The sequence below is a fragment of the Streptomyces sp. NBC_01198 genome (genome assembly GCF_036010485.1).
In the GTDB taxonomy this organism is placed as follows: domain Bacteria; phylum Actinomycetota; class Actinomycetes; order Streptomycetales; family Streptomycetaceae; genus Actinacidiphila.
This window is the reverse complement of sequence record NZ_CP108568.1, coordinates 3,410,667-3,637,849: the sequence shown is the minus strand read 5'-3', so window position 1 is coordinate 3,637,849 and position 227,183 is coordinate 3,410,667. Positions and strand designations below refer to the sequence as shown.

The 227,183-nt window shown below is 71.9% G+C and carries 205 protein-coding genes, 1 tRNA gene, 3 rRNA genes, 7 pseudogenes and 1 riboswitch (2 of these 217 cut by a window edge); of the genes and pseudogenes, 102 read left to right on the top strand and 114 right to left on the bottom strand.

Annotated features, from left to right (window positions below; translation table 11 throughout):
* Positions 1–223, top strand: partial view of a MarP family serine protease gene (locus OG702_RS16315; RefSeq protein ID WP_327289613.1) — the final stretch only. Its footprint begins 977 nt before the window's first position; the window shows 223 of its 1,200 coding nt (coding positions 978–1,200); its start codon lies off the left edge, out of view; it ends in the stop codon at positions 221–223.
* Positions 224–339: 116 nt separating this feature from the next.
* Here OG702_RS16315 and OG702_RS16310 read toward each other — a convergent pair whose 3' ends face one another.
* The 6 genes from OG702_RS16310 to OG702_RS16285 form a co-directional block, all read right to left on the bottom strand.
* Positions 340–522: a hypothetical protein gene (locus tag OG702_RS16310; protein WP_327289612.1), complete on the bottom strand. Its 183-nt coding sequence runs from the start codon at positions 520–522 to the stop codon at positions 340–342.
* 147 nt (positions 523–669) lie between these two features.
* A complete protein-coding gene (locus OG702_RS16305) occupies positions 670–1,626 on the bottom strand; it encodes an alpha/beta fold hydrolase (RefSeq protein ID WP_327289611.1) in 957 nt (318 codons plus the stop codon).
* A 13-nt stretch (positions 1,627–1,639) separates the two neighbouring features.
* Complete coding sequence (locus OG702_RS16300) at positions 1,640–2,143, bottom strand: phage holin family protein (protein ID WP_327289610.1); 504 nt, start codon at positions 2,141–2,143, stop codon at positions 1,640–1,642.
* 92 nt (positions 2,144–2,235) lie between these two features.
* Complete coding sequence (nhaA, locus tag OG702_RS16295) at positions 2,236–3,630, bottom strand: Na+/H+ antiporter NhaA (protein WP_327289609.1); 1,395 nt, start codon at positions 3,628–3,630, stop codon at positions 2,236–2,238.
* A gap of 188 nt (positions 3,631–3,818) precedes the next feature.
* Positions 3,819–5,777: an acetate--CoA ligase gene (acs, locus tag OG702_RS16290; protein ID WP_327289608.1), complete on the bottom strand. Its 1,959-nt coding sequence runs from the start codon at positions 5,775–5,777 to the stop codon at positions 3,819–3,821.
* Between the two features lie 87 nt (positions 5,778–5,864).
* Positions 5,865–8,141: a bifunctional SulP family inorganic anion transporter/carbonic anhydrase gene (locus OG702_RS16285; RefSeq protein WP_327289607.1), complete on the bottom strand. Its 2,277-nt coding sequence runs from the start codon at positions 8,139–8,141 to the stop codon at positions 5,865–5,867.
* Positions 8,142–8,405: 264 nt separating this feature from the next.
* Here OG702_RS16285 and OG702_RS16280 point away from each other — a divergent pair, with 264 nt between their 5' ends.
* Complete coding sequence (locus OG702_RS16280) at positions 8,406–9,827, top strand: hypothetical protein (RefSeq protein WP_327289606.1); 1,422 nt, start codon at positions 8,406–8,408, stop codon at positions 9,825–9,827.
* Here OG702_RS16280 and OG702_RS16275 read toward each other — a convergent pair.
* Positions 9,808–10,842 (bottom strand): ATP-binding protein, encoded by a 1,035-nt coding sequence (locus OG702_RS16275; RefSeq protein WP_327289605.1) that lies wholly within the window; start codon positions 10,840–10,842, stop codon positions 9,808–9,810. The two genes, OG702_RS16280 and OG702_RS16275, sit on opposite strands and share 20 nt — an antisense overlap.
* Positions 10,843–10,948: 106 nt before the next feature.
* Here OG702_RS16275 and OG702_RS16270 point away from each other — a divergent pair, with 106 nt between their 5' ends.
* Positions 10,949–11,809 (top strand): oxidoreductase, encoded by an 861-nt coding sequence (locus OG702_RS16270; RefSeq protein WP_327289604.1) that lies wholly within the window; start codon positions 10,949–10,951, stop codon positions 11,807–11,809.
* Positions 11,810–12,190: 381 nt separating this feature from the next.
* On the opposite strand, the gene OG702_RS16265 is transcribed toward OG702_RS16270, so the two are convergent.
* Positions 12,191–13,036 (bottom strand): HAD family hydrolase, encoded by an 846-nt coding sequence (locus tag OG702_RS16265; protein WP_327293249.1) that lies wholly within the window; start codon positions 13,034–13,036, stop codon positions 12,191–12,193.
* Positions 13,037–13,475: 439 nt separating this feature from the next.
* Between OG702_RS16265 and ssd the strand changes: the two genes are divergently transcribed.
* The 6 genes and pseudogenes from ssd to OG702_RS16235 all read left to right on the top strand — a co-directional run.
* On the top strand, positions 13,476–14,585 hold the full coding sequence (gene ssd, locus OG702_RS16260) for a septum site-determining protein Ssd (protein ID WP_327289603.1): 1,110 nt from the start codon (positions 13,476–13,478) through the stop codon (positions 14,583–14,585).
* Positions 14,582–15,736 (top strand): TadA family conjugal transfer-associated ATPase, encoded by a 1,155-nt coding sequence (locus OG702_RS16255; RefSeq protein ID WP_327289602.1) that lies wholly within the window; start codon positions 14,582–14,584, stop codon positions 15,734–15,736. Before ssd ends, OG702_RS16255 begins: the two co-directional genes overlap by 4 nt.
* Positions 15,737–15,839: 103 nt before the next feature.
* Positions 15,840–18,011 (top strand): type II secretion system F family protein, encoded by a 2,172-nt coding sequence (locus OG702_RS16250; RefSeq protein ID WP_327289601.1) that lies wholly within the window; start codon positions 15,840–15,842, stop codon positions 18,009–18,011.
* Between the two features lie 124 nt (positions 18,012–18,135).
* Positions 18,136–18,414 carry a DUF4244 domain-containing protein gene (locus tag OG702_RS16245; protein WP_327289600.1) on the top strand — a complete coding sequence of 93 codons (279 nt, stop codon included), beginning with the start codon at positions 18,136–18,138 and terminating at the stop codon, positions 18,412–18,414.
* A gap of 178 nt (positions 18,415–18,592) precedes the next feature.
* Complete coding sequence (locus OG702_RS16240; protein WP_327289599.1) at positions 18,593–18,901, top strand: TadE family type IV pilus minor pilin; 309 nt, start codon at positions 18,593–18,595, stop codon at positions 18,899–18,901.
* A pseudogene (locus OG702_RS16235) lies at positions 18,898–19,173 on the top strand (Rv3654c family TadE-like protein); the annotation flags it as partial. The gene OG702_RS16240 and the pseudogene OG702_RS16235, both read left to right, overlap by 4 nt.
* Before the next feature lie 48 nt (positions 19,174–19,221).
* On the opposite strand, the gene OG702_RS16230 reads toward OG702_RS16235, so the two are convergent.
* On the bottom strand, positions 19,222–21,852 hold the full coding sequence (locus tag OG702_RS16230) for a DEAD/DEAH box helicase (protein WP_327289598.1): 2,631 nt from the start codon (positions 21,850–21,852) through the stop codon (positions 19,222–19,224).
* Positions 21,853–22,034: 182 nt separating this feature from the next.
* Between OG702_RS16230 and bldG the strand changes: the two genes are divergently transcribed.
* From bldG to OG702_RS16205, 5 genes are all read left to right on the top strand, one after another.
* Complete coding sequence (gene bldG, locus OG702_RS16225) at positions 22,035–22,376, top strand: anti-sigma factor antagonist BldG (protein ID WP_031520166.1); 342 nt, start codon at positions 22,035–22,037, stop codon at positions 22,374–22,376.
* Between the two features lie 81 nt (positions 22,377–22,457).
* Entirely contained in the window at positions 22,458–22,871 is a 414-nt protein-coding gene (locus tag OG702_RS16220) for an ATP-binding protein (protein WP_327289597.1), read from the top strand.
* A 269-nt stretch (positions 22,872–23,140) separates the two neighbouring features.
* Entirely contained in the window at positions 23,141–25,540 is a 2,400-nt protein-coding gene (locus OG702_RS16215; protein WP_327289596.1) for a sodium-translocating pyrophosphatase, read from the top strand.
* Between the two features lie 249 nt (positions 25,541–25,789).
* Positions 25,790–26,371 (top strand): small secreted protein, encoded by a 582-nt coding sequence (locus OG702_RS16210; protein ID WP_327289595.1) that lies wholly within the window; start codon positions 25,790–25,792, stop codon positions 26,369–26,371.
* Positions 26,372–26,465: 94 nt separating this feature from the next.
* Positions 26,466–28,043 (top strand): class I SAM-dependent methyltransferase, encoded by a 1,578-nt coding sequence (locus tag OG702_RS16205; RefSeq protein ID WP_327289594.1) that lies wholly within the window; start codon positions 26,466–26,468, stop codon positions 28,041–28,043.
* A gap of 49 nt (positions 28,044–28,092) precedes the next feature.
* On the opposite strand, the gene OG702_RS16200 is transcribed toward OG702_RS16205, so the two are convergent.
* Positions 28,093–28,521: a DUF2752 domain-containing protein gene (locus OG702_RS16200; RefSeq protein ID WP_327289593.1), complete on the bottom strand. Its 429-nt coding sequence runs from the start codon at positions 28,519–28,521 to the stop codon at positions 28,093–28,095.
* A 7-nt stretch (positions 28,522–28,528) separates the two neighbouring features.
* Positions 28,529–29,077, bottom strand: coding sequence for a hypothetical protein (locus tag OG702_RS16195; protein ID WP_327289592.1), 549 nt, complete (start codon positions 29,075–29,077; stop codon positions 28,529–28,531).
* A 301-nt stretch (positions 29,078–29,378) separates the two neighbouring features.
* On the opposite strand from OG702_RS16195, the gene topA reads away from it, so the two are divergent.
* From topA to OG702_RS16175, 4 genes are all read left to right on the top strand, one after another.
* Positions 29,379–32,174, top strand: coding sequence for a type I DNA topoisomerase (gene topA, locus OG702_RS16190; RefSeq protein ID WP_327289591.1), 2,796 nt, complete (start codon positions 29,379–29,381; stop codon positions 32,172–32,174).
* A gap of 461 nt (positions 32,175–32,635) precedes the next feature.
* Positions 32,636–35,782: a dTMP kinase gene (gene tmk, locus OG702_RS16185; RefSeq protein WP_327289590.1), complete on the top strand. Its 3,147-nt coding sequence runs from the start codon at positions 32,636–32,638 to the stop codon at positions 35,780–35,782.
* 685 nt (positions 35,783–36,467) lie between these two features.
* Positions 36,468–39,659 carry a BTAD domain-containing putative transcriptional regulator gene (locus tag OG702_RS16180; protein ID WP_327289589.1) on the top strand — a complete coding sequence of 1,064 codons (3,192 nt, stop codon included), beginning with the start codon at positions 36,468–36,470 and terminating at the stop codon, positions 39,657–39,659.
* 93 nt (positions 39,660–39,752) lie between these two features.
* On the top strand, positions 39,753–40,487 hold the full coding sequence (locus tag OG702_RS16175; RefSeq protein WP_327289588.1) for a DsbA family oxidoreductase: 735 nt from the start codon (positions 39,753–39,755) through the stop codon (positions 40,485–40,487).
* Between the two features lie 39 nt (positions 40,488–40,526).
* Here the strand turns inward: OG702_RS16175 and OG702_RS16170 are convergent, their stop codons facing one another.
* On the bottom strand, positions 40,527–42,599 hold the full coding sequence (locus tag OG702_RS16170; RefSeq protein ID WP_442814439.1) for a sigma-70 family RNA polymerase sigma factor: 2,073 nt from the start codon (positions 42,597–42,599) through the stop codon (positions 40,527–40,529).
* Positions 42,600–42,721: 122 nt separating this feature from the next.
* The gene (locus tag OG702_RS16165) at positions 42,722–43,519 is read right to left on the bottom strand and encodes a TetR/AcrR family transcriptional regulator (RefSeq protein ID WP_327289587.1); all 798 of its coding nucleotides are present in this window, start codon (positions 43,517–43,519) and stop codon (positions 42,722–42,724) included.
* 309 nt (positions 43,520–43,828) lie between these two features.
* On the opposite strand from OG702_RS16165, the gene OG702_RS16160 reads away from it, so the two are divergent.
* Positions 43,829–45,211 carry an NAD(P)/FAD-dependent oxidoreductase gene (locus OG702_RS16160; RefSeq protein ID WP_327289586.1) on the top strand — a complete coding sequence of 461 codons (1,383 nt, stop codon included), beginning with the start codon at positions 43,829–43,831 and terminating at the stop codon, positions 45,209–45,211.
* Between the two features lie 127 nt (positions 45,212–45,338).
* Complete coding sequence (locus OG702_RS16155; protein WP_327289585.1) at positions 45,339–47,078, top strand: ATP-binding SpoIIE family protein phosphatase; 1,740 nt, start codon at positions 45,339–45,341, stop codon at positions 47,076–47,078.
* Between the two features lie 314 nt (positions 47,079–47,392).
* Here OG702_RS16155 and OG702_RS16150 read toward each other — a convergent pair whose 3' ends face one another.
* On the bottom strand, positions 47,393–48,670 hold the full coding sequence (locus tag OG702_RS16150; protein ID WP_327293247.1) for an MFS transporter: 1,278 nt from the start codon (positions 48,668–48,670) through the stop codon (positions 47,393–47,395).
* A gap of 142 nt (positions 48,671–48,812) precedes the next feature.
* Here OG702_RS16150 and OG702_RS16145 point away from each other — a divergent pair, with 142 nt between their 5' ends.
* The 5 genes from OG702_RS16145 to OG702_RS16125 all read left to right on the top strand — a co-directional run bounded on the left by OG702_RS16145 (position 48,813) and on the right by OG702_RS16125 (position 56,345).
* Complete coding sequence (locus OG702_RS16145; protein WP_327289584.1) at positions 48,813–49,373, top strand: MarR family winged helix-turn-helix transcriptional regulator; 561 nt, start codon at positions 48,813–48,815, stop codon at positions 49,371–49,373.
* 584 nt (positions 49,374–49,957) lie between these two features.
* A 16S ribosomal RNA gene (locus OG702_RS16140) occupies positions 49,958–51,482 on the top strand.
* Positions 51,483–51,783: 301 nt separating this feature from the next.
* A 23S ribosomal RNA gene (locus OG702_RS16135) occupies positions 51,784–54,908 on the top strand.
* 100 nt (positions 54,909–55,008) lie between these two features.
* Positions 55,009–55,125, top strand: a 5S ribosomal RNA gene (rrf, locus tag OG702_RS16130).
* Together the 16S, 23S and 5S rRNA genes form the textbook arrangement of a ribosomal RNA operon.
* 167 nt (positions 55,126–55,292) lie before the next feature.
* Complete coding sequence (locus OG702_RS16125) at positions 55,293–56,345, top strand: sigma-70 family RNA polymerase sigma factor (protein WP_327289583.1); 1,053 nt, start codon at positions 55,293–55,295, stop codon at positions 56,343–56,345.
* A 24-nt stretch (positions 56,346–56,369) separates the two neighbouring features.
* Here the strand turns inward: OG702_RS16125 and OG702_RS16120 are convergent, their stop codons facing one another.
* Complete coding sequence (locus tag OG702_RS16120; protein WP_327289582.1) at positions 56,370–56,816, bottom strand: MarR family winged helix-turn-helix transcriptional regulator; 447 nt, start codon at positions 56,814–56,816, stop codon at positions 56,370–56,372.
* 111 nt (positions 56,817–56,927) lie between these two features.
* Here OG702_RS16120 and OG702_RS16115 point away from each other — a divergent pair, with 111 nt between their 5' ends.
* A complete protein-coding gene (locus OG702_RS16115; protein ID WP_327289581.1) occupies positions 56,928–57,890 on the top strand; it encodes a quinone oxidoreductase family protein in 963 nt (320 codons plus the stop codon).
* Between the two features lie 22 nt (positions 57,891–57,912).
* On the opposite strand, the gene OG702_RS16110 is transcribed toward OG702_RS16115, so the two are convergent.
* The 4 genes from OG702_RS16110 to OG702_RS16095 form a co-directional block, all read right to left on the bottom strand.
* Positions 57,913–59,031: a LacI family DNA-binding transcriptional regulator gene (locus OG702_RS16110; RefSeq protein ID WP_327289580.1), complete on the bottom strand. Its 1,119-nt coding sequence runs from the start codon at positions 59,029–59,031 to the stop codon at positions 57,913–57,915.
* A gap of 97 nt (positions 59,032–59,128) precedes the next feature.
* A complete protein-coding gene (locus OG702_RS16105; RefSeq protein WP_327289579.1) occupies positions 59,129–60,778 on the bottom strand; it encodes an extracellular solute-binding protein in 1,650 nt (549 codons plus the stop codon).
* Positions 60,779–60,853: 75 nt separating this feature from the next.
* Entirely contained in the window at positions 60,854–61,801 is a 948-nt protein-coding gene (locus OG702_RS16100; RefSeq protein ID WP_327289578.1) for a carbohydrate ABC transporter permease, read from the bottom strand.
* A complete protein-coding gene (locus tag OG702_RS16095) occupies positions 61,798–62,652 on the bottom strand; it encodes an ABC transporter permease (RefSeq protein WP_327293246.1) in 855 nt (284 codons plus the stop codon). Before OG702_RS16095 ends, OG702_RS16100 begins: the two co-directional genes overlap by 4 nt.
* A gap of 285 nt (positions 62,653–62,937) precedes the next feature.
* Between OG702_RS16095 and OG702_RS16090 the strand changes: the two genes are divergently transcribed.
* Complete coding sequence (locus OG702_RS16090) at positions 62,938–63,939, top strand: hydroxyacid dehydrogenase (RefSeq protein ID WP_327289577.1); 1,002 nt, start codon at positions 62,938–62,940, stop codon at positions 63,937–63,939.
* Positions 63,940–63,952: 13 nt separating this feature from the next.
* On the opposite strand, the gene OG702_RS16085 is transcribed toward OG702_RS16090, so the two are convergent.
* From OG702_RS16085 to OG702_RS16060, 6 genes are all read right to left on the bottom strand, one after another.
* Complete coding sequence (locus OG702_RS16085; protein ID WP_327289576.1) at positions 63,953–65,608, bottom strand: type IV secretory system conjugative DNA transfer family protein; 1,656 nt, start codon at positions 65,606–65,608, stop codon at positions 63,953–63,955.
* Position 65,609: 1 nt separating this feature from the next.
* Positions 65,610–67,037 carry an ATP-binding protein gene (locus tag OG702_RS16080; RefSeq protein ID WP_327293245.1) on the bottom strand — a complete coding sequence of 476 codons (1,428 nt, stop codon included), beginning with the start codon at positions 67,035–67,037 and terminating at the stop codon, positions 65,610–65,612.
* A 43-nt stretch (positions 67,038–67,080) separates the two neighbouring features.
* Positions 67,081–68,625: an SCO6880 family protein gene (locus tag OG702_RS16075; RefSeq protein WP_327289575.1), complete on the bottom strand. Its 1,545-nt coding sequence runs from the start codon at positions 68,623–68,625 to the stop codon at positions 67,081–67,083.
* Positions 68,622–70,004: a hypothetical protein gene (locus OG702_RS16070; protein WP_327289574.1), complete on the bottom strand. Its 1,383-nt coding sequence runs from the start codon at positions 70,002–70,004 to the stop codon at positions 68,622–68,624. Before OG702_RS16070 ends, OG702_RS16075 begins: the two co-directional genes overlap by 4 nt.
* A complete protein-coding gene (locus OG702_RS16065; protein WP_327289573.1) occupies positions 69,994–70,842 on the bottom strand; it encodes a hypothetical protein in 849 nt (282 codons plus the stop codon). Before OG702_RS16065 ends, OG702_RS16070 begins: the two co-directional genes overlap by 11 nt.
* A gap of 175 nt (positions 70,843–71,017) precedes the next feature.
* Positions 71,018–71,326 carry a hypothetical protein gene (locus OG702_RS16060; protein WP_031524459.1) on the bottom strand — a complete coding sequence of 103 codons (309 nt, stop codon included), beginning with the start codon at positions 71,324–71,326 and terminating at the stop codon, positions 71,018–71,020.
* A 313-nt stretch (positions 71,327–71,639) separates the two neighbouring features.
* On the opposite strand from OG702_RS16060, the gene OG702_RS16055 reads away from it, so the two are divergent.
* Both OG702_RS16055 and OG702_RS16050 read left to right on the top strand, forming a co-directional pair.
* Positions 71,640–72,644, top strand: a complete 1,005-nt coding sequence (locus OG702_RS16055) for a C40 family peptidase (protein ID WP_327289572.1) — start codon at positions 71,640–71,642, stop codon at positions 72,642–72,644.
* Positions 72,645–72,933: 289 nt separating this feature from the next.
* On the top strand, positions 72,934–73,632 hold the full coding sequence (locus tag OG702_RS16050) for a phosphatase PAP2 family protein (RefSeq protein WP_327289571.1): 699 nt from the start codon (positions 72,934–72,936) through the stop codon (positions 73,630–73,632).
* Positions 73,633–73,681: 49 nt separating this feature from the next.
* Here the strand turns inward: OG702_RS16050 and OG702_RS16045 are convergent, their stop codons facing one another.
* Together OG702_RS16045 and OG702_RS16040 are read right to left on the bottom strand one after the other, a co-directional pair.
* Entirely contained in the window at positions 73,682–75,271 is a 1,590-nt protein-coding gene (locus OG702_RS16045; RefSeq protein WP_327289570.1) for an FAD-binding oxidoreductase, read from the bottom strand.
* An 81-nt stretch (positions 75,272–75,352) separates the two neighbouring features.
* Positions 75,353–75,520, bottom strand: a complete 168-nt coding sequence (locus OG702_RS16040) for a hypothetical protein (RefSeq protein WP_327293489.1) — start codon at positions 75,518–75,520, stop codon at positions 75,353–75,355.
* A gap of 96 nt (positions 75,521–75,616) precedes the next feature.
* On the opposite strand from OG702_RS16040, the gene OG702_RS16035 reads away from it, so the two are divergent.
* A complete protein-coding gene (locus OG702_RS16035) occupies positions 75,617–76,504 on the top strand; it encodes a hypothetical protein (RefSeq protein ID WP_327289569.1) in 888 nt (295 codons plus the stop codon).
* Positions 76,505–76,616: 112 nt separating this feature from the next.
* Positions 76,617–76,790, top strand: coding sequence for a hypothetical protein (locus OG702_RS16030; protein WP_327289568.1), 174 nt, complete (start codon positions 76,617–76,619; stop codon positions 76,788–76,790).
* 93 nt (positions 76,791–76,883) lie between these two features.
* On the opposite strand, the gene OG702_RS16025 is transcribed toward OG702_RS16030, so the two are convergent.
* Entirely contained in the window at positions 76,884–77,252 is a 369-nt protein-coding gene (locus OG702_RS16025; RefSeq protein ID WP_442814437.1) for a metal-sensitive transcriptional regulator, read from the bottom strand.
* A gap of 190 nt (positions 77,253–77,442) precedes the next feature.
* Here OG702_RS16025 and OG702_RS16020 point away from each other — a divergent pair, with 190 nt between their 5' ends.
* Together OG702_RS16020 and OG702_RS16015 are read left to right on the top strand one after the other, a co-directional pair.
* Complete coding sequence (locus tag OG702_RS16020; RefSeq protein ID WP_327289566.1) at positions 77,443–78,063, top strand: DUF47 domain-containing protein; 621 nt, start codon at positions 77,443–77,445, stop codon at positions 78,061–78,063.
* A gap of 5 nt (positions 78,064–78,068) precedes the next feature.
* Complete coding sequence (locus OG702_RS16015; protein ID WP_327289565.1) at positions 78,069–79,064, top strand: inorganic phosphate transporter; 996 nt, start codon at positions 78,069–78,071, stop codon at positions 79,062–79,064.
* A gap of 105 nt (positions 79,065–79,169) precedes the next feature.
* Here the strand turns inward: OG702_RS16015 and pstB are convergent, their stop codons facing one another.
* The 14 genes from pstB to OG702_RS15945 form a co-directional block, all read right to left on the bottom strand.
* Positions 79,170–79,946, bottom strand: a complete 777-nt coding sequence (gene pstB, locus OG702_RS16010) for a phosphate ABC transporter ATP-binding protein PstB (RefSeq protein ID WP_327289564.1) — start codon at positions 79,944–79,946, stop codon at positions 79,170–79,172.
* A 52-nt stretch (positions 79,947–79,998) separates the two neighbouring features.
* A complete protein-coding gene (gene pstA / locus OG702_RS16005; RefSeq protein ID WP_327289563.1) occupies positions 79,999–81,078 on the bottom strand; it encodes a phosphate ABC transporter permease PstA in 1,080 nt (359 codons plus the stop codon).
* A complete protein-coding gene (gene pstC / locus OG702_RS16000) occupies positions 81,075–82,061 on the bottom strand; it encodes a phosphate ABC transporter permease subunit PstC (RefSeq protein WP_327289562.1) in 987 nt (328 codons plus the stop codon). Before pstC ends, pstA begins: the two co-directional genes overlap by 4 nt.
* A 108-nt stretch (positions 82,062–82,169) precedes the next feature.
* Positions 82,170–83,330 (bottom strand): phosphate ABC transporter substrate-binding protein PstS, encoded by a 1,161-nt coding sequence (gene pstS / locus OG702_RS15995; RefSeq protein ID WP_327289561.1) that lies wholly within the window; start codon positions 83,328–83,330, stop codon positions 82,170–82,172.
* A 484-nt stretch (positions 83,331–83,814) separates the two neighbouring features.
* Positions 83,815–84,222, bottom strand: coding sequence for an NUDIX hydrolase (locus OG702_RS15990; protein ID WP_327289560.1), 408 nt, complete (start codon positions 84,220–84,222; stop codon positions 83,815–83,817).
* Positions 84,219–85,247, bottom strand: a complete 1,029-nt coding sequence (locus tag OG702_RS15985) for a CHAD domain-containing protein (RefSeq protein WP_327289559.1) — start codon at positions 85,245–85,247, stop codon at positions 84,219–84,221. Before OG702_RS15985 ends, OG702_RS15990 begins: the two co-directional genes overlap by 4 nt.
* Before the next feature lie 160 nt (positions 85,248–85,407).
* Entirely contained in the window at positions 85,408–87,636 is a 2,229-nt protein-coding gene (locus OG702_RS15980; RefSeq protein WP_327289558.1) for an RNA degradosome polyphosphate kinase, read from the bottom strand.
* 570 nt (positions 87,637–88,206) lie between these two features.
* Positions 88,207–89,106 (bottom strand): mycothiol synthase, encoded by a 900-nt coding sequence (gene mshD, locus OG702_RS15975; RefSeq protein ID WP_327289557.1) that lies wholly within the window; start codon positions 89,104–89,106, stop codon positions 88,207–88,209.
* On the bottom strand, positions 89,103–90,299 hold the full coding sequence (locus OG702_RS15970; protein ID WP_327289556.1) for an MFS transporter: 1,197 nt from the start codon (positions 90,297–90,299) through the stop codon (positions 89,103–89,105). The genes mshD and OG702_RS15970 overlap by 4 nt, the downstream gene beginning before the upstream one ends.
* 124 nt (positions 90,300–90,423) lie before the next feature.
* Positions 90,424–91,839 carry a sensor histidine kinase gene (locus OG702_RS15965; RefSeq protein ID WP_327289555.1) on the bottom strand — a complete coding sequence of 472 codons (1,416 nt, stop codon included), beginning with the start codon at positions 91,837–91,839 and terminating at the stop codon, positions 90,424–90,426.
* Positions 91,836–92,612: a response regulator transcription factor gene (locus OG702_RS15960; RefSeq protein ID WP_327289554.1), complete on the bottom strand. Its 777-nt coding sequence runs from the start codon at positions 92,610–92,612 to the stop codon at positions 91,836–91,838. Before OG702_RS15960 ends, OG702_RS15965 begins: the two co-directional genes overlap by 4 nt.
* Positions 92,613–92,749: 137 nt before the next feature.
* On the bottom strand, positions 92,750–93,886 hold the full coding sequence (locus OG702_RS15955) for a S1C family serine protease (protein WP_327289553.1): 1,137 nt from the start codon (positions 93,884–93,886) through the stop codon (positions 92,750–92,752).
* Between the two features lie 102 nt (positions 93,887–93,988).
* The gene (locus OG702_RS15950; RefSeq protein WP_327289552.1) at positions 93,989–95,011 is read right to left on the bottom strand and encodes a LacI family DNA-binding transcriptional regulator; all 1,023 of its coding nucleotides are present in this window, start codon (positions 95,009–95,011) and stop codon (positions 93,989–93,991) included.
* A gap of 43 nt (positions 95,012–95,054) precedes the next feature.
* Entirely contained in the window at positions 95,055–95,825 is a 771-nt protein-coding gene (locus tag OG702_RS15945; protein ID WP_327289551.1) for a response regulator transcription factor, read from the bottom strand.
* A gap of 247 nt (positions 95,826–96,072) precedes the next feature.
* Between OG702_RS15945 and OG702_RS15940 the strand changes: the two genes are divergently transcribed.
* The 8 genes from OG702_RS15940 (at position 96,073) to OG702_RS15910 (ending at position 101,540) form a co-directional block, all read left to right on the top strand.
* Positions 96,073–96,900, top strand: coding sequence for an alpha/beta hydrolase family protein (locus OG702_RS15940; RefSeq protein WP_442814435.1), 828 nt, complete (start codon positions 96,073–96,075; stop codon positions 96,898–96,900).
* A 143-nt stretch (positions 96,901–97,043) separates the two neighbouring features.
* Entirely contained in the window at positions 97,044–97,337 is a 294-nt protein-coding gene (locus OG702_RS15935) for a MoaD/ThiS family protein (RefSeq protein ID WP_327289550.1), read from the top strand.
* Positions 97,334–98,779: a hypothetical protein gene (locus tag OG702_RS15930; RefSeq protein ID WP_327289549.1), complete on the top strand. Its 1,446-nt coding sequence runs from the start codon at positions 97,334–97,336 to the stop codon at positions 98,777–98,779. Before OG702_RS15935 ends, OG702_RS15930 begins: the two co-directional genes overlap by 4 nt.
* Before the next feature lie 116 nt (positions 98,780–98,895).
* Positions 98,896–99,597: an LmeA family phospholipid-binding protein gene (locus tag OG702_RS15925; RefSeq protein WP_327289548.1), complete on the top strand. Its 702-nt coding sequence runs from the start codon at positions 98,896–98,898 to the stop codon at positions 99,595–99,597.
* 127 nt (positions 99,598–99,724) lie between these two features.
* Positions 99,725–99,805, top strand: coding sequence for a putative leader peptide (locus tag OG702_RS35475; RefSeq protein ID WP_355342331.1), 81 nt, complete (start codon positions 99,725–99,727; stop codon positions 99,803–99,805).
* 161 nt (positions 99,806–99,966) lie between these two features.
* Entirely contained in the window at positions 99,967–100,803 is an 837-nt protein-coding gene (locus tag OG702_RS15920) for a sulfurtransferase (protein ID WP_327289547.1), read from the top strand.
* A gap of 21 nt (positions 100,804–100,824) precedes the next feature.
* Positions 100,825–101,115 (top strand): DUF1416 domain-containing protein, encoded by a 291-nt coding sequence (locus OG702_RS15915; protein WP_327289546.1) that lies wholly within the window; start codon positions 100,825–100,827, stop codon positions 101,113–101,115.
* Between the two features lie 131 nt (positions 101,116–101,246).
* The gene (locus OG702_RS15910; RefSeq protein ID WP_327289545.1) at positions 101,247–101,540 is read left to right on the top strand and encodes a DUF3099 domain-containing protein; all 294 of its coding nucleotides are present in this window, start codon (positions 101,247–101,249) and stop codon (positions 101,538–101,540) included.
* 30 nt (positions 101,541–101,570) lie between these two features.
* On the opposite strand, the gene OG702_RS15905 is transcribed toward OG702_RS15910, so the two are convergent.
* Entirely contained in the window at positions 101,571–101,933 is a 363-nt protein-coding gene (locus tag OG702_RS15905) for a DsrE family protein (RefSeq protein WP_327289544.1), read from the bottom strand.
* 147 nt (positions 101,934–102,080) lie between these two features.
* On the opposite strand from OG702_RS15905, the gene OG702_RS15900 reads away from it, so the two are divergent.
* The 6 genes from OG702_RS15900 to ygfZ all read left to right on the top strand — a co-directional run bounded on the left by OG702_RS15900 (position 102,081) and on the right by ygfZ (position 107,001).
* Positions 102,081–102,905, top strand: a complete 825-nt coding sequence (locus OG702_RS15900; protein WP_327289543.1) for a hypothetical protein — start codon at positions 102,081–102,083, stop codon at positions 102,903–102,905.
* Positions 102,902–103,837, top strand: a complete 936-nt coding sequence (locus OG702_RS15895; protein WP_327289542.1) for a hypothetical protein — start codon at positions 102,902–102,904, stop codon at positions 103,835–103,837. Before OG702_RS15900 ends, OG702_RS15895 begins: the two co-directional genes overlap by 4 nt.
* Complete coding sequence (locus tag OG702_RS15890) at positions 103,837–104,592, top strand: hypothetical protein (protein ID WP_327289541.1); 756 nt, start codon at positions 103,837–103,839, stop codon at positions 104,590–104,592. The genes OG702_RS15895 and OG702_RS15890 overlap by 1 nt, the downstream gene beginning before the upstream one ends.
* Before the next feature lie 200 nt (positions 104,593–104,792).
* The gene (locus OG702_RS15885; RefSeq protein WP_327289540.1) at positions 104,793–105,356 is read left to right on the top strand and encodes an FABP family protein; all 564 of its coding nucleotides are present in this window, start codon (positions 104,793–104,795) and stop codon (positions 105,354–105,356) included.
* 105 nt (positions 105,357–105,461) lie between these two features.
* Positions 105,462–105,893, top strand: coding sequence for a Fur family transcriptional regulator (locus OG702_RS15880; RefSeq protein ID WP_327289539.1), 432 nt, complete (start codon positions 105,462–105,464; stop codon positions 105,891–105,893).
* Between the two features lie 139 nt (positions 105,894–106,032).
* Entirely contained in the window at positions 106,033–107,001 is a 969-nt protein-coding gene (gene ygfZ / locus OG702_RS15875; RefSeq protein ID WP_327289538.1) for a CAF17-like 4Fe-4S cluster assembly/insertion protein YgfZ, read from the top strand.
* A 28-nt stretch (positions 107,002–107,029) separates the two neighbouring features.
* Here ygfZ and dtd read toward each other — a convergent pair whose 3' ends face one another.
* Entirely contained in the window at positions 107,030–107,455 is a 426-nt protein-coding gene (gene dtd / locus OG702_RS15870) for a D-aminoacyl-tRNA deacylase (RefSeq protein ID WP_327289537.1), read from the bottom strand.
* Positions 107,456–107,710: 255 nt separating this feature from the next.
* Here dtd and OG702_RS15865 point away from each other — a divergent pair, with 255 nt between their 5' ends.
* Positions 107,711–108,385 carry an RsiG family protein gene (locus tag OG702_RS15865; RefSeq protein WP_327289536.1) on the top strand — a complete coding sequence of 225 codons (675 nt, stop codon included), beginning with the start codon at positions 107,711–107,713 and terminating at the stop codon, positions 108,383–108,385.
* 122 nt (positions 108,386–108,507) lie between these two features.
* Complete coding sequence (locus OG702_RS15860; protein WP_327289535.1) at positions 108,508–109,764, top strand: GNAT family N-acetyltransferase; 1,257 nt, start codon at positions 108,508–108,510, stop codon at positions 109,762–109,764.
* Positions 109,765–109,844: 80 nt separating this feature from the next.
* On the opposite strand, the gene OG702_RS15855 is transcribed toward OG702_RS15860, so the two are convergent.
* Complete coding sequence (locus OG702_RS15855; protein WP_327289534.1) at positions 109,845–110,012, bottom strand: hypothetical protein; 168 nt, start codon at positions 110,010–110,012, stop codon at positions 109,845–109,847.
* Positions 110,013–110,294: 282 nt separating this feature from the next.
* Between OG702_RS15855 and OG702_RS15850 the strand changes: the two genes are divergently transcribed.
* The 7 genes from OG702_RS15850 (at position 110,295) to OG702_RS15820 (ending at position 117,601) form a co-directional block, all read left to right on the top strand.
* The gene (locus OG702_RS15850) at positions 110,295–111,173 is read left to right on the top strand and encodes a winged helix-turn-helix domain-containing protein (RefSeq protein ID WP_327289533.1); all 879 of its coding nucleotides are present in this window, start codon (positions 110,295–110,297) and stop codon (positions 111,171–111,173) included.
* Between the two features lie 55 nt (positions 111,174–111,228).
* Entirely contained in the window at positions 111,229–111,987 is a 759-nt protein-coding gene (locus OG702_RS15845; RefSeq protein WP_327289532.1) for an HAD family hydrolase, read from the top strand.
* A gap of 245 nt (positions 111,988–112,232) precedes the next feature.
* Positions 112,233–113,192, top strand: a complete 960-nt coding sequence (locus tag OG702_RS15840) for an aminoglycoside phosphotransferase family protein (protein WP_327289531.1) — start codon at positions 112,233–112,235, stop codon at positions 113,190–113,192.
* Between the two features lie 116 nt (positions 113,193–113,308).
* Positions 113,309–114,136, top strand: coding sequence for a dihydrodipicolinate synthase family protein (locus OG702_RS15835; RefSeq protein WP_327289530.1), 828 nt, complete (start codon positions 113,309–113,311; stop codon positions 114,134–114,136).
* A gap of 95 nt (positions 114,137–114,231) precedes the next feature.
* Positions 114,232–115,272, top strand: a complete 1,041-nt coding sequence (locus OG702_RS15830; protein WP_327289529.1) for an aspartate-semialdehyde dehydrogenase — start codon at positions 114,232–114,234, stop codon at positions 115,270–115,272.
* A gap of 154 nt (positions 115,273–115,426) precedes the next feature.
* Positions 115,427–116,155: a flavin reductase family protein gene (locus OG702_RS15825; RefSeq protein ID WP_327289528.1), complete on the top strand. Its 729-nt coding sequence runs from the start codon at positions 115,427–115,429 to the stop codon at positions 116,153–116,155.
* A 144-nt stretch (positions 116,156–116,299) separates the two neighbouring features.
* Positions 116,300–117,601, top strand: coding sequence for a M14 family zinc carboxypeptidase (locus tag OG702_RS15820; protein ID WP_327289527.1), 1,302 nt, complete (start codon positions 116,300–116,302; stop codon positions 117,599–117,601).
* 76 nt (positions 117,602–117,677) lie between these two features.
* Here the strand turns inward: OG702_RS15820 and OG702_RS15815 are convergent, their stop codons facing one another.
* On the bottom strand, positions 117,678–118,841 hold the full coding sequence (locus OG702_RS15815) for a ThiF family adenylyltransferase (protein ID WP_327289526.1): 1,164 nt from the start codon (positions 118,839–118,841) through the stop codon (positions 117,678–117,680).
* A gap of 210 nt (positions 118,842–119,051) precedes the next feature.
* Here OG702_RS15815 and OG702_RS15810 point away from each other — a divergent pair, with 210 nt between their 5' ends.
* Positions 119,052–120,335 carry a M14 family zinc carboxypeptidase gene (locus OG702_RS15810; protein WP_327289525.1) on the top strand — a complete coding sequence of 428 codons (1,284 nt, stop codon included), beginning with the start codon at positions 119,052–119,054 and terminating at the stop codon, positions 120,333–120,335.
* Between the two features lie 97 nt (positions 120,336–120,432).
* Here OG702_RS15810 and OG702_RS15805 read toward each other — a convergent pair whose 3' ends face one another.
* Positions 120,433–121,200 (bottom strand): SDR family oxidoreductase, encoded by a 768-nt coding sequence (locus OG702_RS15805; protein ID WP_327289524.1) that lies wholly within the window; start codon positions 121,198–121,200, stop codon positions 120,433–120,435.
* 74 nt (positions 121,201–121,274) lie between these two features.
* Here OG702_RS15805 and OG702_RS15800 point away from each other — a divergent pair, with 74 nt between their 5' ends.
* Positions 121,275–122,150 (top strand): sigma-70 family RNA polymerase sigma factor, encoded by an 876-nt coding sequence (locus OG702_RS15800; RefSeq protein WP_327289523.1) that lies wholly within the window; start codon positions 121,275–121,277, stop codon positions 122,148–122,150.
* Between the two features lie 27 nt (positions 122,151–122,177).
* On the opposite strand, the gene OG702_RS15795 is transcribed toward OG702_RS15800, so the two are convergent.
* The gene (locus tag OG702_RS15795; RefSeq protein WP_327289522.1) at positions 122,178–123,110 is read right to left on the bottom strand and encodes an aminoglycoside phosphotransferase family protein; all 933 of its coding nucleotides are present in this window, start codon (positions 123,108–123,110) and stop codon (positions 122,178–122,180) included.
* 88 nt (positions 123,111–123,198) lie between these two features.
* The gene (locus OG702_RS15790; protein WP_327289521.1) at positions 123,199–124,335 is read right to left on the bottom strand and encodes an ArsR/SmtB family transcription factor; all 1,137 of its coding nucleotides are present in this window, start codon (positions 124,333–124,335) and stop codon (positions 123,199–123,201) included.
* 114 nt (positions 124,336–124,449) lie between these two features.
* Between OG702_RS15790 and OG702_RS15785 the strand changes: the two genes are divergently transcribed.
* A complete protein-coding gene (locus tag OG702_RS15785) occupies positions 124,450–124,974 on the top strand; it encodes a tetratricopeptide repeat protein (protein ID WP_327289520.1) in 525 nt (174 codons plus the stop codon).
* 19 nt (positions 124,975–124,993) lie between these two features.
* Here OG702_RS15785 and OG702_RS15780 read toward each other — a convergent pair whose 3' ends face one another.
* The 5 genes from OG702_RS15780 to OG702_RS15760 all read right to left on the bottom strand — a co-directional run bounded on the left by OG702_RS15780 (position 124,994) and on the right by OG702_RS15760 (position 130,986).
* Complete coding sequence (locus OG702_RS15780) at positions 124,994–125,674, bottom strand: class I SAM-dependent DNA methyltransferase (protein ID WP_327289519.1); 681 nt, start codon at positions 125,672–125,674, stop codon at positions 124,994–124,996.
* Positions 125,675–126,152: 478 nt separating this feature from the next.
* Positions 126,153–127,133, bottom strand: coding sequence for a TniQ family protein (locus OG702_RS15775; protein ID WP_327289518.1), 981 nt, complete (start codon positions 127,131–127,133; stop codon positions 126,153–126,155).
* Between the two features lie 3 nt (positions 127,134–127,136).
* Entirely contained in the window at positions 127,137–128,189 is a 1,053-nt protein-coding gene (locus OG702_RS15770; RefSeq protein WP_327289517.1) for an ATP-binding protein, read from the bottom strand.
* Positions 128,186–130,189: a Mu transposase C-terminal domain-containing protein gene (locus OG702_RS15765; RefSeq protein ID WP_327289516.1), complete on the bottom strand. Its 2,004-nt coding sequence runs from the start codon at positions 130,187–130,189 to the stop codon at positions 128,186–128,188. Before OG702_RS15765 ends, OG702_RS15770 begins: the two co-directional genes overlap by 4 nt.
* A 44-nt stretch (positions 130,190–130,233) precedes the next feature.
* Positions 130,234–130,986: a TnsA-like heteromeric transposase endonuclease subunit gene (locus tag OG702_RS15760; protein WP_327289515.1), complete on the bottom strand. Its 753-nt coding sequence runs from the start codon at positions 130,984–130,986 to the stop codon at positions 130,234–130,236.
* 377 nt (positions 130,987–131,363) lie between these two features.
* Between OG702_RS15760 and OG702_RS15755 the strand changes: the two genes are divergently transcribed.
* From OG702_RS15755 to OG702_RS15740, 4 genes are all read left to right on the top strand, one after another.
* Positions 131,364–132,212 (top strand): putative RNA methyltransferase, encoded by an 849-nt coding sequence (locus tag OG702_RS15755; RefSeq protein ID WP_327289514.1) that lies wholly within the window; start codon positions 131,364–131,366, stop codon positions 132,210–132,212.
* Between the two features lie 361 nt (positions 132,213–132,573).
* A complete protein-coding gene (locus tag OG702_RS15750) occupies positions 132,574–133,026 on the top strand; it encodes a helix-turn-helix domain-containing protein (protein WP_327289513.1) in 453 nt (150 codons plus the stop codon).
* Positions 133,023–133,589 (top strand): hypothetical protein, encoded by a 567-nt coding sequence (locus tag OG702_RS15745; RefSeq protein ID WP_327289512.1) that lies wholly within the window; start codon positions 133,023–133,025, stop codon positions 133,587–133,589. The genes OG702_RS15750 and OG702_RS15745 overlap by 4 nt, the downstream gene beginning before the upstream one ends.
* Before the next feature lie 161 nt (positions 133,590–133,750).
* A complete protein-coding gene (locus OG702_RS15740; protein WP_327289511.1) occupies positions 133,751–134,125 on the top strand; it encodes a DUF2516 family protein in 375 nt (124 codons plus the stop codon).
* A 57-nt stretch (positions 134,126–134,182) separates the two neighbouring features.
* Here the strand turns inward: OG702_RS15740 and OG702_RS15735 are convergent, their stop codons facing one another.
* Both OG702_RS15735 and OG702_RS15730 read right to left on the bottom strand, forming a co-directional pair.
* A complete protein-coding gene (locus OG702_RS15735) occupies positions 134,183–135,481 on the bottom strand; it encodes a PP2C family protein-serine/threonine phosphatase (protein WP_327289510.1) in 1,299 nt (432 codons plus the stop codon).
* A 222-nt stretch (positions 135,482–135,703) separates the two neighbouring features.
* Positions 135,704–136,561 (bottom strand): class I SAM-dependent methyltransferase, encoded by an 858-nt coding sequence (locus tag OG702_RS15730; RefSeq protein ID WP_327289509.1) that lies wholly within the window; start codon positions 136,559–136,561, stop codon positions 135,704–135,706.
* A 240-nt stretch (positions 136,562–136,801) separates the two neighbouring features.
* Between OG702_RS15730 and mshA the strand changes: the two genes are divergently transcribed.
* From mshA to OG702_RS15715, 3 genes and pseudogenes are all read left to right on the top strand, one after another.
* Positions 136,802–138,163 carry a D-inositol-3-phosphate glycosyltransferase gene (gene mshA, locus OG702_RS15725; protein WP_442814434.1) on the top strand — a complete coding sequence of 454 codons (1,362 nt, stop codon included), beginning with the start codon at positions 136,802–136,804 and terminating at the stop codon, positions 138,161–138,163.
* Positions 138,156–138,689 (top strand): YbjN domain-containing protein, encoded by a 534-nt coding sequence (locus OG702_RS15720; protein WP_327289508.1) that lies wholly within the window; start codon positions 138,156–138,158, stop codon positions 138,687–138,689. Before mshA ends, OG702_RS15720 begins: the two co-directional genes overlap by 8 nt.
* 194 nt (positions 138,690–138,883) lie before the next feature.
* Positions 138,884–140,152: pseudogene (locus OG702_RS15715) on the top strand (glycosyl hydrolase family 28-related protein).
* Between the two features lie 182 nt (positions 140,153–140,334).
* On the opposite strand, the gene OG702_RS15710 reads toward OG702_RS15715, so the two are convergent.
* Positions 140,335–141,615 carry an MDR family MFS transporter gene (locus tag OG702_RS15710; protein WP_327289507.1) on the bottom strand — a complete coding sequence of 427 codons (1,281 nt, stop codon included), beginning with the start codon at positions 141,613–141,615 and terminating at the stop codon, positions 140,335–140,337.
* Positions 141,616–141,723: 108 nt separating this feature from the next.
* On the opposite strand from OG702_RS15710, the gene OG702_RS15705 reads away from it, so the two are divergent.
* Entirely contained in the window at positions 141,724–142,482 is a 759-nt protein-coding gene (locus OG702_RS15705) for a phosphoglyceromutase (RefSeq protein ID WP_327289506.1), read from the top strand.
* Between the two features lie 72 nt (positions 142,483–142,554).
* Here OG702_RS15705 and OG702_RS15700 read toward each other — a convergent pair.
* Positions 142,555–142,830, bottom strand: a pseudogene (locus OG702_RS15700) (UTRA domain-containing protein); the annotation flags it as partial.
* Between the two features lie 109 nt (positions 142,831–142,939).
* On the opposite strand from OG702_RS15700, the gene OG702_RS15695 reads away from it, so the two are divergent.
* Positions 142,940–143,347 carry a hypothetical protein gene (locus tag OG702_RS15695; RefSeq protein ID WP_327289505.1) on the top strand — a complete coding sequence of 136 codons (408 nt, stop codon included), beginning with the start codon at positions 142,940–142,942 and terminating at the stop codon, positions 143,345–143,347.
* Positions 143,348–143,350: 3 nt separating this feature from the next.
* Here OG702_RS15695 and OG702_RS15690 read toward each other — a convergent pair whose 3' ends face one another.
* Positions 143,351–143,656 carry a hypothetical protein gene (locus OG702_RS15690; RefSeq protein WP_327289504.1) on the bottom strand — a complete coding sequence of 102 codons (306 nt, stop codon included), beginning with the start codon at positions 143,654–143,656 and terminating at the stop codon, positions 143,351–143,353.
* 265 nt (positions 143,657–143,921) lie between these two features.
* Between OG702_RS15690 and OG702_RS15685 the strand changes: the two genes are divergently transcribed.
* Positions 143,922–144,377, top strand: coding sequence for a hypothetical protein (locus OG702_RS15685; RefSeq protein ID WP_327289503.1), 456 nt, complete (start codon positions 143,922–143,924; stop codon positions 144,375–144,377).
* Between the two features lie 34 nt (positions 144,378–144,411).
* Here OG702_RS15685 and OG702_RS15680 read toward each other — a convergent pair whose 3' ends face one another.
* From OG702_RS15680 to phoU, 4 genes are all read right to left on the bottom strand, one after another.
* Positions 144,412–144,594, bottom strand: a complete 183-nt coding sequence (locus OG702_RS15680) for a hypothetical protein (protein WP_327289502.1) — start codon at positions 144,592–144,594, stop codon at positions 144,412–144,414.
* Between the two features lie 267 nt (positions 144,595–144,861).
* Entirely contained in the window at positions 144,862–145,296 is a 435-nt protein-coding gene (locus OG702_RS15675; protein ID WP_327289501.1) for a VOC family protein, read from the bottom strand.
* A 254-nt stretch (positions 145,297–145,550) separates the two neighbouring features.
* The gene (locus OG702_RS15670) at positions 145,551–145,724 is read right to left on the bottom strand and encodes a hypothetical protein (RefSeq protein ID WP_327289500.1); all 174 of its coding nucleotides are present in this window, start codon (positions 145,722–145,724) and stop codon (positions 145,551–145,553) included.
* 221 nt (positions 145,725–145,945) lie between these two features.
* Complete coding sequence (gene phoU / locus OG702_RS15665) at positions 145,946–146,635, bottom strand: phosphate signaling complex protein PhoU (RefSeq protein ID WP_327289499.1); 690 nt, start codon at positions 146,633–146,635, stop codon at positions 145,946–145,948.
* Between the two features lie 203 nt (positions 146,636–146,838).
* On the opposite strand from phoU, the gene OG702_RS15660 reads away from it, so the two are divergent.
* Together OG702_RS15660 and OG702_RS15655 are read left to right on the top strand one after the other, a co-directional pair.
* On the top strand, positions 146,839–148,122 hold the full coding sequence (locus OG702_RS15660) for a sensor histidine kinase (RefSeq protein WP_327289498.1): 1,284 nt from the start codon (positions 146,839–146,841) through the stop codon (positions 148,120–148,122).
* Complete coding sequence (locus OG702_RS15655) at positions 148,119–148,799, top strand: response regulator transcription factor (protein WP_031525271.1); 681 nt, start codon at positions 148,119–148,121, stop codon at positions 148,797–148,799. Before OG702_RS15660 ends, OG702_RS15655 begins: the two co-directional genes overlap by 4 nt.
* Before the next feature lie 114 nt (positions 148,800–148,913).
* Here the strand turns inward: OG702_RS15655 and OG702_RS15650 are convergent, their stop codons facing one another.
* Entirely contained in the window at positions 148,914–149,531 is a 618-nt protein-coding gene (locus OG702_RS15650) for a DUF461 domain-containing protein (protein WP_327289497.1), read from the bottom strand.
* Positions 149,532–150,164: 633 nt separating this feature from the next.
* On the opposite strand from OG702_RS15650, the gene OG702_RS15645 reads away from it, so the two are divergent.
* The 7 genes from OG702_RS15645 (at position 150,165) to OG702_RS15615 (ending at position 157,238) form a co-directional block, all read left to right on the top strand.
* Positions 150,165–150,647 (top strand): CarD family transcriptional regulator, encoded by a 483-nt coding sequence (locus tag OG702_RS15645; RefSeq protein WP_033174074.1) that lies wholly within the window; start codon positions 150,165–150,167, stop codon positions 150,645–150,647.
* Positions 150,648–151,040: 393 nt separating this feature from the next.
* Positions 151,041–151,769 carry a 2-C-methyl-D-erythritol 4-phosphate cytidylyltransferase gene (gene ispD, locus OG702_RS15640; protein ID WP_327293242.1) on the top strand — a complete coding sequence of 243 codons (729 nt, stop codon included), beginning with the start codon at positions 151,041–151,043 and terminating at the stop codon, positions 151,767–151,769.
* Complete coding sequence (gene ispF / locus OG702_RS15635) at positions 151,759–152,259, top strand: 2-C-methyl-D-erythritol 2,4-cyclodiphosphate synthase (RefSeq protein WP_327289496.1); 501 nt, start codon at positions 151,759–151,761, stop codon at positions 152,257–152,259. Before ispD ends, ispF begins: the two co-directional genes overlap by 11 nt.
* A 145-nt stretch (positions 152,260–152,404) precedes the next feature.
* The gene (locus OG702_RS15630; RefSeq protein ID WP_327289495.1) at positions 152,405–152,794 is read left to right on the top strand and encodes a PPOX class F420-dependent oxidoreductase; all 390 of its coding nucleotides are present in this window, start codon (positions 152,405–152,407) and stop codon (positions 152,792–152,794) included.
* A 177-nt stretch (positions 152,795–152,971) separates the two neighbouring features.
* Positions 152,972–154,363 carry a cysteine--tRNA ligase gene (gene cysS, locus OG702_RS15625; RefSeq protein WP_327289494.1) on the top strand — a complete coding sequence of 464 codons (1,392 nt, stop codon included), beginning with the start codon at positions 152,972–152,974 and terminating at the stop codon, positions 154,361–154,363.
* 117 nt (positions 154,364–154,480) lie between these two features.
* A complete protein-coding gene (rlmB, locus tag OG702_RS15620) occupies positions 154,481–155,437 on the top strand; it encodes a 23S rRNA (guanosine(2251)-2'-O)-methyltransferase RlmB (protein WP_327289493.1) in 957 nt (318 codons plus the stop codon).
* 223 nt (positions 155,438–155,660) lie between these two features.
* Positions 155,661–157,238 (top strand): DoxX family protein, encoded by a 1,578-nt coding sequence (locus OG702_RS15615; RefSeq protein WP_442814432.1) that lies wholly within the window; start codon positions 155,661–155,663, stop codon positions 157,236–157,238.
* Between the two features lie 358 nt (positions 157,239–157,596).
* Here the strand turns inward: OG702_RS15615 and OG702_RS15610 are convergent, their stop codons facing one another.
* The 3 genes from OG702_RS15610 to OG702_RS15600 form a co-directional block, all read right to left on the bottom strand.
* Complete coding sequence (locus OG702_RS15610) at positions 157,597–158,340, bottom strand: nucleotidyltransferase family protein (RefSeq protein ID WP_327289491.1); 744 nt, start codon at positions 158,338–158,340, stop codon at positions 157,597–157,599.
* A 110-nt stretch (positions 158,341–158,450) separates the two neighbouring features.
* Positions 158,451–158,879, bottom strand: coding sequence for a hypothetical protein (locus OG702_RS15605; RefSeq protein WP_327289490.1), 429 nt, complete (start codon positions 158,877–158,879; stop codon positions 158,451–158,453).
* Between the two features lie 231 nt (positions 158,880–159,110).
* A complete protein-coding gene (locus OG702_RS15600; protein WP_327289489.1) occupies positions 159,111–160,235 on the bottom strand; it encodes an ABC transporter ATP-binding protein in 1,125 nt (374 codons plus the stop codon).
* Between the two features lie 204 nt (positions 160,236–160,439).
* On the opposite strand from OG702_RS15600, the gene OG702_RS15595 reads away from it, so the two are divergent.
* Positions 160,440–160,513: transfer RNA gene (locus OG702_RS15595), tRNA-Thr, on the top strand.
* A 47-nt stretch (positions 160,514–160,560) separates the two neighbouring features.
* Here the strand turns inward: OG702_RS15595 and OG702_RS15590 are convergent.
* The 13 genes and pseudogenes from OG702_RS15590 to OG702_RS15530 all read right to left on the bottom strand — a co-directional run bounded on the left by OG702_RS15590 (position 160,561) and on the right by OG702_RS15530 (position 170,875).
* Positions 160,561–161,946, bottom strand: a complete 1,386-nt coding sequence (locus tag OG702_RS15590) for a tyrosine-type recombinase/integrase (protein ID WP_327289488.1) — start codon at positions 161,944–161,946, stop codon at positions 160,561–160,563.
* Between the two features lie 60 nt (positions 161,947–162,006).
* Positions 162,007–162,207 carry a helix-turn-helix domain-containing protein gene (locus tag OG702_RS15585; RefSeq protein WP_327289487.1) on the bottom strand — a complete coding sequence of 67 codons (201 nt, stop codon included), beginning with the start codon at positions 162,205–162,207 and terminating at the stop codon, positions 162,007–162,009.
* 241 nt (positions 162,208–162,448) lie between these two features.
* Positions 162,449–163,744, bottom strand: a complete 1,296-nt coding sequence (locus OG702_RS15580; protein ID WP_327289485.1) for a DUF3631 domain-containing protein — start codon at positions 163,742–163,744, stop codon at positions 162,449–162,451.
* Positions 163,741–164,646: a bifunctional DNA primase/polymerase gene (locus OG702_RS15575; protein WP_327289484.1), complete on the bottom strand. Its 906-nt coding sequence runs from the start codon at positions 164,644–164,646 to the stop codon at positions 163,741–163,743. The genes OG702_RS15580 and OG702_RS15575 overlap by 4 nt, the downstream gene beginning before the upstream one ends.
* 400 nt (positions 164,647–165,046) lie before the next feature.
* A complete protein-coding gene (locus OG702_RS15570) occupies positions 165,047–165,676 on the bottom strand; it encodes a hypothetical protein (protein WP_327289483.1) in 630 nt (209 codons plus the stop codon).
* 23 nt (positions 165,677–165,699) lie between these two features.
* The gene (locus OG702_RS15565) at positions 165,700–165,894 is read right to left on the bottom strand and encodes a hypothetical protein (RefSeq protein ID WP_327289482.1); all 195 of its coding nucleotides are present in this window, start codon (positions 165,892–165,894) and stop codon (positions 165,700–165,702) included.
* Positions 165,891–166,193: a hypothetical protein gene (locus OG702_RS15560; RefSeq protein ID WP_327289481.1), complete on the bottom strand. Its 303-nt coding sequence runs from the start codon at positions 166,191–166,193 to the stop codon at positions 165,891–165,893. Before OG702_RS15560 ends, OG702_RS15565 begins: the two co-directional genes overlap by 4 nt.
* A gap of 139 nt (positions 166,194–166,332) precedes the next feature.
* Positions 166,333–168,576 (bottom strand): cell division protein FtsK, encoded by a 2,244-nt coding sequence (locus OG702_RS15555; protein ID WP_327289480.1) that lies wholly within the window; start codon positions 168,574–168,576, stop codon positions 166,333–166,335.
* A gap of 152 nt (positions 168,577–168,728) precedes the next feature.
* The gene (locus OG702_RS15550) at positions 168,729–169,115 is read right to left on the bottom strand and encodes an RRQRL motif-containing zinc-binding protein (RefSeq protein ID WP_327289478.1); all 387 of its coding nucleotides are present in this window, start codon (positions 169,113–169,115) and stop codon (positions 168,729–168,731) included.
* A gap of 5 nt (positions 169,116–169,120) precedes the next feature.
* Positions 169,121–169,300, bottom strand: a pseudogene (locus OG702_RS15545) (GGDEF domain-containing protein); the annotation flags it as partial.
* On the bottom strand, positions 169,297–170,259 hold the full coding sequence (locus tag OG702_RS15540; RefSeq protein WP_327289477.1) for a DUF2637 domain-containing protein: 963 nt from the start codon (positions 170,257–170,259) through the stop codon (positions 169,297–169,299). The pseudogene OG702_RS15545 and the gene OG702_RS15540, both read right to left, overlap by 4 nt.
* On the bottom strand, positions 170,256–170,588 hold the full coding sequence (locus tag OG702_RS15535; RefSeq protein ID WP_327289476.1) for a hypothetical protein: 333 nt from the start codon (positions 170,586–170,588) through the stop codon (positions 170,256–170,258). Before OG702_RS15535 ends, OG702_RS15540 begins: the two co-directional genes overlap by 4 nt.
* On the bottom strand, positions 170,585–170,875 hold the full coding sequence (locus OG702_RS15530) for a hypothetical protein (RefSeq protein WP_327289475.1): 291 nt from the start codon (positions 170,873–170,875) through the stop codon (positions 170,585–170,587). The genes OG702_RS15535 and OG702_RS15530 overlap by 4 nt, the downstream gene beginning before the upstream one ends.
* Positions 170,876–171,481: 606 nt before the next feature.
* Here OG702_RS15530 and OG702_RS15525 point away from each other — a divergent pair.
* Both OG702_RS15525 and OG702_RS15520 read left to right on the top strand, forming a co-directional pair.
* Positions 171,482–172,249, top strand: a complete 768-nt coding sequence (locus OG702_RS15525) for a GntR family transcriptional regulator (protein ID WP_327289474.1) — start codon at positions 171,482–171,484, stop codon at positions 172,247–172,249.
* Positions 172,246–172,815, top strand: coding sequence for a GNAT family N-acetyltransferase (locus tag OG702_RS15520; protein WP_327289473.1), 570 nt, complete (start codon positions 172,246–172,248; stop codon positions 172,813–172,815). The genes OG702_RS15525 and OG702_RS15520 overlap by 4 nt, the downstream gene beginning before the upstream one ends.
* Before the next feature lie 65 nt (positions 172,816–172,880).
* On the opposite strand, the gene OG702_RS15515 is transcribed toward OG702_RS15520, so the two are convergent.
* The gene (locus OG702_RS15515; protein WP_327289472.1) at positions 172,881–174,221 is read right to left on the bottom strand and encodes a hypothetical protein; all 1,341 of its coding nucleotides are present in this window, start codon (positions 174,219–174,221) and stop codon (positions 172,881–172,883) included.
* Positions 174,222–175,019: 798 nt separating this feature from the next.
* On the opposite strand from OG702_RS15515, the gene OG702_RS15510 reads away from it, so the two are divergent.
* Positions 175,020–175,487: a hypothetical protein gene (locus OG702_RS15510; protein WP_327289471.1), complete on the top strand. Its 468-nt coding sequence runs from the start codon at positions 175,020–175,022 to the stop codon at positions 175,485–175,487.
* A gap of 43 nt (positions 175,488–175,530) precedes the next feature.
* Here the strand turns inward: OG702_RS15510 and OG702_RS15505 are convergent, their stop codons facing one another.
* Positions 175,531–176,070 (bottom strand): tyrosine-type recombinase/integrase, encoded by a 540-nt coding sequence (locus OG702_RS15505; RefSeq protein WP_327289470.1) that lies wholly within the window; start codon positions 176,068–176,070, stop codon positions 175,531–175,533.
* 54 nt (positions 176,071–176,124) lie between these two features.
* On the bottom strand, positions 176,125–176,457 hold the full coding sequence (cutA, locus tag OG702_RS15500; protein ID WP_327289469.1) for a divalent-cation tolerance protein CutA: 333 nt from the start codon (positions 176,455–176,457) through the stop codon (positions 176,125–176,127).
* 243 nt (positions 176,458–176,700) lie between these two features.
* On the opposite strand from cutA, the gene OG702_RS15495 reads away from it, so the two are divergent.
* The 3 genes from OG702_RS15495 to OG702_RS15485 all read left to right on the top strand — a co-directional run bounded on the left by OG702_RS15495 (position 176,701) and on the right by OG702_RS15485 (position 179,096).
* Positions 176,701–177,510, top strand: coding sequence for a class I SAM-dependent methyltransferase (locus OG702_RS15495; RefSeq protein ID WP_327289468.1), 810 nt, complete (start codon positions 176,701–176,703; stop codon positions 177,508–177,510).
* 236 nt (positions 177,511–177,746) lie between these two features.
* Positions 177,747–178,823: an IS110 family transposase gene (locus OG702_RS15490; protein WP_327293241.1), complete on the top strand. Its 1,077-nt coding sequence runs from the start codon at positions 177,747–177,749 to the stop codon at positions 178,821–178,823.
* Between the two features lie 84 nt (positions 178,824–178,907).
* Positions 178,908–179,096 (top strand): hypothetical protein, encoded by a 189-nt coding sequence (locus OG702_RS15485; RefSeq protein ID WP_327289467.1) that lies wholly within the window; start codon positions 178,908–178,910, stop codon positions 179,094–179,096.
* A gap of 51 nt (positions 179,097–179,147) precedes the next feature.
* Here OG702_RS15485 and OG702_RS15480 read toward each other — a convergent pair whose 3' ends face one another.
* Complete coding sequence (locus OG702_RS15480; RefSeq protein WP_327289466.1) at positions 179,148–179,675, bottom strand: hypothetical protein; 528 nt, start codon at positions 179,673–179,675, stop codon at positions 179,148–179,150.
* Positions 179,676–179,801: 126 nt separating this feature from the next.
* On the opposite strand from OG702_RS15480, the gene OG702_RS15475 reads away from it, so the two are divergent.
* The 6 genes from OG702_RS15475 (at position 179,802) to OG702_RS15450 (ending at position 183,860) form a co-directional block, all read left to right on the top strand.
* Entirely contained in the window at positions 179,802–180,350 is a 549-nt protein-coding gene (locus OG702_RS15475) for a Uma2 family endonuclease (protein ID WP_327289465.1), read from the top strand.
* A gap of 688 nt (positions 180,351–181,038) precedes the next feature.
* Positions 181,039–181,218 (top strand): hypothetical protein, encoded by a 180-nt coding sequence (locus OG702_RS15470; RefSeq protein ID WP_327289464.1) that lies wholly within the window; start codon positions 181,039–181,041, stop codon positions 181,216–181,218.
* A 257-nt stretch (positions 181,219–181,475) separates the two neighbouring features.
* Entirely contained in the window at positions 181,476–182,378 is a 903-nt protein-coding gene (locus tag OG702_RS15465; RefSeq protein ID WP_327289463.1) for a hypothetical protein, read from the top strand.
* Between the two features lie 76 nt (positions 182,379–182,454).
* Positions 182,455–183,108 (top strand): class F sortase, encoded by a 654-nt coding sequence (locus tag OG702_RS15460; protein WP_327289462.1) that lies wholly within the window; start codon positions 182,455–182,457, stop codon positions 183,106–183,108.
* 171 nt (positions 183,109–183,279) lie between these two features.
* Positions 183,280–183,618 (top strand): ArsR/SmtB family transcription factor, encoded by a 339-nt coding sequence (locus tag OG702_RS15455; protein WP_327289461.1) that lies wholly within the window; start codon positions 183,280–183,282, stop codon positions 183,616–183,618.
* 5 nt (positions 183,619–183,623) lie between these two features.
* Entirely contained in the window at positions 183,624–183,860 is a 237-nt protein-coding gene (locus OG702_RS15450; RefSeq protein ID WP_327289460.1) for a hypothetical protein, read from the top strand.
* Positions 183,861–183,915: 55 nt separating this feature from the next.
* On the opposite strand, the gene OG702_RS15445 is transcribed toward OG702_RS15450, so the two are convergent.
* The 13 genes and pseudogenes from OG702_RS15445 to OG702_RS15385 form a co-directional block, all read right to left on the bottom strand.
* Positions 183,916–184,593, bottom strand: a complete 678-nt coding sequence (locus OG702_RS15445; protein ID WP_327289459.1) for a response regulator transcription factor — start codon at positions 184,591–184,593, stop codon at positions 183,916–183,918.
* Entirely contained in the window at positions 184,590–185,948 is a 1,359-nt protein-coding gene (locus OG702_RS15440; protein WP_327289458.1) for a sensor histidine kinase, read from the bottom strand. Before OG702_RS15440 ends, OG702_RS15445 begins: the two co-directional genes overlap by 4 nt.
* Positions 185,949–185,968: 20 nt before the next feature.
* Positions 185,969–186,760, bottom strand: coding sequence for an ABC transporter permease (locus OG702_RS15435; protein ID WP_327289457.1), 792 nt, complete (start codon positions 186,758–186,760; stop codon positions 185,969–185,971).
* Positions 186,761–186,797: 37 nt separating this feature from the next.
* Positions 186,798–187,787, bottom strand: a complete 990-nt coding sequence (locus OG702_RS15430) for an ABC transporter ATP-binding protein (RefSeq protein ID WP_327289456.1) — start codon at positions 187,785–187,787, stop codon at positions 186,798–186,800.
* 253 nt (positions 187,788–188,040) lie between these two features.
* Positions 188,041–189,123, bottom strand: a pseudogene (locus tag OG702_RS15425) (universal stress protein); the annotation flags it as partial.
* A gap of 144 nt (positions 189,124–189,267) precedes the next feature.
* Positions 189,268–191,814 carry a sensor histidine kinase gene (locus tag OG702_RS15420; RefSeq protein WP_327289455.1) on the bottom strand — a complete coding sequence of 849 codons (2,547 nt, stop codon included), beginning with the start codon at positions 191,812–191,814 and terminating at the stop codon, positions 189,268–189,270.
* Positions 191,815–191,851: 37 nt separating this feature from the next.
* The gene (gene kdpC / locus OG702_RS15415; protein ID WP_327289454.1) at positions 191,852–192,481 is read right to left on the bottom strand and encodes a potassium-transporting ATPase subunit KdpC; all 630 of its coding nucleotides are present in this window, start codon (positions 192,479–192,481) and stop codon (positions 191,852–191,854) included.
* A 24-nt stretch (positions 192,482–192,505) separates the two neighbouring features.
* Positions 192,506–194,659 carry a potassium-transporting ATPase subunit KdpB gene (gene kdpB / locus OG702_RS15410; RefSeq protein WP_327289453.1) on the bottom strand — a complete coding sequence of 718 codons (2,154 nt, stop codon included), beginning with the start codon at positions 194,657–194,659 and terminating at the stop codon, positions 192,506–192,508.
* Positions 194,659–196,323 carry a potassium-transporting ATPase subunit KdpA gene (kdpA, locus tag OG702_RS15405; RefSeq protein ID WP_327289452.1) on the bottom strand — a complete coding sequence of 555 codons (1,665 nt, stop codon included), beginning with the start codon at positions 196,321–196,323 and terminating at the stop codon, positions 194,659–194,661. Before kdpA ends, kdpB begins: the two co-directional genes overlap by 1 nt.
* Entirely contained in the window at positions 196,323–196,412 is a 90-nt protein-coding gene (kdpF, locus tag OG702_RS15400) for a K(+)-transporting ATPase subunit F (protein ID WP_327289451.1), read from the bottom strand. The genes kdpA and kdpF overlap by 1 nt, the downstream gene beginning before the upstream one ends.
* A 251-nt stretch (positions 196,413–196,663) precedes the next feature.
* Positions 196,664–197,557: a hypothetical protein gene (locus OG702_RS15395; RefSeq protein ID WP_327289450.1), complete on the bottom strand. Its 894-nt coding sequence runs from the start codon at positions 197,555–197,557 to the stop codon at positions 196,664–196,666.
* Positions 197,558–197,650: 93 nt separating this feature from the next.
* On the bottom strand, positions 197,651–198,154 hold the full coding sequence (locus tag OG702_RS15390) for a DUF6328 family protein (RefSeq protein ID WP_327289449.1): 504 nt from the start codon (positions 198,152–198,154) through the stop codon (positions 197,651–197,653).
* A 16-nt stretch (positions 198,155–198,170) separates the two neighbouring features.
* The gene (locus OG702_RS15385) at positions 198,171–198,494 is read right to left on the bottom strand and encodes a plasmid stabilization protein (protein WP_327289448.1); all 324 of its coding nucleotides are present in this window, start codon (positions 198,492–198,494) and stop codon (positions 198,171–198,173) included.
* Positions 198,495–198,809: 315 nt separating this feature from the next.
* Here OG702_RS15385 and OG702_RS15380 point away from each other — a divergent pair, with 315 nt between their 5' ends.
* Positions 198,810–199,148: an SAV_915 family protein gene (locus OG702_RS15380; protein WP_327289447.1), complete on the top strand. Its 339-nt coding sequence runs from the start codon at positions 198,810–198,812 to the stop codon at positions 199,146–199,148.
* Between the two features lie 16 nt (positions 199,149–199,164).
* On the top strand, positions 199,165–200,514 hold the full coding sequence (gene lysA / locus OG702_RS15375) for a diaminopimelate decarboxylase (protein ID WP_327289446.1): 1,350 nt from the start codon (positions 199,165–199,167) through the stop codon (positions 200,512–200,514).
* Positions 200,515–200,625: 111 nt separating this feature from the next.
* Here the strand turns inward: lysA and OG702_RS15370 are convergent.
* From OG702_RS15370 to OG702_RS15360, 3 genes and pseudogenes are all read right to left on the bottom strand, one after another.
* A pseudogene (locus OG702_RS15370) lies at positions 200,626–200,775 on the bottom strand (ABC transporter permease subunit); the annotation flags it as partial.
* Between the two features lie 179 nt (positions 200,776–200,954).
* A pseudogene (locus OG702_RS15365) lies at positions 200,955–201,035 on the bottom strand (hypothetical protein); the annotation flags it as partial.
* A gap of 531 nt (positions 201,036–201,566) precedes the next feature.
* Positions 201,567–201,695, bottom strand: coding sequence for a hypothetical protein (locus tag OG702_RS15360; protein ID WP_327289445.1), 129 nt, complete (start codon positions 201,693–201,695; stop codon positions 201,567–201,569).
* Positions 201,696–201,884: 189 nt separating this feature from the next.
* A riboswitch (SAM riboswitch) is annotated at positions 201,885–201,999 on the top strand.
* A 39-nt stretch (positions 202,000–202,038) separates the two neighbouring features.
* Here OG702_RS15360 and OG702_RS15355 point away from each other — a divergent pair.
* The 7 genes from OG702_RS15355 (at position 202,039) to OG702_RS15325 (ending at position 207,585) form a co-directional block, all read left to right on the top strand.
* On the top strand, positions 202,039–202,197 hold the full coding sequence (locus OG702_RS15355) for a putative leader peptide (protein WP_327289444.1): 159 nt from the start codon (positions 202,039–202,041) through the stop codon (positions 202,195–202,197).
* 220 nt (positions 202,198–202,417) lie between these two features.
* Positions 202,418–203,509, top strand: a complete 1,092-nt coding sequence (locus OG702_RS15350) for an LLM class flavin-dependent oxidoreductase (RefSeq protein ID WP_327289443.1) — start codon at positions 202,418–202,420, stop codon at positions 203,507–203,509.
* A gap of 113 nt (positions 203,510–203,622) precedes the next feature.
* Positions 203,623–204,231: a flavin reductase family protein gene (locus OG702_RS15345; protein ID WP_327289442.1), complete on the top strand. Its 609-nt coding sequence runs from the start codon at positions 203,623–203,625 to the stop codon at positions 204,229–204,231.
* Positions 204,228–205,121 (top strand): DUF1684 domain-containing protein, encoded by an 894-nt coding sequence (locus tag OG702_RS15340; protein ID WP_327289441.1) that lies wholly within the window; start codon positions 204,228–204,230, stop codon positions 205,119–205,121. The genes OG702_RS15345 and OG702_RS15340 overlap by 4 nt, the downstream gene beginning before the upstream one ends.
* Before the next feature lie 462 nt (positions 205,122–205,583).
* On the top strand, positions 205,584–206,006 hold the full coding sequence (locus tag OG702_RS15335; RefSeq protein ID WP_327289440.1) for a hypothetical protein: 423 nt from the start codon (positions 205,584–205,586) through the stop codon (positions 206,004–206,006).
* Between the two features lie 49 nt (positions 206,007–206,055).
* A complete protein-coding gene (locus OG702_RS15330) occupies positions 206,056–206,673 on the top strand; it encodes a twin-arginine translocation signal domain-containing protein (RefSeq protein ID WP_327289439.1) in 618 nt (205 codons plus the stop codon).
* A gap of 12 nt (positions 206,674–206,685) precedes the next feature.
* Complete coding sequence (locus OG702_RS15325; protein WP_327289438.1) at positions 206,686–207,585, top strand: MauE/DoxX family redox-associated membrane protein; 900 nt, start codon at positions 206,686–206,688, stop codon at positions 207,583–207,585.
* A gap of 52 nt (positions 207,586–207,637) precedes the next feature.
* Here OG702_RS15325 and OG702_RS15320 read toward each other — a convergent pair whose 3' ends face one another.
* The 14 genes from OG702_RS15320 to OG702_RS15255 form a co-directional block, all read right to left on the bottom strand.
* Positions 207,638–209,026, bottom strand: a complete 1,389-nt coding sequence (locus OG702_RS15320) for an FAD-binding oxidoreductase (RefSeq protein WP_327289437.1) — start codon at positions 209,024–209,026, stop codon at positions 207,638–207,640.
* Complete coding sequence (locus tag OG702_RS15315) at positions 209,023–209,346, bottom strand: hypothetical protein (RefSeq protein WP_327289436.1); 324 nt, start codon at positions 209,344–209,346, stop codon at positions 209,023–209,025. The genes OG702_RS15320 and OG702_RS15315 overlap by 4 nt, the downstream gene beginning before the upstream one ends.
* A complete protein-coding gene (locus OG702_RS15310; protein WP_327289435.1) occupies positions 209,343–209,756 on the bottom strand; it encodes a cupin domain-containing protein in 414 nt (137 codons plus the stop codon). The genes OG702_RS15315 and OG702_RS15310 overlap by 4 nt, the downstream gene beginning before the upstream one ends.
* 178 nt (positions 209,757–209,934) lie before the next feature.
* Positions 209,935–210,699, bottom strand: a complete 765-nt coding sequence (locus OG702_RS15305) for a response regulator transcription factor (protein ID WP_327289434.1) — start codon at positions 210,697–210,699, stop codon at positions 209,935–209,937.
* A 224-nt stretch (positions 210,700–210,923) separates the two neighbouring features.
* Positions 210,924–212,645 (bottom strand): tryptophan 2-C-methyltransferase, encoded by a 1,722-nt coding sequence (gene tsrT, locus OG702_RS15300; protein ID WP_327289433.1) that lies wholly within the window; start codon positions 212,643–212,645, stop codon positions 210,924–210,926.
* Between the two features lie 190 nt (positions 212,646–212,835).
* A complete protein-coding gene (locus tag OG702_RS15295) occupies positions 212,836–214,071 on the bottom strand; it encodes an acyl-CoA dehydrogenase family protein (RefSeq protein WP_327289432.1) in 1,236 nt (411 codons plus the stop codon).
* Positions 214,072–214,107: 36 nt separating this feature from the next.
* Positions 214,108–215,307 carry an acyl-CoA dehydrogenase family protein gene (locus OG702_RS15290; protein ID WP_327289431.1) on the bottom strand — a complete coding sequence of 400 codons (1,200 nt, stop codon included), beginning with the start codon at positions 215,305–215,307 and terminating at the stop codon, positions 214,108–214,110.
* Positions 215,308–215,339: 32 nt separating this feature from the next.
* Positions 215,340–216,638: an ATP-grasp domain-containing protein gene (locus OG702_RS15285; protein WP_327289430.1), complete on the bottom strand. Its 1,299-nt coding sequence runs from the start codon at positions 216,636–216,638 to the stop codon at positions 215,340–215,342.
* Complete coding sequence (locus tag OG702_RS15280; protein ID WP_327289429.1) at positions 216,635–217,918, bottom strand: lysine N(6)-hydroxylase/L-ornithine N(5)-oxygenase family protein; 1,284 nt, start codon at positions 217,916–217,918, stop codon at positions 216,635–216,637. The genes OG702_RS15285 and OG702_RS15280 overlap by 4 nt, the downstream gene beginning before the upstream one ends.
* A gap of 101 nt (positions 217,919–218,019) precedes the next feature.
* Positions 218,020–219,321, bottom strand: coding sequence for an ATP-grasp domain-containing protein (locus tag OG702_RS15275; RefSeq protein ID WP_327289428.1), 1,302 nt, complete (start codon positions 219,319–219,321; stop codon positions 218,020–218,022).
* A complete protein-coding gene (locus tag OG702_RS15270) occupies positions 219,318–220,640 on the bottom strand; it encodes an MFS transporter (protein WP_327289427.1) in 1,323 nt (440 codons plus the stop codon). Before OG702_RS15270 ends, OG702_RS15275 begins: the two co-directional genes overlap by 4 nt.
* Positions 220,637–221,704 carry an NAD(P)/FAD-dependent oxidoreductase gene (locus tag OG702_RS15265; protein ID WP_327289426.1) on the bottom strand — a complete coding sequence of 356 codons (1,068 nt, stop codon included), beginning with the start codon at positions 221,702–221,704 and terminating at the stop codon, positions 220,637–220,639. The genes OG702_RS15270 and OG702_RS15265 overlap by 4 nt, the downstream gene beginning before the upstream one ends.
* Entirely contained in the window at positions 221,701–223,236 is a 1,536-nt protein-coding gene (locus tag OG702_RS15260; RefSeq protein WP_327289425.1) for a class I tRNA ligase family protein, read from the bottom strand. Before OG702_RS15260 ends, OG702_RS15265 begins: the two co-directional genes overlap by 4 nt.
* Before the next feature lie 713 nt (positions 223,237–223,949).
* Complete coding sequence (locus tag OG702_RS15255) at positions 223,950–224,771, bottom strand: helix-turn-helix domain-containing protein (protein ID WP_327289424.1); 822 nt, start codon at positions 224,769–224,771, stop codon at positions 223,950–223,952.
* A gap of 632 nt (positions 224,772–225,403) precedes the next feature.
* Here OG702_RS15255 and OG702_RS15250 point away from each other — a divergent pair.
* Both OG702_RS15250 and OG702_RS15245 read left to right on the top strand, forming a co-directional pair.
* The gene (locus OG702_RS15250; protein ID WP_327289423.1) at positions 225,404–226,693 is read left to right on the top strand and encodes a histidine decarboxylase; all 1,290 of its coding nucleotides are present in this window, start codon (positions 225,404–225,406) and stop codon (positions 226,691–226,693) included.
* A gap of 1 nt (position 226,694) precedes the next feature.
* Positions 226,695–227,183, top strand: the 5' portion of a protein-coding gene (locus OG702_RS15245) for a hypothetical protein (protein ID WP_327289422.1). Its footprint extends 306 nt past the window's final position; 489 of the gene's 795 nt are visible here — the first part of the coding sequence; it begins with the start codon at positions 226,695–226,697; its stop codon lies beyond the right edge, outside the window.

Sequence of the window (227,183 nt, the reverse complement as noted above, 5' to 3'; positions counted from 1 at the left end):
CACCGTCCACCGTGACGTCTACTCGCTCTACGCGACGGTCAGGCAGGGCAACTCCGGCGGTCCGCTGCTCACCACGGACGGGCGGGTCGCCGGGGTGGTCTTCGCCAAGTCGCTCGACGACGCCAACACCGGTTACGCGCTCACCGCCGACGAGGTCGCCCCCGACGCGACCGCGGGACGTACCGCGGACCGGCAGGTGGACAGCCAGGGCTGCGCGCTGTGAGCTGCCGAGTGCGCCGGGCGCACGGGAGCGCCCGGCGCTCGGGCGCCGGTCGTGGTGTCGGTCTCTTTGTCGGGTCCGGAGCGGGGCTCGGTGCCGGTCCGGTGTCGGTCTCGGCGTCAGTCGCGGGGATGGCGGAGCCGGGCGCCGACCCACCTGGCCCGGCGCCTGAGGATACGCGGGATGCCCAGCCGGGCCTCGCCCGGCGGGAAGAGGTCCATGGGCGCCGTACTGCTGACGGCGGCGGAGGAGGTGTTTCTGCGATTTCGTGACACATCACGGTAGTCGTGCGTCCAACCCATACCGAGCTACGTGCCCGCGCCTCTTGGTCGGTAATCGCCGTTTGATGGTCCTGTTGGCGTATGCGCCCGGCATTTTAACGATCATGTGCTTGTCGCACGGACCCGCGGCGGATACCGGCGGCAGGCGTATCGGCGGCGCCTGCGGGCTCAGCGGTCGGGCTCGGGGTCCTTGAGCCAGTTGATCAGCTCGGCGGAGAAGGCGGCCGGGTCCTCCTCGTGCGGGAAGTGCCCCAGGCCGTCGAAGAGCCGCCAGCGGTAGGGGGCCTCGACGTACTCGCCGCTGCCGGCCGCGCTGCCCGTCCTGATCGCCGGGTCCAGCGACCCGTGCAGATGCAGCGTGGGCACCCGGACCGGACGCTTCATCCTGCGGTTGAACTGGATGCCGTCCGGACGCGCCATCGACCGCACCATCCAGCGGTACGGCTCCACCGCGCAATGGGCGGTGGACGGGATCTGCATCGCCCGCCGGTAGACCTCGATCGCCTCGTCGTCCGGCAGGGAGGGCCCCGACCAGGCGTGGATGAGCTTGCCGACCAGCGCCGCGTCGTCCGCGACCAGTTGCCGCTCGGGCAGCCACGGCCGCTGGAAGCCCCAGATGTACGCCCCCGCGCGGCTCTGCCGCAGGTCGGTCAGCATCGCGCTGCGCCAGCGGCGTGGATGCGGCATCGAGCAGACCGCGAGCCTGCGCACCAGCTTGGGCCGCATCGCCGCGGCCGTCCAGGCCAGATATCCGCCCAGGTCGTGGCCGACGAGTGCGGCGTCGGGTTCGCCGAGGGAGCGGATCACCCCGGTCACGTCGAGGGCGAGGTTGCCCGCGTCGTAGCCGCGCGGCGTACGGTCGCTGCCGCCGACCCCGCGCAGGTCCATCGCCACCGCGCGGAAACCGGCGTCGGCCAGCGCGGTGAGCTGGTGCCGCCAGGTCCACCAGAACTGCGGGAAACCGTGCAGGAACAGCACCAGCGGCCCGTCACCGACCTCGGCGATGTGGAAGCGTGCGCCGTTGGCGGCCACGTCACGGTGGATCCAGGGGCCTTCGGGCCGCGCCACCGACGCGCTCGACCCGCCTTTGGTCCACGGGTTTCCCGACCCTTCGGCGAGGTTCATGCTCCAGAGCGTGTCACATCTTGGGGTTCGCCGGGGTGTCGGCGGCGGGCAGGGCGTGTGCGTACTCCGTGGCGCCGCCGCGCAGCGCAGGAGCGGCCCCGTCCGACAGCTCGCGCGGGTGCGGCTTGGCCTTCTGCAGCACCGCCGCGGTCTCCTTCGCCGACGCGATCGAGCGCTCCGGCTTCTTGACCTTCTTGAACCGCCCGTAGGCGAACGCCCCGAGCAGCAGGGCCAGCACCACGTAGCCGCCGAACACGATCAGGAACGACCAGCCCAGGGTCAGCCCGAGCGCCTGCAGGCCGTAGGCCGCGGCGAAGCTGAGCATCGGCACGGAGAAGAAGGCCAGCGCCACCGCGCCGATGACCGCCGCGCTGCCGAAGGCCGCCCGCTTGGCGTCCTGCCGCAGCTCCGCCTTGGCCAGGGCGATCTCGTCGTGCACCAGGGCGCTCATCTCCGCCGTGGCGGCGGCGAAAAGCTGCCCGATGCTGCGGCTGTCACCGTTGTGGGCTGTGCTCATCGCGTCCTCCGTCATTCCGTCGTCCACTGCGGGGGCGGTACGGGCCCCGGCCGGCCATCCGCGCTCCGACCGTTCGCTGACCCGATCATGCCTCAGATGTTGTCAGGTCCGCCCTCGCGGCGGGCCAGTTGGGCGAGCCTGCGGTGTTCCGCGGCCCTGCGTTCCAGGATCTCGGCCATTCTGAGGTGGTACGCGGGCTCGTCCTCCATGTAGACGTCGGGGATGCCGTCGCCGTCCTCGTCGCGCTCCTCGTTGTCGCATAGCCGCCGGTAGACGGTGTTCCGCCGCTTGAGGAGGGTCGCCGCCAGCAGCGCGGAGACGACGGAGGCGACCAGGACCGCCGCCTTGACCTCGTCGGTGAGCAGCGGGTCGTTGTCGAAGGCCAGTTCGCCGATCAGCAGCGAGACGGTGAAACCGATGCCGGCCAGTGTGGAGACGGCGAAGACGTCCGGCCATTTCAGGTCGCTGTTCAGCTCGGCGCGGGTGAAGCGGCTGGCGCACCAGGTGCCGCAGAAGACGCCGACCGTCTTGCCGACCACCAGCCCGAGGAAGACGCCCAGCGTCTCGGGCTTGGTGAAGATGTCGCCGAGCGCGTGGGCCGACACCGTCACACCGGCGCTGAACAGCGCGAACAGCGGGACGGCGAGGCCGGCCGACAGCGGTCGCACCAGGTGCTCGACGCGCTCGCCGGGGGACTGCCGCTCGCCCTCGCGGGTGGTGCAGCGCAGCATCAGGCCCATCGCCACGCCCGCGATGGTGGCGTGCACCCCGCTGTTGAGCATCAGCGCCCAGACGACCAGCGCGAGGGGGAGGTAGACGTACCAGCCGCGGACCCCGGCGTGCAGCAGCAGCCAGAAGAGCACCAGGCAGGCGGCGGCCCCGGCCAGGGCCGCGAAGTTGATGGTCGAGGTGAAGAAGACGGCGATGATGAGGATCGCGATGAGGTCGTCCACGACGGCGAGGGTGAGCAGGAACGCCCGCAGCGCGGCCGGCAGCGCGGTGCCGATGACGGCGAGCACGGCCAGCGCGAAGGCGATGTCGGTGGCCGTGGGGACCGCCCAGCCCCTGAGCGAGCCGCCGCCGGCGCCGCTGACCAGCGTGTAGACCAGTGCGGGCACCGCCATGCCGCAGAGCGCCGCGATGACGGGGAGCGCGGCGGCGGCCGGCGTACGCAGCTCGCCGGCGACCAGTTCGCGTTTGAGCTCTACGCCTGCCACGAAGAAGAAGACCGCCAGCAGGCCGTCGGCCGCCCAGTGGGCCACCGACAGGTTCAGGCCGAGCACGGACGGGCCGAAGTGGAAGTCGGCGGCGGACTCGTAGCTGTGGTGCAAGGTGTTCGCCCAGACGAGTGATGCCACGGCGGCCAGCAGGAGCAGGACGCCGCCGACGGTCTCGGTGCGCAGCGCGTCGGCGAGGAAGTTCCGCTCCGGCAGTGACAGCCGGCCCAGCAGGACGGCGGTGCGGCGGCGAGGCCTCGGCTCGGACACGGGGGCGGCTCCTGGGAAGTCGTTCGACCGGCTGCGGACACAGGTGTGCTGTGTGCCGACCAGACTTCCCGGCGCGCCCATAAGTCTCGTCGCGATCCTGATGCGACGTGGTGTCAGCCTAGCCCGAACGGGCCAGTCGTGAACCGGGGAGGGCGTCCCGGCGCCGGGACGCCCTCCCCGACGGAGGGTCAGTCCTCGCTGGCGGCGCTGGGCAGCCGGCTCTGGATCAGGTCCATCACGGAGGAGTCGGTGAGGGTGGTGACGTCGCCGAGCTCGCGGTTCTCGGCGACGTCGCGGAGCAGGCGGCGCATGATCTTGCCGGAGCGGGTCTTGGGCAGCTCCGAGACGATGAGGATGCGCTTGGGCTTGGCGATCGGGCCGAGGGCCTTGCTGACGTGGTCGCGCAGGGATCCGACGAGGTCCGCGCTGTCCTCGGCGGTGCCGCGCAGGATGACGAAGGCGACGATGGCCTGCCCGGTCGTCTCGTCGGTGGCGCCGACGACGGCGGACTCGGCGACCTTGGGGTGCGAGACGAGCGCGGACTCGACCTCGGTGGTGGAGATGTTGTGGCCGGAGACCAGCATGACGTCGTCGACCCGGCCGAGCAGCCAGATGTCGCCGTCGTCGTCCTTCTTGGCGCCGTCGCCGGCGAAGTAGCGGCCGGGGAAGCGGGACCAGTAGGTGTCGATGTAGCGCTGGTCGTCGCCCCAGATGGTGCGGAGCATCGACGGCCACGGTTCGGTGAGGACCAGGTAGCCGCCGGAGCCGTTGGGCACCTCGTTGGCCTCGTCGTCGACGACGGTGGCCGCGATGCCGGGCAGCGGGGTCTGCGCGGAGCCGGGCTTGGTGTGGGTGACGCCGGGCAGCGGGCTGATCATCATCGCGCCGGTCTCGGTCTGCCACCAGGTGTCCACGACCGGGGTCTTGCCCGCGCCGATGTTCTCGCGGTACCAGATCCACGCCTCGGGGTTGATCGGCTCGCCGACGCTGCCGAGCACCCGCAGGCTGCTCAGATCGAACTTCGCGGGGATGTCGTCGCCCCACTTCATGAACGTGCGGATCGCGGTGGGGGCGGTGTAGAGGATCGTCACCTTGTACTTCTGGACGATCTCCCAGAACCTGCCCTGGTGCGGGGTGTCGGGGGTGCCCTCGTAGATCACCTGGGTGGCGCCGTTGGCCAGCGGCCCGTAGACGATGTAGGAGTGGCCGGTGACCCAGCCGATGTCGGCCGTGCACCAGTAGACGTCGGTCTCCGGCTTGAGGTCGAAGACGGCGTGGTGGGTGTAGGCGGCCTGGGTCAGGTAGCCGCCGGAGGTGTGCAGGATGCCCTTGGGCTTACCCGTGGTGCCCGAGGTGTAGAGGATGAACAGCGGGTGCTCGGCGTTGAACGGCTCGGGGGTGTGCTCGGCGGACTGGCGGGCGGTGATCTCGTGCCACCACACGTCGCGTCCCTCGGTCCATTCGACGTCCTGTCCGGTGCGGCGGACGACCAGGACGTGCTCGACCTGCGGGGTGCGGGCGACCGCGTCGTCGATGGCGGGCTTGAGGGCGGAGGGCTTGCCGCGCCGGTAGCCGCCGTCGGAGGTGATGACGAGCTTGGCGTCGGCGTCGTCGATCCGGGAGGCGACCGCGTCGGCGGAGAAGCCGCCGAAGACCACCGAGTGCGCGGCGCCGATCCGGGCGCAGGCCAGCATCGCGATGACCGCCTCGGGGATCATCGGCAGGTAGACCGCGACCCGGTCGCCCTTGGCGACGCCAAGTTCGGTCAGCGCGTGGGCCGCCCGGCTGACCTCGTCCTTGAGTTCGGCGTAGGTGATGGTGCGGGTGTCGCCCGGCTCGCCCTCGAAGTGCAGGGCGATTCGGTCGCCGTTCCCGGCCTCGACATGACGGTCCACGCAGTTGTACGCGACGTTCAGCTCGCCGTCCGCGAACCACTTCGCGAACGGCGGGTTCGACCAGTCCAGCGTCTGCGTCGGCTCGCTCGCCCAGCTCAGCCGCCGGGCCTGCGCGGCCCAGAAGCCCAGCCGGTCGGCCGCCGCCTGCTCATACGCGGCCGCGGTGACATTGGCGGCGGCGGCCAGCTCCTCCGGGGGTGCGAACCGCCGCTCCTCCTTCAGCAGGTTGGCCAGGCTCTCGTTGCTGCTCACGCCAGCTCCTTGTCAGGGTGACCCAGATGTCCCAGCACTACCTCATCAGTCCTGGCGCACCCTGACAAGGGTTCCCTGCGAAATGGTTTAGACCTTTGTGGCCAGCCCGTACGCCTCGGGCTCCGGTCCGCGTCCGGCCACCGGCACCGCGGGCGCTCCGGCCTCCGGGGCCACCGCCGCGAACACCCCGGTCGAGCCGTCCAGGATGTACGCCTGCGCCTCCCCGACGTGGAAGTACATGCCGTGCAGCTGGAGCGCGCCCTCCGCCACCCGGCGGGCCACGCACGGGTGAGCCATCAGATGATCCAGTTGCTGCACCACGTTGACGAGGCTGAGGCGCTCCTGGTCGTCGGCCACCGGCCGCTCGGCGAGGGCCACTTCACCGCGTCCCAGCGGCCCGGTCCTGGACAGCCGCGCCAGGCTCGGTCTGCCGTGCCGCAGCCACCGCGCCAGCGGGGTCTGCGCTCCCGGCTCGTGGTCGGAGCCCAGCAGCGCCTGCATCGCACCGCACCCCGAGTGCCCGCACACCGTGATGCTGGAGACCTCCAGCACGTCCACGGCGTACTCCACCGCGGCGGCCACCGAGTCGCACGAGGCGTCGGAGCCCGGTGGCGGCATCAGATTCCCGACGTTGCGGACCGTGAACAGATCTCCCGGGCCGCTTGAGGTGATCATGCTGGTGACCAGCCGGGAGTCCGCGCAGGTGATGAACAGCTGCCCGGGGCGCTGCCCTTCGCGTGCCAGCCGGGCCAGCTCCTCGCGGACCAGCGGTGCGGTGTTGCGCTGGAAGGCGCTCACCCCGCCGAGCAACTGCCCACCGCTGGTGGCCGGCACCACTTCCGACCGGGTGCAGTGGTGGTTGCGCCAGGGCGTCCACGGACGGCAGGCCTGCGCGCTGAGCGGCTCGCTGACGGCTCGTCCCACGCCGTCGCCGAACACCGCTTGCCCGCCGCGCGAGCGGTGCCGGGCGCCCCAGCCGCGCAGCGCCTCGTACGCGGCGTGGTCCATGAACGAGCCGTCCAGCTCCACCACGACGTCGGCCCCGTCCGGCACCTGCGCGAACGCCCGGGTCAGGCGCGGCACCGCGAGGAATGTCAACTGGCCGCTCACCCGCACCCGGTGGCCCCGCGGCTCCTCGGTCACGGTGACCCGGGTCCGGGTGAGCCTGCGCAGCGCCAGGACGACGGCCATCGCGCCGCCCGCCAGCACGCCCTGCAGCACACCGAAGACCACCACCGTGCCCAGCGTGGCCGCGTACACCGGGAATTCGCGGTGCCGCTGGACGTGGCGGATGTGCGCGAAGCTCACCATCCGCACCCCGACCAGCATCACCAGCGCGGCCAGCGACGCCAGCGGGATCGCTTCGAGGGCGCGTCCCGCGAGCCCGGCGCACAGCAGCACCCACACCCCGTGCAGCACGGTGGCCCGCCGTGACCGCGCCCCGGCCTCGACATTGGCCGAGCCGCGCATGGCGCCGCCGGCGATCGGCATCCCGCCGAGCATCCCGGACAGCACGTTGGCGGCGCCCTGGCCCAGCAGCTCGCGATCCAGCTTCGCCGGGGCGACCTGGGCGCCAGCCTGCCGTCGGGCCTGCAGCGCGTCCACCGCGACTGCCGACAGCAGCGACTCCATGCTCGCCACCAGGGTCACCGTCAGCACCACCGTGGCCACCCCGAGGACCGGCCCTTCCGGCAGCGAGGGCAGCGCGGGCGTCTGCCAGGCGGGCAGCTCGACCCGCGGCACCGTCAGGCTCGCGGCGGCCAGCGTGGAGAGCGCGACGGCGGCGAGCGGCGCCGGGATCTTCCGCAGCGCCCCGCCCGCCCGGCCTCTCAGCCGGGGCCAGCCGAGCACGACGATCACGGTGATCGCGCCGATGACAGGTGTGGCGGGATGACTGTCGATCAACTGGCCGGGCAGCGCCGCGATGTTGTCGACGGTCGAATTCTGCGGGCTGCCGCCGAGCACGACGTGCAGCTGGCCGACGGCGATGACCGTACCGATGCCGGCCAGCATGCCGTGCACGATGGCCGGGCTCACCGCCAGCGCGGCCCTGGCCACCCGCAGCACCCCGAGCAGCAACTGCAGGAGCCCGGCGAGCACGGTGACGGCGCAGGTGGCCCGCCAGCCGTACCGCTGGACGAGATCGGCGGTGATCACGACGAGGCTGGTGGCGGCGCCGCTGACCTGGAGCGGCGCTCCGCCGAGCAGGCCGGCGACGATACCGCCGACGGCCGCGGCGACCAGGCCCGACTGCAGGGGCGCGCCGGTCGCCAGCGCGAGGCCGAGCGACAGGGGGACAGCGATCAGGAAGACCGTGATCGAGGCGGACAGATCGGATCGATGGAGATTTCTGCGGAGTCTCATTTTCCCGTCTCCTTCGGTGGGCGGCGGGACTCGGTAGCGCAGTGTCATCACTCGCTACGCTCAAGAGCCGGTAAATGAACAGTAATGGACCGAATGCGGAGAGTGAAGTCCAGAGGTCGGATCGGGGGCCTATTTACTGCTATCGAGTGATTCAGTAGATGAACGGGTCGGTCGACTCGGCGACACGGGGTGACCGTGCCACCTTGGGATCGCCCTGTGCCCACCCGCGCCGACCCCCTGCGATACGAGGTACGAATGCACTCCGTGCGCAAGACGCCGACCCTGCTCGCCGCAGGCGTGGCCGCCGTGCTGGCCCTGGGCGCCACCGCCTGCTCCGCGGGCGCGGACGGCCGCCACGGCTCGGACGGCCCCGGCGGGCCCGGGATCGAGGCCGTGCCGCAGGCGCCCCGGGTGCTGCGGTCGATCGGCGACGGCTCCACCGCCGACGCCGGCCCGCAGCCGCACCAACCGGACTTCCACCGGCTGCGCCCCGGCGAGAAGCCCCCGCAGTTCGTCGTCTTCTCCTGGGACGGCGCGGTCGAGGACGCCCGGCGGCTGCTGTCCTACGTCCGAGGCTTCGGCGAGCGCGACGACGCGGCGATGACGTACTTCCTCAGCGGCGTCACCCTCCTGCCCGCTGACCACAAGGACCTCTACACGCCGCCGCGCCGTCCGCGCGGCACCTCGGACACCGGCCTCGGCGACCGGGCGACCATCGCCGACACGCTGCACGAACTGCGGCTCGCCTGGGCGGACGGCAGCGAGATCGGGACGTACTTCAACGGCCACTTCTGCGGCCAGGACGGCGACGCCGCCGACCCGGCCGCCGCCGCGCCTGCCGCGCCTGCCGCGCCTGCCGCGCCTGCCGCGGGCGACGCGGGCGGTGTCGGAGCCGAGGACGCCGCAGAGAGCGGACCCGGGGTCTGGACGGCCGAGGAGTGGTCCGGCGAGATCCGGCAGGCGCAGGACTTCGCCCAGCACTGGAAGACCAACACCGGCCTCACCGCGCTCGATCCGCTGCCCTTCGACTACGCGAAGGAGGTCGTCGGCGGGCGCGCCCCCTGCCGTACCGACCCGGCCGGACTGCCCCCCGCGGCCAAGGCGGCCGGATTCCGCTACACCGCGGACGCCGCGGGCCAGCCGCAGATCTGGCCGGCGAATGCGGACGGGCTGTGGCACTTCCCGCTGCAGGACGTCCCGGTCCCCGGGCGGGACATCGAGACGCTGTCGAGTGACGACGGCTTCCTGTCCGTCCAGTCGGGCACGCCGGACGCCGGGACCGCGGACCGGGAGCAGCACGCCGCCTGGAGCGAGCAGATGCACGACGGCCTGGTCGCCGGCTTCGACCGGGCCTACCGCGGCAACCGCGCACCGCTCGTGATCGGCAGCCACCTGGAGTCGTGGAACGGCGGCGCCTACCTCAACGCTGTGGAGGACGCCGCCAGGGAGCTGTGCGGGCAGCACGAAGTGCAGTGCGTGTCCTTCAAGCAGCTCGCCGACTGGCTGGACCTGCAGGACCCGCAGGTGCTGGCCCGGCTGCGGAGCCTCGACGTCGGCCAGGCGCCGAAGGACGGCTGGGCCGCCTATCTCCGCGGGACGCCGGCTCCGCCCGCGTCGCCGGCCGCGCCCGGGGCGCCCGTGGCCCCGGGGGAGCCGTCGGCGGCGGTCAGGCCGACTGGGCGCTGACCGCTTCGGACCTGCCGTGGTCCAGGACCGCGGGGGCGCCGAGCGCGGATTCGTCGAGCACGAAGCCGGGGTCGATCTGGGCTGCCAGGTCGGCGCCGGTCTTCGCGTTTCCCCAGCTCTCCGCGTTCTTGCGGTGGAAGTGCGCCATCTGCCCGGTGTAGCGCGCCCAGTCGCGCCGCTCGTACGCGGCGTCCGCCTGCTCGTACATCGTGCCCAGGGCGCGGCGGTTGGCCTCCTCAAGCAGCGCGAAACGGGGCGGGCAGCCCTTCTCCATCGCGCGTACCCAGTCCGAGTGGCCGACGGCCACCAGCAGGTCGTCCCCTACCTCGGCGCGCAGGAAGGCCAGATCGTCCTCACCCTGCACCTTGTTGCCGATCACGGCGAGCGCGACGCCGAAGTCCCGGGCGTGGTCCCGATACTGCCGGTAGACGGCGACACCCTTGCGGGTCGGCTCCGCCACCAGGAAGGTCAGGTCGAAACGGGTGAACATCCCGGAGGCGAAGGAGTCGCTGCCGGCGGTCATGTCGACGACCAGATAATCCTCCCGGCCGTCCACCAGATGGTTCAGATACAGCTCGACCGCGCCGACCTTGGAGTGGTAGCAGGCGACGCCCAGGTCGGATTCGGTGAAGGGGCCGGTCACCATCAGCCGCACGCACCCGTCGTCGAGCACAACCGGGCGCGCGCAGGCGGCGTGCACGAGATTGTCGTCGTCGCCGGTGAGCCGCAGCAGCCGGGAACCCGGCCCGGGCGGAGTGGTCTTGATCATCGTCTCGGCCGAGGTGATCAGCGGGTTGGTGCCGCGCAGATACTCCTTGATCTCCGGCAGATGCGCACCGAGCGCGGGCAGTGCCGCGGCGGCGTCCTCGGTGAGGCCGAGCGCCGGGCCGAGGTGCTGGTTGATGTCGGCGTCGACGGCGACGACCGGGACACGGGCGGCGGCGAGATGACGGATGAACAGCGACGACAGCGTGGTCTTGCCGCTGCCGCCCTTTCCGACGAAAGCGATCTTCATGTTCGCAAAGCGTAGTCGGACGATTACGGAGAATGGCTGAGTGAAGTGGGGAAGGCCACTCGAACGTGGTCGATCGCCCTCTCGCCCGGTGCGTAGGGTCGTGGGCATGGCTACGAACGCTGATCCGTCCGCCGCCCCGGGGCTGTCCACCGACCCGATGGTCGTACTCGGCACGCTGCCCGGCGTGCCGGCCGCCGTTGACGCTGTCCGGCAGGCTGTGGACAACCTCTACGGACACCGGGTGATGCGCCGCCGGTCGGACGAGGTGACATCCGAGGCGGCGCTGCGCGGAGCCCGCGGGTCGGCCGCGCTGGCCGGCGCCGACTGGCCGCTGGAGGAGGTCCGCAGGCGCAGCGACTTCTCCGCTGACGACCAGGCCCGCACGGTCGGCGCGGCGCTGCGGCTGACCGCCGAGGCGGGCCGGCTGCTCGGCGTGTGGCGTCGCTCACCCATGCAGGCGCTGGCCAGGCTCCATCTGGTGGCCGCGAGCGGCGCGGCTGTGGACGACACGGTCGGCCGGCCCAGGCTCGCCGGCGAGCCGGTGGACGAGCCGCTGATCTCGGTGGCCGAGGTCGACCTGCCGGAGCCCCCCGAGGTCAACGCCAGGCTGGACGGTCTGACCGCGCTGCTGCTGGGCGGCACCGCGGCGCCCGCACTGGTGGTCGCGGCGGTCGTGCACGGCGAACTGCTCTGCCTGCGCCCCTTCGGCTCCTTCAACGGCCCGGTGGCGCGGGCCGCCGAGCGCATCGTGCTGATCGGCAGCGGCCTTGACCCCAAGTCCATCTGCCCGGCCGAGGTCGGCTACGCGGAGCTGGGCAAGGCCGGCTACCTGCGGGCACTGGAGGGCTACGCCTCGGGCACCCCGGAGGGGATGGCGGTCTGGATCGGTCACTGCGGGCGGGCGCTGGAAGTGGGTGTCCGCGAGAGCGTGGCCGTCTGCGAGGCCCTGCAGCGCGGCGCGGCCTGAGCGCGGCCCCCGCGCTCGTCCTACGACGATGACCGGCCCTCGCCCCGTGCGCCCATGGTGTCGCGGTGGGCGGTGGGCGGTGGCCGGAAAGTGTTGCGGCGGCACCGTGAGGTGCCGCCGCCGGCACGTCCGCCGAGTTACCAGTGCGTGCGCGAATTCTGCCCATCAGGTCGGGACATCGCCCGTGGCCTGGTGCGGCTGGCCCGGTTGGCGGGTCGGCTACGCGTGGGTGCCCGGCTTTCGTGCTCGGTCCGTGTGGCCTACTGCTGTGAACTGCGGTCTTCCTCTCGGAAGTCCGTGGTCTCGCGGGCCGCTACCACCTTTTTACCGCCGACCGGCCGGGAGTGGAACCCCCCGCGGTGCTTCTTTACGTGGGTCGAATCAGGACATACTGACCGGTCGGCGTCGTCGTGCCGCCAGCCAGACCAGCCCCGCGGTGGCGGCCGCGGCCCCCACCGCGGCCACCGCGAGCACCGGCGCCGGCGGCATCGACAGCGACGGGATGCGCTGGTTCAGCCGCACCGGGCGGCTGAAAGTGAGCACCGGCCACTCGCGCGCGGCGGCCTCCCGGCGCAGCGCCCGGTCCGGATTGACCGCATAGGGGTGGCCGACCGATTCCAGCATGGGAATGTCGGTCACCGAATCGCTGTAGGCGAAGCACCGCTCCAGGTCGTAGCCCTCCGAGCGGGCGAGGATCTCGATGGCCTCGGCCTTCGCTGGACCGTAGACGTAGTGCTCGATGTCGCCGTTGTAGGCCCCGTCCTTCACCACCATCCGGGTGGCCACCACATGGTCGGCGCCGAGCATCTCGCCGATCGGTTCGACCACCTCGGAGCCGGAAGCGCTGACGATCACCACATCGCGGCCCGCGGCGTGGTGCTCCTCGATGAGCGAGGCGGCCTCGTCGTAGATGATCGGGTCGATCAGGTCGTGCAGGGTCTCGGCGACGATCTCCCGCACCTGCTGGACATTCCAGCCGCGGCAGAGCTCGGAGAGATATTTGCGCATGCCTTCCATCTGGTCGTGATCTGCCCCGCCGACCAAGTACACGAACTGGGCATATGCGGTGCGCAAAACTGCGCGCCTGTTGATGAGGCCGCCCTGGTAGAAGGATCGCCCGAAGGCGAGCGTGCTGGACTTGGCGATCACGGTCTTGTCGAGATCGAAGAACGCCGCGGTGCGCGGTGGCAGGTGGTTTTCCACAGGACGAGCATAGGCAACCACCATTCGGCGTAAGGCCAGGCGCGTGGGTTTGCTCTCGGAGGCCATCGGGTACACCATGGAAGTCACGGATCGTTCGCGACCGTGCTAACCCGGTCTGGCTCCTCCCCCCCCGAGTCGGACCGTGGGGACGACCCCCGCTCTCCCCCCCGGCGGGGGTCGTCGCATGTCCGGACCCGTTTCTGCCGCTCTCGGCCGGGTCGCGTACCCTGCTTGTCCATGCCGGTCTCCTTCGTGCGCGTGCGGGCTCCGATGGGTACGACGTGTGACGGTCCGTAATCGTTGCCCGTTCGGTGCGAAGTCACCCATGTGGGTGGCGGGTTATCCACAATCGCCGAGTTGTCCACAGATTCCGACCAAGATCATCTCAATTCCCGCTTCTCCCCCCAAGCTGAACTCAGCGACGCACGCCGTGCTCGCATCTCACGCGACGGGGGACAGAGAAATGTTCGGATCCAACACGCCCGAGCCACCGCGGGTCACCGCTGAACGCCCCGGCGGACCGCTGATTGTCACGGAGGACGAAAGGCTTCTCGACGACCTGCTGCGACTGTGCGCGGCAGCCGGTTCAGAACCGGAAGTCGTCTTCACCGCACCGCCACGCGCGTCGAGTTGGGACAGCGCGCCACTGGTCCTGGTGGGCGCGGAGGCGACCGAGCGGGTCCGCGGGGCAGCCCGCCGCAAGGGCGTCCTGCTCATCGGGCGCGACCTGGACGACTCCGAGGTCTGGCGCAGGGCGCTCGACATCGGGGCCGACCACGTGCTGCTGCTGCCCGACGCGGAGACCTGGCTGGTCGACCGCATCGCCGACATCGCCGAAGGGGTCGGCCAACCCGCCCTGACCATCGGGGTGGTGGGCGGCCGCGGCGGCGCCGGCGCCAGCACTCTGGCCTGCGCCCTCGCCGTCACGGCGGCGCGGGCCGGCCGGCGCACCATGCTGGTCGACGGCGATCCCCTCGGCGGTGGCCTGGACATCCTGGTCGGCGCGGAGCGGACCGGCGGCCTGCGCTGGCCCGACCTCGCGGATTCGCGGGGCCGGGTGAACAGCGGAGCGCTGGAGGAGTCGCTGCCGCGGCTCGAATCGCTGAGCGTGCTCAGTTGGGACCGCGGGGACTCCGTGCTCATCCCCGCACAGGCCATGCGGTCCGTGCTGGGGGCCGCCCGGCGGCGCGGCGGGGTGGTGGTGGTCGACCTGCCGCGCCGGGTGGACGAGGCGGTCGCCGAGACGCTGGCGCAGATCGACGTCGGACTGCTGGTCGTGCCGGCCGAACTGCGGGCGGTCGCGGCCGCCACCCGGGTCGCCGCAGCCGTCAGCATGGTCCTGAAAGACCTGCGGGTGGTGGCCCGCGGCCCCTTCGCGGCCGGGCTCGACGACCGGGAGACCGCCAGGCTCGTCGGCCTCCCACTGGCCGGCGAACTGCCCCTGGAGAGCCGGGCGGTGGACGCACTCAGCGGCGGCGGACCGCCGGGCTCGTCCGGGCGCGGGCCACTGGCCCGTTTCTGCACCGCGTTCCTCGCGCAGGCACTCGCGGGCGGCGGGAGCGTGCCGGTATGAGCGCCGAACTGCTCGACGCCGTACGGCTCAGGCTCGCCGAGCACGGGGGCGAGGCGACGCCAGCACGGGTCGCCGCCGCGCTGCGCGCCCAGGGTCGGCTGCTCGGGGACACCGAAGTGCTCGGCGTGGTCGGCGCGCTCAGGTCGGAACTGGTCGGCGCGGGGCCGCTGGAGCCGCTGCTGGCGGACCCTCAGGTGACCGACATCCTGGTCAACGGCCCCGACGAGGTGTGGATCGACCGCGGCCGCGGCCTGGAACGCGGCACCGTCCGCTTCGCCGACACCGCCGCCGTCCGCCGGCTCGCCCAGCGACTGGCCACCAGCGCGGGCCGGCGGCTGGACGACGCGCGACCGTGGGTCGACGCCCGGCTGCCGGACGGCACCAGGCTGCACGCGGTGCTGCCGCCGGTCGTCGTCGGATCGCCCTGCCTGTCGCTGCGGGTGGTGCGCTCGCGCGCCTTCACCCTCGCTGAACTGGTCGCCGCGGGCACGCTGGACGCCCAGACCGCCACGCTGTTGCGTGCGGTGCTCGACGCCCGGCTGTCGTTCATGATCAGCGGCGGCACCGGCTCGGGCAAGACGACCTTGCTGAGCTGCCTGCTCGGCCTGGTCGACCCCGCCGCACGCATCGTGCTCGCCGAGGACTCCGCCGAGTTGCGGCCCGACCACCCGCATGTCGTCCGGCTGGAGAGCCGGCCGGCCAATCAGGAGGGCGCGGGTGAGGTCACGCTGCGGGACCTGGTCCGGCAGGCGCTGCGGATGCGGCCCGACCGGTTGGTGGTGGGCGAGGTGCGCGGCCCTGAGGTCACCGACCTGCTGAGCGCCTTGAACACGGGTCATGAAGGCGGCTGCGGCACCGTGCACGCCAACGCCGCGGCAGACGTCCCGGCCCGGCTGGAAGCGCTCGGCTCGACCGCGGGCCTCGACCGGGCGGCCCTGCACAGCCAGTTGGCGGCGGCACTGTCCCTGGTCATCCACCTGGCCCGCGACACCGCGGGCACGCGCCGGGTCGCCGAGATCCATGTGCTGCATCGCGGCACCGACGGCCTGGTCGGCACCGTGCCCGCGCTGCTCCGCGATGGGCGCGGCCGGTTCGAACACGGCCCGGGCTGGCAGCGGTTGGCCCGGCTGTGCGAGCGGGGTGCGGCATGAGGGCGGCCTGCGGCCCGGTCGAAGGGACCCGCGGCCGGACCGGCCGGCGCGCACCGGTGGCCGGTGTGTGGCGGATTCGGGGCGCCGGATACGGGGGTGCGCCGTGAGGAACGATCCGATGGCGGTGGTGTGGGCCGCTGTGCTGTGCGGCTGCGTGCTGCTGTGGACGGCGATGGAGGGCGGTCGGCCGCGCCGCCGGGCGCGGCGGATGCTCGGCGGAGCCCGGCCGGAAAGCCTGCGGCTGCGACGGGCGGCGGGCGGTTCGGGCCCGAAACCGGGGGAGCGGCTGCGGGAGGTGGCCCTGGGGCTGCGCCGGCGCCTGGAGCGGTATGCCACGCAGCGGGACGGTGGCGGGCAGGGCCGGTGGCACGGATATGCGACCCGGCTGGGCTGGTGGGCCCGCGTTGAGGCGCTGTGCCTGCCAGCTGGGGCAGTGGTCGGAGCGGCGACCGGTTCGGTGTTGCCGTTCGTCGCCGGGATCGCCGCCGTGCCGCTGGCCGGGCGGGCGCTGCGGCGGCGGGCCGAGCGGGCAGCGGCCGAACGCGGTGCCACGGCGGTGGGTGCGTTGTGCGGCGCCCTGGCCGGTGACCTGCGGGCGGGCCGCCCGCCGCATGCCGCTCTCGGCGACACGATCGAGGCGGCCGGCTGGCCCGGGGTGCCCGAGCTCTCCGGCGCCGCCCGGCTGCTGCTGTCGGCAGCGAGGTTCGGTGGCGACGTCCCGCAGGCGCTGCGGGCGGCCGCCAGGCTCTCGGAGGGCACGCGGGGCCTGGCCGCGGTGGCGGCCTGCTGGCAGGTCGCCCTGGACGGTGGCGCTGGCCTGGCCGCCGCGCTCGACCGGCTGGCGGCAGCACTGCGGGCCGAGGCCGACCAACGCGACGACCTGCGGGCACAGTTGGCCGGACCTCGCTCCACGGCGGGGCTGCTCGCCCTGCTGCCGGTCTTCGGAGTGGTGCTGGGCGCGGGGCTCGGCGCCCGCCCGGCGCAGATCCTGCTGCACACCCCGACCGGCCTGCTGTGCCTGCTGGTGGGCGGCTCCCTGGAATGGGCGGGGCTCGCCTGGACGGCCCGCATCATCCGGGCGGCCGAAAGCGGGCATGCCGCGGGCTCGGGAGCCGGTCGCGCCGGGGCGGCGGGAGGGCCGGGCGGTGGTCCGGTGCCGCTGCCGGGTTCCGGGGGATTCCCGGCCGGGGTGCCGCCGTATTCCGGGGGATTCCCGGCCGGGTTGCCGCCGCGGTCCGGGGGAGTCTCGGCCACGGTGTCGCCGTGGTCCGGCGGAGTGCAGGCAGGGGTGTCGCAGTACCCCGGGGGAGCTCCGGCCGGGGTGTCGCCGCAGTCCGGCGGGGTGCGGGCCGGGCAGGGCGGCGTTGATGGCGGAGCTGGTGCCCCGGGTCGACGGGTGCTGCCGGACCGCGCACGGCTGCTGGACGGTGCGGACCGGGTGGACCGTGGGCCGTGGGCACTGGGCGTGGTGGGCCTCGCGGGGGCCACGTCTGTCCACAGCCTGGGGACAGCGGTGGCGCTGCTCGCCGCGGCCGGCGGGGCGCTGGCCGTCGCCGTCGACGGTGGACGCCAGCGGAAACGGGTCAGGCGGCTGTCCGCGGCGCTCGGCGAGGTCCGCCCGCGCCGGCGGGAGTCCGAACGGCTGCGGCAAGCGCTCGGCGGCCCGCTACGCCGCTGGGGCCCCGCGGCGGTGGCCGGGATCGGGGCGGGAGCGGTCGTCGGAGGGGCGCTGGGCGCCCTTGTGGGGCTGCTGGCGGCGGCCGGGGTCGGGCGGGTGCTTCGCGACCGTCCGAGGGCCGCAGGCGGCCAGGGGGCGGCTCCGGAGCCCGATCCCGCGCAACTGCCGCTGTGCGCTGATCTGATGGCTGCCTGCCTGGCGGCCGGCGCGAGCCCGGGAGAGGCGGCCGGGGCGGTGGGCGGCTGTCTCGGCGGGCCGCTGGGAGCCGCGCTGATACGGGCTCAGGCCGAGTTGCGGCTCGGCGGGGACCCAGCGGAGTGCTGGGAGCGCTTCGGGAGGCTGCCCGCCGCCCGCGAGATGGGCCGGTGCCTGGCCCGCGCCTCCCTGACCGGCAGCGCGCCGGTGGCGGAGATGTCCCGGCTGGCCGCGGACCTGCGCGCCGCGAACGGGCGCACCGCTCTGGCGGGGGCCAGACGCGCCGCGGTACTGGCCACCGCACCGCTTGGCCTGTGCTTCCTGCCTGCCTTTCTGCTGGTCGGCGTCGTGCCGGTGGTGATCGGCCTGGCGGGGAGGGTCCTCGGCGCAGGCAACGGCTGACGCCGCCCGGCGCAGGCCGCCACTGAATTCACACACCCAGGGGGCGTGGTTCCGTGCGCCCCGAATCGGTCCTGGGCGGGTCCCGGACCGGCCCAGAGAACAACCACAACAGGAGGAAATGATCATGACCATTACCAAGGTCACCGCGGCGAAGAAGACCGTGCCGCAGCCACTCGACCTGAACAGCCGCAGGATCGGCGCCCGCCGCCGCCCGGCGTGGTGGGACCGCAGGATGCGCAGCTGCCGGGCGGCCGCGGAGGCGGGTATGAGCACCGCGGAATACGCCGTCGGGACGATCGCCGCGTGCGGCTTCGCGGCGGTGCTCTACAAGATCGTGACCAGCGGGCCCGTGCGGTCCGCGCTCACCGCGGTGATCGAGAAGGCACTCCATGCGTCGTTCTGACCGGCGCGCAGGTCGACGCACAGGTCCCGGATCCGGCCCCGGCGCGCAGCCGGGTCCGGGCCCGCGGCCCGGCCCAAACCCCAGCCCCGGCCCAAACCCCAGCCCCGGCCCGGCCCCAGGCCGCGGATCCGCATCCGTCGGGCGGGACGAGCGCGGGTACGTCACCGCGGAGACCGCGATGACCATCCCGGTGCTGGTGGTGCTCGCCGGGCTGCTGGTCTGGGGCGTGGCGGCGGTGGGGGCGCAGGTCGAGTGCGTGGACGCGGCCCGGGCCGGGGCGCGGGCGGCGGCCAGGTCGGAGCCGGCCCCCGACGTGGTCAAGGTCGCGCGGGCGGCCGCGCCGTCCGGGGCGCGGGTGAGCGCGGGCCGGGAGGGTGACCTCGTCACCGTGCGGGTCACCGTGCCCTGGCCGCACTTCCCCGTCACGTTGAAGGCGCGCGCCGCCGCCCTGGCCGAGGACACGGTGGGCGGGGGTGACGGGCCATGACCGGGCCCGGGCGCCAGGGCGACCGGGGATCGGCCACGGTGTGGTCGCTGGGGATCGTCGCCGTGCTGCTGACCGTCTTCGCGACAGCGCTGTTCCTCGGCCAGGCGGTCCTGCTGCGGCACCGGGCCGGGGCCGCAGCGGATCTCGCGGCCCTGGCGGCGGCCGACCACGCCCTGGACGGCCGCAGCAGGGCCTGCGCGCTGGCTGCCGAGGTTGCGGAGGCCCAGGGCGTCCGGCTGGCCGCCTGCGCGGTCACCGGCGAGGTCTCCGACGTGGTGGCCGAAGTCGGCGGAGCCAGGGTGCGCTCCCGCGCGGGCCCGTCATTCGACGCCGCCCCGGCGCTCGCTGTCCGCGCCCTCGGGCGGCCGCGAGGGCCCGGGCAGGGCGTCGCGGGCTGCGCGGCCTCCGGCGGGACTGTGAGCGCCGTCCTGGCTGCCCTGGGGGTCCCCGGCCATGACGCCGCCATGGCCGGGGAGAGCGCGGCCTCCGGCGGGACCGTGAGCGCCGTCCTCGCCGCCCGGCGGGTCCCCGGCGGCCGGTTCGCCGCCCTGCGCGGGCAGGGCAGCGTCGGGGCCTGGCCCGGAGCCGGGGGTGGGGGCTGCGGACAGGAGGCAGTCCAGGAGGCGGATCGCGGCGGCCTTGTCCAGGGGGTCGTTGCCGTTGCCGCACTTGGGGGACTGGACGCAGGAGGGGCAGCCGAAGTCGCATTCGCAGGCCGCGATGGCCTCGCGGGTGGCGGTGAGCCAGCTGCGCGCGGTGTGGAACGCGCGCTCGGCGAAGCCCGCGCCGCCCGGATGGCCGTCGTAGACGAAGACCGTGGGGAGGCCGGTGTCCGCGTGCAGCGGTACGGACACGCCGCCGATGTCCCAGCGGTCGCAGGTGGCGAAGAGCGGCAGGAGGCCGATGGAGGCGTGCTCGGCGGCGTGCAGGGCGCCGGGCAGCTCCTCCGGGTGGATGCCTGCGGCGTCCAGCTGCTCGTCGGTGACCGTCCACCAGACGGCCCGGGTGCGCAGGGTGCGCGGCGGCAGGTCGAGCTTGGTCTCGCCGAGGACCTCGCCCGTCAGCAGCCGGCGGCGCAGGTAGGAGACCACCTGGTGGGTGACCTCGACGGAGCCGAAGTGTATGCGGGCCTGCCCCCACGGCTCCTCGATGTCGGCGGAGAGGACCCGGATGGCCGTGGTGTCGCGCGCCATCGTGGAGTAGGGCGGGTCGGTGCGGGCGACCAGGGCGACGCTGTCGTCCAGGTCGAGCCGTTCGACCAGGTAGCTGCGGCCCTGGTGGAGGTGGACGGCCCCGTCGTGCACCGCGGTGTGGGCCGAGGAGGCGTCCACCGTGCCGAGCAGCCGCCCGGTCGAGGACTCCACGACCTGGACCGGCTTGCCGCCCTCGCCGCGGATGTCGGTGAGGTCGGCTGCCCGCTCCCTGCGGGTCCAGTACCAGCCGGTGGCGCGGCGCCGCAGCAGCCCGCGCCGTTCCAGCTGGGCGACCAGCGCGGGCGCCTCGGGGCCGAAGAGCAGCAGGTCGTCCTCGGTGAGCGGGAGCTCGGCGGCGGCCGCGCACAGGTGCGGCGCGAGGACGTACGGATTGTCCGGGTCCAGGACGGTGGATTCGACCGGCTGCTCGAAGATCGCCTCGGGGTGGTGGACGAGATACGTGTCGAGCGGGTCGTCGCGGCCGACCATCACCGCGAGCGCGCCCTGCCCCGAGCGCCCCGCCCGGCCGGCCTGCTGCCACAGCGAGGCGCGGGTGCCGGGGAAGCCGGCCAGGATGACGGCGTCGAGCCCGGAGATGTCCACGCCGAGTTCCAGCGCGGAGGTGGAGGCGAGGCCGAGCAGCCGGCCGGAGTGCAGGTCGCGTTCGAGGGCGCGGCGCTCCTCGGGCAGGTAGCCGCCGCGGTAGGCGGCGACCCGGGACGGCAGCGAGCGGTCGATCTCGGCGAGACGTTCCTGCGCGATCACCGCGACCATCTCCGCGCCACGCCGGGAGCGGACGAAGGCGACCGTGCGGACACCCTGGAGCACCAGGTCGGTCAGCAGTTCGGCGGCCTCGGCGGTGGCGGTGCGGCGTACCGGGGCCCCGTGCTCGCCGGACAGCCGGGTCAGCGGCGGCTCCCACAGGGCGAAGGCGAGCTCGCCGCGCGGCGAGGCGTCGTCGGTGACCTCGGCGACCGGCACCCCGGTCAGCCGGGTGGCGGCACGCGCCGGGTCGGCGGAGGTGGCGGAGGCGAGCAGGAAGACCGGCTCGGCACCGTAGCGGGCGCAGATCCGCCGCAGCCGGCGCAGCACCTGGGCGACGTGCGAGCCGAAGACACCGCGGTAGGTGTGGCACTCGTCGATCACGACGTAGCGCAGATGGCGCAGGAAGGAGGACCAGCGGGCGTGCCCGGGAAGGATGCCGCGGTGCAGCATGTCCGGGTTGGTGAGCACATACGTGGCGTACTGCCTGACCCACTCGCGCTCCTCGACGGGTGTGTCCCCGTCGTAGACCGCGGGCCGGATCGCGGTGCCCAGCGGCGCGGCCAGCGCGCTCACGGCCCGCCGCTGGTCGGCGGCGAGCGCCTTGGTGGGCGCCAGGTACAGCGCGGTGGCGCCACGCCCGCCGGCGCCCGGCGAGTCGACACCGTCCAGCAGCGCGCTGAGCACCGGCGCCAGATAGCCCAGCGACTTGCCGGACGCGGTGCCGGTGGCGACCACCACCGACTCGCCGCGGGTGGCGTGCTCCGCCGCGCGGGCCTGGTGCTCCCACGGATGGTCGATCCCGCCGGCGGCGATGGCCGCCACGACCTCCGGCCTGATGCCCTCCGGCCAGGATGCATGACGTCCGACCCGCGGGGGCAGGTGCTCCGTATGGGTGATGCGTGCAAACCGGTCTGCCCCCGTGGCAAGCCGCTCCAGAGCGGTGCGGGGGGACGGGCGACCGTGCGCCGACTGCGGAAGATGATCCTGGGCCATCGGCACTCAGTGTGTCACCGGCGTGACGGACAAACGCAGTAAGGCGTCGTGCTGGCCCACTGCGAAGTGATTGAATGCCATCGCGGCTGCCGGTCCTTCCCCTACCTTCGGTGGGAAGGCCCCTACTCCTCGGTGGGGAGGCCCCCGGGGGAGCCGCGTCGATGCAAGGTGCTGGAGGATCCGTGGACCTGTCCCTGTCGACCCGAACCGTCGGCGATCGCACGATCGTCGAGGTCGGCGGCGAGATTGATGTGTACACCGCGCCCAAGCTGCGTGAGCAGCTGGTGGAGCTCGTGAACGACGGGAGTTACCACCTGGTCGTGGACATGGAAGGAGTCGATTTCCTCGACTCCACCGGACTGGGTGTGCTCGTCGGCGGCCTCAAGCGGGTGCGCGCGCATGAGGGGTCGCTGCGACTGGTGTGCAACCAGGAGCGCATCCTGAAGATTTTCCGTATCACCGGTCTGACCAAGGTGTTCCCGATTCACACCTCGGTCGACGAGGCTGTCGCGGCGACCGACTGATTCTTCGCCCGAGCGAAGGGGTACCGGACGGGACACCGTCCGGACCCCTGTGATGCCCACCCAAGAACCGAGGGGGAGGCCATGCCCACCGTAGAACTGCTCTTCAGCGCCCAGCCGGAGCATGTGCGCACAGCACGGCTCGTGGCGGCTGCCGTGGCGCGCCGGGCGGGGGTGGACGAGGCGGCTCTCGACGAGGTGCGGCTCGCGGTGGGCGAGGCCTGCAGCCGGGCCGTCGGACTGCACCGCAGCAACGGCGTCGAGGCGCCGGTGCGGGTGATGCTCAACGAGGACGAGAAGAAGTTCTCCATCGAGGTCGCCGACGAGGTCCCCGGCAACGCCTCCGGCTCCTCGTCGGACACCGGCGCGGACGAGGCCGCCGACGACGAGGGTGAGATGGGCCTGGCCGTGATCAGCGGTCTGGTGGACGACGTCGAGGTCATCGAGGGTGCCGCCGGCGGAGTGATCCGCATGAGCTGGCCGACCACGACGGTCTGAGAGCAGGTCCGGGCCGGACCCGGACCCGCGTTCGCAATCCGCCGGAAAGCCGTCCTTTCCGCCGTCCGGTGACCACCCGTGCCCGGCCGGTGATCTTGCCTGCCGGAATGCCCGGCTGTGCAATTACCGTGGGAATTCCCGGCGGGCACCCTTTTTTGATCTTCTGCGGCTCCCTACAATCCGTCCATCTTGCTCAGCTCGCCTGAGCGTCGCGGCTTTGTCGAGCCGTAGGAGCCGCACGCCCATGCGCCAAACGTCAAGGAGGACGAATGGCGGGGCCACTTACCCCTCACACGCTCGCAGCGGATCCGGTACTGACTGACGGAAACCGCCTGCTCGTATGGATCATCGCGGTGGTCGCACTGGCCGCCCTGGCGCTCGCCGCGGTGTTGGTACGTCAAGTGCTCGCGTCGGACGAAGGCTCCGACAGTATGAAGAAGATCGCCGCTGCCGTGCAGGAAGGTGCCAACGCCTACCTCGCACGGCAGTTCCGCACCCTGGCGGTCTTCGCCGTCGCAGCGTTCTTCCTGCTCATGCTGCTTCCCGCGGACGACACCTCGCAGCGTATCGGCCGATCGATCTTCTTTCTGGTCGGCGCCGGATTCTCGGCGATCACCGGATACGTCGGAATGTGGCTCGCGGTCCGCAGCAATGTGCGGGTCGCCGCGGCGGCGAGAGCCGCGACACCGGAACCGGGAGAACCGGCCGCGGATTTGACCGACGTCTCGCACCGGGCGATGAAGATCGCATTCAGGACCGGTGGCGTCGTCGGAATGTTCACCGTGGGACTCGGCCTGCTCGGCGCGTCCGCCGTCGTGCTGATCTACAAGGCCGACGCGCCCAAGGTGCTCGAGGGCTTCGGATTCGGCGCGGCGCTGCTCGCGATGTTCATGCGGGTCGGCGGCGGGATCTTCACCAAGGCCGCCGACGTGGGCGCCGACCTGGTCGGCAAGGTCGAGCAGGGCATACCCGAGGACGACCCGCGCAACGCCGCGACCATCGCGGACAACGTGGGCGACAACGTCGGCGACTGCGCCGGCATGGCGGCCGACCTGTTCGAGTCCTACGCCGTCACCCTGGTGGCGGCGCTGATCCTCGGCAAGGTGGCGTTCGGCGACTCGGGGCTGGCCTTCCCGCTGCTCATCCCGGCGATCGGCGTCCTCACCGCGATGATCGGCATCTTCGCCGTCGCACCCCGGCGCAGCGACCGCAGCGGCATGACGGCCATCAACCGCGGCTTCTTCATCTCCGCGGTGATCTCGATGGTCGGTGTCGCCGTGGCCGTCTACGCCTATCTGCCGTCCTCCTACGCCGATCTGGACGGCGTGGGCGCCGACATCAGCGGGCACGCCGGAGACCCGCGGGTGCTGGCCCTGGTGGCGGTCGCCATCGGCATCGTGCTGGCCGCGCTGATCCAGCAGCTCACCGGCTACTTCACCGAGACCTCCAGGCGCCCGGTCCGCGACATCGGCAAGAGCTCGCTGACCGGCCCCGCCACCGTCGTGCTGTCCGGCATCTCGCTGGGCCTGGAGTCCGCGGTCTACTCGGCGCTGCTGATCGGGCTGTCGGTCTACGGCGCCTTCCTGCTGGGCGGCACGTCGGTGTGGCTGGCGCTGTTCGCGGTCGCGCTGGCCGGCACCGGCCTGCTGACCACGGTCGGCGTCATCGTCGCGATGGACACCTTCGGGCCGGTCTCCGACAACGCGCAGGGCATCGCCGAGATGTCCGGCGACGTCCACGGCGAGGGCGCCCAGGTGCTCACCGACCTCGACGCGGTCGGCAACACCACCAAGGCCATCACCAAGGGCATCGCGATCGCCACGGCGGTGCTGGCGGCGACCGCGCTGTTCGGCTCGTTCAAGGAGGCGGTCGACACGGCCGTCGCCAAGGCGCATCCGGGTGCCGGGGACGCCCGCTGGCTGTCGCTGGACATCTCCCAGCCCAACAACCTGGTCGGGCTGCTGTTCGGCGCGGCGGTGGTCTTCCTCTTCTCGGGCCTGGCGATCAGCGCGGTGTCCCGGTCGGCGGGCGCGGTGGTCTACGAGGTGCGCCGGCAGTTCCACGACCACCCGGGGATCATGGACGGCACGGAACTGCCCGAATACGGCCGGGTGGTGGACATCTGCACCAAGGACGCGCTGCGGGAGCTCGCCACGCCAGGCCTGCTCGCGGTGCTCGCACCGGTGGCGGTGGGCTTCAGCCTCGGCATCGGCTCGCTGGCGTCGTATCTGGCCGGGGCGATCGGCGCCGGCACCTTGATGGCGGTGTTCCTCGCCAACTCCGGCGGGGCGTGGGACAACGCCAAGAAGCTGGTCGAGGACGGCCATCACGGCGGCAAGGGAAGCGAGGCGCACGAGGCGACCGTCATCGGCGACACCGTGGGCGACCCGTTCAAGGACACCGCGGGCCCGGCCATCAACCCGCTGCTGAAGGTGATGAATCTGGTGGCGCTGCTGATCGCCCCCGCGGTGGTCAAGTTCAGCTACGGCGTCGACGCCAACCCCGCCGTCCGGATCGTGGTGGCGGGGGTGTCGATCGTGGTCATCGTGGCCGCGGTCTACATCTCCAAGCGCCGGGGCGTGGCCATGGGCGGCGCCGACGACATGGACGGCGCGGGCGGCGACGGCGGGCAGCAGCGGGAGGAGAGCGGCTCCACGGTGGCCGCCTGACCCCGCGTCCGACGCCACGACCGCGGTGTGACATCTGTCACGCCGTCAGCCGTACGGCGGGTGGCCGGATCTGCCGGCCGCCCGCCCGTACGGGGAGGCGGCAGCCCTGCGGACCGGCACCGTACCGGCTCTTGATACGAATGGCTTGAATATCGGACGAATGATGGCAAAATCGTCTGATGATTCGCGGTCGTCACCCCCTTCCCGTGTAAGTTCCGGGGCCGTGAGGCCACGGAAGGGACCCAACCGGTGAAGGTGAACCACAGGCTCGGGGCCGCGCTGTCCTGTGCGGGCGCGCTGCTGGCGCTGTCGTCGCTGTCGGCGTGTTCGAGCGACGACACGGGAAAGAAGACGGACGCCTGGGCGAAGGGCGTCTGCGACCAGACCGCGGCTCAGACCAAGAAGATCAACGACGCGAACACCGCGCTGACCAAGGTCGACAGCGGCGGCCGGCCCGCGGACGTGCAGTCCGCCGACGCGGCCGCCTTCCAGCAGATCGCCGACGCCTACAAGGCGCTGTCCGGCATCTTCAGCAAGGCGGGCGCCGCGCCCGGCGACGGGGGCGACCAGTTCCAGCAGAAGGCGGTGTCGTCCTTCACCACCCTGTCCGCGCAGTACGCGGGCCTGAAGAAGCAGGTCGACGCGCTGGACACCACCGACCAGAACAAGTTCGCCAGCGGACTGCAGGGCGTCTCGGACTCCTTCAAGCAGACCAGCACCGACGGCGAGCAGGCGCTCAGCGCCCTGCGCCAGGGCGACCAGGGCAAGGCGCTGGCCAAACAGCCCGGCTGCCAGAGCGTGTCCGGCTCCGCGTCCCCCACCAGCTCCTAGCCGCCGCAGCCGCACCCCCAAGCCCCGCCGCGGAGCCCCCGCGGCCGCGGGCGTACGCGCGCACGGAGCGCCGGGCGTCGGCGCTTCCGCGACAATGGCCGGTGTGAAGACGCCTCGCCTCCCCGCCCCCGACAGCGCGCCCGCCCTGCGTGACGACCTGCGTGCCGCGGCCTTCACGGCCGACGGCTGCCTCGACCTGCTCGGCGCCGTCGCCTACGCGGCGCTGTCCCGCGCCGAAACGGTGCCCGCGCTGCGCGCCACCCGTGGCGACGGCCCGCTGGAGACGCTGGTCAGGCTCTTCCTGCTGCAGCGCCCCGTCCCCTACGCGGCAGCCCGCGCCGCGCTCCCCGGGCTCGACGGCTACACGGCGGACGGCTGGCTGCTGCGCGACGGCGACGAGGTACGCGCCACCGTCGACGTACGCCCCTACGCCGGGGACGGCGGCGCCGACTGGTGGATCGTGTCCGACCTGGGCTGCGCGGTCGGCGGCGCCGGCGGCATCGGCGGCGCGCCCGGCGTGGACCGCGCCGACCTGGTGCTCGGCGTCGGCGGCGCGTCCACGACGCTGGCCGGGCTGACCGTACGCGAACCGGTCGGCAGCGCCCTCGACCTGGGCACCGGCTCCGGCGTCCAGGCGCTGCACGCCGCCCGGCACGCGACCCGGGTCACGGCCACCGACGTCAACCCGCGCGCCCTGCACTTCGCCCGGCTGACCCTCGCGCTGTCCGGCGCGCACGAGCCCGACCTGCGGCGCGGCAGCCTGTTCGAGCCGGTCGGCGACGAGCGCTACGACCTGATCGTGTCCAACCCGCCCTTCGTCATCTCGCCCGGCAGCCGGTTCACCTACCGGGACGGCGGTATGGGCGGCGACGACCTGTGCCGCACCCTGGTCCAGCAGGCCGCCGACCACCTCAACGACGGCGGCTGGTGCCAGCTGCTCGCCAACTGGCAGCACACCGACGGCCAGGACTGGCGCGAACGCCTCAGCAGCTGGGTGCCGCGCGGCTGCGACGCCTGGATCGTGCAGCGCGAGGTGCAGGACGTCGCCCAGTACGCCGAACTGTGGCTGCGCGACGGCGGCGACCACCACGGCGACCCGGCGGCCTACGCCGCCCGTTACGACGCCTGGCTCGACGACTTCGAGCGGGCCAAGGTCAGCGGGGTCGGCTTCGGCTGGATCACCTTGCGCAAGACGGGCGCCGAGGTGCCGGTGATCACCGCGGAGGAGTGGCCGCACCCGGTGGAGCAGCCGCTCGGCCCGCACATTGCCGCGTGGTTCGCCCGGCAGGACTTCCTGCGCCGCCACGACGACGCCGACCTGCTCGACGCCCGCTTCACGCTCGCCGACGAGGTGGTGCAGGAGCAGGTCGGGCTGCCCGGAGCCGAGGACCCGGAGCACGTGGTGCTGCGCTCGGCCCGCGGCATGCGCAGGGCCACCAAGGTCGACACCGTCGGGGCCGGCTTCGCCGGGGTCTGCGACGGTACGCTGCCGGCCGGCCGGATCGTGGACGCCATCGCCCAACTGCTCGGCGAGGACCCGGTGGTGCTGCGCGACCGTACGCCCGGCTCCATCCGGATGCTGGTCGAGCAGGGCTTCCTCGACCCCGTGACCGAGCCCATGGCCGGCCCCGGCACCGGAGCCGTGACCGGGGACGTCGACCCGCGGCTGTGATGCTCAGCACGGCCGTGACCTCAGTCCGCCCGTGCCGCCCGGCGGGGACTCAGCGCAGGTTCCGCAGCACCGCCCACGCCACCAGCACCGCCCCGACCGCGTACGACGCCCGTGCGCCCAGCACCGGACGCCAGCGCCGCCCGCGCAGCCCCGCCACGGCCCAGCGCCCGGCGACCGCGAGCAGGAAGGGCGTGCAGAGCAGCAGCAGCGCGTTGTCGTGGAAGGCCCGCACCGGGTCGGCGTGCAGCAGGTCGTACGCCATACGAGTGGCACCGCAGATGGGGCACAGCAGTCCGGTGGCCCAGTTGAAGGGACAGCGCGGCAGCCAGTGGCCCGGCTGGTGCGGGTCGGTGCCGTACAGATACAGCGACCCGGCCAGGGCCGCGGCCAGCGCGCCCAGCGGCGCGGCGGCCGGGTGCGCCGCGAGGCGCCGCAGCGACCTGGAGCCGCCGGCCCCACCGGCACCCGCGGTCGTCATCTGCGGGTCACGCGCTCAGGCTGCGGGCGTAGTTGACCTGCTGGGTGATCGCATAGATGTCCTGCGGGCCGCGCACCGGGATCAGCACGGCGTGGTATTTGCCGCCGCTGTTGACCGTCACCTGGGCGAAACCGGTCGTCACGTCGTCCTTGATCAGCAGGAAGAGCAGCCCGAGCAGGCAGGCCAGCGCGAAGACGACGGCCAGCACGATCGCGTAGGTCGGCGTCTTGGACTCCGTCCGCGACATGTCCGACACCGTCCACACCGCGCCGCGCAGCGGCAGCAGCCCGGCCGGGGTCATGATGCCGGTCTCGGTCACCGCGATGTCGCCGATGGTCAGCAGCGTCGCGCCGGGGCCGTACTGCTGCGATCCGCCGCCGTGCTGCCAGCCCTGCCCCTGGGCCACCGGCTCGGGACCCCGCAGCGGGACGCCGTAGCCGGGCATCGCCGGCAGCGTCGGCTGATACGCCGGCGGCGCGGGCTTGCGGGCCTGCGGATCCTGCGGCGCGCTGCTGCCGTAGAGGTGGTGGTCCCCGTACGGATTCTGGTCGGACATCCGATCCCCCTGCGCTACGTCTGCCGGCGACGCGAACGGGCGGCGCGGCTGGTTGCTCCCGACCATCCTTGCAGTCCCCGCCCGCCGCGTCGCGCTCCCCGTCGTATCCGGCCGCGGTTCACCCCCCGGCGGGTACCGGGCGTCGCACCGAACATCTGACATGACCCGTCCATGCGGCAGACAGGCCGCTTGTCGGGTTACCGTTCGGATGGCGTTGTTGACTTTTCCCGTTTGACACAGGACCGGGAGGTACGGTCACACTCCGCAGCGTCACCCCTTCGAACCGGAGAGAAGAGCGAAGTTGTCCCCGACCCGCGAGACCGCACCGGCCGGCCGCCGACTCGTCATTGTCGAGTCGCCCGCCAAGGCGAAGACGATCAAGGGCTATCTCGGTCCTGGATACGTCGTCGAGGCCAGCGTCGGGCACATCCGCGACCTCCCCAACGGGGCCGCCGAAGTGCCGGCGGAGTACAAGGGCCAGCCGTGGGCACGGCTCGGCGTCAATGTGGACAGCGACTTCCAGCCGATCTACGTCGTCAACGCGGATAAGAAGGCACAGGTCAAGAAGCTCAAGGAGCTTCTCAAGGACTCCGACGAACTATTCCTGGCCACCGATGAGGACCGCGAGGGCGAGGCGATCGCCTGGCATTTGCAGGAAATCCTCAAGCCCAAGGTCCCGGTGCACCGGATGGTCTTCCACGAGATCACCAAGGACGCCATCCAGGAAGCCGTCCGCAATCCGCGGGAACTGAACCAGCGGCTCGTCGACGCCCAGGAGACCCGCAGAATCCTCGACCGGCTCTACGGCTACGAGGTCTCCCCCGTGCTGTGGAAGAAGGTCATGCCGCGGCTGTCGGCCGGCCGCGTCCAGTCGGTGGCCACCCGGCTCGTCGTCGAGCGGGAACGCGAGCGCATGGCCTTCCGCTCCGCCGAATACTGGGACCTGACCGGCGTCTTCGACACCGGCCGCAGCGGTGACGCCACCGACCCCTCCACGCTCAACGCCCGGCTCGTCTCCGTCGACGGCCGCCGCGTCGCCCAGGGCCGCGACTTCGACGCCGCCACCGGCGCGCTCAAGGGCGGCGCCACCGTCCTGCAGCTCGACGAGGCCGCCGCCCGCGCCCTGGCCGCGGCGCTCGCCGACACGCGGTTCTCGGTCCGCAGCGTCGAGTCCAAGCCGTACCGCCGCTCGCCCTACGCGCCCTTCCGCACCACCACCCTCCAGCAGGAGGCGTCGCGCAAGCTCGGCTTCGGCGCGAAGGCCACCATGCAGGTCGCCCAGAAGCTGTACGAGAACGGCTTCATCACCTACATGCGTACCGACTCCACGACGCTCTCCGAGACCGCGATCCGCGCCGCCCGCGCCCAGGTCACGCAGCTCTACGGCGCCGACTACCTGCCGGACAAGCCCCGCGTCCACACCGGCAAGGTCAAGAACGCGCAGGAGGCGCACGAGGCGATCCGCCCCTCAGGCGACCGCTTCCGCACCCCCGCGGAGACCGGCCTGACCGGCGACCAGTTCCGGCTCTACGAGCTGATCTGGATGCGGACCGTCGCCTCCCAGATGAAGGACGCGGTCGGCCAGTCCGTCACCGTCAAGGTCGGCGGCACCTCCGCGGACGGCAGGGACGCCGAATTCAGCGCGTCCGGCAAGATCATCACCTTCCACGGCTTCCTCAAGGCCTACGTCGAGGGCGCCGACGACCCCAACGCCGAACTCGACGACCGCGAGCGCCGGCTGCCGCAGGTCGCCGAGGGCGACCCGCTCACCGCCGAGCAGATCACCGCCGACGGCCACTCCACCAAGCCGCCCGCCCGCTACACCGAGGCGTCGCTGGTCAAGGAGCTGGAAGAGCGCGAGATCGGCCGCCCGTCGACCTACGCCACCATCCTGGGCACGATCCTGGACCGCGGCTACGTCTTCAAGAAGGGCACCGCGCTCGTCCCCACCTTCCTGTCCTTCGCCGTGGTCAACCTGCTGGAGAAGCACTTCGGCTGGCTCGTCGACTACGACTTCACCGCCTCCATGGAGGACGACCTCGACCGCATCGCCCGCGGCGAGGCCCAGTCCGTGCCGTGGCTGCGCCGCTTCTACTTCGGCGCCGACGACCCGGGCGCGGCCGCGGCCTCGCCGGGCAGCGACGGCGACCACCTCGGCGGCCTCAAGGAACTCGTCGAGGACCTCGGCGCCATCGACGCCCGGGAGATCTCCTCCTTCCCGGTCGGCGACGGCATCGTGCTGCGGGTCGGCCGCTACGGCCCCTACGTCGAGAAGGGCGAACGCGGCGAGGAGGACCACCGCCGCTCCGACGTCCCCGACGACCTGCCGCCCGACGAGCTCGACGTCGAATACGCCGAGGAGCTCTTCGCCCGCCCCAGCGGCGACTTCGAGCTCGGCACCGACCCGGCAAGCGGCCGCCCGATCGTCGCCAAGGACGGGCGCTACGGCCCCTACGTCACCGAGATCCTGCCCGAGGACACCCCGAAGACCGGCAAGAACGCGATCAAGCCGCGGACCGCCTCGCTCTTCAAGTCGATGACCCTCGACACGGTCACCCTGGAGGACGCGCTCCGGCTGATGTCGCTGCCGCGCGTCGTCGGGACCGACGCGGAGGGTGTCGAGATCACCGCGCAGAACGGCCGCTACGGGCCGTATCTGAAGAAGGGCACGGACTCGCGCTCGCTGGAGACCGAGGACCAGCTCTTCACCATCACCCTCGACGAGGCGCTGGCCATCTACGCGCAGCCCAAGCAGCGCGGGCGCGCGGCGGCCAAGCCCCCGCTGAAGGAACTCGGCACCGACCCGGTCAGCGAGCGGCCCGTCGTCGTCAAGGACGGCCGCTTCGGTCCCTACGTGACCGACGGCGAGACCAACGCGACACTCCGCCGCGACGACGAGGTCGAGTCGATCACCCCGGAGCGCGGCTACGAACTCCTCGCGGAGAAGCGGGCGAAGGGGCCGGCCAAGAAGAAGGCTGCGCCGGCGAAGAAGGCCGCGGCGAAGAAGGCCCCCGCCAAGAAGGCGGCGCCCGCGAAGAAGGCGGCTTCGGCCGCGAAGAAGACGACGGCGAAGAAGTCCGCCCCGTCCGCGGACTAGCCCGCCCCCTCCCCGGGCGCCCGGGGTCCGCGGTTCCCCTGCGACAGGGGTGCGCCGATTCCGCCGGCCGCGGTGGTTGTGCGCGGTTCCCTTGCGCGGGGGGTGCCTGATGGGGTCGCGGGGAACGGCGCGCTCTGCCACCCGCCGGCGGGTGGTCCGGCTTCGACAGCAACAGCCCCTTCGGGTCGGTGGCGGCCCGCGCCATCGTGGTGGGCTGGTCGCGCAGTTCTTCGCGCCCCTGGTGGGCTGCCCTCTTCGGCGGGGTGGTGCCCGATTGGCGGCGCGGGGAACTGCGCGCTCAGCCCTCCACCGGCGGGTGGTCCGGCTTCGACAGCAACAGCCCCCTCTGGTCGGTGGTGGCCACCGCCTGGCGGGGAGGCGCGGCCGCCGGGGGGAAGCGCAGCCCGGAGGGGGTGGGATGTGGCAGCGGAGTGGGCCCGGATGGGCGATAGGCTGTTGGGATGACGCGATCCGAGCAGCCACCGCAGCCCGCTGACGTCACGCCCGCCTTCGCGGGCGACTTGGCGGCGGATTCACGGGACCGCGCGGTGGGCGCCCTGCTGAAGATCCCGGCGTTGCGGAAGCTGTGGAACGCCCAGCTCACCGGAGCGGTCGCGGACCGCCTCGGCCTGCTGGTGCTGCTCCTGCTGACGGTGCAGGCCACGGCCGCCGCGCACGCCTTCGGCGGTGGCTACCGCGGAGTGGCGCTGGCGACGGCCGCGGTGTTCGCGGCCCGCCTCGTGGCGACGGTGCTGTTCGGCGCGGTCCTGCTCGGCCCGCTGTCCGCGGCGACCGCGGAGAGCGGACCGCTGGACCGCCGCTGGACCATGATGGGCGCCGACGGCGTACGCCTGGCGCTGTTCATCGTCGCGCCGCTGTGGATCACCTGGTCGCGGGACTCCGCGCACCTGTGGCTGCTGGGCACCGCCTTCGTCGCCGGGATCGCCGAGCGGCTGTGGGCCGTCGCCAAGGACGGCGCCGCGCCCGGACTGCTGCCGGCTCCGGGGGACACCTCGGTACGGCCCGCGCGCGACAACCTGGCCACGCTGCACCGGCTCGACCTGCGGACGAGCTTCGTCGCACTGCCGCTGGCCGCCGCCGCGATGGTGGTCGTCACGCTGATCAACACGCTGCTGGCGACCGGCGTCAACTGGTTCGACCTGCACCAGGTCGCGCTGTCCTCCTACGTCGCCGCCGGCCTGTTCTCGTCCTCGATCGCGGTGCTCTCCGCTCTCGAACTCCCGTCGGGCACCCCGGCCAGGCCGCGCTCACCGCTCGAAGGGCTGCGGCTGCCCAAGGGGCCCGCGGGCGCGGAGAACGGCAGGACCGGCACGCTGCCGCTGCTGGTGCTGTCCACCGCCGCGGTCGCCGGCGCCATCGCCGCGGCGGTCGCCGTGGCGGTCCTGCACGCGGCGGCACTGGGCTTCGGACCGACCGGATTCGGCCTGCTCGTCCTCGCGCTGACCGCGGGCACCGTGGTCGGCATCCGGGTGGCTCCCCGTACGCTGCCCGGGTTGTCCAGGCGACGCCTGCTGGCGCTGGCGATCGGCGTCACGGGCGTGGCGCTGCTGCTCACCGGCCTGGTCCCCGACCCGACCACCGTGCTGCTGCTGGCGCTGCTGGCCGGCCTCGCCGGCGGCGTCAGCGCCAACGCCGGGCACCTGCTCGTCGAGCAGGAAGCCGAGGAGACCCAGCGGGCCAGGACCGCGGAGCACCTGCGGGCCGTGGCGGGGGCCGCGCTCGGCGTCGCCGCGATCTGCGCTCCGCTGCTGGCCGCCGCCATCGGCCCGCACCGCATCGACAACGGCCGCTTCACCTTCGACCACGCCGGCGCCGCCTACACCCTGATGCTGGTCGGCGCGCTGCTGCTGCCCATCGCCGCACTCGTGCTCGGCAAGACCGACGACCGCAGCGGCGTACCGCTGCGCCGCGACCTGCGCGAGGCGCTGCGCGGCGCGGAACCGGCCGCCGCGCCCGCCCCCACCGGCTTCTTCATCGCCGTCGAAGGCGGCGACGGGGCCGGCAAGTCCACCCAGGTCGAAGCGCTCGCGAGCTGGATCCGCGCCAAGGGCCACGAAGTCGTCGTCACCCGCGAGCCCGGCGCCACCGCCGTCGGCAAGCGGCTGCGGTCGATCCTGCTCGACGTGTCGTCCGGCGGTATCTCGCCCCGCACCGAAGCGCTGCTCTACGCCGCCGACCGCGCCGAGCACATCGACACGGTCGTCCGGCCGGCGCTGGCCCGCGGCGCCGTGGTCATCTCCGACCGCTACATCGACTCGGCCGTCGCCTACCAGGGCGCCGGGCGCGACCTGGCGCCGACCGAGATCGCCCGCATCAACCGCTGGGCCACCGACGGGCTCGTCGCCCACCTGACCGTGCTGCTCGACGTGTCGCCCGAGACGGCCAGGGAGCGCTTCACCGAGGCGCCCGACCGGCTCGAATCCGAACCGCCGGAATTCCACCAGCGGGTGCGCGCCGGCTTCCTCACCCTCGCCGCCGCCGACCCCGCCCGCTACCTCGTCATCGACGCCAGCCAGGACCCGGACGCCGTCACCAGGGTGATACGCCACCGGCTCGACGAGGTCCTCCCGCTGTCGGAGCAGGAGATCGAGGCCCGCGCCGAGGCCGAGCGCAAGGCCGTGGAAGAGGCGGCGCGGCTCGCCGCCGAGGAAGCCGCCCGCAAGGCGGAGGCCGAGCGCGCGGAGCGCGAGCGGCAGGCGCAACTGGAGAAGCTGCACCGCGAGGAGGAGGAACGGCGGGTCGCCGCGGAGGAGGCCGCCCGGCAGGAGATCGCCGAGCGCAAGGCCGCGCAGGAGGCGGAGGTTGAGCGCCGCCGCCAGGAGGAGGCCGACCGGCTCGCCGCCGAGGAGGCCGCGCGGGTCGCGGCGGAGACCGCTGCCAGGGAGGCCGAGCAGGCCAGGCTGCGGCGGCTCGCCGAGGAGCAGGCCAGGCTGCGCTCCGAGGCGGAGGCGCGGCGGCTGGAGAAGCAGCGCAAGGCGGAGGAGGCGCTCCTCCGCGCGGAGGCGGCGCGGGCCGCTGCCGCGGATTCGGCCGGTCCGGACGAGGAGAAGCGCCAGACGGACGAGACGACCGTCGTGACGCCGGTGGTACCCGAGGACGAGCCGTCCTCGGACTCCTCCGAGACCACGACGGTGCTGCCGCCGGTCGTACCGGAGCGGGAGCCGGATTCCTCGGAGGGTGACAGCTCCGAGGGCGGGTCGTCCGAGGGCGGGTCCTCCGACAACCGGTCGTCCGACAGCGGGTCGTCCGAGCGCCGGACATCAGGCCCGGACTCCGCTTCCGACGAGACGGCGGTCCTGCCGGCGGTCCAGGCGGAGCCCGCCTCCGACGACGAGACGGCCGTGCTGCCGCCGGTGCCGGGTACGGCCACTGACGCCGACCCGGCGGACCGGGTGCCGCCGTGGCTCTTCCGGCCCGAGTCGGGCGAGACCGAGCGGACGCGGGAGCTTCCCGCGGTCCACTCCCCGGCGCCCAAGCCGCGGCCGCGGCCGGACTGGGCGGAGGAGACGCCGCTCGACGATCTGCCGACGCTTGCGGACGAGCTTCTGGGACGGCACGACGAGGACGACCCCCGCCGCCGCCCCTGACCCGAGGGGGGTCCGCCCCCTCCCCCCCCGCCCGCGCAGTTCCCCGCGCCCCTGGGGTCCTGCCTCTTGCGGTGCGGTGCCTGCCTGCGGGCGCGTTGTGGCTGGTCGCGCAGTTCCCCGCGCCCCTGGGTGATTGGCCCCTTGCGCTGGGCTTTTCGCTGCGGCGCCTTCGTGGTTGCGCGCGCAGTTCCTCGCGCCCCTTTTGGCTTGCCCTCTGCGGAGGAGGGTGACCTCTCGGGGGCGCGGGGAACTGCGCGACCAGCCACGACGGTGGTACGGGTTGCGTGCCAGCGCAAGCGGCAACTTCCGAGGGGCGCGGGGAACTGCGCGCGCAACCACCGTCGGCGTGGACGTGCCGTGCCACCGCAAGTGGCACCCACCCGGGGGCGCGGGGAACTGCGCGACCAGCCACGATGGTGGTGAGGGCTGTGTGCCAGCGCAAGTGGCAACCCCCCCAGGGCGCGGGGGAACTGGGCGCGCAACCAAGCCCCCGGTGGAGGCACCGTGCCACCGCAGGTGGCAATCCCCGGGTGCCGGGAACCCCCGGAAAGTGACCGCCCCGTCAGGGGCCCGGCAGCCGGGGCCGGGCTGAGGGCGGGAGAATGCGCGGGTGCGGTATTTGGTGTTGGGCGTTACCGAGGTGCAGGGTCCGGGCGGGACGCCCGTGGCCCTGGGCGGGGGACGGGTGCGGGCACTCGTCGCCGCGCTGTCCGTCGACGCCGGCCGACCCGTACCCGCCGAGACGCTGATCGCCCAGGTGTGGGCGGGGGACCCGCCCGCCGACGCTGCAGGCGCGCTGCAGGCGCTGGTGGCCCGGGTGCGCCGGGCGCTGGGCCGGGAGGCCGTGGCGTCGGAGCCGGGGGGCTACCGTCTGGCGGCGGGGCGCGACGCCGTGGACATGCACGAGTTCGAGCGGCTGGTCCAGGAGGGCGACGCGGCGCTGGCCGGCGGAGACCCGCAGAAGGCCGCAGGGGTGCTGGCAAGCGCTCTGGCGCTGTGGCGCGGCCCGGCGCTGGCGGATCTGCCGGACCGCGCGGCGGCCGCGGCCCGGCCGGAGGCGTTGCACCGTACGGCGCGGCGGCTGCGCATCGAGGCGGATCTGGCGCTGGGCAGGGCCGCCGACGTGCTGCCGGCGCTGCGGGAGGCGGTGGCGGCGCATCCGCTGGACGAGGCGTTCAGGGCGCAGCTGATCAGGGCGTTGCGCGCGGCGGGGCAGACCGCGGACGCGGTGGTGGCGTACGAGGAGACCAGGGCGGCGCTGGCGGAGGCGCTGGGCGCGGACCCCGGCCCGGAGCTGCGGGCCCTGCACGCGGACCTGCTGCGGCAGCCCGCGCCGCGCCCCGCGGCCCCGGCGGCCGGGAACCTGCGGGCCAGGCTGACCAGCTTCGTGGGCCGGGAGGCGGATCTGCGGGACATCCGTCAGGACGTCGCGGAGGCCCGCCTGGTGACCTTGACGGGGCCGGGCGGGTCCGGGAAGACCCGGCTGGCCCAGGAGGCCGCTGAGGCGGCCGCAGGCGGCTTTCCCGACGGTGTGTGGCTCGCCGAGCTGGCCCCGCTGGACGACCCGGCGGCGATCCCGCACGCAGTGCTCAGCGCGCTGGGCCGGCGCGAGGCCCAGGTGCTGGCGCCGGGCCTGCTGCGGAGCGAGTCGTATGCGGACGATCCGGTGGAGCGGCTGGTCGAATACTGCGGGCGGCGCCGGCTGCTGCTGGTGCTCGACAACTGCGAGCACGTGATCGTCGGCGCGGCCGTGCTGACCGCCGAGCTGCTCGCCGCGTGCCCGGGGGTGACGGTGCTGGCCACCAGCAGGGAGCCGCTGGGCGTGCCGGGCGAGGTGGTGCGGCCGGTGGAGCCGTTGCCGCCGCCGACGGCGTATCGGCTGTTCGCCGAGCGGGCGGCGGCGGTCCGGCCGGGCGCGGCGCCCTACGGGGACGCCGATGGCGGGCCCGACGCGGTGGCGGTGCGGGAGATCTGCCGGCGGCTCGACGGGCTGCCGTTGGCGATCGAGCTGGCCGCGGCCCGGTTGCGCGCGCTGTCACCCCGGCAGATCGCCGACCGCCTCGACGACCGGTTCCGGCTGCTGACCAGCGGCAGCCGTACGGTCCTGCCGCGGCAGCAGACCCTGCGCGCGGTGGTGGACTGGAGCTGGGACCTGCTGACCGGGCCGGAGCGTACGGCGCTGTGCGCGCTGAGCGTCTTCGCCGGGGGCTGCACCCTGGCGGCGGCGGAGGCGGTGTGCGGCCCCGACGCGCTGGAGACGGTCGCGCAACTGGTCGACAAGTCCCTGGTGGTGGCCGACCTGCTGCCGGCGCCCGCGGGGCAGGACGGACCGCAGGCGCGCTACCGGCTGCTGGAGACCATCCACGAATACGCCGCCGAGCGGGCCGCCGCCCGGCCTGCGGACCTGGCGCGGGCCGCGCGCCGCCACACCGTCCACTACCGCGACCTGGCACGGACCGCGGATCCGGAGCTGCGCGGCACGGACCAGTTGCGCTGGCTGGAGGTGCTGGAGACCGAACTGGACAACGTGCGGGCGGCGTTGCAGCGCACGATCGAGGCGGGCGAGGAGCCCGACGCGCTGGCCATCGTGCTGGCGATGGGCTGGTTCTGGTGGCTGCGCAACTACCGGGACGAGGCGAACGGCTGGCTGGAGCGGGTGGTCGCGATGGGCGGTGATCCGCTGCCGCACCCGGCCGACCCGCTGTACTGGCCGCGCGTCGACGCCAGGATGCTGCTGTTCTTCGTCAAGAGCGACCACGCGGCGGAGGAGCAGCTGTCGACACCGGAGTCGGTCGCGACGGCGGAGGCGCTGGCGAAGGTGTACGGGGAAGGCGGTCCTGCGGCCGCGCGTTTTCCCGGGCTGCTGTGGCCCTTCACCGCGTATCTGCTCGGCGGCCCGATGGAGATCCGCCGTCACACCGAGGTGGTGGTGGCCAACTGCCGCGCCTACGGCGGTGACTGGGAGCTGGCGGTGGCGCTGATGTTCCGCACCCATGTGGCGGTGGACTCGCCCGGCGGGCTCGCCTACGCCGAGGAGACCCGGGCCGAGCTGGAGACGCTGACCGAACGGCTCGGCGACCGCTGGGTCCGATCCCAGGTGCACAGCGCAGGCGGTGAGATCGCGATGGCACGCGGCGACTACGCGGCGGCGCGCGCGGACCTGGAGGCGGCGCACCGGCTGGGCCGGGAGCTGGGGGCGATCGCCGAGGCCGCCTTCCTGGTGGCGCGGCTGAGCGAGGTGGCCTACCGGGCCGGCGACGACGAGACCGCCGGCCGGCTGCTGGCCCGCGCCGACGAGGAGGCCGAGCGCTACTCGGTGTGGGACGCCCGCACGTATGTCCGCTACCTGCAGGCCACGTTACTGCTGCGGCACGGGGAGGTGCGGCGGGCGCGGCAGGTGTGGGAGCTCGCGGCGAGGCACATCTCGGACGGCTCGCCGCCGCCGATGTTCCGCGCGGTGCTCGGCGGCCTGGCGGCCCGGATCGCGGTGGCCGAGGGCGACCCGCGCTCGGCGCTGACGGTGGTGGACGAGGCGATGCGGGCGGCGCTGGCCGAGGGGTGCACCGAGCAGATCCTCGGCGCGCTGCTGGACGTGGCGGCCGAGGTGCTGACGGCGCTCGGCGACTCCAGGACCGCCGTGGTGCTGCTGGCCGCCTCGGACGCCGTACGGGGGCCGGCGCCGCGCAGCGTGCCCGAGCAGGAGGCGGCCGACGCGGTGGTCGCACGGGCGGCCACCGCGTTGACCGCGGCGGAGATCGCCGGGGTCCGCGGGCGTGGCGCGGACCTGGGCAGGGATCAGGCCGCGGCGCTGGTCGCGGTGCTGGCCGGCGGCAGCGCCGCCAACGCCGTCAGCGGCGCGGAGACCGGGCGGGAATAGCGGGTCACCGGCCGGGTCTTGTGTCATTGAGGCTTCAAGGAATACTGAGGCCCGGGACCGAGCCCGCCCCGCCCACCGGAAGTGAGAAGAGCCGTGAAGGTCGAGATCTACAGCGACATCGCCTGCCCGTGGTGCTACGTCGGGAAGACCCGGTTCGAGCGCGCGCTGGCGGCCTTCCCCAAGGGCTCCTCCGTCGAGGTCGTCTACCGGCCCTTCCAGCTCGACCCGTCCGCCCCGCAGCAGGCGCGCCCGCACCGCGAGGTGCTCGCGGCGAAGTTCGGGCCGCAGGCCGCGGCGATGGACGAGCGGATCGCCGCGCTCGGCGCCGAGGAGGGCATCAGCTTCGACTTCGACACGGTCCTGGAGAACAACTCCCTGCTCGCCCACCGCCTGCTGCGCTTCGCCCTGGACGAGTACGGCCCCGAGGCGCAGGTCCGGCTCAAGGGCCGGCTGATGACCGCGCACTTCGGCGAGGGCATGGACATCGGGGACCAGGAGCAGCTGACCGAGGCGGCCGTCACGGTGGGCCTGGACCGGGACGCCGTCACGGCGTTCCTGAGCGGCGACGCGCTGCACGACGAGGTGGTCGGCGAGATCGACGAGGCCAGGCAGCTCGGCATCACCGCGGTGCCGACCTTCGTCTTCGAGGGCCAGTGGGCGGTGCAGGGCGGCCAGGAGACCTCGACCTTCCTGCGCGTGCTGGAACAGGTCGCCAAGGACACCGCCGCCGCCGCGTCCGCGGCGGCGGACACCGCCACCGACGCCGGTGCGTGCGCCGACGGCGTGTGCGAGGTGCCCGCGGCCGGCGGCAAGGCCGCGGCGGGCTGAGGCGGCCCGCCCACCAGGTCTATACGGCGGCCGGCGCTGCTAGCAGCTGATCTCCGCGTCCGCCCAGTCCGCCAGACCCGTGAGGCCGAGTGCGTCGCCGCGCTTACCGTCGCCGGACTCGGCGGTGACGACCAGGCGCACGGTCGTGTAGCCGCCCAGCCGGACGTGCACCGGGACCGCGGGGTCGCCGCTGCTGACCACACCTGAGGTCCACAGGCGGGTGGAGTCGCCGTAGACGGAGAAACGCACGGTGGTGCGCGCCAGCCGGGTCAGGTCGTCGAGACCCGCCCTGGCGTCGTAGGAGACGCAGGCCCGGTTGAGGTCGATGGTCACCTTCGAGGGTGCGTGCACGGTGATGCCGTGGGCGTACGCCGTGCCGCCGATCCGCAGGCCCCAGCGGTCCCACCACCAGCTCTCGCTCGAAGTGGCCAGCCGCATGGTGGGCTTGGTCGGCGCGCCGAAGCCGCTCACGCCCAGCGAGTTGACCCGGTACACCGTCGGCGGCGCGGGGGGTGCGGGCGGCGCCAGGGTCGGCGGCGCGGTGGCGGTGGCAGGGCTGGGCTTGGAGACCGGCTCGTGTGTCGGCTCCGGCGTCGCACTCGGGGGCGTCGGCGCCTCGGTGGTCGGCTCAGCCGCCGCCAGCTCCGGTGCGGGCCGGTGGGTGGCCGCGGGCGGCGCGAGCGTCCGGGTGGCGGGCGCGGACTCGGGCTCGGGCCCGGCCGGCGGCCGCGCTCCGTGCGACGGCGGCGGGGCCGCGGGCCTGGTCGCGACCGGGGCGGCCGCCGGCGGCTTGGCCTGGGGCTTCCGCGGCGGCGTGCCATGGCCCGCGGTGAGGGCCAAGGCCGTGGCAGCGGCCGCCGCGATGACCAGGGCCGCCGCGATGCCGGCCTTGACGGGCGCGCCGAGGCCTTCACCGGCGGCAGCCCCGCCCGCCACGCCCGCGCCGCCCGAGCCGGAGCCCGCCGTGGCGGCCGCGGCACCGCCCGCGGCCCCCGCCGCGGCGGCGCCGCCCGCCACGACGGCGGCACCGGCGGCCTTGGTGGCGTAGACGGCGGCGAACCAGCCGATGTACGCGACCGGCAGCAGCCCCTTGAGCGCCGAGTTCAGGTCGGCAAGTTCGAGCGAGGCGGCCGTGCAGCGCTCGCAGCCCTTCAGGTGCCGGTTCAGTTCGCGGTCGGCGCGCATCCGAAGGCCGCCGCGGGCGTGGGCGCCGAGCCGGTCGGCGTAGCGGGCGCACTCGCCCTGCGCGGTGAGCGTGGAGCTGACGTGGGCCTGCAAATAGGCCTGGCGCAGGCCTTCCCTGGCGCGGTGGGCGAGCACGGCGGTGGCGTTGGCGGTCAGGCCGAGCAGCGGGGCGATCGCACTGGGCGACTCCTCCTCCACCGCGGTGTGCCACAGCACCGTCTGCCAGCGCTCGGGCAGCGTGCGGAACGCCTGGATGGCCAGCGACTGCTCGGCCTGCGCCATGGCCCGCACGTCGGCGGCCGGCGCGCTGGTCGCGGCCTGGGCGCCGGAGCCCGCCGCGCTGACGGCGAAGACCGCGAAGTCCTCGACCAGTTGCTCCCGCCGGGCGGTGCTGCCCCAGGTCGCGGCGACCCGCCGGACCGTGGTCAGCAGGTAGGCGCGGACGGCGGACTGCGGGCCGCTGCCGCCACGGATCGCCTGCAGGGTGCGGGCGAAGACCTCGCCGGTCAGGTCCTCCGCGGTGTGCGCGTCACGGCAGCAGGTACGGGCGTAGCGGCGTACGGCCTCGGCGTGGCGACGGTAGATCTCCTCGTACGCGCCGTCCCGTCCTGCCCTGACCTGGTCGACCAGCTCCTCGTCCGACAGCTCGGAGCCCGGCTCGGGGTGCCCGGCGGCCAGCAGGTCGTCGTCGGCGGGCGCGTCCGTCGCGGCGTCCGGCACACCGTCAGGCGCGGGGCCGGGCGACGGCAGCGGGCGTGCCGGATCGACACGCGACGGGTCGGGGCGCAGCCGGCCCGGATGCGCCGTTTCCGGGCGCGGCACCGGGTCGCGCTGGCCTGGCACCCTGCGGGACGGCGGCTCGGCGCCGCCTTCCGGCCCGGCCCCTGCGGCGGGGGCGGCGCCGGACTCCCCGTTTGGCTCATCCACGGGCCAAGCCTGGCACAGCGGAGGGGTCCGACGTCATGGACTTCGGCGGAACCACCCTTCCGTGGAAGGATCGTTCGCCGAATCCATGCGTTCCTCCGGACGGGCCGCGCGCCGCCGGCCGCTCAGTCGTGCGCCACGGGCCGCTCCGAGGGGCGCGAGCGCAGACCTTCGAGCAGGATGTCCAGCAACCTGGCCGAGGCTGCCGCCTGCTGGGCCGCGTCCGGCAGCGACGGCGCCGCCGTGGCGATGACCAGCAGGACGTCGGCGACCGAGACGTCGGCGCGCAACTCGCCCGCCTCCCGCGCCCTTTCCACCAGCTGGCCGACGACGTCGAGCAGCGTGCGCACCCCCTCCTGGTCCTCGACCCTGGCGCCGCGGCTGCCGCCCGCCCCGGCCTCGGTGAGGGCGTCGCGGCCGCTGTGGTCGCCGGAGCCCGGACGGGCGCCCTCCGCGGCCTCGGCGAACCTGCCGCGCTGCTGCGGCACCCGGTTCCCTCCGCCTGCCCCCTCCGCGTCGTGCGGCGCGCTGCCCTGCACTCGCAGCACCTGCGGCGGCAGCAGCCGCCCGGCGCCGGAGGCGACCGAGGTGCGCAGGAAGCGGGCCAGCGCGGACCAGGAGTCGTTCTCCTGGCCCAGCGCGGTGCGCGCCTGTTCGGTCAGCCGCGCGGTCTCCTCCTCGGCGATCCGCCTGACCAGCACGTCCTTGCTGGGGAAGCGCCGGTAGACGGTGCCGACGCCGACCCGGGCGCGCCGCGCCACGTCCTCCATGGGCGCGCCGTAGCCCAGTTCGCCGAAGACCTCGCGAGCGGCCCGCAGGACGTGCTCCAGATTCCGCTGGGCGTCGACCCGCAGCGGTGCCGCCCGGCCGGTCGCCCCGTCGGGACCTGCGGAAGTCGGCCATGTCATGTCTTGAATGTGCATGTATGTATCCCCCCGAACAATTGAATGTCTCCCCCCGGAGACTCCCCGCCCTTATCGAACCTGTGCGCAGGGCCGCGCACTACTACGAGATACGAACATAGTTGAGGCCGCGTCAAGAATGAAGAGGGTGGGATCCCTGGGGCGTGGGCTCTTCGAGAGCGGCAGCCGGACGCGTTTCCCGCCCTGGGGCATTTGCCCGCTGATGGACCGTTACGGGAGCGGGCTACGGGCTCGCGGGGACGCCGATTCCCGTGAATCATGGTGTCCGACCTGTGGACAAACGGCCTCCGACCATTGCGTCATGGAGCAATGACGACGGAGTCGGCGGCCATGGCCAAGGCAAGCACACCGCGCATTCTTGTGGTCGGCGGTGGTTATGTCGGCATGTACACGGCGTTGCAGCTGCAGCGAAAGCTCCATCTGAAACGCGGTGAGGCGGAGATCGTGGTCGTCGAGCCACAGCCGTACATGACCTACCAGCCGTTCCTCCCCGAGGCCGCCGCCGGATCGATCTCCCCGCGGCACGTCGTCGTGCCGCTGCGCCGCGTCCTGGACCGCTGCCGGATCGTCGTCGGCGAGGTGCGCTCGATCGACCACGACAAGCGGGTCGCGAGCGTCGTCACACCCGCCACCGAGGAGGAGGGCGGCGGCGCCACCGAGATCGCGTACGACCAGCTGGTCATCGCCCCCGGCTCGGTCTCCCGGATCCTGCCCGTGCCGGGCCTGGCCGAGCACGGCATCGGCTTCAAGACCGTCGAGGAGGCGATCGGGCTGCGCAACCACGTACTGGAACAGCTCGACATCGCCTCCTCCACCCGCGACGCCGACGTCCGCGAGGCCGCCCTGACCTTCGTCTTCGTCGGCGGCGGATACGCCGGGGTGGAAGCGCTCGGCGAGCTGGAGAACATGGCGCGCTACGCCCTGCGCTACTACCACAACGTCCGGGCCGAGGACATGAAGTGGGTGCTGGTCGAGGCGACCGGCCGGATCCTGCCCGAGGTCGGTGACGAGCTGGGCCGGTACGCGGTCCGCGAGCTGCGCGGGCGCAATGTCGACATCCGGCTGGAGACCCGGCTCGAATCGTGCGAGCACCGCATCGCCGTCCTGTCCGACGGATCCCGGCTGCCGACCAGGACCCTGGTGTGGACCGCGGGCGTCAAGCCGGCACCGCTGCTGGCCGCGACCGGGCTGCCGCAGAACGGCAGCGGACGGCTGGTCGCCGAGGCCACCTTGCGGGTCGCCGGCCGGGACGGCGTCTGGGCGGCCGGCGACGCGGCGGCCGTGCCGGACCTCACCGCCGACGCCGACGGGGCCCTGTGCGCGCCCAACGCCCAGCACGCCGTGCGCCAGGCCAAGGTGCTCGCCGGGAACGTCGTGGCACAGCTGCGCGGCGAACCGCTCACCGAGTACCGGCACAAGCACGTCGGCTCCGTCGCCTCCCTCGGCCTGCACGAGGGCGTGGCCCTGCTCTACGGGCGCGAGTTCAAGGGCTACCCGGCCTGGCTGGTGCACCGCGCCTACCACCTCAGCCGGATGCCGACCGCGAACCGCAAGTCCAAGGTCCTCGCGGAGTGGATCCTTTCCGGGCTGTTCAAGCGGGAGATCGTCTCGCTGGGCTCCCTCGAGCACCCGCGCGCCGAGTTCGCACAGGCGGCGGGAAGCGGCGGTGAGCCCGGCCTGCCACGGCCGTGAGCACCCCCCGGCGCACCGGCCGTGCCCCGGTGCGATTCCCTCGCAGGCCCCCGGTCGGCCACACTGGGCAGGTGACCACCCGTGCGGCAGCACCTGCAAAGAGTGACAAATACGAGGAATCGGACGTTTGAACCTCACGCGTTGGAGCGCCCGGCTCCCCGGAACACAGCGACGCGGTGCCGTCCCGGCGGCCCGCGGCAAGACCGCCGACGCCGCCGCACCGGCCGGCGGCACCCAGGGCGGCGGCACCGCCCCCGCGGACCCGCCAGGGCCGGCGCCCGCATCCGGCAGAGGCCGCAAGGGCCCCCCGCCGCACGCCGGCGACCAGGCACTTTCCGCCATCGGCGGGACGCTGGGCGACCTCGCCGGCGTGCTCAGCCAGCTGCCCGCACTGATCGCGGTCACCCACGGACCCGTCCACCGCGTCAGCTTCGTCAACGACGCCTACGCCGAGGTCTTCGGGCCCCGCACCACCGGCGCCCCCGCCAGCGAGGCCCTGCCGGAACTGGACGAGCTCGGCCTGCTGCCGCTGATGGACCAGGTCCACCGCAGCGGCCGCCCGCGCACCGTCAAAGCCCGCAAGGTCAGCAGGGCCGACGCCGGCACGCTCACCCGTCAGGGCTACTTCACCTTCACCTGCACACCCGTGCACGCCGAGGACCCCGACCCCGCACGCCGCGGCGTCCTGGTCTTCGCCGCCGACGTCACCGACCAGGTCCAGGCCGCGGAAAGGCTCAGGGAGAGCGAGGGCCGCCTCCACGAGACCGCCGTCACCCTCCAGCGCTCGCTGCTGCCGCAGCAGCTGGAACAGCCCGACGACCTCCGGCTCGCCGCCACCTACCAGCCCGGCGGCACCGACGCGGCGGTCGGCGGCGACTGGTACGACGTCATCACCCTCGGCGCCGGCCGCACCGCCCTGGTCATCGGCGACGTCATGGGCCGCGGGGTGCGCGCCGCCGCGATCATGGGCCAGCTGCGTACGGCCGTCCGCGCCTACGCGCGGCTCGACCTGCCCCCGCACGAGGTCATCCAGCTGCTCGACGGGCTCGCCTCGGAAATCGACGCCACCCAGATCGCCACCTGCGTCTACGCCGTCCACGACCCCAGCGAGGGCCGGCTCTCCTACGCCAGCGCCGGCCACCTGCCGATCCTGATCCGCGACCCCGACGGCACCGTGCAGCGCACCGAGGAACCCACCGGGCCGCCGCTGGGCACCGGCGGCTGGACCCACTCCTCCGCCACCGTCCCCTTCGGCCCCGGCTGCACCGCCGTGCTCTACACCGACGGCCTCATCGAGCGCCGCGGCGAGGACATCGAGGAAGGTGTATCCACCCTGATGCGGGCGCTGGCCGGCGCCACCGGCGCGCCCCAGGTCGTCTGCGACCGGCTGATGCGCGCGCTCGGCGTCACCGCTCAGCACGACGACGACGTGGCCGTCCTGGTCATGCAGTATCCCGACCACACGGGACACCCCGACGGCGAGGTCTTCCGCAACGCCTCGCTCGAACTCCTCGGCGGCATCGAAGCGGCGCCGCGCGCCCGCGCGTTCGCCTCCGGCGTGCTGGCCTCCTGGCGCTTCCCGGTCGAACTGCGCGACCTCGGCGTGCTCGCGGCGAGCGAGCTGGTCGCCAACTCCCTCAAGCACGGCACTCCCCCCATGCGGCTGCGCCTCCGGCGCACGGACCGGCGGCTGGTCATCGAGGTCACCGACGGCGACGAGCACCTGCCGCGACGGCGCCGCGCCGAACTCGCCGACGAGGCGGGCCGCGGGATCTCGATCATCGCGACGATCGCCTCTTCCTGGGGATCCCGCCGCACGCCGGGCGGCGGCAAGGCCGTCTGGTGCGAATTCACCCTCCCGGGCTGAGGAGGCAGTGCGGCTCCCCGTCCGCCGGGGGGTGCGCCTCCGCCGGGCGCGGCGGTGGGCGGTTCCCCTTCGGCGGGGGGTGCGCCTCCGCCGGGTGCGGCGGTCTGGCGGTTTCCCTTGCGCAGGGCGGGCGACCCCTTGGGGGCGCGGGGAACTGCGCGCTCAGCCCACCGCTGCCCGGTGGTCCGGGGCGGAGCGGGCTGCTCCTTTGGGGCGGTGGTGTCCCGCGTGCCCGGTGGGGGTTGTTCGCGCCGTTCCTCGCGCCCTTGGAGGCTTGCCCTCTGCGGCAGGGAGCGACCCGCGTCCCGGGGGAGTCAGGCCGCTGGGGTCGGGGTGCGGGTGGGGCGGGGGGACTGGGCCACCACGCGGGTGGTGCGGAGAGGGGCGTCCTGGGACGCCGTCAGGTGGCGGCCCAGGCGCAGGGCGATCAGCGAGACGCCCAGCGAGCAGACCACCAGCAGGACGACGTACACGTCATACGCCCCCGCCGCGGCGATGACGCCGCCGACCGCCGGCCCGACGGCCAGAGCCAGCTGCTTCACCAGCGCGAACGCGGCGTTGTAACGCCCAACCATCCGCTCCGGCGCAAGATCGGCGACCAGCGGCGACACCGTCGGCGCGAGCATCGCCTCACCGAGCCCGAACAGCGCGTACGTCGAGATGATCGCGACCACCGCGACGGCATGGTGCGCGTGCACCAGCCCCGACGCCCCCGCCGCCAGCCAGGCCACCGTCCAGACCAGGCCGACCGCCGCGATGACGCGGCTGCGCCGCCTGCGCTCGACCAGCCGCAGCACCACGAACTGCGCCAGCACGATCGCCGCCGTGTTCGCGGCGAGCGCGACGCCCAGCATCGCCGGCGAGACGTGCGTGACGGTCACCGCGAAGGCGGAAAGCCCCGACTCGAACTGCCCGTAGCAGGCGAAGAACAGCACGAACCCCAGCACGCACAGCGTGACCATCGCGCGGTTCCGCAGCAGCAGCCGCCAGCCGCCGCCCGGCTCATGGGCCGTGACGCTCCCCTCCAGCCTGGCGGTGGCCGGCAGCCGCACCGTGGCGGTCACCGCACCCAGCACCAGGAACATCGCCGCCTCGATCGCGAAGAGCCTGATGAAGGACGACGGGTGCGCGGTGTCCACGATCAGCCCGCCCATAAGACCGCCGACCCCGAGGCCCAGATTGGCCAGGAAGAACTGGGTCGCGAACGCCCGGGAGCGCGTCACGGTGGTGGAGCACCACACGATCATCGTGGCCAGCGCCGGCTGGACGACGGATATCCCCGCGCCCAGCGCCCCGGCCGCGGCGATGACCACCGGCTCGCTGCCGGACAGCCCGAGCCCCAGCGATCCGGACGCGGCGAGCACCGTGCCGGCCACGGCGACCGGTACGGGCCCGCGCCGGTCGATGATCCGCCCGGTGAAGGGCAGCACGAAGAGCGCGGCGATGGCGAACGTCGCCAGCACCACGCCGGCGGTCCCCGCCCCGAGCCCCCGCACCTCGGAGACGTACACGAAGGTGAAGGGCACGGTGAAGCCGTTGCCGAAGGCACTCAAGGCGTTCCCCAGCTGGATTCGGCGCAGCGCTGCGCCCATGGCGGTGTCGTTCACGGCTCTCCCTTCGGGCAGGCGGGACCAGGCAAGCCTTCGGGTTGAAGACTTCACTAGTAAAGTTCGAATCTAAAGAGTACATACGGAAGGGCTTTAGAGCAAAGCGTTACCGTGCGATACTCGGACCATGACCGCAGCCGCAGGTTCCGCCGGTGCGCCCCAGGAGCTCGACCTCGACGCCCAGATCGCCGCCTACCAGCGGGAGTTTCCCGAGGTCGACCCCCAGGTGGAGAAGGTCGTCACCGCGCTGGGCCGGCTCAACCGCCGGATGAACGTCGCCTACGGCCGCCAGCTCGTCGACCTGGGCATCAGCAACGCCGAGTGGGAGGTGCTCAAGGCCCTCGTGGTCGTCGGCCGCCCCTACCGCCTCGGCCCCGGCGACCTCGCCAAGCGCCTCGGCCTCACCCCGGCCGCCATGACCCACCGCATCGACCGGCTGGTGACCGAGGGCCTGGTCACCAGGGAGCGCGACGAGGCCAACCGCGTCCGCGTCATCGTCGAGCTGACCGACGAGGGCCGGGAGAAGTGGCTCCAGACCATGCGGATGGCCGCCGCCTTCGAGGACGAACTGCTCCAGGACCTGAACACCTCGGAGCGCGCCGCCCTCGGCGAGATCCTGATCCGCCTCCTCCGCCGCGTCGAGGACAGCCAGCCGGACGCCGGCGGCCGCCTCTCCGACCTCGACTGACCGGAAGTGACCGTCGGGGGTTGACACCCCCCGAGGGGATGCGTAATGTACTCCGAGTTGTCCGACGTGAGCGCCGACTCCGGTCGGTCCCCGGACAGCCATCCCGCAGGACCATTCGACTGTCGACACTCCGACGGCCACGAGCCGTCGTCTTGTTGTCGTCCCGTCGTGTGCTTTTTCGGAATGCGTGCAGAGTTTCGATCGATCGGGCCGATTTGGCCGGAGCGAACGGAGTCCGCTAAAGTCTCACTCGTCGGAACGGCCCAACGGCCGAAAAGACAAACCCCGCTGACTGGGGATCAGGCGCCGGAAAGGGTCTGATAGAGTCGGGAACACGACGAAGGGAAAGCCCGGAGGGGCCGGTGAAACGGTTCCGATGGTAGCTTCCGTTCCTTGAGAACTCAACAGCGTGCCAAAAGTCAACGCCAGATATGTTGATACCCCGTCGCGTACCCCGCGTTTTTGTGTGGGTGCGTGATGAGGTTCCTTTGAAGAAACACACATAGCGAGGACGCTGTGCACCCGGGGATTATTCCTCCTCGTGGTGCCGCTCTTGCGTGGTGGACCGGGATATCCCGGATGCATTCACGGAGAGTTTGATCCTGGCTCAGGACGAACGCTGGCGGCGTGCTTAACACATGCAAGTCGAACGGTGAAGCCTTTCGGGGTGGATCAGTGGCGAACGGGTGAGTAACACGTGGGCAATCTGCCCTGCACTCTGGGACAAGCCCTGGAAACGGGGTCTAATACCGGATATTACTGTTGCGGGCATCCGTGATGGTGGAAAGCTCCGGCGGTGCAGGATGAGCCCGCGGCCTATCAGCTTGTTGGTGGGGTGATGGCCTACCAAGGCGACGACGGGTAGCCGGCCTGAGAGGGCGACCGGCCACACTGGGACTGAGACACGGCCCAGACTCCTACGGGAGGCAGCAGTGGGGAATATTGCACAATGGGCGAAAGCCTGATGCAGCGACGCCGCGTGAGGGATGACGGCCTTCGGGTTGTAAACCTCTTTCAGCAGGGAAGAAGCGCAAGTGACGGTACCTGCAGAAGAAGCACCGGCTAACTACGTGCCAGCAGCCGCGGTAATACGTAGGGTGCGAGCGTTGTCCGGAATTATTGGGCGTAAAGAGCTCGTAGGCGGCTTGTCGCGTCGGATGTGAAAGCCCGGGGCTTAACTCCGGGTCTGCATTCGATACGGGCAGGCTAGAGTTCGGTAGGGGAGATCGGAATTCCTGGTGTAGCGGTGAAATGCGCAGATATCAGGAGGAACACCGGTGGCGAAGGCGGATCTCTGGGCCGATACTGACGCTGAGGAGCGAAAGCGTGGGGAGCGAACAGGATTAGATACCCTGGTAGTCCACGCCGTAAACGTTGGGAACTAGGTGTGGGCGACATTCCACGTTGTCCGTGCCGCAGCTAACGCATTAAGTTCCCCGCCTGGGGAGTACGGCCGCAAGGCTAAAACTCAAAGGAATTGACGGGGGCCCGCACAAGCGGCGGAGCATGTGGCTTAATTCGACGCAACGCGAAGAACCTTACCAAGGCTTGACATACACCAGAAAACCCTGGAGACAGGGTCCCCCTTGTGGCTGGTGTACAGGTGGTGCATGGCTGTCGTCAGCTCGTGTCGTGAGATGTTGGGTTAAGTCCCGCAACGAGCGCAACCCCTGTCCTGTGTTGCCAGCAGGCCCTTGTGGTGCTGGGGACTCACGGGAGACCGCCGGGGTCAACTCGGAGGAAGGTGGGGACGACGTCAAGTCATCATGCCCCTTATGTCTTGGGCTGCACACGTGCTACAATGGCCGGTACAATGAGCTGCGATACCGTGAGGTGGAGCGAATCTCAAAAAGCCGGTCTCAGTTCGGATTGGGGTCTGCAACTCGACCCCATGAAGTCGGAGTCGCTAGTAATCGCAGATCAGCATTGCTGCGGTGAATACGTTCCCGGGCCTTGTACACACCGCCCGTCACGTCACGAAAGTCGGTAACACCCGAAGCCGGTGGCCCAACCCCTTGTGGGAGGGAGTCGTCGAAGGTGGGACTGGCGATTGGGACGAAGTCGTAACAAGGTAGCCGTACCGGAAGGTGTGGCTGGATCACCTCCTTTCTAAGGAGCACTTCTTACCGCCATTGGTGGTCAGAGGCCGGTTCATCGGCGAGTGTCCGGTGCCGGTTGCTCATGGGTGGAACGTTGACTATTCGGTGGGTTTTTGAGGGAATGCTAGTACTGCTTCGGCGTGGAACGCGATCCTTGAGATGACTTGCCGGGCACGCTGTTGGGTCCTGAGGGAATGAGAGTTCTCCTCAGTGCATGGAAGACCAGTCTCGTAGCGCCGGCCCTGGTTGGGGTGGGTTGCGTGGGGGATGGTTGGTTGTTTGAGAACTGCATAGTGGACGCGAGCATCTGTGGCCAAGTTTTTAAGGGCGCACGGTGGATGCCTTGGCACCAGGAACCGATGAAGGACGTGGGAGGCCGCGATAGGCCCCGGGGAGCTGTCAACCGAGCTGTGATCCGGGGGTGTCCGAATGGGGAAACCCGGCAGTCGTCATGGGCTGTCACCCACTGCTGAACACATAGGCAGTGTGGAGGGAACGCGGGGAAGTGAAACATCTCAGTACCCGCAGGAAGAGAAAACAACCGTGATTCCGGGAGTAGTGGCGAGCGAAACCGGATGAGGCTAAACCGTATGCGTGTGATACCCGGCAGGGGTTGCGTATACGGGGTCGTGGGAGTTTCCTAGATCGGTCTGCCGGCCGGTCGGAGAGTCAGAAACCGTTTGTGTAGGCGAAGGACATGCGAAAGGTCCGGCGTAGAGGGTAAGACCCCCGTAGCTGAAACATGAGCGGCTCTCTTGGAGATCACCCAAGTAGCACAGGGCCCGAGAAATCCTGTGTGAATCTGGCGGGACCACCCGTTAAGCCTAAATATTCCCTGGTGACCGATAGCGGATAGTACCGTGAGGGAATGGTGAAAAGTACCGCGGGAGCGGAGTGAAATAGTACCTGAAACCGTGTGCCTACAAGCCGTGGGAGCGTCGGGGCGAGAACTTGTTCTCGTCCTCGTGACTGCGTGCCTTTTGAAGAATGAGCCTGCGAGTTTGCGGTGTGTTGCGAGGTTAACCCGTGTGGGGTAGCCGTAGCGAAAGCGAGTCCGAATAGGGCGGTTGAGTAGCACGCTCAAGACCCGAAGCGGAGTGATCTAGCCATGGGCAGGTTGAAGCGGCTGTAAGAGGTCGTGGAGGACCGAACCCACCAGGGTTGAAAACCTGGGGGATGACCTGTGGTTAGGGGTGAAAGGCCAATCAAACTCCGTGATAGCTGGTTCTCCCCGAAATGCATTTAGGTGCAGCGTCGTGTGTTTCTTGCCGGAGGTAGAGCACTGGATAGGCGATGGGCCCTGCCGGGTTACTGACCTTAGCCAAACTCCGAATGCCGGTAAGTGAGAGCGCGGCAGTGAGACTGTGGGGGATAAGCTCCATGGTCGAGAGGGAAACAGCCCAGAGCATCGACTAAGGCCCCTAAGCGTACGCTAAGTGGGAAAGGATGTGGAGTCGCAGAGACAACCAGGAGGTTGGCTTAGAAGCAGCCATCCTTGAAAGAGTGCGTAATAGCTCACTGGTCAAGTGATTCCGCGCCGACAATGTAGCGGGGCTCAAGCGTACCGCCGAAGTCGTGTCATTCGTACATATAGGGCCAACGCCTGTACGGATGGGTAGGGGAGCGTCGTGTGCCGGGTGAAGCCGCGCCGGAAGGCAGTGGTGGACGGTTCACGAGTGAGAATGCAGGCATGAGTAGCGATACAAGAGTGGGAAACTCTTGCGCCGATTGACTAAGGGTTCCTGGGTCAAGCTGATCTGCCCAGGGTAAGTCGGGACCTAAGGCGAGGCCGACAGGCGTAGTCGATGGACAACCGGTTGATATTCCGGTACCCGCTGTAAAGCGCCCAGTGCTGAACCAGGCGATGCTAAGTCCGTGAAGCCGCCTCTGATCTCTTCGGAGTGAGGGGGAGTGGTGGAGCCGACGGACCAGACTTGTAGTAGGTAAGTGATGGGGTGACGCAGGAAGGTAGTCCAGCCCGGGCGGTGGTTGTCCCGGGGTAAGGGTGTAGGACGTGCGGTAGGTAAATCCGTCGCACATGTGTCTGAGACCTGATGCCGAGCCGATTGTGGTGAAGTGGATGATCCTATGCTGTCGAGAAAAGCCTCTAGCGAGTTTTATGGCGGCCCGTACCCTAAACCGACTCAGGTGGTCAGGTAGAGAATACCGAGGCGTTCGGGTGAACTATGGTTAAGGAACTCGGCAAAATGCCCCCGTAACTTCGGGAGAAGGGGGGCCATGTCTGGTGATCCGATTTACTCGGTGAGCTGGGTGTGGCCGCAGAGACCAGCGAGAAGCGACTGTTTACTAAAAACACAGGTCCGTGCGAAGCCGTAAGGCGATGTATACGGACTGACGCCTGCCCGGTGCTGGAACGTTAAGGGGACCGGTTAGTCACATTTCGGTGTGGCGAAGCTGAGAACTTAAGCGCCAGTAAACGGCGGTGGTAACTATAACCATCCTAAGGTAGCGAAATTCCTTGTCGGGTAAGTTCCGACCTGCACGAATGGCGTAACGACTTCTCGACTGTCTCAACCATAGGCCCGGTGAAATTGCACTACGAGTAAAGATGCTCGTTTCGCGCAGCAGGACGGAAAGACCCCGGGACCTTTACTATAGCTTGATATTGGTGTTCGGTTCGGCTTGTGTAGGATAGGTGGGAGACTGTGAACTCCAAGCGCCAGCTTGGGGGGAGTCGTCGTTGAAATACCACTCTGGTCGTGCTGGATGTCTAACCTCGGTCCGTGATCCGGATCAGGGACAGTGTCTGGTGGGTAGTTTAACTGGGGCGGTTGCCTCCTAAAGGGTAACGGAGGCGCCCAAAGGTTCCCTCAGCCTGGTTGGCAATCAGGTGTTGAGTGTAAGTGCACAAGGGAGCTTGACTGTGAGACTGACGGGTCGAGCAGGTACGAAAGTAGGGACTAGTGATCCGGCGGTGGCTTGTGGAAGCGCCGTCGCTCAACGGATAAAAGGTACCCCGGGGATAACAGGCTGATCTTCCCCAAGAGTCCATATCGACGGGATGGTTTGGCACCTCGATGTCGGCTCGTCGCATCCTGGGGCTGGAGTCGGTCCCAAGGGTTGGGCTGTTCGCCCATTAAAGCGGTACGCGAGCTGGGTTTAGAACGTCGTGAGACAGTTCGGTCCCTATCCGCTGCGCGCGTAGGAGTCTTGAGAAGGGCTGTCCCTAGTACGAGAGGACCGGGACGGACGAACCTCTGGTGTGCCAGTTGTCCTGCCAAGGGCATGGCTGGTTGGCTACGTTCGGGAGGGATAACCGCTGAAAGCATCTAAGCGGGAAGCCTGCTTCGAGATGAGGGCTCCCACCCACTTGATGGGGTAAGGCTCCCAGTAGACGACTGGGTTGATAGGCCGGATGTGGAAGCCCTGTAAGGGGTGGAGCTGACCGGTACTAATAGGCCGAGGGCTTGTCCTCAGTTGCTCGCGTCCACTGTGTGGTTCTGAAACAACCAGCCATCACACACCCACACCCCCTGGCGGGGTGGTCGGGTGGTGTGGTGTGTGTTTCATGGTGTTTCGGTGGTCATAGCGTTAGGGAAACGCCCGGTTACATTCCGAACCCGGAAGCTAAGCCTTTCAGCGCCGATGGTACTGCAGGGGGGACCCTGTGGGAGAGTAGGACACCGCCGAACGATTATTAGAAGAAGCCCCGCCCCGAGGTCATCTCGGGAGCGGAGCTTCTTTGCGTTGTCGCCCGGCACCGGCCGGTCTGCGGCGACCACTTCTCGGTCCGGGCGGTGTCTGTACCGGTGAGGACGGGAGGGCCGAGATGGCTGCCGGGGCAGGGCGGAATGACGACGTGCGGACCGATGACGTACATGACGCGGATGACGCAGACGACGTACTGGCGCTGGCGCGGGCCGGCGACGGGGAGGCCTTCCGGCGGCTGACGGCGCCGTACCGGCGGGAGTTGCAGCTGCACTGCTACCGGATGGTCGGGTCGTTGCAGGACGCGGAGGATCTGCTCCAGGAGACGCTGCTGGCCGCCTGGCGCGGGCTTGACGGTTTTCAGGGCCGGGCGTCGGTGCGGACCTGGCTCTACCGGATCGCCACCAACCGCTGTCTGAACGCCCTGCGGGCCGGCGAACGGCGTCAGCGGCGGGAGCCGGCGCAGATACCTCTGGGGGTTCAGTTGCCCGAGCCGACCCGTCGCCGTACCGAGCCGACCTGGCTCGAACCGTATCCCGACTCGCTGCTCGCCGATCCGCCCGACCGGGCGCCGGGGCCCGAGGCGCGGTACGAGACCCGGGAGGCGGTGTCGCTGGCCTTCCTGGCGGGGTTGCAGCAGCTGACGCCCCGGCAGCGTGCCGTCCTGGTGCTGCGCGATCTGCTGGGGTTCAGGTCCGCCGAGGTGGCCGGGATGCTCGGCAGCACGGAGAACGCGGTGAACAACGCGCTGAAGCGGGCCCGCGCCACGCTGGCGGCCGAGCTGCCGGGGCCCGGACGGGAACAGGCGCCGCTGCCGGGGTCGGTGCGGGAGCGGCGGGTGGTGGATGCCTTCGCCCGCGCCTTCGAGGCGGGTGACGTGGACGCCATCCTGGCGCTGCTCACCGATGACGTGTGGCTGACGATGCCGCCGCTGGACATGGAGTACCAGGGGCCCGAGGCTGTCGGGCACTTCCTGCGGACCGTCGTCCTGAGCAGGGGCCGCAGCTACGTCCTGCGGCCGATCCGTGCGAACGGGCAGCCGGCGTTCGGGTTCTACCGGCGGGACCGGGGTTCGGCGAGCGTGCACGCGCACGGGGTCATGCTGCTGACGCTGTCCGGTGACCGTGTGGCGGCGATGACCCGGTTCGTCGACAACGCGCTGCTGGCGGAGTTCGGCCTGTCGCGGTCGCTGCGCGAGCCGTGACCGTCGGGCCCGGGCCCGCCCCCGTCATGGGCGGCGGGTCTGTTCGGCCAGCGTCGCCGTCGCCCGGTCGAGCAGGTCGCAGAGTGCCGCGTGCTCGCTGGGGCTGAAGGCGTCGGACAGTTGCCGTTCCAGGACGTTGACCTCCTGGTAGGCCCGGTCGAGCAGGGTGTCGCCCGCCGCGGTGAGGCGGGCGATCAGCACTTTCGCGTGCACCGGGGAGGGGTCGCGGCTGATCAGGTCCTTGCTCTGGATGGTGGTCAGGACGGAGGCCATGCTCTGCTGGGTGACACCGCAGGCGCGGGCGAGCTGGGCGCCGGACATGCCGTCCTCGCGGGAGAGGGCGAGCAGCACGGTGTACTGCGTCATCGTCAGGCCGTAGCCGCGCAGGACGGCCTCGTGGTGCGCCATCAGGGCCTGTTCCGCCCGGCGGATGCGGGTGCACAGGTACTCCTCGACGGGGGCGTCGGTCATCGCGGGTGCACCTTTCACATCTCACTCAGTTGACTCAGGTATCTGATACTGATTCACTCGGCCACGGCCGAGGAGTCTCAGGATACTGAGTCAACGCAAGGAGCTGTGCGCATGAGGGCTGTCGTGCTGGACACCGCGGTGGACGGGGACGGGCGGTACCGGGTGGACGAGGTGGCCGAGCCGGTGCCGGGGCCCGGCGAGGTCGCGATACGTGTCGCTTACGCGGGGGTGCAGTGGGGTGACGTGCTGGTGCGCGGCGGGCATCTGCCGCTGCCGGGGCCGGGCGTACCCGGCTTCGAGGCCGCGGGGCGGATCGTCGCGGTCGGCGAGGGGGTCGCGCGCGGGCGGGTCGGGGAGGAGGTTGTCGCCCTCGTCGACGGCGGGGCCTGCGCGGAGGTCGTCCTCGCGCCCGAAGCGCTGGCGCTGGGCATCGGGCCGGCGTCGCTGCGGGACGCCGCCGGGCCGGGGTGGGCCGGGCCCACCGCGTACGACCTGGTCGAGGAGGTCGGGCGGGTGCGGGAGGGGGACCGGGTGCTCGTGCACGCGGCGGCGGGCGGGGTCGGGACGCTCGCCGTGCAGTTCGCCCGTGCGGCCGGGGCGGCGGAGGTCGTGGGCGTCGCCGGCAGCCCTGAGCGGGCGGCTTACGCCGAGGGCTTCGGCTACGACCGGGTCGTCACCCGGGACGAGTTTCCCGCCGTGCTCGGTGACGACCGCTTCGACGTCGTCCTCGACCCGGTCGGGGGTGCCACCCGGACGGCGAACGTGGCGCTCCTCGCTCCGCACGGGCGGCTGGCGGTCTACGGCAACCTCGCGGCCTACGACCCGGTCGAGATCTCGGCAGATGATCTGCTCATGCAGGGGCTGTCCGTACTGGCCTACAACAGCGCCCTGTTGAGCCGGACTCATCCCGCCCGGCTCGCCGCGAGCGCCCGGCGGGTGCTCGGCCTTCTCGCGGCCGGCCGCATCCGGGTCGGCCTCGGGTCCGAGCTTCCGCTCGACGGTGTCGGTGACGCTGTCTCCCGCCTGGCCGCCGGCGCGGCGTCCCCGGGCAAGACCTTGCTCCGCGTCTCCTGAGCCCCCGGGGCGCAGGGGCAGGTCAGGACAGGTGGCGAACGCTCTGCCGGAGGACCGTGTGGGTGCCCAGGAGGTGGCGGGACTGGGTGGTGCTGCGGGCGGCGCCGGGGTGGGCGGGTTCCTCGGCCAGGGCGAAGCGGACGGCTTCCCGGCCCAGTTCGTAGGCCGGGATGTTGACCGTGGTCAGCGGGGGGTTGAGGTCCTGGGCGAGGGCGTCGTTGTTGTAGCCGACGACGGAGATGTCGTCCGGCGTCCGCAGCCCGTACTCCCGCATGGCGGCCATCGCCCCGGCGGCCGCCTGGTCGTCGCCGGCGAAGACGGCGGTGAAGGCGGGGTGGCCGTCGCAGTCGGCGAGGATCTGGAGCATGGCGGCGTAACCGTGGGCGCGGCCGAGGCCGACGCCGCCGATGCGCTCCGCGGTGGGGGGCAGGCCGTGGTCGGCGAGGGCGCGGCGGTAGCCGGCGATGCGCGGTTCGACGGTGGTGTGGCCCGGCATGGTGCCCAGGTAGAGGATGTCGCGGTGGCCGGCGGAGAGCAGGTGGCTGACGACGGCGTAGGCGCCGGCCTCGTTGTCGTACTCGACGACCAGGACCGGCATGTCGGCGCTGGGCGCGGGCCGGCCGCACAGGACGAGGCGGGAGCCGGCGGCGGCCAGCCCGTGGGCGTATTCGGTGAGCCGGGCCTGGTAGCGCTCGTCCTCGACGGCGCCGCCGACCAGGACGACGAATTCGGAGCGCTGCTCGCGCATCATCTGGACCAGGGCGAGTTCGCGGGCCTCGTCGCCGCCGTGGCTGCAGACCATGCACAGCCGGCCGCGGGCGGCGGCCTCCTGCTCGACGCCCTGGGCGACGGTGGCGTAGAAGGCGCTGTCCACCGAGGAGACGATGACGGCGACCGTCTTGGGGCCGGTGCCGGCCAGTGCCCGGGCGCGGCCGTCGATGACGTAGTCGAGGTCCTTGACGGCCCGCAGCACTTTGGCGCGGGCCGCGGCGGATGTCGGGTAGTTGCCGGCCAGCACCCGCGAGACCGTGGCGACCGAGACGCCGGCCCGGTCCGCGACGTCGCGGATGGTGACGCGGCGGGCGCTGCCGCCGATCGTGCCGGGCCCGACCGTGCCCGGCCCTGGTGAAGTCTCCGCCATCCCCGCCATCCGATGTCCCCGGCGTGCCGGTCTCCGTTGCGACCGCGCCGCCGCCCAGCGTAATGGGCCTGGTGCGGCGGCGCGGGGTCAGTACATGTCAGTGGTTCGAGGCGTAGTCCTTGGCATAGTCCTCGGCGATCTTGTCCAGCCCCAGATTGCGCATCTTCTTGACGGTGTCGTCCCAGGCGCTGAGCGGTTTGCGGCCGGCGACGATGGAGCCGACGGTGTCGGTGCGCAGAGTGTCGATGGACGCGCCGACCCGGCTGTTGGTCGCGGACTGCAGGCCGAAACGGGGGTTGCGCACCAGCATCGGGGCGATCTTGAGCTGCCAGGCGTGGTTGCGCTGGACGACGTCCGGGCGGCCGGGCAGGTAGAGGACCTGCGGGGCGTCGCACAGGTACTTGATGGGCAGCTGCACCGGGTTCTCGACCAGGCCGAGCTGGGTGGGGATGGGCGAGCCGTTCGCGTCCCGGGTGAAGTGCGTGCCCTCGACGCCGAAGTGGTTGAGCTCGTACTCCTTGGTGCCGAAGGGCGCCGCCAGGTAGTCGAGCACCCGCAGGATGAGCTTGACGCGGTCGGGCGTGGTCTTCTTCAGCACGGTGTACCCCCAGGCGCCCTTGGCCCGCTGCATGCCGGGCTTGGCCCCGTTGGCCGGCTTGTACGGGACGGCCGCGTCGAGGACGAAGGCGTCCTTGATGCTGGGGACGGAGGTGCTGAGCGCGCCGAAGCCGTCGACCATCGAGGCGACGGTGCCGTTGTAGAAGTAGGTCTTGGTGTCGACGGTGGAGGTGCCGAGCACGTTGGGGTTGTAGAGGCCGGCCTGCCGCAGCTTGGACATGAACTCCAGGGCGGCGCGGTACTCGTCGGTGGTGTACGCGCTGACGAAGGAGCCGCCGTCGAGCTTCCACTCCTGGGGCGCGCCGAAGGCCATGGTGTGCATGGTCTCGCCGAACAGCAGCGGGGCGGACGAGCCGAGCCCGTACTTCTTGCCATGGGTGGCGTTCTTGGCGACGGCCACGAAGTCGTCGGAGGTCCAGCCGTCCTTCATGCCGGCCGCGGTGAAGACGTCGTTGTTGATCCACAGGCAGTTGCCGGGCGCGGAGCGCTGGACGGGGATGCCGAAGATGCGGCCGCCGATGTGGCCCATGTCCTGCCAGACGTACGTCGGCAGGTTCGCCAGGTTCGGGTACGCCTTGACGGCGTCGCCCGAGACGTAGGCGGACAGGTCGACGCACTTGGAGGCCACGAAGTCGGCCTCGCGGGGCAGGGTGTGGCCGCCGCCGAAGTTGATCACGTCGGGCAGGTCGTTGCCCGCCATCATGGTGGCCATCTTGGTCATGTAGTCGGCGTCGGGTACGACGGTGAACTCGATGTTCACCCCGAGCGCCTCGTTGACGGCCGCCCAGAACTTGTTCTGTGCGGCCGCCTTGGGCGGGGTGCCGTAGGTGATCGCCATCACCTTGATCGTCTCGCCCTTGCCCGGCTTGTCGTGGACCGCGCTGACCAGGTTCTTCGGGTACGACAGGTAGCCGGGCTGTATGCCGTCTGCGGTGCCCGGCAGGTCGGGGGCGGGGCCGGCGAAGGGGACGTACGCCGGCCAGGGGGCGAGCTTCTTCCCCGCGTTGCCCACGTCGTGCGAGGCCGACGAGGTCGAGCAGGCGGTGAGGACGGACGGGGCGGCCACGGCGGCGCCACCTGCGGCGATCGAGCGCAGCAGCGTACGCCGCGAGAACGACGAGGTACTCACGGTGGATCCTTTCTGAGGGGTGGTTGCCAGGCCGGGTCTGACAGATCCCGCCTGGCCCGCGGTGTCTGGCACGGCCTAGCTCTTGACGGCGCCGGTGAGCACGCCCTTGGCGAAGTACTTCTGCAGGAAGGGGTAGACCAGCAGGATCGGCACGGTGGCCACCACGAGCACCGCCATCTGGATCGTCTGCGGCGCGGCCACCGCGCTGGCGTCGCCCGCGGCGGAGTCGGCGAGCTGCGAGCCCCCGATGACGTAGGTGCGCAGCACCTGCTGGAGCGGCCAGTGGCTGGAGTCGAGGTAGATCGAGGCGTAGAACCAGGCGTTCCAGTACGAGACCGCGTAGAACAGCCCGACGACCGCGAGCGCCGCCTTGGACAGCGGCAGCACGATCCGGCGCAGGATCAGCCACTCGCCGGCGCCGTCGAGACGGGCCGCCTCGTACAGCTCCTCGGGGACCGACTGGAAGAAGCCGCGCAGCACCACCAGGTTGAAGACGTTGATCAGGACCGGGGCGACCAGCGAGCCGTAGCTGTCGAGCAGGTGCAGGCCCTTGACCAGCAGGAAGGCGGGGATCATGCCGGGCGGGAAGAGGAAGGTGAACAGGATCAGCAGCAGGATCGGCTTGCCGCCGAAGACGTCGCGGCGGCTGAGGGCGTAGGCCAGGCCGATGGTGCAGGCCAGGCTCGCCGCGGTGCCGATGACCGTGACGCCGGCGCTGACCCACAGGGCGTGGGTGACGATGCCGCCGTCGAAGAGCTCGCGGTAGGCGCGCAGGGTGGGGTGCTGCGGCCACAGCACCCAGCCGCCGTTGGCGACGACCTCGGCGTTGGAGGCGAGGCTGGTCGAGACGATGATCAGGAACGGGACGGTGACCAGCACGACGACCGCGGCCAGTGCGACCGCCTTGGCCACCTGGGTGGCGGGTCTCGGCTGCTCGACCCACGCGGGCCGGGCGGAGCCGCGCCGTGCGGGCTTGCGCGGGTCGGTTCGCGGCCGGCGGAGGCTCGGTGCGGCGCTGCTCATCGGTAGACCCCCTGCTCGCCGAGGCGGTGTGCGACCTTGTTGGCGGCGAAGACGAGTGCGGCGCCCACGACGCCCTTGAACAGGCCGGCCGCGGCGGCGTATCCGTAGTCGCCGCCGACCAGGCCCTTGTAGTAGACGAAGGTGTCGATGACCTCGGCCGCGTCCGGGCCGACCGAGGCGCGCTGCAGCAGCATCTGCTCGAAGCCGACGGACAGGATGTCGCCGAGCCGCATGATCAGCAGCAGCACGATGATCGGCCGCACCGAAGGCAGCGTGATGTGCCAGAACCGCCGCCACGGCCCGGCGCCGTCTATCGCGGCGGCTTCGTACTGCTGCTCGTCGACCTGGGTGAGCGCGGCCAGGAAGATGATCGTGCCCCAGCCGCAGTCCTTCCAGATCACCTCGGCGATGACCAGCGGCTTGAACGCCGTGGGGTTGCCGATGATGTTCACGGTGTGCAGATGGGCGTCGCCCAGCACGTTGTTGAGCAGGCCGGTCTCGCCGAGCACCTGCTGGAAGACCGCGACCACGATCACCCAGGACAGGAAGTGCGGCAGGTACGCCACCGACTGCACGAACCTGCGGACGCTGTCCCTGGTCAGGCTGTGCAGCAGCATCGCCAGCGCGATCGGCACCGGGAAGAAGAAGACCAGCTGGAGCAGGGCGATCCAGACGGTGTTGACGACCGCGGACCAGAAGTCCGGGTCGCCGAACATCGTCCGGAAGTTGTCCAGGCCCACCCACTGGCTGGCCCACAGTCCGTCGAAGGGGACGTAGTCCTTGAACGCGATGACGTTGCCCGCCAGCGCGCCGTAGTGGAAGACCAGGAAGTACGCCACGCCGGGCGCCATGAGCGCCAGCAGCACCCAGTCCCTGCGCAGCCGTCCGAGGCGCGCGCCGCGCCTCTTCCGTCCGGCCCGTCCGTCTGCACCGGACGCACCCGCCGCCCCTGTGCGGCCGGTGGTGTCCCGTTCGGCAATCGCCATCGCGTCCTCCTCGACGCCTAAGGTGGGGGGAAACTAAACCGGTTACTACGACACGGTCAACCCCTTGCGCATCGAAGACGTTGACCCGTGGCGGGGCCACGCTTAATCTGAGCGCATCACGAAGTAACCGATTACACCCGAGGGGCAGACATGGCGGAGCGGCCGAATCTGGTGCTGGCGATGCGGCAGGACATCCTCGACCTGGTCCTTCCGGCACCGCTGCGCGCCCGGCTCGACACGCTGGCCGACGTCCATCCGCTGCTCGTCACCGACCCGGACGAACCGGCGGCCGGCGAGGCGCTCGCCACCGCGGACATCCTGCTGACCGGGTGGGGCGCGCCCGAGGTCGACGCCGCCCTGCTGGCCCGCGCGCCCCGGCTCGGCGCGGTCATCCACGCGGCAGGCACCGTCAAGCACCATGTGCACGCGGAGGTGTGGGAGCGGGGGATCGCCGTGTCGTCGGCCGCCGACGCCAACGCCGGGCCGGTGGTGGACTTCACCATGGCCACGGTGGTCCTCGCCGCACGGCGCACCCTCGGCGCCGCCGCCGACTACCGGCGCGGGCGGCTGCCCGGCTACCCCGAACGGCGGGGCGCGGACGGCGCCGTCGTCGGCGTCATCGGCGCGTCACGCATCGGCCGCGGCGTCATCGCCCGGCTGCTCGCCGCCGACTCCGGCTTCCGCGTCCTGCTCGCCGACCCGTACGTCCCGGCGGAGGACGCCGCGGCCCTCGGAGTGCGGCTGGTCGACCTCGACGAGCTGTGCGCCGCCTCCGACATCGTCACCGTCCACGCCCCCGACCTGCCGGAGACCCGGCACCTGCTCGACGCCCGGCGGATCGGCCTGCTGCGGGACGGGGCGGCCGTCATCAACACCGCCCGGGGCCGGCTGGTCGACACGGAGGCGCTGGCACTGGCCTGCGCGGACGGGCGCCTCGACGCCTACCTCGACGTGACCGAACCCGAACCACTGCCGGTGGACCACGTGCTCCACACCCTGCCGAACGTGCTGCTCACCCCGCACATCGCCGGGTGCCAGGGATCGGAGGTCCAGCGCCTCGGCGCATACGCGGTGGACGAGGTCGAGCGGTTCGCGAAGGGCGAGCCGCTGCGCGGCGCGGTGCGGGCGGTTGATCTCGCGCGGATCGCCTAGAGCGGCGGGCGGCCTAGGCGAGGCGGATGGCGTCGGGGATCGACGGGGGGAGCGGGGCCGTGGCGTCGTCGCCGAGGGCCAGGCGGAGGTCGGCGTGCTGCCAGACGGGGGTCTGCCAGCGGGCCAGGGCCTGTTCGGGGGAGCGCAGGACGGCCAGGGTGGGGAGGCCGGCGGCGGTGCCCGCGGTGAGCAGGGCCGGCAGGTCCGGGTCGGGCGCGAGGGCGGCGACGTCGTCGAGGACGAAGGTCAGTGGTGGGTCGAGCCGGCCGGCGGATGACCCTGCGGCCATGCGCCGGCCGTGCTCGACCACGCTGGAGACGAGTGCGGTGAGCAGCGGCATCGCACCCAGGTGGGTGCGCGGGTCCTCGATCCGCTCGCCCACCACGTAAAGCGTTCCCCTTTCCGCGCCCCATGACTCCAGGTCGAGGCCTCCGGTACGCGCCGGATTGCACGCGTCGCGGATGTGCACGGAATTCAGCGGCTCCAGCGTCTGCCGGATCAACGCCTGCGCGGCGTCCCGCCGTTCGGGGTGGGCGTGCAGGACCGACTCCAGCTCGCCGCTCCAGCCGGAGGCGGCGGCGGTGTCGGTGCGCAGGATGCGTACGGCGTCGGCCGCCGCGGCGCCGCCCGCCGCCCAGCGGTGGACCTGCCGGAAGGGGCGGCCGTCCACGGCGGCGGCGTGCAGCCAGCAGCGCAGCAGCGTCACCGCGGTGGTGTGCACGATGGCCTCGTCGGCCCGCGCGGGACGCAGCGCCGCCAGCAGCGCCGCCAGCAGCGCCGCCGCGCGTACTCCGGCGGTGCCGGGGCGCTCGCAGCCGCCGTGCGGCGCCCAGCGCAGCCGGCCGGGCACGTCGAGCAGGTGCGCCGGGTCGTAGACGTGCACGGGGCCCAGCTTGCTGCGGTTGCCGACGGTCTGGTGGTACGTGTCCGGGTCGGCCGTGGTGACCAGCGCCGGGCCCGCCGCGGCCAGGACCGCTGGCTGCACGACCCGCTTGGCCTGGTCGCCGCGCGGTCCGGCGAACAGGACGTAGGTGCGGGTGACCTCGCCGCCGTCGAGGACGCTTGGCCGCGGCTCGCGGACGGCCGGGGCCGTCGCGCCGACCGCGGGCAGTTCCGCGGTGACGGGATCGGCGCCCCGCGGCGGCGCGGCCCGGGGCACCGAGCGGAACCAGGCGTCCAGACCGTCCCCGTCGCCCTTGTCCCGCCCGCCGTGCGGGGTGCCGGGCTGCTCGCCGCGCACGGTGCGGCGGCCCCTGCGCCGCGGTGCGGGCACCGCCGAGGGCGCGGGCGCCGGCGCCGGCGCGGTCTGCGGGCGGCGCTGGTCGCGGGTGCGCAGCCGCGAAACGACGTTCAGCACCCACACGACGAGCGTGAACAGCACCATGAACTGCCCGATGAAGATGCCCCAGAACAGGCCCGCTCCGGGCAGCCCGCCGGGCTTCGCGTCGGGCCAGGCCGCCGGGACGTCGTGCGGCCGCCCGATCAGCGCGCGCATCGCCTTGGGGGTGCGGGTGAAGTGCACGTCGCCCGGCCACGACCCGTGCGAGAGCAGCGCCGCGATGCCGGTCGCCGTCCACACCAGCAGCGTGACGCCCAGCAGGAACCCGATGACGCCGACGATCAGCCCGTCCGGCAGACCGCCGGTCTGCTCGCGTTTCTGCGCCGCCATCTCACGCCACCGCGTCGTCGGCCATTTGCTTGGCGAGCGCGATCTGCGCGGCGGCATGGGCCTCCGCGCGGGCTTCTGCCTCGGCTTCCGCCTCCGCCTCCGCCGCGATGCCGGCCGCGTGCTGCACGGAGGTCTCGGTCATGGCGCGGTCGGTGAAGACCAGCGGGCGTTCCGACTCGGTGATCAGGTGCTTGACCACCTGCACGTTGCCGTTGACGTCCCATACGGCGATACCGGGGGTCAGCGTCGGGATGATCTCCACTGCCCACCGCGGCAGCCCGAGCACCCGCCCGGTGGCGCGCGCCTCGTCGGCCTTCTGGGCGTAGATGGTCCGGGTCGAGGCCATCTTCAGGATCGCTGCCGCCTCCTTCGCCGCGGCCCCGTCGACCACGTCGGACAGGTGGTGGACGACGGCGACGAAGGACAGGCCGAGGCGGCGGCCGAACTTCAGCAGCCGCTGGAACAGCTGTGCCACGAAGGGCGAGTTGATGATGTGCCAGGCCTCCTCGACCAGGAAGATGCGCTTCTTCCGGTCGGGGCGGATCCAGGTGTGCTCCAGCCACACCCCGACGATCGCCATCAGGATCGGCATCGCGATGGAGTTGCGGTCGATGCGCGACAGGTCGAAGACGATCAGCGGCGAGTCCAGGTCGATGCCGACGCTGGTCGGCCCGTCGAACATGCCGCGCAGGTCGCCGTCGACCAGCCGGTCGAGCACCAGGGCCACGTCGAGGCCCCAAGCGCGGACGTCGTCCAGATCGACGTTCATCGCCTCGGCGGACTCCGGCATCGGGTGCCGCAGCCGGTCCACGATGTCGGTGAGGATCGGCTGGCGGTCCGTCACCGTCTCGGCCACGTAGGCGTGCGCGACCTTCAGGGCGAAGCCGGACCGCTCGTCCAGGCCGCGGCCCATGGCCACCTCGATGATGGTGCGCAGCAGCGCCAGCTGGCCGGTCACGGTGATCGCCGGGTCCAGCGGGTTGAGCTTGATCCCGCCGTCCAGGGCCGCCATCGGGTCCAGCCGGATCGGGGTCAGGCCCATCGCCCGGGCGATCAGGTTCCACTCGCCGACGCCGTCCTCGCCCTGCGCGTCGAGCACCACCACCTGCCGGTCGCGGAAGCGCAGCTGGCGCAGGACGTAGGTCTTCTCCAGCGCCGACTTGCCGTTGCCGGACTCGCCGAGCACCAGCCAGTGCGGGGCGGGCAGCTGCTGGCCGTAGAGCTGGAAGGGGTCGTAGATGTAGCCCTTCCCGGAGTAGACCTCGCGGCCGATGATCACCCCGGAGTCGCCGAGGCCGGGCGCCGCGGTGGGCAGGTAGACCGCCTGCGCCTGTCCGGTGGAGGTGCGCACCGGCAGCCGGGTCGACTCGACCCGGCCGAACAGGAAGCTGGTGAACGCGTCGGTGAGCGCCGCAAGAGGGTCCAGCATGGGCATGGCGGTGGCCTCTCCTCGGATGGCGGTCCTGGCGGACCTAGCGGCGGATGCCGGTCGCGAACGGCAACGTGTTGACGAATGCCCTGTGGTGCTCACGATCGCACCACTCGAGCTTCAAATACGACTTACCAGCGGAAGCACGGATGGTGCGCTTGTCGCGCGCCAGCGCTTCCGCGGAGCGCGAGGACACCGTGATGTACCCCACCAGGTTCACCCCCGCGGCACCGCTGGCCAGATCCTCGCCGCGCTGGTCGATCCGGCCGTGGTGGGCGATGTCCCGCGGGTCCACCACCCGGTTCATCTTCGCGGCCCGGCTGGCCTCGGCGTCGTCGTTGGTCTTCTCGGTGAGCATCCGCTCGATCGCCACGTCGGTCGGTTCGAGGTCCATCGTCACCGCGACCGTACGGATCACGTCCGGGGTGTGCACCAGTAGCGGCGCCAGGAAGTTCACCCCGACCGGCGTCATCGGCCACTCCTTGATCCAGGCCGTGGAGTGGTGCCAGGGCGCCCTGGTCATCGACTCGCGCGTCTTGGCCTGCAGGAACGTCGGCTCGGTCGCGTCCAGTTCGGCCGGCCAGGCGTTGCGCCTGGTCATCGCCTGGATGTGGTCGATGGGGTGGTCGGGGTCGTACATCGAGTGCACCAGCGACGACAGCCGTGCCTGGCCCAGCGGCTGCCTGACCCGGATGTCGGCCTCGGCGAGGCGGGCGCAGATGTCGTTGAGCTCGCGGGCCATCACCGCGGCGAGGCCGGCGTCCTTGTCGACCTTGGTGCCGCGCACCGACGTGGCGCGGGCCATGGCGTTGCCCTCGGCGGCCAGTTCGCGGGTGAAGTGCATGCACGCCACCAGATACGCCCGGTGCTGCTCCGACGACGTCGAGACCATCGACTGCAGCTGCTCGTAGGACTCCTTCAGCCACCGGTCGGCGTCCGGGTCGCCGCGCTGGGCGACGTCCTTGGCGTGCGCGTCGGGGTCGGCGGGCAGCGTACGGGCCAGCATCTGCAGCCGGGTGACGAAGCCGTCGCCGTTGGCCACGTGCTTGAGCAGGGTGCCGAACCGCTCCACCAGGGCTTCCTGGTCCTCGCTGTCGCGCAGCCCCACGCCGGGGCCCTCGATCTCGATGGCCGCGGTCACCGTACGGCGGTCCACGTGCAGCAGCACGGCGATCTCGTCGGGCCCGAAGGGCGCGGCGAGCCAGCTGATCCGCCCGATCCCCGGCGGCGGCCCCACCTCGATCTCCCGCCCGTCCATCGTGGTGCCCGCCTCCTGCACCGTGGAGCGGTAGGTCGGCGAGACCCGCAGCGTACGGCGGTAGGTGCGGTTGATCTCGAACCAGCGGTAGAACGTGCGCCGCCGGTACGGCAGGAAGACCGCGGCCAGCGCGAGCACCGGCCAGCCGACCAGGCCGATGATCCGCAGCAGCAGGATCGGGACCAGCAGACCGTTGAGCATGCCGAGCCCGGCGCCGAGCACGATCAGTACGATCTCGCCGGTCTCGCGGTTCTTGCCCACGATCGCGTTGGGCCGTGCCTTGCCGATCAGATAGGTACGACGCGGCTGGGCGAAGGGCTGGGTCGTCACCCGCGATCACCTCCCTGCGTGCCGTTGTTCGATCCCTGGTTCGGCCGGAAGGGCGACCCGAAGCCGCCGCTGCCCTGGCCGCCGCTCGGCCGCGGCGGCGGTGCGGCCGCGGCGCCGCCCTGCCCGCTGCCGCGGGAGCTGTGCGCGGCCATGCCGCCCGCCACCGCGTTCGACGGCTGCGGGCCGCCACCCTGGGCCTGCTCCTGCGGGCCGCCGCGGGCGCTGTGCGTCTTGATGCCCTGCTTGACCAGCGCGGCGGGCGAGGAGATGACTGCGGCGGCCTGGCTCTGGCCGCTGGCCTTGCGGTTGTTGCGCAGACTGACCACGTCGTCGCCGAAGCCCGGTACGAAGCGGTAGATCATGAAGCTCGCGAAGATCGCCAGCAGGATGATGGCCAGGCCCGAGACGACCGCGGAGAAGGCGTCGGGTCCGTCGTCGGAGGAGGACAGCGCGCCGGCCAGGCCCAGCACGATCACGATCACCGGTTTCACCAGGATCACCGCGATCATGATGCCGGCCCAGCGCCTGACGTGGTGCCACATGTTCTTGTCCACCAGGCCCGCGTAGACCGCGGTGCCCAGCAGGGCGCCCACGTACAGCAGCGCCGCCCTGATCACCAGCTCCAGCCACAGCACGCCGGCGGCCAGCACCGAGACCATCGAGACCACGATCAGCATGATCGGGCCGCCGCCGATGTCGGTGCCCTTGGTCAGGGCGCCGGAGAAGGAGCCGAAGAAGACATCGGTGTCGGACTTCGTGCCCGAGGACACCACGTCGGTGACCGCGTCGGTCGCCGAGACCACGGTGTAGAGGATCAGCGGGGTGAAGGCCGACGCGAGCACGGTCAGCCACAGGAAGCCGACCGCCTCGGTCAGCGCCTCGGTCATCGGCGCCCCGCGTACCGCCCGCTTGGCGACGGCCAGCAGCCACAGGATCAGTGTCAGGATCGTGGACGCGGCGAAGACCACGGCGTATTGCCGCAGGAAGGCGGTGTTGGTGAAGTCCACCTGCGTCGTCTTCGTCACCGCGGCCGACAGCTTGTCGATCGTCCACGCGGCCGCGCTGGCACAGCCCTTGGCGAGCGAGGTGAGCGGATCGAGGCTGTCGGTGGGGTTGGTGCCCTTGACGGGGGCACCGGAGTCGCCCTTGGTGCAGTAGTCCTTGGCGGCGCCGATGAGGCCGTCGCAGGGGTTGTGGGTGGGCGCGGCCGCGGAGGGCGGCGCCGAGGGCGGTCCCGGTGCTGCCAGCGCCACCTGCGCGGGCAGCGTGAGGGCCGCCGCGGTGAGGACGGTCAGCGCGGCGGGCACGGACCATCGGCGGGAGCCGGCGGGGCGGCGGCGGGCCGGGTCCTGACGTCGGGTGCGGCTGCTACCTGGCATACGTGAACCCTCCGTAGTCCCGGACCGCGCCGGCGATTTCGTCGGCGGAGGCGGCCTGGTTGTCGGCGGCGACCGGGGCCGGGCCTTCCTTCTGGGTGGAGGACCGGATCTTCCAGTCACCGCCCGACCAGACCAGCTTCTCGGTGATGGTGAACCAGGCGGTGCTCACCGGCTTGGTGGAGCCGGAGCCGGCCAGTCCGACCAGGTCGGTGCACCACACCTCGACGGTCTTCGCGTCGGCGGAGCCGGATCCTGTGGTGTCCGCGGTGACCTTGGTGCCGACCGGCACGGTGCGGGAGACGAAGGTGAAGCCGGCCGGGGCGGTGCCCGCGGCGGTGAGGCCGAGGCTCCTCAGGGCCGGGCCGCCGTAGGCCTGGTCCAGGTCGGCCTGCAGGCCGGCGCTGACGGCGGGGTCGTAGATGGAGCTGACGATGCGGTGCCTTCGGGTCACGTCGAACATGTCCGTGGAGCCCAGCGCCACCGCGTAGTTGGCCGCCGCGGACTGGGCGCCCTGCTCGGTGTGGGCGAAGCCGGCCGGGATGCCCGCGCCGCTCTTGCCGTCGACGGGCTTCTGGCCGGTCGGCGCGGTGGGCGCGGCGTCGGAGCCGCGGGTGCCGGTGGAGCCGCCGGCCGCGCTGCCGGTGCCGCCGGTCGTGCCGGCGGCCGACGGGTGGTCGCCGCGGTTGGCGAAGGCGAGGGCGGCGATCAGCAGGACCACGATGCCCACCACCGTGACCAGGGCGCGCCGGGGCTGCGGGCGGCGGGTGCCGCCGCCGTGGGTCGTGTGACCCTCGGGCATCCGGGTCCTGGTCGGGGGTCCGTCCTGGCCGAGACTCATCGCGCGGCCGCCCCTCGGGGCGCCGCGGGCGCGCGGGAGGGCCGCGTCGGGCGGACGGCTCCGCTGCTTGGTCGAGTGGGCATCAGCACGCAGCCTCGGGTGGGAAGGTGGAGCCGGGGACGGGCTCCGCGGGAGGACGGGGGAGCGGCCGGCGCTCGGGCGTCGGTGCGCCCGGCTACACGGCCATTCCGTAGACGATGGTGAACAGCGTGCCGAGGGATCCGATGATGAACACGCCGGTCAGCCCGGCGATGATCAGTCCCTTGCCCTGCTCCGCGCTGAACGTGTCGCGCAGCGCGGTCGCGCCGATCCGCTGCTTCGCCGCACCCCAGATCGCCATGGCCAGGCACAGCAGGATCGCCACCGCCATGACCACCTCGATCATCACACGTGCTTCCTGGCCGAGGGACCCGAAAGGTCCCCAGTCCGGTGCGATGCCGCCGATGATGGTGTTGATGTCGCCCTTGGGGGCTGCCACGAACATTGAACTCACCACCCCGCTCTGTCAGTTGGCTCCCCTGCCGGGGCGCAAGGGGCCAGCATCTATCTTGACCGACGTTTCCGCTGTTGCGCGCCGCTGGACGACTTTCTCGGCGGATCGTCCGTGTGATCCGGCCCTGAGCCGTCAGACTGGTGGGCGGACCGGTGTTCGATGGGACATGGATGACTACTCTGTGTATCACGAGCATAACCGCAGGGCAACGATGGGAACGTGTGTTCCTGCAAGGTGAACACGGCGCGGCAGACGGCGCGGCGGACGGCGTGGCCGGCAAGGGGCGGAAGGGGAGGCGGCACTGATGGGACGTAAGGTCTGGCTGGCCGTCATCTTCGGTGGCGGGCTGTTCTTCTCCTTCGTGGCCCTGCTGGTGGTGGGCACCTATTCGGCCGCGGCCGGCCTGGCAGGCGGGTCCGGCGGGGCGGTGCGGCTGGCCAAGGGTGCGGTGCCGGACATCTACCAGCCGATCGTGCAGAAGTGGGGCAATCGGTGCCCCTCGCTGAATCCGGCGCTGTTGGCCGCCCAGCTCTACCAGGAGAGCGGCTGGGATCCGCGCGCGCAGAGCGGCGCTGAGGCGCAGGGCATCGCCCAGTTCATCCCGGGCACCTGGGCCACGCACGGGATCGACGGCAACGGCGACGGCAAGGCGGACGTCTGGGATCCCGAGGACGCGATCCCGTCGGCGGCGGCCTACGACTGCGACCTGGCGTCGTATGTGAAGAACGTCCCCGGTGACAACACCGACAACATGCTGGCGGCGTACAACGCGGGGGCGTACGCCGTGATCCGGTACGGCGGGGTGCCGCCCTACCGGGAGACGCAGAACTACGTGCGGACCATCCGCACCCTGGCGAAGAGCTTCGCGGCGCCGGTGGGTTCGGTGGCGCCCTCTCAGCAGGCGGCCGGTGCGATCTACTTCGCGCAGCAGCGGATCGGCACCCCCTATCTGTGGGGCGGCGAGGGGACGGCGGCGCAGGGCGGGCGGTTCGACTGCTCGGGGCTGACGCAGGCGGCGTACGCGTCGGTCGGCATCACCCTGCCGCGGGTCGCCAACGACCAGTGGAACGCCGGCGCGCACCCGGGCAGGAACGAGCTGCTGCCCGGCGACCTGGTCTTCTTCGCCAACAACCTCAACGACCCGCGCTCCATCCACCACGTCGGGATCTACGTCGGCGGCGGCTACATGATCGACGCCCCGCACACCGGCGCGGAGATCCGCTTCGACCGGATCGACAGCCCGGACTACATCGGTGCGACCCGGGTCACCCAGGCGGGCGCGGCCGCACTGCCGGCGGCCGCTGCCTGAGCCCGAGGGTCCGCGAGGCCTGCGGGCCCGGCAGCCCGCGGCCGAGGGGGCGTCAGGACACTGTCCCGACAGCGGGGCGTCATGCCCTGGCCCACGGTTGGCCATCCAGGCGTTTCGACGGGTCACCCTTGGATAACAGCATGGTGATCTTCTGGCGAAGACCGGAACGCTACGTACCGTGGCGACCGTTGTACGGGCGACAATGGGTTGGTACGCAAGCGACGGGGGTTGCGTACGTGCCGAGCCGCTGAGGCACGGTCAGTTGCTAGTGGTAAGGGGCACCACCGCCATGGCAGAGGTTGCTAACGACAGCGCGAACCCCGACATCACCCTGCTCCGCTCCATCAACGATCTCGCCAGGCAGGCGCCGCGCGGCGTCGACCGGGCCGTCGAGCACGCCGCCGCGTACGGCCTGATCGCGCTGACCGCGCTGCTGGCCGGATGGTGCTGGTGGCGAGTGGCCAGACGGTCCGCAGACGCGCCCGCCGCGGTCGCCGGGGTGCTGTGGGCCGGCCTGGCCGCCGGCGCCGCGCTGCTGCTGAACATCGCCGTACGGGCGCTGGTGCAGCGACCCCGGCCGTACGCCGACCACGACGGCCTGGACGTGCTGGTGCGCGGGCACCACACCACGTCCTTCGTCAGCGACCATGTCGCACTGACCGCCGCCGTCGCGGTCGGCCTGTTCATGGTCAGCCGCAAGGCGGGCGCGGTCGCCATAGCCCTCGCTCTGGCGGAGGGCTTCGCCCAGGTCTATCTGGGCGCGCACTACCCGACCGACGTCATCGGCGGCTTCGCGCTCGGCGCCGCGACCGTGCTGCTGCTGGCCCCGCCGGCCCTGGCGCTGCTGACCGCGCTGACCACGGCGCTGTCCCGCACCCGGGCGTCCTTCCTGGTCGTCGCGCGGCCCGCCGCGCCGTCCCGCCGCCCGCCGCGCACCCCCTCACCGCACCGCTGGCACAGCGCGGCCGACAAGGACCTGGCGGCGTAGCGGCGCTGTCAAGGGCGCCATCCGGCCGTTCACCGGCGGCGTTGGACCGTCACAGGGCCTGCGGGAAGTCGAAGAGCCGCTGCGGGTCGAGGGTGCGCTTGATCGCGGTGAGCCGGTCGGCGTTCTGCCCGTAGTAGGCGGTGCGCCAGTCGGTGAGGGCGGGGTCGGTGTAGTTCTGGTAGGCGCCGCCCGAGGCGTAGCGGCGCATCGCGCTGTGGGTGGTGTCCAGCCACGAGGTCGTGGACAGCGCGTCGGAGGCCAGGTATTGGGCCAGGAAGCGCGAGCCGCGGTGGCTGAAGGCGGTCGCGGTGGGGGAGACCCGGTTGACGGCGCCGCCGAGCGCGGTCAGGGCGATGCTGCCGGCGCCGCCGCCGGAGGCGTTGGCCAGCCGCTGGACCTGCGAGAGCAGCGCGCTGACGCCGGCCGCCGGCAGGTCGGTGTCGTAGAAGTCGGAGCGGGCGGTGTAGGTCTCGCGCTTCAGCCGGCCCGAGGGCGCCAGGTGGCACTGGGCCGCGGACAGCCCCGCGCAGCCCGCGTAGGAGAAGGTCGCGTCCAGGTAGCTGTGCGGGTGGAAGGAGACTGAGGCGGCGGCGCCGGCGGCGGACGCGAGCCGGTCGGCTGCGGCGGACAGGTCGGCGCGCGAGCCGGTGGACAGCATGGGTACGGAGACCGTCGGCGAGCCGCCGGGGGCGCAGTCCAGGTGCAGCGCGGACCAGATGTGGTCCGGCTGGTCGGGTCCCCAGCTCTGCCAGGCGCTGATCACGTCGGCGGCCCGGTTCCACGACCAGGTGAGGTAGCCGGTGACGACCTCGGGCACCGGATGGGTGGCGAAGCGCAGCGAGGTGACGACGCCGAAGTTCCCGCAGCCGGCGCCCCGCAGCGCCCAGAAGATGTCGGGCTCGTGGTCGGCCGAGACCTCATGGGTGGTGCCGTCGGCGGTGATCAGCGTGGCGCCGATCAGGTTGTCGCAGGTCAGGCCCATGGACCGGCTCATCACGCCGTGCCCGCCGCCCAGCGTGAGCCCGGACACGCCGACCGAGGGGCAGGAGCCGGCCGGGATCGTACGGCCGTGGGCGCCGAGCGTGGCGTAGACGTCGATCAGCTTGGCGCCGGCGCCGACGGTGGCGGTGGTGCCGTCCAGGTGGATCGCGTCGAGCCGGGAGACGTCGATGACGAGCTTTCCGTTGCCGCTTGACCAGCCGGCGTAGGAGTGGCCGCCGCTGCGGATGGCCGGCGTGGTCGCGGTGCGGTGGGCGAAGTCCAGGCAGCGGCGGATGTCGTCGGCGCTGGAGACGTAGGCGATGGCGGCCGGCCGCAGGGTGTCGAAGCGGGTGTTGTACAGCCGCCGGTCGGTGGCGTAGGCGGCGTCCTGCGGGCGCACCAGGTGACCGGTCAGGGCGGAGCCGAGCGCGGGCCAGTCCGCGGCGACCGGCGAGAAGCCCGGCGTCGGGGTGCGGGTGGCAGCGGCGGTGGTGGTACGCGGCGGGGCCGCCTTGCCGTTGCCGCTGTCACCGCCGCCCGGGCCGCAGCCGGTCAGCCAGGCCGCGGCGAGCGCGCCGCCGCCCGCCGTGAGCGCCGTGCGCCGCCGTATCCGGCTCGGGGACGTGGGCCGGGAGGCCGACTCATCCACTCGCTTCACCACCGCAATCCTGGGGGACTCTGCAAGTCCAAGACGTGGCGGGAGTGGTGTCGGTTGCGCCCGGGGGGCGGGGGCCGCGGATCAGCCGGCGGTGTGCTCCTGCGCGTCGCGTCTGGCCCGGTCGCGGGCCCGGCGGGCGGGGCCCTTCCAGCCGCAGGAGCAGCGGGCGCCGGCGAACGAGCCGCGTTCCTCCACGGACGTCCGGTGATCGCCGGCCGCCGGCTGCCGGCCGGTACGCAACTTGCACACCTCACCACCGTAACGGGCGTGACGGCGCGCTTCCGACCGTCGTTACCCGGGTGAGGTCCAGGCGCGGACAGGGATGGTTCAGTAATGGTTGCGGCGATGTCCACGGCGGTAGGGGCGACGGCCGCGGGGCGGCGGCTCCGGCGTACGGCGACGGCGGTGGCCGCGGCGGGCTGCGCGGTGGCGCTGGTCGCGGGCTGCGTCGAGCACGGTGCCGCCGCCGAGGGCGGGTCCGCCGCGGCGGCCGAGGCGGGCGGCGGCGGCAAGGGCGCGGGCGGCGACCCCGGGGCGGCGGTGAGGGGCGCGGCCGACACCCTGGTACGCAGTGGCAGCTCGCTGGTGGAGACCTCGATGCGGATGGCCAGCGGCGGCACCTGGGTCACCGTCACCGGCACCGGCCGCTTCGACTTCGCCAGGCGGCAGGGCGAGCTGACCCTGGTGCTGCCCAGGGACGCGGCCGGTGCGGAGGAGCACAAACCGGTCACCGAGCTGCTGACGCCGGGCGCGCTCTACATGAAGGACCGCGGCGAGGGGGTGCCGGCGGGCAAGTGGGTCCGCGTGGACACCACGACGCTGCCGGACGGCAACCTCGTCACCGGCGGCGCCACCGAGCCGCTGGCGGCCGCCGAACTGCTCCGCGGCGCCCGTCAGGTGGTGCTGGTCGGCCCCGGGGTGCTGGGCGGCACGGCCGTACGCCACTTCCGGGGCGTCGCCGACATCGCGCGCGCCGCGCAGCTGGTGGGGCCGGCCTCCGGGGCGCTCGCGGCCGCGGCCAGGGGCTTCGCCGTGACCCGGGTGCCGTTCGAGGCGTGGCTCGACGCGGACGGGCGGCTGCGCCGGCTCACCGAGCACTTCACCTTCGGCGGGCAGGGGAACGGGGTGGGCGTGGTGTCCACGACGGACTTCGACGGCTTCGGGGCGGATGTGGTTCTCGCCACACCGCGGCGCGACGACATCTGGACCGGCAAGATCGTTTCTGCGCCCTGAGCCGGGGGGGCTCGGAAAATGGTCCTTCCGTGCCATGCGCCGGGGCAAGAGGGTTCCCTACGCTGGATGGCGGCCGTTGGACGGGACGCTTGGCGGAGGAGGTGGTGCGGACATGGTGCCGTCGCCCCGGGCTACAGTCCAGGACGACCCCGTGGCCCTGGCCGAGATCGAGCTGTGCGGAGAGCTGATCATCGCCGCGTCCACCGCCGACGAGGACCGGCTGAGCTTCGCGCGCATCGACGAGGTGCTTGAGGTCGACAGGAAGCCGGCCCGCTGCTGCCGCTAGGCCGCCTCCGACGCCTCCCGGCCGCCCGCGCGCCGCGGTCCGGGGTCCGCGCCCCCGGGCCCGGCGGCCCAGGGCCCGGACGCCGCTTGGGACTTACGTCCGCAGCAGCCGCGCTATCGCCGCCGTCGCCTCCGCGACCTTCTCGTCGATCTCAGGACCGCCGCCGACCGCGGCCGCCGCGACGCAGTGCCGCAGGTGCTCCTCCAGGAGCTGCAGCGCGAAGGACTGGAGCCCCTTCGTGCTGGCGGAGACCTGGGTCAGGATGTCGATGCAGTAGACGTCCTGCTCGACCATCCGCTGGAGCCCGCGGATCTGGCCCTCGATCCGGCGCAGCCGTTTGAGGTGCGACTCTTTGTCGTGGCTATAGCCATGCGGTCCCGGCGGCGACACAATCTCGTCTGCCGCCGATCCCGCCGCTGAATCCGTCACCGCTGTCTCCGCCGCCCCCGCCGTGTCCGACATCCCGCCGCCCGACCTCTCTGTCCGTTATACCCCTGGTGGGTATATCTTACCGAATCGATATCGCGTGCGACGCATCCCTCGTCCGGGGGAGGCTGTCCCATAGGTGACACTGGATGACGCCGGTTACCTGTGGCCGGATGGTGCCCCTAGCATCAGCGAGACCGACTCCGATGTATCCCGAGGAACCCACGTGCGCTTTCGTCTGACCCCCAGGGAGACGAGCTTCTACGACATGTTCGCCGCTTCAGCGGACAACATCGTCACCGGTTCGAAGCTCCTCATGGAACTGCTCGGAGCCGATTCGGCTACCCGCATCGAGATCGCCGAGAGGATGCGGGCCGCGGAGCACGCGGGAGACGACGCGACCCACGCGATCTTCCACCAGCTGAACTCCTCGTTCATCACGCCCTTCGACCGGGAGGACATCTACACCCTGGCCGGCTCGCTCGACGACATCATGGACTTCATGGAGGAGGCCGTCGACCTGGTCGTCCTCTACAACGTCGAGGAGCTGCCGAAGGGCGTCGAGCAGCAGATCGAGGTGCTCGCCAGGGCCGCGGAGCTGACCGCGGAGGCGATGCCCAACCTGCGGACGATGTCCAACCTCACCGAGTACTGGATCGAGGTCAACCGGCTGGAGAACCAGGCCGACCAGATCCACCGCAAGCTGCTCGCCCAGCTCTTCAACGGCAAGTACGACGCGATAGAGGTGCTCAAGCTCAAGCAGATCGTCGATGTGCTGGAGGAGGCCGCGGACGCCTTCGAGCACGTGGCGAACACCGTGGAGACCATCGCGGTCAAGGAGTCCTGACCCACGTGGACACCTTCGTGCTGATCGTCACCATCGCGGTGGCGCTCTTCTTCACCTATACCAACGGTTTCCACGACTCCGCGAACGCCATCGCCACCTCGGTCTCGACCCGGGCGCTGACCCCTAAGGCGGCGCTCGCGATGGCCGCGGTGATGAACCTGGCCGGCGCCTTCCTCGGCAGCGGCGTGGCCAAGACCGTGAGCAAGGGCTTGATCGCGACGCCCGAGGGCCGCTCGGGCATGGGCATCCTCTTCGCGGCGCTGAGCGGCGCGATCGTCTGGAATCTCGTCACCTGGTACTTCGGACTGCCGTCGAGTTCCAGCCACGCGCTGTTCGGCGGCCTGGTGGGCGCGGCGCTGGCCGGCGGCACGACCGTGCACTGGTCGGGCGTGGTCGACAAGGTCATCGTGCCGATGTTCGTCTCGCCGGCGGTCGGGCTGGTGCTGGGCTACCTGGTGATGGTCGCCATCCTGTGGTTCTTCCGCCGCGCCAACCCGCACAAGGCCAAGCGCGGCTTCCGGATCGCGCAGACCGTCTCGGCGGCCGGCATGGCGCTCGGCCACGGCCTGCAGGACGCGCAGAAGACCATGGGCGTCGTGGTGCTCGCACTGGTCATCCACGACCCGGCCAACGGCTACGGCATCCCGATCTGGGTCAAGTTCGTGTGCGCGGCCATGATGTCGCTCGGCACCTACGCCGGCGGCTGGCGGATCATGCGCACCCTGGGACGGCGGATCATCGACCTGGACCCGCCGCAGGGCTTCGCGGCCGAGACGACGTCCGCGTCGATCCTCTACGCGACCTCGTACATCTTCCAGGCGCCGGTCTCCACCACCCACGTGATCACGTCCTCGATCATGGGCGTCGGCGCCACCCGCCGGGTCAAGGCGGTGCGCTGGGGGGTGGCCAAGAACATCGTGGCGGGCTGGTTCATCACCATGCCGGCCGCGGCGCTGGTGGCCGCCGCCGGCTACTACGTCATCAAGCTGGTCTTCGGCTGACCCGCGCGGAAACGTCCCGGCACGGATCAGGCCCCGCCCCCGGGAAGGGGGCGGGGCCTGCGCCCTGCGGTGGCACCGCCATGCAGCACCGCACGGCGGTCCTGGTTATCCGAAGCGGCCGGAAATGTAGTCCTCGGTGGCCTGCACGGACGGGTTGGAGAAGATCCGCTCGGTGTCGTCGATCTCGATGAGCTTGCCGGGCTGGCCGACGGCCGAGAGGTTGAAGAAGGCCGTGCGGTCCGAGACGCGGGCGGCCTGCTGCATGTTGTGCGTGACGATGACGATGGTGAACCGGGTCTTGAGCTCGCCGATCAGGTCCTCGATGGCGAGGGTGGAGATCGGGTCGAGCGCCGAGCACGGCTCGTCCATCAGGAGTACCTGCGGCTCGACCGCGATGGCGCGGGCGATGCACAGCCGCTGCTGCTGGCCGCCGGACAGGCCGGAACCGGGCTTGTTCAGCCGGTCCTTGACCTCGTTCCACAGGTTGGCGCCCTTGAGCGACTTCTCGACGATGCCTTCGAGCTCGTTCTTCTTGCGGACGCCGTTGAGCTTCAGGCCGGCCGCCACGTTGTCGTAGATCGACATGGTGGGGAACGGGTTCGGCCGCTGGAAGACCATGCCCACGGTGCGGCGGACGCTCACCGGGTCGACGCCCGACCCGTACAGGTTCTCGTCGTCCAGCATCACCTTGCCCTCGACGCGGCCGCCGGGGGTGACCTCGTGCATGCGGTTCAGGGTGCGCAGGAAGGTGGACTTGCCGCAGCCGGACGGGCCGATGAAGGCCGTCACCGAGCCGGGCTCGATCGTCATGGAGATGTCGTCGATCGCCTTGAAGGCGCTGTAGTAGGCGGAGAGGCCGCTGATGTCGATGCGTTTGGCCATGGGGATCACTTCTCTTCTGCGGGCGGTCTGCTGACTTCTGGGTGGGGCCGCGTCAGCGACCGGCCTTGGGCGCCTTCCAGCGGGAGATGACCCGGGCGATGAGGTTCAGGATCATCACGAACGCGATGAGGACCAGGGCGGCCCCCCACGCACGGTCGTAGCTGGGCTGGTTGCCGTTGTTGTACTGCTCGAAGATGTAGTAGGGCAGCGACGACTGCGGACCCTCGAAGGGGTTGGTGTTGATCGTCGCCGCGCCGAAGACCAGCAGGGCGATCGGGGCGCTCTCACCCGCGATACGCGCGATCGCCAGCATGATGCCGGTGCTGATGCCGCCGACGGCGGTCGGCAGGACCACCTTGACGATGGTGCGCCACTTCGGGATGCCCAGCGCCAGCGAGGCCTCGCGCAGCTCGTTGGGCACCAGCTTGAGCATCTCCTCGGTGGAGCGCACCACGACCGGCATCATCAGCAGGGCGAGCGCGAGCGAGCCGGCGAAGCCGGACGCCGGGGCCTTGCCGATGACCACGAACCAGACCGACAGGATGAACAGGCCGGCCACGATCGAGGGGATGCCGGTCATGACGTCCACGAAGAAGGTCACGAACTTCGCGAGCCTGCCCCTGCCGTACTCCACCAGGTAGATCGCGGTGAGCATGCCCAGCGGGGCGGCGATGACGGTGGCGATGCCGACCTGCTCCAGGGTGCCGATGATGGCGTGGTAGACGCCGCCGCCGGGACCGAGGGTCAGGACGTTGTTCATCGAGTGGGTGAGGAAGGTGCCGTCCAGGATCCCGACGCCCTTGCTGATCGTCGTCTGGACCAGCGAGTACAGCGGGACGACGGCCAGGATGAAGCTCGACCAGACCAGGCTGGTGGCCACCCGGTCCTTGGCCTGCCTGCGGCCCTCGACCCGGGCGGTGATGGCGTAGGAGCCGGCCACGAAGAGGATCAGGGCGATCAGGCCCCACTGGATGTGGCTGCTCAGGCCGGCGCCGGCGCCGATCGCCACGGCGATCACGATGGCGCCCGCGGCGATGGCCAGCGGGCTCCAGCGCGGCAGGTGGCGGGAGGCGAGCCGCGGGGAGGAGGGCGTGCCGGACGTCCGCTTGGCGTCCATGACCGTGTCGCTCATGCGTTGGCCCCCGAGTATTCCTTCCGCCGCTGGATGATGATCCGCGCGGCACCGTTGACCAGCAGGGTGATCAGGAACAGCACCAGGCCGGAGGCGATCAGCGCGTCCCGGCCGAAGTCGTCGGCCTCGCCGAATTTGGCGACGATGTTCTGCGAGAAGGTGCCGCCGACCGGGTCCAGGATGTGCCCGGACAGCGTCGGCGACGCGGACAGCACGGTGGCCACCGCCATGGTCTCGCCGAGCGCGCGGCCCAGGCCCAGCATGGAGGCGCTGATGATGCCGGAGCGGGCGAAGGGCAGCACCGACAGGCGGATGACCTCCCAGCGGGTCGCGCCGAGCGCGAGCGCCGCCTCCTCGTGCATCTTCGGCACCTGGTTGATCACTTCGCGGCTGACGTTGGTGATGATCGGCAGGATCATGATCGCCAGCAGGATGCCCACGGTGAACAGCGAGCGGGCCGCGGAGTTGGGGTCTTCCTTGTGGAAGATGTACGTCCAGCCCAGGTAGTCGTCCAGCCAGAGGTTGACGCCCTTGAGGTGCGGCACCAGGAAGAGGGCGCCCCACAGGCCGTAGACGATGCTGGGCACCGCGGCGAGCAGGTCGATCACGTAGGCGATCGGGCCGCCCAGGCGGCGCGGTGCGTAGTGGGTGATGAAAAGGGCGATGCCGATCGCGATCGGCACCGCGATGGCCATCGCGATGATCGAGCTGACCACGGTGCCGTAGGCCAGCACCGCGATGCCGAAGGCCGGCGGGTTCAGGCTGGGCGTCCACTCGAAGGTGGTCAGGAAGTTGGCGTGGTCCTTGGAGATCGCGCTGACCGCGCGCACGGTGAGGAAGACCGCGATGGCGGCCATCACCACAAGCAGCAGGATGCCGGATCCGCGGGCGAGGCCGGCGAACACCCGGTCGCCGGGGCGGGACACGGCCTTGGCGGCCCGATGCGCCTCGGGCCTGGTGGGGGGTGGAGCGGTGGTTGTCATAGGTCGTCTTCTCCGGTCTGGGTGGGGGAGCTCACTCCCCCGGCGGCGGTGCACCGGATACGCGGCAGGGTCCCGCGGCCGTCGGCCGCGGGACCCGCCGCGCGTGGATCAGGAAAGGGCGGAGACGGTGGAGCGGACCTTCGTGGCGATCTCGGTCGGCAGCGGCGCGTAGCCGGCGGCGGCGAGCTTGGCCTGGCCGGCCTCGCTGGCGACGTAGGTCAGGAAGGACTTGGTCAGCGGCAGGGTGTCGGCCTTGTTGCCCTTGTCGCAGGCGATCTCGTACGTCACCAGGACGATCGGGTAGGCGTTGTCCGCCTTGGTGGTGTACGCGGCGCCGAGGTCGAGCGCCAGGTCGGAGCCGGTGCCGACGACCTTCGCCTGGGCGATGCCCGCGGAGGCGTTGTCGGTGGTGGCCTCGACCGGGGCGGCGGCACCGGTGTTGATCTTGACCGTGGGGATGCTGCTGGCGGTCGCGTAGGACAGCTCGAAGTAGCCGATCGAGCCCTCGGTCTGCTTGACCAGCGCGGCGACGCCCGCGGACTTCGGAGCGGCCTGGCCGCCCTTGGCGGCCCACGCCTTGGCGTGCTCGTACGGCCAGTCGGCCGGCGCGGAGCCCTTGAAGTACTTGGTCAGGTTGTCGGTGGTGCCGGAGTCGTCCTGGCGGTGGACCGACTGGATCTTGGTGCTCGGCAGGTTGACACCCGGGTTGAGCGTCTTGATCGCGTTGTCGTTCCAGTTGGTGATCTTGCCGTTGAAGATCTTCGCCAGGGTGGAGCCGTTCAGCACCAGGTTGTTCACGCCGGGCAGGTTGTAACCGATGGCGATCGGGCCGCCGACCATGGGGATGTTGATGCCCTGGCCGCCGGTGCAGACGCTCTTGGACTTGTCGACCTCTTCGGGCTTCAGCGGCGAGTCGGAGCCGGCGAAGGCGTCCGTGCCGTTGTTGAAGTCGATGATTCCCTCGCCGGAGGAGGACGGCTTGTAGTTGATCGTCGAGCCGCTGCACGCCTGCTGGTAGTCCTTGACCCAGGACTCGACCGCGTTCTGCTGGGCGGTCGAACCCGAGGACAGGATCTTGCCGGTCGCGCAGGAGATGCCCGAGGCGCTGGTGCCGCTCGACGCGCTGCTCGAACCGCTGGCCGAGTTGCTCGGTGTGCTGCTGCTGTCGCTGTTGTCGTCCGAACCGCAGGCCGACAGGACGAGCGCACCGGTAATCGCGACCGCGCCGACGGTCAGGGCCCGCAGCCCGCTCTTACGCTGAAGCTTCACCTTCGTGTGTTCCTTCCGAGAGCCCGCCGGTCGACGGCGAAGCATTGTCACTACGTCCTCCGGCGGCTGGTGCACACCGGTAAGGCCGAAATTAGGCAGATCAGGTGAAGCGACCAACGGGGACGGGTGAACGCCGGGTGAACCTCACCCGTCAGCCCGGTGCCATCCCTTCCAGGGGGGCGGGAGGTACGTACGTTCCGCCTGCGCCGACCCGCAGCCCCGCTCCTCCTCCGCCATTCCCCGCGCCCCTGCAGGGGTGCCCTCTGCGGTGGGGGGCGCCCCTGCAGGGGTGCCCTCTGCGCTGGGGCGAGCCCACCAGGGGCGCGGGGAACGGCGCGACAAGCCCCCACCGGGGGCGCGGGTTGTCACCGGTCGGGAGGGGTGGTTGCTGTCGTGTCCGGGCCACCGGGGGTGGTGGGTTGCGCGCGCAGTTGCTCGCGTCCCTGGGGGGCGCCCGTTTCGGGGCGGGGGGAGGTTTGCCCCCTCAGGCCAGGGTCAGCAGGAGCGCGGTGATCAGGGGGCGGTCGCGGTCGTGGGTGAGGCGGTGGTGGGCCGCGGTCGGGGGGAGCCAGACCATCGCGTCCACCTCCGTGTTGGCGACGAAGTCGCCCGCGTGGGCCCGGGCGGCCCAGTAGCGGACCTCCTTGGGGCGCCCGTCCACCAGGTAGCGCGTCGCGGGCAGCACCGCGCCCAGGTCGCAGCCGAGGCCGGTCTCCTCGCGGGTCTCCCGCACCGCGGCGTCGGCGAATTGCTCGCCCCGCTTGAGTTTGCCCTTGGGCAGGCTCCAGTCGTCGTACCGCGGCCGGTGGATCAGCGCGATCTCGACGCCCGCAGGGGCGGTGCGCCACAGCACCACGCCCGCCGCCAGGACGGCCGCGCTCTCGCCGGTCACCGGGCGCGCGGCTTCGGGACGGCCGGCTGCCACAGCCGGGAGAAGGCGAAGCGGGCCGCCTCGACCTCGTGCCGCTGGTCGGCGTGCAGCACGCCGAGGGCGTAGGCGGTGGCCGGCGCGATCCGCGGGGTGCGGGCCGCGGTGGCGACCGCGGCGGCGGACTCGGCGGCCTCGCGGTGCCGTTCGAGCAGCAGTGCCGCGTCGGCGAGCCGCTGCCGGTCGGCCGCGTCACCCTCGGGACGGCTGACCTCGGCCGCGTAACGGCTCAGCCGCAGCAGCACCCGGACCTGGTGCCAGGGCGCGTCCTGCAGGTCGGCGGTGAGGTCGGCGCCCAGGGAGGCCTGGACGGCGTCGGCGTTGTACGGGTGCGCCGCCCGGTGCAGCGGCAGCGCGGCCGCGGCGTCGGCCAGCCGGGCGTAAGCCTGCGCGGCCATCGGCGGCATGACGGTGGCGGCCGGCCCGGCGGCGGCGGGGGTGAGCGGCACCTCGGAGGCCAGCACGGCGATCGCGTCGGCCAGCGCGTGGAAGCGCGAGGAGCCCACGGCCTGCAGCGACGCCGAGTGCGCCCGGGTCCGCGCCAGCGTCAGCTGGCGTTCGAGCAGGGCGCCGGCCCGGGCCGCGCCCAGCGCGAGCGGCCCGCCGGCGGGCGCGGGCGGCGGCGCGCCGCCCACCGTGACGGCCTCCTGCTCCTCCACGGTGACCGAGAGCCGCCGCAGCGCGCCCAGCAGCCGGTCCAGCCGGGAGACGTACCGCGGCTCGCGGCCCAGCGTCGTGGACAGCCAGCCCAGTTCCACCCGCAGCGGCTCGGCCCAGCCGGCGTCGGTGAGGGTGCCGTAGATGTGCAGCACCCCGCCGATCCGGCGGGCGCTGCCGCGCAGCAGCCTGTCGGCCTCGGTCTCGTTCCCGCCGCGCAGGCTCAGCCCGCGCAGGAAGGCGGTGGCACGCTCGTGCAGGTAGCGGGTCAGCACCTCGCCCGCGGTGCCGCCGCCCGGCGGCCTGGCTGCGTCGTACGCTTCGGCATTCATGCTCGCGCTGATCCCCGTGTCCCCGTTGTCTGCCGGTGCGCTGCCGCCGGGCGCGGGCAGGCGTGGCGGCCTGGCTCTGGTCGGTGCTGCGGACGGGGGCGGGTGGGCAGCCGCGCTGCCCCCGTCCGGCGGAGTCTGGCTGTGCCGCGGCGGCAGCCGGTCAGGTAGCTGCTGATGGGCCACGCCGGCGCCTCCGGGCGTCGATGAGCATCTCCTGGATGTTGCGCAGCGGGCGCCCCTCGGCGTCGGTGCTGTGCCGTATCCAGTTGCCGTCAGCCGCCAGGTGCCAGGAGGACGTGCTGTCCGACATCCCGGTCTCCAGCAGGCGGTTGAGGGTGGCGCGGTGGGCCGGGTCGGCGACCCTGACCAGCGCCTCGATGCGGCGGTCGAGGTTACGGTGCATCAGGTCGGCGCTGCCGAACCACACTTCGGGCTCGCCGCCGTTGCCGAACGCGAACACCCGGGAGTGTTCGAGGAAGCGCCCCAGGATGCTGCGGACCCGGATGTTCTCCGACAGCCCGGCGACACCCGGCCGTACCGCGCAGATCCCGCGGACCCAGATGTCCACCGGGACACCGGCCTGCGAGGCCCGGTACAGGGCGTCGATCACCGCCTCGTCCACGATCGAGTTGACCTTGATGCGGACGAACGCGGGCCGTCCGGCCCTGTGGTGCTCGATCTCGGCCATGATCCGGGAGACCAGGCCGTCGCGCAGGTTGCGCGGGGCGACCAGCAGCCGGTTGTACGTGGCGCGCCGCGAGTAGCCGGACAGCCGGTTGAACAGGTGCGAGAGGTCCGCCCCGACCTGCGGGTCCGCGGTCAGCAGGCCCAGGTCCTCGTAGAGCCTGGCCGTCTTGGGGTGGTAGTTGCCGGTGCCGACGTGGCTGTAGCGGCGGAGGGTGTCGCCCTCCTGTCTGACCACCAGCGACAGCTTGCAGTGCGTCTTGAGGCCGACCAGGCCGTAGACGACGTGGCAGCCGGCCTCTTCGAGCTTTCTGGCCCACTTGATGTTGGCCTGCTCGTCGAAGCGCGCCTTGATCTCCACCAGCACCAGCACCTGCTTGCCCGCCTCGGCCGCGTCGATCAGCGCGTCCACGATCGGCGAGTCACCTGAGGTGCGGTAGAGGGTCTGCTTGATGGCCAGCACGGTCGGGTCGGCCGCCGCCTGGTCCAGGAAGGCCTGCACGGAGGTGGAGAACGAGTCGTACGGGTGGTGCAGCAGGATGTCCCGCTCCCGCACCGCCGCGAAGATGTCCGGCGGCGTCGCCGACTCCACCTCGGCCAGGTCGCGGTGGGTGCCGGCGATGAAGCGCTGGAACTTCAGCTCAGGGCGGTCCAGGGCGGCGATCGCGAACAGCCCGGTCAGGTCGAGCGGCCCCGGCAGCGGATAGACCTCGGTGTGCTTCATCTTCAGCTCGTGCACCAGCAGGTCCAGCACCCGCGGGGCGATCGACTCCTCGACCTCCAGGCGCACCGGCGGCCCGAAGCGGCGCCGCATCAGCTCCTTCTCCAGCGCCTGGAGCAGATTCTCGGCGTCGTCCTCCTCGACCTCCAGGTCCTCGTTCCTGGTGACACGGAACATGTGGTGGTCGAGGACGTCCATGCCCGGGAAGAGCTCCTCCAGGTGCGCGGCGATCACGTCCTCCAGCGGGACGTAGCGCTGCGGCCCGGCCTCCAGGAAGCGCGACAGGATCGGCGGCACCTTCACCCGGGCGAAGTGCTCGTGCCCGGAGACGGGATTGCGCACCACCACCGCCAGGTTCAGCGACAGGCCCGAGATGTACGGGAAGGGGTGCGCCGGGTCGACGGCCAGCGGCGTCAGCACCGGGAAGATCTGCTGCCGGAAGAGCGTGGCGAGCCGCGCCTGCTCCTTCTCGGTCAGCTCGGCCCAGCGGATGACGTGGATGCCCTCGTCGGCCAGCTGCGGGGCGACGTCGTTCTGGAAGCAGGCCGCGTGCCTGGCCATCAGCTCCCGCGACCTGGTCAGGATCAGGTCCAGCACGTCCCTGGGCTGCAGCCCGGAGGCGGACCGGGTGGCGACCCCGGTGGCCATCCGGCGCTTCAGGCCGGCGACCCTGACCATGAAGAACTCGTCCAGGTTGCTGGCGAATATGGCCAGGAAGTTAGCCCGTTCGAGTAGCGGGGTGGCCGGGTCCTCGGCCAGTTCGAGCACCCGCTCGTTGAAGGCCAGCCAGCTGCGTTCCCGGTCCAGGAAGCGGCCCTGCGGCAGCTCCTCGCCGTACTCCTCGCTGGCCGCGTCCAGGCCTGGCGGCTCCGGCTCCAGGTCGGGTACGACCCGCGGCCGGAAGGTGCCGAACACATCGGTGGTGCCCTCGCCTGACCCCTGCGGGGGCTGGGCAGGGACACTGGGCTGATTCGTCTGGGCCATGGTGCGCGAGCCCTCCTCCGGTTCCGGCACGTCGAACACGCGGCCGACACCCCCCGTCAGGCGGCCAGCAGCCGTCACTCCATTGTCTCGTGCCAAGGGGGGTTTCGGCAGGTCGGCCGGGGGTGGGCAGTGGGGGGCAGCGGGCTGCATCCTGAGATGCTTGCAAGGGCGATTGAACCAGCGGTAACGAGAGCATGGCCGTCAGGCAAGCGCAGCGCCTCCGGCGGGGGAGAGCCGACGTCCTGGCCGCGCCCGTCCCCCCGGCTCGGGAGGCGGTGCCACGTGCGGTGGCGGCGGCCCTTCCCCGCCGTCGTGCCTGGTCGCTCCGTTCTCCCCCAGCGCTTCGCCTGGGCGTACCCCCACGCGCCCCTGGGTGGGTGCCACTTGCGGTGGCCTGTCGCCCTTGCGGCGCGCGGGGGCTGAGTGCGCAGTTCCCCGCGCCCCTGGTGAGTTCGGCCCAGCCGCAGAGGGAACCCATGAGGGGCGCGGGGAACTGCGCGACCAGCCCCCGCCGGGCCGCAGGCGAGACGCCACCGCAAGGGGCAGGGCCTCACCGGCCTACCCCAGTGGCTACGTCTCGGTGCGGTACATCAGGTCGACCTCGTAGGTCGTGAATCCGAGGCGGTCGTAGACCGCCACGGCGGCCGCGTTGTCGGCGTCGACGTAGAGGAGGACGCCCGGCAGGCCGCGGTCGGCGGCGAGGTGGCGCAGGCCGATCGTGGTGAGGGCGCGGCCCAGGCCGCTGCCCTGCTCGGCGGGGGCGACGCCGACGACGTAGACCTCGCCGAGCCCCAGGTCGGCGTGGACCTTGGTCCAGTGGAAGCCGACCAGCTCGGAGCCGCGGAAGGCCAGGAAGAAGCCGTCCGGGTCGAACCACGGCTCGCCCATGCGGTCGTCGAGGTCACGCTGGGTGAGGGAGCCCTGCTCGGGGTGGTGGGCGAAGGCGGCCGCGTTGAGGGCGAGCCAGTCCGCGTCGTCCTGCCCGGGCCGGAAGGTCCGTACGGTCACCCCGTCGGGCAGCACCGGCTCGGGCAGCGCCGCGTCCAGCGGCATCCGCATCTGCCGCAGCTCGCGGAAGAGGTTGAGCCCGAGCCGGACCGACAGGTGGCGGGCTGCGGGGTGCCCGCCGTGCGCCCACACCCGCAGCCGGCGCCCGGTGGCGGCGAGCAGCTCGTCGCCGAGCGCCTGCCCGTGCCCGTTCAGCCGGTGCTCGGGGTGCACCACGAACTCCGCGGCGGGCGCCTCGACGGGGTCGGTGTCCTCGATCTGTCCGTAACCGGCGAGGGCGTCGCCGGACCACAGCAGCAGGTGGCGTACGCCCTCCCGGCCGCTCCTGCGCACGTGCAGCCTGCCCTGCTCGGACACCGCGGACTGCCCGTCCGCTGTCGCGGCGGTCGCGATCAGGCCGAGCACCGCCTGCGCGGTGTCGGCGGGAAGGTCGGTGAGGGTGTCGATCCGCCGGTCGCTCATGCCGGAATCGTACGGGGCCGGTCGGTCCCGTTGCGGGCGGGCGCCGCACGCGTCACCGGGATGATCGCGGCGGAGGCGCACGCGGTGAGGGCGGCCAGCGCGAAACCGGGCCAGTAGGCGGTGGCGGAGATGACCGCGGCCATGGCCGGCGGTACGACCGCGGCGGTCAGGTTCTGGCCGGTGTTGTGGACGCCGAGGGCCCGGCCGGACCAGGCGGGGCCCGCGTGTTCCGCGGTGGAGGTGAACGACAGCCCGTTGGTGCTCGACGTGACGGCGATGGCGGCCACCAGCAGGACGGCGGTCAGCGGCGAGGGGAAGGCGGTGGTCAGCGCGGTAGCGGCCACCACCGCGGCGGTGATCACCGCCAGCTGCCGCATGGGCCGCAGCCGGTCGCCGACCCGGTCCGACCAGCGGCCGACCAGGATGCGGGAGAGCGCGCCCAACCCCTGGGCGACGGCGATCAGCTGCCCGGCGTGCACCGGGGTCCAGCCGCGGACGTCCACCAGCAGCACCAGCGCGAAGGCCCCGGCGGTGAACTGCGGGACGACCAGCAGCGCGGCCGAGCCGTGGATCCGCCACAGCAGGCGCGAGCCCCGGTAGGGGTTGGGGGCGGGTTCCGTGGTCTTCGCGGCGGGCCTGGCGGGATCGGCGGCGAAGAGCGCGATCAGCACGGCGATCACCGCGCACAGCGCGGCCAGGAAGCCGAAGGCGCCGCGCAGCCCGTGCGCGTCGGCCAGCGGCGGCATTGCCAGCGCGGCCAGGCCCATCCCCAGCGGGGTGGACGTCTGCCTGATGCCCATGGCCAGGCCGCGCTCGCTCGCGGCGAACCAGCCCATGACCAGCCGCCCGCTGGCGGAGTAGACCGACGCGCCGGTGGCACCGGCCAGCACCAGCAGCGCGCCGAGCGCCACCATCCCGTGCGCCCCCCACGCGGCCCCGCCCAGTGCTGCGGCGGCCGCGCCGAGGCCCGCGGCGATGACCACCCGCTCGCCCCACCGGTCGGCGGCGGCGCCCCATCCGTAGAGCGCGAGCACCAGGCCGACCGTCGGGCAGGCCACCAGCAGGCCGACCTGGGTGAGGCTCAGGTGCTGCCGGGTGCGCAGGTCGTCGGCGAGATAGGGGATGCCGTAGACGAAGGCGCAGGCTGCGGTCTGTGCTGCGGTTCCCAGCGCGAGCATGATCCAGCGACGCACGGTCGGCGCACCTCCCGGTTGAGTGGATGATGCATCGAAGTATTCGCCGTCCGCCGGGATTCGAGACGGTGATTTCACATTCCGAGACGACAGACGCGGCAGCGCGGGTCGGCCCCCGCCCTGCTCAGATCTCGGGAGCCGCGTCCGGCGGGGCGGTCGGGGCGCCCGGCAGGTACAGCGTCGCCTCGGTGCCGCCGCCCTGCGCCGGGGTCAGCGCGATCGTGCCGCCTGACTGGTGGACGGTGCGGGCCACGATGGACAGGCCCAGGCCGCTGCCGGGCAGCGAGCGCGCGGAGGGCGAGCGCCAGAAGCGTTCGAAGACGTGCGGGAGCTCCTCGGCGGGGATGCCGGGCCCGTGGTCGCGTACGGTCAGCCGGCCGCCGTCAAGCCGCACCTCGATCCGGCCGCCGGACGGGCTGAACTTCACCGCGTTGTCCAGCAGGTTGACGATGGCCCGCTCCAGCGCCGAGGCCTCGGCGCGGACGAACCAGGGGGCCAGGTCGGCGGTGATGGTCAGGTCGGGGCCGCGCAGCCTGGCGCGTTCCAGGGCGGTGCGGGTGATCTCGTGCAGCGGTACGACCTGGAGGGTGGCCGCCGCGTCCGGCCTGGACAGCTCCTGGAGGTCGCCGATGAGCGCGGCCAGCTCGGTCATCTGCGCCTTCACCGAGGCCAGCAGCGCGCGCCGGTCGTCCGCCGGGATGGCCCGGCCGGTCGCCTCGCTGCGTTCCAGCAGCTCGATGTTGGTCCGCAGCGACGTCAGCGGGGTGCGCAGCTCGTGCCCCGCGTCGGCGATCAGCTGCTGCTGCCGGTCCCGGGACGACGCCAGCGCCGACGTCATCGCGTTGAAGGAGGTGCCGAGCCGGGCGATCTCGTCCTTGCCGTCCACCGGGATCCGTACGTTGAGGTCCTCGGTCCGTGCGATGTGCTCCACCGCCAGGGCCAGGTCGTCCACCGGGCGCAGCCCGGTCCTGGCGATCCACAGGCCCGCGGTGCCCGCGCCGAGCACCCCGATCCCCGCGACGGCGAGCAGCACCCAGGCCAGCGTGGTCAGCGGCCGGGTGACGTCGCTCAGCGGGCGGGCCACCGACACCGCGGCCGGCTCGTGGTTGATCTCCGCCGGCGTGGTGTAGACGCGCAGCTTCTGGCCGGAGGACGTGGTCACGGTGTGCAGCGCGTCCTGGGCCTGCCGTGCCGCCACCGCCGTGTCCTGGCTGCCGACCGGGATGTCGGTGTGGCCCTGCACCCAGCAGTGCGTGCCGTTGGGCAGCACGACCTGGGCCGAGGTGTTGGTGGTGATGAACTGCGTGGGGCTGTCCGGGCTGTTCTCGCTGGGCGCGCTCTGCTTGCACCCCTCGACGGCCAGGGTGCGCGAGATGACCTGGTTCGGCACCACCTCGGGCTGGCGCAGCGACCGGTCCAGCTCGTTGCTGAGCTGGTCCCTGGTGATCAGCCAGCAGGCAAGCGCGGCGGCCGCCACCGCGACCGCCACCGCCACGGCGGTGAGGGTGGTCAGCCGGGACCGCAGCGGCAGTCGGCTCACGAGGGACCGCCGGCGTGACCGCCGTCCGGCGCCCGCAGCACGTAGCCGACGCCGCGCACGGTGTGGACCAGCCGGCGCATGCCGCCGACCTCGGTCTTGCGCCGCAGGTACATCACGTACACGTCGAGGGAGTTGGAGGAGGGCTCGAAGTCGAAGCCCCACACCGACTTGAGGATCTGCTCGCGGGTGAGGACCTGGCGGGGGTGGGTGAGGAACAGTTCGAGCAGGGTGTATTCGGTACGGGTCAGCTCCACCGGCCGGCCGGCGCGGGTGACCTCCCGGGTCGTGACGTCCATCCGCAGGTCGGCGAAGGCCAGGATGTGGTCCGCGGGGTCGCCGGCGCCCGCGCCGGCGGCGTAGGAGCTGCGGCGCAGCAGGGCGCGCAGCCGCGCCAGCAGCTCGTCCAGTTCGAAGGGCTTGACCAGGTAGTCGTCGGCGCCCGCGTCGAGCCCGGTGACGCGGTCGCCGACGGTGTCCCGTGCGGTGAGCATGAGGATCGGCGTGGTGACCCCGGTGCCGCGCAGCCGGCGGGCGGTGGTCAGCCCATCCATCCGCGGCATCAGCACGTCGAGCACGATCGCGTCGGGGCGGTAGGTGTCCGCCGCCTCCAGCGCCGCTATGCCGTCGGCGGCCAGCTCGGTGTCGTAGCCCTCGAAGGCCAGGCTGCGGCGCAGGGCCTCGCGCACTGCGGGCTCGTCGTCCACGACCAGGATGCGGGCGGGTGCCTCGCCGGACTCGCCGGCGCTGGGGGCGGAGCCGGGACCAGGGCTCATGGTGGGGGATACCTCGCTGCTCGACATGGGTGGTGCCGCTGACCCTTTCAGCGTCGCACGACGCGGTGCGTGGGCAGCGCACTGACCGGCGCCCCGGTCGTGCGCTGAACCGGTGCACCGGCCGTGTGCCGGTCGGTCTAGTTGGTCCCGCCGCCGCGCAGCGTCGCGAGGTCGGCCTTGACGGTGTTGACCGGGATGGCGAAGCCCAGGCCGACGCTGCCGGAGGACGACGAGGACGACGAGCCGGAGGAGGAGTCGGAGAACATCGCCGAGTTGATGCCGATGATCTGGCCGCTCATGCTGATCAGGGCGCCGCCGGAGTTGCCGGGGTTGAGCGAGGCGTCGGTCTGGATCGCCTTGTACGTGGTGGTCGAGCTGCCGGTGGACCCGTTGTACTGGTTGCCGCCGAAGGAGAACGGCCACTGGTCGCCCTGACCGCTGCCGTTGCCGTTGCCGCCGAAGCCCTGGCCCTGGCTCTGCCCGTTCTCGACGGGGACGGTCACGTCGCGGTTGAGCGCGGAGACGATGCCGCTGGTCACGGTGTTGCTCAGGCCCTCGGGGGAGCCGATGGCGACGACCTGGTCGCCGATGGCCACCGAGGAGGAGTCGCCGAGGGTGGCGGCGGGCAGGTTCGCGGCGCCCTGGATCTTGATCAGGGCCAGGTCCTTGCCCGAGTCGGTGCCGACGACGCTCGCGCTCGCGGTCTTGCCGTTGGTGTACGTGACGCTGATCTGGTCGGCGCCCGCGACGACGTGGTTGTTGGTGACGACCTGGCCGTCGCCGGTGATGATGATGCCGGAACCGGTGGCCTTGCCCTGGCCGGAGGTCGCGTTGATCTCGACGACGCTGGGGTCGACGGCCTTGACGACGCCGGCCACGGTGCCGTCGAGCGCGGCGGCGTTCACCACGGCGGAACCGCCGTTGGTCGCGGTAGGGGCGCCGGCCGAGTTGTCGGTGGCGTTGCCCACCAGCGCGCCGACTCCGCCGCCGATCACTCCGGCGACGATCGCGGCGGCGGCGAAGAACACCACGGGCTTGCGGGCCCGCCGCTGGTGGCCGCCGCCGCCCTCACCGGGGCCGCCGGTCGGGGGGAGCGGGCCGTACGGGGGCGGCGGGGGGAAGCCGCCGTAGCCCTGGGGGCCCGCGGCCTCGGCCGGCGCCTCACCCTCGGGCGACGGGGTCGGCGGGGAGGACGGGACCGGGGCCGTGGGGCCGTAGTAGAGCGGGTCGTGCGAGTGCTGGGGTTCGCCGCCGTTGCGGCTGCTCTCGGTCATGTCAATGACTGTGGGCCCCGAACATGAGAGCTTGCTGAGCACACGCTGAGAAGCCCGACAGAAGGCTGTATGCCCGATGTAAGGAAGATCGCCCCGGGGCGGTCAGTGGCAGCCGCAGGACCCGCGGACGACCAGCCGGGACGGGAACTGCCGCAGCCGCTCCCGCCTGGCGCCTGGCACCCGCAGCGAGTCGTCGAGCACCGCGTCCACCGCGGCCCTGGCCATGCCCTGCCGGTCGGAGGCCACCGTGGTCAGCGGCGGGTCGGCGAGCGCGGCCTCCTTGACGTCGTCGAAGCCGGCGACGGCCAGCTGCTCGGGTACGTCGATCCGCAGCTCGCGGGCGGCCCGCAGCAGCCCGATCGCCTGGTCGTCGGTGGCGCAGAAGATGGCCGGCGGCCGGTCCGGTCCTGCCAGCAGGCCGAGCGCGACCTTGTAGGCGTCGTAGCGGTTGTAGGGGGCCTGGAAGAGGCGGCCCTCGGTGGACCGCCCCGCTTCCTCCATGGCCCGCCGCCAGCCGACGACGTGGTCGGTGACGGGGTCGCCGATCACCGGGGTGACCTCGGTGCCGCCCAGGCAGGCGACGTAGTCGTGGCCGTGCTCAAGCAGGTGGCGTACCGCCAGCTGCGCGCCGCCGATGTCGTCGGTGCGCACCGCGATGTCGTCGATGGCCTCGGGCCGCTCGTGCAGCAGCACCACCCGGGCGTCCCAGGCGTCGATCTCGGTGGCAGCGTTGTCACTGAGGCCCTGGCTGATCAGGATCAGCCCGGACACCCGCATGCCGAGGAAGGCCCGCAGGTAGTGGACCTCGCGTTCGTCGAGGTAGTCGGAGTTGCCGACCAGCACCATTTTCCCGCGCTCGGACGCGGCCTGCTCGACCGCGTGCGCCATCTCCGCGAAGAAGGGCTGGCGCGCGTCGGGGACGATCAGGCCGATCAGGTCGGTACGGCGGCTGGCCATCGCCTGGGCCACACGGTCCGGGCGATAGCCGAGCTGCTTGATGGCCGCGAGCACTCGCTCGCGGGTGGCCGGGGCTACCGGCCGGGGTCCGTTGTTGATGACGTAGCTGACGACCGCGGTGGAGGTCCCCGCCAGCCTGGCCACGTCGTCGCGCGTCACCTTGGGCACGACGCGAAGTCTACGCGTGTCTATCGGCTCGTCACACGGCTCGTCATACGGTCTGTTCAGCCGATGAACGGCTCTCCTGCCGGTCGGTCCCGTGGCCCTGTGCCGCCTCGCTGCGCGCGGCCTCCTCGGCGGCCCGCTCGACCTTCTCCGGAGTCACGAAGCGGTAGCCGACGTTGCGGACCGTGCCGATCAGCGACTCGTGCTCCACGCCCAACTTCGCCCGCAGCCGCCGCACGTGCACGTCCACCGTCCGCGTACCGCCGAAGTAGTCGTAGCCCCAGACCTCCTGGAGCAGCTGGGCTCGGGTGAAGACCCGCCCCGGGTGCTGCGCCAGGTACTTCAGCAGCTCGAACTCCTTGAAGGTCAGGTCCAGGACCCGGCCCTTGAGCTTCGCGCTGTAGGTGGCCTCGTCGACCGACAGGTCGCCGTTGCGGATCTCCATCGGGCTGTCGTCGCCGGTGATCTGCTGGCGGCCCATCGCCAGCCGCAGCCGTGCCTCGACCTCGGCCGGGCCCGCGGTGTCGAGCAGCACGTCGTCGATCCCCCAGTCCGCGGTCACCGCGGCGAGGCCGCCCTCGGTGACGACCAGCATCAGCGGGCAGCCGGGGCCGGTGGAGCGCAGCAGCTGGCACAGGCTGCGCACCTGCGGAAGGTCGCGGCGGCCGTCGATCAGGATCACGTCGGCGCCGGGGGTGTCGACCAGGGCGGGGCCCTCGGCGGGGGCCACCCGCACGCTGTGCAGCAGCAGCCCGAGCGCGGGCAGCACCTCGGTGGACGGCTGGAGTGCGTTGGTCAGCAGCAGCAGAGAACTCACCGGGGGCTCCCGTCGGTCGTGCGGGCATCGAGGATGTGGTCGATCGTGCTCGGCAATGTGTCGTCCAGCACATCGTGGAGGACATCAGGCGGCGGCGTTGCCACGACGGACCGGCCAGGTGGGTGGGACTGGCTCATTTTCGAACTCCTCCTCGGTGCCTGCGAGGACGGCAGATTTCGTGCGGAAAAGCACGAAAGGACCCGGGGGCGGCATTGCCCAGGTCCTCTTGCACGGAAGAATAGCCCACATGGACAGCGCTGCCGAGGCCGAGGACATGCGTTTCTGTGTTTCACCGCTCACTTCGGGTGGCCGGAGCGCGGTTCTGTTGACGTCCGACGGTATAGCGATCGAAGCCGAACACCTGCGTGCCGCCGATGGTGGACGCGATCTGGCCATCGTCGTCGCGCACGGCTTCACCGGCGCCCTGGAGCGGCCCGCGGTCCGCCGGGCCGCCGCGGTGCTCCGCCGCAGCGGCGGAGTGCTGACGTTCTCCTTCCGCGGGCACGGCCGCTCCGGCGGCCACTCCACGGTCGGCGACCGCGAGGTGCTCGACCTGGACGCGGCGGTGCGCTGGGCGCGGCGGCTCGGCTACGCCCGGGTGGCGGTGGTCGGCTTCTCGATGGGCGCCTCGGTGGTGCTGCGGCACGCGGGCGCCGACCCCGACGCGGGCCTGTCGCCGGTCGACGCGGTGGTCTCGGTCAGCTCGCCCGCCCGCTGGTACTACCGCGGTACGGCGCCGATGCGCCGGCTGCACTGGGTGGTGACCAGGCCCACGGGGCGGCTGGTCTCCCGGCTGGGCCTGCGCACCCGGATCCACCCGGCCGACTGGGACCCGGTGCCGCGCTCCCCGGTGGAGTCGGTGCCGTACATCGTGCCGACGCCGCTGCTGATCGTGCACGGCGACCGCGACGGCTACTTCCCGCTGGACCACCCGCACTCGCTCGCCGCCGCCGCCGGTGAGGGCGGCGCCGAGCTGTGGATCGAGCCCGGTTTCGGGCACGCGGAGAACGCCGCGGACGCGGCCCTGCTCGGCCGGATCGGCGACTGGCTGACCGCCCGTGTTGGAGCGCGGTGACGCGGACGGTCCATGATGGAGGCGGCTCGCGGCGGTGTGCCGGGCATATGACGGCCGGCGGCACGGCCCCGGGACCGGCACCGTACGCACCGCACCGGCACAGGCACGACAGGCACCACGAAGGACGAGGGGACGGAGCCGCGATGGCTGCAACCGACACGGCCGCGCGCCCGGCGGCGGGCACGATCCGCTACTGGGCCGCCGCCAAGGCCGCCGCGGGCACGGCGGAGGAGCCGTACCGCGCGGCCACGCTCGCCGACGCGCTGGCCGCCGCCCGGCAGCGGCACGCCGGGCAGCCCGACTTCGCCCGCGTGCTGCTGCGCTGCTCCTTCCTGGTGGACGGCCACCCGGTCGGCACCCGCGACCACACCGAGGTGCCGCTGCCCGACCGCGGCACCGTCGAGGTGCTGCCGCCCTTCGCCGGGGGGTCCGCGTGAGCGACCACGGCGAGTACGAGTACGGCGAGGGCCGCGGCCAGGGCCGCGGCCACGACGACCAGGCGTACGGCAACGGACCGGCCGCGTACGGCCGCGACGACCAGGCGTACGGCAACGGACCGGCCGCGTACGGCCGCGACGACCAGGGCTACGGCGCCGGACCGGCCCCCTACGGTCGCGACGACCAGGCGTACGGCGCCGGGCCCGCCCCCTACGGCACCGACGGGACCTACGTCCCCGAGCCGCTGCACGCCGCGCCGCCCCCGCAGCAGGGCCAGGACGGCGGCTACGGCGCACCGCCGACCGGCGACGACTGGTCGGGCCACGCCCCCGCCCAGGACGGCCAGGCATACGGGGTCCCCGCCGGCGGGGACGGCTGGGGCGCGACACCGCCGGCCGCCCACCCGTGGGCTGCGCCGCAGGAGTACCCGCAGGGCGGCTGGGAGCCGGCCGCCGCACCGCAGGCCGCGTATCCCGCGGAGGCGGCCCCGGCGTACGAGGCCGGGGGCGCCGGGTGGCAGCAGCAGCCCGCCCACGCCTACGCCGACCCGCAGGCCTACCCGGCGGAACCGCAGGGCGTCGAGCACACCGCCGTCCTGCCGGTGATCGAGGACGAGCCCGCGGCGCCCCTCCCGGGCGGCCGGGCCGCCCGCCGGGCGGGCGCCAGGACCGCCCCGGTGCGCCCCGACGGGCGGACCGGCTCGCCGATCATCGCGCCCGGCATCCAGCCCGCCGCGCTCACCGCGGCGCTCGGTCTGCTGCTCGCGGGCGGCGCCGCGCTCGGCAAGCCGGGCCTGACGGCCTTCCTGGTGCTGCTGCAGGCGGTCACGGCGGCCGGCTGGTTCCGGCTCAACGGCATGTGGCCCGCCCGCCAGGGCATCGTGCTGGCCTTCCTCGCCGGGGTGACCGCCGACGTCGGGATGCTGGCCGCGGACGGCGACCACGCGCCCGAGGTGGTGGTCGGCACCCTCGGGGTCTGGCTGCTGCTGGTCCTGGTGCTGCAGCTCCGCCACCACGGCAGCGCCGAGGAACGCCTCTCCTCGCTGACCGCGACCTCCGCGTCGACCCTGGTCACCGTGCTGGCCTGCGGTTACCTGGCGGCCGCGGTCTCCGGCGCGGGCAGCGACCCGGTGGTGGTGGGCGCCGTCGCGGTGGCCGCCGCGACGCTGGTGCGCGCCCTGCCGCTGCCGGGCGAGCCGCTGTCGCTGCTGACCGCCCTGCTGGCGGCGGCGGCCACCGGCGCACTCACCGGCGGCGCCGACGGCCTCGGTACCGGCGACGGCATCCTGCTCGCGGTGTGCTGCGGCGCCTGCGCCCTGATCGGGCTGCGGGTGGCCAGCTACGACTTCCCGTCGCGGTTCGTCCACTTCACCGCCGGTGTGGCCCTCCCCCTCACCGCCGCGGCCCCCGTCGTCTACGCTCTGGGCCGGGCCCTGACCTGAGCGCTTCCCCGGATATCCACAGGTAACGGATCGGTCCCGCGGGGAACCGCGGACCCCGTGCCGCCCGTCAGGCGTTGCGGAAGTCGGGGGCGGATCGAGTGGGGGAGTACGGGCACATGCGAGCGTGGCGGATAGTCCTGGTCGTGGTGGTGGTCCTCGGCGGCCTGTTCGTCGCCGCGGACCGGATCGCGGTCTCGGTGGCACAGAACAAGGCGGCGGAACGGGCTCAGGCCACCGAGGGGCTCGACCACAGGCCCAAGGTGACGATCAAGGGCTTCCCGTTCCTGACCCAGGCCGCCTTCGGCAAGCTGGACGACGTCTCGATCAAGGCGGAGGACATCGCGGCGGGCGGCGGCGGGAAGACGCTGCGGATCGCGACCTTCCAGGCCGACCTGCACGGGGTGAAGTTCTCCAACGGCTACCGCACCGCGATCGCCGACAGCGCGGACGGCGAGGCCTTCATCACCTACGCGGACCTGTCCAAGGCCGCGCCTCCCGGGGTGACGGTGTCCTCCGCGGGCACCGCCGCGGACGGCAAGGCGATGGTGAAGCTGACCGGGAGCATCCCCGGCATCGACGCGAAGATCAGCGTGCTCAGCGAGGTGACCGTGCAGGGCGCGGACGTCATAGGGCTGCACGCCCAGAAGCTGCCCAAGGAGCTGACCGCGCTCGGCCTGGAGGACAACGTCAGGCAGCAGATCGACTTCCAGAGCCAGCTGACCCACCTGCCCGCCGGGATCTCGCTGACCGCGGTGACGCCCACGGCGGACGGCATATCGGTGGCCGCGGGCGGGAAGCACGTGACTCTCGCCAGCTGAGACACGGGGGAAGCGGCCCCCGGGAGGTCGGCGGGGGCCGAGGTGGTGTCCGACATGCGGACAATCTCGTCTTGCGATGTGACACGCCGGTGACACCTACGGGTTCATTTCCCTACGATCGGGACTCATGAAGCGACAGGCGGATCTCACGAAGCGGCGGGCAGTCGACCTGTGCCGCGTCGCCGCCATGCTCTGTCGCATGCCCTAGGGGCGGCAGCCTCCCCGTGCCGAAGCCGGCCCAAGGGCCCCGGCGCAGCCTGCCTGCCCCGTGCCGTGGAGCGCCGGGCGAGCCGCCCGACCGCCCCGCACCGCATCGCACCCCGCGCGTCGCGCAACCGCAGCATCCGTACTGCCCCGGAGGAGAACAGCATGAGCCGCAGTGACGTCCTGGTCGACGCCGACTGGGTCGAGTCCCACATCGACGACCCCAAGGTGGTCATCGTCGAGGTGGACGAGGACACCTCGGCCTACGACAAGAACCACATCAAGAACGCCGTCCGCATCGACTGGAAGAAGGACCTCCAGGACCCGGTCCGTCGCGACTTCGTGGACCAGGCGGGCTTCGAGGCTCTGCTGTCCGCCAAGGGCATCGCGAACGACGACACCGTCGTCCTCTACGGCGGCAACAACAACTGGTTCGCGTCCTACGCGTACTGGTACTTCAAGCTCTACGGCCACGAGGCGGTCAAGCTGCTCGACGGCGGCCGCAAGAAGTGGGAGCTGGACTCGCGCGACCTGGTCGCCGCCGTGCCCGAGCGCGCCGCCACCGACTACAAGGCGAAGCCGCAGAACACCGCGATCCGCGCGTTCCGTGACGACGTCGTCGCCGCGATCGGCACGCTGAACCTGGTCGACGTGCGCTCGCCCGACGAGTTCTCCGGCAAGCTGCTCGCCCCGGCCCACCTCCCGCAGGAGCAGTCGCAGCGCCCCGGCCACGTGCCGAGCGCCCGCAACATCCCGTGGTCGAAGAACGCCAACGACGACGGCACCTTCAAGTCCGACGCCGAGCTGGTCCAGCTCTACCAGGACGAGAGCGTCGACCTGGCCAAGGACACCATCGCCTACTGCCGGATCGGCGAGCGCTCCGCGCTGACCTGGTTCGTGCTGCACGAGCTGCTCGACCAGGACAACGTGAAGAACTACGACGGCTCCTGGACGGAGTACGGCTCGCTGGTGGGCGTGCCGATCGAGCTCGGCGCCAACTGAGATCCGGAGGGGTGAGTCGCAATGTGTGGAGCGAAGGCCGGTGGGCCTGACCTTGCAGGAGTTGACGTGGCGGGCGAGACCATCATCCAGGGGTCGGTGACCCGCGACGGCGAGCCGGTCAGCGGGTACGTTCGACTGCTGGACGGCGGCGGCGAGTTCACCGCCGAGGTGCCGACCTCGGCGACCGGGCAGTTCCGCTTCTTTGCGGCGCCCGGCACCTGGACGCTGCGCGCGCTGGTCCCCGGCGCCACGGTGGACCGTACGGTCGTCGCCCAGCAGGGCACCGCGGCCGAGGTGGCCATCGCCGTCTGACCTCCCCGTCAGCGGCGGATCCGCCGGGAGGGCCGCACCCCGCGCAAGAGGGTGCGGCCCTCCGCGCTGCCCGCCGCGTGCGGGCCGTCCGAGCTGTTTCGGTATCCGCCTGGCGGACGTACCGTTGAGGTGTGGACGCACGACGCCGTCACTGGTATTTCGCCATGATGGGCACCTGTCTGGTGCTGTTCGTCATGGCGTGGACAGTCGTGCGCATCTGGTCGCTGCCTGCCGCCGTCGGCATGTGCCTGGTGGCCATGGTCATCCCCCCGGTCGCGGCGATCGTCGCGAACCGGCGCGGCCCCCACGAGCGGTGGTTCGACGAACCGGCCGACAAGGACCGCGACGTGCGCACCGGTGACCCGGAGTCCGATGCGTGGTGGGACGAGCTGGAGGGCAAGAGCCGCAAGGACCGCCGCCGCTGACCGCGGAGGCGGCCGCTTCCTGAGCCGGGCTCAGTAGACCAGCGCCTGCACGCCGTCCGGCATGATCTCGCTGACGAAGAGCTGCGCACCCGCGATCCGCACCCCGGCGATGACGTCCTTCTCGACGATGTCACGGCGGGCCGCGCACTGCGTGCACAGGGTGACGCTGCCGGCGGCCAGCACCGCGTCGATCAGGTCGGGCAGCGGTGCGGAGTGCGGCAGTTCGAACTCCGCCGCCCGCCCCGGCAGCGCGAACCACGCCGACTCACCGGTCAGCCACAGCGACACCTCCACGCCGCTTGCCACCGCGACCGCCGCCACCGTGAACGCCTGCGAGCACCGCTCGGGCGCGTCCGCGCCCGCCGTCACCTTGATCACGAGCTTCTTCGCCATCCGCCCAGCGTAGGGGGTGCAACGTTGTGGCACAGGTCACGTCCCGCCGGGCGAAAACCGGTACGGCCACAGCGAGCCGGCTGGACATAATACGAATCCGCGTGCCACCGATCGCAAGCGTGTGCGCCATTCGCCTGGGGGGCTTCCTTGCAGCAGATCGACGGCGAGCCACGCCGTGAAGCGGGTCACGACGGGGACGCGCCCCCCTTCCCGCTGCTCGAACCCGAGCTTGTCTCGTCCTCGGTCCCGCCGCCGCCCGAGCCGTACCGGCCGATGGCCCGCGGGCGGCTGACCCTGGTCCTCGCCGCCGCGGCGGTGCTCGGCGTGCTGGCCGGCGCGGGCGCCGGCTACCAGGTGCAGCGCGGGCGCACGCCCACCCCGCTGCCGCCGCTGGTCGCCGCCGCTCCCGCCCAGCCGAAAGGTGCGGCCCCGGCCGGGCCCGCGCCCAAGGTCGCCGACGACCGGAGCGCGGTCTACGACGGCGACCTGCTCAAGCTGATCCTGCCGACGCCCAAGGGGGCCGAGCAGCGGGAGCGCGTCTGGCTGACGCAGGCCGAGGTGGCGGAGAAGTGGGGCGACCCGGCCGCGGAGTTCACCGAGCTGGGGCAGAGCGGATTCCGCCGGGCGGCGGTCGCCCGCTGGTCGGTGGGCAAGGCCGACGTCACCGACACCGAGATCGGCCTCACGCAGTTCCGCGACGAGGAGAGCCCGTACACCTCGGACATGCTGCGGGAGAACGAGGCGGGCGACGGCGACCACCAGGACTACGCCACCCCCGTTCCCGGCACCCTGGACGGCGAGGTCATGCCGTCGTCGGAGCCGTACGAGGAGGCCCACGGCCTGAAGGTCTACGTCGGCATCGGGCTGGCCCGGGTCGGCAACATCTACGTGGAGGTCTACGTGTCCGCGGTCCACCCGGTGTCGCGGAACGCCGTCATGTCCGTGATCACGAAGCAGCTGGAGCGGATGTGACCGAGCAGCACCCGGAGCCGGCCCCCCTGCCCGAGCACCAGCCCGAGCACCAGCCCGCGCCCCTGCCTGCGGCCCAGCCGCTGCCCGCGGCCGCCCCGGTCCCGGTGGAGCCGCCCCTGCCCGATCACGAGCCGCCGTCCTGGCCCGCGCCCGGCGCGCCCGTTCCGCCCGCGCGGTCGCGGGAGCGGCGGGATCTGCTGGTGGCCGGCGCGCTGCTGGCCGTCGCGGCCCTGGCCGGCGGCGGCTACGCCCTCTTCGGCGGCGGGAGCGGCGGCGGCAAGCCCGCGGCCGCGGCCACGGTCACCCCGGCCCCCTCGGCCAGCAGGTCCTACGGCGTGACGGCCGGCGGCACGCACTACGGCGACCTCGGCGAGCTGCTGCTCCCGATGCGGCCGACCCTGCGGCCCGGCCCGGACTTCCAGCAGTACGGCAACGACACCGTCCTCGACGCCGCCCAGGCCAAGGCGATGGCCGAGAGCGGCAACGGCAGCGCCCAGCTCAGCGCGAAGGAGCGCAAGCAGGCCGACGCCGAGCTGGACGCCATGCACATCAAGGGCGCGGCCCTGCGGACGTTCCGCAGCGCCGGCGGCGGCGTCAGCTACGACATCACGATCGTGCAGGTCGGCAACAAGCTGGCCGCGGGCGCGGCTCCCGAGGCCTTCCGCAAGCTCAGCGCGGGCTCCGACGTCTTCCACAAGGGCCCCGCGGTGCCCGGCCACCCGCACGCGGTCTGCGTGCTGCCGGGCGACGCGGCCCGCAGCGACGACAGCCATGACTTCAGCTGGCTCGACGCGATGTACTGCCAGGCCACCGAGGGGGATCTGATGGTGACGTTCCAGGTCATGGGACTCTCGCCGCTGACGAAGAGCGAGGCCACGCGGATCATGGCCGACCAGCTCGACCGGATCCAGGCACCGGGGGAGGGAGTCTGATGCCCGCACTCAGCCCCCGCGTGCGGGTCACGCTGCGCTGGACGTCGGTGCTGCTGGTCTTCGCGGTCTTCGGCGCCGGGACGGCCTACGCGGTGACGCGCCCGGAGCGCACCGAGATCCCCGGCCTGAAGACGCCGGACGACGGACGCTGGACGTACCCGCCGCTCGCGCTGCCGAAGCTGCCCGCGCGCAAGCCGCGCCCGCTGGACACCGCCCACAACCCCGGCGGCGTCCACTACGCCGACATCCGGTCCCTGCTGATCCCGCTGCCCGAGGGCGCGGTGGACGATCCGGCCTTCCCCGGCGCGAAGGGCTGGCTCCCGCCGACCACGTATCTGAAGGTGATGAGCGGCGGGGGCGGCGCGCAGAAGGCGCTGTTCCTCAAGGAGCAGGGGCTGCGCCACATCGCGGCCCGCGCCTGGACCATGCCGGACGGCACCAGGACCGAGGTGTATCTGCTGCAGACGATCTCGGCGGCCTACGCCCAGATCGTCGGGCCGGACGCGGACGCCAGGCCGCTGGAGGGCGTCACCACCGACCAGCGCGACCGCAGCCTGGTGGACCGCACGGTCCCCAAGGGCCTGACGGTCTCCGGCTACGGCGAGACCGTCCCGTACGGCGCCGCCATGACCCGCTACGCCTTCGTGACCGCGGGCGACACCGTCGCGCTGGTCAGCCAGACCCGCAAGAGCGGCGTCGTATCGGAGCAGGCCTTCCGGCAGACCGTACGGCTGGAGGCCCAGCTGCTGGGCTGAGCGGCACGTCACGCGGGCTGACCGCGCCCGGGGCAGGGTCGCGCACTAGACTTGTGGGCGGCCCTGCCCGCTGCCCTCACGAGGAGCACGACCCGTGCACATTGAGTACTACTTCGACGCCCTGCTCGTGCTGGTCTGCGTCGGCACCGCCGCGTTCGCGTTCTACGCGGTGAAGAAGCTCTACCAGGGCCAGCGCTGACATGATCGAGATCCCCTCGGACCTGCACCCCGACCTCGTGCCGCTGGCGTTCCTGCTCGGCCGGTGGGAGGGCGCGGGCGTGCACGACTTCCCGGGTGCGGAGAAGTGCAACTTCGGCCAGTCGGTGACCTTCACCCACGACGGCCGGCCGTTCCTCGAGTACGTCTCGCACACCTGGGTGCTGGACGACGAGGGCAAGCAGGTCAGGCCGCTGGAGAGCGAGAGCGGCTACTGGCGGATCGGCAAGGACCGCAAGGTCGACGTCACCACCACCCGTGACGAGGGTGTCGTCGAGATCTGGACCGGCGAGCTGGCCGACGGCAAGCCGCAGATCGACCTGGTCACCGACGCCGTGGCCCGGCTGCCCTTCGCCCCGGAGTACAGCGGCGGCAAGCGGCTGTACGGCTACGTGAACAGCGACCTGATGTGGGTGGGCGAGAAGGCCACCCCGGCGGTGCCGCTGCGCGCGTACATGTCGGCGCATCTGAAGAGGGTCGTGGACCCGCGCGAGTGGATCGGCGATCTCAAGGACCTGCCGGACGACGGCATCGCCTTCTTCAAGTAGCCGGCACGCCCCCGGGCCCGTGCGGGCCGCCCGCCCGGCCGGCGGGCCCTGACCGGCCCGTTGCTGGCAGGGCCGTCCGCCGTCCGGGCGACCTACACTTGCCGGGTGGTCACCACCGACTGGAAGACCGACCTGCGCCGGCGCGGCTACCGGCTGACGCCGCAGCGGCAGCTGGTGCTCGAAGCCGTCGACTGCCTGGAGCACGCGACTCCCGACGGCATCCTGGGCCAGGTGCGCAAGACCGCGTCCGGGGTCAACATCTCGACCGTCTACCGCACCCTGGAGCTGCTGGAGGAGCTGGGCCTGGTCAGCCACGCCCACCTCGGGCACGGCGCGCCCACCTACCACCTGGCGGACCGGCACGACCACATGCACCTGGTGTGCCGGGACTGCGACAAGGTCACCGAGGCCGACGTGGAGCTGGCGGCGCCGCTCGGGGACCGGCTGCGGCGGGAGTTCGGCTTCGAGACCGACATGAAGCACTTCGCCATCTTCGGCCGCTGCCGCGACTGCGCCGCGAAGGCGGCCGACTCCTAGGCCGTGTCCGAGCTTCGGCGCCGCCTTCCGGCCCCCGCCTTCCGGCCCCCGCCTTCCGGCCCCCGCCTTCCGGCCCCGCGGGCCGTGGCGCCGGCCGGCGGTCCGGTCATACGAGCGGCCTGGTCGTAGTCTTGACGGCATGACCAAGAGCCCTTTGCTGTCGCTGCCCGGCGCTGTCCCGGCGGAAGGCCCCGACGAAGGGGTCGCCGCGCACTACGGCGACCTCTTCCGCGAGCAGCGCGCCCTCGCCGACGGCAGGGGTTTCGTGGACCTCTCGCACCGTGGTGTGGTGACCGTCAGCGGCGCCGACCGGCTGTCCTGGCTGCACCTGCTGCTGACCCAGCACGTCGAGAGCCTGCCCGCGGGGCAGGCCACCGAGGCGCTCGTGCTGTCGGCGCACGGGCACATCGAGCACGCCCTCTACCTGGTCGACGACGGCGCCACGACCTGGATTCACGTCGAGCCCGGCACGCAGGGCGCGCTGCTGGCGTATCTGGAGAGCATGAAGTTCTTCTACCGGGTCGAGACCGCCGACGCCTCCGAGCAGTACGCGGTGGTGTATCTGCCCGCCGGGTCGATCACCGAGGTGCCCGCGGAATGGGTCGCACGCGAGACGCCGTACGGCCGGGAGGTCTTCGTCCCGCGCGACCGGCTGGCGGACTTCGCCGCGCAGGCCGGGCCGCCGATCGGGGTGCTGGCACACGAGGCGCTGCGGATCGAGGGGCACCGGCCGCGGCTCGGCCTGGAGACCGACCACCGCACCATCCCGCACGAGCTGGGCTGGCTGGAGACGGCCGTGCACCTGCAGAAGGGCTGCTACCGCGGCCAGGAGACGGTCGCCCGGGTGCACAACCTGGGCCGCCCGCCGCGCCGGCTGGTCTTCCTGCACCTGGACGGCAGCGAGGTACGGCTGCCCGGGCACGGCGCCGAGGTGCGGATCGCGGCCGAGGGCGGCGACGGCCGCTCTGTCGGCACGATCACCTCGTCGGCCCGGCACTGGGAGCTCGGCCCGATCGCGCTCGCGGTGGTCAAGCGCAACACCCCCGAGGGCGCGACGCTGCTGGCCGAGGACACCCCGGCGACCCAGGAGACGGTCGTCGCCCCCTGAGGCCGGTGGGCCGGCGGGGCCGTGACGCCTACAGGTCGAGCACGACGGTGAACGGCCCGTCGTTGGTGAGCGACACCTTCATGTCGGCGCCGAAGACGCCGGTCTCCACGGTCGCGCCCAGCGCCCGCAGCTGGGCGACGACCTCGTCGACCAGCGGCTCGGCGACCTGGCCGGGCGCGGCGGCGTTCCAGGTGGGGCGGCGGCCCTTGCGGGCGTCACCGTAAAGCGTGAACTGGCTGATCACCAGCAGCGGTGCCGCGATGTCGGAGCAGGACTGCTCGTCGGGCAGGATGCGCAGCGTCCACAGCTTGCGGGCCAGCGACGCGGCCTTCTCCGGGGTGTCGTCGTGCGTGACGCCGACCAGGACGCACAGCCCGGGACCGCCGATGGCGCCCACGGTCCGCCCGTCGACCACGACCTTCGCCTCGCTCACCCGCTGGGCCACCGCACGCATGGCCTCATTGTGGCGGGTCCGCCGGACCCGCCGGGACGCGGGTGGCGGATCGCACGCGGGCGGTCGCGGCGGGCGCCGGGGGGCGCGTCCGGCCGCCGGCGCGCGCCGGTCCGGTCGTCTCGCACAACTGTCGCGACGGCCGTTCGGGTGCAGAGTCGCTGCGGGGCGCCGGTGGCAGGTGGCAGCATCGACGGCAGGATCCCCGCCCGTGGCCCGGCGCCGCGTGCGTGCTGCCGCGTGCGGGGGGCGACAGGCATGATCACATCCGGCGCTGGACAGACTCCCGGCACCGCCGCCACCGGGCCGGCGACGCCGCCCCCGGCGCCCACCAGGAAGGGCCACCGCATGCTCAAGGCCGACGCACCCGGGCCGTCCCGCCCGCCCGCACCCCGCGGCCCGATGGCGGACACCCCGGCTGCCGACCTGGGCGAGCTCGACCTGGCGGCGCTGCGCACCCTGCGCAAGGACGCCCAGCGCGAGGAGGCCGACCTGTCGTATCTGCGCCGGCTGCTGCACGGCCGGATCGACATCCTGCGGGCCGAGCTCGGCCGCCGGGCCGGCGCAGGCGCCGAGGGCGCGCCCGGCGAGCCGGGCGGCCCGGAGGCGCCGGTCCTCGACCGGCTCCCGGAGATCCTGGCCGACGGCCCCTCCCGGGTCCGCTCGGCCCGGCACGTCACCCTCGGCACCCCGCTGGGCGAGCGGGTGCAGCAGCTCGCCGCCGAGATCCTCGCCGAGGTGGAGCTCTCCGACCTCGACGCCCGCACCGACCCCGAACTGCACGCGGCGATGGGCCGGCTGGCCCGGCACGAGCAGCAGGTCTCCGGCCGCAGGCAGCGCCTCCAGCAGACAGTCGACGACTGCTCGGCCGAGATCGCCCGCCGTTACCGTGAGGGCGAGGCCCACGTCGACGACCTGCTCTCCGACGGCTGACACCCGCTGCCGCGCACCCGTTCCCGGGCAACTGACGGCCGGCGCCTGCGTGGCCGCACCGGCGTGGTGGGCGGCCCGTTAACCGGATGCGAATCGCGTCGGCGGCTGCGTAACGTGCGGGGATGGGTCTTGAGATACGCACGGTCACCGAGTCCGAAGTCGCCGACTGGGTGCGAGCGGTGAACCGCGGGTTCCACCGGTCGCAGACCATCAGCCCCGAGGAGATCGGGATCATGCGGGCCGGCTACGACCTGGAGCGCACCCGTGGCGCCTTCGACGGTGACCGCTGCGTGGCGACCTTCCGCAGCATGGCGCGGGACCTGACGGTGCCCGGCGGCGGCTCGGTACGGGCCGACGCGGTCACCAACGTGACCGTGACCGCCACGCACCGCCGCCGGGGCCTGGCCAGCGGCCTGATGGCCGCCGACCTCGCGGCCGCCAGAGAGCGCGGCGAGGCGGTGTCGATCCTGATCGCGGCGGAGTACCCGATCTACGGGCGGTTCGGCTTCGGCCCGGCCACCTGGGTCACCGACTGGGAGATCGACGTGCCCAGGGCCGGGCTCGGCCGCCGGCACGCGGGGCCCGACCCGGCGGAGGGCACGGTCGAACTGATCAGCGCCGCCGAGGTGCGAGCCGTGGGCCCTGCGCTGCACGAACGCGTCCGCACCCGCACCGCAGGGGCCATCAGCCGCGAGGCGGGCTGGTGGGACCGGGCGACCGGCGCCAGCGTGCTGCCCTCCTTCGGCTTCAAGGAGCCGTTCTTCGTCGTGCACCGCGACCTGGCCGGCGAGGTCGACGGCATGGCCGCGTATGAGGTCAACGACCCGCACTGGCCGGGCAAGCTCCCGAACGCGGATGCGGAGGTCCGCTGGCAGCTCGCGGCAGGACCCGCCGCGGACGCGGCCCTGTGGCGCTATCTCCTGTCGCTGGACTGGGTGGTGCGGCTCAGGTCCGGCCACCGCCCGCCGGACGACGTCCTCCCGCTGCTGCTCGGCGACCCCCGCGCCGCCCGTACCGAGACCTACGCCGACTTCATGTGGCTGCGGCTGCTGGACGTCCCGGCCGCACTGTCCGCCCGCGGCTACGCCCCGGTGGCCGCCGACCTGGTGCTGGACGTCCGCGACCCGGCGGGTCTGTCCGGCGGCACCTTCCGGCTGGAGACCGCCCCGGGGGACGCGCCCCGCTGCACCCCGGCGCCGTCCGCCGCCGCGGACCTGACGCTGGACGTCGCCACCCTGTCCCGCCTCTACCTCGGCGACGAGTCCGTGCTGCGCCTGGCGGACCTCGGCCTGGTGACCGAGCACCGGGCCGGCGCCGCCGCCACCGCCGACCACCTGTTCCGCACCCCGCGCCGCCCGTGGTGCCCTGAGACCTTCTGAGCCCTGCCCGCCAGACCGCGGGCCGGGCACGGATCGACCCGGGACAGCGAGGGCGTCCCGGGTCCTGGTGTCGTGATGGTTCACTGCGCCAGCAGCAGCGCGAGTGCGGTGAGTCCGAGTGCGGTGAAAGTGGTGTTCCGGATCTTGTGGCCCACGCCGGCGAGCGTGAGGGCGAGTGCCCCGGCGGTGCCGTAGCGCCACTGGACGAGCTGGTCGGCGGTGAAGGTCAGCAGGGTGTAAGCGGTCATGGCGGGTCACTCCTTGGCAGGAGCAGAGCGGGCGAGCGGGCCTGCGGGGCGCGCGCAGGCCGGTGGGGTCGGCGGAAGGCGCAGAGTGCTTCGTACGCGGCTGCCCCCGGCACGACCTCGGGACGGAGGGTCCGCGTCCTCCGGGCAGTCAACCGGTCAACTTGGCTTGCAGTCCAAGTAGTTGACTGCGTTCCTGTCTACAGTTGTTCCCGCTGACCGCAGATCAGTAAACTTGTCGCAGTAAACTCCACTTGTCTGGACTGGAGTTGTAGGGTGATTCCCGTGAGCACCAAGGCGGACTCCGGCGGGGCCAAGCGGACCTATCTCCGCGTGGCCGATGAGCTGCGCGCCAGCATCGAGAGCGGCGCCATCGCGCTCGGCGACCAACTGCCGACCCACGCGGAGCTGGTGACGCAGTTCGCGGTGTCGAGGGCGACGATCCAGAAGGCGCTCAGAGCGCTCCAGGACGAGCACTACGTGCAGTCCGTCCAGGGCAAGGGCGTCTTCGCCCGGGACTGGAACGCCCCGGAGTCCGAGCCCGGATCCGGCCGGCGCGCCCCTGAGGCCGGCGAGCAGGCCGACCCGGCCCCCGCGGATCTGAACGGCGCCATCGCCTGGAGCTTCGGGGCCCGGCACGTCACGATCGACGCCTCCTGCCTGACCAGCGAGTCGCTGAACGCCGCGATCGTGCCGCAGGCCGGCCGGATCATGCTCGGCGAACTGCGCCCGGAGTCCGTGCACGTCCGGCTGCTGCTGCCGAACGCCCTCGCGGTCCGTGCCATCGCCAGGAACGTCGCGGACCCCGCGGACACCCGCCCCGCCGAGCGCCTGCTGGGCCTCATCGGCACCCACACCGGCGCCCTGCGCAACCTGCTGGCCGACCTCGGCGAGCGCGGCCACATCGAATCGGTGCGGGTCGAGGCCAGGACGCACGCGATGCCGCCGCAGTTCAAGATCTACCAGCTCAACGGCGAACGCGGGCTCAAGGCGTACTACGTCATGGGGACGCGCTCGGTCCAGTTCGACGACGAGACGGTCGAGATCTCCGACGTCCGCGGCGTCGGCGCCCGGCTGTTCAGGATCGGCGGCGCCGAACTCGCCGAGTCCGCGACGTGGTTCGACTCCTGGTGGTCAGCCGCCGAACCTCAGGCCCCGCAGTGACCCGCTGTGACGTGGCTCTCTGGCGCAGTGCTGCCGCGCAATCGACACTCACTGAGTGACCCTCACCGATGCAGGCGGCCTGGAGCCGTCGAGTCCCGACGCGCTCGCCGAGGTTCTGGCCGGCGTCAAGTGCGTGATGTTCGACTTCGACGGACCCCTGTGCCCGCTGTTCGAGGACCGGCCGAGCGACGGGCTCGCCCGGACCTTCCACGGCATCCTGGCCGACGCGGGCCTGGAGTCGGCGGAACTGTCCGGCCTGGCCGACCCGTACCGCATGCTGCGCAAGCTGCCGTACGGCTTCCCCGGCCGCCGGTTCGACGCGGACGACCTGCTGCGCTCGGTGGCGTCGGTCTTCGCCGAGCACCTGACGCTGGAGGAGATGGAGCGGGTCAGCCGGGTGGAACCGACCGAGGGCGCCGTCGACTTCGTCCGCGCCCTGCACGACCGCGGCATGACGCTGGCCATCGCCACGAACAACTCCCCGGAGCCGGTGCAGACCTACCTCAAGAGCCACGGCATCGAGCGGATGTTCGCCGGGCGCATATACGGCCGCGGGCAGGACCCGCGCCGGATGAAACCGCACCCCGACACCGTGCGCCGGGCGCTGGCCGCCGTCGCCCCGTACGGCATCACCCGCCAGGAGTGCGTCCTGCTCGGCGACACTCCCGGCGACCTGGCGGCGGCGCGCGGCGCCGGGGTCCGCTTCATCGGCTACTGCCGCTCGCAGGCGAAGGCGGTGCGGCTGACCACCGCCGGGACACGCTACTGGGTCGCGTCGCTCGACCGCCTCAGCGAGGCGTTCCAGGAGAAGTGAACGCCTCGATCGGATCACGAATACGTGCGCGGTGACCTCCACCCGGTTAAGCTGCGCCGCAAACCGACGGGACCGGTTGAGACAGTGTCAGACACTTCCGTGCCTTCCAGGAGGCCACCATTCGCACCTCCCGTCTCGCCGCACCGCACCTCGACGACTGGGACCACCTGCTGCGCAGGGCCACGTCGAAGGCCAGCCCGGTCGTCGGTTTCCACCACCACAACTACCCCGTCGGGCTGCCGAGCGTGCTCGCCGACCGCGCCGGGCTGCCCCGCGGATCGCGGGTCACGATGCGGGTCAGGCGTCCGGCGGACGAGACGCTGGCGGTCACCCTGCGGACCTGGGAGCACGAGGCCCAGGTGCTCGCCGCGGTCCGGCCCTGGCTGGCGAACGTCCCGCAGCCGCTGGTCCGCGACCGCGACTACGGCGTCCTCACCTACGCCGCCGGCACCACGCTCGCCGACGTCTCCCCGGCCGGCAAGCCGCTCGACCGCATCCACCTGGAACAGCTCGGCGGTGTCTTCGGCGCGCTGCTGCGGGTCCCGGTGGCGCAGCTGCCCGCCCGCCCGGCGCACTGGCCGGCCGACGGGGACAGCGCCGGCTTCCTGCGGATGCTGCTGGCCTTCGCCGAGCAGGTCAGGCTCGACCACGACGCCGAGTTCGGCCTGCTCTTCCGCCGCATGGGAGTGCCGCAGGACGCCCTGACCCGGCTGGCCGGCACCGCGGCCCCGCTGACCCCGCGGCCCTTCGCGCTGCTGCACACCGACCTGCACCGGCGCAACATCGTCGTGCGCGACGACCGGACCCTGCACGTCATCGACTGGGAGCTGAGCAGTTTCGGTGACCCGGCCTACGAGCTGGCCACCCACCTGTGCAGGACCGACTACCCCGAATGGCAGTGGGACGAGGCCGTCGAGGTGTGGCGGGCGGCCGCGACCGCGGTGTCGCCCGCCTTCGCCGCCGCCCTCGACGCGGACCTGCCGGCCTACGTGCGCTACGAGCGGGCCCAGTCGGTCTACCCCGACGTCATGCGCGCCGCCCGCGCCCTGGTCTCCCCCCGCGCCCCCCTCCGGATGACCGAGGCCGTCCGCCGCGCCCGCCTCGCCCTGCACCGTGCGGCCCCGGCCCTGGGGATGACCGCGGTACCCGACCGCGCCGACGTGACCGCGGCACTGAACGACTGGCTGCGCGCGCTGCCGGCCTGACCCGGGGACCGGCGGCGCGGGCCGGGGGTCCGCGCACAAGCATTAGCGCTGCTTAACGGTTCACCCCATGGGATGTCACTGGACCTACCACGTCCCGCCGGGTCAGACTCGCACCCATGACCCCGGCCCTGTACGTACCGCTCATCACCCCGTTCACCGCCTCCGGCGACGTCGCCTACGACGCGCTCGAAGCCCTCGCCGGGGAGGTCCTGGCCGGCGGGGCGCGGGGGCTGGTGGCGCTCGGGACGACCGGGGAGCCGGAGAGCCTGGACGCGGGCGAGCGGGGCAGGGTCGTCGAGCTCGTCGGGCGGGTGTGCCGGCGGGCCGGGGCGCGGTTCGTGGTCGGGGTCGGCGACGGGCGGCGCGGGCTCGGGGAGTGGGCGGAGCCGCCCGACGCGGCCCTGGCGACCGTGCCGGCCTTCGTCCGTCCGGGTGAAGCCGGGGTCGTCGCGCACTTCACCGCACTGGCCGCCCGCAGCCCCGTACCGCTGATCGTCTACCACGTTCCCTACCGCACCGGGCAGCCGCTCTCCGCCCGCACCCTGCGGGAGCTGGCCGCGATCCCCGGCGTGACCGGGGTGAAGTACGCGGTCGGCGGCATCGACGCCGAGACCGTCGACCTGCTCGGCGACCGCCCGGCCGGCTTCGACGTGCTCGCCGGCGACGACCTCTTCGCACCCGCGCTGCTCGCCCTCGGCGCCACCGGCGCCGTCCTGGCCTCCGCGCACCTGGACACCGCCGCGTGGGCCGAGCTGGCCGCCACCGGCGACCGGCGGCTGGGCCACCGGCTCGCGGCGCGGGCCGCCGCGCTCTTCCGGGAGCCCAACCCGACCGTGATCAAGGCGGCGCTGCACGCCCAGGGCCGTATCCCGACCCCTGACGTGCGGCTGCCGCTGCTGCCCGCGAGCCCGCAGGCGCTGGCCGGCGTACGTCTCGGCACCTGAAACCATTCGCCGGCCGCCCGCCGCTGCGGTGATACTCGAACGGGCGGGCACACCCAGCGCCACGGACGGGCGCGACCAGATCGGAGAGAGACCGCATGAGGATCGGAATCGTCGGAGCGACCGGGCAGGTCGGCGGAGTCGTACGCAAGGTGCTGGCCGAACGCGACTTCCCGGTGACGGAGCTGCGGCTCTTCGCCTCGGCGCGGTCCGCCGGGCGCACCCTGCCGTGGGCCGGCGCACCCGGCGGCGAGGTCACCGTCGAGGACGCGGGCACCGCCGACTACAGCGGCCTGGACATCGTCATCTTCTCGGCCGGCGGCGCCACCAGCCGCGCCCTCGCGGAGAAGGTCGCCGCGCAGGGTGCCGTGGTGATCGACAACTCCTCCGCCTGGCGGCGCGACCCCGACGTCCCGCTGGTCGTCTCCGAGGTCAACCCGCACGCCCTGGCCGACCGCCCCAAGGGCATCGTCGCCAACCCGAACTGCACCACCATGGCCGCCATGCCGGTGCTGCAGCCGCTGCACCGGGAAGCCGGCCTGGTCGCCCTGGTCGCCACCACCTACCAGGCCGTGTCGGGTTCCGGCCTGTCCGGTGTCGCGGAGCTGCACGGCCAGGCCCGCCAGGTCGTCGGCACGGCCGACCGCCTCACCTTCGACGGCGCCGCCGTCGCCTTCCCCGAGCCCGCCGTCTACGCCCGGCCCATCGCCTTCAACGTCGTCCCGCTCGCCGGGTCCCTCGTCGACGACGGCAGCTTCGAGACCGACGAGGAGCAGAAGCTGCGGCACGAGTCCCGCAAGATCCTGGAGATCCCCGGCCTCAAGGTCTCCGGCACCTGCGTGCGCGTGCCGGTCTTCTCCGGGCACTCGCTCCAGGTCAACGCGAGGTTCGCGCGCGAGCTGAGCGTCGAGCGGGCGTACGAGCTGCTGGCGCAGGCGCCCGGGGTCGAGCTCTCGGACATCCCGACCCCGCTGCAGGCCGCGGGCCGCGACGCCTCGTACGTCGGCCGCATCCGCCGCGATGAGACGGTCGACCACGGGCTGGCGCTGTTCCTGTCCAACGACAACCTCCGCAAGGGCGCCGCGCTGAACGCCGTCCAGCTCGCCGAACTGGTCGCGGCCGAGCGCACCTCCGTCTGACCGCGCGGCCCCGCGCCCCCAAGGGCGCGGGGAACCGCGCGCGCGACCACGACGGCGGGAAGGCGCAGCGCCGCCGCAGGTGGCCCCCCGCCCGCGGGGACGTGGCGTCCGTCAACCGCCAGCACCCCCCTGTGGCCGCGGGCAGAGTGAGGGCATGACCTCACAGAACACCGTGGCGATCGACCACACCCGTATCGAGCCCGGCATCCTCTACTTCGGCACCCCCGTCGTGCTCCTGTCGACCGTCAACGAGGACGGCGTCACGCCGAACCTGGCGCCGATGTCGTCGGCCTTCTGGCTGGGGTGGCGGTGCATGCTCGGGCTGGGGGCGCGGTCGCAGACCGCGCGCAACCTGCTGCGGGAGCGGGAGTGCGTGCTCAACCTGCCCGACGACCGGCTGGCCGGTGCGGTCGACCGGCTGGCGCTGACCACCGGGCGCAACCCGGTGCCGCCGGGGAAGGCGGAGCGCGGGTATCGCCACGAGAGGGACAAGTTCGGCCGGGCGGGCCTGACGGCGCTGGCGTCGGAAACCGTACGGCCGCCGCGGGCGGCGGAGTGCCCCGTGGCGATGGAGGCCGTGCTGGAGGCCACCCACCCGCTGGCCGAGGACGACCCGGAGCAGCGCGGCGGCATCATTGTCTTCGAGGTGCGGATCCAGCGCGTGCTGGTGCACGACGAGATCCGGGTGCCGGGCTCCGCCGACCGTATCGACCCGGACCGCTGGCGTCCGCTCATCATGAGCTTCCAGCACCTGTACGGGCTCGGGCCGCGGGTGCGGGAGTCGACGCTGGCGCGGATCCCGGAGCAGACCTACCGCGGGCCCGACATCGAGCGGTCCCGGGTGGCGGGGGGCGGCCGGGGCGCCCTTGACACCCGGCGGTGACCCGCAGAGTCTGAGCAGGCGCGCCCGCGGTCACCGCGGGTGCGCACCGTCAATTCCCGTGCAGTACGGGGGAGATGGACCGGCGGGACGTTCAACAGGTGAACAGGGACTTCCGCAGTGCCGCCCAGCCGAGGAGGAGCCGTCATGCGCGGGCCAGACGCGTATCCGACCGTGTCCGGTGTCGCGGCGGCGGCCCGCCTGCTCAGCGCGCGGCACCCGGACCTGTGCCGGATGCGGCTGGCCGGGGAGTCCAGGGCGGGGCGCCCGCTGTGGCTGCTGTCGGTCGGGCACGGCAGGCGGCACGTGCTGGTGGTGGCCGGGCCGCACCCGGACGAGCAGGCCGGCGGCGGCGCGGTGCTGTGGCTGGCCGAGCAGGCGGTCGCCGACCGCCACCGGATGGCCGACGCCGATCTGACCTGGGATTTCCTGCTGTGCCTCGACCCCGACGGCACCCTGCTCAACGAGACGGGACCGGCGGGACCCCGGCCGCCGGCCGTCCACTTCCGGCACACCTACCGCCCGGCCGCCGGTGAACAGCCCGAGCGCGCGGGCTCCTTCCGCGCCGCCGGCGACGAACTCCCTGAGACCTACGCACTGCTGGCCGTCATCGACGAGCTGCGGCCGTTCCTGCAGTGCACGCTGCACGGCACCGACGTCGGCGGCAGTTCGGTGCGGCTGACCGCCGACATCCCGGGCCTGGCTGAGCCGTTCGGGAAGTACGCCGCGGAACTCGACATCCCCGTGCAGGCCGGCACCTACGACACGCTGTTCTGGCAGGGCTCGGGTCCTGGCGTGTACGTGCTGCCGCCCGGCGGCGGGCGGCAGCAGCCCGGCGGTGAGCCGGCGAAGGCGGGCGGCTCCACGTGGTGCCGCCCGCACCGGCACGGCGGGATGACCGCGCTGGTCGAGGTGCCCATGTGGGCCACCCGGCGGGTCGCCGACGCCGCCCCGCACCCCGAACCGTCGCACGCGGTCGCCGTGATGGCCGCGAGGCTGCGCAAGGACGGCGCCGCGCTCACCGCCACCCTGGACCGGGCGCTGCCGGTCATCGGCAGCCCCGGCGAGCCCGGCAGCAGCGGCGCGCAGCTGCTGAGCGGGGTGCGGGACGCGGTCGGCGCGTTCGCGGCGCTCGCCGCGGAGTACGACCGGCTCGCGGCCGACCCGCAGCCGCCGCTGACGATGGCGCAGGTCGCCGCGCTGGACATCACCTCGCGGCGGATTCCGCTGCGGGCGGCCGGGATGCTGCTGCGGCTGCTGGACGAGCAGCCGCTCGGCGACGGCGATCCGGCCGCCGAGCCGGGGCGGCTGCGCGGCCGGCTCGAACGCCGGCTGGACGCGGGTGCGCGGGAGCTGGTGTCGACCCTCGACGCCCGCTGGGTGCCCGTCTACGACCAGGTCGAGCTGCAGGCCAGGACGGTACTCGCAGCCGTCGACCGGCTCGGCTGACCGGGCGGCTCACCCCGCCGGCTGGTCGGCGGCTGACCGCGGCTACCCCACGGCGGCTCGCGGCTCACCGCGCCCCTCACCCCGCGGCCTCCCCGCAGGCCGGGCAGTCGGGGCGGCGGGGATGGCGCTGGAGGACGGGGTCGCCCAGGGACATCAGGTTGACGCCGTAGCGGAAGCCGGGGCGCATCGGCGGGACGCCGGTCAGCAGTGCGAGGGCGGCATGGGCGACCAGGGTGCCGGACAGCGTCGCGGTCACCGCGCTGGCCGGATTCCACGGCATCCGCGGCGAGGTGGCGGCCTCGTCCTGGCCGGGCGCGAGCCGCAGGTCGCGGCGCTCGGACTCGCCGGCCCGCTGGCACTCCCAGCACGGCCCGGAACCAGGTACGTGGACGCCCGCGGTGACCAGCGGGCCGCGGTAACCGCCCTCCACCCAGGGGAGGTTCGCGGCCAGGCAGACCCGGTTCGCCCAGCGGCGGATCTCCGGCGGGCGGTCCGCCCCGAGCACCAGCACGTCGTACGGCGGCCCTTCGGCGATCAGCGCCGCCAGCGCGTCCTGGCCGCGGATCTCCCGGCGTTCACCGGTGACGGCCGCATCGGAGTTCAGGGCGCGCAGCGCGGCCACCGCGGCATCGGCCTTGGGGTGCCCGATGTCGGCCTCGCCGTAGAGCAACTGGCGGTTGAGGTTGGACAGTTCGACGGTGTCGGGGTCCACGACGTGCAGTCGCCCGACCCCCGCCGCGGTGAGGATCTGCGCGGCGGCGCCCCCCGTACCGCCGACGCCGAGCACCAGGGCACTGGCGTCGCGTAATCGCAGCTGCGCCTGCCAGGGGCTGGCCCGCGGGCTGAGGTCCATCCAGCGCAGCAGCGCCACCCCGCGGGTGTGCCGCAGCAGGTCGCGTTCGGCCAGGCCGGGCGGCAGCGGGGCCGCCGCGTCCTCCACGAAGCCGGCCTGCCGGAGTTCGCCCATCGCCGCGCCGACCGTCTCCGGCCGCACCGCGGCCGGGTGCAGCGCGGTGACCTCCGCCGCGATCCGCGGCCCGCTGCGGGTGCCGTCCATCAGCTGGGTGAGCGTCCAGATCCAGCCGTCAGGGTCGGTGATCTCCGCGCCGATACCGTAGATGACGCTGCCGATCCTGACGTTGCCGTCGACCGTCCGATACGCGCGGTGCTCCGGTTTGATCCGCGGCCGGCGCAACTCCGCGTCCGCGCCTCCGACGTCCCGCTCGGTCAGTGCCGTCATCTGGGCCACTCCCTTCCCCCGTCGCCCTTCTTGACACTGTCGCCGCGCCGCCGGACTCTGACAAGGCATGGGAGTCACCCGGGGTGAAGAGTCAACTCCCGTGCGCAGCAACCGACTTGGACAGGAGAGGGGAGTCAGCATGGCGAGCACCATCGTCATCCGGCGGCTGGACAAGAAGGAGACCACCGGCGACAGCAACTCCAACGGGACGTGAGCCACAGCACGGTCGATGCGTATCCAGGCGTCGCGGGGGTCGTCGCAGCGGCCTCCGCGTTCGTCCGGTTCAGGCCGGGGCTGTGCACCCTGCGGGTGGTCGGCCGGTCGCGGGAGGGCCGCCCGCTGTATCTGCTCACCGTCGGCCGCGACCGCCCCCGGGTTCGCAACGTCCTGGTCGTCGCGGGACCGCACTCCGACGAACGGGTCGGCGCCGCCAGCGCGTTGCGGATCGCGGAACGCGTCGCGCTCGACCCGCAGCTGCACGTCGGCTCCGGCGCCGCCTGGCACTTCCTGCTCTGCCTCGACCCCGACGGCACCCTGCGCAGCGAGACAGGGCCCGCCGTCCGCCGGACCCCCGCCGAGCACTTCCGGCACGCCTACCGGCCGCCGGCCGACGAACAGCCCGAGTGGGCGCCGTCGATCCGCCCGCCGCAGGACCAACTCCCCGAATCCCAGGCGCTCACAGGGCTCATCGACGAGCTGCGCCCGGAGCTGCAGTGCTCGTTGCACGGCAACGACATCGGCGGCAGCTGGATCCAGCTCACCCGGGACCTGCCCGGGCTGGCCGAAGCGCTCGGCAAGCTCTCCGCCGAGCGGGACGTGCCGGTGCAGACCGGGACGTACGACGCCCTGTACTGGCGCTCGTCAGGGCCCGGCGTCTACCTCATGCCCGGGCCCGGCGAACGCGCCCAGTTCGACAGCCTGCCCGAGGACGTCAGCCGGTCCACCTGGATCCGGCCGCACACCTACGGCGGGATGACCGCGCTGTTCGAGGTGCCGATGTGGGCGAGCCCCGGCGTGTCCGACAGCAGCCCGCACCCCGACCCCGCCCGCGCCCTGGCCGACGTGGCGGCCCTGCTGCGGCACCAGTCCGGCCTGGCCCGCACCATGCTCTCCGAGGTACGGCAGCTGCCGCCGCCCGGCGCGGACGGGGCGCGGCTGCTGCGTATCGCGGACGGCCTGGTCGCGATGGGCCCGCGGGTGGCGGACGAGTGGGAGCGGCTGCACCCCTCGCCGGTGCGGTTGTCGCGCGCGCACGTGGCCGCGCTGGACATCGCGGCCCGCCGGATGTCGCTGCGGGCCGTGGGCGCGCTGCTCCAGCTCCTCGCGGCGTCCGAGGACCCCCCGGCCCGGCTGCTGCTCCTCAAGGGCGTGCGGCGGCTGTCCCGCTGGGCGGAAGACCTGGCCGCGGGCCACGGCCTGACCTGGCTTCCGGTGCCGGTCCAGGTCGACCTGCAGACCGAAACGGTCCTCACCACCTTCCGCCTGCTCCGCTGAGCGGCCGGCAGCCGTACGCGGGCGGCCGACCTCCCCAGCCGTCCGGCCTGGGCCCCGGCCGGCCCGGCCGCGCTCGCCGCCCGGGTGGCCGCGCTGCTCACCCCACCTGCTCGGCCAGGAAGTCCTCCCACGTCCTGCGCCCGGTGTCCGCACCCTCCAGCGTGAGGTTGGCGCCGCTGCGGTAGGCGCGGCCGGCCTTGCCGGGCAGCGGGAAGGGGACCAGGGGGCGGCGCTTGGCGCTGGCGGTCAGGTAGCCGCGGAGCAGGTCGGCCATCGGGTAGACGGTCGGCCCTGCCAGGTCGGGCACCCGGCCCGCGGGCAACCCCAGCGCCAGCTCGGTCAGCCGGGCGGCGACGTCGCGCACGTCCACCGGCTGGAGGCGCAGGCCGGAAGGCACCGGGACGACGGGGAGCCGGGTCATGCCCTTGGCCATCGTGAGGGCCAGGTCGTGGAACTGCGCGGCCCGCAGGATCGTCCAGGGCAGCCCCGAGTCGATGACGGCCCGCTCCGCGCCGAGCTTGGCGCGCAGGTAGCCGAGCGGGACGGTGTCCGCGCCGATGACCGAGATGCAGACCAGGTGCCGCACTCCGGCGCCGGCGGCGGCCCGCACCAGATTCCTGGTGGTCTCGTCGTCGCCCTTGGCGGCGCCCGCCAGGTGCAGGACGGTGTGCACGCCGGCCACCGCCGCGTCGGCGCCGGTGTCCTCGTGCAGGTCGCCGGTGACGTACTCGACGCCGTCGTCCGCCGATTCGCGGCTGCGCCGGCTGAGCACCCGGACGCTGCGGCCGGCGTCCCGCAGCATCGGCAGGACGTGGCGGCCCAGGGTGCCGGTGCCGCCGGTGAGCAGGATGGGCCGGGTGATCATGGGTTCCTCCTGTGACGTTCGCCCGGTGCGGGCGGGTTACTTTGGTGACCCGCGGCGGAAGAGGAACGTGACCGATGCAGCAGGACGCGGCGCTGGCCGGGCTTTTCGAGGAGCAGCGGCCCCGGCTGCGTTCGGTCGCCTACCGCATGCTCGGCTCGGCGGCCGAGGCCGACGACGCGGTCCAGGAGGCCTGGCTGCGGCTGGCCCGGACCGGCGCCGGCGACATCGACAGCCTGCCGGCATGGCTGACCACGGTGGTGGCCAGGCTGTGCCTGAACATGCTCAGGGCCCGCGTCACCCGCCGCGAGGACCCGCTCGACGACACGGTGCCCGAGCCCGCGGACGAGGCCGGCGCCGACCCGGAGCAGGAGGCGCTGCTGGCCGAGTCGGTCGGCCTGGCGATGCTGGTGGTGCTCGACACCCTGGCGCCCGCCGAGCGGGTCGCCTTCGTGCTGCACGACATGTTCGCGGTGCCGTTCGACGAGATCGGCCAGATGACCGAGCGCACCCCTGAGGCGGCCCGCCAGCTCGCCAGCCGGGCCAGGCGCCGCGTCCGGGGGGCGGCGCCGGCCGCCCGGGACGCCGAACTCGCCGAGCAGCGGCGCCTGGTGGAGGCCTTCCTTGCCGCGTCGCGCGGCGGCGACTTCGAGGCCCTGGTCGCGGTGCTCGACCCGGAAGTTGTGCTGCACGCGGACCGGACGGCGGGCCCGACGCCGGAGCCGGTCGACGTCCGCGGCAGGCAGCGGGTGGCGCGCGGCGCGTCGGCCGCCGCGGCCCGGGTCGCCTTCACGGAACCGGCCCTGGTCGACGGCTCGGTCGGCCTGGTCATGGCACCGGCCGGCCGGCTCCGCCTGGTCCTCACCTTCGCCTTCACCGGCGGCGTGATCACCGCGATCGACGTCGTCGCCGACCCGGAGCGGCTGCGCGAGGTACGGATCGAGCTGCTGTAGCCGTACGGAGCCTGCCCGGTGGGGGGCTCAGGCGGCCGCGGGCTCCGCGGCGTCGGACAGCACCTCGGTGATCACGCGGGCGTGCTCGGCGGCCAGCGACGGCGAGGTGTCGCGGTGCTGGACCACGCTGATCAGCGCCTTCCACAGCGCCCAGCCGCGGGCCCGCGCCCACATGCCCGGGTCCTTGGCGACCGTGCGGCGGAAGGCGGCGCGGCTCTCGCCGGAGAAGAGGGTCCAGGCGATGACCAGGTCGCAGGCCGGGTCGCCGACGCCGGAGGTGCCGAAGTCGATCACCGCGGCCAGCCGGCCGTCCCTGACCAGCAGGTTGCCGCCCGCGATGTCGCCGTGGAACCACACCGGCGGACCCGCGAAACCGGCCGCCAGCGCCGCGTCCCACACCGCCGCGGCCCGCCCGGTGTCGACCAGGCCGTCCAGCGCGGCCAGCGCGGCACAGGTCTCGCCGTCGTAGTGGGCGGGCGGGGCGCCCCGGTGGAAGCTGTGCGCCCCGGCCGCCGGGCCGCCCGCCGGGTCGACGGCCTGCAGCGCCAGCAGGAAGCCGGCCAGCTCGACCGCGAAGCCGGTGAGGTCGCCGACCCGGTCGGGAGTCACCGCCGTCTCCCCGTCCAGCCAGCCGCGCACCGACCAGGGGTACGGATAGCCCTCCCCCGGCTCGCCCTTGCCCAGCACCGGCGGCACCGGCACCGGCAGGTGCGGCGCGAGCACCGGCAGCCAGGCGTTCTCCTTCTCGACCGCGGGCACGTAGCCGGCGGCGCTCGGCAGCCGTACGGTCATCGCGTCGCCCAGCCGATACGTGCGGTTGTCCCATCCGTCGACCGCAACCGGCCGCACCGGCAGCCCCTGCCACTGCGGGAACTGCGCCGCTATCAGCCGCCGTACCAGTGCCGCGTCGATGCCCGCGCGGCCGTCCGCACCCGCTGTCCCACCCTTGCCGGAAGTCACCCCGGGATGATCGCCACGGATCCCGTCGCCCGCAACCGAATTGCCGGCGCGGCGGCTCGTCCGGCCGAGCCGGCGGCGGGTGCGGCCGTCACGTCGTGGCCGCCAGCGTGTCGCCCAGCGGGGTGCGGCTGTAGCGGACCTCGTGGCGGTGGCGGGTCGCGGTGACCAGGCCGGCGTCGCGGAGCACCGCCAGGTGCTCGGAGACCGTCGCCGGGGCGAGTCCGTGGCGGTGGGCGAGCCAGGCGGTGGCGGCGGGCTCGGCCAGGCCGGTCAGCAGCCGGGCACGGGTGCGGCCGATCAGCCGGGCCAGCGCGGCGGAGTCCGCGCCCGGGCCGGTGGCGGGCTGCCACAGGTTGCCGACGCCGCGCGCCGGATAGATCAGCGTGGGCTGCCAGGGCGGGTCGAGCACGATCACCACCTGGTCCCACTTGAACGCGCTCGGCATCAGCACCAGCCCCTCGCCGCCCAGTTCGCGGTGGTCGGCGCCGCCGTGCTCGCGGGTCAGGACGCCGTCCTGCCAGCGGACCGACGGGTGCAGTTCGGCGAACAGCCGGTCCAGGCCCCCGTCGGCCAGCCGCCGCGTCTGGAAGGCGATGTCCGCTTCGAGCAGCGCCCGGACCCGCGGCCAGTGCGGCTCGACCAGCGCCGACCAGGCGGACGCCACCAGGTCCGCGAGCAGCCGGACCACGTCCGCCGGGTCGCCGTCAAGCAGCAGCCGGCCGGTCGCGGTACGCGCCGCGCCCGGGGTCTCGGCGAGCGACCTGGCGATCTCGGCGCGGGCCTGCTCCGGCGGCGTCGCCGCGATCCGCGCGAGGTCGTCGGCGAAGGACCCGGCCGCGCCGCCGGGCGGCGGCGACAGGAAGTCCGGGGTGTAGCCGCGCCGCGGCTGCAGCAGGGTCAGCGGCCGCAGGTCGAGCCCGGCGGGGCGCGCGCGGGCGAGCCAGCGCCGGTGGTGGCCGGGCGGCTGCGGGCCGGTCGCGACCCGTACGGCGGCCAGCGTCTCGAAGGCCGGCGAGTAGGCGAAACGGCAGCGCAGCAGGTCGGCTGCGCCGAAGCGGAGCGTGGTGATGGCGGGACCTCCTGGGGGACTTCCGGGTGGGGACCTCCTCGCGGGGGTGCCCCGGGTGCGGGACCTCCTGGCGAGCGGCGTCCGGGTCGGTCGGGAGGTGGTCGGGGGTGGCGGCGGGCGGCAGGGGCGGTGGCGCGGACGGGTACGGCGCCCCACCGTACAACGCGGTGATTCGGCGAGGACCGAATCAGTGGTGAGGGTGGCGCGCCCGCTCGCAGGATGGCGGACACCGGCCCTGCACCGCACCGCACCACCAGGAGCGTGGACACCATGACCGCAGCAACCGGGACCGCCGCACCCTCGGCCGAGTGGGAGCGCCGCAACGCCGACCTGTGGGCGGCCATCGACGACTTCGCCGAGGACGACTTCCGCGCCGCGATGGACGCCCTGGTCGGCGAGCTGCCGGAAGGCGACGGCACCGCGCTCTTCGAGCGGGCCGCGTCCTGGGACTCCACCGGCCGCTCCGACCTCGCCGTCCCCCTCTACCGCGAAGCCCTCGACGCGGGCGTGCCCGGCGAGCGCCGCCGCCGCGCGGTCATCCAGCTGTCCAGCTCGCTGCGCAACCTCGGCCGCTCGCAGGAGAGCGTGGACCTGCTCACCGCCGAGCGGGCCGCCGGCCACGACCACCTGGACAGCGCCCTGGCCTGCGTGCTCGCCCTGGCCCTCGCCGACGTGGGCCGCGCCCGCGAGGGCGTCTCGGTGGCGGTCGCCGCCCTGGCGCCGACCCTGCCGCGCTACCAGCGCTCGATGGGCAACTACGCCCGCCTGCTGATCGAGCCCGACACCGAGCAGTGAACCGCCGGGGCCCGGTGGCCTACCCCGCGGCGGTCGCCGGCTTGTGGGCCGGCTTGTGGGCGAGGAAGAAGCCCTGCCGGCCCTGCCGGGGCCGCTCGCTCTCGTCCGGCTCGCGGACCAGCCGGGCATCCACGACCAGACCCGCTCCGGCCAGCAGGCCGGCGACCCGGTCGGGCGGCATCCAGTAGACGTCGAGCGGCACCTGGTGCCCGTAGGCCTGCTCCCGGTGCAGCAGCCGGTCGCCGACCTTGAACGCCAGCAGCATCTGCCCGCCGGGCGCCAGCACCCGGTGGCACTCGGCGAACACCGCCGGCAGCACCTCCGGCGGGGTGTGGACGGTCGAGTACCAGGCCAGGACGCCGCCCAGCGACGCGTCCGCCAGCTCAAGGGCGGTCATCGACCCCACCTCAAACCGGATGCCCGGGTGCGTCCGGCGGGCGACGGCGACCATCCCGGGGGACAGGTCGACGCCGAACACGTCCACGCCGAGCGCGTGCAGGTACGCCGTGACCCGCCCCGGCCCGCACCCGAGCTCCGCGACCGGCCCGCAGCCCGGCTCCCGCACCAGCTCGGCGAACGCGCCGAGCATCGCCCGGTCCAGCGGTTTGCCCCGCAACTCGTCGCGCAGCAGCCGTTCGTAGTCCGCGGCGACAGTGTCATAGGCCGTCCGGGTGGTCCGCAGATAACCGGCTTCCGTCATGCCGGAGGACTGTAGCCGGGCGCCGGCCGCGGAGCGGCCGAACGGACCGGATGGCCGCCGGGGCCGGGGGTCGGGCAGCGTGACGATCACCTCGCCGCCGGGGTGGTGGGTGGAAGGCGACGTCCCCCTGCCCGTGGTCGACGGTCATGAACTGCTGCCCGCCCGGCGCCAGGTCGACCAGCGCCCCGAAAAAGCCGGGGTCCACCAGATAGGCCTGGATCAGTCCGTCGCGGTGGCGCGTCGTCACCTTTGGGCGCGGGGCGGGAATCGTCCGCCGAGGCTAGTGCCCGCCCCCCACTGTCCGTTCCCAGAAAACCTGAGTCGGTGAGGTGCCCCTGATCTGCGCCTTCTCATGATGGGCGGGACGCTTCGGAGCGTGGAGGGCCCAGTGGATCTGAACAGCGGTGAGCCTGTTTGGGCGTGAGGTGGGGCCGTCCCAGTAGTTCTGTCCGGCCGAAGGGCTCTGGCCTGGGGCTTCTCAGTTCCACTGGGAATCATCTCGTAGGGTGTTGTGGTCCTCCGGGGACATCACCAGCATCAGCGACCTTCCCAATGAGTCGGTCCAGCGGAAGAGGGCGTCGTTGAAGAAGGTGCGTGAGTGGCGATTCTCGCGGAGAGAGGGGACGTTGAGCCGGTGCTCGGCTTCTGCGTAGGCAGCGTGGATCGTGCGCTGGTGCTGGCTGAGGTTCACCCATCGGCGAGGCGCCCGTCGTGCTCGCCAAGCAGGGTCGGCCACCATGCCGAGCATGGTGACGAACTCCGGGTAGGTGGCGATGTACTCCCGCTCGTCGACGCGTCGCCTGATGATGTTCTCGTAGGCGGCCTCCTTTGGAGGGAGCTGAGCGAGGCGGTCGTTCCAGCGTGAGAGCAGATGGGGCTGCTTCTTGTTCAGAAGCCAGGACCGGACCATGTGCTGCGCTTCCTTTGTCGCTGCCTCCAGGGTGTCGGGGAAGCGGCGGGCGATTCGCCGGTGCCGGTGTTGAGCGGTGACAAGTTCTGGCAGGTGGCCGACACGGTATTGGCGGTTGCCGTCGAGCCAGATGCCGTGCCGACGGCAGAGCTGGAGATCGGCGGGGCGATGCGCGAGGACTGGTCCGGTGATTCCACGGCGGTGCATGCAGTGTGAGCACGCGACGTAGAGACGCCGCCGGTAGCGGATCACTTCGCCTCCGGTACGCGCCTCAATCCGGGAGATCGCTGGCAGCAGCATCCGAAGGGTCTCAGGAGCGAGACCCGTCAGGAGTGCCAGCCGCGGCAGAACCATCGGAGTCCAGCGCCATAACGTGTCCGTCCGCTTGCCGATCAGCGCGTTCTTGAACGGCGTCAGGGTCTTCGCCAGTTGGCCCGACGTCACGTGGTTGGCGGCGGCGAGGCGGTGCAAATACCAGCCGAAGACCTCCCCGTGGACAGGCGGCAGAGGAAGTGGCAGGAGCCGGACCGGCGCTTCCCAGGGCTCCATCACTCAGGCCGCCTTCGGCCTGCGGGCGTACTTGGCGCGGGGGCGATCGGGCCGGGACTTCTGGACGGCGTGGTCGAGCTCGATCTCGTCGAGCATGCGCTTGGTGATCTTTTCTGCGCCGGTGTCGATCGCGTCGACCGCGGCTTCTCGGATGAACTGGGAAAGACTGCCGATCAGCCCGCCGGTGCGCTCGTGGAGATAATCGGTCATGGCGACCAAGGTGCCGGGACGATGGGCCTGTAGTCGCAGGGAGTCCTCCATGGTCACCACCAGGGCCTGCCAGCTCTCCTTGTCCGCGCGGTTCTTGTGGCCGAAGGGCCGGGAGGGGATGACCGTGTAACGGCCGGCGATCTGCTGTCCGCGAGTGCCCTGGAACAGGCTGCTGGTCTCGACGTCGAGACCAGCGAGCACGAAGGTGGCCGCGATCCGCTCCGAGAGGTACTTCAGCTGATCGGATGCCTCGGCTCCATTGCGGGTGGTCAGGTCGAGGTTGTGGATCTCGTCGACCAGGACGAGCGTGGTGCCGAGCTTTCCGAGCAGGTCACAGACGGCGTTGGTGATCTGGACCTGGCTCATGCGGTGCTCCAGCGGGACGCCAAGGAATCGAGCGAACTCGCCCGCGAGCATCTTCGGAGTGGCCGCCGGGGGAACGGTGACGAAGACAACCGGCAGTCCGCCGACGGCGGCGGGGTTGCGCCGCCGGGTGATCTGTTCGACGTTCTTACCCAGCTGGGTGATCGCTGTGGTCTTGCCGGTGCCGGCCGAACCGGACACGATCAGGCCGCGACGGGCGGAGACCTGGTGCCGGTTGAGCACGATGCGTTTGCGGCCCGTGGTGACGACGCCACGGATCGTGGGAGTGTTCACGATGACGGATCGCGTGTGGTAGTCGATCCGCGCTTCCCTGTAGGACTCCAGCTCGTCCTCGTCCAGGACGGTGCCGGACGGGAGCGACGGCGGGGGATCAGGGTTCTCATCGACGAACGCCCGCCAGCCTTCCTTCGTGGTCAGCGACATCTGCGGGTTGGCGATGTCCGGTGGCAGAGCCTCGCTCACAGGCGGCTCCCGTCGGTGAAGGCGTCGAAGACGCCGAAGGGAATGACGTTCGACGTCTGCTCCGGGACGGTGGCCTCGTTCTCAGCGTCTTCCAAAGCTGGTGCCTGCGGCAGCGCGGGGACGGACCGCGCGGGCTCCAGGGCGGCGCGGGTGCGCGCCGCGATACGGCGGTCCGGCCCGGTTTCCGCCCGCGTCAGCAACTGGTCGACTGCGGCGGCCACGGCGGCTTGGCTGGTGTCGTCCTGGCCCCGCATCGCGAGCAGGTCCCGGGCCCGGCGCCAGGTGAAGTCCGCGAACGGCGCGGAGACCAGGTGCCGGTGTGTCCACGGAACCGTGATCCACTCTCCGGTGCGCGCGTCGCGTACCCAGATCTGGGACAGGTCGTAGGGGTCGTAATGAACCTCCCAGAGCCCGCCCTTGCCGGTCACTCCCGAGGAGCGGCGCCGCAGCGGGTTCAGTCCAGGACAGTTGTAGGTGCGGTGGTCGACGCGGATGCCGTAGTCGTTGACCGAACGCCAGAGTGCCGGCAGCAGTTCCAAGTAGTCGGGGCCGCTCAGTGGCATCGGCAGGTAGCCGCTGCGGGAGACCAGCAGGGCGTATGCGTCGTTGGGAGACATCGGCCGACCCGGTAGGAACGGGCTGCGCAGTCCTTCGTGTGGCCGCTGCTGCCAGCAGGCCACGATCCATTCCTGCAACAGGTCGTCCACTTCCGCGAGCGTCCAGACGGCCTCGACCTCGGCCCCCCGGCGGGTCGTGTTCGAACCGGTGTAGCCAGGGATGTGCTGGCAGAACAGCGTGTTGATCGAGGAAAACGTCCGCTCGACGATTCCCTTGTCAGTCGGGGTCGCCGGGCGGGACGGCTGGACGGAGACGCCCAGCGACCGGCAGGCGGTCAGGAAGGTGTTGGACACGAACACCTTCCCGTGATCAATGCCGATCGTCTCTGGCACGATCACCGGCTTGGCGGCCGCTTGCTCCAGGCGCGCGTCGATCTCCAACAGTCTCCGGTGGGGGATCAGCGTCATCGACATCGCCAGCGCGTCCGACCAGCCGGGCCGCAGCGGCTCCGGGACCAGCATCTTGGCCAGCAGGAGGGCGGCGTCCACGGCCTTGGTGCCTGCTGGTCGCAGCACAGCAGCGCAGATCGTCCTCGTTGCCACGTCGACGGCGATTGTGAGTTCCGGGCGTCCGCTCACCCCATCCTCCAGGACCACCAGCACGTCCAGCGGTGTCGTGTCGATCTGCACCATCTCTCCGGGGCGGCAGGCCGAGGAAGGGGTGAACGCTCCTTGCGGGCGGCGAGCCGCCGACCTGCGGGATGTGGCCTCGCCGAAGGCGTGCGTACCCTCGCTCATCGCCTCGACAAGCCGGTAGAACGCCGACTTCGACGGCATCGCCACTGTGCCCTGCCCATGCCGTTCCGCCAGCAGCGCCTCCACCCGCCGACGCAGCCGGCCGCGGGTGCCGGTGGACTCGTTCGTCGTCGTGGCCAGGATTTCCGTGATGGCGGACACCACCCGGTCATCGGCCCTTCCCGTCGGTGAGGACAGACGGGTAGCACGGTGATCGACCAAGCCCCACAGGCCCTGCTCGCGGTAGCGCCTGCGCATCCGCTGAACGGTCCCCACACTCGCCTGCCAGCCGATAGCCCGCAGTTCCGCCGCCTTGGCCGCCACCCGCTCCTCAACTGGGTGACGGGCCGGGTCGTATTCCGGACGAGGTAGGGCAGTGGGATCAGCATCCAGCGGCCTGCCGAACTCCACCTCGGTCACATGCCGTTCCCATGCCGCCGCCTTCTCGGCTTCCCGCTCCGGCACGATGTCCAACAGCGCGAACGGCGGCATACGGCCCTGATCGGCATTCTGGCCGATGAGCTCAAAGTCTTCCGAGGTCAGTAGATGCGACAACAACACCAGGCTCGCCGAACCGGCTTCGTCGAGGAGCCGCACCGTCGTCCCGGACAGGCCGACGACCGTGTGCAGTCGGTCATCCAGGCGCACCCGGTCCCCGACCCGCAACGCCGCCCGTGGTCCTGGGCGCCCGCTCACCGGATCTCCGCCGGCGACACCAGCGTGGCATCCGACAGTGGTCGCGATAGATCCGCTGCCAGCCGCCCCAGCCACAGCAGATGGAACATCGCTGGCAACACCACGATCGGATCACCCAGCAACGCAACCTGTGTCACCAGCGGCGAAGGCACCGAGAACAGTGCCAACAACCGGGCCACGAGCCCCTCATCGGCCCCGTACCGAGGATGCCGGTATCCCGCCAGCCAGCGAACGTTCGCCATCCGCACCGGATCCACCTCGCCGACAACCCGGTAGCCCCACCCCGCCGCCTCACAAGCTGCCTGCGCAGCCGCGAACTTGGCCGCCGACCGTGCGTCGATCCGGTCTAGCGGCCGACAGTCCACCATCAGCCCCCGCCCGTCTTCGAACCGAGCGAAGTAGTCCGGAGCGTGCGAGACGCGCTTGCCCCGATCGTCCTTCCAGGACAGCCACAACGGCTGCGACAGCAGCCCCGTCACTTCTGGTGTGAAGTCGAGCAGCATCGCGTGGTCTCGCTCCAGCCAGGACTCGAACCCCACGTGCCCGCAGGTCGTCGACGACCAGTACAACCCGGGGAAATGCCGTTGCCCGCGATAGGACGGGAAGCTGCGGACCGGCCGCCCGTCCTCGAACGGCACCGAGACCGCATCCGCCAACGGCAGGCGATGTTCTCCCTGGTCGTCCCGCCAGCCGACCTCGAAGCCGTCTACTTGTGACGGCTTCATTCCCTCCAGCACGCCCAGCCCCATGTATGCCACTTTGCAGGCCCGTAGGGACTGTGCAGCTTAAACGGGACCAAACCCCTCGTCCGGGTGATTACGCAGTCCGGCGCGATCCCCCACCGCCGGGCCGCATCTCCTGACTGCTGAGGCGAGGGGACGGGCTTTTGGTAAGGCTCGTAAGGTGTAGGCATGTGGACCCAGCACATCCAGGCTCTGTAGTCACGAGGCGTTGAGGGCGATGCCGTAGGGCGTCGCCCTCCTTGGCGTGCCTGTTACGTGATCCATCTCCCTTGTGCCGCCCACACCGAGGCGGCGAGATGCCGGGCCTCTCTTTCTTGAGACGGCGGCTTTTGAGAGCGCGTGCAGGCACGGTCCCTTCCCTTCACCGTCTCCTGGAGTGCCTCGTGCCTGCGTTGCTTCCCCCTGCCCTCGAACCCCTTCTCGACTTGCTGCGCTGCCCTGTGTGCCGCGCCTGTCTCCGACCTACCCGTGGCTCACTGCGCTGCCCGGAGGGCCACACCTTCGACATCGCCCGTCAGGGCTACGTCAGCCTGCTGACGGGCATTCGCGCCATCAGCGGTGACGACGCAGCCATGGTTCAGGCCCGAAACCGGTTTTTGTCCACCGGCAGGTACGCCCCTGTCCACCAGACCCTGACTCGTATGACAGCCGACGCCCTGCCCGGTCAAGGCACGGTCGTAGACATCGGATGCGGCACCGGCTACTACCTGGCCGGCGTACTCGATCAACTGCCCGGCACCCGCGGCCTGGGGCTGGACACGTCAGCACGCGCCCTGCGCTCGGCGGCCCGAGCCCATCCACGAGCCGCTGCGGCGAGCTGGGACGTCTTCCGCCCCTTCCCCTTGGTTGACCAGGGGGTCGACGTCGTGCTGGACGTGTTCGCCCCGCGCAACCCGTCCGAGTTCCACCGAGTGCTCCGTCCGACCGGCCGGTTGATCGTGGTGCGCCCCATCGAGCGGCACCTGGCCGAGCTACGGGGCAAGATCCCCGCGATGGTCACGATCGACCCGGACAAGGAACAGCGCCTGCAACAGGCGCTGGACCCCTACTTCCAGGCCGCCGATACCCAGCACGTCGAATACACCACGCCCCTGACCAGGCAAGAAGCCATCGACCTGGTGGGGATGACACCGAGCGCACGCCACCTGACCCACGCGGACCTGAGCGGCCACGGCTCACTGCCCAGTCAGGTGACCGTCTCCGTGCTGGCCACCTCCTACCAGCCTCGGTAACCACGGGCGGGCGGATACGCCTGCTGAACCGACAAACCAAGAGGCGCGCATGGCGCCCCACCTTCCTGGCAACTCGGGCAAGGTGGGGCGTCCGTCCGCAGGCCGTCGTGATCTCCCAGGCCATCCGACAACCGGAGCGGTGGGCACTGCCCTCGCGGGCAGGTGGCTCTGGTGGGCTAGTTGCTGCGCAGATCAGCCGGGACCCGTTCACTTCACACTGCAGACCCGGTGGGAAATCGCAGATAGACCGGGAACGGACACCCACCAACCGGCCGCCAGGGCGCCGCCCCCAGGACTCGGCGTTTGCCAGTTGCAAGCACGGTGCTTGCAAAAGTTAGCGCCGTGGTGCAGTCTCGTACGTATGGCGTCACTGAAGGTCGGCACCGTCGGCGAGTATCTGCGCGAGCAGCGGCGCAGCGCGCAGCTGAGTCTGCGGCAACTGGCGGAGGCGGCCGGTGTGTCGAATCCGTATCTGAGCCAGATCGAGCGCGGGCTGCGGAAGCCTAGTGCTGAGATCCTGCAGCAGCTGGCCAAGGCGCTGCGGATCTCCGCAGAGACGTTGTACGTGCAGGCCGGGATGCTCGACGCGCGGGAGCGTGACGAGCTGGAAGTGCCTGCGGCGATCTTGACGGACCCGTCGATCAACGAGCGGCAGAAGCAGGTGCTGATCCAGATCTACGAGTCCTTCCGCAGGGAGAACGCCGCCGCGGGGGAGTCGCGGGCGGCGCGGGACGTAGCAGAGGCAGAAGCAGAAGCAGAGGAGGCGGACCGGCCGCAGGGCCCCGCCGCCGTACGGGAGGAAACCGGAAAATGAGCATCAGCGACGACATCGTGAAGAGCCTGCGCAATCCGACCCCGCTCTACGCGGTCGCCGGGACCGCGGACCTGGCCGCCGAGAAGCTGCGCGAGGTTCCCGCGCTGATCGGCAAGCTCAGGGAGCAGGCCCCCGAGCACATCGAGAAGATCAAGACCACCGACCCCAAGGTCGTCCAGGACCGCGTCTCCGCGGGCGCGAAGGACGCGCAGGCGAAGCTGGCGGAGACCTACCGCGAGATCGACCTCAAGGCATTCAAGGACCGCCCGGACTTCAAGAAGCTCAGCGAGTCCGTGCAGGACCTGGCGCTGCAGAGCGTCGGCCGCGCCACCGGTTACGCGGTGAAGGCCCGCGAGACCTACGACGTGCTGGCCGAGCGCGGCAAGGGCGCGGTCGCGAGCTGGCGCGGCGAGACCGCCGACCAGGTCGTGGAGATCGCCGCCGCGGTCGAGCCCGGCAAGTCCGCCCAGCCGAAGGCGAAGCCCGCCGCCGCCCGCAAGGCGCCGGCCCGCGGCGCGGCAGCCCCGCGCAAGAGCGTGAAGGCCGACAAGCCGGCCGAATAGCCCATCGGGCTGATATCTGGGCCGGGACCGGCCGGGACTCGAAGGAGTCCGCACGGGCCGGGCACGCATCGCGTGCTCGGCCCGTTGTAGCGGTACGACCGGTACGGTGGCTGCGGACCGGCCGCAGGCACACGGCGGACGGCGGACGACAAAGGCGGGTGGTGGACGGCGTGCTGGTCACACAGTTCTTCGGAGTGGTCGCTCTGATCTCCTGGGTGCTCTTCCTCCTCGCGCTCTTCGCGTTCGTCGACGCGGCGGTGCACCGGGAGGACGCGTATCGCGCGGCGAGCAAGAACAACAAGGGCTTCTGGCTGATCATCCTCGGCATCGCCGCCGTGGTGATGAAGCTGTTCCCGATCCTGTCGTTCCTGCCGGTGATCGGCCTGGTCGCGGTGATCGTCTACATGGTCGACGTGCGGCCGGCGCTCCGCGAGGTCAGCGGCCGTGGCGGCGGCGCGATGCGCAGGCTGCGCGGGCGCAACCGGGGCGGCAGCAGCAGCGACGGGCCCTACGGGCCGTACAACGGCCGGCGCTGACAGCGGCAGGCTCTCCAAAGGGCGCGCCGCCCGGCCGGGCTCGCGCCGGTGTCCGGCCTACGGCTGCAGGACGGTCCGCTCCAGCAGCACGACCGCCACGTCGTCGGTCAGCTCGCCGCCGTTCAGCTCGCGCACCTCGGTGACGGCGGCGTCCAGCAGTGCGTCGCCGTGCAGGCCGGCCGTCAGCAGGCGGGAGACCAGCCGGACCATGCCGTCCTGTTCGAGCCGCTGCGTGCCGGAGCCGACCCGGCCCTCGATCAGGCCGTCGGTGTAGAGCATCAGCCGCCATTCGCCGTCCAGCGCCACCGGGATGCGCTGCCAGTCGGCGATCGCGTCGGGCAGCAGCCCGAGCGCGGGCCCGCCGTCCTCCGGCGGCAGCAGCCGCGGCACCCGGCCGGGCCCGGCCAGCAGCGGCGCCGGGTGGCCGGCCAGGTAGAGGCCGGCGCTGTGGCCGTCGGGGGCGATGTCCAGGGCGCAGAGCGTCGCGAAGATCTCGTCGTCGGCCCGCTCGTGCACCAGCACCTGCTGGAGCGTCCGCAGCAGGGCGTCGCCGCCGAGCCCGGCGAAGGTCAGCGCGCGCCAGGCGATGCGCAGCTCCACGCCGAGGGCCGCCGCGTCCGGGCCGTGCCCGCAGACGTCGCCGATCATCGCGTGCACGACGCCGTCGGAGGTGCGGACGGTGTCGTAGAAGTCGCCGCCGAGCAGCGCGCGGCTGCGGCCGGGGCGGTAGTGGGAGGCGAAGCGCAGGCCCGAGCCCTCCAGCAGCGGGGTGGGGAGCAGGCCGCGTTCCAGCCGGCGGTTCTCCTGGGCGAGCAGCCGGGTCTCGGTGAGCTTGCGCAGCGCCAGGTCGGCGCGTTTGCGCTCGACGGCGTAGCGCACCGCCCGGGTGACGGTGCCGGCGTCCACGTCGCCGCGGGCCAGGTGGTCCTGGGCGCCGACCCGTACGGCCTCGGCGGCCCTGCCGTCGTCGGAGCCGTCGGTCAGTACCAGTACGGCGGTGCCGGGGGCGACCCGCAGCACGTGCCGCACGCCGTCCAGGACGTCGGGCAGGTCGAGCAGGATGCAGTGCACGTCGTCGGTGAGCAGCCGGCCCGCAGCCGTGAGGTTGCCGGCCCGCAGGATGCGGATACGGGGGCCGCCGCCGTCCTGGAACCAGGGGGCGGTGAAGGCGCCGGTCGGGTCGTCGCCGACGACCAGCAGGTTGATGGCGGGCGGCCCGTCGGCGGGGTCCTGGCGCTGGCGCGGCAGGGTCAGCGCCGGTGCGCCGGCTCCCTCGGGCGCCGCGGTGGCGGCGGTGCCCTCCGCCCCGGGATCGGTGGCCGTGGGCCGTTCGGTGCCGCGCTCGGCAGCGGACATCAAGCGACTCCTTTCCGGTCCCCTGAACGTTCTGAGGTCTTTCCTTTGCCTTGCTGTGCCACCCCTGGTCTCAGGAGACCCTAGTGGCTCAACCCGGCGTCACGGGAGGGCGGCAGGGAAACCGTCAGTGTCATATGCGGTGGCCAGGGCGTGATTTCCCCCGTGATGTGGGGATCCGCACATGACGTACATCACGCTCCCCTCCTGCAACCGTGCGGCGAATCAGACCCTTTTGCGGACCTGCGACGCGCCTTGGGCCGGGCCCGGGTTCGGGTTCGCGTCCGGGCCCGGTTTCGGCGCCAGCGCCTGCCACGCCACCGTGACCTCTCCCTGCCGCCACCGCGCCGGGCCGTCCACCACCGGCCAGCCGTCCGCGCGCAGGGTGCGGACCGCCGCGATCCAGCGCTGCCGCGCGCCCAGCGCCGACAGCGGCGCCGCCGCGGCCCACGCCCGGTCGAAGGCGGCCAGGAAGGCGTGCACCGGCTCGCCGGGCACGTTGCGGTGGATCAGCGCCTTCGGCAGGCGTTCCGCCAGGTCGGAGGGGCGGTGCAGGGAGCCGAGCCGGGTGGCGAAGGTGACCGTGCGCGGGCCCTCGGGGCCGAGGGCGACCCACACGTGCCGCCGCCCGATCTCGTCGCAGGTGCCCTCGACCAGCAGCCCGCCGGGCGCGAGCCTGCCGGTCAGCCGCTGCCACACCGCGGGAACCTCGTCCTCGGCGTACTGCCGCAGGACGTTCGCCGCCCGGATCAGCTGGGGCCTGCGCCCGTCAGGCAGCGGCACCTCGAAGCCGCCGCGGACGAAGCGCAGCCCGTCCCGGATATAGGGGAGGGCGGCGGTGACCCGGTCCTGGTCGATCTCGACGCCGACGACCTCCGCCTCGGCCCGTACCCGGCGCAGCCGCCCCAGCAGCTCGACCGCGGTCCAGGGCGCGGCGCCGTATCCGAGGTCGACCGCAAGCGGGTCGGCGGCCCGCCGCAGCTGCGGCCCGTGCACGGCGGCGATCCAGCGGTCCATCCGGCGCAGCCGGTTCGGGTTCGTGGTTCCCCTGGTCACCACCCCGACCGCCCGCGTACCGCCCATGCGGCGAGGGTAGCCGTGAAGCCGGGGCGGCCGCGGCGGCGGGGACGCGGCCGGACGCCGGGGAAGGACCGGAACAGAGCGGAAGAGGGGGAAGGCCGAGCCGTGCGGACGTGCGGCGAGGCCGCGGTGGCGCACAGGCGAACGGTTCGTCACGCTTCGGCAAAGCGGGAAATGGAACCCGTTCCTCTGGTGTTTGCAGTGGTTGAGCGCGGGGGTACGGCTGCTGGAAGGAACGCGAAGGTGACCCAGTACACGTCCCGGTTCGGGGGATTGCGCGAGGCCGCAGGCGCGGCTGCCGCGGCCTACCGCCCGCACCGCAGGCGGCGCGGGCGGCGGGTGCGCAGGGTGGCCATGCTCAGCGTCCACACCTCGCCGCTGCACCAGCCGGGCACCGGCGACGCCGGCGGTATGAACGTGTACATCGTGGAGCTGGCCAAGCGGCTGGCCGAGCGCGACATCGAGGTCGAGATCTTCACCCGGTCCACCACCGGCGCCCGCCGGCCGTGCGTCGAGCTGACGCCCGGCGTCCTGGTGCGGCACGTGGACGCCGGGCCGTACGAGGGCCTGGCCAAGGAGGAGCTGCCGGCCCAGCTGTGCGCCTTCACCCACGGCCTGATGCGGGCCTGGGCCGGGCAGCGCCCCGGGCACTACGACCTGGTCCACTCGCACTACTGGCTGTCCGGCCACGTCGGCTGGCTGGCCGCCGAGCGCTGGGGCGTACCGCTGGTCCACGCCATGCACACCATGGCCAAGGTCAAGAACGCCGCGCTCGCCGAGAACGACGCCCCCGAGCCGGTGGCCCGCGTCATCGGCGAGACCCAGGTGGTGGCCGCCGCCGACCGGCTGATCGCCAACACCGAGGAGGAGGCCGACGAGCTGGTACGCCACTACGCCGCCGCCCCCGGCAAGGTCGCCGTCGTCCACCCCGGCGTCAACCTCGACCGGTTCTGTCCCGGCGCGGGCCGGGCCGCCGCACGTGCCGGGCTCGGCCTGCCGCAGGACGCGCTGATCCCGCTCTTCGCCGGCCGGATACAGCCGCTGAAGGCCCCCGACGTGCTGCTGCGGGCTGTCGCCCTGCTGCTGGAGGAGGACCCGGCCCTGCGCGACCGCCTCGTCGTGCCGATCGTCGGCGGCCCGAGCGGTACGGGGCTGGCCAAGCCGGAGGCGCTGCACAAGCTCGCGGCCAGGCTCGGCGTCTCCGACGTCGTCCGGTTCCAGCCGCCGGTGGACCAGGAGCGGCTGGCCGAGTGGTACCGCGCGGCGACCGTGCTGGTGACACCGTCCTACAGCGAGTCCTTCGGCCTGGTCGCGATCGAGGCGCAGGCCTGCGGCACCCCGGTGGTCGCCGCGGCCGTCGGCGGGCTGCCGGTCGCGGTGTGCGACGGGCGCACCGGCTTCCTGGTCCCCGGCCACGACCCGCGCGACTACGCCCGGGTGCTGCGGCGCTTCGTCGACCACCCGCAGCTCGGCGCCGCGCTGGGCGACGCGGCCGCCGTGCACGCGCGCGCCTTCGGCTGGGACGCGTCGGCGGCGGACACCGCCGAGGTGTACGCGGCAGCGCAGTTCGAGCACCGCCGTCGCCTACGATCGGCGCATGGCTGAGCACGCAGGTCCCGCAGGGGCGCAGGAGTCCGACCCCGCGGCCGCGGCCGGCCGTGTCGTCGAGCAGGTGCTGCGCGAGTCGGAGCTGCCCTGCGAGTCGCCGCGCCCCGGCACGTACGTCACCCAACTGCCAGGCACCCGCAAGCTGTCCACCACCTGCCAGCTGATCGTCGGCCGCCACACCCTGTCGCTGAACGCCTTCGTCGTCCGCCGCCCCGACGAGAACCACGAGGCCTTCTACCGCTGGCTGCTGGAGCGCAACCTGCGGCTGTACGGCGTCGCCTACGGCATCGACCACCTGGGCGACGTCTACCTGAGCGGCCGCCTGCCGCTGGCCGCGGTCACCCCGGAGGAGGTCGACCGGCTGCTCGGCGCGGTGGTGGAGAACGCCGACGGGTCGTTCAACGCGCTGCTCGAACTCGGCTTCGCCTCCTCGATCCGCCGGGAGTACGCGTGGCGGGTGTCGCGCGGCGAGTCCACCCGGAATCTGGACGCGTTCACGCATCTGATCAGCGAGGACGACTGACGCAGCGGTTTGCCGCGGTCCCGGGTCTTCCCAGTGGATCGGGGGCCGTGGCACGCTCGGGTCCGTCGCGCATCTGAATGTCGCTCAGATATGTGATACACGATGCGTGGAAGGGTGGGGTGGCGGTGGTCAGTCGCGGAGGGCCGGCGCGCGGCAGCGGTCGGGTGGGCTCGGCGCCGGGGGCGGGCGGGGCGGTGGAGCAGGCGGCTGGTGCGCCCCGAGCCGGGGCGGTCGTTGCCGCGGGAGCGGCGGCGGCGGATCAGGCGGCCGTCGCGCGCGGGCCCGCGGCGGTGGCCGTCCAACCGGCGGGCCTGTGGGCGGAGTTCCGCGCCGCCCCATACGCCCACCCGCAGATCCCCTACGTCGCCCTCGCCGGCTACCAGGGCGGCAACCCCTGCTTCCCCCGGCACCCGGCCCGCGCCAACGCCGTGCACTACGGCGCCCGCCCCGACGGCAGCGCCGACTCCGCCCCCGCCATCAACCGGGCGCTGGGCGAGGTCGGCGAGTCCGGCGGCGGCACCGTCCTGCTGCCGCCCGGCACCTACCGCATCGACGACGTCATCACCCTCGGCTGGAGCAACACCACCCTGCGCGGCGCCGGCAGCGGCGCGACCACCCTCCACGCCACCGCGTCGCTCACCGACCTGATCGGCCCCTACGGCAGCCGCTACGGCGGCGACAAGTCGTCCTGGTCCTGGGCCGGCGGCCTGGTCTGGATGTGCCCCGCCGACCGCTACCGCGCCCTCACCGACGCGATCCGTACCAGGCTCTGGCCCTTCGAGGGCTGGACCGGCAACAGCCGCGACGAGTTCACCGAGCTGGCCCGTATCACCGCCGAGACCCCGCAGGGCGGCCACAGCGTCAGCGTGGACGACCCTGCCCGGCTGCGGCCCGGCGACCGCGTCCTGGTGCGGTACGCCGACGACCCCGGGCACGGGCTGCTCGCCCACATCGCGGGCGACATCGAGGGCGCCGCCGCGTACGACTGGTCCTACAAGACCAAGCTGCTCTCCTACCTCCTCTACGAGTGGCCGACGCGCCGGACGGCACCCAGCTGCACGGGATCAACGTCGAGGGCCTGTCCTCGTACAACGTCTGGTCCCGCGGCCGGATGGCGGTGGGCACCTTCGACACCCACCGGGGCATGCCCTTCGCCTGCGTCCGCACCGAGATCACCGTCGCCAACGACGGCCGGCACGGCGGCGACGACTCCGCCGGCCCTCTCTACGGCGCCCGCTTCGCCCACTGGAACGTCACCGTCACCAACGGCCGGGCCAACTGCGTCCGCATCGACGACGCGGCGCCGCGCAGCGCGACCGTCGCCGTCTCCACGGTCACCCCCGTCGGACCAGATCGACGTCCCCGACTTCGACGGGCCGCTCGACTCGCGCCTGGAGTCGTACGGGACGCCTGGCGGCGAGCCGCGGAACCTGTACGAGGCTCAGCGCCGGCTGCTGCCCTGAGGGGGCCCGTCGGGGCGGACGCCCGGACGGCGGCGGGTCCGTCGACTCGGTCGCCCGGACGGCGGGTCCGTCGGGCCAGCCGCCCCGACGGCGCGGGTCGCGTCGGCTCGGCGCCCGCCCGGCCTCCGGCCGTCCCCCGCCCGGGGTCCCCGCGTCAGCCCGGCGTCAGCTCGGCGTTCCGCTCACCCCACGGGCAGGTCGCGCGCGACGTCGACGACGACGGACGGCCGCGGCAGCGCCGTACGCGGCCGGAGCAGCAGGTAGTAGCCGGCGGCGGCCACCGTGCCGAGGCCGGCGCAGCCGAGCCAGACGGTGTCGCGCCCCAGATACTGCAGCGTCAGGCCGCCGGCCAGCGGCCCGGCGAAGGCGGCGGCGGACCAGGCGAGGGTGAACATCCCCTGGTAGCGCCCGCGCGCGTGCGCCGGTGCGAGGTCGGCGACGACCGACATCGAGGCGGGCGCGTGCACGATCTCGCCCAGCGTCCAGATGACGACGGTCACCGCGTAGACGGCAACTGAGGTCGCGAAGACGGTGAGCCCGATGCCCCAGGCAAGCACCAGCGAGCCGGCGGCGAGCAGGGCGCCGCTGCTCCGGCTGCGCAGCGCCCGGGTGACGGGCATCTGGAGCACGACGATCACCACGCCGTTGACCGCGGCGACCAGCCCGAACTGCCGCGCGCTCAGGCCGTGCTGCCCCATGTCGACGGCCAGCGTGGAGGTGGCCTGCTGCATCACCGTGGCGAACAGGAAGGTCAGCCCGGCCAGCGCCATGAAGCGCCGGTCGCGCATGACGTCAAGCAGGGTGATGCCGGTACGCTCCCGGCCGGCTGCCGCCTTCAGCGCCGGGCCCCCCACCTGCTGGTGCACCACCTCGGCCGGCTTGGTCTCCGGCGCCTTGACGTAGACGACCAGCGCGCACAGCACGGTGGTGAAGGCATCACCGAGGAAGAGCCACAGGTAGCCCTCGGCGGCGATGAAGCCGGCGGCGGCGGCCGAGACGCCGAAGCCGATGTTGATCGCCCAGTAGTTGAGGGAGAAGGCGCGGACCCGGTCCGCGGCCGGCACCAGGTCGGCGATCATCGCTGACAGCGCGGGCCGGGACGCGTTGCCGGTCAGCCCGACCAGCGTGGCGACGGCGGCGATGGCGACCGGCCCGGTGACGAAGCCGAGCACCGCGGTGGTGACGGCAGCGCCGATCTGCGCGACCAGCAGCGTCGCGCGGCGCCCGACCCGGTCGGCGAGCACCCCGCCGAGCACCGCGCCCGCGGCCCCGCCGAGCCCGAACAGGGCGGCGACCAGGCCCGCGTAGGCGGCGGAGTAGCCGCGCTGGACGGTGAGGTAGAGCGCGAGGAAGGTGACGACGAAGCCGCCGAGCCGGTTGACCAGCGTGCTCGTCCACAGCCACCAGAACTGCCGGGGCAGACCGCCGGTCGTTTCACGTACCGCTCGGCTGATCGCCGCCACCGGTTCTCCCTCGGTTCACCCTGCCACTCGGTAACAGGCTCTGATGCTCAGCGCATGTTACCGAGGGCGGTCGCGAGGTGCCACGGCATTTCGATTAGGCTCGGACGCATGGCTGCTGCTGCGTACAAGCTGATCCTGCTCCGCCACGGCGAGAGCGAGTGGAACGCGAAGAACCTGTTCACCGGCTGGGTGGACGTGAACCTCAACGACAAGGGCGAGAAGGAGGCGGTGCGCGGCGGCGAGTTGCTCAAGGACGCCGGGCTGCTCCCCGACGTCGTGCACACCTCGCTCCAGAAGCGCGCGATCCGCACCGCCCAGCTCGCGCTGGAGGCCGCCGACCGCCACTGGATCCCGGTGCACCGCACCTGGCGCCTCAACGAGCGCCACTACGGCGCCCTCCAGGGCAAGGACAAGGCCCAGACCCTCGCCGAGTTCGGCGAGGAGCAGTTCATGCTGTGGCGCCGCTCCTACGACACCCCGCCGCCCCCCCTCCCGGACGGCGCCGAATTCTCCCAGAGCGACGACCCGCGCTACGCGACGATCCCGCCGGAGCTGCGCCCCCGCACCGAGTGCCTCAAGGACGTCGTCGTCCGGATGCTCCCCTACTGGTACGACGGCATCGTCCCCGACCTGCTGACCGGCCGCACCGTCCTGGTCGCCGCCCACGGCAACTCCCTGCGCGCCCTGGTCAAGCACCTCGACGGCATCTCCGACGCGGACATCGCCTCTTTGAACATCCCCACCGGCATCCCCCTCGCCTACGACCTCGACCCCGCCTTCCGCCCCCTCACCCCCGGCGGCACCTACCTCGACCCGGACGCCGCGGCGGCGGCAATCGAGGCGGTCAAGAACCAGGGCAAGAAGTAGCCCTCCTGGCTTGTGCATGCCCCTTGCCTGCGGGTTTCTCCGCGGGAGGGGGCATGTCTGTTGTCACCCGGTTCACGTGGCGGGAAGCTGATACGCGAGGACGTACGTGTCGGCTGCCATGACTGTGTCGCAGACCTCGACGGCACGCCCTTCGGTGTCGAACGCGGTGCGGACGAGGTGGGTCACGGGCACGCCGGCCGCGAGGTGGAGCGTCTTGACCTCGTTCTGGTCGGGCATGCGGGCGCGGATCTCCTCCTCGAAGTGGTCGACGCGGTGGCCCAGTTCCTCCAGCCGGGCGTAGATGCCGCCGGGGTTCGGTTCGGCGATCGGTGTGCCGCGAGCGAGGTCCGGCGCAGACGCAGGGGAGACCGTTCCGTACGGCGGCCGAGGGGAGGCAAGCACCCTTGGAAAACTTGCGGCACGGCGGATTGTCGGTGCTCGGGCCTACCGTCCGATCATGGCGAACAGACCCACGGACAACTGGCGTGCCTGGATGGCCGAGATGGCGCGCGAGGTGGCGGCCGGGACCTTGGCACAGGAGTGCGCCGGCGTAGCGGATTTCTACCCCGAGTCGTTCTTGCGTGCTGTAGACGCCATCCTGGAGGCGTTCGAAGACGAGGTGCGCTTGCTGAGGGATCCGTCCGACGATGCTGTCTTCGGGGCCGTCGCGACGGTGGTTCTCGCTCTCAACGCGATCGATGAGGACGACCAACATGGCGGCGCCGGCATCTGCACGGAGGAGCGGGAGCAGCTGTGCGACTACATCGACCTCACCTTGAGCGAGCAAGGTGTCGACGTGTCTGCTCTGGCGGCGAGGCGCGGCATCGATCGGGCGGAGATCACTGACGCATGGCGTGACTGGTGATGTTCAGGCGGTACAGCAGCGGAGTACAGCAACCGCAGCGACCGACCCATCCCCGTAGCGGCCCCGTAGGACCGCCTCAGCGGAATCCTCGCTCGACGCGGTGACGGCGGCCTCGATCAGGCAGCAGCGCCTGACCGGGACTTCGTACGCCTCGCTGAGAAGCTTCGCGAGTGTGCGGGTGTCTGCTGCTCGTCCCTCCAGCAGCGAGGTGGTCACCGACTCCCGCTCGGCTGTAGGCAGCGGTTCGAGGGTGATCCGCATCCCGAGGGCGGCCGCCACCTCGGCCAGGGTCCCCAGGGTCGGGTTCACGTGTCCCGCCGAGAAACCGCCGCACGACGGCCGGCTCGGCACTGATCGCCCGGGCCAGCGTGGCCTTGGAGATATCTGTCACTGCTGGACAGGCTCCTAGGGGACCGGTGATCCGGCAGGTTGGGTGTCGCGGGACGCGACGCACCTGGCATCGCTGGGCGAAGTGCCGCGGCACCCCGGGAGGGTCCGGATGGTGCGGGGAGGGGCCCGCGTGTAGTGTCCACGCACTGACGGGGTGCGAGGGCGCCGCGGGCGAGGGGGAGCAGTGGCCGGGGTCGTGGCGGTGTGGGCGGAGGCTCCGCCGCTCCGCAAGGCGGGGAAGCTCGGGGTCGTCATCGACGGGCAGCGGGTCGGTGAGGTTCGGCAGGGCGAGGCGGCGGAGTTCAGCGTCGAGCCGGGGTCGCACACGGTGCGGGTCGCTGCTGGTGGGAGCAGGTCGAACACGCTCACCGTGTCGGTTGACGAGGGAGCGACCTGCCGGCTGGTCAACAAGAGCACAGGGCTCAGCGTGGCGGCGGCGATCGTGCCCGTCCTCGGGCTGGTCATGATGGTGTGCCCCGGGCTGGTCTTCCGCCTGCGGGTGCACGACCCGCGCCCGGTGTCCGCCCCGGTGACGGGTGGCGCCCCCGCCCCGGCCGCGGCGGCCGGCCTGTGGTGGGAGTCGGACCCCGTGCTGGCCAAGCGCTACGGCAAGGCGTCCGCGCCGGAGGGTACGAAGTAGTCACTCGCCGCGTCCGGCGTGGACGCCACCGTGACTACCGGCGCTTCGTCAGCATCCTTGCCGCCTGCGTGAAGCAGATCAGCGCGAAGCCGAGTCCGACGGCCAGGGCTGCGTCGCCCTTGTCCGCGTCGTCTCCCAGCAGGAACCAGAGACCTCCCGCAACGAGGAAGACAACTCCCGTTGCCAGCATGGCGATGGTGATTCTGCGGTCGTTCATCGCGGGCCTCGCGCCTCGTCCGTCGTCGTGCCCGGCAGCCGGCGCGAGCTCGTCCTGAGCCCTGCCAGCCGCAAGGAAAGAGGTAACTCTCCAGGTGGGCCAGCGTATCGGGTCGCATCCGCCCGTCCCCGTCATGGCCGTCGGCGGCGCGCTGGCCGCGAAAGCCGGCGGGTGCTGCCGGGGCCGGTACAGGTACGGCATCGGGGTGCGCGGACAAGGTGGGCCGCCCGGGCCCCGGCGCGACCCGGGTCCGGGCGGCGGGCGGGGTCAGGCGCCGAAGATCTTGGCCGCCTCGCGGGCGACCTCCTCCGGGGACACGTCCCGCAGGTGCTGGGACAGGCCCCACCGGTGGCCGAACGGGTCGATGACCTGGCCGTGGCGCTCGCCCCAGAAGGTGTCCGCCAGGGGGTGGAACACCTCGGCGCCCGCGTCGAGCGCCCGCTTCCAGAGGGTGTCGACGTCGTCGGTGGAGATCTGCAGGGCCCCGTAGGTGCCGCCGAGGGTCAGCGGCGAGACGATGCCCTGCTCCGGGAACTCGTCGGCGATCATCACGGTCGAGTCCCCGAAGGCGAGTTCGATCGTCAGCACCTTGCCGCCCGGCAACGGGATCCGGCTGCGCTCCTGCGCGCCCAGTGCTTGCGCGTACCACTCCGCGGCGCGGGTGACATCACGGACGACCAGGTGCGGGGTGAGGGTGGACATGGAGTCCCTTTCGTCGAACTGACGCCGGATCGGCTGTGAGTTCGATCGTCGGGGCGGGACCGCAGGCCTGTCCAAGACCCTTCGTGATAGCCGAAGGCCATGACCGCCCCCGTCGAGCAAGGCGCCCGGGCGGCCGCCGGGTGTGCGGCGAGGCCCCCGGCACGAAGTAATCTTCGCTGCATACGTGCCCTCGGGCCGCGGTCGGTCCGCGGGCCGGGGGCACGTGTACGAGCGAGCGAGCATGCAGCTGCGGGTCAGTGGGTGCAGCCCCCGCACTGGCAGGCGCCTCCCGACTGGCACCCGCAGCCGCAGCCCGAGCCGCAGCCGCAGGCGGCGATCAGGGGGAGCGAGGTCCGCAGCACGGTCGCGGAATCGGACGTCGGCAGGTCGCGTACGGGCACGGGCTTGGGCGTGGGGGTCTCCGGCATCAGTGCGCCCTCCTCAGGCTTAACTGCCCACCAGTGAACGCGCACGCACCGCCGCGCATCAAGGGCGCACGAGGGCATAACGCCCACCCGCGCACCCCCCGCACGCCCCTACCGTCCCGGACGACCGCTGCCCTCGGCCACGCCCCCGCCGGCCCCGTCGGCCCGGGCCGGCCGCCGCTCCGGAGTACGCCCCGACCGCCCCGGCCGACCGCCGCCCCCGACTACGCCCCCTCCGCCACCTCGGTCGGCGTCGGCGCCGGCGACATCGCGTCGACGTGCTCGCCGGTCACCAGGTAGACGACCCGCTTGGCGACGGAGACGGCGTGGTCGGCGAAGCGCTCGTAGTAGCGGCCGACCAGGGTGACGTCGACCGCCGTCTCTATGCCGTGCTTCCACCGGTCGTCCAGCAGGTGCTGGAAGAGGGCGCGGTGCAGCTCGTCCATGCGGTCGTCGTCCGCTTCGAGCTCCAGGGCGTCGTCCACGTCCTTGGTGATGATCACCTCGGCGGCCTTGGCCATCAGCCGCTGCGCGAGCTGGCCCATCTCCAGGATGGTGCTGTGCAGGTCCTGCGGCACCGCGGAGACGGGGAAGCGCAGCCGGGCGAGCTTGGCGACGTGGCGGGCCAGGTCGCCGGAACGCTCCAGGTCGGCGCTCATGCGCAGGCTGGTGACGACGATCCGCAGGTCGGTGGCGACGGGCTGCTGGCGGGCCAGCAGGTTGATCGCCCGGGTCTCCAGCTCGCGCTGGAGGTCGTCCACCTTCTCGTCGGCGGCGATGACGCTTTCCGCGACCTTGAGGTCCGCGTCGAGCAGCGCGGTGGTGGCACGGCCTATCGCCGAGCCGACCAGCCTGGCCATCTCGACCAGCCCGTCACCGATGGAGTCAAGCTCCTCGTGGTATGCGTCCCGCATCGCGTTCCTTCCGTATGTGCAGAATGTACTCAGGCCTGGACAGAGGCTTCTCCTCCACGCTGTCACGCTGGTGGTCCTTTGCGTACCGGCCGCGCACCCGGAGTGAATCGCCACCTACGTGAAGGTGAACTCTTGGCAACGGGGATCCGAGAGGTAGCTCTCAGGGTTGTGGAGCGCTTGCGCAGGCCACCTACCCTGGGGCCATGGACGTGAACGCGGCAGTCGCCGCAGCCAGTGCGATAGCCGGTCTCCTGACCGGCGTGATCGCCGTGCTCGCGTTCCGCTGGAGCGAGCGGGAACAGGCCCGCCCCACCCGTACCGCACTGCACACGGACGCCGTGCTCCCGCCGGGAGTGGACACCGTGCTGTCCGTACTGCGCTCGTCGGCCGTCGTCCTGGACGAGGGCGACACCGTGGTCAAGGCGAGCTCCGCGGCATATGCCCTCGGACTGGTACGCGGCGGCCGGCTGGCCGTCGACCAGATGCTGCAGATGGCCCGCGAGACCCGGCGGGACGGCGAGATACGCCAGGTGGAACTCGATCTTCCGCGCCGCGGCGCGGGACGAGGCGAGGGCCTCGCGGTCTCCGCCCGGGTGGCACCGCTGGGCTCCCGCCTGGTGCTGCTGCTGGTCGAGGACCTCACCGAGGCCCGGCGGATCGAAGCGGTGCGGCGGGACTTCGTGGCCAATGTCAGCCACGAGCTGAAGACCCCCGTCGGCGCCCTGTCACTGCTCTCCGAGGCGGTGATGGACGCCTCGGACGACCCCGAGGCGGTGATCCGCTTCGCGGGCCGGATGCAGATCGAGTCCACCCGGCTGACCAGCCTGGTGCAGGAGATCATCGACCTGTCCAGGGTCCAGGACGACGACCTGCTGGACGACGCGGAGCCGGTGGCGGTGGACGACCTGGTCGCCGAAGCCGTCGACCGCTGCCGCCACCAGGCCAACACCAAGCAGATCCTCATGGCCACCGGTGCCACCCCTGACCTCTTCATCTGGGGCAACCGCGGCCAGCTCGCGGCAGCGCTCGGCAACCTCGTCGAGAACGCCGTCAACTACAGCCCGGCCCGCACGCGGGTCGGCATAGCAGGACGCCGGATCGCCGCCGCCGGGGGCGATCTCATTGAGATATCCGTCACCGACCAGGGCATCGGCATCTCCGAGAAGGACCGCGACCGGGTCTTCGAGCGCTTCTACCGGGTGGACCCGGCGCGCTCGCGGGCGACCGGCGGCACCGGGCTCGGCCTGTCCATCGTCAAACACGTCGCCGCCACCCATGGCGGCGAGGTCACCGTGTGGAGCGCGGAAGGCCAGGGCTCCACCTTCACACTGCGGCTTCCCGAAGCCGGGATCGCCCGCGACCGCGCGCTTCCGCCAGGCACCGACCCGGATGCCGAAGCGGACGCTGAACCGGCCGACGAGCCGTCGGACGACCAGCTGTTCCAGACCCTCCCCGAACACATCCCCGCCCCGGAGGTCCTTCCGTGACCCGCGTACTCGTCGTCGAGGACGAAGAGTCCTTCAGCGACGCGCTGTCGTACATGCTCCGCAAGGAGGGCTTCGAGGTCGCCATTTCCGCGACCGGGCCCGACGCGCTGGACGAGTTCGAACGAAACGGCGCCGACCTGGTACTTCTCGACCTCATGCTGCCGGGCCTGCCCGGCACCGAGGTCTGCCGCCAACTGCGGCTCAAGTCCAATGTCCCGGTGATCATGGTGACCGCCAAGGACAGCGAGATCGACAAGGTCGTCGGCCTGGAAATAGGCGCGGACGACTATGTGACCAAGCCGTTCTCCTCGCGGGAGCTGGTCGCCCGCATCCGCGCGGTGCTGCGGCGCCGCGGTGAGCCGGAGGAGATCTCCCCGGCCGCCCTGGAGGCCGGTCCGGTCCGGATGGACGTGGACCGCCACGTCGTCACGGTCGGCGGCGGCAAGGTGGACCTGCCGCTGAAGGAGTTCGACCTGCTGGAGATGCTGCTGCGGAACGCCGGCCGGGTGCTGACGCGTATGCAGCTGATCGACCGGGTGTGGGGCGCCGACTACGTCGGCGACACCAAGACCCTCGACGTCCACGTCAAGCGGCTGCGCGCGAAGATCGAGCCCGACCCGGGGGCGCCGCGCTACCTGGTGACGGTCCGCGGGCTCGGCTACAAGTTCGAGCCGTAAACCGCTCCGCCGCCACGGTCGGTCCCGTGCGCGGTAAGGGGTCCAGCACCATGTGCGGGCCCCTTACCGGTGTTTTCCGGCGTACATGGCGACGCCTTTCGACGTCGGCGCGCCTTAAGACGTCGGCGTGGCAGTGCCCGTCGGCGTCGTGGTGTCCGTCGGGGTGGTCGTGTCCGTCGGCGTGCCCGTCGGGGTGGTGGTGTCGGTCGGCAGCGGTGCCGCCGTGGTCGGCAGCGAGCTGGGGCCGTACGGCTCGAAGAAGCCGGCCGCGGGCGTCACGTAGATCGGCAGCGAGACCGCGCCGGTGGAGCTGAAGTTGAAGACCGCGCTCTGTACGTCGCCGTCGCGCAGCGACTCGCCGCTGGCGGCGAGGGTCGCGGCCGGGTTGCCCTTGCCGCCGAGCAGCACGGTGCCGTGCGCCGGGACGGTGATGGTGCCGCCGGCGCCACCGGCGGCCGACAGCTGCGCCGACTGGCCGCCGCCGAGCTTGACGGCCTGCAGCGTCTGGTCGGCGGAGCCGTTGTTGAACAGCCGCGCGGAGATGGTGGCGGGGCCGCCGCTCTGGGTGAGCACGAAGGCGTTCTGCACCTGGATGTCGCCCACGGTCGCCGACTGGCTGTCCGGTTCGATCTTCAGGGTCTGTGCGCCGTTCCCGGCCGCACAGGCGGCGAGCGGGGCGAGCGAGAGCGCGACGACGGCGGCGAGGGCCACGCGTCGGAAGCTGCGGACCACGGCGGCGGCATCTCCTTGGGGAGGTATCTGACGATCTTCCGGCGGCCTTAGATTACCGAGCCTCCCGCGCGCCCACACATCGGGTGGTCCCTCCGTGACGCCCCCTCACCCGAGCGGTGGTGCGCGCCGGCCGGCACCCCGGCCGCCGTACCCGCCCGAGCAGGCAGGACGCCGCCGCCTGAGCAGCCAGGACGCCGCCGTCCGAGCAGGCAGGAAGCGCCGGGCGCCACCGCGCCGCCACGTCCGGCAACATGCCCGCAATGTATTCCGGCATTACCACGGTGTGATTACCGGCGGATCGACACGGGCGGGCGCTCGGGGATTTCCATGAACGTGCAAAATTGGATCTTCAACGACCGGGAACCCGAACGGAGTAGCGAAGATCCACTCGTCCGGGAGCGACAAAACGGGACGTATCGACCGCTGTTCCCGGGTCTCCGAGGGTGTGACGCGTGTGTTTCCGCTTCCCCGTATACCCGCTCCGACCTGCGGATACCGCGTGAGCGTGGCACCCTCCAGCACGTTCCAGGGGCGCTTGTCAAGCCCCGAGATATGCCCTGACCTGCGAAAACGCCATTCAGATGAGGGCGTTCCCGTGTTACCCTGGATAGCCACGGAAGGGGTACCTGTCACATGACGTTCAAGGTTGGCGACACCGTGGTCTATCCCCATCACGGGGCCGCGCTGATCGAGGCTATCGAAATTCGCCAGATCAAAGGCGTGGACAAGACCTACTTGGTGCTCAAGGTCGCTCAGGGCGACTTGACGGTGCGCGTACCCGCGGACAATGCGGAGTTCGTCGGCGTACGCGACGTGGTCGGTCAGGAGGGTCTGGATCGGGTCTTCGAGGTGCTGCGCGCGCCGTACACCGAAGAGCCGACCAACTGGTCCCGCCGATACAAGGCAAATCTGGAGAAGCTCGCTTCTGGCGATGTCATCAAGGTGGCGGAAGTCGTCCGCGACCTGTGGCGCCGTGAGCGTGAGCGCGGCCTGTCGGCCGGCGAGAAGCGCATGCTCGCCAAGGCCCGGCAGATCCTGGTCAGCGAACTCGCACTGGCCGAGAACACCAACGAGGACAAGGCCGAGGCCCTGCTCGACGAAGTCCTCGCGTCGTAAGACCGTCCCTTTCCGGACGTTCTCGTGTCGCGTCCCTACAGCGCCACCCACGCTGCCGTGACGTACTGACTTACGCAGACGCAACCCCTCGGGCGACTCCGGGGGACCCTGCCGCGGCACCCGGCTCAGCATGACGGCCGGGTGCTGCGGCATGCCGTGGCCGCGCGGACGGCCATGGGCATGCCGTGCCGTGCGTCGCCCTCACGGGCATACGCGGGACGGCATATGCGGCACCCTCGCGCGCGCCGGGCGCTACGGTCATCCCGGAGGACTTCACGGAAGGGGTCCTCCGGAATACCGTGTCCTGGCTCCCCGGGCCTCGCCCGGTGATCCCACCCCCTGGCATCGCCCGGGGTGCCACCCGGCCGTTCGGCCCGGGGGCACCTCCAAGCGATACCCATCTCATACGAGGACACAAACCTGCGTACCGCAGCCGTCATTCCCGCCGCCGGACGTGGTGTCCGGCTCGGCCCCGGCGCGCCCAAGGCGCTGCGCAATCTCGGCGGGGTCCCGATCCTGGTCCACGCCGTCCGCGCGATGGCCCGCGCCAGGGCCGTCACCGTCATCGTCGTGGTCGCCCCGCCGGACGGCGCCGCCGAGGTCCGCGCGCTGCTCGACGCGAACGGGCTGCCGGAGTCCACCGACATACGGGTGGTGCCCGGCGGTGACGCGCGGCAGGACTCCGTACGGCTCGGCCTTGCCGCGCTGCCCGACGACGTCGACGTCGTCCTCGTCCACGACGCGGCCCGCCCGCTGGTGCCGGTCGAGACCGTCGACGCCGTCGTGGAGGCGGTACGCGGCGGCGCCGCCGCCGTGGTGCCGGGGCTGCCGCTGGCCGACACCGTCAAGAGCGTCGACCCGGCGACCGGCGAGGTCACCGGCACCCCGCAGCGCGCCCTGCTGCGGGCCGTGCAGACCCCGCAGGGCTTCGACCGGGCCATCCTGGCCAAGGCCCACGCCATGGTCACCGGTGACGTCACGGACGACGCCGGCATGGTCGAGCAGCTGGGCGTCCCCGTCCTCGTCGTGCCCGGGCACGAGGAGGCGTTCAAGGTCACCAGGCCGCTGGACCTGGTCCTGGCCGAGGCCGTACTGGCACGCAGGAGGGCCAATGGCCACTGACTTCTCCGCGGGGGCGCTGCCCCTGGTCGGCATCGGGACCGACGTCCACGCCTTCGAGGCGGGACGCGAGCTGTGGTGTGCGGGGCTGCACTGGGAGGGCGCCGAATTCGGCCTCGCCGGGCACTCCGACGCCGACGTGGCCGCACACGCGGCCTGCGACGCGCTCTTCTCGGCCGCCGGGCTCGGCGATCTGGGCGCGCACTTCGGCACCGACCGCCCCGAGTGGGCGGGGGCGTCCGGGGTGACTCTCCTCACAGAGGCGGCCAGGATCGTGCGCGCGGCGGGCTTCGGGATCGGCAACGTCGCGATCCAGGTGATCGGGGTGCGCCCGAAGATCGGCAAGCGCCGGGCGGAGGCGCAGGCCGTGCTGTCCGCGGCTGTGGGCGCCCCGGTCTCGGTCTCCGGTACCACGACGGACGGCCTCGGCCTCACCGGCCGCGGCGAGGGCCTCGCGGCCATCGCGACGGCGCTGGTCGCCCCGCTGCCGTGAAGCCCGGCGGGGGCGGCGGACCGGCCGCCCCTTGCGTCGGCGCCGGTTCTTGACCACCGTGATGGTTGCGCATGCAACCACCACGTCCCGCGGCCGGTCCACCGACCGTGTCGACGACCCCTTGGCAGAAAGGCAGAACCGCGCCATGGCCGAACTCTCGCAGACCGCTCGCGCGCTCTTCGACGGCAAGAACTTCGCCACCGTCGCCACCCTCCAGCCCGACGGCTCCTCGCAGCTGTCGGTCGTGTGGGTGACCCTCGACGGTGACGACGTCGTCTTCTCCACCAAGGAAGGCCGCCGCAAACACCTCAACCTGGTGAAGGACCCGCGGATAACCCTGCTGGCGATGCCGGCCGACAACCCGTACGCGTACGTCGAGATCCGCGGCACCGCCTCGATGGTCAGCGAGGGCGGCGACGCCCTGATCGACGCGCTCAGCCAGAAGTACACCGGCGGCCCCTACGCCGGCGACCAGCCGGGCGACGTCCGGCTCGTGGTGCGCGTCACGGCCGACCGGATCGTCGAGCACGGCTGACCGGATCCTCGCGCGGGGCCCGTCGCCCGGGGCGGCAGGGCCCGCCGCCCGGAGCTGACCGGATCGTGGCCCGGGATCGACCGGCGGACGACACCGGCGACGCCTGAATTGCCGATGTGCGGTCTGTCTGTGGCAGACCGCACAAGGCACCCTCCAACGGCCACTACCCTTGATGGCGTGACTATTCGCCTGTACGACACCAGCGCACGCCAGGTCCGTGACTTCGTCCCGCTCACGCCGGGCTGTGTCTCGATCTACCTGTGTGGCGCCACCGTGCAGGCGGCACCGCACATCGGCCACATCAGGTCCGGGCTGAACTTCGACATCCTGCAGCGCTGGTTCCGCCACCGCGGCTACGACGTGACATTCGTCCGCAACGTGACCGACATCGACGACAAGATCCTGCGCAAGGCCGCCGACCAGGGACGCCCCTGGTGGGCCATCGGGTACGAGAACGAGCGCGCGTTCAGCAACGGCTACGACGTGCTGGGCTGCATGCCGCCCACCTACGAGCCGCGGGCCACCGGCCATGTGCCGGAGATGATCGAGATGATGCGCGGCCTGATCGAGCGCGGCCACGCCTACGTCGCCGACGGCAACATCTACTTCGACGTGCGGTCCTTCCCGGACTATCTGGAGCTGTCCAACCAGGAGCTGGACAATCTGCGCCAGCCCGAGGGCGACGGCGAGACCGGCAAGCGCGACCACCGCGACTTCGCGATGTGGAAGGCCGTCAAGCCGGGCGAGCCGTCCTGGGAGACCCCCTGGGGCCGCGGCAGGCCCGGCTGGCACCTGGAGTGCTCGGTGATGGCGCACCGCTATCTGGGCAGCGCCTTCGACATCCACGGCGGCGGCATGGACCTGATTTTCCCGCACCACGAGAACGAGATCGCCCAGGCCAAGGCGTACGGCGACGAGTTCGCCCGCTACTGGGTGCACAACGCGTGGGTCACCATGAGCGGCGAGAAGATGAGCAAGTCGCTCGGCAACTCCGTGCTGGTCTCGGAGATGGTGCAGCGCTGGCGCCCGATCGTGCTGCGCTACTACCTCGGCACCCCGCACTACCGGTCGATGATCGAGTACAGCGAGGAGGCGCTGCGGGAGGCGGAGTCCGCCTTCGCGCGGATCGAGGGTTTCGTGCAGCGGGTCGTGGAGAAGGCCGGGCACGTGGAACCCGCGGCAGAGGTGCCGCCGGCCTTCGCCGAGGCAATGGACGACGACTTGGGCGTGCCGCAGGCACTGGCCGTCGTCCACACCACCGTCCGGCAGGGCAACAGCGCGCTCACCGCCGACGACAAGGAGACCGCCGTCGCCCGGCTGGCCGAGGTCCGTGCGATGCTCGGGGTGCTCGGCCTTGACCCGCTCGACCCGCACTGGACCGGCGCGGACCGCGGGGACGACCTGCACGGCGTCGTGGACTCCCTCGTCCAGCTGGTGCTCGAGCAGCGGCAGTCGGCGCGGTCCCGCAAGGACTACGGCACGGCGGACGCCATCCGCGACCAGCTCGTCCAGGCCGGCCTGGAGATCGAGGACACCCCGACCGGTTCGCGGTGGACGCTGCGGGGCTGACCGCCCGGCAGCGCCGCCCGGAGCGGATCCGGCGCACAGACGCAGACATCCGACGTAAAGACGCACAGACGTGGAGACGTAGCAACGTCGAGACGCGAGAAGAAGTGAGAGTGCCCCATGGCCGGCAACAGCCAGCGCAGGAACCGCCGTACGTCCAACAAGAAGGGCGCCACGGTAGGCAGTGGCGGGCAGCGCCGCAAGAGCCTTGAGGGCAAGGGCCCGACGCCGCCCGCCGAGGCGCGCAAGGGCCACAAGAAGAACCGCGTCGCCGCCGCGCAGGCCCGCCGGGTGTCGGGCCAGTCCCGCCGCCCGTCGGGACGCGGCGCCAAGTCGACGTCGGAGATGGTCGTCGGCCGCAACCCGGTGGTCGAGGCGCTGCGCGCCGACATCCCGGCGACCGCGGTCTACGTCCAGCAGTTCATCGACAACGACGACCGGGTGCGCGAGGCGCTGCGGCTGGCCACCGACCGCGGTGTCCCGCTGCTTGAGGCGCCCAGGCCCGAGCTCGACCGGATCACCGCCGGCCTGAACCACCAGGGCCTGGTGCTGCAGATCCCGCCCTACGAGTACGCCCACCCCGAGGACCTGCTCGCCGGGGCCTCCGACCAGGGCGACGACGCGCTGATCGTGGCCCTGGACGGCGTCACCGACCCGCGCAACCTCGGCGCCGTCGTCCGCTCCGTCGCGGCCTTCGGCGGCCACGGCGTCGTGGTGCCCGAGCGGCGCGCCGCCGGCATGACCGCAGGCGCCTGGAAGACCTCGGCCGGCACCGCGGCCCGTGTCCCGGTGGCCCGCGCCACCAACCTGACCCGCACCCTGGAGGCGTACCAGAAGGCCGGCCTCACCGTCATCGGCCTGGCCGCCGACGGCGACGTCGACCTCTACGACCTCGAAGCGCTCACCGGCCCGGTCGTCATCGTCGCGGGCAGCGAGGGCAAGGGCCTGTCCCGGCTGGTCGGCGAGACCTGCGACCTGCTGGTCCGCATCCCGATGCCGGGCGGCGCCGCCGAATCCCTCAACGCGGGCGTGGCGGCCGGCGTGGTGCTCTACGAGGCGGCGCGCCGCCGGGCATGAGCGGTCCTGGCGGCCGGTCGCGGAGCGGCGCCGCGCGCCGCTGGTGAGCACTCCTGACCGGCGGGGGCGCATCATACGGGCTCGGTGCGATTGACGCGTCTCGGACATCGAGGGCACGGGCAGGCAGTGTCCTAAACGTCCGTCACTCGGTTAGATGAGTGTGGACACCAGAACACCTCGCCCCTCCACGGGGGGAGGGACGCCCGCATTCGACGAGCCGGTCATGACGATGGCACGGGTGCCGAGCGATCCCGCCCAGGTCATCGTCACCCACGCGAGCTTCCGTGTGCAGCTGGGACGGACCTCGACCCGTTCCCTACGACTTGGCGACACCAGCAGGATCGCGGCCGCCCCGCCGCAGCGCGCGGGAGCCCCCGGGCGCCGCAGGCTCGCACCGGTGGTGTGGTCCGGCCACACCGAGCCGGGCGACCCGCTGGCCGGCGAACTGCTGCAGGCGGTCCGGCGGGCCGGCACCGAGGAGGGCGGCGCGGGCGCGGCCACGCAGGTGCTGCCGCGGATCGACGACACCACCGTGCTGCCGCCCGCCACCCCGACCGTCGTCGGCCCGCGCCGCGGCCAGTCCCCGACCGGCCTGCTCAGCGGCGTGCGCCCGGCCCGCGGCGCGTACGACGAGGACGACGAGCCGATGGTCCGCCACCGCGGCGGCGTACATGGCGACGGCGACGTCCATGGTGACGCCTACGTCCATGGCGACGGCTACGACGACGACGGCGCCTCCGGGCGCAGGCCGCGCAAGAGCAACGGCGACTTCGTCAAGCACGCCTGGTATCCGCACCGCCGGCTGAACCTCGGCATCGTGCTGCTGCCGCTGCGGATCTTCCTCGGCTTCGTGTCCATCTACGCCGGCATGGGCAAGCTGTGCGACCGCGTCTACTTCGACGGCGGCGAGCGCGGCTCCATGGTCACCTGGCTGGCCTCGCTCCACCCCTGGGCGGCGGCCGAACCCCTGCGTACCGCTGCGCTCGACCACCCCGTGGGCGCGGGCCTGAGCATCGCCTTCCTCCAGGTCGTGGTCGGCGTGCTGACCATCTGCGGCCTGTGGCAGCGGGTCGCCGCGGTCTTCGGCGCCGGGCTGTCCATCGCCCTGCTGGTGACCGTGAGCTGGCGCACCGTCCCGGTCTACGACGCCCCCGACTTCATCTACCTGGCCGCCTGGAGCCCGCTGGTCATCGCCGGCGCCCCCGTCTACTCGATCGACGGCAAGCTCGCCGCCGACGCATGGCGCCGGCTCGGCCCCCGGGTCGGCCTGTGGGACCTGCGCCGCTACGTGCTGCGGCGCGGTGTGGTGCTCGGCACGGTCATCGTCGGCTGCACCCTGCTGATCGGCTCGGTGCTGGGGGCCGCGGTGCGGGCCACCACCGCCCCCGAGCCGCGTCCGGCCGGGCCGACCGCCCCGCCCGTCAACAACCTGCCCGGCATGCCGCTCCCCGAGGTCCCCGGCGACGGGCGCGGCTCGGCGTCGGCGACGCCGGAGCCGACGAAGTCGGCCAAGGCCAAGAAGAAGAAGGAGCCGGACGCTCCGGCGTCCACCCAGGCGCCCACCACGAGCCCGGGCCGCACGCACACCCCCGGCGGCACGTCCTCGACCGGCAGGCACGGGTCCTCCGGCGGCACGGGCGGCACCGGCGGCCACTCGGCGGCCCCGCCGCCGCCTCCCGCCGCCCCGCCGACCCATGCGGCCCCGCCACCCCCGCCCCCGCCCGCCAAGCCCACCCAGGGCGCCATCGGCGGCCTCCTCGGTGCCCCCCTCCTCGGCTCCCCCCCACCCCTCACCACCTGACCCATCCCCCCACCGAATCCCCGCGGCCCCCGGCCGCGGGGATTCCCCTTTTCCGCGACACCGCCTGCGCGGCTACGACGGTGTGGAAGGCGCAGGACAACGCCAAGTGGCGCACGCTGGGGGGCGTGAGGAACGGCGCGCCCGGCTACGGCGGTGCGGAAGGCGTACGACATCGCCAAGTGGCGCCCCCTGAGGGGCGCGAGGAACTGTGCGCGCGGCCACGACGTACCGCAAGTGGCGAGGGCCACCGCAAGTGGCACCCCCTGGCGGGGGCGCGGGGAACGGCGCGCCCAGCCCCAACGGCGCGGAGGGCGTACGACAATGGCACCCCTGCAGGGGGAAGCCGTACCCCCGGGGGCTAAACGGTGGGCGTCGCCCCCAACTCCCTCGCCGCCTCGCGAAGATCCTTGGCCGTGTCGATGGCCCGCCAGTACGCCCCCTGCGGAATGGGGTAGCCGGCCAGCCGGCGCTCCCGCGCCAACCGCGGGAAGGTGGTGCGTTCGTGGTCGCCCAGATCCGGCAGCATCGCCGTGAAGTCGGGCGCGAAGACATAGACGCCGGCGTTGATGAGGAAGGGCGACGGCGGCGACTCGATGAAGTCCAGGACCTGCCCGAACTCGTTGGTCTCGACGGCCCCCCAGGGAATCCGCGGCCTGGCGAGGGCGAGCGTCGCGACGGCGTCGCGCTCCTCGTGGAAGGCGGCCATGCCGCGCAGCGAGAAGCGGGTCCAGATGTCGCCGTTGGTGGCATACCACGGCTCCTCGGGCCGCGGCAGCGACGCGGCTGCGTACTTGAGCCCGCCGCCGCGGCCGAGCGGCTCGCTCTCCACGACCGTGGTCACCTTGATCGGCAACGGCGTGCTGTCCAGCCACTCCTGGAGCACCTCGGCGAGGTGCCCGCACGAGACAACGGCGTCGGTGACGCCTTCCGCGGCGAGCCAGGCGAGCTGGTGGCCGATGATCGGCGTTCCCGTACCCGGGATCTCGACCATCGGCTTGGGCCGGTCGTCGGTGTACGGGCGCAGCCGCGAGCCCTGGCCGCCGGCCAGGATGACGGCCTGCGTGACCGGGATGACCTCGTGGGCGGTGGTGTCGTGCGTCATGGAGCGCACCCTATGCGACACCGAGGGCACGGCACGGCGCGGGCGTGACACGGCGGGCGGGGTACGGCCCCGGCGTCGACCGTACCCCGCCTGCCCGCGGCCGGCCGGAGTCAGCCGACCGACGCGATACCCGTGGCGAAGGCGGTGTCGCACACCGGGCGCGACCACGACTGGGCGCGCTGCGTGGCGCCGTCGTACTTCGCGACGGCCGCGCGGCCGAGCGAACGCGCGATGGAGGCGCAGTATCTGGCGAGCGACGGCTGCTGGGCCATGGAGACCTGAAGGTCGGTCAGTGCCACCCCCGGGTCCTTCTGCTGGAGTTCGGCCAGCAGACGCGAGCGCAGCACCTCCTGCGGTGCCTTGGCGGCCTGTTCCGCGGCCACTTCCTGCTTGCTCTTGGCGGAGGCGGTGAGCACCTGCGCGTCGGAGGAGGAGACGGCCCACGGGACGCGGGTGACGGCGAGCGTTCCCGACAGCACGAGAACGACCGGGAGAACGAGCGCGAATGTCTTGCCGAGACGGCGAGCTACCTGGTTCACGCATCGGATCGTAGCGACTGGTGATGATTTGGCGACATTTAGTCACCCTCCCGAGGGAGTGAAATCGCCTGCCGGGGTGTTCGGGTGTTGACGAACGGGTCCGAAAAGCCGGTTATGCGTACGTATGTGACCCCTCGCTGCGCAACCCTGCCCAGCCCCGCGCTGGCACGCGAAAGGCCGGGCGGTACGTGGTCACCACGTACCGCCCGGCCCTGGAGCCGAAAACCCCGGTCAGTCGCTGAGGCGCTCGCCGGAGGACGTGGCGAACACGTGGGTCTCGCCGCCGCGCGGCACCACGTGCAGCACGGAGCCCTTCTCCGGGATGTCGCGGCCGCCGACGCGGATGACCACGTCCTTGTCCTCGTCGCCGACCTTCGCCGAGCCGTAGACGTAGCCGTCCGCGCCCAGCTCCTCGACCACGTTGACGGTCACGGCCAGGCCCGCTGGGGCGTCCTTCGACAGCGACTTGGCGTCGCTCTCGCCGCTGACGATGTCGAAGTGCTCGGGACGGACACCGACGGTGACCGTTTGGTCGCCCTTGTCGGCCGCCGCCTGCACCGCGTCACGCTCGACGTTGACCAGCGCGTTGCCGAACTTCACGCCGCCGTCCACGATCGGGACCTCGATGAGGTTCATCGCGGGGGAGCCGATGAAGCCCGCCACGAACAGGTTGGCCGGCTTGTCGTACATGTTGCGCGGGCTGTCGACCTGCTGCAGCAGACCGTCCTTGAGCACCGCCACGCGGTCGCCCATCGTCATGGCCTCGACCTGGTCGTGGGTGACGTAGACGGTGGTGACGCCCAGTCGGCGCTGCAGACTGGCGATCTGCGTACGGGTCTGCACGCGCAGCTTCGCGTCGAGGTTCGACAGCGGCTCGTCCATGAGGAAGACCTGCGGCTCCCGGACGATCGCGCGGCCCATCGCGACACGCTGCCGCTGACCACCGGAGAGCGCCTTCGGCTTACGTGCCAGGTACTCGGTCAGGTCCAGGATCTTCGCGGCTTCCTCGACCCGCTTGCGGATCTCCGCCTTGTTGACGCCGGCGATCTTGAGCGCGAAGCCCATGTTGTCGGCGACCGTCATGTGCGGGTACAGCGCGTAGTTCTGGAACACCATCGCGATGTCCCGGTCCTTCGGCGGCAGGTGCGTGACATCCCGCTCGCCGATCCGGATGGAACCGGCGTTGACGTCCTCGAGCCCCGCGAGCATCCGGAGCGAGGTCGACTTGCCGCAACCCGAAGGCCCGACCAGTACCAGGAACTCGCCGTCCCCGACCTCGATGTCGAGCCCGTCCACCGCGGGCTTGTCGCCACCCGGGTAGATCCGGGTCGCCTTGTCGAACGTGACTGTAGCCATGACTGTTACGCAGTCCCTTCACCGGCAGGAACGTGCCGGACGATCCGAGTAAAGGAAGCAGTTCACTTGGTGCCGCTTCAGTGGTCCAGTCCGCATCCCACGGACTCCCGGTGACGCTACCTGCACTTTCCCCGTCTTGTCACCAGCCCCCCACCCCCTTTTTCCCCACCGTCCCCCCACCCCGCCCGCTACACTGCTCCGTGCGCCTCCTTAGCTCAGTTGGCCAGAGCGACGCTCTTGTAAAGCGTAGGTCGTCGGTTCGAACCCGACAGGAGGCTCAACCGGAACCCCAGCTCAGATGGCATCTGAGCTGGGGTTTTCTCGTTCAGCGGACGCGGCGCCGCTGGCGGGAGCGGGCCGCTTTGGTGTCGGCGGTCTCAGTTCTGGTCTCAGTAGGGGCCACCGCCGGGGGCAGGAAAGTGTTGCCCATCCTGTCCATGGCGGCCTTGCTGAGGTGCGACCGGCCCTTGACGTAGCGGCGGGTCTGGCTGATCTGTGTGTGCCGCAGGATCTCCATGATGGTCACGATGTCGACGCCCAGCTCGTTCAGGATCGTGCCGGCCGTGTGCCTGCTCCCGTCGTACAGGCGGCGGTCATCGATGCCCGCTTCGACAAGGATCTCCTTGAACTCCCCGTAGTCCTGGCGCGGGTCCAGCGGGCGGCCGTCCGGCCGGGTGAATACCGCGTCGAGCCCCTGCCAGGCTTCCCCGGCGGCTGCCTTTGCCGCGTCCTGCTGGAGCTTGTGCTCCCGTAGGTAGGGGATGAACGGCGGCGGGATGGGCACCGCATTGCGACTCTTTTTCGTCTTGGGGCGGGTGAAGACCAATCCCCCTTCCTTTCGCTCCGGGCATGCGCTCGCGTGCTTCCGGCACGTCTTCGGGCAGGGCTTGGGGCACCCTCGCGTGTAGGCCTTGTGCCGCGCACAGTCCGGCGGGCACGCGTCGAACCGGTGGAGCCGCTCACCGCAGGCGTGGGGGTTCGTGCAGCCATGTCGCCACGTGAGCCGCTGGAGCTGCCATTGCGGGTGGAACAACTCGGCTTCGAGATCGACGTACGGCCACCGGAGACCGAGGCATTCCCCCTGCCGGAATCCCATGCCGACCCCGATCACCCAGCGGAGGAAGGTGGGTCGCTTGGCGGCTGCTGCGAGGAAGGCTTTCGCCTCTTCGATGGTGAAGGGGTTCGCCTCGGTCTCGTCGGTGGAAGGCGGATCCACGAGGGTGGCGACGTTCTCCACGATCATCCTTCGGCGGTGCGCGATTTTCAGCGCGCGCGACAGGATGCGGTGCACCTTGAGTACGTGCGAGGGGGCGTGTCCGGCGTCGAGCAGTGCGCGGTACATGTGCTCAAGGTGCTCGGGGGCGAGCTTGTCGAGGCGGTGCTGGCCTACTCCCGGGATGATGTCGTTGCGGGTCTTGGACCAGTAGTCGTCCAGGGAGCGGGGCTTGAGTTTCAGGCTGGCGATGTCGGTGAGGTAGGTCTCCATCCACTGCGCGACGGTTGGCTTGCGGCCCGCTTTGGGGGCGCGTCCTTTGTCGCGTAGGGCTTCGAGTTCCTTGACCTTGCGCTTGATTTCGGTCTCGGTCCTGGCCCTGCGGTGGCGCCGGTCGGGGCTACCGTCGCTCTTGACTCCCATGGTGACGCGGCCGTGCCACCAGCCGTCGCCACCGAGGTAGATGGACGATTCCATGTTGGGTTTGCGGGGTGCCATGGGTTCCTCCACGCGAAGAGGCGGGCCGATGACATCGACCCGCCTCTGGTGCGTTGTTGCTCAGTGGGATTGGTCGGTGAGGCTCGCGGCGAAGCGCTCAAGTTCGTTGTGGTGGATGCGACGGGAACGCCCGCGCTTGACGAATCGCAGGGTCCCTTCCGCCATGAGTTCGTAGATGGTGGATCGGCCCAATGAGAGGGCTTCGGCGGCTTCTTCGGGGCGGTAGAGGATGCGGGGGATGGGCGCGGTGGCGGTGCTCATGTAGGTGGCTCCTAGGTGAGCGGGGGCGTGGCCCCCTCTTCCTGCCAGGTCCGCTACTTCCGCTACCTCCGCTACCGCCCTGGTCAGGGCCTTGATCAGGTAGCGGATCGGGGTAGCGGTAGCGGATGGGTCCGCTACCGGCGACGGGTGGCCGGTAGCGGGTGCGGGGTGCTGGTAGCGGACAGGTAGCGGATAGCGGGGTGCGTATCCGCTACCGGGTCCGTGCAGCTCAGGGGGTGTTTTAAAGATCAGGTAGCGGAGGTAGCGGACTTTCCGGGGGTGGGGGGCAGTACCGCTGCCACGCGTCGTGCAGGTCGGTGGCGTAGTAGCCCTTCATGACGCTGCTGACTCCGGGAGTGATGCTGCTCTTGATGTTGCGGGCGGTGATCGGGGTGTTGTCCGCGGTCTGGTAGTCGCGCAGCATCTTCGACAGCCTGCGTGCGTCCAGGGGCTTGCCGTACAGGTCCGCCCACGGCGACTCGTCAAGGCTGCACAGCCTGTCGAGGATCGCGACGGTGGGAAGCCGGTCGATGCCGTTGAATACGTGGTCGCGAAGGTCGGTCAGCAGCCGGATACCGAGCGAGCCTTTGTCATCGACCTTCGCGGCCGTGACGAGTTCCACGCACGCGGCCCGTGCCCGGTCCGGCCAGGTTCCCCCCGCAGCGTCGGCGACTGCGAGCAGGGGTTCCCAGACGTCGGCCGGACGGTCGGTGACCCCGTCCGGCATGGCGGGGAAGACCCCTTCGACGTTGCTGCGGATCTGTTCTGCCCATGCGGCGAGCCGCTTGCCCAGAGCGTTGCCCTGGCGTTCGTGGATTCGCTGCCGGAACGGCTCCACCTTCTCGTTAGGGGCGCGGCGCCGCATGCGGATGATGATCGAGCGGGTGAGGATTGTGTCCGGCAGCGAGCCGAGTCCGGCCACGGCCACCACGGCGTAGGACGGGAAGGCCTGCACGGTCTGATTCCCGCCGTCACCCACACACCGGTAGGTCACCCCGGTGCGGCGGTGGCCGGCGTTGAGGAATCCGCGCAGTTCCTCGTTCTCCCCCGCCTTCGGCCCAAAGACGGTGTCGACCTCGTCAAAGAGGATGGTCGGCCGCCCGTCCGGACCGGACACCGCCCGGAACAGGGCGGCGGCGGACGCGTTCACCGCGACCATCGGCCGCGGCACAAGCGTCTCTACGATCTCCAGCGCCCGCGACTTCCCACTGCCCGGTTCCGGGGAGAGGAACGCCAGGCGCGGTGTGGAGTCGAACGCGTCCAACAGGTGCGCGTGCGCGTCCCACAACGCCACCGCGACGTAGCAGGCGTCCGAGGGGAAGATGTTGAACCGCCGGTGGAATGCTTCGACTTCCGCCAGCAGCGCGGCGCCGTCGATCGCCTGCGGGTCAGCGCGAACAGCAGACAGGGCGCCCTGGCGGGCGGCGACCTTCGGCGCACCACTGCCGGCGGGAGCATCCGCCGGTTCGGCGGGGCTGGTCTGGTCGGGGGTGGTGGTGAGGCTTTTCAGCGCGGGGCGGGGTTCGGTGCTGGTCATGCGCTCTCCCGGGTGCGGGCGGTACGGATCGACCAGTCCAGTGCGCTGCGAATCGTCGTGCGGCACTCGGCTGCCGGCAGTCCGGCCGACTCGCCCGCGGCCTGAAAAGCCATCTCTACGGCGGCACGGTCGAGGTCTCCCCATGCCACGAACCGGCCCACGGCCCGGACCGCGCGCAGCAACTCGGCATTCCGGCCGCCCTCGCCGGTCCCCGCGACCGCGGCGGTCTCGCGTTCGAGCACCGCGGCGGCGAGCCGGGTCCCGTTACGGGTGGGCATGAGTCGGATTGCAGCCGTACGGGGCTTCTGAGGGGCCGTCAGGGCGTTGTGGAGCCAGGCGGGTAGGTCTGCAACGGGTGCGTCGCTCTCGACGGCGTACAGGCCCGTTCGGGTGATGCTGCCGGGGGCGACGACTTGTCCGCCCCATGCGCGGGTGTCGACCTTGGGGGCGAGGGTGCCCGCGGTGTTGTGCAGCCGCACGCCGGGCGGGGCGGTGAAGTACAGGTGCTGTCCGCCGCTGGGGGTCCGGATCCGGTAGGTATCGGGGACGGCCTGTCCGGCGCGCTCGCAGAGCGCCAGGAAGGATGTCGCGCCGTCAGGCGTGCCCTTCTTGTCCTTCGGCTTGAGCGTGTCGAGATCGACCACGACAAGCCCGGCGGGGCCGGTGGCGGTGCCGACGTTGAACGGTCCGGCCGACCAGCACCGCTCGATGCGGTCGGGGTCGGTGGTGGCGCGCTGTTCGAACGTGCGGTGCCCGGCGGTGCAGTCCCCGGTTCGGGGGCAGGTGCGCGCGCCATGGAGGGCGGGCGGCTTGTCGCCGGGGCGAAGCGGGATGACGGGCCAGCCGCGTGCGGCGACCGCGAGCGCCGCGGACAGCAGCGCGGATCGGGTGGCTTGGGTCATGCTGGGGGTACTCCAGTTCCTTGATGGGGTGCTGGTGCCGGGACGGCCGCGGTTCTTTGGCGAGATGCAGCGGCCGTCCCGGAACGGTTGAGGGCGAGGGGTGACGCGTGAGTAGGACGGGCAAGAGCGTGGTCTTGTTGGCCGTGCTCATCTACTGCGTTGTGCGGCTCTACTTGCTGCTACCGAAATTGCGGGGCGACTTGGGGAGCCACTTCGCCGTGAGTGCCGTCACCGTCCTGGCGATACCGGCGGTCGGCGCGGTGGTGCTGTGGCTGCGACAGCGCAGGAATGGTTCCTGAGCTGGGATCTCCCGTCGGGCGGTGGCAGCGCACGCACGGCCGGTCGGCGAAGCGGTCGAAGCGAGAGGCATCACGCCAATCGAGCAGGCGCACCGCGGACGTCACAGCGACTTGCCCGCCACCGGCAGTTCGGGCAGTCCGGCCGTGGTGAGCGCGACCGGGTCGAAGCCGGGTAGTGCGGCGCGGGCGGTGAGGGCTGCGGCGAGTGCGGTTGCGTAGGCGCCGCCTGCTTGTGCGGCTTCGACCTGTGCGCGGGCGCGAATGACTTCGACGGTTTCGACGTGGCGTTGGGTCTCGCGGCGGTCGATGGTGGCCCGCTCATACGTCACGGTGTCGCGGCGGTCGGTGCGCCAGTGCCGGACAGCGAGCACGTAGGACAGTACGGTGGCGACTGACCAGAGCAGCAGCGGCAGCGGCAGGCTGTCGGTGTAGGCGGCGACTCCGGCGAAGGCCATCGTGCCGGCGGCGGTGAAGCCGATCGCGGCGGCGGTGCCGTCGCCGTTGTCTCCGGTGGCGAGCTTGCTGCCGGCGTAGGCGGCGCCCGCGGCGAGCACGCCCATCACGGCCGCGTCGCCGATGGAGTGCTGGGCGCCGTTGGCGTTCCAGATCCGGGCGAGGATCAGCACGGTAGACGTGGCCAGCACCGGTGCGGCCTTGGGCGCGGCGTCGGCGAGCCAGTGCCGGTGCACGGTCGGCGCGGCGATGCCGGGCGGGGCGTAGGGCTGGTTCATGGCGGGACGGTTCTCCCTTCCGGTCAGTTGCGCAGTTGCGCGATGGACTGCGCCAGGCTGGTCATGACCTGGTCGATGGGACCGGCGGCACCGGTTGCGGCGGCGTAGAAGCCGAACAGGAATACCACCAGCGCGGCGCCGAACGAGGTGGACTTCGCGCGGATCGCGAAGACGGACGCGACGCCGAAGAGCAGCACTGCGGAGACGGACAGGATCACGGGCGGTCTCCCTGCCGGGCGAAGGGGCGGGCGGGCGCGGCGACCTGGTCGGTCGTGCCGCGGTCGTAAGTGCGGCACCACAGGTTGTAGAGGTGGCGGCCGGTGCGTATGCGTTTGCCGGTGGCCTTGCAGCGGCGGCAGTCCTTGCCGCGCTTGGCACGGCCCTTGCGGTCGGTCTTCATCGCGAAGCCCCAGCCGCGGCACTTGCGGCAGTTGCCGAACGGCGAGACCGCGCAGAGAGCGGCGTAACCGAACGTGACGACTAGGATGAGCAGGCTAGCGGCGAGTACGAGGGTCATAGGGTGCCCTTCCAGGGCTGACGGGGTGTTTTCGCAGGTGGGCCGCTAGAGGCTAGGAACCTGATCAGCGGCCGGATGGGGGTCTAGAGGTGCCGCTAGACCTAGCGGGGTGTGCCGCTAGGTCTAGCGGCGGACTCGTCTAGCCCGCGTCCCGATTTCCGTCACGATCCGCAATCACGGTGAGGATGCGGGAGCGGTCGATGCCCTTGCGGTTGGCGCCCTTCCCCGCCTCGGTTCGTCCCCACACCTGCACGGTGGCGATACCGAACGGCTTGAGGGCGGCGGCGAGTCCTTCGGGGTCCCAGCCGCCGTAGACCTCCGGGCGAAGTTCGGCCAGCCGGGCGGTCACGATCTCCGACCACACCTTGGGCTCTTCGGCCGGCACCACGGCGAGGATGTCCCGCAGCAGGTCGTACCCGGCGGACTCGGCTACCTCGAAGCTCTCACCGAGGGCGTGCCCGGACAGCGTCCCGGCAAGTTCCCGCAGCTTGCGGGCGCGCATGCCGATCGTCTCTGCGGTCGGTGCGTCGATGTAGGCGGAAGAGACGATCCGGGCGTCTGCGCCTTCACCCACGAAGTAGTGGATGCCCTTGTCCTTCCACGAGAACATCGTGGCGCGGATGCCCCGCTTGTAGCTGGACGTGCCGAGCACCATGTCGTTCTCCAGCTGGCCCATGACCTTGAGGCAGAACCGGGCGGACGCGTTGGCGCTGATCCCGGTGGGCAGGGCCTTGGCGTCCGGGCGCTGCGTGGCGAGGAGCAGCACGATGCCGGTGGCGGGTCCGCGTTTGACCAGGTCGGTGCAGACTTCCTCCAGCTCCGCGCCGTGCTTGGGGTGCTCGAACCACTTCTGGCACTCATCCACCCCGATCACGATCGGGTGCAGGCCGAGCTTGGGTTTGCTCGCCAACTCGCTGGTGACCTTGGATTCCGGGCAGATGTCCCGCGGCAGGGAGCGGATCATCTTCGCCCGGCGCCGCAGTTCCTCACGCAGTTGCCGCAGGTCGGCCAGGGCGTATTCGATGTCCTCGTCATCGTCCCCGGCACGGTGCCGGTGGGAGACGCGTTCGCCGACCGGGTCAAGGTCGCCGGTGCCCTTGAGGTCGTAGGTGTGCAGCTCAGCACGCACGTCCAGCGCGGCGATGAGCAGCAGAAGCCGCAGGAGGAACGTCTTGCCCATCCGCGGGATGGCACCGATGACGGCCGCGATGTACATCAAGGTGATGTCCACCCAGCGTCCACGCTGGTCGGTGCCGAACGCCACGGGCTTGAACAGGTCCACCGCACCGGCTTTGAGCAGCGGCCACGCGGGCTTGCGCGCGGTGGACATGTCCTGATCGCCGACCCACAGCACCAACCTGCCGGTGTGCTCATCCGGCACCGCTTCGGGCCACACGCACCCCAGCGGGCGCCGCAGACCGGACGCGAGCCGGTCGCGGCGCTCGATCACGTCCGTGACCGTGACGCCGAAGGGCAGGTCTCCTTCGGCGCGCCAGCCGGGGCCGTCGCGGGTGATGGGCGCGGTGAAGGTGAAGCCGTCCCGGCCCTTGCCCTGCGCCTGGTTGATCGCCGGGATACCCAGTGCACCGAGCGCGCGCAGCACGATGTCGCTGGTGAGCTTTTGCGCCTTGGGCAGTTCCACCGCGCGGCTGACGACCGGCGCGTCGGCCCGCCCGCCGGCCGACCCCATAGTGAGGATGACCGCGCCTACGGAGACGGCCAGCAGCCAATCCGGGGCGAGCACGTACATCGCCAGCGCCGACCCCAGGCCGATGAACGCGGCGAGTGCGACCACGAGGGTCCGCAGCCGCACCCGGCCGTCACGCTGCCTCGACAGCTTGAGGTAGTCGCCGGCGTCTTCGCGGCGGACCGCGGCGAGTCGGACCGGCTCACCCTCACGGTCGGCCATCCACCGCAGCGACCCGCCCACGAACCGGGCGGCCCCCCGCGGCGACTGCAACGCCAACCGCCCGGCGTAGTACGGCGACCGCAGCCCGTGGTAGGCGACCAGGTGCGCGTAATGGCCCGCAGTCCAACGCGCGGCGGTACGGAACTCCGCGGCCGAGCGCAGCCACGGCGGCAGTGTCTCCCGCCGCTTGGCACCCATCAGCCGACCCAGGTACCCGGGTCCAGCCGCGGCCGGACCGTCGACCATCACGGCCGCAGTCGGGTCGCCCGACGAGTCGGGCACGGTGGCGGTGTGGGAGTCGGCCGACCGGTCGGTGTCGGAGTCGGGCACGGTCGTGCCCGACGCGTCGGCCGACTCCCGGGCACTACGGGCCTTGCCCAGATCGACCACGTCACCACCGAAGTCGGCAGACAGGTCGGCTTCCAAACGCGCGAACAAGTCGCGCTCGTTGTCATCGTTCTCGGGGTGGTTCACTGAACTTCCTTCCAGAAATGGAGGGGTCAGCGGGTCCGGCCAACGCTGTAGGAGGTGGAAGGCCGGACCCGCGTGAACAAGGGTGAAACCTTGGTGGGGGCTCAGGGAGAGGCATCTAGGGAGGCATCTCGATCCAGCGGAATGCCCGCTACTCAGGCGGCGCGCTGTTCTTCGGGGTAGGCGCAGGGCACGCAACTGCCCAGCGTCGGAGGGATGACGTATCCCGCATCCGTACGGCAGAGCGGGCAGGTGCGGCGGGCGAGCATCGCCGCGGCGTGCGCCGCCCATTTCGCGGGGGTCATCGGGCGGACCGGCTTGGCGAGGTCGACGCGGTAGAGGTAGGCGACCGCGTAGCCGGTCTTGCGGCGCCGGGATCGGCGCATGATCTGAGCGGCGACCGGCTGACCCCCGGGCCGAAGCCCCTTCGCCCGCAACTGCCGGCGAGTGGCCATGCCGTCGGGGGCGAGGCGCCACGGGTAGGTGGGTGTGCCCCAGGTGGCGCCGGTCGGGTCGTAGCACTGGCCGAACGTCGGGGACATCACGCCACCGCCCGGGGGTCCCGCAGCAGGGCGGTGGCGCGGCGGGTGAAGCCGTCCCGCGTCCACAGCCCCGTCAGCGGGTCACGGCGAGCCGTGTTCAACCGGTGTCGGAACCAGATCAAGTGGGCCGACCAGCCACCGGCCAGCGGTATGCCGGCCGCGGCAGCAGCTAACAGGCCGCTCATGCCGCCACCGCCTCAGGACCGCTATCGCCCGCCGTGCGGTCCGCACGCAGCGCGTCCCGCACGGTCCGGGAGTGGGCGGCGCCGCAACTCACGGCCTGCCGGATACGCTCCGCCGTCAGATGCTCGACAGGCCACGCGGCCGTGACCGCACGCGCCTCGCTGAGTACGTCGTCCAGCGTCCGGCGACCGGACTTGACCGGGGGCTTCGCGGGGCGCTTGCGCGCCTGCGGCTTCGGCGGGACCGGCGGCACAGCGGGCACTGGGCCTTCCGGTGCCGGAACCGGCTCAGGGTCGGCAGTGGCGGGGGCGAGTTCCCCGAGCTTGAGCAGCACCCGGGTACGCCGGTCGGTCTTGGACCGCCACCGGCGGCCGTGCTCTGCCCGGAGGTCTGCGCGGGCGAGCTGCCGTTCCCGCTCCCGGGCGAGCGCGTCGCCATAGGAAGTGATCTCCCACAGCGTCATCCGCCGCCACAGCGTGAACGTGCTGACGGGGGCGAGCAGCCAGCGGGACCGGCGGATCTTCTCCATCCGCCGACCGGTCACCGCACCGATCCCTGCCGCGTAGACGTGCGCGGCCACCTCGGAGAGCACCACCCACAACAGCGGCATCGTGCCGTGCGCCACCTTCGCCGACACCGACGTGCCCGCAGCGATGTTCAGCCAGCACGTCACACCCGTCAGCAGCCACGGCACGAACCGTACCCAGGCAAGCGGCATGTCCATCCGGATCAACAGCAGGTTCACCACGGTGAACACCGGAATGGCCAGGTCGATCGCCAGCGGCAGCATGCCCGGCGTCGTGAACCCCCAGCGGGCAGCAGCGGCAGACACGGTGTCGAAGCTCATCGCCAGCCCCACACCGCCCACCCCCACACCCAGCACCGTTGCCGCAACCAGCAGCACCCGGTCAACACCCGACAGCGGCGGCAACTCCGGCCGCACGATCTGCGGGGCGCTCATGCCGCACCGCCCGCAGCCGCAGCGACGGGAACGGGTAGCAGCGGTGCGAATCCACACAGCTTGATCTCGGCACCGGCGAACGAGCCGAAGACCGTCAGGTCCATGCTCGCGGTGAGCGTGCCGTAATCCACCGCGCCCGCCGGGATGCCCAGCGCGGTCCGCCACTGCTCAAAGTGCGTCAGGCTGTCGTGCACGGAGATCTGCACCCGGTCCGGGTACACGTCGTTGATGTCGAAGCACGCTGCGGGCAGGTGCCCGAACGCGGCCGTGATCTGCGCGAGCGCTCCCAGCGCCACGCCCTGACCGGCAACGGTGGTCGCCTCGTTCATGCCGCCGTCCCCTTCCGGCGCGGCCGGCGGTGCATGGGCTGCGGCAGCGTGGCGACGTTGAACAGCTCCGGCGCGTACGCCTCGATCACCTCAGCGGCGACCTGGCTCACCCGGTCGGGCATGGTCGGGTCGTCAGCGAGGATGTCGGCTGCCGCGGCGAGCCGGGCGGCGCGTTCGTCCTCGGTCTCTCCCTGGACACCCAGCCACAGTTCCAGCGGGGTACCGAGTGCGAGTTCCACAAAATCGGTGGCTGTGACAGCCACGTGACCAGCGACGATACTTCTCATGGGTCGTGCGCTCCTTAGACGGTGGGAACGGCCCAACCAGCACCCCCGGAGTTGCAGCTCCGGGGGTGCGCGCCGTTCAAGGTGGGCGTTGGCTGATCGGTTCGAGCAGCCACGGACCGGAGCCGCCCCGTTGGACGGCGGCGGCGCCGGACCGTGCACGCTCGACACGCACCCGCGGTGCCAGCGGCTATCCCGCCTGATCGGCACCACGCAATGACGCGATGGGCCGCAACTGGCTGGTCATGCCAGGTGTGCGCCCGGTGTACTTCGGCGGATCTCCTCTCGGTCGTGCGGACAAAGGGTGAAGCACTGCAAGGGGGACCGTTGTCCCCACGCGCCGGCCGTTGCTCGCGGTCGCCGGGCCACCTCGCCAGTTCGGGCCGAAACCCTGTTCCGCCTGGCCTTTAGCGGGATTGCAGCGTCCCCGCCCTGTGCCGCCTCTCCAGCCCTGTCCAGGGCTTTCGGGCGTACTTAACCTGCTTGAACCTCTTGGTCAACTTGTAGGAACAAGCTGATGTCCATGATGCTGCACCCGCGGACGCGGGCCGTCAAGCGGTTTGGACGAGCATGTAGGAACAAGTTGAGCGAGTGCGTCATGATGGAGGCATGAGCCAGCAGCCGAAGTACCGGGTCATCGCCGACGCGCTGCGTCGCGAGATCACCGATGGCAAGTACGGGCCAGGCGCGCGCCTGCCCTCCGAGAGCGAGCTGAGCACTCGCTTCGACGCATCGCGCAACACGATCCGAGCAGGCCTTAACCTGCTGGTCACGGAGGGTCTGATCTCATCGAGTCAGGGACTCGGCTACGAGGTTCGCTCACACGAGGTCTTCGAACTCAACGCTTCTCGGTTCGAGGATCTGAATTTCCCGCAGAACGGTGACGCGTACAGCACTGACGTCACGAACGCCGGGCGACGGCCCCGCCAGACCTTCCGCGTGGAGATTGTGCCGGCGACCGAGTACACAGCGGACAGGCTCAAGGTGGAGGAAGCCTCCACGACCGTGCTGCGCTTCTGTCATCGGTACGTCGATGACGTCCCGTGGTCGACGCAGGCAACGTACTACCCGGGGTGGCTGGCTGAGCTGGCGCCGCGGATCGCCGAGCCGGGCGACATCGCGGAGGGAACGACGCGCTACCTCGCTGACCGCGACATCAAGCAGATCGGGTACTTCGATGAGATCGCGACACGGATGCCGACCCCGGAAGAATCCCGCCTGCTGGAGATCGCCGCAGGGGTTCCGGTGCTGCTCTGGACTCGTACGGGCTACTCAGATAGTCGGCCGATACGCTGCACCGTCACGACGTTCCGCGGTGATCTCAACCGGATGAACTACGAGATCGGCGACCTGTCCGGGAGAGACGAGACCCAGTGATCATCACGCCTGCCCGCGAGGACGACCTGTCCACCCTGCTGGCTTTCCGCCGAGAGGCAGCCGGTTGGCTGAGCGAGCTTGGCAGCGACCAGTGGAGTCGCCCGTACCCGGCTGACCGTCTGCTGGCCACGATCCAGGCTGGGACGGTCTTCATGGTGCGCGACGGTGATCTGACGGCCGCGACCATAACCCTCACCACCACGGCCGAAGATGGGCTCTGGACCGACGATGAACTGAGTGAGCCGTCCGTTTTCGTGAACAAGCTGACGGTGGCCCGCACCCATGCCGGCGCAAACGTCGGCGGGCGGTTGCTCGACTGGGCAGGGGATCGGGCCTACCGCGCAGGGGCGAAGTGGCTACGGCTCGATGCGTGGACCACGAACGAGGCGTTGCAGCGCTACTACCTTCGCCAGGGTTTCGAGCACGTACGGACCGTCCATGAGGGGGGCGCTGTCAACGGTGGGCCGCGAGTCTCCGGGTGGCTGGCACAGCGCGCCACCTGCTCCACCATGTCACGATTCACCGATGCTGTACCGTCCCCAGAACCTCTACGTCATTGGCGATGACCGGCCCCTATCCGCGGCGCTCCCGGTAGTCCTGCCAGAGAGCCGCGGCCGTGTCGCACTGGCCATCATTCCGTAGAGGAATCCTCAGATTCGATACCTGTAGAAGAATCGTCTTCCTCTGCAAAACTGGAGCGACTAGCTATTTCGGCTTTCATCTGCTCCCTGAAATTTGCATAGATCGGATCTGTCGCTACCTCGAACACGTTAAGTGTCCCGTCCTGCAGTAGCTTACGCAACTTATCCCGGGTTGAATCTTTGCCTAGTATGGCGTCTTTGCGTAGAGAGTAAATCGGAGCCAAGCCGCTTACGTCCCATGCTTCAACTTCTCCCTTGATGGCATCTAGTCCGAACTCCTCTTTTCTGGCTACCCAGCCTTGAGTACGGGCCTGCAGTTCCTGACTACGAGTCAATTCGCATCCGAGGGCGTAGGTCGAAAGTGCAATATTAGCTCGCCACATTTTTCGATGCGATAGGCGATTGATTTCGCTCAACAGTACGTTGACGTAGGCGCCCTTCTCGTTCTTGTACAACTTCATTCCCACGTCAATGCTAAGCAGTCGACCGAGTGCCAGGATTTCTTGAATGCTCGTATCCAGGTACTCACCATTGACTTCTAGCCTGTCTCCCACGTGGACCTTGAGCGCCTGATCTTGCGTCTTTCCGATGATATCCAGGTAGATGTGATTTACAACGCCATCTGCGTGGACAATGAGATTTCTGCGGGCGAAGGTTTCGCGCACCTTGTCCCAGTCAACAGGGAGTGCGACCATTGAGACGCCCCCGGCTGCCCGCTTGATCCACTTCTCCCAGCCATCGAGGCTGTCAAATAGGAGCTTGTTGACCTGTCGTTCAATCAAAAATTCTCTTGCGTCAGCTATGGTTGAGAAATCGGAGAGTTGGTGCAGTGTGAAAGAGTAGTCAGAATCATTGAGGGCAGTGGAATTTACCTCGAATACCGAGCGTGCTATCTTCCCAAACAGAACCTCAAATCCTGAAACCGCTGATACGAGTAGCGATTTTCGCAGTAGCTCGTGATGCGGCGCACTCTGTATCTGATCAAATCCCGTCATAACGACGTGGGACAGAGCGGCACCTGGAGAGCCTTCAAGTTTCAATGTAAAGGGCTCCACTCCTTCGGTTTGATGGTTCGTCACCGAGAGGATGCCACCAGCGAGATCTCTCATTCCCTTGATCACTTCAGGAACGTCGGACTCAGGGACGCTCTTCAATGCTTCCGTGATGATTCGCTGTGAACGATCCTTTGCCTTTTCCTCCAGTTCCGGCAACACCGTCCGGTTAATTTCTGAGATTGAGTTCGTCTGGCGAGCGAACTGATCGGCGGCCGAGACAATAGAAATTGCCGCGGGGCTCATGTCCACTACTTTCGTCGCGGTAATCTCAGCCATCTTCACTTCCTTTTTTTGGGTATCGTCAGGCGGACGCTCATTCGGCAATGACCCGCTTTTGAATTGGTCTACACTCCAACACGTCTTGGGCTTTCAGACGGTCGTGCCGCCATCAGTAACTGTCCCTCATGGAGGCGGTCTCGTCAGCCACTTCGCTGGACATCAGAGCCCCTCCTCGTGGGAGTCGGGCAACGGTTCCTAGATGAGTGTGGGCCTTGAGTTCTGGAGCCCAGCCACGCCGTCTCTGGTCAGCGGCGCATGGCACTCACGGCAGGCCAGCACGCTGACAGCGGCCCCAGACCAGAAGCCCCGTCACCAGTTGAGTAGTTCACCACCACTCCCCCTCACGGAGCGTGTCGGGCAATGGGCCGACAACAGTCTCAGTTGTGGTCTCGGTTGGTTCACTGTCCGCCCTGTTCCCCTGTCGTCCATGTACGTCCGGGTAACCGTGTGATCTGCGGTGATGGATGCCAGCGGACGGCCACGGACCAAGATCGGACAACTTGTAAAGCGTAGGTCGTCGGTTCGAACCCGACAGGAGGCTCTTTTTCTTGCCTCGTCAGGGCGCCTTCACCCGGTCCCGGTCGGTGAGGCCGGGTCGCCCGGCACACATTCAGCACACATCACGCGGGGTCGCGGTGCTGGGGTGCCCCGGGAGCGCGGCCCCGGAGGCGCTTCAGTCCATGGGCCGGAGATGTTGGGAGCGGTGCTCTGGCTACGGTGCCTTCAGGGCGATGACCCGGCCACTACGGTCACGACGCCCGCCGACGGCTTGTGCCCGATGAATCGAGTGAGCCCATGAGCGACGACGTCCTGTCGATCATTCCGACCGACCCTTGGTGGCAGCCCGACCGGGCCGCAGGCGAGCGGACTGCCGCGCTCGCAGAGGAACTGGCTCCCGGGCTGCCCGGCGGCGTGGAAGTCGAGATCGACACCACCTGGCACGACGTCCTCACCGTCGTCGACTGCGGCGCTAACCTCGAACGAATCCGCTGCCCCCAGTGCCGAGCCTCGATCGACACCGAGTGGTGGGCCGACCGGCTCGATGACCACGGCCAGGACGGCTTTGCCACCCTGGCTGTGGAGGTGCCCTGCTGCGGCGCCGCCACATCGCTGGACCTGTTGGACTACGACTGGCCCTGTGGCTTCGCGCGCTTCGAGATCGCCGTCTGGAACCCCGAACGTGACTGGTTCGAGGACGAGGAACTGGCCGCAATCGCCGATGCGCTCGGACATTCGGTGAAGCAGATCAGAGCTCACATCTGAGGTGGGTCCCAGCCGGAGCCGAGTGCGGACGCCCGACGCCTTGTCAGTGGCAGCGCAGTGAGGCGGACGTCCTCCTCTCTCCTCGCCGGGCTGGCGGCCTCAGTGTCGTCTCGGCCTGAGCCTTGGCGAGCAGCATGGCTCGGCGCTCGTCCATCTTGTCGGAGACCTCGTCGAGGCGGTCGGGGAAGAGGTGGCCGTAGACGTCGAGGGTGAGGGTCGCGGACTTGTGGCCGAGCATCGTCTGGATGACGTTCACGTCGGCGCCGCTGGCGATGGCGAGCGAGGCGGCGGTGTGACGCAGCTTGTGCGGAGTCAGGTGGAGGTGGCCGAGTCCGGCCGCGCGGACCGCCGGGTCGAAGAAGCGGCCGCGGAAGTTGCTGATCCGCAAGGGGCCGCCCTGAGGTGCGGTGAAGAGGAGCAGGTCCGGCCTGCGGCCGTCGATACGGGCGGCCAGTTCGTCGAGGAGGAACCGGGGGAGCGGCACCGAGCGCTGCTCGTGGTTCTTGGGGGTGTCCAGGTGGAGGACGCCCTTCTCGTCGACACACGCCCGCACCACGTGAGCCCGTCGTGCGCCGAGGTCCACCGGGGGCTCCACATGGTGGACGCGGTACTGGAGAAATCCGCTGTGGTCTGACGCCTATGCGTCCGGCTTCGTGCTGTCGGCAACCCAGCGCAGGTACGCCTCCGAACCGGCCACGATCGGCACCGCGACCACCTCCGGCTTCTCCCACGGATGGTGCTCCAAGAGATGCGCCTCCAAACTGGGATACCGCTCCCCGGTGGTCTTGAGCAGCAACTGCCACTCCTCACCAGTCCCGAACTCCCCGCGATGCCAGAACACCGACACCACCGGCCCAACAACCTGCGCCCCAGCCGCGAGCCGCCCTTGCACCGCGGACTCCGCCAGCCGAACAGCCTGCTTCCGTGTCTCAGTAGCAGTCGACACCTGCACGAACACGAACTCGGCCATGCCGCGACCCTACCGAGGGCTGTGCGCACATGTTCTGCTGGCCGTCCGTTTCCGCCAGGCTCTGTTGCCGCGCGCATCCACTGGTCGGCCTTGGGCGTAATCATGGAAAAGGTGCAGTCTCCTCACGCCGTGGAAGGCAAGGTAGCGGCGTGGCGAGGAGCGTCGATCGTGCGGTTCCGGGGGAGCCGGCGTAAGGGGGAGTGGGCGTCGACGGTCCACCCGGCCGCAGAGGATACTGCCGACATGTCGTCCCCTGAGCTGGCGCCTGAGGTCACCACCTTCTACGCCCACGTCTTCGATGAAGGGAGCCGGCTGACCTCTTCTGCCGACGGGCGGCTGGAACTGCTGCGCACGCAGGAGTTGTTGCGCCGCTTCCTGCCGGAGGCGCCCGCCCGCGTGCTCGACGTCGGCGGCGGTACGGGTGGGCACGCGAGCTGGCTGGTCCAGGACGGCTACGAGGTGGACCTCGTCGATCCCGTCGCCCGCCATGTCGAGCAGGCCCGCCACGTATGTGCGGCTTCCGTCGGGGACGCCCGCAGCCTGGATGCCGAGGACGGGTCGTACGACTTGGTGACGTTGCTCGGCCCGCTGTACCACCTGCCCGACCGCGACGAACGGCTCCAGGCTCTCCGCGAGGCGGTTCGTGTCGCCCGTCCCGGCGGACTCGTCGCGGCGGCGGGCATCAACCGTTACGCCTCGGTCTTCGAACACACCGCGCTGGCGCATCTGCATACCGAGCGCCTGCGGGAGTCGATCGCGGAAACCCTCGCCACCTCGACCTACGACGGCCGACGCGGCTTCACCGTCGCCTACTTCCACCGGGCGGAGGAACTGGCCGGCGAACTGCGCACCGCGGGACTGCGCGATGTCCAGGTCTTCGGCGTCGAGGGCCCCACCTGGTCGCTCCTCAAAGCCGTCGAGCAGAGCACGGGAGCTCCACCGAGCGAGGACCTCTTCGAGTCCGCCCTGACCGCAGCGCGCCTCGCCGAGCCCTACCCCGAACTCCTCGCCGCCAGCTCCCACTTCCTGGCCATCGGCTACGAAGGCAACTGACAGTGATGATGTTCGTGGTGACGCTACGGGTGGGCCTGACTCGCCAACTGACTGACGTCTCGACTGTCCTGTTTGGGATTTGTCGGCCCGCCGGGCGTCACCACGCACGCGGCCGGACGGGCGCTTGTGACTTCATAGGAGCTTGGTCCAGAAGCCCCGTCACTGTCTTGTCCACCCGCCCGACCGGCGCGTGCCGCCCTCGGAACGGACACGCCACAAGGACGGACATGACCAGCATGACGCACGACGGCCCGCAGATCACCGGCGGAGTCGACACCCACGGCCTGACCCACCACGCGGCGGTGATCGACACCATCGGCCGGCACCTGGCTGACCAGGAGTTCCCGGCCACGATCCGCGGCTACCGGGATCTGCTGGCCTGGATGCGTTCACTCGGCGAGCTGGCCGCGGTGGGTGTGGAGGGCACCGGCGCCTACGGGGCCGAACTCGCCCGGGTGCTCACCGCCGCAGGAGTCACAGTCATCGATGTCGACCGTCCGGACCGCAAAACCCGGCGGATGAAGGGCAAGTCCGACCCGATCGACGCCTACGCCGCCGCGACAGCCGTACTGTCCGGGCGGGCCACCGGCACCCCCAAGAGCCGGGACGGCATGGTCGAGGCCGTGCGCGTGCTGCGGACCGCTCGCCGCAGCGCGGTCAAGGCCCGCACCCAGGCGATGAACCAGATCCGGGGCCTGCTGGTCTCGGCGCCTGCGATGCTGCGCGAGCAGGTCGCGGGAGTGGACCGGGCCACGCTGATACGCACGCTCGCCCGGCTGCGGCCCGGCGACGACCTGTCCCGCCCGCTGACCGCCACCCGGGCAGCCCTGCGCCGCCTGGCCCGCCGCCACCAGGCGATGGACGCCGAGATCGCCGAGCTGGACGCGGAACTCGGTCCGCTGACCCGGCAGGCCGCTCCCGCACTGCTGGAACTGTTCGGCGTCGGCCCCGAAACCGCCGGCCAACTGCTGGTCTCGGCCGGGGACAACCCCGAACGTATGCGTTCGGAGGCCGCCTTCGCGCACCTGGCCGGGGTCGCACCGATCCCGGCATCCTCCGGCCGCACCCACCGCCACCGCCTCAACCGAGGCGGCGACCGGGCCGCGAACAACGCCCTGCACACCATCGTGCTCGTCCGCATGCGCTACGACGAGCGCACCCGCACCTACGTCGAACGCCGCACCAAGGAAGGCCTGTCCAAAAAGGACATCATGCGCTGCCTCAAACGATTCGTCGCCCGCGAGGTCTACCGCGCCCTGACCAGCACACCGACCGAACAAGCCACACAAACCGACCTTGCTCCTGCCGCTTGACATCTATAGGAGCATCCCATCCGGACCGACGGCCGACCGCCCGTGCCAAGGGATCGCCCCTCGCCGACGTGAGCAAGGTTTCCGGTGCTCGCTCTCTATGCGGTGGTCAACGTTCGCAGCAGACGGGTGCTGGACGCAGTGGACTCAGGGCAGTCGGCTGCCAGTGCTCGCGAGGCGTGGCTTGCGGCCATGTTGATCGCCCGCTGGTGGCGGGATTCACCCGATATGCCCGAAGAGCTGAAGGTTCTGGTGGAAGGGGCCCTTCCGCGCTGATCCTCAACCGGTGAATGCCTTCGGCGGTGTTGCTTGGCGCTAAGCGGCGACCTACCCCGCCCAGATTTCCGGCCCCTGCTTGACGATGACCAGACCGTGGGCCTCGTCGGATGGCCACAGGTCTACCTGGTAGAGGAAGTGGTCACCGGGGCCTCCGTCGCTGGTGCCCGGCGGTGGTTCGGACGGCAGGTAGGAGACCCGTGCGCGCAGCAGCCCTGCGGGAACGGTCAGGCTCGGTCCGTCGGCGGGGTCGACCCCCGGGCTGGACATGGTGAGTTTGCCGGTTGGAACGTCGATGTCGGTCTCCACGATGTGTTCGGCCGTTGCCTCCAGCATCGGGGCGGCTGAGTGAGCAGTGATCAGCGACTCGACCATGTCGTCCCGGGCTGTGCCCACGGAGATCGAGTGCGGTTCCACGCCGATGCGATGGATGTAGACCGCTTCCTTCGTCCAGCCGCCCGGCTTCAGGTCCGGATCCGTCGCGTGCTCGGCAGTCCACGCGTCATACGGGTCAAGGTCCTGGACGTAGAACTGTCCGTGATCGGCGTCGATCATGAATCCCAGCGAAGCGTCAGCCATCGGCGCAGGTTATCGAAGGCCTCAGCCGGTGCTGAGCCGGGCTTCCCAGGAGCGGCGCAGGTCGTGGGCGGTAGGTGCCCGATAGTCTGGGGGACCGGTCGGCTCGCTTTCGGGAGGCTCTGCAGCATGGACCCGCAGCATTTCGCACTCCTCGATGAGGCTCGCAGGAGTCTGCCGGACGGGTTCAAGGCCGAGATCTCGGGCGACACGATCGTCATGATGGTCGGCCCCTCCGGTATCCACCAGCGCAATCTCCTGGTGGTCAGGCGCCAGTTCGACGCGCACAGCCCGAGTGACCTGGTGCCGAGCGAGAACACGGACCTTGTGTCCCCCAGCGTGGGTAAGAGCCGCAATCCCGACCTGACCTATCTGCCGGCCGCAGTCCTGGAGACCACCGACAACCGGGTCCCCGCGGAGACCGCGGCCATCGCTGTCGAGCTGGTCTCGCCGTCGAACCCCGAGAACGACTGGGTGGGCAAGGTCAGGGACTACCCGGTGATGGGGATCCCGCTGTATCTCGTGGTGGACGCCAGGCTGAAGACTGTCACGCTCTTCAGCCTGCCCGACGGCCGCAAGTACCACCGCCGTGAGGACGCCGAGTTCGGTGAAAGCCTCCACATCCCCCAACCGTTCGGCTTCGAGCTGGACACCGGGATGCTGCTGCCATACGCCTGAGTGCTCGCCCGAACAGCACGGGTGCGGCACACATGGGCATGGAAACCCCGGGGACCGCTGGCATATGGCGAGCACGGTTTGTGCTGCTCAGCGGCATATCGGCGGCATCCTCGCAGGCCAGCGCCCGTTCTGAGGGATCTTGTAAAGCGTAGGTCGTCGGTTCGGACCCGACAGGGCGCTCATTTTCTTGCCCTGAGGGCATCCCGCCGGCTCCGGGCGGCGCGGCCGGGTGGGGTCGAACACGTTCAGCACACACGGTCGATCACGCGGTAGTGGAGACCTACCGCAGCGGCCACGCGAAGCCGGACGGGGCCTTGGCGCCCAAGAGTAGTTTCGCCGGTCAGGGGGAGTGGGCGACCGCCGACCGGGTTGCGATGGTGGTCGAGGTGTCCGCGCGGCTCACCCGCTTACGGAGCGCGGTTCGCTGCCCTGGTCAGGGAGGAAGGGCCCGAGGCTGGAGCAGTCAATGATGCTCAGCGTCGTGCCCGTGGCCCCGGGGACCGCTGCCGGGAATCCACCCGGATGATGCACACCGGCCTCGGCCCGCAGTGGGCGGCAGAGGGCCGGGCGGCAAGTGGGGTCAGTCGCCGTCTTCTCCAGGACGGCACGGTGCACTTGCAGGCGCCTGCCGCATGCGTGGCAGCCCCCGGCCCCGGCGGGGTAGGCGGGGGGTATGAGGATGTGGCGGGTGTTGGCGGTCGTGGGGGTCTGGGTGGTCGCGGCGGGCGTCTATGCCGCGGTGAACCACTGGTGGCTGAGCAGGGGGTGGGGGGAATCCGCGATGTACGGTGCTCTGCTCGCCGTGGTCGCGGGGGGCGGCGGGCAGCTGGGCCTGTGGATCACGCGGCGGGCCCGGCCGGGGCGGTGAGGGGGCCGGGTGGTCGGGTCGCCGGCAGCCAGCTGTCGCGTACCGGCGCATGACGGGCAGTTATGTGACGGCTGTTCAGCTGACGCATGGCGCCGTGACAAGCCCGGGACAGGGAACGGACAACTCCGGTCATTGGGACTCCTAGGCTGAATATCACTGCGGGGCACATCTCCTGACGGATCGGCCCGAAGCATCGGCGGCCCTGCGGCTCCGTTCTCCTTCCGGCCGCCATCGGCCATCACTTTGTGGAGTCCACCATGTCTACCTCCGTTCAGCGCCGGCTCGGCCTGCGTGCCGCCGCCAGCTCCGTCGTATTGCTCAGCGCCCTCGCGTTGCCCGCCGCGGCCCACGCCGACGGCTCCGCCACACCCGCTCCCTCCCTGTCCTCCACCGCGGGGGACAAGGGCGGCAACGGACAGGGCCCGGTCACCCCCGCGGGGGTGCTGGTGCACACGGACACCCTCAAGGGCGGGCTCGTCGCCCAGGTCTACAAGTTCGGCACCGACAATCCCTACTACACCGCCGACATCACCAAGGGCGGCAAGGTGGCGGGGTCGCTGACCGCCGGGTTCGGCTACCAGGCCACCGCCAGCCACGTGTACGGCGACACCTCGGTCACCCTCTACGCCGACGGCCGCATCACGTCCGCCGCGGACAAGGGCGGCAGCGGCCAGGGCCCGGTCACTCCCGTCGGGTGCACCGCAGCCACAGACCAGAACATCGGTGGGGGCACCACCGCGCTGCTGACCATCAGTCCCTCGGGGCCGTCCGTGCTGTTCCGGTCCGCCGGCGAGAAGGGCGTGATACCCGGGCTGGAGCTGGACCGTAAGCACCCCAAGCTGCCGGCCGGGCACTTCGCCGCCGAGATCCTCCGTCCGAACAGCGCCACCCCGCAGTTGCGGACGAGCACCCAGGGCGGCGGCCACGCGTCGCTGGTCACCGACTTCCCGCGGCTGCCGAAGGGTTGCGCCTTCACGTACTCCACCACGTCCGGCGGGCCCCAGACGGCCGTCATCCCGCAGGGCAGCGTCGCGGCCGGCTACCAGGCCCCGGCCGGCGACCACGCGTCGCTGCTCGCCGTGGGCGGGGCCACCGCGGCCCTGGGTGCCGCCGGCATCGCCTTCGTGGCGGTGCGCCGCCGTACGGCCGCCACCCGCTGACGGACCCGGACATCACCCAGCCGGGCGGCCGCACGCCCACCGCGGCCGCCCGGCGCCCTCGTTCCAGGAGTCCACCATGCAACCGCCCTCCGCCCGACGGCCGGCCACCGCGCTGCTCGCCGTACCGCTCGCGCTCCTGCTCGCCGGCTCGCTCGCCGGGTGCGGCAGTGGCGACCCCGAGGCCGCGTCTCCCGCCGTGGACCTCCCTTCGGTCTCGTCGGCTCCGGCGTCGGCTCCGGCGTCGGGGCCGGCCACGACCGGGAAGGCCGTGACCGCGTTGCCCGCCTCCGTACCGACCCGGGTCACCATCCCCTCCGCGGGGGTCGACGCGGGACCCCTGGTGCGGCTCGGGCTGAACGCCGACGGCACGATCCAGGTCCCGACGGTCGCCCAGGCCGACCGGATCGGCTGGTACACCAAGGGAGTCACGCCGGGCCAGATCGGCCCGGCCGTCCTCGTCGGCCACTTCGACACCGTCGACGGGCCGGCGGTGATGAGGAACGTCACCAAGATCAAGCAGGGTGACCGCATCACCGTCACCCGCGCTGACGGCAGCCGCGCGGTCTTCGCCGTCACCTCGCTGCAGCAGGTCAGCAAGACCGCCTTCCCGACCCAGCGGGTCTACGGCGACACCGACCGCCCGGAGCTGCGCCTGATCACTTGTGGCGGGCCGATCACCGGGGGCCACCATCCGGACAACATCATCGTTTACGCGGATCTCGTCGGCTGATCCGCACGGCGGGTGAGGGCCGGGCCGCTGAGGTGATCCTCAGCGGCCCGGCCCTCACCCATGGGTGCCGTCAACGCGGGCGGACCGAGCGGGCGTTATCAGGGGTCGGCGTTGACAGGAGTCGGCACGTGCCAATATTGTTTTGCACGTGCAGGTAGTCGAATGAAAGTCATGGATCTGACCGGTGACAGCCTGGTCAAAGTGCTTGCCACGCTGGCCAGTCCGCACCGGGTGCGGGTTCTTGCCGCGCTGTCCGGCGGGCCCACGTATGTGAGCCAGCTGGCCCGGGATCTGGGGATCAGCAGGGCCCTGCTCCAGGTGCATCTCAAGCGCCTGGAGGTCTCCGGCCTTGTCGCCTCCAGGATCGAGGTGTCGGACGACGGCAAAGCCATGAAGTTCTACGAAGTGACGCCGTTCGACCTGCGGTTGACGCCGCAGGTGCTGATGACGGCCGCCAGGACGCTCACAGACGCCACGGACCGCGGCGAGTCCGCGAAGAAGGAGAACTGAAACCCATGCACAGTTGGGTCATCGAAGAGATCGTCGTCATCCCGGTGTTCGGGGCCGTGGTGGTGACGGTGATCCGCCAGGTCGGCGCGCACCTGCGGGCGAAGGCCAAGCTCCAGGTGGACGCCGAGTACCGGGGGATCGCCGAGCGGGCCGTCGCGAGCCAGGAGGCCGCGCAGACCAGTCTGGCCGAACTGCAGGCGCGGATGGCCAAGATCGAGCGCGTTCTCGTGGACGTCGAGTAGCGGCCGCCACGGCCGGTAGGGCCGCCACCGGCCGGTAAGCCCGCGGGCGTACCGGTCAGCGGGACGGCGGGGGTGTACGGGGGGTGAGGAGGCCGCGGTTGAAGGCCTCGGCCACGGCGGACGCGCGGTCGTTGACGCCGAGTTTGGCGTAGACGTTCAGCAGGTGGGTCTTCACCGTGGCCTCGCTGATCAGCAGGCGGGTGGCGACCTCGCGGTTGGTGGCGCCCGCGGCCACCCACTTCAGGACCTCGCTCTCGCGGTGGCTGAGCAGGGCGGGGGGCGGGGTGCGGACGCGGTCCATCAGGCGGGCCGCGACGGTGGGGGAGAGCACCGCTTCCCGGTTGGCGGCGGCGCGGACCGCGCGCAGCAGCTCGGCCCGGGGGGCGTCCTTGAGGAGGTAGCCGGTCGCTCCCGCCTCGATGGCGGGGAGGACGTAGCTGTCGGAGTCGTAGGTGGTCAGGACCAGGACCCGGGCGGTGCTGCCCGCCGCGGCCAGCTCGGTGATGGCGGTCACGCCGTCCGTGCCGGGCATGCGCAGGTCCATCAGGACGACGTCGGGTACGAGGCTCATGGCAAGACGGACGGCCTCGGCGCCGTCCGCCGCCTCGCCCACCACCTCGAAGGCCGGGTCGGCGGCGAACATGCCGCTCAGGCCGTCCCGGACCACGGGGTGGTCGTCGGCGATCAGCAGCCGGATGGGAGCCGGCGCCGCGTCGGAGTCCGCGGAGTTCACGCGCCTGCCTCGGCGATCCCGTGCGGCACGCGGGCGGAGACGGTCGTGCCCGACCCGGGTTCCGACTGGACCCGCAAGGTGCCGGACAGCGCCTCGATCCGCTCCCGCATCGCCTTGAGGCCGAAGCCGCCGCCGGCCACCGCCGGCCCCGCGCCGGACGTGAACCCGTCCGATGGGGAGCCGTCCGACGTGACCCCGTCGGGCGTGACAGCGGCCGGAGCCGCCGCCGGCACCCGGGCCGCGGACGGGACGAACCCGCAGCCGTCGTCGGAGACCTCCAGGGTCACCTCCTCGTCCAGGTAACCGAGGGAAAGGGTGACGGCGCTGGCCCCCGCGTGCCTGGCCACGTTGGCCAGCGCCTCCTGGGCCGCGCGCAGCAGCGCGAGCTCCGCCTCCGGCTGCATCGGCCGGGCCGTCCCGGTCGTGGTGACGCCGGCGGTCACGCCGTGCAGGACGGACCAGCGGTCGGCGACCCCGGCCAGGGCCTCGCCCAGCCCGGCGGTCTCCAGCGGCTGCGGCCGCAGCGCCTCCACCGAGCGCCGGGCCTCGGCCAGGCTCTCCCTGGCCATCCGGGTCGCCAGCGCGAAGTGCTGCCGCCACCGCTCGGTGCCGTCGCCGGCCTGCTCGGCGGCCTGGAGCTGGGTGACGATCCCGATGAGGCCCTGCGCCAGGGTGTCGTGGATCTCCCTGGCCATCCGCTGCCGCTCGTCGAGGACCCCGGCCTCCCGGGCCTGGACGACCAGTTGCCGGTGCAGCCCGGCGTTCTCGGTGAGCGTCGCCTGGAGCCGGCGGTTGGCCTCCCGCGCCTGCGCCAGCGCCTGCACCCGCTGCTCGTTGCGCTGGTCGGTGTCCCAGTCCCACCAGGCCAGCCCGCACATGCCGGCCACGTTGACGGCCAGGACGGCGGCGAAGAGGACCAGGCCGACGGGGGTGTCCTTCGGTACGGAGTCGGTCTGGGCGGCTCCCGACTCCAGCGCGACCGCGGCGACCCCCGCGAGCCGCCACGGCCAGGGCAGCAGGCCGAAGGCGTAGAAGTACCCGGCCGGCGTGAGGAGGCCGAACCACGGGTCCCGGTGGACGAGGACGCCGATGAGCAGCACCAGCCCGGCGAAGAAGACCCCCATCACCCCGGCCCGCTCCCACCAGGCGGGGTGCAGCGTGAACATCCACAGGATCCACAGGGCGGCCGCGGCGCACAGGCCGAGGTCGATGAGCAGGGAGCCGCCCGAGCCGTGCTTGATGACCAGGGTCACGACGGCGAGGACGGCGAGCAGCACGTAGGGAACGGTCGTCACCAGCGGGCGCAACCGCTCGTTCTGCCCGCCCGGCCGGGCGGGCGGTTCGGGGGTGCTCATGAGCGGGCCTCCGGGTCGGTTCACTCCCAGCGGAACAATTTAACCGCACCCGCGCCGAAGACGACGGCGTAGCCGGCCAGGGTGATCAGCTGGAGGGGGTGGGGCCAGTGGCCCTCGGTGGCGTCGGTCAGGGCCTGTACGGCGGCGCCGAGCGGGGCCGCCCGGCTGATGTGCCGCAGCAGCGAGGGCATGGCGGCGAGCGGGAGGAACAGCCCGCCGAAGAACATCATCACGTAGAAGAGCGCCGTGCCCACCCCGTTGGCGACCGGGGCGGTGGGGGAGACCGCGGCGACGAAGAGGCCGATCGCGACGAGGGCGAGCGCGGTCAGCACGATGGCGATCAGGTACCCGCCGGGCCGGCGCGGCAGATGCACGCCGAAGGCGAGCCTGGCCACCAGCAGCAGGGCGGTCACGGAGACGGCCGCGGTCGCCACGATGACCAGCAGCTGGGCGGCGAGCACCCGGGCCGGGCCGACCGGGGTCGTCCGCAGGCGGCGCAGCACGCCCTTCTCCCGGTAGCCGACAAGCACCGGGGGCACGACGGTGAAGGACAGCGTGGCCGGCACCAGGGCGGCCAGGATCGGGACGTAGACGTCGAGCAGCGTGAAGCCGTCGAGGTTGTCGCGGGGCTGGTTGTAGAAGGGGACGTTGCCGAAGATGATCAGCAGCGCCATCGGCAGCCCGATGGCGAAGGCCGGACCGGCCTTGTCCCGGACGAACAGCTTCAGCTCGGTGAGCGCGAGCCGTCCCAGCACGGAGCCCCGGTCCGTGGCGGGGGGCGGCACGGGCCCGGCTGGGGTGGTGACCGGCATGACGTGCTCCTTCTGCGGTGCGGTCGGCGGGCGCGGGCTAGCGCTCGGTGGTGCCGGCATCGACGCCGGGGTGGGCGTCCGGCTCGGCATACGCCTCCGGTCCGGCGGAAGACGCGCCCGGCGCCACGTGCCTGCCGGTCAGCGCGACGAAGGCGTCCTCCAGGCTCGGCTGCTCCACCCGCAGGTGCTCCGCCACGATGTCGTTGCGGGCCAGCACCGAGGTGATCGCGTTGAGCGCGCCGGCGGTGCCGGTGACCTCCACGAGGTCGCCCCGGTGGGTGAGGCCTGTGACGTCGGGCAGCCCGGTCAGCAGGGCGTCGTCGAAGCGGACCGACGGCCGGAACTGGATCCGCTGCCCGCCCTCGACGCGTTCGGTCAGGGCCGCCGGGGTGTCCACCACGACGATGCGGCCCCGGTCGATCACCGCGACCCGGTCGCAGAGCCGCTCGGCCTCCTCCATGAAGTGCGTGACCAGCACGATCGTCACCCCGCGCGAGCGCACGTCCTGGATCAGGCCCCAGGTGTCACGGCGGGCCTGCGGGTCGAGACCGGTGGTGAGCTCGTCAAGGACGGCCACCTCCGGGCTGCCGACCAGCGCCAGCGCGATCGAGAGCCGCTGCTGCTGGCCGCCGGACAGCTTCGCGTACGGGGTCCGCTGCTTGTCCGCGAGGCCGAGGACGTCCATCAGCTCCTGCCGGTCGGCCGGCCTGCGGTAGAACGAGCCGTACAGCCGCAGCGCCTCGCCGGCCGTCAGCCGGTCGGGCAGCCGGCCGTCCTGGAGCTGCACGCCGAGCCGCTGGGTCAGCTCGGCACGGTCGCGCAGCGGGTCGAGGCCGAGCACGCTGATCTCGCCCCGGTCGGCGGTGCGCAGCCCTTCGACGCACTCCACCGTGGTCGTCTTGCCGGCGCCGTTCGGGCCGAGGATCCCGAAGATCTCGCCCTGCTCCACGCTGAAGGAGACGTCGTCGACCGCCACCTGGTCCCCGTAGCGCTTGTGCAGGTGCCGCACATCGATGACCGCGGGCATGCGTGGCGTCCTTTCCGGTCCCGGACGGTCTCCGGGGTCCCGGGATCAGCCTGGCGGCGGCGGGCGCCCGGGCGCATCGGCCGGCCGGCCCCATTCGGCGGGCGGCGGCTGATCGGCCGGACGGCTCAGCCGTATCAACCGATCGGCTGATACGGCCGGGTCGCGCGGTCCGGGCGGGAGCCGGTCACAGCGGTGGCGCGCACGGGTCGTCGCCGGGCGCGGGCGGCTCCTCGGGGTCGGTGCGCCGGTGCAGCAGCCGGCCGTGGGCGGCCTCGGCGTGGCTGACGACGTAGACGTCGATGTCCTGTCCCGAGCCCTCGATGACGGTCTCGCCGAAACCCCGGGAGAGCAGCCGCTTGAGCCGGCCGCGCCGGGTGGCGCCGATCAGGATGTGGCTGGCGTTGGCCTCGCGGGCGAAGTCCAGGATCGCGTGCGCCGGGTTGTCGCCGCTGATGACGTGGTAGGCGCCGCCGAGTTCCTCGACCAGGGCGCGCTGGCGGGTCAGGAAGCCGACGGGGGCGGTGTCGGGCGCGTCCTCGCGCTCGACGTGGACGGCCAGCAGCTCGCCCCCGGCGCCGCGTGCGGCGGCACGCTTGCCGCGCCGGATGAGGGTGTCGCCCTCGGGGCCGCCGGACAGGGCGACCAGGATGCGCTCCCGGGTGGCCCAGGGGCGCTGGATGCCGTGGTCGCCGCGGTAGCGCAGCAGCGCCTCCTCGACCCGGTCGGCCGCCCACAGCAGCGCGATCTCCCGCAGGGCGGAGAGGTTGCCGGCCCGGAAGTAGTTGGCCAGCGCGGCGTCGATCTTCTCGGGGGCGTAGATGTTGCCGTGCGCCATCCGGCGGCGCAGCGCCTCGGCCGACATGTCCACCAGCTCGATCTGGTCGGCGCTGCGGACCACGTCGTCCGGTACGGTCTCGCGCTGCGGGACGCCGGTGATGTTCCTGACGACGTCGTTGAGCGACTCCAGGTGCTGGATGTTGACGGTGGAGATCACGTCGATCCCGGCCGCCAGCAGCTCCTCGACGTCCCGCCAGCGCTTGGCGTTGCGGGAGCCGGGGATGTTGGTGTGGGCGAGCTCGTCCACCAGCGCCAGCTCGGGGCGGCGGGCCAGGACGGCGTCGAGGTCCATCTCGGTGAACGTGCAGTCGCGGTACGACAGGGTCCGGCGCGGCACCGTCTCCAGACCCTCGGCCATCCCACGGGTCAGTGCCCTGCCGTAGTCCTCGACGTAGGCGACCACCACGTCCGCACCGCGGTCGGCGCGGCGGTGGCCCTCGCTGAGCATGTCGTAGGTCTTGCCCACACCGGGCGCGGCCCCGAGATAGACCCGCAGCATTCCGCGCACGGCCACTCCCTTCCGGCGAGCCGGCCCCCCTGCCGGGGCCGCCGCGCCGCCGCCGGGCCGCGACGGCCCGCGCGGGGCGGGAACCCCTCACCTCCATCGTCCACCCGGCACGCCTCCGGCGCGCCGGAGGCGTCCTCAGACCAGCGCCTCCGCGCAGGCGGCCGGCGCGGCGGCGGGCAGCGACACCACCATCGTCAGGCCGCCGCCCGGGGTGTCCTCAGGGGTGAGGGTGCCGCCCATGGCCTCGGTCAGGCCGCGGGACAGGGCCAGGCCCAGGCCGAGCCCGGTGGCGTTGTCGGTGTCGCCCATCCGCTGGAAGGCCTCGAAGACCCGCTCGCGGTCCTCGGCGGGCAGTCCGGGCCCCTGGTCGATGACCCGCAGCTCCACCCTCTCGTCCAGGGCGCTGGCGCTCACCAGCACTTTCCGGCCCGCGGGCGTGTGCCGCACCGCGTTGGTCACCAGGTTGGCGATCACCCGCTCCAGCAGCGGCGGGTCCGCCAGGATGTCGGCGGTGTCCGTCACGCCCTGGGCGAGGACCGGCACGGCGGTCTCCGGCAGGGTGTCAAGGGCCAGCGGGAGGATCTCGGCGAGCGAGGTCGGCTGCAGGTGCAGGGTGAGGGCGCCGGCCTGCAGGCGGCTCATGTCGAGCAGGTTGTCCACCAGGCGGTTGAGCCGGGCAAGCGACTCCTCGGCGGCGGCCAGCAGCTCGTCGCGGTCCTCGTCGCTGAAGGCCACGTCCCGGCTGCGCAGGCTGCTGACGGCCGCCCAGCCGCTGGCGATCGGGGTGCGCAGGTCGTGGCTGACGGCGGCCAGCAGGGCGGTGCGCATCCGGTCGGCGGCCCTGACCGGCTCGACCTCGGCGGCGGCCTCGGCCAGCCGGGCGCGTTCCAGGGCCGCGGCCACATGGCCGGCGAAGGCGACGAAGACCCGGCGCTCGGACGCGGCCAGCCGGCGTCCGCGCAGCACCAGGACGTCGTCCGGGCCGACCGGCGCCACCACGGCGTCGTCGTCCGCCGGGTCGCCGTCGTGGTCGGTGCGCCGGGCCAGCTCGGCGGAGTCCATGCCGAACGCCTCCCGGGTGCGGCTCAGCAGCACCTCGACCGTCTGGTCGCCGCGCAGGATGCCGCCCGCCACGGAGGACAGCGTCTCGGCTTCCGCGGTGGCGTTCGCCGCCCGCCGCGACAGCCGCAGCGACTGGTCGACGACGGTCGCGACGGTGACCGCGACGACCGCGAAGACGGCGAGCGCGAGGGCGTTGTTCGTCTCGCCGATGGTGAACTTGTGAATCGGCGGGATGAAGAACCAGTTGAGCAGCAGCGAGGCGGTGATCGAGGCGAGCAGCGCGGAGGCGACGCCGCCGATGCAGGCCACCCCGACCACCGCGACCAGGAGCAGCAGCGCGTCGGTGGTGAGGTTGAGGCTGCCGCGGGTGTGGCTGAGCAGCACGGTGAGCAGCACCGGCAGCACCAGGCCGGTGAGCGGCCCGGCCACCCTGCGCACCCTGGGCAGGCCGCTGCTGGGCGTGGGCAGCAGCCGGCCGCGCCTGGCCCGCTCGTGGGTGACCATGTGGACGTCGATGTCGCCGGACCGCTCGACCGTGGTCTCGCCGACGCCCCGGCCGGTCAGGAAGTGGGCGAGCCTGCCGCGCCGGCTGGTGCCCATGACCAGCTGGGTGGCGCTCTCCGCGCGGGCGAAGTCCAGCAGCGCGGTGGGGACGTGGTCGCCGACCACGCAGTGGAAGGTGCCGCCCAGCGACTCGACCAGCGCCCGCTGCCGGGACAGCGCGGCGGGGGAGGCGTCGGCCAGCCCGTCGCTGCGGGCGATGTGCACCGCCAGCACGTCGCCGCCGGCGGAGCGGTCGGCGATACGGGCGGCCCTGCGGATCAGCGTCTCGCCCTCGGGGCCGCCGGTCAGGGCGACGACGACCCGCTCGCGCGTCTCCCACACCCGTCCTATGCCGTGCTCCGAGCGGTACTTCTGCAGGGCCTCGTCCACCCGCCCGGCCACCCACAGCAGCGCGAGCTCGCGCAGGGCGGTGAGGTTGCCGACCCGGAAGTAGTTCGACAGCGCCGCGTCGACCTTCTCCGGCGCGTAGACGTTGCCGTGCGCCATCCGGCGGCGCAGCGCCTCCGCGGGCATGTCGACCAGTTCGATCTGGTGGGCGCGGCGGACGACCTCGTCCGGCACGGTCTCGCGCTGCGGGACGCCGGTGATCTTCTGGACGACGTCGTTGAGCGACTCCAGGTGCTGGATGTTGACGGTGGTGAGGACGTCGATACCGGCCGCGAGCAGCTCGTCGATGTCCTCCCACCGCTTGGCGTGCCGGCCGCCGGGGACGTTGGTGTGCGGCAGCTCGTCCACCAGGGCGAGCTGCGGGGCGCGCTCAAGGACCGCGTCGGTGTCCATCTCGGCGAACGAGGTGCCGCGGTAGTCGCGTGCGGCCCGGGGCAGCACGTCGAGGCCGGCCAGCATCTGCTCGGTGTGCGGGCGCCGGTGGCACTCGACGTAGGCGACGACGACGTCGGTGCCGCGCTCCACGCGGCGCCGGCCCTCGTCGAGCATGCGGTAGGTCTTGCCGACGCCGGGGGCCGCGCCGAGGAAGACCTTCAGCCGGCCGGGCCGGCCGTTGCGCAGCGGGCCGGCGGAGCGGCGGGGGGCGGGGGGAAGTCCGGCAGGCGTCATGCGGCGCCCTCCTTGCGTGACGTGGCGTGTCCGGTCCTCATGCGGTCCTGTCGAGGTCCACGTTGAGGTCCAGGACGTTGACGTGCTTCTGGCCGAGGAAGCCCAGCGCCCGGCCGTGGGTGCGGTGGGCCACCAGCTTCCTGACGGCGGCCGGGGACAGGCCGCGGGCCCGGGCGACCCGGTCGACCTGCTCGTAGGCGTAGGCGGTGGAGATGTCGGGGTCGAGGCCGGAGCCTGAGGCGGTCAGGGCGTCGGGGGGTACGTCCTCGGGGTCGACGCCGTCGAAAGCGGCGACGTCCTTGCGGCGCTGCGCGACCGCCTGGATCAGGTCCGGGTTGTTCGGGCCGAGGTTGGAGGCGCCCGAGGCGAGCGGGTCGTAGGAACCCGCCGAGGGGCGCGGCTGGAAGTACCGCGGGTCGGGCCGCGGCGCCTCGCCGGCGTCGGCCGGGTTCTTCTTCGGCAGGTCGAAGTTCTGGCCGATCAGGCTGGAGCCGACGACCCGGCCGCCGTGGTGGACGAGCGAGCCGTTGGCCTGGTGGCCGAACGCGGCCTGCGCGATGCCGGTGACGGCCAGCGGGTAGAGCACGCCGGTGATCACGGACAGCACCAGCAGCATCCGCAGGGCGACCAGGTGGTTGCGGACCACGGAGGGAAGGGAGCCGGGCATGGGAGTTGTGCCTTCTGTCGTCGGTCAGCGCAGGCCGGGGATGAACTGGATGATCAGGTCGATGACTTTGATGCCGGCGAAGGGCAGCACCAGGCCGCCGAGGCCGTACACCCAGATGTTGCGGGTCAGCAGCGCGGAGGCTGAGGACGGCCGGTAGCGCACCCCGCGCAGCGCCAGCGGGATCAGCGCGATGATGATCAGCGCGTTGAAGATGATGGCCGAGGCGATCGCCGAGGTCGGGCTGTGCAGCTTCATGATGTTGAGCTGGTCCAGGCCGGGATAGGCCACCTTGAACATCGCCGGGATGATCGCGAAGTATTTGGCGACGTCGTTGGCGATGGAGAAGGTCGTCAGCGCGCCCCGGGTGATCAGCAGTTGCTTGCCGATCTCCACGATCTCGATCAGCTTGGTGGGGTTGGAGTCCAGGTCCACCATGTTCCCGGCCTCTTTCGCGGCCGAGGTGCCGGTGTTCATGGCGACGCCGACGTCGGCCTGGGCCAGCGCGGGCGCGTCGTTGGTGCCGTCGCCGGTCATCGCGACGAGCTTGCCGCCGGCCTGCTCCCGTCTGATCAGCGCCATCTTGTCCTCGGGGGTGGCCTCGGCGAGGAAGTCGTCCACGCCCGCCTCCTCCGCGATGGCCCTGGCGGTCATCGGGTTGTCGCCGGTGATCATCACCGTGCGGATGCCCATCCGGCGCAGCTCGTCGAAGCGTTCGCGCATCCCGGCCTTGACGACGTCCGTCAGGTTGATCACGCCGAGGACCGTGGCCGTCACCTCGCCGTCGCGGTGCACGACCTCGCCGACGACCAGCGGGGTGCCGCCGCCGGACGCGATGGCGTCGACCAGCGGGCCCGCCTCGTCGTTGGGGTGGCCGCCGTTGTCGCGGATCCAGTGCATGACCGCGGAGGCCGCGCCCTTACGGAGGCTGCGCCGGTCCCCGCCCTCGGTCAGGTCGCCGTCCTCGGAGAGGTCGACGCCGCTCATCCGGGTCTGCGCGGTGAAGGGCACGAACTCGGCCTGGCTGCCGAGCTCGCGGCCGCGCAGCCCGTACTGCTCCTTGGCCAGCACGACGATGGAGCGGCCTTCGGGAGTCTCGTCGGACAGCGACGACAGCTGGGCGGCGTCCGCGAGCGCTTCGACGCTGGTCCCGCCCACCGGCAGGAACTCGGCGGCCTCGCGGTTGCCGAGGGTGATGGTGCCGGTCTTGTCGAGCAGCAGGGTGTTGACGTCGCCGGCGGCCTCGACGGCGCGGCCGGACATGGCCAGCACGTTGCGCTGCACCAGCCGGTCCATGCCCGCGATGCCGATCGCGGACAGCAGCGCGCCGATCGTGGTCGGGATCAGCGCGACCACCAGCGAGACCAGGACGATGATGGACTGCTCGGCGCCCGCGAAGACCGCGAAGGGCTGCAAGGTGACGACGGCGAGCAGGAAGACGATCGTCAGCGAGGCCAGCAGGATGTTCAGTGCGATCTCGTTGGGCGTCTTCTGCCGTGCGGCGCCTTCGACCAGGGCGATCATCCGGTCGATGAAGGTCTCGCCGGGCTTGGAGGTGATCTTGACGACGATGCGGTCGGACAGCACCTTCGTGCCGCCGGTGACGGCGGAGCGGTCGCCGCCGGACTCGCGGATGACGGGGGCGGACTCGCCGGTGATCGCCGACTCGTCCACCGACGCGACCCCTTCGACGACGTCGCCGTCGCCCGGGATGGTCTGCCCCGCCTCGACCACCACGTGGTCGCCCAGCTTCAGCGCGGCGGCGCCCACTTCCTCCTCCTGGACGTCCCCGGCGCCCGGCCGCCATCCGGTCAGCCTGCGGGCGGCGGTCTCCGTCTTCGTACGCCGCAGCGTCTCGGCCTGCGCCTTGCCACGGCCCTCGGCCACCGCCTCGGCGAGGTTGGCGAAGACCACGGTCAGCCACAGCCACACGGTGATCACCCAGGCGAAGACGGTGGGGTCCTTGATCGCGAAAGCGGTGGTCAGCACGGCGCCGACCTCGACCACGAACATCACCGGGTTGCGGACCATCACCCGCGGGTCGAGCTTCCTGGCCGCGTCAGGGATGGACACCAGCAGCTGCTTCGGGTCGAGCAGCCCGCCGGAGACGCGGTGCGACGCCGGTTGCGGGTTCGGCCCGCCCCCGGGGGACGCCGGAGGTCCGCTGCTCGCCAGGGACATCAGTGCAGGCCTTCCGCGAGCGGACCCAGCGCGAGCGCGGGGAAATAGGTGAGGCCGACGACGATCACGATCACGCCGGTGAGCAGGCCGACGAACTGCGGCCGGTGCGTGGGCAGCGTCCCGGCGGTGACCGGGACCGGCTGCTGTCTCGCCAGCGAACCGGCCAGCGCCAGCACGAAGATCATCGGCAGGAAGCGGCCGAGCAACATGGCCAGACCCAGCGCCGTGTTCCACCAGTCCGAGGTCACTGTCAGGCCGGCGAAGGCGGAGCCGTTGTTGTTGGCGGCGGAGGTGAAGGCGTAGAGGACCTCGGAGAAGCCGTGCGGGCCGGTGTTGAGCATCGAGGCCCGCTCACCCTTCAGCGACATCGCCGTACCCGTGCCGATCAGCACCACCGCCGGGGTCGCCAGGATGTACAGCGAGGCGAACTTCATCTCCCGCGCACCGAGCTTCTTGCCCAGATACTCCGGGGTCCGCCCGACCATCAGACCGGCCACGAACACCGCGATGACCGCCAGGATCAAGATCCCGTACAGCCCGGAGCCCGTGCCGCCCGGCGCGATCTCGCCGAGCATCATGTTGAAGATCGTCATCCCGCCGCCACCTGGCGAGAACGAATCATGGAAGGAGTTCACCGCACCGGTCGAGGTCAGCGTCGTGGACGCCGCGAACAACGCCGAGGCCCAGATGCCGAACCGCTGCTCCTTGCCCTCCAGCATCCCGCCCGCACTGTGACCGGCCGTGCTGCTCACACTGTGCAGCTCGTTGACCGTGATCAGCGCCACCGACGCGGCCCAGATCAGGCCCATCACGGCCAGGATCGCGTAACCCTGCCGGTGGTCACCGACCATCTTCCCGAACGTACGCGGCAGCGAGAAGGAGATCACCAGCAGCAGGTAGATCTCCAGGATGTTGCTCGTCCCGTTCGGGTTCTCGAACGGGTGGGCGGAGTTCGCGTTGTAGAAGCCGCCGCCGTTGGTCCCCAGCTCCTTGATCGCCTCCTGCGAGGCGACCGGACCACCGGTCAGCGACTGCTTGTCACCGACCAGCGTGCTGATCTGCTGGATACCGTGGAAGTTCTGCACCGCCCCCAGCGCGACCAGCACGATCGCGAAGACGAACGCCATCGGCACCAGCAGCCGGAAGGTGATCCGCGTCAGATCGACCCAGAAGTTCCCCACCCGGTCCGTCCGCTTGCGGGTGAAGCCGCGGATCAGCGTCGCCACCACCGCGATACCCACCGCGGCCGAGACGAAGTTCTGCACCGCCAGACCGGCCATCTGCACCAGATGGCCCATCGTCGCCTCACCGCTGTACGACTGCCAGTTCGTGTTCGTCACGAACGACGCAGCGGTGTTGAACGCCGTGCCGGGAGCCACCGCCTTCATCCCGATGGACAGCAGGAAGTGGTTCTGCAGCCGCTGGAAGCCGTAGAGGAACAGCACCGACACCGCGGCGAAGGCGAGCACGCTGCGCAGATAGGCCGGCCACCGCTGGTCGACGTGCGGATTCACCCCGCCGAGCCGGTAGAAGATCTTCTCCACCGTCAGATGCCGCTCGGTGGTCAGGATCCGGGCGATGTAGTCGCCCAGCGGACGGTACGTCAGCGCCAGCGCGCCCACCAGGGCGAGGATCTGCAGCCAGCCCGCGAGCGTGTCGTTCACTAGAACTTCTCCGGGAAGATCAGCGCCAGCACGAGATAGACCAGCAGGCAGCCGGCCACGATCAGGCCCACGAGGTTGTCCGCGCTCACAGGCGCTCCGCCCCCTTGGCGATCAGGGTGATGACGGCGAAGACGGCGACGACGATCGCGAGGAAGGCGATATCTGGCATGCGCGGGTCACCCCGGGGATCGGTGAGGAGCAAAGCGGCGAGACGGGCGCCGGCACATTCCGGCGCGCCGACATCAAACCTGCCTCAGCGCTCCCGCCCATCGGCGTTAGCGCACCCCTGACGCCACCGAACGGCCTATTGATGTCATCTTGACGCGGCGGCCACGCCGGATCAGTGCCCGGCCGCCGCCGCGGGCTGTCGGTGGGACGCCGTGCTGCCCGCCGTGGGTGACGAGTGGTCGGGGTGCAGCGCGGCGGGCAGCGGCGGCAGGGAGGCGCACATCGACGTCGGGAAGGCCGGGGCCACGCGGTGGACGGCCCGGCAGCCGCCGGCCGCGCCGGAGGTGAGCGGGACCCAGCCGGCCGGTGCCGCACGGAAGAAGTAGCGGTCGCCCAGGCGGGAGGAGCAGGCGGCGTCGGCCGGGTCGTCGCAGGCGGGGCCGGTGCGCCAGGAGAAGTCCAGCACCAGCCAGGTGCCGTCGCAGTCCTCGGAGTCGCGCAGGGTGTGGGCCGGGGCGTCGGCGGCGATCAGTGCCTGGTCGTAGGAGGCGGGGGTGCAGCCGGTGGCGGGCGGGCGGCAGCCCAGCTTCCCGCACAGCCGCAGCGCGGGCGGCGCGGCGCCCTCGGCGGTGTAGGTCTGGTAGTTGTCGACGACCAGGTCCTGCCGGCCCAGCGGTTGCGGCAGCCGGACCCGCGTGGTCGCCGTGGCCTCCCCCGTACAGCCGGACGCGGTGTCCGCGGCGGGAGAGGAGAAGGTGACCTGGACCCGCACGATGTCGGTCATGGGGTCGGTGAGCACCGCCTTGAGCTTCCGCACGCACGGCTTCGAGCCGCTGGGCACCTGCACGTCGAGGATCAGGACCCGGCGGTCGTCGCTGACGCGGACCGCGGTGACGGCGGAGGGCTCCGCCGTGGTCCAGGCGATCGGCCCGGACGGCGTCGGCGACGACCCGTGTATCCGCACCCCGGGTCCCGCCACCTGCGAGCCGCACGCACCGAGCAGCAGCGCGGCGATCGCGCACAGCCCCGCCACCACGGCCGCCCGCCGCCTCCCCTGTGCCGGCAAAGCGCTCACCCCCCCGCGTCGCGCCGATGTTGTCCCGCCGGTCATGGTAGGACCGCGACCCCCGGCGGTCGCGGGAGGGTGCGCGGCCCGCGGTCACTCCTCGGCGCGCTCCGCCTCGGACGCGCTGCTGTGCCTGGCCCACAGCGGGAGGACCAGCCAGCACAGGGCGAACCAGAACACCATCCCGCCGGCCAGCCAGGCCGCGACGGTGTCGTGGACGGCCAGCCGGAGGACGAGGAGCAGCGAGCAGGCCATCGTGCACAGCAGCAGGAACAGGCCGAGCACGGTGATCCTGGACGCCCACACCACCGTCTCGGGCTTGAGGCGCCGGCCGGTCAGCAGCCGGTGCATTGCCACCGGGCCGACCAGGGCGCCGGTGGTCGCCGCGCCGACGACCACCGTGGCCACGTAGAGGTGCCGGTTGGTGGTGGACAGCTCGGTGAAGCGCTGCTGGAAGACCACGGTCAGCAGGAAGCCGAAGAGGATCTGCACTCCGGTCTGCGCGACCCGCAGCTCCTGGAGCAGGTCGCCCCAGCGGCGGTCCGCGCGTTCCTCGGCTGTCTCGTGCCTGCCCGGGTCGTCGATCCTGTCCGGCATGTGCCCTGCCATGCCGTCAGCGCCCGAGCGCCTTGCTCAGCTCGGCCTTGGTCATCGTGGAGCGGCCCTTGACGTTGCGCTGCTTGGCCTCGTTGTACAGCTGCGCCTTCGTGGGGCCGCCGGAGCCGGTGTGCGAGCGCTTGCCGCCGCGCCGCGAGGACGACATGTCCCGCAGCGAGGAGCGGCTGGCGGTACGGGACTCGCCCGCCCGGGCGCGCTCCTTGTTCACCGTGCGCGCGGCGATCTCCTCCGCGCGGCCCGCGGACTCGCCGCGCTGCTCGGCGCTGTCCTTGATGTGCTCGTACTGGCGTTCACGCTTGGCGCTCGACCCTCTGGGCACGACGCCCACCCCTTCCGTGACCTGATCCCCGTGCCGGGCCGCGGAGATCCTTCCTGTGCGGATACCCGGCTTCGCCGCGCAGGCACAGGGAAGCCGGGTTTTCCGTCCGGATGGTGTGCCGTACGGGCCCGTCCGGGCGCCGTCCCCTTCCCCGGCCCCGGTCCGCGTCAGCGTCGCGTCAGTGCCGGGACCGTGCGCGTCAAGCATGTGTCAGGGGCTCCGGGGCCGCCGCGCCCGCCGCAATAGCGTGGAACGAGGCACCCGCGGCCCGGCCCGCCGCGGGTGCTGTCGAGGCTCTGTACCTGGAGGAACACCATGGCTGTGCTTGATCACGACGAGGACCCCGAGCCCTCTCAACGCGTCCCGGCCGGACCGCTCTTCGTCCCCGTCCGGCCGGGGCCCGCGGGCTGTGCGGCGCGCTTCTTCCGCACCCCGCCAGGGACGCGTACGGCGGTCGGTTTCACCTCACGGGAGCGGCTGGCCGCCACCCTGGGGGCCGACCAGGAATGGATCAGGCTCTCCGAGCCCGCGCTGCGGGCTCTCGCCCGGCCGCTGGGCGTCGGCGTCCTCACCGTCGACCCGCGGTTCTCCGCGCCGGCCGCCCGCAGGCTCGCGCCGCCCGCAAAAATCGTCTTCGATCTTCTGATCGGCTGAGTGGAGGGGGTACCCCATGTCCGTCTCATCCCTGATACCCACCGTCCCGGTGCCGTTCCCCGGCGAGCCCGGGGGCCTGCCGGTGTGGCCCGCCTCCGCGCGGCCGGTGCGGGACGGCGACGTCACCGTCGCCGGGGTCTCCCTCGCCGAGGCCGCCGACCGGTTCGGCACCCCGCTGTACGTGCTGGACGAGGGCGAGGTGCGCGACCGCTGCCGCGCCTACCGCGCGGCCTTCCCCGACGCCGACGTGGTCTACGCGGCCAAGGCCTACCTGTGCCGTGCCGTCGCCCGCTGGGCGCAGGAGGAGGGCCTGGGCCTGGACGTCTGCTCCGCCGGGGAGCTGGGCCTGGCCGTCGCCATGGGATTCCCGGCCGACCGGATCGTGATGCACGGCAACGCCAAGAGCCCGGAGGACCTGGCCGCCGCCGTCCGGCTCGGCGTCGGGCGGATCGTTGTCGACGGCCTGGCGGAGATCGCCAGGCTGGCCTCGATCGTGCCGCGCACCGACCGGCAGCAGGTCATGGTGCGGGTGGTGCCCGGCATCTCGGCCGGCGGCCACGCGGCGATCCGCACCGGCACCGACGACCAGAAGTTCGGCCTGTCCCTCGCGGACGGCTCGGCGCAGCACGCCATCGACAGGATCGTCGGCCAGCCGCACCTGGAACTGGTGGGCCTGCACTGCCACATCGGCTCGCAGATCACCTCGGTCAGGCCCTATGCCGCCGCCGTGCGCCGGATGGTCGGGCTGATGGCGCACGTACGCGACCAGCACGGGCTGGTGCTGCCCCAGCTCGACATCGGCGGCGGGCACGCCATCGCCTACCGCCCCGGCGACAAGGAGCTCGACATCCGGGTGCTCGCCGACCGGCTCGGGGCCGAGCTGGCCGACGGCTGCGCCCACGCGCGGCTGCCGGTGCCCCGGCTCACCCTGGAACCCGGGCGCGCGGTCGTCGGGCCGGCGGGGGTGGCGGTCTACCGGGTGCTCTCGGTCAAGCGGACGCCGGGCCACACCTTCGTCGCGGTGGACGGCGGCATGGGCGACAACCCCAGGCCCGCGCTGTACGGGGTGCGCTACACCCCCCGGCTCATCGGCCGCCGCTCCGACGCGGATCCGGCCCCCGCCACGGTGGTGGGCAGGCACTGCGAGGCGGGCGACATCCTGGCCGACAAGGCGCTGCTGCCCGGCGACGTCCACCCCGGCGACCTGATCGCCGTACCCGCGGCCGGCGCCTACCAGCTGTCCATGGCGTCCAGCTACAACATGGTCGGCCGCCCGCCGGTGGTGGCGGTCAGGGACGGCGCCGCGCGGACGCTCGTACGCCGTGAGTCGCTGGAGGACATCAACCGCCGCGACATCGGCCTGTAGCCCCGGGGCCGCGGGCCCGCGCCGGGAGAGGCGCGGGCCCGCGAGGTCCTGCACGGCGATCACGCTGACGATCGAGGTCGCCTTGAGCATGCCGATCAGCAGGTTGCCCGAGGCCGGGACGATGGCCGGCATCGCCTGCGGCAGCACGATCCGGCGGAAGATCCGCTCGTCGCGCAGGCCGAGCGCCTTGGCGGCCTCCCGCTGGCCCGGATCGACGGACAGGATGCCGCCGCGGACGATCTCGCCGGCGAACGCGGCCACGTCCAGGTGAGTCCGACGTAGGCGGCGAGGATGCCGCTGAAGAGGTGCGCGGTCCTCACCGAGGCGAACTCCGGCCCGAAGGGCACCCCCAGCGACAACCGCGGGTAGAGCGAGGCCAGTTCGTACCAGAAGAGCAGCTGCACCAGGGGCGGGACCGAGCGCAGCAGCCAGACGTAGCCGAAGCTCAGGCCGCGCAGCACCGGGTTGCCGGACAGCCGCATCGCGGCGATCCCGATGCCGAGCAGGTAGCCGCTGGTCATCACGGCGGCGGTGAGCCAGAGCGTCAGGACCAGACCGTGCAGGATCGAGCCGTGCAGGAAGTAGTGGCCGACGACGCCCCACTGGAAGCGGTGGTTGGCCAGCAGGGTGTGCACCAGCATGGCGAACAGCACCAGCAGGACCGCCGCGGAGATCCACTGGCCGGGGCGGCGCAGCGGGACCAGCCGCGCGGCCAGCAGGTCCTGGTCCGCCGGCCGGCTGTCGAGGGGGCGCAGCGGTGCCCGGCCGGGCACGGTCCCGGCCGGAACGGGCGGGGGGTGGCCGGGCGCGGCGGTGGCAGGCCCGGGGATGTCGTGCTGGGTCATGGGGGTGTCCCGTCTCGTCGGGGAGCACGGCGGCGCGGAGCGGAACGGCACCCCGCAGGGGGGTGTCGTACGGTCGCCCGGAGCTATCGGGAGGAAGGCGCGAAGAGGCGGTGCCGCGCTCGGCCGGGCTGCGCGCCGGTCATCGGGCGCGCGTCAACTGCCGGGGTGGAGCGGGGAGTCGGGGCCGATCGGCGGGCCCGCGGGCGGTCAGCGGACCGCGGGCGTTTCCCGACACAGGACGCTGCTGACGCGGAGCAGATCGACGTGCCGCCGGGTGACCCGGGTACGGAACGAGCCATCGGGGTACGACGCGGTCTCGCGCTGCATCGCGTCCATGTCCGTCCCCTCGCCCTCTTCGCGTCGTGCTCGTCCGCCCTGGTTGCGGGACCTTTGCCTACAGCACGTTAACCGGAGGGCAGCGGTCAGACAATCCCCCGATGGCCGGAACGGTGCGGGAGGCGACGGGGGTCACTCCTGGCCGGGAGGGATTGTGTTCGGCGGCGCGCCGGAGTTACCGTGCTTGCAGGTCATGAGTGTCAGCAACCAAGGCCCTGGCCGGCTGACCGGCAACCCTCCGTCGCGGCGGGGTGCTCCAGGTGAGGACCCGGCGGAGCCGACGACGGCTCGGCAAGTGCGCACTCGAAAAGGCGTTGGCCGATCGGGACCGGGAGGTGACGCGGTGCAGGACACCACTGGGCGGTCGCTGCCCTTCCTCGGCCGCTTCTCCCGCCGCCACATCGATCTCCTGCGCGTCGCCGGCGCGCTGTGTCCGGGCACGCCGACGGCCGTGCCGGGGCCTGACCACCGGCCCGCCGCGCTGCCGCGCACGGCCGGCTAGCGCCGCTCCACCCCCCGTCCCCACCTCCCTCCCTCCTCGCTGAACGCCCCGGGCCCGCCCGTCGCGGGCCCCGTTCGGCATGCCTGCGCCCGGTGGCCGCCGCCTGAGCGCCCCGCGCGAGACCCAGGAAGGGCACATCCCGCATGAGCAAGCCCGTCCAGCAGACCCAGCAAGCCGCGCACCTCCCCGGCGTCGGCGGCACCCCTACGGAGGCGGCGTCGTGAAGTTCCTGACGATCACCCTGATCGTGCACAGCCCGCACCCGGTCACCGGGGAGGTGAAGTCCACCCAGGACCGCTTCCGCGAGGTGATCGGCAACGCCGTGCTGGCCGAGGAGCTGGGCTTCGACGGCTTCGGCGTCGGGGAGCGCCACGAGCGGCCGTTCATCTCCTCGGCGCCGCCGGTGGTGCTCAGCCACCTCGCGGCGCTGACGTCCAGGATCCGGCTGTTCACCGCCGTCACCACGCTCAGCCTGCTCGACCCCGTACGCGCCTACGAGGACTACGCCACCCTCGACCACCTGTCCGGCGGGCGCCTTGAGCTGATCGTCGGCAAGGGCAACGGCTCGGCCCAGCGCGACCTCTTCCAGGTCACCACCGACGACCAGTGGGACCGCAACGCCGAGGGCTACGAGCTGTTCCGGCGGATCTGGCGGGAGCCGAAGGTCACCGCGCAGCCCCGGTTCCGCCCGGAGCTGCAGGACGCCGAGGTGTGGCCGCGCCCTTACCAGAACCCGGTCAGGGTCTGGCACGGCAGCGCCACCAGCCGGGAGTCGGTCGACCTGGCCGCCCGCTACGGCGACCCGCTGTTCTCCGCCAACGTCAGCAACCCCATCGAGCCCTACGCCGAACTCGTCCGCCACTACCGCGAGCGCTGGGAGCACTACGGCCACGACCCGGCGCTCGCCACCGTCGGCGCGGGCACCGCCGGTTACTACGCGGCCCGCACCTCGCAGCAGGCGCTGGCGGCCTACCGGCCGGTCTTCGAGGGCCAGCTGGCCTTCCAGAAGCAGCTCGGCGTCGAACCGGTCTTCGCCACGCTTGAGGACTTCGTGGAGCGCAGCTCCGCGCTGGTCGGCAGCCCGCAGCAGGTGATCGAGAAGGTGCACCGCTACCACGAGCAGTTCGGGCACACCGTGCTGCACCTGCACGCCGACGCGGGCGGCCTGACCGAGGCCCAGCACCGCGAGGCACTGGAGCTCTTCCAGTCCGACATCGCACCCGTGCTGCGCAAGGAGATCCCCGACCCGCCGTGGGCCTGGGGACCGGTGGGCGTCGCCGCCGCCGGCCCGGCGGCACCCGCCCACGCCTGACGCCCCACGCCTGACGCCCACGGCTGACAAGGAGCACCGGCATGGCACACTCCCCGCTCGCGGTCCGACCGGGTGGGTACGTACGAGCTGCTCGACGAGGAATGGAAGCGACGATGACGACCCAGATCCTGCCCGACGGGCAGGCCCGCACGGACGAGCAGTCCCGTCCCGGGGAGCAGGAGCTGTCCCCGGTCCGGCTGCGGCGGGTCTTCGGCGCCTTCCCGACCGGGGTGACCGCGATCGCCGCGCTGGTGGACGGCGTACCGGTCGGCCTGACGGCCAACTCCTTCACCGCGGTCTCGCTCGACCCGCCGCTGCTGTCGGTCTGCGTGGCCCACACCTCGACCACCTGGCCGCTGCTCGCCGGCCGCGCCCGGCTCGGCGTGACGGTGCTGAGCGCCGAGCAGGAACGTGCCTGCACCCAGCTCGCCTCACGCAGCGACGACCGGTTCGCCGGCCTGGACTGGCGGGCCACCGAGGAGGGCGCGGTGCTGCTCGACGGCGCCGGCGCCTGGTTCGACACCAGCGTCGAGCAGCAGATCAGGGCCGGTGACCACGACATCGTCCTGCTGCGGATCCGGGCCCTGGACGCCGACCACGCGGTGCCGCCGCTGGTCTTCCACGGCAGCCGCTTCCGGCGGCTGGAGCAGCCCGCCGACGACACCGGGCACCGCACCGCCCCGCCCACCCCGCGCCCCACCGGAACCGAGGAGCCGTCATGACCGCACAAGCAGAAGAGACTGACCGCGCCGCCTTCGCCGAGGAGTGGCAGCGCTGGCACGAGCGCAAGGAGCAGGTGCTCGCGGGGCCTCACGGCTTCCTGGCGATCACCGGCCTGCACTGGCTCGACGCCACCCCGACCCGTCTCCCCGACGCCCCCGGGGCCTGGTCGAGCACCGCAGAGGGCGTGGTGGTCGAGCTGCGGGACGACGAGGAGCTGGTCCTCGACGGGCAGGTGCTGCGCGGGCGGCACGACTTCGGCGTCGTCGAGGAGCGGGCGAGCCTCTTCCCCGCCGCCGGCGACGCGGTGATCGAGGTCGCCAAGCGCGGAGGCCACGACATCCTGCGCCCCCGGCACCCGGAGAACGCGCTGCGGCTGGCCTTCACCGGCACCCCCGCCTACGAACCGGACCCGCGGTGGGCGCGAACCGGCCGCTACCTGCCCTTCGACGTGCCCCGGCCGACGACGGTGGGCGCCGCCGTCGAGGGCCTGCAGCACGTCTACGACGCCCCCGGCCAGGTCGAGTTCGAGCTGGACGGCACGACCCACCGGCTGACCGCGTTCAACGGCCACGCCCCGGGCAGCCTGCTGGTGCTGCTCACCGACGCCACCTCAGGGGTGACCACCTACGCGGCCAACCGGGCGCTGTCCATCGACCCGCCCGGCGCGGACGGCACCGTGCTGGTCGACTTCAACCGGGCCGCCAACCTGCCCTGCGCCTACACCGAGCTGGCCACCTGCCCGCTGCCGCCGGCCGAGAACCGGCTGGCGGTGGCGATCGAGGCCGGCGAGAAGATCCCGGCGGCGCCGGTGCGTACGACCAGGTCCGTCCCCGCCGGGGACGCCGGGCCGGTCCCGTCGGAGCAGACCCCGGGCCCTCTCCGGCCCTGAGCCGCGGCCCCGCAGAACGGCCCGGCCGGCCGCGCGTGACGCGCGGGCGGCCGGGCCTTCGCATGCCCGCCGGAACCCGCGGTCCCCGGGAAACGGTGCGTCGCCCTCTTCCGAACGCGCGTAGACAGGTCCATCATGGGCGTGTTCCACCCTGCACAGCCGACACACCAGACGCACACGGCACAGCGGGAGGCCCGCCGAGGCCGCCCCGCAAGCGCGCTCCGCCAGGCGCGGTACGGAACCACCCGCACGGCACCGCACGTCAACGGCATCCGTACCGCACCGCACCCGCACGGCCGGCACCGCAACGGCGCGGACCACCCCGGCTCGACGCTTGCCCTGAGCGGGCATTCCTCCCGGCACCTCCGGGAACCGCCGCCGCGGACCCGGTCCGCGGCACCCCTGTGCCTTATTTGTCATGCGCAGGTCATTCGGCCTGCGTCCAACGCGAAGGGATTCGACATGGCCTGCGGATCGACCTCCCTGTGGGCGGGCGAAGCCACCTGGTTCTGCTGCGGCAACGCCTGGGGCTCCTGCGGCAGCGCCGGCACCGGCGCCTGCGGCACCTGCCAGTCCGGCAAGAACATGGCCGCCTGGCCCAACCTCTCGGCGGCCTGCTGGGACATCACCCGGCCCGACCTGTGCGGCGAGAGCATGCCGCGCCGCACCTGCGGCGCGGTGATGAACGTCCGCCACCAGTGCTCCGGCGCCACCGTCTGCGTGACGCTCGCCGACTGCGGGCCGCGGACGAAGAGCTTCTGCGGCGAGGCCGCCTGCTGCAACGGCGCCTGCCGCACCAACCGGGTCATCGACCTGACCCCCGCGGCCTTCACCGCGATCGGCAGCCTCAGCTCCGGCAAGCTGCCCGTCTACATCTACGAGTGAGCTCCCGCCCGGCCCATCCACCGGCACCACCGCACGCAGGAAGGACGACATGAGCCACAACCAGGAAACCGGGCGCCGCCTGGACCGGAGGCGCTTTCTGACCACCGCGGCCATCGGCGGGGCCACCATCGTGGGCGCGTCCGCACTCGGCGGGCTCGACGCCGAGGCCGCCTTCGCCGAGCCGACGACCTCGCTAGACGCCGCGATCCCCGCCGCCTTCGCCGAGGGGCGGATCGTCGCGGTCAACCGCAACGTGCTGGACGTCGCCGGCTCGCACGGCGAGCGGCATCTGATCCAGCTGACCAACGCCACCAGCATCTGGAAGCTGCGCACCACCACCGCCGAGGCCATCGAGGTCGGCGACGGCCTCTACGCCCGCGGCGCGGCGATGCCGGACGGGACGATCGCGGCGGACGCGGTGTGGGTCAACATCGTGAACGTCTACGTCACCATCCGCGGCATCGCCAAGGACCGCCTGCACCTCACCCACGGCGGCGACGAACTGGTCGGCCGGATCGTCCCCGACACCACCACCGCGTCCTACCTCGGCGGGGCGCTGACCGCGGACCTGTCCCGGACCAGGATCGGCCAGGAGGCACAGGTGCTCGGCGCCTGGCGGCCCTCGGACGGCTCCATCGACATCGCCCGCGTCTCGCTCGGGCACTGAAAGGGCGGTGCGATGATCCCGCTGGTCTCCAACCTTGCTCCACCGGTCTGCGCGCTGCTGCTCGCGCTGACCGGGGCGGCCAAGCTCTTCGGCCGGCAGACCGCCCGGCTGGCCGCGAACACCGTGCTGGTCCGGGTACTGAACGACGGCCGCCGCGCCACCCGGGCGCTGCGCGTGCTCGGCGCGCTCGAACTGGCCCTGGCCGCCGCCCTGGTGTCGTCGCCCGCGGCGCTGCTGCCGGGCATCGCCACGGCCCTGCTCGGCGCCGGTTTCACCGGCTACCTGGCCTACGCCAAGGCCACCGCCCCCGAGTCGTCCTGCGGGTGCGGCGCCCGCGCGGAGGGCCCGATCGGGCTGCGCTCCTTCACCAGGGCCGGGCTCGTGGTGGCCGGCGGCGCGGCGGCCGCGGGCGGGGACGCCGCCTGGTGGTCGGAGGTCTCCCGGCGGCCCGGCGGCTCCGCGCTGGTGCTGGCGGCGGCGGCCGTGCTGCTGGCCGGCCTGACCGCGGACCTGGACCGGGTGTGGCGGGTGCCGCTGGGCAAGGCCAGGATCAGGGTCTTCGGCAATCCGCTGCCGTCGGTGGCCGGTGAGCGGGTGCCGGTCGCCGCGACCGTGCAGCTGCTGGAGAACTCGCTGGCCTGGCAGACCGCGATGCCGGTGGTCCGCTCGGCGCTGCTCGACCACTGGGACGACGAGGGCTGGCGGGTGCTGAGATACGCGGGCAGCTACCGGGACGCGCGCGGCACCCACCCGGTCAGCGTGCTCTTCGCGCTCGACCTCACCCTGACCGTCGACACCGCGCCCAACCCGGCGGTGCGGGTCTCGATGATCGACGAGGAGACCGAGGAGGTGGTCCCCTCCGCCGTGCTCACCCCGGTGCCGCGGCGTACGGTCCTGCCGCTGGCCACCTGACGGCGAAGGCCCCCGGCCGGACCTGCATCCGGCCGGGGGCTGCGGCGCTGGTTCAGGTGCCGACGGCCTGCGGGAAGCGGAAGAGTCCTTCGGGGTCGACCCGCCGCTTGACCTCCACCAGCCGCGGGTAGTTGGCGCCGTAGTAGGCGGTGCGCCAGTCCGTCAGGTCGGGGTCGATGAAGTTCACGTAGGCCCCATCCGCCATGAAGGGCGCCAGCGACTCGCGCATCCCGGCCAGCCAGCGCAGATGCGCGGGAACCGCGTCCGGCCCGTCCCGGTAGGCCCACGAGGTGTCCATGCTGACCAGGTAGTTCGCGTGCCGGTGCGGGAAGGCGGTGTCGGCAGGGGCGACCTTGTTGACCGCGCCGCCCCAGCCGAAGAGGGCGAAGCCGCCGCCGTCGGGGTTGCTGCCGCCCGGCCAGCGGCCGAGTCTGGCCAGCACCTCGGCGACCGCCTCGGGCGGCAGCGGGTCCACCGCGAAGTTCGTGCGGGCCGCGAAGGCGCCCTCCGACGTCTCGTGCGCCAGGTAGTCCTTGGCCTCCCAGAAGGTGCGGTCGGCGATGTCCTCGCGCAGCGGCCTGGCCACCGCGAGCACCGGGTCGAGCAGGTCGCGCAGTTCGGCCGCGGTGCCCAGGTGCTGGCCGACCGCGGAGACGGTGACCCCCGACCCCGTGGTGGCCAGGCCCAGCCGGATCGAGCACTCCTCGGGCGCCTGCCGCATCACCTCCTGGAGCACCGCGAAGACCTTGGGCGCGTCGGCGCCGTCCCACAGCAGCAGGCAGGTGGCGGCGCCGCCGACCGGGAAGGCCTGGTAGGTGAAGGACACGTTGATGCCGAAGTTGCCGCCACCACCGCCGCGGCAGGCCCAGAACAGGTCGGCGTCGTGATCCGCGTCGCAGGTCAGCAGCTCGCCGTCGGCCGTCACCACGGTGGTGGAGACCAGCGCGTCCGCGGTGAGCCCGAACTTCCGCGAGGTGGCGGCGGAGCCGCCGCCGAGGGTGAGCCCGGCGATGCCCACCGAGGCGCCGTTGCCGAGCGCGAAGGCGATCCCCTCGGGTTCGATCGCCGCGTAGAGCGCGGCCATCGAGGCGCCGCCGGCGGCGGTGACCAGGCCGGTGGAGCCGTCCGCGGTCACCGCGCCGAGCCCCCGCAGGTTCACCACCAGGCCGGCGCCGGCCGAGAAGCCGGCGTAGGAGTGCCCGCCGCCGCGCGGCACGATCGGTACGCCGGTCTCCCGGGCCCACTCCACCGCCCGCCGCACGTCGGAGACGTCGGCCGCCGCGAGCACACCGGCCGGCACGGTCCGGGTGAAGCGCTTGTTGAACGGGGCGCTGGAGGAGTGGAAGTCCGCGTCGCCGGGCCGCAGCACGCGCCCCGTCACGACCTTCTCCAGCCGCCGCCAGTCCGCGTCGGAGGCGGACTTCGCCGGTGCCGCGCTCACGCCACCTCCTCGATGTAGGAGACGCCGGTGGCGGCGTGCGGGCCGTACCGCTCCCACGCCTCGTGCAGCCGCACCCGCCCGTCCTCGGTCAGCTCCGGGGTGTTGACGGTGCGCCCGCAGACCACCTCGCCCGAGGCGAAGACGATGGTGTAGCCCATCGAGAGCGTCCCGTCGGCGTCGCGGGTGCCCGCCGTCCAGCCGCGCCTGACGGCGCCGCCGGCCACCTCGCCCCAAACGAAGTCGTCCTGCTGGTGGTAGACCGCCTCGGTCGCGGTGTCGCCGTCCGGTGCGCGGAAGCGCCGCCCGTCGTAGTCGATCACGACGCCCGCCCCGCCACGGGGGCGGCCGCCGCCGCCTCCTGGTCGAGGAAGTCCGCCGACATCGCCGCGTCCCACCAGATCGCGTAGTAGGCGAAGTCCTCGTCGTGCTCGTTGACGACGCTGTGCTCCACGTCGGGCCGGATGTACGCCAGGTCGCCGGCCGCGACCTCCTGCCGCAGGGCGCCGGTGACGACGGTGCCGCGGCCGGACATGACGATGAAGATCTCGCGGTCGTGGTGCGCGTGCAGCTCCGAGACGTCCCCGGGGCGCAGCACGCACCAGGCGCCGCGGAACGGCGAGTCGACCCCGGGCCAGGGGTGCAGGAGCTTCAGGTCGAGCCCATGGGCCCTTTCGAGGTGGTCCGGCTCCATGGCGCGGATGGTCACGTCGGCGTGCTCGTGGTCGGTCAACGTCCCGCTCCGATCGGCGTCCTTCGACTGGGTGGCCGTGCGACAGCCTTCAGGCTAGAATCCGGCGGCTCCCGGTCGACAGGGGAAGTCTTCCCTTTCCGATGGGAATCTGCGGCGGGTAAGCAGAAATACGTACGCCAGGCGGGTTTCCCGGTGCACGGGACAGGATAAACGGCCTTCAGCCATGCCCGAGGCCCGCGTCTCTGGCTAATACAATCGCTTGTGCGCGATCGGCGACACCGAGCTTGCCGAAGATCGTGGAGACCCGATTGCTGATGGTCTTGGAGGCCAGTGCGAGTTCCCGGGCAATGGCGGTGTTGGACTTGCCTGCCGCGATGCGGTCCAGGACGTCCCGCTCCCTGTTGGTGAGCTGCGGGAACGGGTAGTAATACTGCCCGGTGGCCGGGCGGATGAGGACGCTGAGCCGGTCGGCTATCGATTTGTCCACGATGGCCTCGCCGGCCGCGACGGCCTGGATGCCGCGCAGGATCTGGTCCGCGCTGGCCCGCTTGATGAGGTAGCCGCGGGCGCCCGCGTGCAGCGCCGAGGTGATCGCCTTGTCGTCGTCCACCGAGCTGAAGACGAGGACGCCGGTGTCGGGGGTCATCCGCAGGACGCGGCTGATGACCTGCATACCTGTCGGCTCGTCCATCAGCGGGTCGACCACCAGGACGTCGGGCCGGCAGCGCGAGGTCTCGGCGAGCACCTCGTCGGTGGTGGCGGCCTCACCGACCACCGATATCCCGGTCGAGTGCTCCAGTACGGATCTGACGCCGTGCCGGATGGCGGGCTGCGCGTCGGCGAGCAGGACGGTGAGCGGAGCAGGAGCTCGTTGCGACGGCGGGGGTTCCCCCTCGGGCCGGTGGCCCGAATTGTCCGGTCGCGCGTCCGCATGGGACGGGAGTTGCCAATGTAATCTCTTGGTGTTTTCCTGCTGGCTCATTTGCCCCTCTAAAATGGATTTCCCCCAACGTGCTCTTCATGGCGGTTCAGGTCGAACGGTACCAGGATGAAGCAGGAAGTTGCCGACCGCAAGGGCCTCAGGGATCCTCCCTGATACGCCGTACGGCATGAATGACGCGGGACGTTCGGCGTATCAAGGGTGGCGGGGCCGAAGGAAGTCGGGAATTCAATCGTCTCCGGGTCGGCGGGATATGTGCAGACCCATTACGCGTCGGCGTGCTCGGCCATGCCGCCGTCCTTGATCCGGCGCATGATCTCCTCCCGTTCCCGCCAGTGCGACCAGAAGGCGCCGGTGTAGCCGAGGCCCACCAGGCCGGTGAGGAAGGGGTTGTCGGCGTAGTTGTTGTCGTTCTCGCTGGAGCCGCCCAGCGTCGGCAGCATCACCCGGTGGTAGTCGGCCGGGTCGACCAGGTCCCACAGCAGGTCGACCGACGGGCCCCAGCGCGCCGACGGGTCGCCGGCCGCGGCCTCGTCGGCGGGCAGGCCGGGGGAGAAGTAGCAGACGAGCCGGAAGTCGCCGTGCTCGTCGAACATGAACTGCCGCTCGTACTCCGCGGGACCCGAGCACTTCGCCAGCGGCTTGAGCACGATCGGCCCGGTCGCGGTGTTGGACTGCAGCCCGGGGATGGTGCGCACCCCGTCGCACTCGGCGGCCATCGCCATCCCCATCGGGGTGTAGGGGAACAGCCGCAGGCCCAGCGAGAAGCCGGTCACGGTGGCGTCCAGCGCCATGAAGGCCTCGACGCAGGCACGCATCGTCTCCGGCGTCTCGCCCGGCATCCCGAACAGCGCCTCGACCATGGTGAGGATGCCGTGCCGGGCGCACAGCCGCACCAGCCGCTCGGTGTCGGCGAAGTCGTAGTAGACGGTGCCCTTCGCGGTGACCTTCCAGCCGCTCAGCATCTCCGGCCTGACGTGGTCGGAGCCGACGTTCACCCCGCGGCAGCCGGCCGCGGCCAGCAGCTCGGCGAACTCCTCGTCGAACGGGCTCGGCTGGCAGTAGACCCACAGCCGCAGCTCGTTGAGCGGGTTGCCGCGGTCGGCGTGCTTGCGGCGGACGATCTCCCGCAGCACGTTCTTGGCGTGGCCGATCGACAGGTTGAACTCGCTGTCGGTCGTGTGCTGGTCGAGGATGCCCTGCGCGGCCAGCGACTCCATCTCGTCCACCACCGCGCCCACCGCGCGCTGCCCGAAGGAGGTGCCCTTCGCGTCGGGCTCCACGCAGTGCGAGCAGCGGTAGGTGCAGCCGTTCTTGGTGAGGATGCTGCCCAGCCCGCCGCGCCGGTAGTACATCAGGTTGTCCACCTTGTACGCCGCCCCCGACCTGCGGACGTAGGAGGCCGTGCCGTCCACCTGCCACACCCGCGGCTCGAACTGCCCGGTGGCCAGCGGGACCACCGGCGTGCCGTGCCGGGCGGTCAGCACCGCCGGCGGCACCCGGACGACGCCCGCGCCGGTGTTGCGCAGCAGGCCGGGGACGGTGCCGGGGTCGCGGCCGGTGAGCAGCGCGTCGGCCAGGTCGCAGATGATCCGCTCGCCCGGGCCCTTCACCCCGTAGTCGATGCCGAAGTAGTCGACCAGGGCGAAGGGCATCGTCGAGAAGCCGATGCCGCCGCCGATGACGGGGGCGTCGGTGAGCCGCTTGATCTCGGTGATGATCTCCTTGTGCTCGCCGACGAACGGGCGCTGCTCGAAGGCGTAGACGGTGTCGGTGTTGCGGACGGTGACGCCGACGAGCATCGGGTCCCGCTCGGTGAAGTATTCGGCCAGGAAGGACTTCCAGTCCTCCCGGTGGAAGGTGAGGTCCAGCACCTCGACCTCGAAGTCGGCGGCTTCCAACGAGGTGGTGAGCACGTCGAGCGCGTAGGGCGCGATCGGCGGGTGCACCTTGTTGGGGTTGACCAAAAGCACAAGACCTCTGCTCATCGGGTCTCCTCCCCGTGGCCTGCGCGCAGGCGGATGGCCGCCGCGGCTCCTGCGTGCGGGCAGGGCGGAGCGCGGCCGCGGCTCTGGTGTGGTGGTCGGTGCCGGACGCACGGGCGCCTGGAGAGGGCCCGGACGTACCGGTGGTGTGGAAAGGGCCGGACGTGCCGGTGGTGGCGAGGGGCCCGACCGGTCAGACGATGCCCAGGCTGATGCCGAACTCCGGTTGTCCGCCCACCAGGTAGGCGCCGGCCGACTGGAGGATGCGGTCCTGGGCGATCAGGTGCTGGCACATGGTCGTGGTGTCGCGCAGCCAGCGGTCCATCGGCGAGGACCGGTTGATCGACCAGGTCTGCAGCAGGTCGTAGAGCCGGTTGACGATGGAGCGCGAGGTGCGGAAGGCGTGCAGCCAGGCAAGCGGCGAGGCGGCGCGCTCGTCCGGGGTCAGGTCGTCCAGGCTGCCGCCGGCTTCGAGCACCTCCCACTGGCGGGTCATGCTGCCGTACACGCCCTGACGGGTGGCGTTGAAGTCGGCCTCGCACTCGGCGAGGGTGACCTGCACCCGGAAGCTGTCGGACCAGGCGGTGCCGGTCATCCGGTCGATGCGGCCGGTGGCGATCTCCCGGCAGTGGTCGAGCGCGGCCCGCGCCACCCCCAGCGGCACCCCGCACATGGCGCGGGTGAAGGCGTCGGGCTGGGCGAGCGGCGAGGGCCGGCCGTGCACGACGCCGAAGCTGTAGGTGTGCTCCTCGGGCACGAAGACGTCGGTGATCGTGTAGTCGCAACTGCCGCTGCCGCACAGGCCGGTGGTGTACCAGTTGTCGATCGTGACGACCTGCTCGCGCGGCACCATGAACTGCCGCGACTCGTGCGGGTTGCTCCCGTCGGGACTGGCGTACGGCTTGCCGTCCTCGAAGACGAAACCGCCCGAGGTCACCCAGTCGGCGTGGTCGATGCCGCTGCCGAACGGCCAGCGGCCGGTCAGCCGGTAGCCGCCGGGCACCCGCTCGGCCCGGCCGGACGGCTGCAGCAGGCCCGCGGTGATCATGTCGGGGCGCGGGAACATCTCCTTGGCGGTGGCCTGGTCGATGAAGTTGCTGTAGATCCCGGTGTTGGCGCCGATCACCGCGCACCAGGCCGCCGACGCGTCGCCGTGGGCGAGCGCCTCGACGACCCGCGTCTGCTCGACGGAGGTCAGTTCGAGGCCGCCCCACTCCCGGCCCCAGCACATGCGGAAGACGCCGGTGCCGCGCAGCAGTTCCACCACGTCGGCCGGCAGCCTGCGGTTCTGCTCGATCTCCGCGGCCCGCTCCCGCAGCACCGGGGCCAGCGCCTTCGCCCGCGCCAGCGTCTCGGCCGCGGTCCTGGGCGCCTCGGCCACCGTGCTCCCGGTCAACGTCATGTCATCGCCCCTCAGCTCGTTGGTCATGCGATTCCTCACTGGGCCCCGGGCCTGCTGTCCGCGTCACGTGGTGATGCCGAGGCTGATCCGGAACTTGGGCGTCCCGCCGAGCAGGTAGGCGCCGACCGACTCCAGGACGATGTCCTGCGCCGGGAGGTTCTGGCACATGGTCGTGGTGTCGCGCAGCCAGCGGTCCATCGGCGAGGACCGGTTGATCGACCAGGTCTGCAGCAGGTCGTAGAGCCGGTTGACGATGGAGCGCGAGGTCCGGTAGGCGTGCAGCCAGGACAGCGGCGAGGCGGCGCGCTCCTCGGGGGTCGGCTCGCCGCCGGCTTCGAGCACCTCCCACAGCCGGGTCATACCGCCGTAGACGGCGTTGCGGGTGGCGTTGAAGTCGGCCTCGCACTCGGCGAGGGTGACCTGCACCCGGAAGCTGTCGGACCAGGCGGTGCCGGTCATCCGGTCGATGCGGCCGGTGGCGATCTCCCGGCAGTGGTCGAGCGCGGCCCGCGAGACGCCCAGCGCCACCCCGCACAGCATCCGCATGAAGGCGTCGGGCGTGGAGAGCGGGCTGGTCCGGCCGCGCGGCTCGTAGAAGGTGTAGGTGTGGTTCTCCGGCACGAAGACGTCGGTGATCGTGTAGTCGCAACTGCCGGTGCCGCACAGGCCGGTGGTGTACCAGTTGTCGACCGTCTCGACCTGCGCGCGCGGCACCAGGAACTGCCGCGACTCGTGCGGGTTGCTGCCGTCCGGGCTGGCGTACGGCTTGCCGTCCTCGAAGACGAAGGCGCCCGAGGTCACCCAGTCGCTGTGGTCGATGCCGCTGCCGAACGACCAGCGGCCGGTCAGCCTGAAGCCGCCGGGGACCCGCTCCGCGTGCCCGGCCGGGGCGAGCACCCCCGCGGTGATCATGTCCTGCCGCGGGAAGACCTCCTTGACCACCTGGGCGTCAAGGAAGCTGGTGATCGGCCCGGTCAGCGAGCCGATCGCCCCGCACCAGGCCGCCGAGGCGTCGCCGTACGCCAGCGCCTCGACGACCCGCGTCTGGTCCATCGACGTCAGCTCGGGGCCGCCCCACTCCCGGCCCGAGCCCATCCGGAAGACGCCGGTGCCGCGCAGCAGTTCCACCACGTCGGCCGGCAGCCTGCGGTTCTGCTCGATCTCCGCGGCCCGCTCCCGCAGTACCGGGGCCAGTGCCTTCGCCCGGGCCAGGATCTCGGCCGCGGTGTCCGGCTCCCCGCTGTGTGCCGCCGTCGTCGTCATGCGTCCGTCCCTCGCCTGTCCGGTCACGCCGCTCACTCGTCCACGTCCAGCAGGCCGGCCGGCATCGCGAACGGCGCCTGCGGGTCGGCGGCCTCCACCGGTTCGGTGTCCAGCTCGACCAGCGCCGCGGCGTCCGTCAGCCGCTGCCGGCAGCCATCCAGGTCGTCGGCCTCGCACACCACGAAGGAGTGCCGGGCCAGGTAGCCGCCGGGCGGCAGCCGCAGCGTCGTGCCCGGATCCGCCATCGGCGCCGCCGCCACCAGGCCGGGCGCCCGGCCAGGCGCCGGCACCCGCACGGACCTGAGCAGGCAGTCCTGCTCCGGGTAGCCGAACCTGATGCCGGCCACCGCCCGCCGGGTCGGCGCGATGTCCGGGCGCTGCCCGGTGGCCACGTCGAAGAGCACCTCGCCCGGCTCGATCCCGGTGGCGATCCGGCCGAGGAAGGGGATCAGGTCGCCGCCGAGCCGGCCGTTGACCTCGATGATCAGCGGCCCGCGCCCGGTCAGCCGCACCTCGCTGTGGGTGATGCCGTCCTCGATGCCGAGCGCCTGGTGCGCCCGGGCCAGGGTGCGGATCAGCTCCTTGTCGTCCAGCAGGGGGTCGGCCGCGTCCACGGTGTGGCCGACCTCCTCGAAGTACGGGTGGTCGCTGCTGTACTTGCGCGCCACGAACAGCGGCAGGTACTCGCCCTTGTGCACCGCCCCGTCGATGCTGATCTCCGGCCCCGGCGCGAACTCCTCCACGATCGCGCTGGCGCGGTACGGCCCCGGGTCCACCTCGCTGGCCGCCAGCGCGATCCGGAAGGCCGCGTCCAGCTCGGACTCGTCGGCCGCGAAGACCACGCCGATGCTCGCGCCCATCGCCCGCGGCTTGAGCACCACCGGGTAGCCGATCCTGGCGGCCACCGCCTTGGCCTCCTCCACCGTGGTGGTCAGCCCGAAGCCCGGCTGGTGCAGGCCCGCCGCGGTCAGCTCGGCACGGGTCAGCTCCTTGTCCCGGCAGCCGCGCACCCCGCGCGCCGACAGGCCCGGCACCCCGAACTCGGCGGCCAGCAGCCCCGCGTCCAGCACCAGCGGCTCGTCCCAGCACATGAGGCTGACCACGTTGCGCCGGGCGGCCACCTCGCGGGCGGCCTGCCCCATCACCTCGGAGTCGAAGACGTTGGCGACGACGATCTCGTCGAAGTAGTCCTGCTGCCAGGTCGGCCGCAGGTTGTTCAGCAGCACCGTCTCCAGGCCCGCCTCGCGGGCCCGCCGGCTGATCGGCGCGACCAGATACTCCCGGTAGACCTTGAGCCCGCTGCCGATCACCAGCAAGGTGCCCCTGCTCATCGGGCGGCCCCCGCCTCGACGGTGGTGCGGCGGGTCAGCAGGTCGGTGACGATGTCGTGGCTGCGGTGCGCCAGGACGCTGATGAGGGAGTCGGCGATGCCGTGGGTGGACTCGTTGACGCCCTGGAGGTACACCGCGCCCGGGCTGGAGGCGCCGAGGTCGACCCGGTAACTGCGGCTCACCGAGACGCTGTCGAGCCCGGCGTGCTCGGCGAGGTCCCGCACCAGGGCGGGCATACGCGTGTCGTAGCCGGTGCCGAGCAGGACGAGGTCGCAGCGCAGCGGCGACTCCTTTCCTGTCTTACGGTCCCTGAGGTCGAGAACGACGTCGTTGTCCTCGATTCGCGCGCCGGTCACCTCGGTCATCGCACGGACCTCGGAACGCTGGTTCCCGAGCATCCGATTGCGGTAGAGCATCGCGTAGAGCTCGTCGAGGAACGGCGGCGCGAGCCCCGCGTAATTCGTGAACCGCATTTCGTCGAGCACCTGCGCGCGTACGTCCTGCGGGGTGTCGTAGAAGTCGTCCACGAAGGACGGGAAGAACAGCTCGTTGACGAATTTGCTCGTCTGGTAGTTCTGCAGGCCTATGGAGCGGACCACCATGGTGATCTGGCTCTCCGGCAGGTTCTCGTGCAGCGCGTAGAACATCTCCGCGGCGCTCTGCGCACCGCCGACGACGACTGCCCGCAGCGGCTGGTCCTTGGGGATCTCCGCGATCCGCCCGCGGTAGGTGGAGCTGTGGATGACCCGGTCCGGCGGCAGCTGGTCGAAGGGCTCCGGGATGCGGGCGTCGCGGCCGCCGCCGATGACCAGGTCACGGCAGTGGATGGTGTCGCCGTCGGTCAGGGTCACCGTCCAGCCGGTGATGGCGTCGTGGCTGTCGCGGTCGGGGGTGATGCCGGCGGCCCGGGCGCTGTAGCGGATCTGCACCCGCTCCAGCGACGTGGCCACCCACTGCAGATAGTCGGAGAACTCCCACCGGTAGGGGTGGAAGGTGCCCAGGTTCACGAAGTGGTCGAGCCTGCCGTGGTCGTGCAGGAAGCTGAGGAACGAGAATTTGCTGCGCGGATTGCGCAGGGTCACCAGGTCCTTGAGGAAGGACACCTGGCTGCGCGCCCAGGGCATCAGCAGATCGCGTTGCCATTTGATGTCGGGAGCCTGTTCGAGCAGCAGAGTGCTCTCGGCGAGTTCCGTGGATCCGCACTCCTCGATCGCCGCTGCGAGGGCCAAATTCGCCGGGCCCGCACCGATCGCCAGAACATCAACCTCGCGGTGAGTCATATTACCCCCTCGATGACAGTGATGCCTTTCAAGGTTAGAGAGTCGTATTCCCGCGCCATAGGGGAACAATTCCCTGGACGCGGGGAATCCGTTCTCCCCTGTTACGGCTTTTCCGCCACCGGGCTTTCGCCGGGCGGCCGCATCTCGACGCGGACCATGGCCGCGGCCGCACCGGCCAGCCGGTGCGCCTCGGCCGGGGTGTCGGCGCGGGCCAGCACGATGCCGCCGCGGTCCCATGAGTTGCGCAGCCCGCCGAAGGCCGCGCCGGGGACCGTGCAGTGGACCAGCAGCACGCCCTCGGCCTTCTCCGCGTCCTCGACCCCGCTGACGCTCACGACCGTGCCGGCGCCGGGCGCCAGGAAACGCACCGCGGCACCGCCCTTGGCCCGTACCGGCAGCTCCGCGGGCGGCTGCTCGCCCTTGAGCAGGGCGAAGTAGCTGCGCATGAACTCCAGCGGGTAGGCCACCTCGATCAGGTCGAGGATGGCGTCACCGGGCATCCGGCCCGCGCACTCCACCAGGTGGGGGACGCCGTCGGCGACGATCCACTCGCAGTGCACCACCCCGTCCCCGAAGCCGATCGCCGTCATCAGCCGCGCGGTCCGCTCGCCGAGCAGGTCCGCGAGCTCGTCCGGGATGTCGGCCGGCACGATGTGCGCCTGCTCCACCGGGTAGGGGCCGGGGTAGAGCACCTTGGCGGTGACGTTGGTGAACAGCGGCTCGCCGCGGCGCACCAGCATCTCGACGCTGTACTCCTCGCCCCGCACGAACTCCTCGGCCAGCATCACCACGTCCATCGCCCGGTCGGGCACCAGGATGCCCTCGTCCTGGACCAGGCACTCCTCCCAGGCCGACGCCACCTCCGCCGGGTCGTGCAGCACCCGCACGCCCAGCGAAGCCTGCCGGTTGGCCGGCTTGAGGACGGCGGGGCCCGGGTGGTCGCGCAGGAAGTCCCGCACGTCCTGCGGGCCGTGCACCCTGACGCTCGCCGGGTTGGCGATCCCGGCCGCCGCGCTGACCTGCCGCAGCAGCGCCTTGTCCCGCAGGATCAGGGCGGCGCCCAGGCTCGCGCCCGGCAGGCCGTAGCGCTCGGCGAGCCGGGCGGCGAAGGGCACCGCGTACTCGATGGCGGGGACGACGGCGACCGGGTGCAGGTCCGGGTGGGCGGCGTGGAACTCGTCGGCCTTGCCCGGCAGGTGGTACTCCCACTCGATCAGCTCGCGGACGTATCCGACGGCGGCGAGCTTGTCGCGCGCCTCCCGCTTGCGTACGACGTCCGGCTCCTCGACGTAGACCACCGATCCCTCCGGCTGGAAGGACTCGATGAAGGGGATGGTGACCCCCACGAAGCCGACGATCACCACAGGACCGCGCGGTCCTGACGTGGCCTGCTGCTCTGTCATGCGGTGCCTCCGACGACTTCCTCAGCCTTGCCCTCAGTGGGTTCGCCCTGCTCCGCCGCGAGGCCGTGCTCCTCCTCGCGGTTCGTGCCCGCCATGGCCAGCACGCCGGTGACGGCGGCCGCCAGGGCGCACAGCATCCAGAAGCCGTGGTCGAGCCGGGTCCAGACGTAGACCGTGATGAGCGGCCCGAGCGCCGCGGCCAGCCCCGTCGCCGCCTGCATGACGCCGATGTAGCGGGTCTTGAGCCGCGCGGGGAACGCGGCCGGGTGGGCGTACATGCTCGGGCCCGCGATCATCACGCCGGCCACTTCGAGCACCGCGCCGGCCACCAGGTAGACGGGGGAGTGGGCGGACAGGGCGTAGCCCACGAAGCCGAGCGCGTTCACCAGGTGGCCGACCAGCACGGCGGTGTGCGTCGGGATCCGCAGGATGTACGTGGTGATCTTCAGCTCGCAGGTGATCAGCACCACCGAGGAGATGGTCAGCACCGCGCTGTACAGCCCGGTCGGGTAGTCGTCCGCCTTGATCTGCAGCGGCAGCGCGACCACCGACTGCATGTAGGCGAGGGTGCCGAGCATGACGGCGGCCAGATACAGCAGGTACTTGCGGTCCCGCAGGATCGCGGCGTACGCGGCCCGCCCGGTGATCGGCGCCGGTTCGTCCGCCGCGTCCTGCGACGGCTCCGCGGCGTCCTGCGCCGCGGCCCGCTCCTGCGCGGCGAGCACCGCCTGCCGGGGCAGCAGCGCGAAGGCCAGCGCCGCGTAGGCCAGCGCGGTCGCGCCGTCCAGCCAGAACAGCGCGTCCCAGTCGACCAGGATGAGCCCCGCGGCGATCATCGGCGCCACCGCGGCACCGGTGTTCAGCGCGATGCGGAACATCGAGAAGCCCATCTTGGCGTGCTGCTTGGGCATCAGGTCGCTGAGCAGCACGTAGGCGGCCGGGCGGTATGCCTGGCCGAGCAGGCCGCCGAGGCCCACCACCAGCAGCAGCGGCACCAGCAGGCCCGAGCGGCTGAGCAGCGGGATCACCGCGATCAGCGGACCGGAACCGGCCATCGCGGCCACGATGGTGAACCGCGGCCCGAACCGCTGGGTGGCCTCGCTGCCCAGCATGGTGCCGAGGATCGTGCCCGCGCTGAACGCGACCAGGCTCAGGCCCGCAGCCTGGACGGACATGTGCCGGTGCGTCAGATACAGCACGAGGAACGTCTGGACGAACGCGCCCAGCTGGTTGATCAGCACGCCACCGAGCAGGTAGCGCACCGTCACCGGGGTCGCCTTCAGCGTGTCGAACACACCGACCGTGCCCTCGTCGGTCATATCGCAGCCTCCTTCGCCGCCTCCGCCATCGTCACGGCGACCAGCGGGGCGGACGCGAACCCGGAGCCCCCGCAGGCCGTGCGCGCCCAGACGGCTGGACTCATCCGGGCCAGCCGGGCACCGCCGGCGGCCGTATCGGTCGTGTAGTGGCACGCCTTGACCGCGACCACCTCGTAGCGGGCAGGGTCCCGGAGAATCCCGGCACCCGTCAGCCGTTCGGCCCACGGTGTCTGGTTCTCGGCGCTCGCGTCGGTGTCCGCCGCCGGCCGGCACACCGCGTCCGAGCTGACCTTGAGCAGCGTCCCCGCCACCGGCGGCACCACCCAGGCCCGGCCGTCCGCGCCGAGGCCGCCCACCGCGGGCGCGTTCCGCCAGCGGCGGGCCTGCCGCCCGTCCGGCCGCAGGTAGACCATGGTCTGGCGGTGCAGCACCGCGGGCCGCTCGACCAGGTCCCTGGTCCACGGGCCGGCCGCGACCAGCAGCAGGTCGCCGCCGATCACGCCGCCGCCGGCCAGCGTGACCTTGCCGGTGTCGGTGTCGACCGCCGTCACCGGCGTGTACGGCCGCAGCGCCGCCGTGGGCCTGGCCGCCAGCCACCGTGCGGCCGCCCGCAGCACCCGCCCGGCCAGCAGCACGCCGGCCTGCGACTCCCGCACGCCGGCGGTGCCGTCGGGGAAGCCGAGCTGCGGCAGCGCGCGGGGGCCCAGCGTCCGCACCGGGACGCCCGCCCCGGCCGCGAAACGCGTCACCTCGGCCAGCCGCTCGCGCGGCCACGCCGTCACGACGCCGACCTGCCGGTAGAAGCCCGCCCCCAGCACCGACTCCAGTTCGTGCCAGCGGCGGTGGGCCGCACCCATCCGCCGGGTGGCGGCGGCGTCGCCCACCGCGAGGGTGCGCAGCGCCCGGTGCTGGTCGGCGGAGGTCGCCGCCGGGTCGGGGATCGCGCCCCGGTCGAGCACGGTGACGCGGTGCCCGGCCAGCACGCACTCCACCGCCGTCAGCAGCCCGGTGACGCCCGCTCCGACCACCACCACCCGGGCGGCGCGGCCGGTCGCCGCGGTCACTGCGCGGTCTCGGTCAGCCGTGGCAGCGCGCGGGGGGTGATCTCGGTGGCCGGGGACGCGGCCGGGACGGTCAGGTCGGGCAGTGCCTGGGCGGCCAGGTCGATCAGCAGCGGCGCCGCACAGCGCAGGAAGACGTCCACCTCGTGGCAGAAGTCCCCCGCGTCCGCGGCGGTCACCTCCCAGCGGTCGAGCCGGCCCAGCTGCTCGGTCAGCGTGAACGCGGCGGCGGTCAGGCTGAAGCGGCGCGCGTCGTAACCGGCCGCGAAACGCTCCGCCATCCGAGCGGCGGCCTCCCTGGAGCGCGCCGAGACCGGCAGCGGGCCGCCGCCGGCGAAGCGCCCGGCCTTCTCCGCCACCCGGTTCCACGGCTCCACCAGCCGTGAGGTGGTCACCTGGGCCATCGCGCCGCGGGTGAAGTTGGTGCGCTGGAAGTCCGGCCCGGTGGCGGCGAGGTAGAAGCGGATCAGGTCCCTGGGCACCTCGGCGGCCAGCTCCCGTCCTGTCACCACATGGCCGCGGCTGCTGGAGAACTTGTCGTTGTCCAGCTCGTAGAACTCGTTGGTCACGAAGTGCTCGGGCAGCGTGTAGCCGCCCAGCGCCATCAGCATCGCCACGCCGACCACCCCGAAGGCGAAACCGGCGTCGGAGCCGAAGAAGTAGACGACCTTCGCGCCCGACTCGGCGAACCACAGCGCGTCGTCGCCGGCCGGTGCCTCGCCGCGCCGCTCGGCGGCCAGCGCGGAGCTGTGCATGCTCCAGGCGATGACCTCGGCGTCGGCGTAGATCACCTGGCCCTCGACCTCAGGGAAGGGCGCGGGGATGCCCCAGGAGATCGGCAGCGTGACCGGGTAGTCCGGCAGCGGGCGGGACAGCAGCTCCTCGATCAGCCGCGCCAGCCGGGGCCGCATCGTGGCGGCGAGCCCGGCGAAGTAGGCGGTCAGCGCCTCCCGGTGCTCCTCCAGCGGCAGCACGAGCACCCGCGCCTCGCGCAGTTCCACCTCGTCGTCGGGATCCAGCGTCGAGCGGGGCTCGATCAGCTCGCCCGAGCCGATCCAGTGCCCGCAGCCCTCGCACAGCCCGGCGCACCCCTCCGACAGGCAGACCGGGCAGGTGCCGCGGACGTAGGCGTCGGTGAGGAACTCGCCGGTGCGGGCCACGTACGGGAAGGGCACCGCCCGCAGTTCGAGCTTGCCCGCGCTGTGCAGCCGGCCGAACAGCTGCTGCACGCCGGTGACGTACCGCTCGTCGAAGCGGACGAAGCCGTCCGGCTCGATGCCGACCGCCGCCAGGGTCCTCTCCACCTGCTCACCGGACCTGACCCGGAGCTCCTCCGGCGGCACACCCAGCCGCCTGGCGGTGGTCACGATGTAGTTCTGGGTGAAGTGCACGCCGGTACCGAAGAGCACGTCGCGGCCGGCGGCACGCGCGTACCTGGCACAGACGTCGGCGCTGAGGAACGGTCCTGCCAGGTGGCCGAGGTGCAGATCGCCGTTCGCCGTCGGGCCGGGGGCGATCACCATCGTGCGTTCCATCAATCGGTCCTTTGTTCGACAGCGGTGTGGACTTCCTGTGAGGTGCCGTGGAAATCGTCGAAGAAGGAGGGGCGGAGGAGTTCGCCGGAGATTTCGGGCACACGACTCCCTCGATTGATCCCACTCACACAGAGAAAAACCCGTTTCGTGCGCGATTGATCGATGGTGCGTCCACCGGTCGGTAAGTCCGGCGATGGACCCCATGAGGCTAGATTTCGGCGCTTCCCGATCGATAGGGGAACTCTTCCCGAGGACTGGGGAATCTGGACCGCCGCTGCCCGGCGCCGCGGGGAAGACCGGGGTGCGGTTCCGTGCCGTCGTACCGGGTGGGACGCCCTCCCCGCCTGGCGTCGGCGTCCTTCCGCCCGCCCGCGCGCCCGGGCCGCCCGCCGGGACCCGGCAGGCGCGCCAGGACCCGGCGACGGCGGGCCGCGGCACGGCCGATGCGGGATCGGGTGCCTTTCCCGCCGGGATCACATCCGGGGTACGGGTGGTGCTTTCGGGGCACGCGGGACGGCCGTCCGGTGTTCATTCCCGGTCCATTTACCCGGGGTCGCCGAATTCCCCTTGCCGGGCCCGCGGGAGGGCAACTCCGTACGCGGCCGTGGGGAATTACCGCCGCCGGCCGCCCGCGGACCCCGGCCCGCGGCGCGCAGCCGACAGCCGGCCGTCCAGGATCGACGGCCGGCTGTCCACGGCGGACCCGGGACGCTCTAGGCGGCGTCCTCGGAGTGCTGGGTCGGCAGGAAGGTCACCATGCGGCGGCGCGGGTCGTGCGCCGGGGAGGACACCAGGGTGCGGACGTGCTGCGGGTGGCCGCCGACCGGCGGCACGATGATGCGGACCTGCCCGTCGTTGTGCAGGGTGATCCGGCTCGACTGGTCCACCGCCCGCCACAGGTCCGCCAGGTCGGGGTGGTCCTGCAGCTCGTCGATGATCATCCGCAGCTCCAGGCTGCGGGTGGTCTCCGCCTCCAGCCGCAACTGGCGCAGGTACGAGGTGGCCCAGCCGTCCTCCCACTCCCCGCACAGCCGGCGGGCGTAGGGGCTGAAGAGCACGAACCGCAGCAGGTTGGTCGGGGCGGGCTCGCCGGCCGACAGGAAGAGCCGCTGCCAGGCGGTGTTGCTCTCCTCGATCCGCCAGCCGGCGTCGACGGCTAGCGAGGGGACCGGCAGGGCACGCAGGTAGCTGGTCCAGCCGGTGACGGCGTCCGGGTCGGGGCGGCTCGGGCCGAGGGGCGGGAAGCCACCGCTGGCGATGAACCACAGTTCGTCGCGGCGGGCCGAATCGAGGTCGAGGGCTTCAGCGAGCGAGTCCAGCCGATGCAGCGGAATCGGCCGGACACCGCCCTCCCAGTCCTGATACAGCCGGGTTGACACGCCCATGTACTGCGCCACGTCCTGTTGGCTCAACCCACTGCGTCGCTTTCCCGCTGCCAGATGGGTCGCGCGATCCGCAGGTCCGCTGTGCTGCTTGCGGGCTTGGCGGAGGAAGCCGTGGATCAGTGGCGGGGAATCCCCGTGGTGCGGTGCCATGGGCATCTCCCCCGAGATCCGGCCGAGGTGATGCAAGTGCGCGTCACCGTTCGATTACTGGCCATTCGATGGTCTTGGTTGGGCCCGACGACTGTCAACCAATGCCCACGTACCCATCTGACCTGCGGTTTTGAGCTTTCTTTGAGGAATGTGGAAAGTGCCGCCCCGCATGCATGGGCGCACTTCACGCCACCGACCAGGAAGTTTGCGCCACCGGGCCGAATTGGTGCACTTGCGTCGCGGCTGCCAATGGGTCTGTCCACATTGGTACGTGTCCCATTTTGGACAACGCGGCCCGCCACCGGGTGAAGTGCCAGCTAGAGGCGGCCGCGAACGGCAAAACAGCAGCTCGCGGCCCGGATTACGCACCTTTGGGTTCGTAGCGGGAGGCAGCTCGCCCCGTGTACCAATTCTCGCGGCGGTACTCGTCGCGGCGAAAGCCTCGCCGGGACGAGTACCCGACACCACCCAGCTCCCGGTCGCGGCCCCCCGAGTCGTCGCGACCGGGACCGCCGAGGGCCACCGGCCCGCTCCGCCCGGTTCCGGGGGGGAGCCCTCGGCGGTGAGTGGGGGGTCGGCGTGGCCCGCCGGCCCCCCACCACCTCATGCGCTTCGTCGTCCCGGAGGTCGTCATGGCGTACCTGCAGTTCGCCGCACAGCCCGCACCAGCGCCACCCGGCGTGCCCGGTGGTCCCGCGGGATTCGGCGCCGCGCCCGAACCGCGCGAGCTCATCGGCTTCGCCGCCTCCGACCCCGCGGACACCCGGCGGCAACTCGCCGCCCTCGTCGCCGCGCTGCGCGCCGCGGAACAGCACGCGACCGAGGTGCTCGACGACTTCCCCGCCTCCCACCACGGCGACTACGCCGAGATGCTGGCGACGCTGACCGACCTGGACAGCGCCGGCCCGGACGCCCCGGCAGCCGCCGCCGACCCCGCCGCCGGGGGCCGGGCCGTACTCGGCTTCGAGCGGGCCGTGGTCGACTTCTGTACCGACCTGGCGCTCGGCGACCGCCGCCACACCCACGGCTATGTCACCGGCGGCGGCGCGGAAGGCCTGCTGGTCGGGCTGCGCGCCGGCCGTGACGCGCTGCCCGGCGCCCCGCTGTACGTCTCGGCCGCCGGCCACCAGGCCGCACGCTGCCAGGCGGGCCGGCTCGGCATGGACGTGGTGGAGGTGCCCTACGGCAGGAACGGCGCCATGGACCCCGAGGCGCTGCGGCTGCTGGCGGCCGAACGGCCAGGCGGCGCCGTGGTGCTGGCCACCATCGCCGGGACCGCGGCCGACGGCGGCGACGACGACCTCGCCGCGATACGGGCCGCGGCCCGTATCGCGGGACCCGTGCACGTCCACGTGGACGCCACCCATACCGGCCTGCTCGCCCCCTTCTCCCCGCAGCCGGTGGCCTGGGACCTGCGGGACGGCGCCGACAGCCTCTCGCTCAGCGCGCACCGGCTGCTCGGCCTGCCCGTGCCGTGCGGGGTGGTGCTGGTCGGCACCGACCGCGCCCGCGCCGTCCGGACCCACGGCTCCACCCCCAACCCGCTGGCGGTCGCGCTGCTGTGGTCGGCGCTGCGGGACCGCGGCTACGACGGGCTGCGCGCGCTGGTCCACGACTGCTACGACACCGCGCGCTACGCCGCCGACCACCTCACCGAGGCCGGCTACCGCACCACCCGCGGCGCGCACGGCCTGACCCTGCGCTTCCCCCGCCCCGCCGCCGCGGTGTGCACCCGCTGGCGGCTGGCCACCGACGGCCCGCACGCCCGGCTCACGGCGCTGCCACCACTGACCCGCGCCACGGTCGACGCCCTGTGCCGCGACCTGAGCGCGGGGATCTCGCAGCCGGCCGGCCCGTCGTTCCGTCCCGCGTCCGGCGGCGGCCGCAACGCCTCCGTCGGCGCTTCCCAGCGGGACGGCTGACGTGGCCGGGCGGCAGGCGAACGAGGCCTTATCCGGCCGGACCGGCACCGGCCCCGCGTGGCTGCTCCCGGTGGCCGTGCCCGTCATCCCGCCGGCCACGTCGTACTGGGCGGGCGACTGGTTCGCGCCCCGGCCGGGCACGGACCGGGGCGGCGCCGTCACCCCGGTGAGCGTCGCCGTGCTGCCCGGCGGGACGGTGCACACCTGGGGCTCGGTCATGTCGCAGGCCGCCGACCTCAGCGACGGTACTCATCCGGCCTGGTCCGCCGCCGCCTGGCAGGCCCGCGAGAACGGCCGGCCCACCCGGGTCGCCGTGGGGCACCCCGACGGCCGCGTCGAGAGCTGCCTGGTGGCCGCGGACGGCACCGCGAGCCCGGTGGACGGCGCCCTGCTGCCGCTGCCCGGCAGGTGCCCGCCCGACCCCTGCTGGGGGGACCCGGCGGGGCTGGCGCACGAGGTCTGCGAGGCCGCGCCCGGGCCCGGCACCGCG

What these genes read in the sequence shown, in the direction of transcription:
- OG702_RS16310 (WP_327289612.1), bottom strand. Translation starts at nt 522, where the DNA reads ATGGGTTGGACGCACGACTACCGTGATGTGTCACGAAATCGCAGAAAC.
- OG702_RS16305 (WP_327289611.1), bottom strand. Translation starts at nt 1,626, where the DNA reads ATGAACCTCGCCGAAGGGTCGGGAAACCCGTGGACCAAAGGCGGGTCG.
- OG702_RS16300 (WP_327289610.1), bottom strand. Translation starts at nt 2,143, where the DNA reads ATGAGCACAGCCCACAACGGTGACAGCCGCAGCATCGGGCAGCTTTTC.
- OG702_RS16285 (WP_327289607.1), bottom strand. Translation starts at nt 8,141, where the DNA reads ATGAGACTCCGCAGAAATCTCCATCGATCCGATCTGTCCGCCTCGATC.
- OG702_RS16275 (WP_327289605.1), bottom strand. Translation starts at nt 10,842, where the DNA reads ATGAAGATCGCTTTCGTCGGAAAGGGCGGCAGCGGCAAGACCACGCTG.
- OG702_RS16270 (WP_327289604.1), top strand. Translation starts at nt 10,949, where the DNA reads ATGGCTACGAACGCTGATCCGTCCGCCGCCCCGGGGCTGTCCACCGAC.
- OG702_RS16265 (WP_327293249.1), bottom strand. Translation starts at nt 13,036, where the DNA reads ATGGTGGTTGCCTATGCTCGTCCTGTGGAAAACCACCTGCCACCGCGC.
- ssd (WP_327289603.1), top strand. Translation starts at nt 13,476, where the DNA reads ATGTTCGGATCCAACACGCCCGAGCCACCGCGGGTCACCGCTGAACGC.
- OG702_RS16255 (WP_327289602.1), top strand. Translation starts at nt 14,582, where the DNA reads ATGAGCGCCGAACTGCTCGACGCCGTACGGCTCAGGCTCGCCGAGCAC.
- OG702_RS16245 (WP_327289600.1), top strand. Translation starts at nt 18,136, where the DNA reads ATGACCATTACCAAGGTCACCGCGGCGAAGAAGACCGTGCCGCAGCCA.
- OG702_RS16240 (WP_327289599.1), top strand. Translation starts at nt 18,593, where the DNA reads ATGACCATCCCGGTGCTGGTGGTGCTCGCCGGGCTGCTGGTCTGGGGC.
- OG702_RS16230 (WP_327289598.1), bottom strand. Translation starts at nt 21,852, where the DNA reads ATGGCCCAGGATCATCTTCCGCAGTCGGCGCACGGTCGCCCGTCCCCC.
- OG702_RS16220 (WP_327289597.1), top strand. Translation starts at nt 22,458, where the DNA reads ATGCCCACCGTAGAACTGCTCTTCAGCGCCCAGCCGGAGCATGTGCGC.
- OG702_RS16215 (WP_327289596.1), top strand. Translation starts at nt 23,141, where the DNA reads ATGGCGGGGCCACTTACCCCTCACACGCTCGCAGCGGATCCGGTACTG.
- OG702_RS16205 (WP_327289594.1), top strand. Translation starts at nt 26,466, where the DNA reads ATGGCCGGTGTGAAGACGCCTCGCCTCCCCGCCCCCGACAGCGCGCCC.
- OG702_RS16200 (WP_327289593.1), bottom strand. Translation starts at nt 28,521, where the DNA reads ATGACGACCGCGGGTGCCGGTGGGGCCGGCGGCTCCAGGTCGCTGCGG.
- OG702_RS16195 (WP_327289592.1), bottom strand. Translation starts at nt 29,077, where the DNA reads ATGTCCGACCAGAATCCGTACGGGGACCACCACCTCTACGGCAGCAGC.
- tmk (WP_327289590.1), top strand. Translation starts at nt 32,636, where the DNA reads ATGACGCGATCCGAGCAGCCACCGCAGCCCGCTGACGTCACGCCCGCC.
- OG702_RS16165 (WP_327289587.1), bottom strand. Translation starts at nt 43,519, where the DNA reads ATGCACATTCAAGACATGACATGGCCGACTTCCGCAGGTCCCGACGGG.
- OG702_RS16160 (WP_327289586.1), top strand. Translation starts at nt 43,829, where the DNA reads ATGACGACGGAGTCGGCGGCCATGGCCAAGGCAAGCACACCGCGCATT.
- OG702_RS16150 (WP_327293247.1), bottom strand. Translation starts at nt 48,670, where the DNA reads ATGGGCGCAGCGCTGCGCCGAATCCAGCTGGGGAACGCCTTGAGTGCC.
- OG702_RS16145 (WP_327289584.1), top strand. Translation starts at nt 48,813, where the DNA reads ATGACCGCAGCCGCAGGTTCCGCCGGTGCGCCCCAGGAGCTCGACCTC.
- OG702_RS16120 (WP_327289582.1), bottom strand. Translation starts at nt 56,816, where the DNA reads ATGACCGACGCCCCCGTCGAGGAGTACCTGTGCACCCGCATCCGCCGG.
- OG702_RS16115 (WP_327289581.1), top strand. Translation starts at nt 56,928, where the DNA reads ATGAGGGCTGTCGTGCTGGACACCGCGGTGGACGGGGACGGGCGGTAC.
- OG702_RS16110 (WP_327289580.1), bottom strand. Translation starts at nt 59,031, where the DNA reads ATGGCGGAGACTTCACCAGGGCCGGGCACGGTCGGGCCCGGCACGATC.
- OG702_RS16100 (WP_327289578.1), bottom strand. Translation starts at nt 61,801, where the DNA reads ATGAGCAGCGCCGCACCGAGCCTCCGCCGGCCGCGAACCGACCCGCGC.
- OG702_RS16095 (WP_327293246.1), bottom strand. Translation starts at nt 62,652, where the DNA reads ATGGCGCCCGGCGTGGCGTACTTCCTGGTCTTCCACTACGGCGCGCTG.
- OG702_RS16090 (WP_327289577.1), top strand. Translation starts at nt 62,938, where the DNA reads ATGGCGGAGCGGCCGAATCTGGTGCTGGCGATGCGGCAGGACATCCTC.
- OG702_RS16085 (WP_327289576.1), bottom strand. Translation starts at nt 65,608, where the DNA reads ATGGCGGCGCAGAAACGCGAGCAGACCGGCGGTCTGCCGGACGGGCTG.
- OG702_RS16080 (WP_327293245.1), bottom strand. Translation starts at nt 67,037, where the DNA reads ATGCTGGACCCTCTTGCGGCGCTCACCGACGCGTTCACCAGCTTCCTG.
- OG702_RS16070 (WP_327289574.1), bottom strand. Translation starts at nt 70,004, where the DNA reads ATGCCAGGTAGCAGCCGCACCCGACGTCAGGACCCGGCCCGCCGCCGC.
- OG702_RS16065 (WP_327289573.1), bottom strand. Translation starts at nt 70,842, where the DNA reads ATGAGTCTCGGCCAGGACGGACCCCCGACCAGGACCCGGATGCCCGAG.
- OG702_RS16060 (WP_031524459.1), bottom strand. Translation starts at nt 71,326, where the DNA reads ATGTTCGTGGCAGCCCCCAAGGGCGACATCAACACCATCATCGGCGGC.
- OG702_RS16055 (WP_327289572.1), top strand. Translation starts at nt 71,640, where the DNA reads ATGGGACGTAAGGTCTGGCTGGCCGTCATCTTCGGTGGCGGGCTGTTC.
- OG702_RS16050 (WP_327289571.1), top strand. Translation starts at nt 72,934, where the DNA reads ATGGCAGAGGTTGCTAACGACAGCGCGAACCCCGACATCACCCTGCTC.
- OG702_RS16035 (WP_327289569.1), top strand. Translation starts at nt 75,617, where the DNA reads ATGTCCACGGCGGTAGGGGCGACGGCCGCGGGGCGGCGGCTCCGGCGT.
- OG702_RS16030 (WP_327289568.1), top strand. Translation starts at nt 76,617, where the DNA reads ATGGTGCCGTCGCCCCGGGCTACAGTCCAGGACGACCCCGTGGCCCTG.
- OG702_RS16025 (WP_442814437.1), bottom strand. Translation starts at nt 77,252, where the DNA reads ATGTCGGACACGGCGGGGGCGGCGGAGACAGCGGTGACGGATTCAGCG.
- pstB (WP_327289564.1), bottom strand. Translation starts at nt 79,946, where the DNA reads ATGGCCAAACGCATCGACATCAGCGGCCTCTCCGCCTACTACAGCGCC.
- pstA (WP_327289563.1), bottom strand. Translation starts at nt 81,078, where the DNA reads ATGAGCGACACGGTCATGGACGCCAAGCGGACGTCCGGCACGCCCTCC.
- pstC (WP_327289562.1), bottom strand. Translation starts at nt 82,061, where the DNA reads ATGACAACCACCGCTCCACCCCCCACCAGGCCCGAGGCGCATCGGGCC.
- OG702_RS15985 (WP_327289559.1), bottom strand. Translation starts at nt 85,247, where the DNA reads ATGAATGCCGAAGCGTACGACGCAGCCAGGCCGCCGGGCGGCGGCACC.
- OG702_RS15980 (WP_327289558.1), bottom strand. Translation starts at nt 87,636, where the DNA reads ATGGCCCAGACGAATCAGCCCAGTGTCCCTGCCCAGCCCCCGCAGGGG.
- mshD (WP_327289557.1), bottom strand. Translation starts at nt 89,106, where the DNA reads ATGAGCGACCGGCGGATCGACACCCTCACCGACCTTCCCGCCGACACC.
- OG702_RS15960 (WP_327289554.1), bottom strand. Translation starts at nt 92,612, where the DNA reads ATGAGCCCTGGTCCCGGCTCCGCCCCCAGCGCCGGCGAGTCCGGCGAG.
- OG702_RS15955 (WP_327289553.1), bottom strand. Translation starts at nt 93,886, where the DNA reads ATGACCGAGAGCAGCCGCAACGGCGGCGAACCCCAGCACTCGCACGAC.
- OG702_RS15940 (WP_442814435.1), top strand. Translation starts at nt 96,073, where the DNA reads ATGGACAGCGCTGCCGAGGCCGAGGACATGCGTTTCTGTGTTTCACCG.
- OG702_RS15935 (WP_327289550.1), top strand. Translation starts at nt 97,044, where the DNA reads ATGGCTGCAACCGACACGGCCGCGCGCCCGGCGGCGGGCACGATCCGC.
- OG702_RS15925 (WP_327289548.1), top strand. Translation starts at nt 98,896, where the DNA reads ATGCGAGCGTGGCGGATAGTCCTGGTCGTGGTGGTGGTCCTCGGCGGC.
- OG702_RS35475 (WP_355342331.1), top strand. Translation starts at nt 99,725, where the DNA reads ATGAAGCGACAGGCGGATCTCACGAAGCGGCGGGCAGTCGACCTGTGC.
- OG702_RS15920 (WP_327289547.1), top strand. Translation starts at nt 99,967, where the DNA reads ATGAGCCGCAGTGACGTCCTGGTCGACGCCGACTGGGTCGAGTCCCAC.
- OG702_RS15915 (WP_327289546.1), top strand. Translation starts at nt 100,825, where the DNA reads ATGTGTGGAGCGAAGGCCGGTGGGCCTGACCTTGCAGGAGTTGACGTG.
- OG702_RS15905 (WP_327289544.1), bottom strand. Translation starts at nt 101,933, where the DNA reads ATGGCGAAGAAGCTCGTGATCAAGGTGACGGCGGGCGCGGACGCGCCC.
- OG702_RS15890 (WP_327289541.1), top strand. Translation starts at nt 103,837, where the DNA reads ATGCCCGCACTCAGCCCCCGCGTGCGGGTCACGCTGCGCTGGACGTCG.
- OG702_RS15885 (WP_327289540.1), top strand. Translation starts at nt 104,793, where the DNA reads ATGATCGAGATCCCCTCGGACCTGCACCCCGACCTCGTGCCGCTGGCG.
- ygfZ (WP_327289538.1), top strand. Translation starts at nt 106,033, where the DNA reads ATGACCAAGAGCCCTTTGCTGTCGCTGCCCGGCGCTGTCCCGGCGGAA.
- dtd (WP_327289537.1), bottom strand. Translation starts at nt 107,455, where the DNA reads ATGCGTGCGGTGGCCCAGCGGGTGAGCGAGGCGAAGGTCGTGGTCGAC.
- OG702_RS15865 (WP_327289536.1), top strand. Translation starts at nt 107,711, where the DNA reads ATGATCACATCCGGCGCTGGACAGACTCCCGGCACCGCCGCCACCGGG.
- OG702_RS15860 (WP_327289535.1), top strand. Translation starts at nt 108,508, where the DNA reads ATGGGTCTTGAGATACGCACGGTCACCGAGTCCGAAGTCGCCGACTGG.
- OG702_RS15855 (WP_327289534.1), bottom strand. Translation starts at nt 110,012, where the DNA reads ATGACCGCTTACACCCTGCTGACCTTCACCGCCGACCAGCTCGTCCAG.
- OG702_RS15835 (WP_327289530.1), top strand. Translation starts at nt 113,309, where the DNA reads ATGACCCCGGCCCTGTACGTACCGCTCATCACCCCGTTCACCGCCTCC.
- OG702_RS15830 (WP_327289529.1), top strand. Translation starts at nt 114,232, where the DNA reads ATGAGGATCGGAATCGTCGGAGCGACCGGGCAGGTCGGCGGAGTCGTA.
- OG702_RS15825 (WP_327289528.1), top strand. Translation starts at nt 115,427, where the DNA reads ATGACCTCACAGAACACCGTGGCGATCGACCACACCCGTATCGAGCCC.
- OG702_RS15820 (WP_327289527.1), top strand. Translation starts at nt 116,300, where the DNA reads ATGCGCGGGCCAGACGCGTATCCGACCGTGTCCGGTGTCGCGGCGGCG.
- OG702_RS15815 (WP_327289526.1), bottom strand. Translation starts at nt 118,841, where the DNA reads ATGACGGCACTGACCGAGCGGGACGTCGGAGGCGCGGACGCGGAGTTG.
- OG702_RS15805 (WP_327289524.1), bottom strand. Translation starts at nt 121,200, where the DNA reads ATGATCACCCGGCCCATCCTGCTCACCGGCGGCACCGGCACCCTGGGC.
- OG702_RS15800 (WP_327289523.1), top strand. Translation starts at nt 121,275, where the DNA reads ATGCAGCAGGACGCGGCGCTGGCCGGGCTTTTCGAGGAGCAGCGGCCC.
- OG702_RS15785 (WP_327289520.1), top strand. Translation starts at nt 124,450, where the DNA reads ATGACCGCAGCAACCGGGACCGCCGCACCCTCGGCCGAGTGGGAGCGC.
- OG702_RS15780 (WP_327289519.1), bottom strand. Translation starts at nt 125,674, where the DNA reads ATGACGGAAGCCGGTTATCTGCGGACCACCCGGACGGCCTATGACACT.
- OG702_RS15775 (WP_327289518.1), bottom strand. Translation starts at nt 127,133, where the DNA reads ATGGAGCCCTGGGAAGCGCCGGTCCGGCTCCTGCCACTTCCTCTGCCG.
- OG702_RS15760 (WP_327289515.1), bottom strand. Translation starts at nt 130,986, where the DNA reads ATGGGGCTGGGCGTGCTGGAGGGAATGAAGCCGTCACAAGTAGACGGC.
- OG702_RS15750 (WP_327289513.1), top strand. Translation starts at nt 132,574, where the DNA reads ATGGCGTCACTGAAGGTCGGCACCGTCGGCGAGTATCTGCGCGAGCAG.
- OG702_RS15745 (WP_327289512.1), top strand. Translation starts at nt 133,023, where the DNA reads ATGAGCATCAGCGACGACATCGTGAAGAGCCTGCGCAATCCGACCCCG.
- OG702_RS15735 (WP_327289510.1), bottom strand. Translation starts at nt 135,481, where the DNA reads ATGTCCGCTGCCGAGCGCGGCACCGAACGGCCCACGGCCACCGATCCC.
- OG702_RS15730 (WP_327289509.1), bottom strand. Translation starts at nt 136,561, where the DNA reads ATGGGCGGTACGCGGGCGGTCGGGGTGGTGACCAGGGGAACCACGAAC.
- OG702_RS15720 (WP_327289508.1), top strand. Translation starts at nt 138,156, where the DNA reads ATGGCTGAGCACGCAGGTCCCGCAGGGGCGCAGGAGTCCGACCCCGCG.
- OG702_RS15705 (WP_327289506.1), top strand. Translation starts at nt 141,724, where the DNA reads ATGGCTGCTGCTGCGTACAAGCTGATCCTGCTCCGCCACGGCGAGAGC.
- OG702_RS15695 (WP_327289505.1), top strand. Translation starts at nt 142,940, where the DNA reads ATGGCGAACAGACCCACGGACAACTGGCGTGCCTGGATGGCCGAGATG.
- OG702_RS15680 (WP_327289502.1), bottom strand. Translation starts at nt 144,594, where the DNA reads ATGAACGACCGCAGAATCACCATCGCCATGCTGGCAACGGGAGTTGTC.
- OG702_RS15675 (WP_327289501.1), bottom strand. Translation starts at nt 145,296, where the DNA reads ATGTCCACCCTCACCCCGCACCTGGTCGTCCGTGATGTCACCCGCGCC.
- OG702_RS15670 (WP_327289500.1), bottom strand. Translation starts at nt 145,724, where the DNA reads ATGCCGGAGACCCCCACGCCCAAGCCCGTGCCCGTACGCGACCTGCCG.
- phoU (WP_327289499.1), bottom strand. Translation starts at nt 146,635, where the DNA reads ATGCGGGACGCATACCACGAGGAGCTTGACTCCATCGGTGACGGGCTG.
- OG702_RS15660 (WP_327289498.1), top strand. Translation starts at nt 146,839, where the DNA reads ATGGACGTGAACGCGGCAGTCGCCGCAGCCAGTGCGATAGCCGGTCTC.
- OG702_RS15645 (WP_033174074.1), top strand. Translation starts at nt 150,165, where the DNA reads ATGACGTTCAAGGTTGGCGACACCGTGGTCTATCCCCATCACGGGGCC.
- ispF (WP_327289496.1), top strand. Translation starts at nt 151,759, where the DNA reads ATGGCCACTGACTTCTCCGCGGGGGCGCTGCCCCTGGTCGGCATCGGG.
- OG702_RS15630 (WP_327289495.1), top strand. Translation starts at nt 152,405, where the DNA reads ATGGCCGAACTCTCGCAGACCGCTCGCGCGCTCTTCGACGGCAAGAAC.
- rlmB (WP_327289493.1), top strand. Translation starts at nt 154,481, where the DNA reads ATGGCCGGCAACAGCCAGCGCAGGAACCGCCGTACGTCCAACAAGAAG.
- OG702_RS15615 (WP_442814432.1), top strand. Translation starts at nt 155,661, where the DNA reads ATGACGATGGCACGGGTGCCGAGCGATCCCGCCCAGGTCATCGTCACC.
- OG702_RS15610 (WP_327289491.1), bottom strand. Translation starts at nt 158,340, where the DNA reads ATGACGCACGACACCACCGCCCACGAGGTCATCCCGGTCACGCAGGCC.
- OG702_RS15600 (WP_327289489.1), bottom strand. Translation starts at nt 160,235, where the DNA reads ATGGCTACAGTCACGTTCGACAAGGCGACCCGGATCTACCCGGGTGGC.
- OG702_RS15590 (WP_327289488.1), bottom strand. Translation starts at nt 161,946, where the DNA reads ATGGCACCCCGCAAACCCAACATGGAATCGTCCATCTACCTCGGTGGC.
- OG702_RS15585 (WP_327289487.1), bottom strand. Translation starts at nt 162,207, where the DNA reads ATGAGCACCGCCACCGCGCCCATCCCCCGCATCCTCTACCGCCCCGAA.
- OG702_RS15580 (WP_327289485.1), bottom strand. Translation starts at nt 163,744, where the DNA reads ATGACCAGCACCGAACCCCGCCCCGCGCTGAAAAGCCTCACCACCACC.
- OG702_RS15575 (WP_327289484.1), bottom strand. Translation starts at nt 164,646, where the DNA reads ATGACCCAAGCCACCCGATCCGCGCTGCTGTCCGCGGCGCTCGCGGTC.
- OG702_RS15570 (WP_327289483.1), bottom strand. Translation starts at nt 165,676, where the DNA reads ATGAACCAGCCCTACGCCCCGCCCGGCATCGCCGCGCCGACCGTGCAC.
- OG702_RS15560 (WP_327289481.1), bottom strand. Translation starts at nt 166,193, where the DNA reads ATGACCCTCGTACTCGCCGCTAGCCTGCTCATCCTAGTCGTCACGTTC.
- OG702_RS15550 (WP_327289478.1), bottom strand. Translation starts at nt 169,115, where the DNA reads ATGTCCCCGACGTTCGGCCAGTGCTACGACCCGACCGGCGCCACCTGG.
- OG702_RS15540 (WP_327289477.1), bottom strand. Translation starts at nt 170,259, where the DNA reads ATGAGCGCCCCGCAGATCGTGCGGCCGGAGTTGCCGCCGCTGTCGGGT.
- OG702_RS15535 (WP_327289476.1), bottom strand. Translation starts at nt 170,588, where the DNA reads ATGAACGAGGCGACCACCGTTGCCGGTCAGGGCGTGGCGCTGGGAGCG.
- OG702_RS15530 (WP_327289475.1), bottom strand. Translation starts at nt 170,875, where the DNA reads ATGAGAAGTATCGTCGCTGGTCACGTGGCTGTCACAGCCACCGATTTT.
- OG702_RS15525 (WP_327289474.1), top strand. Translation starts at nt 171,482, where the DNA reads ATGAGCCAGCAGCCGAAGTACCGGGTCATCGCCGACGCGCTGCGTCGC.
- OG702_RS15515 (WP_327289472.1), bottom strand. Translation starts at nt 174,221, where the DNA reads ATGGCTGAGATTACCGCGACGAAAGTAGTGGACATGAGCCCCGCGGCA.
- OG702_RS15510 (WP_327289471.1), top strand. Translation starts at nt 175,020, where the DNA reads ATGAGCGACGACGTCCTGTCGATCATTCCGACCGACCCTTGGTGGCAG.
- cutA (WP_327289469.1), bottom strand. Translation starts at nt 176,457, where the DNA reads ATGGCCGAGTTCGTGTTCGTGCAGGTGTCGACTGCTACTGAGACACGG.
- OG702_RS15495 (WP_327289468.1), top strand. Translation starts at nt 176,701, where the DNA reads ATGTCGTCCCCTGAGCTGGCGCCTGAGGTCACCACCTTCTACGCCCAC.
- OG702_RS15490 (WP_327293241.1), top strand. Translation starts at nt 177,747, where the DNA reads ATGACGCACGACGGCCCGCAGATCACCGGCGGAGTCGACACCCACGGC.
- OG702_RS15480 (WP_327289466.1), bottom strand. Translation starts at nt 179,675, where the DNA reads ATGGCTGACGCTTCGCTGGGATTCATGATCGACGCCGATCACGGACAG.
- OG702_RS15475 (WP_327289465.1), top strand. Translation starts at nt 179,802, where the DNA reads ATGGACCCGCAGCATTTCGCACTCCTCGATGAGGCTCGCAGGAGTCTG.
- OG702_RS15465 (WP_327289463.1), top strand. Translation starts at nt 181,476, where the DNA reads ATGTCTACCTCCGTTCAGCGCCGGCTCGGCCTGCGTGCCGCCGCCAGC.
- OG702_RS15460 (WP_327289462.1), top strand. Translation starts at nt 182,455, where the DNA reads ATGCAACCGCCCTCCGCCCGACGGCCGGCCACCGCGCTGCTCGCCGTA.
- OG702_RS15455 (WP_327289461.1), top strand. Translation starts at nt 183,280, where the DNA reads ATGGATCTGACCGGTGACAGCCTGGTCAAAGTGCTTGCCACGCTGGCC.
- OG702_RS15450 (WP_327289460.1), top strand. Translation starts at nt 183,624, where the DNA reads ATGCACAGTTGGGTCATCGAAGAGATCGTCGTCATCCCGGTGTTCGGG.
- OG702_RS15440 (WP_327289458.1), bottom strand. Translation starts at nt 185,948, where the DNA reads ATGAGCACCCCCGAACCGCCCGCCCGGCCGGGCGGGCAGAACGAGCGG.
- OG702_RS15435 (WP_327289457.1), bottom strand. Translation starts at nt 186,760, where the DNA reads ATGCCGGTCACCACCCCAGCCGGGCCCGTGCCGCCCCCCGCCACGGAC.
- OG702_RS15430 (WP_327289456.1), bottom strand. Translation starts at nt 187,787, where the DNA reads ATGCCCGCGGTCATCGATGTGCGGCACCTGCACAAGCGCTACGGGGAC.
- OG702_RS15420 (WP_327289455.1), bottom strand. Translation starts at nt 191,814, where the DNA reads ATGACGCCTGCCGGACTTCCCCCCGCCCCCCGCCGCTCCGCCGGCCCG.
- kdpC (WP_327289454.1), bottom strand. Translation starts at nt 192,481, where the DNA reads ATGCCCGGCTCCCTTCCCTCCGTGGTCCGCAACCACCTGGTCGCCCTG.
- kdpB (WP_327289453.1), bottom strand. Translation starts at nt 194,659, where the DNA reads ATGTCCCTGGCGAGCAGCGGACCTCCGGCGTCCCCCGGGGGCGGGCCG.
- OG702_RS15390 (WP_327289449.1), bottom strand. Translation starts at nt 198,154, where the DNA reads ATGCCGGACAGGATCGACGACCCGGGCAGGCACGAGACAGCCGAGGAA.
- OG702_RS15380 (WP_327289447.1), top strand. Translation starts at nt 198,810, where the DNA reads ATGGCTGTGCTTGATCACGACGAGGACCCCGAGCCCTCTCAACGCGTC.
- lysA (WP_327289446.1), top strand. Translation starts at nt 199,165, where the DNA reads ATGTCCGTCTCATCCCTGATACCCACCGTCCCGGTGCCGTTCCCCGGC.
- OG702_RS15360 (WP_327289445.1), bottom strand. Translation starts at nt 201,695, where the DNA reads ATGGACGCGATGCAGCGCGAGACCGCGTCGTACCCCGATGGCTCGTTC.
- OG702_RS15345 (WP_327289442.1), top strand. Translation starts at nt 203,623, where the DNA reads ATGACGACCCAGATCCTGCCCGACGGGCAGGCCCGCACGGACGAGCAG.
- OG702_RS15340 (WP_327289441.1), top strand. Translation starts at nt 204,228, where the DNA reads ATGACCGCACAAGCAGAAGAGACTGACCGCGCCGCCTTCGCCGAGGAG.
- OG702_RS15335 (WP_327289440.1), top strand. Translation starts at nt 205,584, where the DNA reads ATGGCCTGCGGATCGACCTCCCTGTGGGCGGGCGAAGCCACCTGGTTC.
- OG702_RS15330 (WP_327289439.1), top strand. Translation starts at nt 206,056, where the DNA reads ATGAGCCACAACCAGGAAACCGGGCGCCGCCTGGACCGGAGGCGCTTT.
- OG702_RS15325 (WP_327289438.1), top strand. Translation starts at nt 206,686, where the DNA reads ATGATCCCGCTGGTCTCCAACCTTGCTCCACCGGTCTGCGCGCTGCTG.
- OG702_RS15305 (WP_327289434.1), bottom strand. Translation starts at nt 210,699, where the DNA reads ATGAGCCAGCAGGAAAACACCAAGAGATTACATTGGCAACTCCCGTCC.
- tsrT (WP_327289433.1), bottom strand. Translation starts at nt 212,645, where the DNA reads ATGAGCAGAGGTCTTGTGCTTTTGGTCAACCCCAACAAGGTGCACCCG.
- OG702_RS15295 (WP_327289432.1), bottom strand. Translation starts at nt 214,071, where the DNA reads ATGACCAACGAGCTGAGGGGCGATGACATGACGTTGACCGGGAGCACG.
- OG702_RS15290 (WP_327289431.1), bottom strand. Translation starts at nt 215,307, where the DNA reads ATGACGACGACGGCGGCACACAGCGGGGAGCCGGACACCGCGGCCGAG.
- OG702_RS15285 (WP_327289430.1), bottom strand. Translation starts at nt 216,638, where the DNA reads ATGAGCAGGGGCACCTTGCTGGTGATCGGCAGCGGGCTCAAGGTCTAC.
- OG702_RS15280 (WP_327289429.1), bottom strand. Translation starts at nt 217,918, where the DNA reads ATGACTCACCGCGAGGTTGATGTTCTGGCGATCGGTGCGGGCCCGGCG.
- OG702_RS15275 (WP_327289428.1), bottom strand. Translation starts at nt 219,321, where the DNA reads ATGACAGAGCAGCAGGCCACGTCAGGACCGCGCGGTCCTGTGGTGATC.
- OG702_RS15270 (WP_327289427.1), bottom strand. Translation starts at nt 220,640, where the DNA reads ATGACCGACGAGGGCACGGTCGGTGTGTTCGACACGCTGAAGGCGACC.
- OG702_RS15260 (WP_327289425.1), bottom strand. Translation starts at nt 223,236, where the DNA reads ATGGAACGCACGATGGTGATCGCCCCCGGCCCGACGGCGAACGGCGAT.
- OG702_RS15255 (WP_327289424.1), bottom strand. Translation starts at nt 224,771, where the DNA reads ATGGCACCGCACCACGGGGATTCCCCGCCACTGATCCACGGCTTCCTC.
- OG702_RS15250 (WP_327289423.1), top strand. Translation starts at nt 225,404, where the DNA reads ATGGCGTACCTGCAGTTCGCCGCACAGCCCGCACCAGCGCCACCCGGC.